This is a genomic window from Halopseudomonas sp. SMJS2, from assembly GCF_029866945.1.
GTDB lineage: Bacteria > Pseudomonadota > Gammaproteobacteria > Pseudomonadales > Pseudomonadaceae > Halopseudomonas > Halopseudomonas bauzanensis.
In genome coordinates, this window is record NZ_CP123445.1 from 115,344 (window position 1) to 342,005 (window position 226,662).

The following is a 226,662-nucleotide window of genomic DNA, read 5'->3' on the forward strand; positions in this document are numbered from 1 at the left end:
TGGATGTATCGAGCCTGCGCGAGCACTTCGAAAGAACCAGGGCAACGGTTGCCCCCATGCCTTACAGGGACAACCGTGTCGATTACCTAGGCTGGGCCGTTACCAGTCGTGACGGTTCGGTGGACGATGGCGTTCGCCGCATCTCCTCCGCCAAGGGCGCGGGCAAGGTAGTGGACGGCAAGGGCAACCGGCGCGGCGTGACGCGCACCGAGATCTGCACCGGTTATCTGGCTGAGGTGATGGACGATCTCGAGGCCACGGCAGTTGCCCCCTATCGGGCGCGCTTCATGCAACTCGAAAGCGAGGGCGAGGAGATGCCTTTTCATACCGACGCGTCGCGGGAGGCCTGGCGCCTGCATATTCCTCTGGTGACGAATCCGGATGCGCTGTTCCAGTGGCGGCTGCCCGATGGTCGGATCGAAAGCGTCCATCTACCAGCGGACGGTTCTGCCTGGCTGGTACGGGTGGATGTGCTGCACCGCGCAATCAACCCCGCGGGTGGTGCGCAGCCCAGAGTTCATCTGCTGATGGGAGTGGGCAAGATACCGTCACGGGAACTGCTGGTTGACCCACTAAAGGTCGAGTAATGAGCCGCGCCCTTCTACGCCTGCAGCACCGGCCGCGTCGCGCCACCCGGTTGTCGAGCGGGTGCTCGACAACCCATCACCCCAGACTTCGCTGAATCAACTGTTTCAGCGCACGCCGAGCAGCTCGAGACTCTCGTAGGTTACCGCGCCGACGGCGAGGCCATTGTCAGCCTGATAGTCCGATAGCGCGGCAATGGTGCGCTGGCCCAGGTGGCTGTCAATGTTGCCGAGGCTGTAGCCTCTGGAACTGAGCGCAGCTTGCAGTTTGCTGATCAGCGCAGGTTGCAGGTCCGAATCGCACACCGCGCGTCTGAGCACGATCTGCGGCTCGCCCTGGTACTTGGTGATATTCACGGTGCGGGTCACTGCTGGCTCGGTGCGCTGCTCGACTTTTTCCGGGTTCACTGTTTCGACAACCGCAACCGTGGCCAGCTGAGGCTCGGTGGTTACTTCAACCACCCGCGCGGGCTGGTCCACCACCCAGCGAGTCACGGTCTCGTACACCGCCGGCTCAGTGATCACCCGGGTAGTCTCGGGCTCGACCAATACGTTGACCTGGACAGTCTCTTCCCTGGCGGGGATCTCCTTCGCACAGAAGGCCATCGCGCCGCTATTGCCGTAACGCGTACCAGCGGCCTGACAGGGCTCAAGCACGGTCTTGGCTTGCTCCACTGTAAGCACTGCTTCACGTGCTTCGTACACGGCGGGGACTACCACAGAGCGCTGTGTCTCGGGTTTGACCTGGATCTGCTCCGTTACCTCCTTGAAGGTGGCGGGCATTACGCGATAGGTTTTCACACCCTCGCGGGTCACTACCTGCTGCAGCCCTTCGCGCAGGTGTGCCGGGGTGACAGAGTACCGGACACTGGGCTCCTGCAACACGACTTCCACGTCTTCGTGCAGGGGGCGCGGCTTGATGGGCGCGTTGACCCAGCACTGGCCGGCGGTGATGACGGCGGTCTGATCCGGCTGCTCGGCGGCAACTTGCGCCGCCAGACTAAAGGATGCGGCGATAAACAACGGGGGCAGCCAAAGAAAAGAGCGCATTCTCACTATCCTGAGTCACATTTATCCAAGCGTTCAATGGTATTGGCTCGACCTGTAAACCACAAGGCGAAAAGCCGAGCCGGAACATAATGCTGTGCGGCTGAACCCTGTTACCGTTAGCGGTTGAAGCGTTCCACCAGCGTATGCAATGCCTGGGCGGTGGTTTCCATGTCCCTGCCGGTCTGAGCTGAGCGTTGCGCCAGTTCGGCGTTCTGGTCGGAGACGCTGGCGATGTTGGTAATCTGCCGTGAGATATCCTCGGCAACGTCAGCCTGCTGGTTGGAGGCCGCTGCCATCTGCTCACCCATGACATGGATCTGGGCGATGGCCTGGGTGATGCCATCCAGCGCCTCTTGGGTTTCCACCACCTGCTGTACTCCGGTCTGGGCTTCCTGGCTGCCCTGGAGGGCGATCTCTACCGCTTCGGTGGCGACTTGTTGCAGAGAGCCAATGATGCGCTGGATCTGCTCGGTGGATACCTGGGTCTTGCCGGCCAGCGCGCGGACTTCATCGGCGACTACCGCAAAACCACGGCCCTGATCCCCGGCGCGTGCCGCCTCGATAGCAGCATTGAGAGCCAACAGGTTGGTCTGTTCGGCGATGGCGCGGATCATGTCGGCGGCCGTCTGGATCGACTGGGCTTCCGCCGCGAGGCTGTTCACTGAATGACTGATATTGCTTACCGTATCAGCCAGCCGCTCGATGACCTGGCGGGTTTTCTGCGCCTGCTGCGAACCGGTCTGACTGAGGCCGTTGACCTGCTGGGCGGCGCTGGCGGTGTCCTGGATATGGCGGGTCACTTCGGTGATCGACACCGCCATCTGGTTCATCGCGGTAGCTGCCATGTCGGCCTCATCACGCTGCTTGCGCAGTGCCTGGGCGGATTGCTCGGCCAACTGCCCGCTGGTGGACGCCAGCTCCGAGGTGCGGATGGCGAAATCATTGAGGCGGCTCAGCGCAGTGCGGATACGCGCCTGTTCGCTGATCATGGCCAATTGCAGGCGGGCAATCGGGGCCGGGGCATCACTGTAGGTCAGGGCGATCAGCTCGCTGTCGAAGCTGTCGCCGGCGGTGGCGTGCAGGCTGCTGAAGGTACGCCGCTGGCGGTGCAGGGCGAGTGCCTGCAGGCCGAACAGCAGCAGCGCACTGGTGCCGAGGCTGAGCCAGTACTGGCCATTGTGCAGAGCCACTGCGGCAATGCCGGTGGCGACCAGTGGCGGGGCCAGCTGGGTTGCCAGGTTGACCAGTGACTGCCCGGCAGCCGGCTGGCGCTGACCATTGCGCATGCGTTGGTACAGCGCTGCGGCGCGGCGCACCTGCTCCGGCTCCGGCTTGACTCGCACCGATTCGTAACCGGTGATCTTGCCATTCTCCAGAATCGGCGTGACGTAGGCATTGACCCAGTAATAGTCACCGTTATGGCAGCGGTTCTTGATGATGCCCATCCAGCTCTTGCCGCTTTTCAGGTACGACCACATATGCGCGAACACTGCCTCGGGCATATCCGGGTGGCGGACGATATTGTGCGGGCTGCCGATCAACTGCTCACGGTCAAAACCACTGACCGCAACGAACTCGTCATTGCAGTAGGCGATCACGCCCTTGGCATTGGTGGCGGAGATTAACCGCTGGCTGGCGGGGAAGGTGATTTCATGTTGGGTGATGGGCTGGTTGTTTTTCACCGAGCGACCTCTGAATATCCGTTTCGTATGGGTGGCCCGTCGGGCTGCGGCCCATCGGTACCTATGACGCGGCAAACCGATCAGCAGGCGGAAGGAGGGAAGCAATATAGACGATGTTGGCACTGTGGCCAGTGCCAACATGCAGGGCTTCCGGTTAACCGGGAGTATTGAGTTTAAACTTTATTCAGCCACCGCCAGTACTACCGCCAACTTTTTTCAACTCCGCTGCAATGTTATTGAAAACGGCGGTTATATCAGTACCAACCAGCGTGACAGCTGTAATAATCGCCACCGCAATCAAACCCGCAATCAACGCATACTCAATCGCCGAAGCCCCATCCTCACGCTTGATAAAAGAGCGCAGTGATTCCATCAACATAATCAACTTGGTGTTCATTGTTTACGTCCTTACCGGTGCCCGGTGCAGGTAGTTATCCACAGTCATGCGGACAGGGAGGTACATGTAGCGCAAGCCTAGCGGCTAATGCCGCAAAAGTAATTATGCAATTAGTACTAGCACTATATGGCAATAGGATATCGCGCTGCTGTCTGACTAGAATCCATGCTCATAAGTGCCCGGCTTTTGCCGGGTCGAGTAGGTTGGGCCAGCTGATTTCCTGCCATGGCTACCAAGGAGCGTGCCGCAATGAACAGTCGTGTAACCATGGTATTGGCGGGCTTGCTGCTGGTCGGAGCGGTCATCGCGGGGTATTGGGGGCTGTCATTGAGCCGCCAGCCGCAGGTGGTCGAGGCGGTTGCGGAGCCAGCACCTGCGGTTGCCGCGCCGAGCGTCGAACTGCCCAGCCTGCCGGCGCGTGAGCAAGAGGAGCGGGTGCCGGTGGTGGTGCTGGCGCAGGCGGTGGCGGCGATGAGTGAGATCAGTGCCGAGGATCTGTTGATCGAGGAGCTACGCGTGGCCCCGCCGGGCAGCTTTACCGAGAGCGAGCCGCTGCTGGGGCGGGTGGTGTGGCGCGATCTGCCGGCCGGCACCGTACTGAATGAATCGAGCTTCGAAACCGGCGGTCCACTGGCGCGGATGATCCGCCCGGAAGAGCGGGCGCTGGCCATCCAGGTGGATGAGGTGATCAGTGGCGGCGGGCATATCCAGCCCGGTGACTACGTGGATGTGCTGCTGTTCCTGCGTGATGACGAGCGCAATAGTGATCGCACCGTGCAGGTGGTGGTGCCGGCACTGCGGGTGCTGAGCGTGGGTAGCGCGCTGGGGGCGGATCGCACTGGCGAGCCGCTGATGGCACCGGCATCTGCCGAGGAGCAGGACAGCCGTGCCAACCGCCGGGTTGAGCAGGCGCGCACGGCGGTGTTGGCGCTGCCGGCGGCACTGACCACCCGCTTCATGCTGGCCAGCGAGGTCGGCAAGCTGCGTCTGGCGGTGCGCAGTATCGACGAGAAGCTGCTGGCCGGATACCAGGCCGGCACGGCGCTGGAAGACCAGGTCGAAGAACTGAACCGCCAACTATTCCAATTCGAGAAGCTGGCCCTGCGCCAGGTCAAGCGTCCGCAGCCGGGGCTGGCACCGGCGCGTCCGGCCGGGATTCCGGTCTATCACGGTAGCGATGTTTCCCGCCAATACCCCTGAGCGAGTCAAGGATGCAGACCATGCTGATCAAGAATCCCCAACGTATTTTGCTCGCCCTGGGCGCGCTGGTTACCGGGCTGGCCAGCCCGCTGGCGCTGGCTCAGGCGGCCACTGGCTGCGCCGCTCTGGCGCAGTGGCCAAGTACGCTGGAAGTACGCCAGGGCCAGCACCAGCAGTTGCAGTTGCCGGTGCCGGTGACGCGCATTGCGGTGGGCAACCCGGAGGTGGGGGAGGCCAGGTTGCTGAACCGCGACAGCGTGCTGCTGCTGGGCAAGGGACCGGGGGTCACTACCGTCAGCCTGTGGACGCGCTGCGCCAGCACGCCGCAGCAGAGCATGCTGTTTGTCGAGGGGGAAGCCACCGCAGCACTGGCCCGACCGCTGCTGGCCGATAGCGCGGAGGCACCGCTGCCCAGCCAGGTACAGACCGATATCCGCTTTGTCGAGGTCAACCGCACCAAGCTCAAGGAAGTGGGGATTCGGATTTTCGGTACTGCGTCGAACAACTTTCTGTTTGGCTCGCCGGGTAGCAGTCTGGTGGAAAGTGTGCCGGTGGGAGGGGTCAGCGGGGTGACGCCGGGGGCGCAGGTGCCGCTGTCGGGGGATGGATTCAATATTGTCTGGGGTGGTGGCAGCAGCAAATTTCTCGGCGCGCTGAACGCGTTGGAGAACAGCGGCTTTGCCTACACTCTATCGCGCCCCAGCCTGGTGGCGCTGAGCGGCCAGAGCGCCAGTTTCCTGGCCGGGGGCGAATTTCCGGTGCCGATCCCCAGCAGTGGCAGCGATTCACTGTCGATCGAATACAAGGAATACGGCATCCGCCTGAACCTGACGCCCACGGTGATTGATCGCAACCGCATTCATCTGAAAGTAGCGCCGGAGGTCAGCGAGCTGGATTACAACGCGGGTGTGGTGATTGCCGGCATCCAGGTGCCGGCGCTGAATATACGGCGTACCGATACCAGCATCTCATTGGCCGATGGCGAGAGCTTTGTCATCAGTGGCCTGATCAACAGCAGCAGCCGCTCGGCAGTGGATAAGCTGCCGGGCCTGGGGGATATCCCGATCCTGGGAGCCTTCTTCCGCAACTCCGGCATGCAGCGCGAGGATAAGGAACTGTTGATGATCGTTACCCCACGGCTGGTCAACCCGCTGGCGGCGGATGCGCAGCTACCGGCGCTACCGGGCGAGCAGCTGCGTAACTATGACCCCTCGGTGCTGGAAATGCTGCTGTTCGAGAACGGCGATTTCGACCGTAACAATGGCCTTTCCTGGTGAGGAGCGCTGCAATGACACAGACCTTTCTGGCTTGCACCGAGCTGGAGGCTGATCTCTCCTGGCTGCAGACCGCCCTGGCACCCATGGGACAGGTGCTTCGCACCAGCCAGAGCCTGGACGAGCTATTCGGACTGATCGATGCCACGGGTGCCACGCTGGTGTTCGTCGGTGTGGATCGGGAGAACCTGTCGGCCCAGTGCGCGCTGATAGAAAGCCTGCTGGAGGCCCGGCCGCTGTTGGCGGTGATGGTCCTCGGCGATGGCTTCGACAATGATCTGGTAATCGCATCCATGCGTGCCGGAGCGCGGGACTTTGTTACCCAGGGCTTGCGCGGCAGTGAGGTGCTGGGTCTGGTGCGGCGTATCACCGAGCGCCTGCCGGCGCTGCCGGCACGCAAGCAACAGGGCAACCTGACCTTGCTATTCGGCAACCAACCAGATGCCGATGCGGGATTGATTGCGGCACACATGGCGCTGACCATGCAAAAAAGCGGTCAGCGAACCCTGCTGGTGGATCTGGGTGTGCCGGTTGGCGAAAGTCTGGATGTATTGGCGCTTGAGCCCAGCTTTGTCTTCTCCGACGCGGTACGCAATCTGCGGCGGATCGACCGCAGCCTGATCGATAGTGCCTTTGTCGAACATGACAGTGGGCTGCGGGTCTTGCCGTCGGGCGGCACGGATGGACAGATCAGCCTGTACAGCTCATCGGAACTGTTTCTGCTGACCGCCGCATTGCGGCAGAACTTCGACCAGGTTCTGGTCAATCTGACGGGCCAGCCGGATAGCGAGGTACTGCGTAATTTCCTGGGGCAGGCCAACCAGTTGTGCTGGTATGTCGACCCGAGTGTGTCCTGCTGTCGCCGCAATCTGGATCTGCTGCTCAAGTGGCGTAACGATGGAGTCAAGCTGGACCACGCCCGATTGCTGATCGACCGTCACTTCAGCAACGTGGCTCCGGACGCCAAGGCCCTTGGCCGGACCTTCGAGATGCCGGTGCTGGCAGCGCTGCCGGCCAGCGCCGAGCTGCGCTTGAAGGCCCGCAATCAACGCATCAACCTGTTTCAGCTGGCGCCGCGCGATCCGCTTACCCGCTCCCTTGGCGAACTGGTCGCGCAGCTGACACCCGACGCCAACGCGCCCGCGCCGGGCCTGGTGCAGCGCCTCGTCGGATTGGTCAAATGAACAGTCAAATGCACACCGGTCTCGGGCCGGGGGTAGCGGAGCTGAAGGCGCAGCTGCACCGCTTTATCATCGATGAGCTGGAAGACGAAGCAGACAATTTGCTGGACGGTCCCCGACAGGCGCTGGTGCGGTTCGTCGCCGCCAAGGTGGCGGACTACACCCGCCGTTCCCAGTTCGCCGTGTCCCGCTATGAAGCAGACCGGCTGACCGAGGAACTGGTGGATGAACTGGTTGGTTTCGGGCCTCTGGAAATACTGCTGCGCGATCGGACGGTCACCGAAATCCTGGTCAATGGACCGCAGCGGATCTTCGTCGAGCGCAATGGCGTGCTGCACCATAGCGACCTGCGCTTTATGGATGATCACCATCTGCTGCGAGTCATCCAGCGCATTCTGGCCCCGCTGGGCCGGCGCCTGGATGAGTCCTCGCCCATGGTGGATGCGCGCATGCCCGATGGCAGCCGGGTCAATGCCATCATCCCCCCTGTTGCCCTGGACGGGCCCTGTCTGTCGGTGCGCAAATTCTCCCGCGACATGCTGAAAAGCACCGATATGCTGGCCTCACGCTCGCTGGACCAGGCGATTCTCGATTTCTTCCAACTGATGGTGAAAAAGCGCTGCAACGTGCTGGTCAGTGGCGGTACCGGGACCGGCAAGACCACTCTGCTGAACATGCTCAGTCAGATGATCAGTCCGCGTGAGCGGATCGTCACCATCGAAGATACCGCTGAGCTGCAGCTCAAGCACGACCACGTGGTACGCCTGGAAACCCGCCCGCCGAATGCCGATGGGCACGGCGAAGTGACGGCGCGGGAGTTGGTGCGCAACGCCCTGCGGATGCGCCCGGACCGCATCGTGCTGGGGGAGATTCGCGGTATCGAGGTGCTGGATGTGCTGACGGCGATGAACACCGGCCACGATGGTTCGATGACTACAGTGCACGCCAACAATGCCCAGGACGCGCTGCTGCGCCTCGAAACTCTGGTAGGTCTGTCGGGTATCCAGGTGCATGACCGCACCCTGCGCCAGACCATCTGCTCGGCAATCGACGTGGTGGTGCAGCTGACCCGCACCAGTGATGGCCGGCGCTGCGTGGCCGAGGTGCTCGAAGTGGTCAGCCTGCGCGACTCCCAATATGTGACCAACACGCTGTTTCGTCTGGAGCAGGGCATACATGGTGGTTTTGTCCGCGAAGCCCTGAATCCGGCCGGGGAGAAACTGCGCCCCGATATCAGCCAGCCAGGAATGCCAAGGCGATGAATATCGCGCTGTTGCTCTGTCTGCTCATGCTATTGGGCGCTGTGCTGCTGCTGCGCCGCAGTCTGCGCGAGGCGCGCTCGGAGCAATTGGTCGAACGTCTGGCCGAGCCGCAGACGGCGCCCCAGCGGATGAAGCTGAGCCGGTTGCAACGTGACCTGCTGCGGTCCGGTTTGCATATGCCGTCGTGGCTGGCGGTGTTGGTCTTGATGGTCTGGGTGTTGGCGATTCTGCTCGCCTTAATGGCTGGCGGCTGGTTGATGCTGCTGATCGTTCTGCTGCTGCCGCCCGTGCTGTTGCGGTTGTACATGGTATGGCAATACAACCGGCGCCTGCAGCGAATGATCAGCCAGATGCCGCAGTTTCTCGATCACGTGATACGCAGCCTGAAGTCGGGCAGAACCCTGGGTGATGGCATGTTGCTGAGCATGGAGAACTGCCAGGAACCCTTGCACGGCGCCATGGCCCGCACGCGCAGTGCGGTGCAGCGCGGCATGCCGCTGGCCGAGGCGACGGAAGAGTTTGCCGAACTGTTCGAGCGGGAGGAATTTCACATTCTGGCCATGGGCGTGGCGGTAAACCAGCGCTATGGCGGTAATGCCAGCGAACTGCTGGGCAACCTCATCGGTATGATCCGCGACCGCGACCGGGCGGCCCGTCAGCTGCGGGCGCTTACCGGCGAGACGCGGATCAGTGCCTTGGTCCTCGGCGGGCTGCCGGTGGCCATGGGCGGGTACATCTTTCTCAGTAACCCGCAGATGCTGCTGAACATGTGGGAGCAATCCGGCGGGCGGCTGGTGCTGATGGTGGCGCTGTTGATGCAGGTGATTGGCTGCTACCTGCTGTGGCGCATGATGAGGAGCATTGGATGAATCCGCTTTGGCTCAGTGCATTATTGCTATTGCTGGCTGGCGGTTTGCTGCTGTTTTTCGGCGTGCGCGAGCACCTGGCGGAGCGGCAGATGATGGCCCGCCTGGGAGCCCATCGGGGCGGCTCGGCGCTGGGGCACGTGGGCGAGCGCAAGTGGGCCGCGCGCCTGGGCAAATCCGACCCCGAGACCCTGGTCCTGCTGGCTCGACTGGGATGGCGCAGCAGCCGGCGGCGCGCCCTGTTCTTCGCCATCCAGCTCGCTCTGCCGGTGGGTCTGACACTGCTGACACTGTTGTTGCAATCGCGGCTGGATGAGCCGCCAGCGATGCCCTGGCTGGCCCTGTTCATCGCTTTTGCGATTGGCTATCTGATTCCCAAGCGGGTGCTGGCAGCGCAGGTACGCCAGCGCCAGGAGCGTCTGGCGCAGGAAGTGTCGCTGATGATTCCCATGCTGCGCATGCTGTTCGAAGTGGGCATGACTGTGGAGCAGGCATTGCGCGTGCTGGCCCAAGAAGGTGCGGAAATTCTGCCGGAGATGGCGGTGGAGTTGCGCCAGGTTCTGGGTCGAGTGGATGCCGGCCTGGAACTGGGACAGGAGCTGCGGCAGGTAGCATTCCTGATGCAGGTGGACGACATGACCGACTGCTTCGCCATTCTCGAGCAGTTGATCTATCAGGGCGGTGGCGCCATGGCGTCACTGTTGTCGTTGAAGGAGCTACTGGACGATCGGCGCATGACCACCTTGCAGGAACGGGTTTCCAAGATGTCGGCAAAGATGTCCGTGGTGATGATGCTGTTTCTGTTCCCGGCGCTGCTGATCGTCTTGGCGGGGCCGGGCTTCGTGGCAATTATTCAGGCGTTGGGGGATATGGGATGAAGCGAGTCACTGCGATGCTGCTACTGGCTGGAAGCCTGGCCGGGTGCGCCAGTAACTCGGTGAGCGAATCACCCTGGCTGGTGCAAAAGGACGCGAGCGCGCCCAGGAGCTGTGAGCCCCTGACCGCTGATCAGGAACTGGTGCTGGGGCTATCCCAGGAAATGGCCAGTGCCGGGCGCCGGCATGCGGCGCTGGCCAACCTTGAGCGATTGCCCAGTGACGTGCCCCAGGTGCGCCTGAGCAAGGCCCGTCTGCTGCGCGTGCTGGGCCATGGCAATGAGGCTGAAACACTGTACGGCAGCTTGCTGAACAGCTGTCTGATGGCGGATGCCAACCATGGGCTTGGGCAGATCGAGGCCGCTCGGGGCCGTTACACCGAGGCTCAGGGCTACTTGCGTAACGCTGCCAGCCTGTCGCCAGCCAATGAATCGATCCGCAATGATCTGGGCGTGGTGTACATGAACCAGCGGCGGTTGTCCGAGGCACGCTTCGAGCTGCTCACCGCCATGGAGCTGAACGAGAATTCCAGGCGCGCGCCACAGAACTTGCTGGCTTTGCTGATCTACCAGGGCGACTGGCAGGGCGCTCGGGAGCTGGTCAGCGCCAAGGGACTGAGCAGTGATGATTTCAAGCGTGCCGAGCAGCGTGCCCAGGACATGCGTAGCAAAGAGACCAGTGCGCCGACGCCAGCGGTGGCCGTACAGCCATTGGCTACTCCGGAGCCGGCGGGAACTGCGGCGGCGGTGGCTTCACTGGCAGCGCCGGCAGCCGCGCCTGTGCGCTCAGCCGCCAGAGCGCCTGCCGCTGTGCCCGCGACGACTCGAGTCCCGGTCGCTGCCCCGGCTCCTGCGCCAACGCCGGTCACTGCGCGAGCCCCGGTTCCGGTTCGTGATGTCGCTGCAGCTTCGGCACGGTCGGTGACGCCGATACCGTTGTCGGTTGCCGCTCGCGCCTGGGCCTTGGAAGAAGCTGCTCCGCTCGATGGCGCTGCGCGCCAGATTCGCAGCGGAGAGCAGAAGCCCTCCGCTAGCGCCCGCCCCCTGGTATGCCGATCAACGGGCGCGAGTACGCCCGGGTTGGCGGTCATGGAGTGCCTACCCGATGAAGAATGAGATGACTATGTATACCCGGATACTGGCTGGTCTGGCGCTGGCGGTTACTTCCTGCACCCTGGTCGCCGGCGATGCTGCGCCGCCGTTGGTGGCGGAGCGTCCCGAGACGCAGACCGAGATGTGGCTGCAAGTGCAGCGCGAAGGCAACGCCGCCGCCCGTCAGCGCGTACAGACGGCGACCCCTGCAGAACGTGAACTGAGCATGCAACGCCTGCTGGACAGCTACAGCCATCCGATACCGGAATATTTCGGTGAGGACGACGGTGGTAGCTTCGAGCGCTGATCAGGGCTCAGCGCCGCTGCAGTCAGTGCAGCCAGAGGATGCTCGCCAGTAGACCGCAGAAGAGGAACGGCGCATAGGGAAGGCGGTTGCGGTTGGCCGGATCCATCATGGCCAGATGGTCTTGGCTGGAGGGTGGCAATCGCCGCCAGATGATCGGGCCGCCAAGCGCCCATGCCAGCATGGCGACTGACGCACCGGCGATTGTCCCCAGGACGTGAAGAGGGCTACTGGCCAATGCCAGTGCCGCGAGCAGTTTGACATCGCCGGCGCCCATTCTGCCACCGATATAGCCCGGCAGGCTGAGCAACAGGGCCAACAGCAGGCCGAGCATGACGGTGCCGGACGTAACACCGGTGAGGCTGTGTCCGGTCCATACCAGAAAGGCTACGGCCACGGCGCCGCAACCGAGCGTCAATACGTTACTGATGCGGCGTTGCCGGGCGTCCTGTATCGCGCAGCACATACCCCAGATGAGCAGGCTGGCTGGGGCCAGGCAGGTAATGGAGGGTTCCACAGTCTTGATCCATTGCATTGTTCTTGGTCAGCCATGATAGCAGCTTAGCCAAGCCGCTCTGGTAAGCGGAATACAGGGCGTCTACTCATGTATTGTGACCGGGCTGTTTTCCCTGCAACCTGCGAATTTGGCACAGGAGTATGAAGTATGAACTGGTTCCGGTCCCTCGATAAACAAACTCGGTTTCCCGACCAGGTTGCGGTTGCGGATGTGGTGCAGGGCAAGGGCTATTACCTTCAGTTGGATCACCAGGGCTGGATCCTGGACGCCAGTGCCGAGCTGCGCCGATTGTTTCCTGACGAGGTGCCTTCAGGTGTTCCCCTGAGCACTTATCTGGCTCAACCATCCGCTGAGATATATGGCCCACCGGATACCTGGCCTGCGCAGCTGTCCTCCATCGTGCTGCATGGTCGCCGGGGGCAGCTGCTGTATTTCCAGGGTGGCCTTCTGCCCCAAGGCGATGGCTGGTTGCTGTTTCTGCTGGATAACACTGCAATGGTGCTGCGTCTGCAGCTGGAGGAGCGCCGACGCCAGATACTTGATTACTCAGTGCACCAGGCTTTGCGGATGCGCGAAGCAGAGCCCGAGCGAATGCAGGGCCTGACGGTGGAATGGCTGGAAGGGCTGCGCTTGCGCTTGCAGATTCCGTGGCTTGGGCTGCTGTTGCCAGGCCCTCGCGGCTGGTCATTGTATGCCCATGCCAGCTTGCCGGATGCGCCGCCGTTCTCCTGGCACTCCACCGATCTGCACCAGTTGCTGCTGGATACCGACAAATCGGTGCCACAGACCTGGCACTGCCGCGTAAGTCACGAGTCGGCCTGGTTGGTGCCCTATCGGGAGCATGATGGTGTGCGGGTGTGGCTGGTGGTGGCGGGCGTCGATAGCCAGCGTCAGGCGCCTTTCTTCAGCGAGGCCGATTGGGTCGGTATGTTGATGTTGTTCGCGGCACCCTTGAGTTCCGGGGTGCGCTATCTGCAGGTGCAACAGAGCCTGCGGCGCAATAGCGTGCTGCAGCGGGTGATGGATATTGGCTGGTGGGAGTACGACTCTGATACCCAACGGGTCAGCATGGCGCCGAACCTCGCCGATACCATGGGCTTAGAATTGAGCGCAGAGGGTGATCTCGGTCTGGAGGAGTCGCTGGTGATATTCGACCCGGTTGATCGGGAGCAGGTCCTCGACCGCCTGCGGGAACTGCTAATGAGAGGGGAAGGCGCCAGTGAATCGATCTGCCTGCAGGTTCGGGATGGCCGCCATTGGTACCGGCTGAGTGGGGAGGTGGTGGGCCGTAAGACTCCGAAGGTGGTCGGCTATATCATGGACATCAGCGACCTGCGGCGACAGGAAGCCCAGACCGCAGCCGCCCGGGCCCGCCTGGAGGGGCTGCTGGATAACGCGCCGGCGGTGGTCTTCGTTCAGAGCTATATCGATGGGGCGCTGGCCTTCGAGTTCTGCAGTGCCAGTTTGTATCAGCTGCTGGGCTGGACGCTGAGCGACTGGCAACACAACAGCTTTTCCAGCTTTCTGCATCCGGAAGATCGCCAGCTCTACTACGAGCGCACCAAGGCGCTGCTGCAGACAGGCTATACCAGCAGCCGTTATCGAGTGCGCGATTGTCATGGTGCCTTTCACTGGGTGCTGGATGAAGCCAAGCTGCTACGCGATGAGCGGGGAATGCCGACTGAAGTGGTGGGGCTGCTGATGGACGTGACGGAAGCGACCGAAGCCTCGGAATCGGTACGCAAGAGTGAAGAGCGTTATCGAATTCTGGTTGAGGACTCTCCCGCCATTATCTGTCGCTATCTGCCCGACCTGACGCTTACCTTTGCCAATAAACCCATGGTTGCGGCCCTCGGGTTAGAGGGTACGCGGTCCGGACTGACCAATCTGGGGCAGTTTCTTGCTCCGCAAGACCGTGAAGAGGTCTTGCGATGGATGGCCAGAATGACGCCGAATACGCCGGTGGGCAACCGCGAACTCCTGCTGCACCTGCCGGGTAATCGCCGGGCCTGGTGGGTCTGGACGGCGCGAGGGATGTTTGACGACAGTGGCCAACTGATTGAGGTGCAAGCGGTCGGTCGTGACGATACCGAAATACATGATGCCCGTGAGCAACTGTATCAGGGCGCAAAAATGGCCACGTTGGGCGAAATGGCCACGGGGCTGGCGCATGAAATGAACCAGCCACTGACGGTCATGCGTATGGCGCTGACCAATCTGGTCAAGCGCCTGGCCAAGGATGATCTGAGTACCGACTATCTACAGGAAAAGCTGACGAGATTGGAGAGCCAGGTCAGCCGGGCATCGCGGATCGTCGATCATGTGCGTATTTTTGGTCGCCGCTCGGAGAGCCGGGGGGTTCTGTTCGATCCATGCAAAGCCGTGGTGGAGTCCGTTGCGTTGACCAGTGAGGGCATGGAACAGAAGGGCATCGAGCTGAAGATGGAGCTATTACCGGTGTCCGAGGTCACCGGGCACCATGATCGGCTGGAGCAGGTTCTGATCAACCTGCTGTTGAATGCCCAATATGCTGTCAGCCAGCGTGCGGCCCGGGAACCGGAGCATAAGCCCTGGGTCAAAATTTGTTGTTGGGAGACAAAAGGCAGAGTCTCCATCACGGTTGAAGATAATGGCGATGGTATAGGTCCAGGCCAGCTGACCCGGATATTTGAACCTTTCGTCACGACTAAACCGGTAGGTGAAGGAACTGGTCTGGGACTCTCTGTCAGCTACGGCATCATTACCCAGATGGGAGGCGAGCTGAGTGTCGAAAATCATCATCAGGGCGCGCGGTTCTTGATAACCCTGCCAATAGGACAGACCTGATGCGCTGCAGCTTGAAACCTGAGGCTGTTCGCAGGGTGGTCACTTTACAAAGCGATACTGCGGGATCTGCTTGAGAACCACTGTGCCTGCAAGTCACTTTTACTCATTCATTTTCAAGTAGCGAGCGCCTGGTGAACAAGATTCTATTGATAGATGACGATGAAGATATTCTGGTGGAACTGCAGGAATCGATGATGCTCCTCGGCTTCGTCTGTCGCTGTGCCTCTAACGCCAAGCTGGCCTTGATTGAGCTGGACAGGAACCCGGATATCGCGTTGATCATCTCCGACTTGCGTATGCCGGACCAGAGCGGCTTGCGCCTGTTGCAGATACTCAATGAGCGGTACACCGAAGGGCACCGCATTCCGATCATCATTACGTCGGGCCATGCGGATATGGATGATGTCATCACCCTGTTCCGCAACGGTGCGGCTGACTTCCTACCCAAGCCCATTCATTACGAACATCTTGTCGAACAATTGAAACGGTTCTTTCCCGAACATCAGATGGGCTGATCCCGGGATTATCCGGCGCGCAGCAGCTGCGCGTCGGATGGGCCATCTCAGAGGCCGGCTGGCTGACCTGTCCACAGGTTGGTCAGGGTACCCAGTAGCGGCTGGCCGACACCCTGGTTGCCAATGAACTGCAGCAGTACCGGGGCGAATTGGCCGACCATGCCGCTATCCATGCCCAATGCCGAAAAGGCGTTACCCACATCACCCAGATTTTGCAGGTTATTCTGAGCGCTGCTGTCCAGCGGATTGGACTTGCCCAGCAGACCGCTGACCTTGCCAACCTGACCTCCCAGACCACCACCGGTCAGGTTGGCCAGGGCCGGAACGTTGCCTATCAGCTGGCTGTAGTCTTCACCGGCCAGCTGGTTCTTGGCCAGACCCAGCAGCGCGCTGGTGCCACCTACTGCCTGTTCGGAGCTGACGTTCAGCTCGGTCAGTTTGCCCACCAGCTCGGCGGATTGGGCAGCGGTGGAGTTGGGTGCGGCGACCGCCCCGGTCAGTTTGGCTGCGTCGTTGAGGCTGAAGGCCTGGGCAGTGCCGATTGCGCTGGTCAGACCCAGGGCCAGGGATAAGGTGATGTAGCTGATCTTCTGCATAATGGTTTTCTCATCGGGAAACGGCCATGTCTGGCCAGACCCGGTAGGTGGGCTACCGGCTGTTGTGCAGTTTACTTCATCACTGGCGCCGATAGCGCATCATCTGCGGTGGTTGCCGGCCCGGTGTTTATACTGCAGCCAACATCATTGAGAGGTCATGTGAATGCACAAGGTGGCACAGACCGGCCCGCAGAGCCGTTTTTATCATTCCCGCGGGCTGCGCCTGCATTACCTGGACTGGGGCAACAGTGATGCGCCGTTACTCATTCTGGTGCATGGCGGCCTGGAGCATGCGCGGGTATGGGATCAACTGGCGAGCCAGTTGCGTGCCGACTGGCATGTGGTGGTGCCGGATCTGCGCGGCCACGGTGACAGCGGTTGGAGCAGCGGCGGAGCCTATGGGATTGTCGACATGGTGCCGGACCTCGCCGCGCTGGTGGACGAACTGGGTGAGCGCCCGGTAACGCTGGTGGCCCATTCGCTGGGCGGCAATATCGCCACCCATTACACCGCGCTGTTCCCGGAGCGGGTCAGCCGGTTGTGCGTGATCGAAGGCCTGGGCTTTTCGCCGCAGGCGCGCGCCAGGCGCGACGCCAAACCACGTCGCGAACAGTTGCGTGAATGGGTGGACAAGGTGCGGGAACTGGATCAGCGGGGGCCGAGCCGTTATCCCAGCGTGACCGCAGCGGTACAGCGTCTGCTGGAGCATGATCCGCTGCTCAGTCGGCAGCTGGCCGAGTATGTCTGCGAACACGGCATGCGCCCGACCGAGGATGGACAATGGCGCTGGAAGTACGACCATCTTATTCGCGGCACGGGCGCCGCCGAGGTGGCCTCGGTGGAACCCAGCGATTTATGGCAAGCGATCACCTGCCCGGTGTTGCTGATGTACGGCGCCGAGAGCTGGGCGTCCAATCCTGAGCAGGATGGCCGCGTCAAACACTTTGCCCAGGCTCAGGTGATAATCGTGGAGCAGGCCGGGCATAACCTGCACCACCATCAGCCGGAGGTATTCATGGGTCATCTTCGAGCGTTTCTGAGTTGAGACTGCTTGGGGACGGAGCGCGCACCCTCTCACTCAATGCGACGTTCCCTCCACAAAACCAATCTTGTTACCCACGTTGTACTTGCCCGACGGTTTGTTCATCGGGATGCGCTTCACTTCCTCCAAGGTCTCGCTGTCGAGTACCAGCAGCGCACCGTCCTCGTCCCAGATGCTCAACAGCAGGTGTCGGCCGTCGCGGGTGAATTCCACGTGGGCGGCGTTCTTGCCCGGAACCGGGCGCAGGGTGTGGGCGACTTCCAGGGTCTGTTTGTCGATCAGGTGGATGGCGTCGTTGTTTGGCCCGAAGAACACGTCGGTCCAGGCGTAGGGTGAGTTCTCATGGCTGCGCATGAAGAAGCCCGGGCCTTCGGTGGGGATCTCCTTGATCAACTCCCAGGTGTCCAGGTCCAGTACCGAGATCAGTCCCTGGCTGATGTTGGGCGTGGCGAAGACCCATTTGCCGTCGCGCTGCCAGTAGATGCCTGAGCCCAGGTGCGGCATGCCCGGCAGCGGAATATCCGTCAGCGCCTTGCCGGTATCCAGGTCGATCACCTGACCGCCTTTGGCCTTGCGCGAGGTGGCCAGCAGGTAGCGGTAATCCGGGGTGAAGGAGAAGTCGTCGAGATAATCCGCGGCAATGATCCGTCGTGGGGCGAAGTCCGGCTGCCCCGCATAGGACAGTTCCCAGACTTCCTGCACATCCTTCAGCGCAACCACGAAGCTGTCGCGCTGGGGCGCGGTGTAGACGGCGCTGACCCGCGAGGGCGTACCGTCGCTGCCGACCGTGGGAATGGGTTTGACCAGGGACAGGTCGCGGGCATCCAGCACCACCAGGTTGCCCGGCAGGTAATTGCCGACCAGCACCCAGCGACCATCATTGCTGACCGCCAGGTTGCGGGTATTCAGCCCGGCGCGCACCTCGGCGATCATGGTCAGGTTGTGCAGGTCGTACTTGCTGATCCAGCCATCCCGCGAGGCGAAGTAGACGAAGCGCCCATCCGGCGAGAACTTCGGCCCGCCATGCAGGGCAAAGTGCGACTGAAACCGTGTCAGTTCCTCGAAACTATCGCCGTCTAGGATGCGCACATGATGATTGCCAGCCTCGACCACGACGAACAGATTGAGCGGATCAGCGGTATGTTGCGGGCTGTCCGGCAGTTGCCCGGGATCAGCGAACAAGCGGTGACTGGCACGGATATCGGCGTCCTGCCAAGTGGGCGGCACCTCGGCCGGGGTGTACAGGTAACTGACCAGGGCGTCGATGTCTTCGCCGTTGAGCAGCGTGCCGAAGGCTGCCATCTGACTGGCCGGTCGGCCGTCCTGGATGACCTTGCGCACCTCCTCGGGCTTGATGCGGCCGAGACTCTCGGGCAGCAGTGCGGGGCCGGTGCCGCCGAGCCGATTGACGCCATGGCAGCTCTGGCACTGGGTCTGATACAGCATGGCGACATCGGGGACGCTGGAAGCATCGGCCAGGGCTGCTACCGGCAGGGTCATGCTGAATAGCAGGGTGGAGATCAGCCGCATGCCACAGCCCCCCGTTCGGCCAGTACCGGTTGGGCGCGAAGCCGTGCTGGGTGGGTCAACTGCTGGTCGGCGAACAGCCCGACCACCTGGCCGATGACGGTCAGCGTCGGTGCGCTGAGGTGATGCTCCTGGGCCAATTGCTCCAGTTGCTGCAGGCTACCGCGTACCACCTGCTGGTCATCCCGGGTGCCGTTCCCGATCAGCGCCGCAGGGGTATCGGCGGGCAGGCCGGCATTGATCAGCTCCCGGGAAATGGCGCCCAGACTGGCCAAACCCATATAGAACACCAGCGTCTGACCGCCGTTGGCCAGGCTTTGCCAGGGCAGGTTGAGGGCGCCGTCCTGCTGCAGATGGCCGGTGATGAACTGGCAGGATTGGGCCAGGTCGCGGTGGGTCAGCGGGATGCCGGCGTAGGTGCTGCAGCCGGAGGCGGCGGTGATGCCGGGTACCACCTGGCAGTCGATACCCCGCGCCAGCAGGAATTCCAGCTCCTCGGCGCCGCGGCCGAAGATGAAGGGGTCGCCACCCTTGAGCCGCACCACGCGTTGGTCCTGCAGGGCCAGATCGACCAGCAGCTGGTTGATCTGCTCCTGCGGCAAGCTGTGGTAACCGCTGGTCTTGCCGACGAAGCGGCGAGCACACCCGGCTGGCAGCAGCGCCAGCAGTGCCGGGCTTACCAGCCGGTCATAGACCACCACATCGGCCTGCTGCAGCAGGCTCCAGGCGCGCAGGGTCAGCAGCCCGGGATCGCCCGGACCGGCGCCGACCAGGGCCACTTCGCCGGGAGCGAAGGTGGCGCGCAATGCCGCAGGAAAGCAATCCGGGTGCATGCCGGTTGTCGAGCCGTCAGCTAGGTCATGCATGTTCATACACCACTTGGCAGGGAATGAATTGGCTATCCGACAGGCCGATTTCGCTGTCGGTCAGGTAGCAACCCGGGTCCTCGCCCCAGAGGTCGCCGGTAGCCCAGGCGCGGGTCCGGGTATTGCCATTGCAGATCGGCAGCCACTGGCACTGGCCGCATCGTCCGCCCACGGCACGCGGGTGCTGGCGCAGTTGCAACAGCAGCGGGTCGGGGTTGCCCAGCCAGATATCCTTGAAGCTGCGCTGGCGGATATTGCCGACGGTGTGCTGCCACCAGTAGGTGTCCGGGTGCACATTGCCGATGTTGTCGATATTGGCGATGCCGCTGCCGGAGGCATTGCCGCCCCAGGCGCGCAACATCTGCTCCAGCCGCGGGGCATGTTCGGGGATGCGCCGCTGCGCCCACTGCAACAGCAAGATGGCATCAGCGTCGTTATTGCCCGTGACGAAGTCGGTATCGCGGCCCTGCTGTACATCAGTCCAGGCCTGCTCGAACAGTTGGTTGAGCACGTCGCGGGTCATCGCGTGATGGGCATCGGCCTTGCGGCTGCGTTTGCCGCGACCGCTGTAGTTCAGGTGTGACAGATAGAACTTCTGTACGTCATGCTCGCGCATCAGTTCCAGCAGCGCCGGCAGCTGCGGGTAGTTGTGCTGGGTCAGCGTGGTGCGCAGGCCCACGCGGAGGTCATGCTGGCGGCACAGGTCGATGGCGTGCATGGAGGCGGCAAAGCTGCCCTTGAGCTGGCGCCACTCGTCGTGCACCGCCTGCAGACCATCAATGCTGATGCCGACGTAATCGTAGCGAGCCGCGACGATCTGCCCGATATTGGCTTCGGTAATCAGTGTGCCATTGGTCGACAGGGCGACGAAAAAGCCCTTGTCCCGGGCGTAATCCGACAGCTGGAAAATGTCGTCGCGCAGCAGCGGCTCGCCACCGGACAGGATCAGCACGCGCACGCCAGCGGCATGCAGATCATCGATCACCCGCAGGGCCCCGGTGGTATCCAGCTCGTCGCGGAATTCGCTGTCGGCGGAGGTGGCGTAGCAGTGCTTGCAGGTCAGGTTGCAGCGCCGCAGCAGATTCCAGATGACTACCGGCGGGCGGGTGCCGGGCGTGCCGCGGGCGCCGAGGACGCGCAGGCTCGGATTGGCCAGGGCGCGTAGGTAATGGCTTATTCTGAGCATGAAGAACTCTCCTGTGACGGCGCCTGGGCGCGGTCGGTGGGGGCGGGGCGGTTCAGTCGCAGTCCGGTCTTTTTCAGGATGCGGCTGCTGACCAGCATGTCGTCGGCGCGGCAGGCATCGCCCAGCAGCTGACGGATGCGCTGGCGGTCACGGTCGATGTCCTCGGCGCTGCGCCCATGCACCATGGCAAACAGGTTGTAGCGCCAGCCGTCCCGGCGGGGGCGTCGGTAGCAGTGGCTGACAAAGGGCTGGGCGCCGACCAGCGGACCAAGCTGATCCATGCGCGCATCTTCCACGTCCCAGACGGTCATGCCGTTGTGGCGGTAGCCGAGGCGGTAATGGTTGGGTACAGCGGCGATACGGCGGATGGCGCCGTCGCGCTGCAGCTGCTGTAGCAGTTGCAGCGCCTGCTTGCTGCTGATGCCCAGGCGTTCGGCAATCCAGGCCCAGGGATCATCCACCAGCGGCAGGCCGGCCTGGGTCAGGTCGATCAGGCGGCGGGTCAGGTCGGGGTCAGACGGGCAGGTGCAGGCCGACATGGTAGGTCTCCTCCTTGGGCAGGTTGAGCACCGGCAGGCCGGTCAGCTGTTCGATATGCGCAATGCTGGCGCTGATGCCGTCCGGGGTGGCGCAGGCCAGCACGAACCACATGTTCCAGGCATGCCCACGCCGGTAGTTGTGGGCCACTTCCGGCATGGCGTGCAGTTGCTCTGCCACCGTATCGAAGCGTTCCTCGGGCACGGCGAGGGCCGCCAGGGTGAAGGCGCCGCCGACGCGCTCGATATCGAACATCGGCCCGAAGCGGGTCAGGGTGCCGTTATCCAGCAGCGCCTGGACCCGCTGGCGCAGCAGCTGCGGTTGGCTATTCAGCTCATTGGCCAGAGCTTGCCAGGGCTGTGGTACCAGCGGCAGGCCGTGTTGCAGACGATTGATCAGGCGCCGGTCCAGATCATCCATGGGCGGTCTCCTGCGGCAGGCTCGGGGTAAATCGCCCGCCCCGCTGCTTGAAGGCGCGGGTGCTGAACAGCAACCGGTGCGGCATTTGATCCAGCCCATGCCGGGCCAGCAGTTCGGCGATATACGCCTGCACCGCGGCCCGCTCACGGCCATGCACCATGCAGAACAGGTTGAACGGCCAGTGTGGCAGCCGGCGGGGGCGCTGATAGCAGAGGTTGACGCCATCGGCGCGGCCCAGCCGTTCGCCGATGGCATCGACCTGATGGTCGGGAATGTCCAGCACCAGCATGGCATTGGCGCAAAAGCCCAGGTTGCGGTGATGCACCACCAGGCCGAAGCGGCGGAACAATCCTTCGTCGTTCCATTGCCGGGCCTGTTCGAGTACGGCGGCTTCGCTGCTGCCGAGCTGTTCGGCCAGGGTCTGCCAGGGTCGGGCGGTCAGCGGCAGGCCATTTTCCAGCTGCTGTCGCAGTGCGGTACGTTGTCGGGGGTCGAGCCCGTTCATGGGGTGGCCTCCAGGGAAAAGCCCAGGTCGATGCGATAGGCGCGGCGCATGGGCAGGTCGAGCGGAGCGAGTCCGGTGGTCTGCTGGATATCCTCCAGGCAACGCTCCAGGGACTGGCGGTCCGGGCCGGTGAGGACGAACCACAGGTTGTAATCGTGCTCGCGCAGGTAGTTATGATTGACCTCGGGGTAGCGGTTGACCAGCTCGGCCACCTGCTCCAGCCGGGATTCCGGCACCGCCAGCGCCACCAGGGTGCTGGCGCCGGCGCGGCTGTGCTCGAACACCGGGCCCACGCGCGACAGCGCGCCCTGCTCATCCAGCTGGCGCAGACAGTCCAGTACCTCGGCTGCGCTGCAGCCCAGCTCATCTGCCATGGCTTGCCAGGGGTCGGTACAGATTGGCAGTTGATGTTGGTAGCGCTCGATCAGGCGGCGACTGAGATCGTCCAGTTGCATATGGGCATTCCCTTGTGGTGGGAGCGGGCTCGCCCCGCGAATGGCTACAGGGCTGCTCATAAGCCGGTGTCATGGGCGCGACTGCTGAAGAAGATGCCGCTGGGGCTGTCTGCCGGCAGGCTGGCGATCTGTTTCAGGGTGTAGGGGTCCCACACCTGGATCTCGCCACCGTCACGCACGGACAGCCACAGCTGGTCGCCACGGGCGGTGAACTCCATGTGCAGCACTGCGGGCCCGGGTTCGAGGGTGGCGATGATCTGGTGGGTTTCGCTGTCGATCACCTGGACCTGATGATTGTCCGGATGGGCGAAGTTGACCCAGATCTGCCGGGCATCCGGCCGCGCCATGACGAAGATCGGCTGCCCGGCCACATCGATGGCATCGGTCTGCTGCCAGCTCGTGCTATCCAGCACCAGCACCTGATGGTGGCCGACCGCCGGAACGAAGGCCTGGTCACCGGCCAGGGTCCAGCCCTCCAGATGGGGCATCTTGTAGACCGGCAGCTTCTGCTCGCCACGGCCATAATCCTCGAGGATGCGCTCGACACCCCGTTCCGGGTGCCAGAGATCGATCTTGGCCATGCCGTTCTCACCGAACAGGCCGGCGATGTAATAGCGGCCTTCCGGGGTGAGCAGCGCGTCATAGGGCTGGTTGCCGATGTTCTCGAAACGGGTGATCTGCGGATCATTCCCCTGACTGAAATCCAGCAGCCAGGTCTCGCCGGTATCGAACAGGCTGTAGATGAAACGCTGGCCGGGCACGTCGGTGACGCCGACTACGCGGGAGTTACGGCTGCCGTCGGCCAGCGGCGTGGCCGGAATATCGGCGATCAGCGCCAGGCTAACGGCATCGAACACCTTGACCCCGCCGGGTTCGTAGTTGCCCACGGCGATCAGCGAGCCGTCCTGGCTGATGGCACCGCCGATGCTGTTGCCGGCCTGGATCACGCGCTTGTCGACCTGTTGCAGCAACAAATCGACTTTGGTCAGGCCGCCGTCACGGCCGAATACATAGGCGTAACGCTGGTCATGGGAGAACACCACCGAGGCATGGGACAGATCGCCCAGCCCATCGATGCGCGCCAGGCTGGTGCGGGTGCTGCTTTCGATCAATTGCAGGGTGCCGGTGGCCCGTTCCACTACCACGCCCAGGTCGCCGGTACCGCGCAGCGGCAGGGTGGGTGACGGGTGGGCGCAACCGCCGAGCAATGATGCGGCGGCTATGAGACTGAGCAGAGGACGTTTCATGGCTGGGGAGCTCCTTCAAGCAGGCGGTCGACCAGCCAGGCGATGTCCTGCTCATCAAGCAGGGCATTCCAGCCGGGCATGGCGGTACCGGGGCGGCCATGGGTGACTGTGGCGAGCAGGCTGTCACGCGGTCTGTCAGCCAGCGCTTCACGGGTCAGGGCCGGGCCCAGGCCGCCGGTCATGCGCAGGCCGTGGCAGGAGCCACAGTCCTGCAGCAGCAGGTTGGCGAGTTGCTGCTGGCGTTCCGTGGTCGGCAGCGGCGCTGCTGCGGTGGTGGCGGCCAGCAACAGTGCAGCGACCAGCAGCAGCGGACGAGAACAGTGCACCGATACAGCCATCAATTTCCCCATCAGCCCAGGAATTTTCCTTCATGAGCTGATTATGTGGCTGTGCTGCAAGGGATAATTTGATCTGGGTCAGGTTACGCTGCGACATAGTGTCCTGACAGCCAACAAGACGTTCGCTGACCCGGCGGGGTGGCCCAGAGGCCTGCGGCTGGCTATCCTGTGCTGACATTCCGAGGAGGGAGACTGATATGAAAGCGGTGGGTTATACCGAACAATTGCCAATCGACAATGACCAGGCGCTGATCGACCTGGAACTGCCCAAGCCTGCGCCGACCGGGCGGGATCTGTTGGTGAAGGTGCAGGCGATATCAGTCAACCCGCGGGACATCAAGAGCCGACAGGTTTTCAGCGCCTCGTCTGACGAGCCGCGGGTACTTGGCTACGATGCCGCCGGCGTGGTCGAGGCGGTCGGCCCGGAAGTCACGCTGTTCCAGCCTGGCGATGAGGTGTTCTATGCCGGCGAGCTGCAGCGCCAGGGTTCCAATGCCGAGTGGCAGTTGGTCGACGAGCGTATCGTCGGGCGCCAGCCGCGCAATCTCGATCCCGCCGCCGCGGCCTCGGTGCCGCTGGTTATGCTGACGGCCTACGAGATGCTGTTCGACCGCCTCGGCATGCCACAGCAGGCGACCGACCACGCGCCCAAGCTGCTGGTGCTGGGCGGTGCCGGCGGCGTACCTTCGGCAGCCATCCAGCTGGCGCGCCAGGCCGGTGCCACGGTTATCGGTACCGCTTCGCGTCCGGAAAGTGCCCAATGGGTGCGTGATATGGGCGCCCATCATGTGATCGATCACAGCAAACCCCTGGTCGCGCAGATTGTCGATCTGAACATCGGCCTGATCGATTTTGCCTTTTCCACCCACACCAGTGTCGAAGCGTGGGCGGCGCTGGCCGAGGTCATGGCTCCCCAGGGGCGGCTGGGCATCATCGATGATCCGGACCCTGTGGACCTGCGCCTGTTCAAGGCCAAGAGCGTTTCCATCCACTGGGAGTCCATGTTCACCCGCTCGATGTTCCAGACCGCCGATATGCAGCGCCAGCACGATATCCTCAACCGCATCGCCGAGCTGCTCGACCAGGGCGAATTGCGGGCGCTGGACAAGGTTCACCTGGGGCAGATCAACGCTGCCAACCTGCGTCAGGCGCACCAACTGATCGAAGGTGGCCATGCCATCGGCAAGATAGTGCTGGAAGGGTTCTAAGGCAGTGATTCCGGGAGGCCGTATTAACCGGCCTGTGGCGTGACAGCTGCGACTGGCTGCTGCAGCAGCCAGTCGAGTGCCTGATCCCAGAACGCGTGCGACTCACGGCGGAAATAGCCCATATGCCCGATGGCCTGATGCCCGGGCGCCGGACTGATATCCGCGATCATTTTCGCGGCATTGCTGTAGGCCTTGGCGAAGGCATCGCGCGAGCGCGGCGGTGCCCAGGGATCATCCGTTGCGGTGACGAAGGCGCAGGGCACCTGCACCGCTGCATACAGCGGCTTTACCCAGGTCATGGACGGATCGTCGAAATAATAGTGCGGAAAACCGCACCAGCGCTTCCAGTCCCGATACACCCCCAGTGGCAGGTCATCACCCATGCCCAGCAGGCTCCAGGCCATATAACCTTTCCAGGACACGATTGCCGGCATGATGACATGCCAGAACAACCGAATCTTCAGCGCCTCGCCCGTGGGCATCCAGCCAGCCCAGCCGGCACCGGTGCCAAAGGTGTAGCACGCCGTCAGTTGGTGATGATTGGGTAGCAGGCCAATGGCATGCCCACCGAAGGAGTGCCCGACCCAGTACAGCGGTAGCTGCTCTTGGGCCAGCAACGCCACCGCCGCCGCCAGATCCTTCTGCGACCAGTCCAGGTAGGACATTTCGAAGCCTTTCAGCGCCGCGGGACGCGACTCGCTGGCGCCGCGGTAATCCAGCGTCAGCACATTCAACCCGCGCTGCGCGGCATATTCGGCGAAACGCCGGTAGAAACGCTGCGGCACACCGGTACCGCCAGCCACCAGCAGATTGCCCTTGGCTTCACCCCGGGCGGGATAACGATAGGCGGTCAGCGGATAGCCATCGCTGGCGGTCAGAGTGATTTTCTCGGCGGGGATGGCCGGGCTGGAAGTGTCGATAGCCGCATTCATGGTTGGAGTCCGTCAGCTGGATCGCGGTCGGCGTTCTAAAATCAAACGCTCGTTTTATTCAGCGTAAGCTAAACCAACCCTGAATGGGCGTCAAATCAGATCTCCCACACCAGATTCACCGCTGCGTTGCGTCCCGGTTGGCTGTAGCGGCCGATGCCGGGGTTGCTGGCGGTCTGGCCGCGAACATCCGTCCAGTGCCAGTGCTGCTTGTCGGTCAGGTTGAACAGGCCGGCGTTGACCGTCAGATTGTCTGCTACGCGCAGATAGCCATGCAGATCCAGCAGACCATAGCCGGCTGGCTCGAACTGATCGGCGGTGCTGTCGTCGGTGCGGCTCTTGCCATCCACCAGCGTCCAGACCAGCTCGCTGCCGTAACGTCCGCTGGGTGCGTCATAACCCAGACCCAGGACGCCCTTGAGTGGGTCGATGCTGTTCAGCGGCTGGCCGGTCTGTTCGTCCTTGCCCCGGGCATAGGCCAGGCTGCCGCGCAGGCTGCTGCCGGTGGGCAGGCCAATGCGATCGAGGAACAGTTCGCCGCGCAGCTCCGCACCGCGAATGGTGACCCGATCGAGGTTCTGATACTGGAAGGTCAGCCGGTTATTGCCGGTGGGGTCATTCGGCAAGGTGACCTGCTCGATGAAGTCGTCATAACGGTTGTAGAACAGCGCCAGGCCTATGCTGCCGCTGTCATACCGACCGCGCAGACCGACTTCCAGGCTGTCACTGGTTTCCGGTTTGAGATTGGTGTTGGCCAGGGTCTGGTAATTGCTGGCGACGTTGACGAACTCACCAAAGATATCCACCGCATTGGGTGCGCGGAAGCCGGCGGCGTACTGGCCATACAGGCTGTGGGCGTCGTCCAGCTTGTAGGTCACGCCCAACTTGGGAGACAGCTGGCCATCGCTGAAATTGCCCGGATTGCGCTCCACCGGATTACCGTTGAGGTATTCCTGGGTGACGTCGGGCTTGAGCCGGTAATGGTCATAGCGCAGGCCGGCGAGTAGGGTCCAGCGACCGATCTCCAGACGATCCTGCACAAACAGGGCATATTCCTCGGTGACCGGATCGGGGAAGTCGCTGATCGGGAAGCTTTCGCCGAAGGGGCTGGGCGGTACCGGCAGGCCGGTATCGGCGAAGATTTCCCAGCCGGTACGCAGGTCGCTGCTTTCCAGTCGGCGCAAATCGACGCCATAGGTCAGGTCATGGGCGACGGAGCCCATGTTGAAACGGGTGTTCAGTTGCGTATTGAACGCCCAGGCTTGTTCCTCGTAGCGCGAGTCCCGTTCGCGCTGGCGCAGACTGCCAGCGGTAAAGCGATCCTGGTTGGTGATCTGGCGCATCTGGCTGTCCTGATAGCTCAACTGCCAGCGCAGGCGCTGGGCCAGAGCGCTATCCAGGCGCATATCGTGGCTCAGGGTGATGCGTTCCCGTTCCGAGGTATCCACCGCGGCGTGCCGGCGGGTGGTGGCGGTCAGGCTCTCATCGCTGCGAACCCGGGTACGGATGTCGTCTTCGAAGCGTTCGTAGGCCAGTTGCAGCCGGTCGCCATCGCGGTAATCCCAGCCCAGTTTGAACAGCAGATTCTCCCGCTGCTTGTCCTGTGGGTTGGCCTCTTCCCGGTCGGCGCCGATGCCGCCGCGTCCGCCGTAGGTGTCCTGGGCCTGGCCATCCCGGCGGCTGAGGTGCAGCAGGGCATCCAGACTGCCGCGCCGCCCGGCAAAGGTGGCGCTGCGTTGCCAGCTGTCATCGCTGCCGTCGTAACCGGTTTTCAGGCGCAGGGCCTGATCATCGCCCGCGTCCAGATAATCACCTGCATCCCGGGTGACGAAGCTGACCGCACCACCCAGTGCATCACTGCCATACAGCGAGCTGGCCGGGCCGCGGATGATCTCCACGCTTTTCAGGGTATCCGGATCGACATAGTCCCGCTGCGCGCTGAGGAAGGGGCCGAAGGTGAAGGCGTCCGGTATGGCCACCCCATCCACCTGGGTCAGTACCCGGTTGCCACCGATGCCGCGAATGCTGAATCCGGACAGGCCGAAGCGACTGCCAGTACCGCCCACCGAGACGCCGGGCTCGTAACGCACCAGGTCGCGGATGTCATTGATGTTCTGCTGATCCACCTGCTGTTCGTCATGCACGGTCACGGTGCTGGGCACCTCGTCCAGTCTTTGCTCTGAACGGGTGGCAGTGACCGTGATGGTATCGAACTGGGTCGCTGATCGTTCCTGGGCCAGCAGCATGGTGGGGGTGATTAGCAGAACCAGATATCCGTGGCGTGCGCGTGACAGTCGCTTCTTCATTTTTGCCTCCTGCGAAGGGGTCGCTTTCTTGGTCGGCTGGATGCTAAACGAGGTTGACAATCAAATGCAAATGCTTCTCAATAACTGAGATAAATTATTTGCATTGGACGTGGGAATGCGTGTCGGACTCTTTCTGCTGGTGTCAGTGGCGGTGCATCTGGCCGCCGGGCAATGGCTGGATTGGCGCACGCCGCCAGGCGCATCCAGGCCGACGGCGGTTGCGCAGGCGGAGGCTGTGGCGTTGCCCAGGCTGGTGACTGTGGTGCCGCCCGCGCCGATTGAGCCGGAGGTCGAGTCTGTGGCTGAGGCTCCGCCAGCGCCCGTGGCACCGGCAGTAGTGCCGCGGCCGGACCCGCCAACCCCGATGCCGGAGCCCCGGAAACAACCGCTGGCGCAGGCGCCGCAACTGAGCAGGACGCCGCCAGTTGAATCGCCGCCTCCGGCAGCGCCGCAAGAAACGCAAGCAACGCAAGAGCAGCAAGCCAGCGCCGCCACGGCCCCGCAGCTCAATGCATCACCGCCGCTGCCTGCCGCCGAGCCGGTGGAGGTGGTCAGCCAGGCCCCGCGTTTTCGTGAACCGCCCGCGGCGCCGGTATATCCGGCCCAAGCCCGGCGACGCAACCAGCAGGGCCAGGTGCTGGTGGAAGTGCGGCTGGACGCCGAAGGCGAGCAGCGTGAGGTACGGGTGGTGCAATCGTCAGGCTTTACCAGTCTGGATCGGGCCGCACTGGAGGCGGTGGCCGACTGGAAGTTTCAACCCGAACTGCTGGCTGGGCAGCCAACCCCAAGCCGGGTGCAGATTCCCATTGATTTCGCGCTGAATGCGCGTCGCTGAGTAAACGAGAGGAACACATCATGACCTTGCAAGCCCATAGCGCTACACCGACATCGCCGCTGTTCGAAGCCTGGCAGCAACTGCTCCAGCAGCAACCCCGCCTGCGCACCCGGGATGTGGCCGAACAGCTGGCGGTCAGCGAGGCGGAACTGATTGCCAGTCGCCTGGGCATCGATACCCTGCGCCTGCGCCCGGAATGGGCACAGCTGTTGCCAGCGCTGGAGGGCCTGGGCCGGGTCATGGTGCTGACCCGCAATGCGCATTGCGTGCACGAGCGCAAGGGCGTCTACCGCGAGACCACCGTGGCTGGCAGCGGCAAGATGGGACTGGTGGTATCGCCGGATATCGACCTGCGGCTGTTCCTTTCCGGCTGGCACAGCCTGTTCGCGGTGGAGCAGCAGACGACTCGGGGCCTGCAGCGCAGTTTGCAGGTGTTCGATCAGCAGGGTGTGGCGATACACAAGGTATTTCTCACCGAGCAGAGTGATCTGGATGCCTGGGGTCTGTTGCTGTCCCGTTTTGCCGAAGCCGACCAATCCGCGCAACTGGATCTGCAACCGGCTCCGATAAAGCAGACTGAGCGTGTCGATGGCGAGGTGGATACCGGCGCCCTGGCGGAAGACTGGCGCCAGCTCAAGGACGTGCATCACTTCCATGCCATGCTCAACCGCAACAAGGTCGGACGCTTGCAGGCGCTGCGGCTGGTCGGTCGGGAATGGGCCGAACCGCTGGCTACCCAGGCCCTGCCCACCGTGATGACCGAGGCCGCCGCCCAGCAGTTGCCGATCATGGTGTTTGTCGGTAATCGCCACTGCATCCAGATCCATACCGGCCCCGTGCATGAGCTGCGCTGGGTCGGTGACTGGTTCAATGTGCTCGATGCAGATTTCAACCTGCACTTGAAGATGCCCGCAGTGGCGCAGGTGTGGCGCGTGCGCAAGCCCAGCAGCGACGGCGTGATCACCAGTTGGGAAGCTTACGACGCGGACGGTGAGCTGATCCTGCAACTGTTCGGTGCGCGCAAACCGGGTCAGCCGGAGCTGGAGAGTTGGCGTACCCTGGCCGAGCTCACGCCGGCGCTGGAGGCCTGAGCCATGCCGCTCTGGTTTGAACATATGGGTGCAGTGGGCTGGCCGCTGGGGCTGTGCTCGCTGTTGGCGGGGGCGCTGATACTGGAGCGCCTGCATGTGTTTCTGGTGTTGGCGCCGCTGCGCCAGGCCGCCCGCCAGGCGGCGCTCACGGCCTGTCGCGATTGCAACTCGCAGGCGTGCGAACGCCTGTGGCGCTCTGACCGGCAGGGCTGGGGGCAGGCCCTTGGCTTGTTGCTGGAACACCGGCGGCTGGCGTCTGCACAGCGTGAGGATCTGCTCGGCTGCTGGCTCCTGGAGGAACGCCAGCGCCTGGGTCGGCATCTGCGCCTGCTGCAACTGATCGGCGTGCTGGCACCCATGCTCGGTCTGCTGGGCACCGTTCTGGGGATGGTCGCCATGTTCGCCGATATTGCTGCAGTGGCCCAGCCGGTCACCCCGGCACTGCTGGCCGATGGACTCTGGCAGGCACTGTACACCACGGTCTGGGGCCTGTGCATCGCGATTCCGGCACTGGCCGCCGGCCAGGGCTTTGCCCTGTGGGCCGAGCGCTATCTGGAAGGGGTGCAGGCACTGCTCAATCGCTGCCATCTGGCACTGGATGGCCTGGAGCTGACGCCGGGTACGGCAGTCGCAGGATGGGCCAGCGCATGATTCGCCTGCCCCCGGCCAGTACGGCCAACGCCAGTCTGCTGCCGGATCTCACGCCGCTGCTGGATGTGATCTTTATTGTGCTGGTGTTCTTTCTACTCACCGCTCAGGTGCCGCTGCTCCAGCGTCCGCTGGATCTGCCGCAGGATCAGCGTGATAGCGCCAGCATGGTTACCTCGGATGCCGAGCGGCAGTTGCTGGAGCTGGACGCGGCAGGGCACTGGCGACTGGATGCCCGCCCGTTGAGCCTCAGTGGACTGCCTGAGGCACTGAGCAGCGCCACCCACCCGGCGTTGGATCTGGCGATTGACCGTCAGGCTCCACTGACCGCCTTTCTGGATCTGATCGTGCTGCTCCAGGAGCAGCAGGTCGATGATATCCGCCTGTTGATGGAGCCCACCCCCGATGCGCCTTGAACCTATCCTGGCCGGTCTGTGTACCGGCCTGCTGCTCAGTACCGCCAGCCTGGCGGATGAACTGCCGCAACGCTGGATCAGTGCTGGCGGCGCCGCGACCGAATGGATAGTCGAGTTGGGCGGGCAGGATCGGCTGGTGGGCGTGGACACCACCAGCCAACACCCAGAGACCGTTACCGCACTGCCCAGTGTCGGCTACCTGCGCCAGCTGTCCGCCGAAGGCGTGCTGACGCTGGCGCCGGATCTGCTGTTGGGCACCGAAGAGATGGGCCCGCCACCGGTGCTGATCCAATTGGAGAAGGCCGGGGTGCGCATCGAGCGCTTGTCCGCCAGCAGTGAGCTGGGCGCGCTGGAGGACAATCTGCTGCGTCTGGGTGCCTTGCTGGGTGAGCCTGAGCGGGCGCAACTGGCGCTGGAAGATTTCCATCGGCAATTGAATGACCTGCAACGGCAGGTCCAGCTGGCCAGCAAGGCTGATCAACCACCGGGCGTGTTGTTGTTGCTCGGGGTTGGCGGTAACAGCCCGCTGGTGGCTGGGCGCAATACCATGGCCGACTGGCTGCTGCGCCAAGCCGGCGCGCGCAATCTGGCTGAACACGAGGGTTACAAGAACCTGGCCGCCGAAGCCATGCTGGCGCTGGATGCCGATTGGCTGGTGCTGACCGACCGGCAGTTGCGTGGGGTCGAAGGGCAGCAGGCGTTGATGGCGCAGAATCCCAGCCTGGCCGCCAGCCGCGCGGTGCGCGAAGGCCATCTGTTGAGTATTGACCCGACCTTGCTGGTCGGTGGTCTGGGGCCGCGCCTGCCCGATGCGCTGCGGCAACTGAGCCATGCGTTCTATCCCCAGTTGCAGGCACACAGGGCAGAGGCCAGCCAATGAATCCGGTGCTGAATTGGCGGGTACTCTATCCGTTGTTGGCGGCGCTGCTGTTGATGGCTGTGTGGTTGTCCCTGGCGCTGGGCCCGGTCAGCCTGCCACTGGCAGACACGCTGCGGGCCTTGCTCAATGTCACCGGCCTCAACCTGACTGAGGTGCAGGCGCAGACCGAGCTGATCGTCAGCCAGATTCGCCTGCCGCGTACCCTGCTGGGGCTGATGGTTGGTGCGGTGCTGGCACTGACCGGTGTGGCGATGCAGGGCTTGTTCCGCAACCCGCTGGCCGATCCGGGGCTGATCGGCGTATCCAGTGGCGCGGCCCTGGGGGCGTCGCTGGTGATCGTGGGCCTGTCACGCTGGATAACGCTGCCGGTGGTACTCGAACCCTATGTGCTGTCCGCGGCCGCTTTTGCCGGAGGGTTGCTGGTCACTGCACTGGTCTATCGGCTGGGGCGACGTGACGGCCAGACCCAGGTGGCGACCATGTTGCTGGCCGGGATTGCGCTGACCGCCTTGTCCGGCGCCATCATCGGGCTGTTCACCTACCTGGCGGATGACAGCACCCTGCGTGCGCTGACCTTCTGGAATCTTGGCAGTCTGAATGGCGCCAGTTACTCGCGGCTATGGCCCTTGCTCGTGGTGGCGCTGGGTGTGGCTTACTGGCTGCCGCGGCGGGCCGATGCGTTGAATGCCATGCTGCTGGGCGAATCCGAAGCGCGGCATCTGGGTTTTGACGTCGAGCGGGTCAAGCGCGAGCTGATCCTGTGTACTGCCCTGGGTGTGGGCGCGGCGGTGGCCGCCGCTGGCATGATCGGCTTTGTCGGGCTGGTGGTGCCGCATCTGATGCGCCTGCTGGTTGGGCCGGATCACCGCCTGCTGTTGCCCGCCTCGGCGCTGGCCGGTGGCGCGCTGTTATTGCTTGCCGATCTGGCAGCGCGGCTGATCGTGGCGCCGGCGGAAATGCCGATCGGCATCGTCACCGCCTTGATCGGCGCACCCTTCTTCATTTACCTGTTGATACGGAGTCGCGGCTGATGTTGCAGGCCCAGCAAGTGAGCGTGGCCCGTGGCGGGCGTTGCGTACTCGGTGATGTGAATCTGGCCTTGCAGCCGGGCCAGGTGCTTGGCGTACTCGGGCCCAATGGGGCCGGCAAGAGCAGCCTGCTCGGCGTGCTCAATGGTGAGCTGGCTGCCAGCAGCGGACAGGTGCTGCTGGATACCCAGCCGCTGGCCAGCTGGCAGGGGCGCCGGCGGGCGCAGCGGCTTGCGGTGCTGCCGCAAAGCTCCAGCCTGAGCTTCGCCTTCAGCGTCGAGCAGGTGGTACGCATGGGCCGCATGCCCCATGACACGGGCATGGCGATGGACGAAGACATCGTCAATGAGGTCTTGCGGGCGGTGGATGCGGGGCATCTGGCTGGGCGCAGTTACCTGCAGTTGTCCGGAGGTGAACGCCAACGAGTGCATCTCGCGCGGGTACTGGCGCAGTTGTGGCCGGGTGCCGATGGTCAGGTACTGCTGCTGGACGAACCCACCTCGATGCTCGATCCATTGCATCAGCTCAGCGTGCTGGATGCCGTACGCCGCTTCGCCGACCATGGTGCCAGCGTGCTGATCATCCTGCATGATCTGAACCTGGCCGCGCGTTATTGTGACCAGTTGCTGCTGCTCGGTGATGGCAGCGTCCAGGCTTGCGGCACTCCCGAGCAGGTGCTGCAACCCGCGCATTTGCACCGCGTATTCGGTATTGAAGTGCTGGTACAGCGGCACCCTGAACGAGGTCACCCGCTGATCATTGCCCGGTAAATCAGCCGGACGGAATCGCTTTGCTGCAGCCGATCAGGCATGCTGACAGGCATCTGTAACCGGAGCGGACTGTGTTTAACGATTTATCCATTGACGATCAGTTTGATGAACTGGGCATGAACCTCGATGTACCCTTCGTACCGACCCATGAAAGTGTGGTGAAAGCCATGCTGGAGCTGGGCGCGGTAGGTGCCGATGATGTGCTCTATGACCTCGGCTCGGGCGATGGCCGTATCCCGGTGGCTGCCGCCCAGGAACGCGGTGCCCAGGCAGTGGGCGTGGAAATCGACTCTGGACGCGTGGCATTGGCGCAGGCCTACGCCGCGCAGATGGGCGTCGAGAATAGCGTCTGCTTCATTCAGGATGATCTATTCGAGGTCGACTTCACCCCGGCCACCGTCGTGACCATGTACCTGCTGCACACGGTCAACCTGCAACTGCGCCCACGTCTGCTCAACGAGCTGCGCCCCGGCACCCGCGTCGTCTCCCACACTTTCGACATGGGCGACTGGAAACCGGACGGACGGGTCTCGTTCAAGGGCGATGGCATCTTTCTCTGGGTGATACCGGCCCAGATCGCCGGCGAATGGCACTGGCAGAGCAGCGACGGTACCCGCTATCGGGTCGAATTGCAGCAGCGCTACCAGAAACTGATTGGCGAACTCTGGATCAACGACGAGCTGGCCGAGCTGGAAACTGCCCTGCTCTGGGGCGACTTGCTGGAGTTGATTATTCAGGACGATCAGAACTACGAAGCGCAGTCGATCGTGATGCATTGTCAGGATGATCAGTTGGTCGTGGTAAGTGAGAACCAGAAGGGCGCGGTGGCGCGGCGAGCAAGGTAGTCACCGAGCTGGAGAATTCATCGATACCAAGCCTGGTCAAGTAGCGGCTGCCGACCGGGGCATTCTTCCGCACAACTGCGGGCCGGGATGAAGCCCGGCCCGCAGTTGTGCATTGCTGGTGGTTGGCCGACACAGCGCCGGGGCGTTACACCCCGAGCTTTTGCTCCCCTCCCAGGCGTTTCGCTTATCGCTTCAGACTGAACCGGTAATCATGCCGCTCCAACGGCCCATCTAGTCCTACCTGGTAGGTATCCACAACGACCTGATCATCATCCATCACCGTCAGTACGCGGAACATCGGGACGTGGTGGTCTTCGTCCGGGATCTTGGTGCGTTCCAGTGCCGGGATGTGCAGGTGGTGCACGCCGTCAATCTGCTTGGAATGCTCGCTGCGCTCCAGGTCCATGTGCAGGTCGCCGGAAATCATGGCAATCAGATTGGGTTGGGCGCTGACCTCGGCAAAGCCGGGGTGGTGGATGCCCTTGTCGGCGTTTTCTGGAAAGGTGCCGGCGGGGGCGCCATGTACTACCAGCAACACGGGTTTGGGATGCAACTGCTGGATCTGCTGTTTAACCCAGGCAACACCCTCGTCATCGAACTCACGACCTTCGTCCGGTGAAGCCATGACCAGTGCCAGTTGCTCGAACTCCTTGATGTAGCTGGGGCCTTCGATTTCGACCTTGCCTTCATTCCAGAGTTGGACGTAGTGCATATAACGCTCGACGGTGGAGCCGTGTTCCTCGTTGCCCATGATCGGATAGAACGGCAGAGTCAGGCGCTGCAGTACCGGCGTGACGGCTTCATATTGCAGCTCGGTGCCCTTGTGGGCGATGTCGCCGACACCGATGACAAAATCCAGATCCAGGGTGTCGGTCAGATGATTGACGTGGCCGACGGCGGCGGCCAGACCGGGGAATTCGGCCTTGGGCTTGGGTTCGGCGTCACCGAGAATGGCAAAACGCAGTACCGGCTCGGCGGCGCTGGTCAGGGCCGGAGCCAGGGCGGCGCTTGCCAGTAGCAGGCAGGTGGGTAACAGGGTGCGGAGTTTCATGCTGGTTCCTTGTTCAAGTGGTAGTACGGTGTTTTGGCTGGGCCGTTCATCGAGCCTGATCGCGGCCCGTAGTGCTCGACGTTCCCGAAGGTGTTCCTGGGAGGGTGGAGCACCAGCTCGACCAATCGGTGCTGGGTACAGGGCCGGATCAACTGCCGATCACCTTGCCTTGGTCATGGGTAATGACCACGGTGGTGGAGCGCGGTCGGCTGTGGCCGTCGCTGGCGGGGTAGCTGATGCCGGGGTGCTGGACGTTGATCCACAGGGTGCGGTAGTCGGGTGTCCAGGTGATGCCGGTGATTTCGCCGCCCCGCGGGCCGACCAGGAAGCGGCGTACTTCCCTGGTTTGCGGATCGGCGCAGAGCAACTGGTTGCAACCGGTGTTGACGGTGTGGGCGGCTTCGTCGTCCGAGTCGGTCTGGATCCACAGGCGGCCGGCACCATCGAAGGCCAGGCCGTCCGGTGAGGAGAAGATGTCGCCTTGGATATTGCCGATCAGGTTATCCGGCAACGGCTGACCATCGGCATCCAGCGCACCGGGCTGCTCGCCGGCGAGCAGGAACACATCCCACTCGAAGGTGGTGGCGGTGGGGTCGGCATGGGCCTCGCGCCAGCGCACGATCTGGCCATGCTGGTTGTTGGCGCGTGGGTTGGCGGCATCCACCGGGAAGCGGCTGCCGCGATCGCGGTTATTGGTCAGGGTGACGTAGACCTCACGGCTGTCAGGGTGCACGGCGACCCATTCCGGGCGATCCATCGGTGTGGCGCCGAGTATGTCAGCGGCGCCGCGAGCGTTGAGCAGCACGGCCTGCTGGTCGGCAAAGCCGTTATCCTCGGTCAGGCCGTTCTGGCCCCAGATCAGCGGTAGCCAGTGCCCGTGGCCATCCTCATCGAAGCGCGCGGCATACAAGGTGCCGCTGTCCAGCAGGTGGCGGCTGGCACTGGGGTTAATGGCGTCATGGCGGCCATCGGGTACAAACTTCCACACATATTCGCCCCGGGCATCGTCACCGGAATACACTGCCATACGGCCATCGTCGCCCAGCGAGACCACCGAGCATTCGCGGCCCAGGCGGCCCATGGCGGTGCGCTTGATGGGTTTGCTGTCCGGGTCAAAGGGGTCGATTTCCACTACCCAGCCAAAGCGGTTGGGCTCGTTCACATGACCCTGATATTCCGCTGCGGGGTCAGGGGTGGCGTCAAAGCGCGGGTCCACCGACTCCCAGGCGTAATAGGCGCTGTGCTGGCCCTGGCCGATGCCGTAGCGCTGGTGCGTCGGTCTGGTCGCATGGTCGGCGGCGTCGCGGTTGACGAAGTAATTATGAAAGTTCTCTTCGCAGGTCAGGTAGGTGCCCCAGGGCGTCACGCCCATGGAGCAGTTGTTCAGGGTGCCGAGTACCTCGGTGCCGCTGGGGTCGCTGGCGGTACGCATGCGCAGGTCGCCGGCCAGCGGGCCGCCGATGGCCATGGGCGTCATGGCACTGATGCGCCGATGCAGGCGCGAGCCGGCTACCCGTTGCCACTGGCCTTCGGCATCGCGGCGAATTTCCAGCACGCTGACGCCGTGAGCAGCCTGCTCCTTGCGCACCGGATCCACCGGGCGCTGGCGCCGACCATCCGCCAAGTGAGTGAACGTCAGACCATCGGGGTGCAATGTCGGGTTGATGTACTCGTGATTGATGACCAGCAAACCATGCTCGTTGGGCGCATCCTCGAAGGGGAAGAAGTGCATGCCGTCGTGGTTGTCGCCGGCCTGCAGCAGCTGGGCCTGCCAATCCTGGCTGGCATCGTCCAGCCAGGCCGGGGCGTTATCCAGCACTGCATCGCCCCAGCTGAAGAAGGGCCGGGCGCTGTAACCCTCGGCGACCAGTACCTGATCGAAGTCCGCAGCGGTCTGCGCCGCCACGCCGGTAAAGCCCAGCAGCGGGGCGCTGCCTGGGGTGCCTGGGCTGCGCTGGCAACCGAGCAGACCACCGCCAAACAGGCCGATAGCAGCCAGTGCCAGACCGCCCTTGAGTACCTGGCGGCGGCTGCGGTTGATGATGGTGTCCAGATCGGCCGCCTGGCTCGGGTTGAGGCGACGGTCGTCTACCGCAGCGAGGTCGGTGTGGTAATGCTGATGGTCCTGTCTCATGTTCTGTCCGTCATTGGATGCGATAGCGGAAGGTGTTGCTGACGCCGGGTACGTCCACCGGCTGGCCGTTGACCAGGCGTGGCTGGTAACGGAAGCTGTTGGCGGCGTTCAGCGAGGGGCGTTCGAACGTCGGGTCGTCACAGGCACCTTCGACGACCTGCGGGTCCTTTACCCGGCCCTCGCGGGTTACCGTGTAGCGCACCGTGCAGTCACCTTCGACGCCGCGGTCCAGGGCCCGGCGCGGATAGGATGGCGGCTTCTTGCTGATGGGCTGGTACTGGGCAATGGCCGCGGCTTCAGCGGCGCGGCGGGCAGCTTCGGCGTCGGCCAGCGCGCGGGCTTCGGCCTCGGCGGCCTGCCGTTGTTGCTCGGCTCGTGCCTGTTGTTCGGCCTGCTCGCGTTGCTGCTGTTCCCAGGCCAACTGCTGCTGGCGTTCCTGTTCCCGCTGCAGTTCCTGTTGACGCTGTTCCGCCAGCCGTTGTTGCTTTTTCTGCTCTAGCTGCTGCTCTTCCAGTCGCTTGCGGGCTATCTCGGCCTGATCCACCTGGGGCTCGACGGGTGTGGGTGGTTCGGCTTGCACTACCGGCTCGGGCGGCGGCTCGGGTATCAGCTCCGGTTCCGGTGCGGGCGTGGGCAGGGCTACCAGTTGGGTAATCATCACCGTCTGTGGCGCACTGGCCGGTGCTTCGGGTGACCAACTGCTGTACAGCGCCCAGGCCGCTACACCGTGCAGCAGCACGGTGGCCGTTGCCGGTAGCAACCAACTGCCGATACGGCTGCTCGGTTGCTGGGGGCGGGGGCTGGTCTGAATCAACTCATTCATGCCTCAGGGTGCCTCGGTAATCAGGCCCAGGCGGGTGATGCCGCCCTGTTGCAGCGCGGCCATGCCTTCGATCACCAGGCCGTAGTCGGCATGGCGGTCGGCACGGATAAACACCTGGGTGTCGGGTTTGGCAGCGACCAGCGCGGTGATGCGCTGACGCATCTCCTCCAGCGAACTGCTGCTGTCGCTGTACTGCTCGGTATTGACCGTGTCGCCTTCGTTCCAGTGGTAATGCCCCTGATCATCGATGGACAAGGTGACAATATTGAGCGGGTCATCGGTGGCCAGTGCCTCGCTGGCAACCTTCGGCAGCTCGATCTGGATGCCCTGGGTGAGCATCGGCGCGGTGACCATGAAGATCACCAGCAGCACCAGCATCACGTCGATATAGGGCACCACGTTCATTTCTGCGTTGGGCCGCAGTTTTCTCCGGGCCGGACGCATGACTTATTGCTCCGCCCGGCTGTGCAGGCGCCGGTGCAGCAGGGTGGAGAACTGCTCGGCGAAGGTGTAATAACGGCTGATCAGCCCTTCGCTGCGGGCGGCGAAGCGGTTATAGGCGATCACCGCTGGAATGGCGGCGAACAGGCCGATGGCGGTGGCAATCAGCGCTTCGGCGATACCGGGGGCTACCGCTGAGAGGGTAGCCTGCTCGGACTGCGACAGGCCGATAAAGGAGTTCATGATGCCCCATACGGTGCCGAACAGGCCGATATAGGGGCTGACCGAGCCGACCGTGGCGAGGAACGGCAGGTTCTTTTCCAGACGCTCTTCTTCCTGCGAAATGGCCACGCGCATGGCGCGTTGCACACCTTCCATCACCGCGTCCGGATCGCTCTGCTGCGCGCGCATATGGGCGAATTCGCTGTAGCCGGCGTGGAACACGCCTTCCACGCCGGGGCTGTCGGGTTGCTGTTGCTGGTACAGCTGCTGAAGATCGGTGTCTTTCGACCAGAAGCTGCGCTCGAAGCGCGTCAGCGAGCGCTTGGCGGTGCCCATCAGGCTGCTGCGTTGGATGATCAGGAACCAGGAGATCAGCGAGGCGAGTACCAGGATCAGCATCACCCCTTGCACCAGCAGGCTGGCTTCGGCGACCAGCGTCCAGGGCGACATGCTATGGGTTGTGGATGTGGGCATGAGTGGGTTCTCCATCAATCGAGTTGCAAGGCGCTGGCGATGCTCTGCCAGGGCACGAATTTGTAGTTCTGATTACCTTCGGGCATGCGTTTGCGCCCGTCCTGCACCATCAGCATGCCCAGGCTCCATTGCCCGCCGAGGTTGGCCGAAGTCACTTCCAGGCCGTCGGTTTCCGAGACGCCATCGATACCCAGCTGGCTGTTCAGACCGATGCGGAAGCTGCCGCGCAGCTGATAGGGCGGCTCGGCATCGACCACCACATAGCTGTCGTTGCCCTGGCTGGAGATCACCAGATAGGGGTGCTCGGGGTGCTGATAGATGGCCAGGCCTTCAATATCGGCTTCGATCGGGCCATCGGTGCTGATCACTCGGGTCATCTCGGTGGAGGCGTTCTCGCCGGCGTCCAGCGCCCACACTGCTTTGCCTTCCTCGCCGATAAACAGCCGCTGGCGCTGGTCATCAACCACGCAGCCTTCGGGCTGGGTGGCGACGGCAAACTCACGTACCAGGGTGCCGTTGAGCTCGCCCTGCCTGCCGTCCAGGCGGTATTGCACAAAACGCCCGTCCTTGTCGTTGGCAATGGCGTACATGACACCGTCACTGCTCTGGCCCATGCAGAAGCCGTAGATTTCATCCAGCGCGGTGGTGATCTGGCCCAGTTCGCTTAACTGGCCGTTGGCGGGATCGATGGCAAATACATGCAGGCTGTTGTGGTCGCGATTGCTGGCTACCGCCAGATCGACCCGTTGCTCACCGAGCTGGAAACCCTGGCGCACATCGACGTTATTCAGACGGCCCAACGGCAGATACTGCAGCTGTGCACCGTTGAGGTCGTACACTGCCAGGCCATTGCGTTTGTCCGTGCCCAGCACCCGGGAGGCAGCTGGATCGCTGGGGTGCAGCCAGATGGCCGGGTCATCGGCGGCGTCGCCGGGGCTGGGGATCGGGTCGGTTTCTACCGTAGGCAGCACTACCGGCACCTTGGCAGCGGCGGGCAGGGCGCTGACCGGCCAATCGATTCGGCTCTGGTAGAGATTGCCGTCGTCGCCATCGACCAGCAGCAACTGATTCTGGCCGTTGGCGCTGTGTGCGGCGATGCGTTCGGGCTCGACGGTGCCCGCCAGCGCGACCGGCTCCAGGCTATCCCAGCCGTTTTCGGTCAGGCGATAACGATGCAGTTGCCGGGCGTCGGCGTCCAGAGCCAGCAGGCCGCCGGGTACTGCAGCCAGGCCCGCAACCATCTCCTGAATTTCGCCGAAGGGTTCGACCATATCCACCGGCTGACGGCTCTGTTCAGCCTCGGGATGCGCGCCATAAGCCCAGATGCCGACGCTTTCCTCGCTGACATACAGCAGGTGTTGCTGGTCATCCACCGCGCAATGTTCGCTTTCCGGCGGCAGGCGCAGGCTGCGTACATGGGCGGCGGTATCGAGCAGCAAGCCTGGGTTGCCGACCAGCCACTGATCGCCCATGCCTTCCTCACCAATGACAAACAGGTGCAGGTTCTGGGACTCGTCCTGATACAGGCAGAGATTCTCGATGCGGTAGGTCGTGGCCGGCAGCTCCAGCTGCTGATGCACCTGCAGGTCCGCCGCTGCGGCGCGCAACAGGGTCGGTTGCTGGCTGCTGGCCTGGGTCGTTGCGATCACCAGTTCAGCGTTGTGCTGGCGGGTATCCAGGCTGTAGAAGTTGCCGGGGTGCCGGGCCAGGCGGTCACCGCTGGCATCCAATAACCAGAGGCCTTCGGCATCGGCGGCGAGGCGCTGATCGTTGGCCAGCAGTTGCCAGGATTCGGCCCGCGCGGCATGGCTCGGCTGCCAGTGTTGCAGTTCCACCGGATTCGCCATGCTGGCGCTGTCGACGGTGGGCGTCACGCTGGAGTCGGCGTTGGAGCAACCCAGTAGCAGGCTGGATAAGGCCAGCGCGGCGAGGGGCTTGAGAGGATATCGCGGCATGAAAAGTGTCCGTACTGAATAAGAGTCGGGGGTACGGCGGCGGGCAGGTGCCCGCCACCGCTGGTCGGATCAGAAGTGCGTGAGGGTCAGGCCGATCTTGTAGCTGGGGCCGTATTCCTCGTATTGGGCGTTGTAGCGGCGCTTACCGGTGTACACGTAGTAGGATTCGTCGGTCAGGTTCTGCGCTTCGAAGAACACCTGCAGGTTGTCGCGCAGGAAGTAGCCAGCGCTGAAGTCGACAAACAGCTGGTCGTCCACCTTGTAGTCGTAACGGGCGTCGAGCACGTCGCCGACCTCGTCCAGATAGTTGGATTTGTAGTTGGTGGACAGGCGCAGGCTGAGCTTGTCGTTCTCCCAGCCGACAGTCAGGTTGCCGGTCACATCCGACTGGCCGGGCAGGCGGATGCTGCGGCTGCGCATGGCACCCAGGTCCGGGTCGAACTGTTCGATGTCGGCATCGGACTTGGTGAAGGTGGTGTTGGCGTTCAGCAACAGGCCATTCCACGGTGACGGCAGCCAGCTGAACTTCTGCGAGTAGGCCAGCTCCAGGCCGTAGACCGTGGCGCTGTCGCCATTGATCGAGGTGATCGCCTCGCTGAAGCCGGCGTATGCACCCGTGCCGGCCACGTCGGCGGTATAGATGAAATTGTCGATGTCCTTGTAGAACACGAAGGCCGAGACCGCGCCGGCGCGCCCCATATAGTGCTCGATGCCCAGGTCGAAGTTGCTCGACTCCAGCGGCTTGAGATCGGGGTTGCCGAACTCGGCTTCGTCGCCATCCAGCACAAAGCCGGGGAACATCTGGCCGAAGGTCGGGCGTACCACGCTGTTGGTCCAGGCGGCGCGGATTTGTGTTTGGTCGTTGAGCTGGTAGATGGCATGCAGGCCGGGCAGCCAGTGGTCATAGTCATTGCTGGTGTTGTTGGCAACGAAATCACCCTGATCCAGACCGGTACCGCGGGCCTTGATGCTGGTGTCTTCATAACGCAGACCGGCGATGATGCGCAGGTCATCGATATCCAGAGTGTTCATGATGTAGACGGCGTTGATGTCTTCTTCGATGGTGAAGTCATTGATGCGCGATTCTTCTTCATCATAGAAGTCAGCTCGGTTCAGGCCGCTGATCAGATCCTTCACCGCGCGGTCGGAAATGCGCGGTCCGAAACGGCCCAGCCCGTAATCGGTGGTGCCCCGGCTGAACTGCGACAGATTTAATTGCGCGTCGCTGAAACCCAATTCATCGAAGTCTTCAAAGACCCAGATGTCGAGGTCATTGTCTTTCTCCCGACGGCTGAGCTTGCCACCGAAGGCCAATTGCGAGGGCATGCCGCTCAGAGAGAAGTCGCGGGTCAGATCGAGCTTGATATTCTTCTCGGTGTCGGTGGTTTTCTGTTTTTCCCATTCCACCTCGGTCAGGCTGAAATGGGTGGCGTCGTACAGATCCTGCCCGGCGCGCAGGCGCGGTTTGCGGGTACCGCTGTAACCAACGTTGCTGAAATCGTCATCCGCTTCGAAAGCGGCGGTGCCGATGCCGCCCGGGCTGTCTTCGCCCGCCTTGCTGTAACCGGCCTGGGCGCTGACACCCCAGTCGCCGAGCTGGCGCTTGCCGCCGAACACGAAACTCTTCACTTCCTGGGTTTCTTCCCGGGCCTTGAGCTCGCGGGCGACTTCCGCCTCGCCCAATTCACCAGGCAGCTGTGGGTCGCCAAACGTGGTGACCAAGCCTTGACGTACTTCATCATCCTTGTAACGGCTATACAGGCTGCGGAACCAGACTTCGCTGTGTTCGTCCGGGCGGTAATCCAGGTTCAGACCCAGGCCGGTGCGCTCACGGGTGATGTCATAGCGGCGCTGTTCGATCTCTTCCAGCCGAGCACCGTCATCAAAGTCCCAGGCACCGCCGGTTTCCACGTTGTCCGAACCGAATTTGCGCTCCTGCCAGCTCAGGGCAGCGGCGACACCGAAGTTATCCACGCCGTCGCCAATGCTGAAGCGATTGCTGAAGGCGCCGGACAGCTTGGGGCTGTTCTTGCTGGTGTTTTCATCATGACTGCCTTCGGCGCTGAGGCTGTAGAACAGACCGTCATGGTCGAAGGCTGACAGGCTTTCCACTTCGATGGTGCCACCCAGGGAGTTGGCATCCATGTCCGGCGTCAGCGTCTTGACCACTGACAGCGATTGCACCAGCTCGCTCGGCAACACGTCCATGGCTACCGCGCGGCGATCATCCTCCGGCGCAGGCACCAGAGTGCCGTTGATGGTCACGCTGTTCAGGTCCGAGCCCAGCCCGCGCACCCGCACAAAACGGCCTTCACCCTGGTCGCGCTCGACCGACAGGCCGGGAACGCGTTGCAGCGCCTCGGCAGCGTTGTCGTCGGGCAACTGGCCGATGGCGTCGGCGTGCACCACGCTCTTGATGGTATTGGCGCGGCGCTGGTCATCCAGGGCCTGCTCCAGTTGGGCAGCCTGGCCGATCACATCGACCACTTCGGGTTGCTGCGCCTGCGCGGCCAGCGGTGTGCTTACGGCGATAGCCAGCGCCAGGGCGCTGAGGCGAAACCCGGGGCTCCGGGCGGTAGCGAGTTGCACAGACATTGTTCTTCCCCTGAAATGTGCGGCCGTTGGCGGGGCCGTTGTGGGGGGAACGTTAGGCACGCCTGATGACAGTTATGTGACTATATAGCGCCGATAAGCCGCTAAAAGCCGGGATTGGCACGACAAATGACCTATATTGAGCTGATTTGACTCGCCTGGAGTCACACTGCCGCCCGGTGGCGTGTAATCGCCGCCATACAGGTATGCATTTGATATGGATAAGCTGACAACGCCATGAGCTGATATGACTCCCGCGTTGCCACCGGATTGTCACATCCAGCTGCTTAGCTGGCCGGCAGTAAGGAGAATTGCTTATGACATCCATGCTTGCGATGCATCGTTTCAAGCTCACCGGCCTGCTGATCACGGCGAACACCGGCCTGTTGCTGCATCTGCTGGCCGGTGAGATCAAGCCGGTGGCCGACTGGGACTGGCTGGATATCGCCGGGGAAGGGGGCTCGGCCCTATTGCTGCTTACCTGGCTTGGCCTGCTGCTCAAGAGCCGACCGGCCGGCTATGTGACCAATCTGCTGTTCATGGGGCTGGCCTGCCTGTTCTTCAGTCTGTTCATGGATACTGTTGACGAATTCGTGGCATTACCCGACGCCGTGACCTGGGATGGCTGGCTGGAATCGGGCCCCATGCCCATTGGCTTCATCCTCATGACCCTCGGCATCTTCCACTGGCATCAGGAACAGCTGGCAATCAACGAGCAGATGCGCAACCGCGAGCGGGTGTTTCGGGAACATCGCCAGTTCGACAAGCTGACCCCGCTGGGAGATGCCAATTATCTGCGGGCACAACTACAGCTGACACTGGCGGATGCGGCGGCGCAGCAGCAGCCAGTGTCGCTGATCATGCTGGATATGAACGCCTTCTCCCGGGTCAATCGCGAATACGGGTACGCCGAAGGAGACAGGTTGCTGCAGGTGCTGACGCAACTCATGCTGCTCAATCTGCGTACACATGATCTGCTTTGCCGGCTGGCGGGCGATCGCTTTGTGATCATCCTGCCGCATACCGGCGAGCGCCAGGCCCAGATATTGGCTGAGGAGCTTGAACAGGCGGTGCGCAGCCTGGCTTACAAGAGCCGTGCCCAGGGCGAACGTCTGGAGCTGTCAGCCAGCGTGGTTGCGCTGATGGCCCGTGATGAGGATCCGGCGACCCTGCTGGAGCGGATGAACATAACCATGGCCCGGGCCAAGCAGAACCTGACGGTGCGCTATGGTTAGGACAGAGCGCAGCGACCGCTGGCTGGAGTGCACTACGCGCTTCATCCCGGCGCACTATCAGCCTGCCAGCCTGATTGATCTGGCGCTGGGCCGGGGAGTGAATGCCCACCGTTTGTTACAGGGCACCGGGCTGTTCCATGAGGATATTCTCACCGGTAATCGGCTGATCAGTCCGCAGCAGTTCCTGCGTATGATCGAGAATCTGCAGCAGCAACTGCAGGCTGATGACACCAGCTTTCTGCTGGGTCAGCAGTGGTTGCCCGGGCACTACGGCGCGGCCAGTCACGCCTTGAGTCATGCGGCTGATCTACAGGATGCGCTGGAGCGGCTGGTGCGATTACAGCCCCTGCTCTGGCCGCTGCTGCGGCTGCGGCTGCGGGTGGATGAGCGCTACATCTGGCTGGATTGGGGTGACAGCTTTGGCGCTGACGACCAGAGCATATTTCTGGTCGAGGCCAGCATGGCCGCAGTGACCGGCATGAGCCAATGGCTGTCGGGGCAGCGTCTGCCCTGGACCTTTCATCTGGCCCACGCGCAGCCGCGCCATATCGAGCAGTATTGGGTGCACCTGGGAGAAGAGCTACGCTTTGCCAGCCCGCTGAACCAGATGTGCCTGCCACGCAGCTGTCTGCATCACCCCTGGGCCAGCGCCTCGGTTACCGCCGGGCAGGTGGCCGAACAGGAAGGGTTGAAGATGCTGATGGCGCTGCCTGCTACCTGCAGTCTGCTGGATGGCCTGCATGATCATCTGGTGGCACAGGTGCGACAGCCGCTGCGGCTGGAAGGCGTGGCTGAGACCTTCGGCATGAGCCCGGCCACGCTCAAGCGCAAGCTACAGAAGCACGGCACCGGTTTTCAGCAGCAACTGGATCATGCTCGCGCCCGTGTAGCCATGGAGCTGTATCAAAGTCGCGGCTACTCCAGCGACGAAGTTGCCGACTACCTCAACTTCAATGACCGGGCCAACTTCCGCCGATCCCTACGCCGCTGGACCGGCTTGTTGCCCAGTGAGTTGGGTAATTGGCTGGCGCGGTATTAGCGGGCACCTTCGCAAAGAGTCTCCTGCGAATAAAGCTGCCTAACGAACCTCGCGGGCCGCCCGTCATGTTGCAAGCCTGAGCTATCTACGGCATCGCTATTACTTGTTCAGTTGCTGCTGCCAGTGGCTCAGGGTCAGCCATTGCGGCCAATCTCCTCCGGCTTCCATCTGTCGTAGATAATGGGCGCCGCCCAATTGCCGGGACTGTTGCCGGATCCATCGGCTGCGCTGCAGCGCATGGGGCGGTGGGCTGGCGGCGCTCCAGCGGCGCGGGTTGGGCAGTACGGCGGCCAGCTGAGCGGCCTGCTGGTCGGACAATACGCCAGCGGCTATCCCAAAGTGATGCTGCGCTGCGGCGCTGATACCGAACACGCCCTCATCCCACTCGACGATATTCAGATACACCTCGAGGATCCGCTGTTTGGGCCAGAGCGTTTCGATGGCCAGGGTGAACCAGGATTCGAGGCCTTTGCGCAGCCAGCTGCGATCGGACCAGAGAAACAGGTTTTTCGCCACCTGCTGACTCAGAGTGCTGGCCCCGCGCAGACTGCCGCCGCGCTGGTTATGCTCAATCGCGGCCTGGATGGCCCTGATATCGAAGCCGTGATGCTCGGCGAAACGCTGGTCTTCGGCGGCGATCACCGCCATCTTGATGTTATCGGGGATGGCGCGGTAGGGCAGCCAGCGCTTCTGGAAGTCCACCTGTCGGTCGTCACTGCGGGTTTCGACCCAGCGCTCGAGCATCAGCATCGAGCCAGGCACCGGCACCCAGCGAAACAGGAGTACCGGGAGCAGGCTCAATAACAGGAGAATCAGCAGCCATTTGGCGGTTTTGCGCAAATCGTCTTCAATGGGTTGGCTCGTCTGCCGGCAACAGCGGTGGTATCGGGTGGTATAGAATGTGTCGCAGTATAAACCCATCGAGCCGGAGTCTTCATTGATGGCCAAGATCCTGTTGTTGCTGGCCTCGCTCAGCGGCTTTACCGGTGTGGCGTTGGGCGCCTTCGCCGCGCACGCCTTGCGCAGTCGTCTGCCGGAAAACATGCTGGGTGTATTTGAGACCGGGGTGCAGTATCAGTTATGGCACACGGCAGCGCTGATCGGCGTGGCGTTGCTGCTGCTGCGCTGGCCCGAGAGCCTGCTGTTCAAGACCTCCGGAGCACTGTTCGTGGTGGGTATTCTGTTGTTCTCCGGCAGCCTGTACCTGATGGCGCTCGGTGGTCTGCGGCTGGGTATTGTCACGCCGGTCGGCGGGGTGTGTTTTCTCGCGGCCTGGGTGTGCTTTGGGCTGGGGGTCTGGCGCTCGCTGTGAGTGCGCTCGCGGTGCCCCAACAATAGGCAGACCGGGCTGTTTCACGCTATCATGCCCAGCCTGATTCCTGAATTCATCGAGTTGTTCCATGCAGATCCAACTGAATGGCGAAGCCCATCCTCTCGATTCCTCCATCAGCCTGGCCGAACTGGTCGAGCGCCTGGGATTGACCGGCAAGCGACTGGCCGTCGAGCTGAATCTGGAGATCGTGCCGCGTAGCCAGTATGCCGACACACGTCTGAACGACGGTGACCGGGTCGAAATCGTTCACGCCATTGGCGGCGGCTAGCCGCAGCGGAGATACCCATGACAGATATGCAGCAAGATGCGCTGGAAATTGCCGGCGTTCGTTACCGTTCCCGTCTTCTGGTCGGCACCGGAAAGTATAAGGATATGGACGAAACGCGGGATGCAATCGAAGCCTCGGGCGCGGAGATCGTCACGGTGGCCGTCCGCCGAACCAATATCGGCCAGAACCCCGGCGAGGCCAACCTGCTGGATGTCATCCCACCGGATCGCTACACCATCCTGCCCAATACCGCGGGCTGTTTCACCGCTGAAGACGCCGTGCGCACCTGCCGCCTGGCCCGCGAGCTGCTGGACGGGCGCAATCTGGTCAAGCTGGAAGTCCTGGCCGATCAGAAGACCCTGTTCCCCAACGTGGTGGAAACCATCAAGGCCGCTGAAGTGCTGGTCAAGGATGGTTTTGATGTCATGGTCTACACCAGTGATGACCCGATCATTGCCCGCCAGTTGGCCGAGATCGGCTGCGTTGCAGTGATGCCGCTGGCCGGGCTGATCGGCTCCGGTCTGGGTATCTGCAATCCCTATAACCTGCGCATCATCCTCGAAGAAGCAACCGTGCCGATTCTGGTCGATGCCGGTGTCGGTACCGCATCGGATGCCACCATCGCCATGGAGCTGGGCTGCGCCGGTGTGCTGATGAACACGGCTATCGCCGGTGCTCAGAAGCCGGTGCTGATGGCCGAGGCAATGAAACACGCAGTGCTGGCTGGTCGCGGCGCTTATCTGGCTGGCCGCATGCCGCGTCGTCTGTATGCCGCGGCCTCTTCACCCTGGGAAGGTACCTTTGTCGGAAATGAATGACGTGAACGAGAATCAGCAGCCCGAGCAGCCAGAAGACGGCCAGCCGCGGCGCGCCATTCGCAGTTTCGTGATGCGGGCGGGGCGCATGACCGAAGGCCAGCAGCGGGGCGTGGAAAAGGGCTGGCCGCTGTTCGGTCTGAGCCTGGCCGACGGCCTGCTGGATCTTGACCAGGTATTCGGTCGGCAGGCGCCGCGCACTCTGGAAATTGGCTTCGGTATGGGGCACTCCCTGTTGGAGATGGCCCAGGCGGCGCCTGAGCAGGACTTCATCGGTATTGAAGTGCATCGCCCTGGTGTGGGTGCGTTGCTCAACGGCGTGCTCAATGCCGGCCTGGAAAATGTCCGGGTATATGACTGCGACGCCATCGAAGTGCTGAACCAGGCCATCCCCGACGGTAGCCTCGACCGGTTGCTGCTGTTCTTCCCCGACCCCTGGCACAAGAAAAAGCACAACAAGCGGCGCATCGTGCAGCCGGCCTTCGCCGAGCTGGTGCGACGCAAGCTGCGCATCGGCGGTGTGCTGCATATGGCCACCGACTGGGAGCATTACGCCGAACAGATGCTCGAGGTCATGAGCGTTGCGCCGGGCTACCGCAACCAGGCAGCCGACGGCACCTTCATCCCGCGCCCGGATGAGCGCCCGATCACCAAATTCGAGAAGCGCGGTGAGCGGCTTGGACATGGTGTGTGGGATCTGAAGTTCGAGCGAATCGATTGATTCTATGGAGGGGCGAGTTCCACCTCGCCCACTGTCGCCGCACGAATTATCGCTGACGGGAGTGAAATCCGGCCTTCCGGGACGCTGTTCCCGGGAGGTTCGAGCACCAGCTCGTACCTGGGAGTGGCAGGATACGCTGATGTGGTGTTCGGGCTTTATTCATCGAGCTGGTGCTCGACGTTCCCAGGGGTTTATCTGCTCTGCCTATGGTCCTACATAGCGGTCACCAAGAGTAATGGCCGCAGATGGCCCAGCTACCTACACTGGCTCCCATCCAGAACAATTATCTGCGGAGTCACCATGCAATTTGAAACCCTCGATTATCAAGTACAGGATGGCATCCTCACCCTGACCCTCAACCGGCCCGACCGGATGAACGCCTTCAATGGCCCCATGCGGCGTGAGCTGCTCGCCGCCTTTGATGCAGCGGTCGCCGATGATGCGGTACGGGTAATCATAATGACCGGCGCCGGCCGCGCTTTCTGCGCGGGTGCCGACCTGGAGAAGGGCGGTGATACCTTCAACCGCCACACCCGTACCGATCAGCCGGAAGGCGCGGATCTGCGCGATGGCGGTGGTACCGTGTCGCTGCGTATCTACGAGTGCACCAAGCCGGTGATCGGTGCCTTCAACGGCGCGGCGGTAGGTGTCGGCGTAACCATGACCTTGCCGATGGATATCCGTCTGGCCTCGACCAACGCCAAGTTTGGCTTCGTCTTCGCTCGTCGGGGTATCACCATGGAGGCCTGTTCCAGCTGGTTCCTGCCGCGCCTTGTCGGCCCCATGCAGGCCGCTGAGTGGATCCATACCGGCCGGGTATTCAGCGCCGAGGAAGCGCTCAAGGGCGGGCTGGTCCGCAGTATCCACGAACCGGATGAGCTGCTGCCGGCGGCCTACGAGCTGGCCCGGGAGATTGCGGATAATACTTCGCCCATGTCAGCGCTGCTCAACCGGCAGCTGATGTGGCGGATGCTTGGCGCTGACCACCCGATGGAAGCGCACAAGGTCGACTCCCGGGCGATTGCCTTCATGGGCGAATCGGAGGATGCGAAGGAAGGTGTGCGTTCTTTCCTGGAAAAGCGTGCCCCCGAATTCAAGCTCAGCACCAGCCAGGACCGGCCCGAGTTCTTCCCCTGGTGGGAAGAGCGTCCGTTCAAGTGATCAGCTGAGCAGCAAGCGTTCCAGCGCCGCGCGCGGCCCCGGTGGGATCGGGCAGGCGCGGTTGCTGGCGCGTTCGACAAATACATGCACGAAGCGCCCGGCGGCGCAGGCTTCGGCCGTTCCCTCCTTGAACAGGGCCAGTTCGTAGTGCACTGAACTGTTGCCCAGCTTGGCCACACGTACACCAATCTCGATCGGCTCGGGAAAGGCCACCGGCGCGAAGTAATCGCAGCCGGAACTCACCACAAAAGCCACCTGCTCCCCGTCATGGATATTCAGCCCGCCCTCATTGATCAGCCAGCTGTTCACTGCGCTGTCGAAGAACGCGTAATAGGTGACGTTGTTGATATGGCCATAGATGTCGTTGTCGTGCCAGCGGGTGGTGATCGGGTGCAGGTAGGGATAATCGGTGCGTTGGGGTTTGGTGGTCATGCTGAGTGTCTCGATTAAATGGAGGGCCGGTCGCGGCCCGGCCGGGTTCCATCCCGGCTAGTGGGGTTGATGTCACGCACGCGGGTACTGGGTGCGTCGAGCACCAGCTCGATGCGCGGAGTAGCCAGCGCACGCTCCCAGAAACCCCCGCTAATGCGTTTAATCAATACGCCTGCCGATAGATCGCCAGGGCATCCGCCTCGGTGACCTCGCGCGGGTTGTTCACCAGCAACCGCTGCTGCAGCATCGCCTCGCTGGCCAGCAGCTCCAGGCTGCTTTCCGGCACGCCGGCATCACGCAGCCGGCTGGGCAGGTTGCAGCGGGGGCTGAGCTGCGAGAGGGCGGTAATCAACTGGTCGGTCAGGCTCGCGGCGTCACCCGGCTGGCAATCCGGCACCAGCAGCGGCGCCAGTTCGGCGTACAGGGACTCGGTCGCGGGAGCATTGAAGGCAACCACGCTGGGCAGCACCAGAGCATTGGATAGGCCATGGGGAATATGGAAATGCCCGCCCAGCGGATAGGCCAGCGCATGCACTGCGGCCACCGGGGCATTGGCAAAGGCTTGGCCGGCCAACAACGAGCCCAGCATCATGGCCTGACGGGCGTCACGATTGCTACCGTTGTGCACCGCCTCGTCCAGGTTATTCGCCAGCAGGCGCAGGGCTTTGCGCGCCAACATGTCGGACAGCGGATTCTTCTTCAGCTTGCTGGTATAGGCCTCGATGGCATGCACCATGGCGTCAATGCCGGTGGCGGCGGTAACCGCCGGCGGCAGTCCGAGAGTCAGTTCGGCATCCAGCACTGCCAGATCCGGCAGCAGCAGCGGCGAGACTACCCCGGATTTGGTGGTTTCGCCGGTAGTGATAATGGCAATCTGAGTGACCTCCGAGCCGGTACCCGCGGTGGTCGGTACCTGGATCAGCGGTAGTCGCTGACCCCGTGCGTTATCCACACCATAGATCTCGTTCAGGCTTTGGGAAGTATGCGGATGGGCCAGCAGGGCGACCAGCTTGGCCACGTCCATCGAGCTGCCGCCACCAAAACCGATGATCAGTTGCGCATTCATCGCCTGCGCCTGGTGCACGGCGGCGAAAACCACTTCCTCCGGCGGATCGGCCACTACCTGATCGAACACCTCCACGCTCATGCCGGTATCGGCGAAGCCTGGCAGCACATCGCCCAGCAGGCCCAGTTGGGTGATGCCGGGGTCGGTAACGATCAATACCCGCTGCGCGTCCCGCTCCCGGCACAGTTGCGCAAGGCGGCTGGCGGCGCCGGTTTCGCAGAGGATGCGGGCGGTGGTGGCGAAGCTGAAGGATGACATGGGCACCTCGTGGTCGCGGACAATGGTTTGATGAGCAACCACTGTAGGAGCATGGGCGCGAGGCGGCAAGCGTAGGCGGGACACATTGGAGGTTGTGAATACTTGCCTATGGCCGGGACCGCGATGCCGCATGGCGTACTCCGAACGCCGACCGGGGTGCTACACCCCGGATCAGTGCCACCCGCGATGGTCGTGGTTCGCGGGCGGATGAGGTTGGCGCAGGCCCTAGAGAAACATTTCCAGCAAATCGTTGAGGAACAGTCGGCCTTGCGCGGTGGGGCGCAGGTGTTGCTGCCACGGCTCCAGCAGGCCGCGTTCCACGGCGCGATCCAGCAGCGGAGCGATATCGGCGAGGGGCTGGCCGGTGCGCTCTGGATACGAGGCGCTGGGCACGCCATCGACCAGGCGCAGGGCATTCATCAGGAAGTCGAAGGGAATCTCTGCAGCGCTGAGGATCTTGTTGCCGGCGCGATAAGCCTTGTCTGAATTCAGATAATCCTTCGGCTGGCGGGTCTTCCAGTAGCGCTCGATGCGGCCATCGGCATGGGTGAATTTGCCATGGGCGCCGGCGCCGATGCCAAGGAAATCACCGTACTGCCAGTAATTGAGGTTGTGCCGGGCGCGGCGGTTATCCCGTGCGTAGGCGGAGATTTCATACTGGGCGTAGCCGGTCTCGGCCAGTCGAGTCTGCCCGGCTTCCTGGATATCCCACAGCACATCATCTTCCGGCAGGGTCGGCGGCCTGGAGTAGAACACGGTGTTGGGTTCGAGCGTCAGCTGATACCAGGACAGGTGTTCTGGCCCCAATGCAATGGCTTGCTCGATATCAGCCAGTGCCTGCGCCAGGGTTTGCTGCGGCAGCCCATGCATCAAGTCCAGATTGAGATTGTCGAAGCCGGCGCGGCGGGCCATATCGACCGCCGCCAGCGCCTCGCGGTCGTCATGGATGCGGCCCAGCGCCTTGAGATGCGTTGGATTGAAGCTCTGGATGCCGATGGACAGGCGGTTGATCCCGGCGGCGCGGTAATCGTGGAACTTGGCCTGCTCGAAGGTGCCCGGGTTGGCCTCCAGGGTGATCTCGATATCATCGGCAAAGCGCAGCCGTTGCTGCATGGCTTCCAGCAGCCGGCCAAGGCTGGCGGCGGAGAACAGGCTTGGCGTACCGCCGCCGAAGAAGATCGATACCAGTTCGCGCCCGCCGGTGTCCGGCAGATCCTGCTCCAGATCGGCGATCAGCGCATCGATATAGGCGTCTTCCGGCAGGCCGCCCTGGTGGGTGTGCGAGTTGAAATCGCAGTACGGGCACTTGCGCACGCACCAGGGGATGTGGACGTACGCAGCCAGCGGCGGCAGTGAAATCACGCCAGCCCCAACCGTTGACGCAGCAGCACCATTGCCCGGGCGCGGTGGCTCAGCTGGTTCTTCTGTTCGGCGGGCAGTTCGGCGCTGGAGACGCCCAGTTCCGGCACCAGGAACAGTGGGTCGTAGCCGAAGCCGTGTTCGCCCTTGGCGGCATGCAGAATGCGGCCTTCCCAGGCGCCTTCGCAGATGATCGGCACCGGGTCGTCGGCATGGCGCACCAGTGCCAGCGCGCAGATAAAACGCGCGCCGCGCTGGTCATCCGGTACGTTCTTCAGCGCGTCCAGCAGTTTGGCATTGTTCGCAGCATCGCCCTGGCCGTCGGCATAGCGGGCCGAGTAGATGCCCGGTGCGCCGCCCAGCGCATCCACTGCCAGCCCGGAGTCGTCAGCCAGCGCGGGCAGACCGGAAGCGCGGGCGGCATGGCGGGCCTTGATAATGGCGTTCTCGATGAAGCTCAGGCCGGTTTCTTCGGCTTCCTCACTGATGAACTGGCTCTGCGGCAACACCTCGATATGCGCGCCAAGCATGGCCTGCAGCTCCTTGAGCTTGCCGGCATTGTTGCTGGCCAGCACCAGCCGGCTGAAAGTGACCTCACTCATCGGGATGGAACTCCTGCTGGAAACGCAGGGTATGCACCGGCGCGCCTTCCTCGGCCTGTACGCGCACCTCGAACTGCAACAACCCGCGTTGGCCAGCGCTGTAGTTGGCAACGAAGTAGACGGCGTCCTGCTCCTGAATACGCATGAACTTGAGCGGGGTGGTCTGCTGCAGCAAGTTCTTCACCGAGCCTTCGACCCGGGCGTCCACCGCCTCAGGCCCATCGGCACCGTTGCGCTGCACGGCGATATTCACTACGCCTTGCCGGGGGCCGCGCTGCAGACCGGCAGCGGCGGCGATCTCAGGCTGCAGATAGGAGCTGTTGAAGGTGTTGTGATAGATCAGCAGGTCGCCGAAGCGCTGCGGGCTCTGCGCTGGGCCCGACTGGGCGGCGGCGGTGGCGGCGGCGAGCATCAGCAGGCCGGCGAACAGGATGCGTTTCATGAAGTCTCCTTGTCAGCGGGTGACACGGTAAATGGCGACCTCGCCGAGCAGGTTGGGCCACATGGCGCTCAACATGCTGCTGCGATGGGTCTGATCCACCACCAGACGATCAAGGATGCGTACCGAGCGCTCGTGACACAGCTTCTCGAAGTCCTTGAAGGTGCAGAAGTGGATGTTGGGTGTGTTGTACCAAGTGTACGGCATGAACTCGGATACCGGCATGCGACCCTTGGTCCCCAGGTACAGGCGGCAGCGCCAATGACCGAAGTTGGGGAAGGTGAGGATTGCCTCGCGGCCGATGCGCAGCATGTCCTCGAGGATGCGGTCGGGGTAGTGCACCGCCTGCAGGGCCTGGGTCATGACCACGGTATCGAAGCTGTGGTCCTCGAAATTGTCCAGGTCCTGGTCGAGGTCTTTCTCGATGACATTCACGCCCTTGCCGATGCAGGCATTGATGTTGTCCGGGTCGATTTCCAGGCCGTAGCCACGCACCTGCCGGTTGTCCTGCAAATAGTGCAGCAGCTCGCCCTCACCACAGCCGAGGTCCAGTACCCGGCTGCCGGGCTGGATCCAGTTCTGGATGATCTGCAGATCTGCGCGCAGGGTCATGCGTCCACCTCGATACGGTTCATATAGCTGCTCAATGCCTGGATATAGCGGGGAATCGGTAGCAGGAAGGCGTCATGGCCCTGGGCGGCGTCGATTTCCAGATAGCTGACGTCCTTGCGGGCGGCCAGCAGTGCGTTGGCCAGCTCCCGCGAGCGCGCCGGGGCGAAGCGCCAGTCGGTGCTGAAGGAAATCACCAGGCTGCGAGCGGTGACCGGCGCCAGCGCCTTGGCCAGGTCATCGCCATGGGCACGAGCCGGGTCGTAATAGTCCAGCGCCTTGGTCATCAGCAGATAGGTGTTGGCATCGAAGCGCTCGGAGAACTCCTGGCCCTGATAGCGCAGATAGCTCTCGACCTGGAACTCGACGCTGCTGATATCGTAATTCAGCCGCTCGCTGCGCAGTTCGCGGCCGAATTTCTGGCCCATGGCGTCATCGGACAGGTAGGTGATATGCCCGACCATCCGCGCCAGGCCGAGGCCGCGCTTGGGGATCACGCCGAAGGCAGCATAATCGCCACCATGGAAATCCGGATCGGTGATGATCGCCTGCCGCGCTACCTCATTGAAGGCGATATTCTGCGCCGACAGCTTGGAGGCGGTGGCAATGGCCACGCAATGGCGCAGCCGATCAGGGTAGTGGATAGCCCACTGCAGCGCCTGCATGCCACCAAGACTGCCGCCCACCACCGCAGCCCAGCACTGGACCCCGAGATGATCGGCCAGGCGCGCCTGACTGTTGACCCAATCCTCGACCACGATCATCGGGAACCGCCCGCCATAGCTCTTGCCGGTCTCGGGATCGATACTGGACGGGCCGGTGGAGCCATGGCAGCCGCCCAGGTTGTTCAGGCTGACGACAAAAAAGCGGTTGGTATCGATGGCCTTGCCGGGGCCGATGCAGGCATCCCACCAGCCCGGCTTGCGGTCATCTTCGCTGTGATAACCGGCGGCATGGTGATGCCCGGACAGCGCATGGCAAATCAACACCGCATTGCTGCGGCTGGCATTCAGCTGGCCATAGGTCTCGTAGACCAGCTCGTACTGCGGCAGGCTCCGTCCGCACGCCAGCGCCAGGGGCTCGGTAGAGATATGGCGCTGCGGCGAAACCAGGCCGACGGAATCAGCAGGGAATCTGGACATGGGTGTTTCTACTTTCCTGTATCAGTGGAGCTGGTAGCGCTGAACTCAGAGCGCCAGCGTGAGCCCTCGTGGCATACCCGTGGCCATGGCCAGGTTGGTTACTACCAGCATATCCAGCAGATTCAGCGCGATGAAAGCGAAGATCGGCGACAGGTCCAGCCCGCCCAGGGACGGCAGGAACCGGCGGATCGGTGCCAGCACCGGCTCGCACAGCTGGTACACCAGCACTGCGGCAGGGTTATGGCTGTGCGGTGCGACCCAGGACAATATCACGCTGATGATCAGGGCGAAGAAGAAGATCTTCAGGAACAGTGCGGTGATGCCTACCAGCGACCAGACCAGCAGCTGCAATATGGCCGGCAGGGCATAGCCCATCAGCTTGATGATGATCGCCATCACCACCAGCTGCACGATCAGCGCCAGTACCAAGGAGGCGAAGTCGATTCCGGCGAAGCCCGGAATCACGCGCCGCAGCGGGCGCAGTATCGGTTGGGTAGCGCGCACGATGAACTGCGAGAGGGGGTTATAGAAGTCGGCGCGCACCAGCTGCAAGATGAAGCGCAGCAGTACGATCAGCAGATACAGGCTGCCGAGCGTCTGCACTATATAAATGGCAGCCATGTTCATTCCGGTCATGATGTCTCCTCAGGCGAATTCTTTTGATAGTTCGGCGGAGCGTGCAGCGGCTGCCTGCATCGCACGGGCTACCATGCCGGGCAGGTCATCCCGGCTGAAGCTGTTGATGGCCTGCTCGGTAGTGCCGTTGGGCGAGCAGACGCGGCGGCGCAGTTCGGCGGTATCCACATCGCTGTGCACGGCCATGTCGGCGGCGCCCAGGGCTGTGAACAGGGTCAGGCGCTCGGCGATGTCGCGGGGCAGCCCGAGCTGTTCGCCGGCATTGGTCATGGCTTCCATCAGATAGAAGAAGTACGCCGGGCCGCTACCGGAAACCGCGGTGACCGCATCGATCTGCTCTTCCTGGTCCAGCCACAGGCTGATGCCCACCGCGTTCATGATCTTCTCGGTCAGTTGTTTCTGTTCGGCGGACACCGCAGCCGAGGCGAACAGACCGCTGACACCCTGGCCGCGCAGGGACGGGGTATTGGGCATGCAGCGAATGATGGCGGTGTCGGCGCCCAGCCATTCGGCCAGACTGCGGCAGGCGATACCGGCAGCAATCGAGATCACCAGCTGGCCAGGCTTGCGCTGGCTCGGCAGTGCCCGGCAGACCGCCTGCATGATCTGCGGCTTGACCGCCAGCACCAGCACATCGCAATCGCGGGCCAACTGATCGTTATCGGTTGAGGTCTGGATGCCGAACTGGCGGCTGAGCTTGTCCAACTGCTCGGCATTGCGGTCGCTGGCCAGGATCTGGCCGGGCTTGAAGCTCTGCTGCAGCATACCGCCGATCAGGCTGGTGGCCATATTGCCGGCGCCAATGAATCCGATGGTCGGAGCGGTCATCTGAAATCATCCTTCGAAAGGGGAGTGGAATAGTCGCGGGCACCGAACAGGGCGCTGCCGATGCGGACAATGGTGGCGCCTTCCTGCACCGCTTCGGTGAGGTCGTCGCTCATACCCATCGACAGGGTATCCAGCGGCAGGTCCAGGCTGGCCATGGTTTCACGCAGAGCCTGCAACGGCGCGCGCGCCCGGCGCTATCACTGGCCGGGGCGGGGATGGCCATCAGTCCGCGCAGCTGCAGATTCGGTAGCGCCGCAACGGCATTGGCCAACTGCGGCAGCTCGGCCAGGGTGACGCCGGATTTGCTGGCCTCGCCACTGATGTTGACCTGCAGGCAGATATTCAGCGGCGGCAACTGTGCCGGGCGCTGCTCTGACAGCCGCTGGGCGATTTTCAGCCGGTCGACACTGTGCACCCAGTCGAAATGTTCGGCGATGGCGCGGGTCTTGTTCGACTGGATGGGGCCGATGAAATGCCAAACCAGCGGCAGGTCCTGCAACTGGTCGATCTTGTCGAGGGCTTCCTGCAGGTAGTTTTCACCGATATGGGTCAGTCCGGCAGCCCAGGCATCGCGAATTGCGCTGGCTGGTCGGGTCTTGCTCACGGCCATCAGGGTAATGCTCTGCGGGTCGCGCTCAATAGTGTGCGCTGCACGCGAAATGCGTTCACGAACGTTTGCAATATTGTCTGCTATCGTGGACATTACGGACGTTATTTACCTTGCCAATGGAATTGACCTGCCCGCCATTCTACATGCTTGCAGGTTGCAATGGGGAACCCTATGGATATAACCGAGCTGTTAGCCTTCAGCGCCAAACAGGGCGCGTCGGACTTACACCTGTCGGCCGGATTGCCGCCCATGATTCGAGTGGATGGCGATGTGCGTCGGATCAACGTACCGGCACTGGAACACAAGCAGGTTCATGCGCTGATCTACGACATCATGAATGATCGCCAGCGCAAGGATTTCGAGGAATTTCTCGAAACCGACTTCTCCTTCGAAGTGCCCGGCGTGGCCCGCTTCCGGGTTAACGCCTTCAACCAGAATCGCGGCGCCGGCGCGGTGTTCCGGACCATTCCCTCCAAGGTGCTGACCATGGAAGAGCTGGGGATGGGCGACGTGTTCAAGAAGATCTCCGATGTGCCTCGCGGGCTGGTGCTGGTCACCGGACCGACCGGCTCGGGCAAGTCCACCACCCTGGCGGCGATGATCGATCATCTGAACTGCAACAAGTACCAGCACATTCTCACCATCGAAGACCCGATCGAATTCGTCCACGAATCAAAGAAGTGCCTGGTCAACCAGCGCGAGGTGCACCGCGATACCCACGGTTTCTCCGAAGCCCTGCGCTCGGCCCTGCGCGAAGACCCCGACATCATCCTGGTGGGTGAGATGCGTGACCTGGAAACCATCCGCCTGGCGCTGACTGCGGCAGAGACTGGTCACCTGGTATTCGGCACCCTGCACACCACCTCGGCGGCCAAGACCATCGACCGGGTGGTCGACGTGTTCCCCGGCGAGGAAAAGGCTATGGTCCGCTCGATGCTCTCCGAATCATTGCAGGCGGTGATCTCCCAGACCCTGCTGAAGAAGATCGGCGGCGGTCGGGTGGCAGCCCACGAAATCATGATCGGCACCCCGGCGATCCGCAACCTGATCCGCGAGGACAAGGTGGCGCAGATGTATTCGGCGATCCAGACCGGCGGCAATATCGGCATGCAGACGCTGGATATGTGCCTGAAGAACCTGGTATCCCGCGGTTTGGTTACCCGGGAAGCTGCGCGCGAGAAAGCCAAGGCGGGCGAAAGCCTCTGACAGACAGAATGGCGGGTGCGGGATGCGCCCCGAGACGAGGGCATTATGGAGTTTGAAAAACTGCTGCGACTGATGGTCGAGAAGGGCGCTTCCGACCTGTTCATCACCGCTGGTGTGGCGCCGAGCATGAAAGTGCACGGCAAGATCCTGCCGGTGACCAAGACTGTATTGTCACCGGAACAGACCCGGGAAACCGTGCTGGGGGTGATGTCCGAGGCTCAGCGCCGGGAATTCGCCGAGAACAAGGAATGCAACTTTGCGATCAGCGCCCGGGGTGTCGGTCGCTTTCGGGTCAGTGCCTTCTACCAGCGCAACCTGGTGGGCATGGTGCTGCGCCGGATCGAGGTCAATATCCCAACCATGGAAGAGCTGCGGCTGCCGGAGATCCTCAAGCAGCTGTCGATGACCAAGCGCGGCCTGGTGATCTTCGTCGGCGCCACCGGTACCGGTAAATCCACTTCGCTGGCATCGATGATCGGCTATCGCAACAAGAACTCCAGCGGACACATCATCTCCATCGAAGACCCGATCGAATTCATTCACCAGCATCAGAATTGCATCGTCACCCAGCGGGAAGTGGGCATCGATACCGATTCCTTTGAGGTGGCGCTGAAGAATACCCTGCGCCAGGCGCCGGATGTGATCCTGATCGGTGAGGTGCGGACCCGCGAAACCATGGACCATGCGGTGGCCTTTGCCGAAACCGGCCACCTATGTCTGGCCACGCTGCATGCGAACAACGCCAACCAGGCGCTGGACCGCATCATCCACTTCTTCCCCACCGAGATGCATCAGCAGGTGTGGATGGACCTGTCACTCAATCTCAAGGCCATCGTCGCCCAGCAGCTGATCCCGACGCCGGATGGCAAGGGTCGCCGTGCCGCCATCGAGGTGTTGCTCAACACCCCATTGGCCGCCGACATGATTCGCAAGGGCGAAGTGCATGAGCTCAAGCCGCTGATGGCGCGTTCCAACGAAGTGGGTATGCAGACCTTCGACCAGGCGCTGTACAAACTGTACAGCCAAGGCGAGATCACCTACGAAGATGCACTGGCTCACGCCGATTCGGCCAACGACCTGCGGCTGCTGATCAAGCTGGGCTCGGAGACCGATGGCAAGCATCTGATGGGCAAGGCGGTAGACGGCCTGGCACTGGAAGACTCGGATGATAACCGGCGGTACTGACACCGCCGGTTATTGTACTCAGGCCTGATACACCAGCCGCCCCTGGCACAGGGTGTGGGTGACTGCCCCCGGTGCACTCTGGCCAATAAAGGGGCAGTTGGTACCTTTGGACAACCAGTGCTGGCCGATTTCGCTGGTTACCGCCGGGTTGAACAGCGTGATGTCGGCACTGGCACCTTCGGTGAGCTGCCCGGCCGACAGGCCGAAGATGCCCGCGGGCCCGCAGGTCAGCCGCGCCAGCAGGGCCGGCAACTCCAGTAAACCATCCGCGACCAGGGTCAAGGCCAGTGGCAGCAGGATTTCCACGCTGCTGATGCCTGGCGCCGAGGCGGCGAAGGGCACCCGTTTGGCTTCCGACTCGTGGGGCTGGTGGTGCGAGGCGATGGCCTGGATCACGCCACTCTGCACCGCCTGGCGCAGGGCACGTCGGTCCGCGCTGCTGCGCAGCGGCGGCATCACATGCAGCAGACTGGAATAGCCGTCCAGATCTTCATCACACAACAGCAGCTGATACATGGCCACGTCTGCGGTCACCGGCAGGCCGCGGGCCTGGGCATCGGCCAGCATGTCGATGGCGCGGGCGCTGCTCAGGCCACTGAAGTGGGCACGGACGCCGGTCTGCTCGATCAGCAGCAGATCCCGCGCCAGGGCCACGGTTTCTGCGCTTTCCGGAATCCCGATCAGGCCCAGGCGGGCGGCCGTCGGGCCTTCATGGGCGACACCGCCCTCGGCCAGCGACTGGTCCAGCGGAGTGAAGATGACCGGCAGGTCGAAGCCGGCGGCGTATTCCAGCCCGCGGCGCAGGATGCGATTGCTTTTCATCGGGGCCAGGCCCTGGGTAAAGGCCACGCAGCCGGCGTCACGCAGGGCCACCAGTTCGCTCAGATGCTCGCCGTCCAGCCCCTTGGTCAGGGCGCCGATCGGGAATACGCGGGTCTGGGCGGCGCGCTCGCTGCGATCCAGAATGAGCTCGGCCACAGCCGGGGTATCCAGTACCGGGCGGCTGTTGGGTGGGCAGCACAGGCTGGTGACGCCACCGACTGCAGCGGCGCGGGTTTCGCTGGCAATGCTGCCTTTGCGACCGAAGCCCGGTTCGCGCAGGCTGACGTTCAGGTCTACCAGGCCGGGGCAGGCGATCAGGCCGCGGGCATCGATGGTCTGCGCAGCGACAAAGCCTTCGGGCGTCTGGCCCAGAGCGCTGATCTGACCGGCATCGATATGCAGGTCGGTGATGGCGTCGAACTGGCTGGCCGGGTCGATGACCCGCGCGCCTTGAATGGTGATACGCATGTTCACTGCCCTCCCTGACTGGACTGGCGCTGGGTGGTCTGTCCAGCCATGGCCATGGACATGACCGACATACGCACGGCGATGCCGTAGGTCACCTGGTTGAGGATTACTGACTGCGGGCCGTCGGCCACCGCCGATTCGATTTCCACACCGCGGTTGATCGGGCCGGGGTGCATGACCAGAGCGTCCGGCTTGGCCAGCGCCAGGCTGTCGCTGGTCAGGCCGTACTGGCGGTAGAACTCGCCTTCGCTGGGCAGCAACCCGCTCTGCATGCGTTCCTTCTGCAGACGCAGCATGATCACCACATCCACATCGCGCAGGCCGACGCGCAGGTCGTTGAACACCCGCACGCCGTATTGCTCGATGCCCACCGGCAACAAGGTGCGCGGGGCGATGATGCGGATATCCGGGCAGCCGAGAATGCGCAGCGCTTCCATGTTCGAGCGGGCCACCCGCGAATGCAGGATATCGCCGACGATGGCCACCGACAGTTGCTCGAACCCGGCCCGGTGCCGGCGGATGGTCAGCATATCGAGCATCGCCTGGGTCGGGTGGGCATGGTTGCCGTCGCCGGCATTGATGATGGCGACATCCGGGCAGACGTTGCGGGCAATGAAGTGGGCGGCGCCGGAATCGCCGTGACGCACCACGAACATGTCAGCGGCCATGGCCTCCAGGTTGCGCAGGGTGTCGTACAGGGTTTCACCCTTGCTGGTGGAGGAGGTCTGCACGTCGAGGTTGAGCACGTCGGCGGACAGCCGCTTGGCGGCCAGTTCGAAGGTGCTGCGGGTGCGCGTGGAGTTCTCGAAGAACACGTTGCACACGGTCTTGCCACGCAGCAGCGGGACCTTCTTGATGGCGCGCTCGCCGACTTCGAGGAAGGAGTCGGCGGTGTCCAGGATCTCGGTCAGCAGTTCGCGGGACAGGCCGTCGATGCCGAGGAAATGGCGCAGCTGGCCCTGTTGGTTGAGTTGCAGTTGGCTGGATTTCAGGCTCATTGGGCTCTCATGGCTGGGCGACGTTGATCAGGGTCAGGTGCAGTGGGTCCGGGCCGGCTAATTTTACCCGCTGCCCAGGCGGCAGGGCCAGGCTGGCACCGAGAATGTCGGCGCGGATCGGCAACTGGCGCGCTTCTATATCCACTAGTGTGACCAGCGTCACGGATGCCGGCCGGCCATAATCGAATAGTTCGTTGAGCGCGGCGCGGATGGTGCGGCCGGTCATCAGCACGTCGTCCACCAGCACCAGATGGCGATCATCCACGCTGAACGGCAGTTCCGAGGGGCGTACACCCTGTTGCAGGCCGATCTGGGCGAAATCATCCCGATAGAAGGCGATATCCAGCGTACCCAGGGGCGCGTTCGGCAACCATTGATCGCGCAACTGCTCCGCGATCCAGACGCCACCGGTATGGATGCCGACAATGGCGGGGTCGGTTCGCTGGGTGCGGTCCAGCCAGGCGGTCAGTTCCTGTCCCATGCGTTGCAGCAATGGGCCGACGTCAGGCAATGCAGTCATTCGTTCTCCTTTTGGCCTGCCAGCCAGGTTTCCAGTAATAGGGCGGCGGCCAGGCTGTCGACCGGGTTGTCCCGGTAGCTGGCCGGTGCACCGCGTCCGCTGTCCCGCAGGGTTTGTTTGGCTTCGAAGGTGGACAGGCGCTCGTCCACGCAGTGCACCGGCAGCTGGAAGCGGCCATGCAGGCGGCGGGCAAATTTCTCCGCACGGGCGCTCATCTCGCTGGGGCTGCCGTCCATGTTCAGCGGCAGGCCGACGATCAGTGCATCGGGTTGCCACTCCTTGAGCAGCGTGCCGATCTGATCCCAGTCGGGAATGCCATCGCGGGCGCGCAGTTCCTTGAGTGGGTTGGCATGGCCGGTGAGAGTCTGGCCGACCGCGACGCCGATCTGGCGGGTGCCGTAGTCGAAACCGAGCACACGTTGCAGGGACGCCCCCATCAGGCGTGCCCTGCCTGACTGGTGAGCAGACTGAGATCGATCCCCAGATGGCGAGCGGCAGCATCCAGGCGCTGCTCGGCTGCCAGCTCGAAGAGAATCTGGTAATCGGCGGGGCAGCTCAGCCAGACGTTGTCGGCCAGTTCCTGGTCCAGCTGGCCGGCTTCCCAACCGGTGTAGCCCAGGGCGACGAAGATATCCTCGGGGCCGCTGCCGCTGCTCATGTCCAGGAGAATATCCCGCGAGGTGGTCAGCTGCAGTGGGCCGAGATCCAGGCTCGACTCCCATTGCTGTGGGCCGCGATGCAATACGAAGCCGCGCTCGGATTGTACCGGGCCGCCGTTGAACACCACCCGATCGCTGACGGTCCGGGGCACGCTCAGCTCAGGTGCGGTCTGCTCCAGCACATCACCGAGATTCAGGCCGCTGGGCTGGTTGATCACCAGGCCCATGGCGCCGTCCTCGTTGTGCTCGCACAGGTAGATCACGGTGTGAGCGAAACGCGGGTCGTCCATGTGCGGCATGGCGATCAGGAAGTGATGTTTGAGATAGGTAGGTAAGGTCTGGGTCATGCGCCATAGTATTGGGCGCGCGGGCGGGAAGGGCAAGAGCATGACGCGGTGAAGTTGTACGCATCATGCCCGTCCCGCTGGTTCAGAAACTGGAAATCCGGTCGCCCGGTTCGAAGCGCCAGGTGCGGATGATCTCCAGTACGTCGACGTCCATCAGCTCGCCGGTGAAGGGGGCGTAAGGGGCGGCCAGCCGGACGATGCGCATGGCGGCATTGTCCAGCACTGCATGGCCGGATGATTCGAGAATCTGCACATCTCGCAACGAGCCGTCACGATTGATCGCCACCAGCAGCCGCAGGTTGCCATAGATGCCCTGGCTGCGGGCTTCGGCGGGGTAATTCTGGTTGCCGATACGCTCTACCTTGCGGCGCCAGGCATCCTTGTAATAGGCGCCCTTGTCGCGCATGGTGGAAGCCGCATTGATCCGGTGCACCCGTGGCCGCTTGGCATACAGCTGGCGCTCTTCGGCCAGCTGCGCTTCGAGACTGCTGATTTCCTCCGACAGGCGGGACATGTCGAAGCGCTGCATGGTCTGCGGCGCCTCCACCGGATCGGGTTTTGGAGGAGTGCGCACGGCCTTGTCCGGTGCGGGCGCGGTGGTGGTCACGACTTTCTCCGGCGCGCTGGGCGCAGGGGGCGGCGCGGCTGGTTCGGCTGGTGATACCTGATTGATCTCGCTGTCCTGGAATACCGCTTCTTCCGGTGTGCTGGGTGCGGCCTTGTCATCCAGCGTGCCGCTGCCTTCCTGATCGAATTGCGCCAGGTAATCGGCATCCTCTGGCGTGGTCTCGCTCGGCTGACTGGCCAGGGTAATTTCCAGCGTGCGGGATAGTTTGCTCGGGTCGGGCAGGTCGAAGGTGATGCCGAGGACGATCAGCGCGTGCAACACGGCCGCCAGGAACAGGGTGAAGCCGAGACGGTCTCGGGGCTCGATGGCCGGCTGGGCAGCCGGTCGAGTGGTTGAAGGCGGCATCGCTGCTGTGTTCATGCTATCCATAGCCTGACGAGGGGGCATACTGCTGCGCAGTCTGCCCCGGTGATGAGAAAAAGTCTACGCACTGCGCCGCGCTTCGAGCTGCTGGTCGATGATGTCCATCAACTTGCCGCCGATATCCGTATCGTAGGCTGCATCGATTTCGCGGATGCAGGTGGGGCTGGTCACGTTGATTTCCGTAAGGTAATCACCGATCACATCCAGGCCGACGAACAGCAGCCCGCGACGACGCAATTCGGGACCGACTTCGGCGGCGATCCAGCGGTCCCGGTCGCTCAGCGGACGGGCTTCGCCACGGCCGCCGGCGGCCAGGTTGCCGCGGGTCTCGCCGGCCTGGGGAATGCGCGCCAGACAATAAGGTACCGGTTCGCCATTGAGCATCAGGATGCGCTTGTCGCCATCCTTGATTTCCGGCAGGTAGCGCTGGGCCATGATCTGCTGCTGCCCATGTTCGGTCAGCGTCTCGATGATGACGCTGATGTTGGGGTCGTCCTGACGCACGCGGAAGATCATCGAGCCCCCCATGCCGTCCAGCGGCTTGAGGATGACATCCTTGTGCTCGATGATGAAGGCACGCAGCACATCGGCCCGACGCGATACGGTATTGGGCGGGCAGCATTGCGGGAACTGGGTGGCGAACAGTTTCTCGTTGCAGTCGCGCAGGCTGGCGGGGCGGTTCACCACCAGCACGCCGGCCCGTTCAGCGGCCTCAAGGATATGCGTGGCATAGAGGAACTCATTATCGAAAGGCGGATCCTTGCGCATCAGGATCACGTCGAGTTCGGCCAATGGTGCCTGACGCATATCACCGAGCTGATACCAGTGCTGCGGATCAGCGAAGACCTCCAGTGGACGGCTGCAGCCCATGGCCTGGCCATCCTGCAGATACAGATCCTGGGGCTCCATATAATGCAAGTTCCAGCCACGCTGCTGGGCGGCCAGAAGCATGGCCAGGGAACTGTCCTTCTTGTAATGGATCGCGCTGATCGGATCCATGACGATGCCAATGTCGATGCTCATGTTTGGAGGGTCGCTGTCATGATGGGGAAGTAGCCGCAGTGTACCCTTTGCTCCGGCAGCGATGAAAGTCACCGCATGTCTCATCTTCGAGAAGGGTTTATGGATTGCCCGGGAAATCTATGTTAAAAGTAGCCGCAAATGGAATTGGCCGGTCTCCGCCGGGAACCAGACCACCTTGCAGTTGACCGACGTTTATACAAGGGCTGTGTTTATGGATGAAAATTTCGAGAGCCTGAAAGTCATGGTGATTGATGACAGCAAGACCATTCGGCGCACTGCGGAAACGCTGCTGAAAAAGGTCGGATGTAACGTCATTACCGCTGTTGACGGCTTTGATGCCCTGGCCAAGATCGCTGACAATCACCCCGATATCATCTTTGTCGACATCATGATGCCCCGTCTTGATGGCTATCAGACCTGCGCGTTGATCAAGAACAATTCGGCGTTCCGCTCCACCCCGGTGATCATGCTGTCCAGCAAGGACGGGCTGTTTGACAAGGCCAAGGGGCGTATCGTCGGCTCCGATCAATATCTGACCAAGCCATTCAGCAAGGAAGAACTGCTGGGCGCCATCCGGGCCCACGTTCCGCAGTCGGAAACCAAAGTGGCCGGATCCGCGGGGGCCTGAGCTCTCGACGGCCCAATTTGACTATCCAGGGGGATAAATGGCTCGCATTCTAGTAGTGGACGATTCGCCGACCGAGTTGTACAAGCTCACCGGCATGTTGGAGAAACACGGCTTCGAGGTACTCAAGGCGGAAAACGGCGCCGATGGCGTAGCGCTGGCCCGTCAGGAGAAACCCGATGCGGTATTGATGGACATCGTCATGCCCGGCCTCAACGGCTTCCAGGCCACCCGTCAACTGACCAAGGATCCGGAGACCACTGGTATTCCAGTGATCATCGTGACCACCAAGGATCAGGAAACCGACCGGGTCTGGGGCAAGCGCCAGGGCGCCAGGGACTATCTAACCAAGCCGGTGGAGGAAGCCACCTTGGTGCAGACGTTGAAGGCAGTACTCGAGGCCTGACGACGCCGCGCGGCACGGCACATGACAACAGGGACGGTATGTCAGACACAACACATCCTTTCGATCTTCTGCTGCAGCTGGCGGCCCATTGCCGCCGGCAGGCTGCCGGCTTGCCGGCGCAGCAGGCGGTGGCCGAAACCTGGAGTGGCATCGGCTTCCGACTGGCCGGCCAGCCGATGGTCGCGGCCATGGGCGAGGTCAGCGAGATCCTTCATGAGCCGCGCTACACCGCGCTGCCCCGGGTCAAGTCCTGGGTGCGGGGCGTAGCCAACGTGCGCGGTCGGCTGTTGCCGATCATCGACCTGAGTCACTTTCTCGGCGCGTCGTCCAACATCCCGCGTAAACAACGCCGGGTGCTGGTACTCGACCGCGACGAGCTGTTTGTCGGCCTGTTGGTCGATGAACTGTTCGGCATGCAGCATTTTCCAGTAAGCAGCTTTACCACCACGGTGCCGGCCCTCGCTGAGGAGCTCCGGCCCTTTGTGGTGGGCGCCTATACCGGGGAGCAGGTATCGCTGATATTCAATTTCCGAGCATTGGCGCGCGACCAGGCGTTTCTCGATGTGGCGATCTGATCGTGGGAGGGGCGTGCCGGTTCCCGGCATGCAATTCAGGACTCTAAGAAGCACGCGGTAGGCCAGGTAGGGGCCAGAAAATGAAAAAGCTTGATACCAATATACTGTCGACCTTGCGCAGCAATCGGACGATCAGTGGCCTGTTTGCCGCGCTGATCCTGTCATTGATCCTGCTGTTCATCAACTTCCTGTATCTGAACGTCCAGAGTTCATACGATACGGAATACATCGGTCACTCCGGCGAGCTGCGGGTACTGTCCCAGCAGATCTCCAAATCGGCGACCGAAGCGGCCACCGGTACGCCGGAGGCCTTCGGCCTGCTGCTGGAGGCGCGCAACGACTTCGAGGAGCGCTGGAGTTATCTGACCGACGGGCGCGAGGAAACCGGCCTGCCGCCGACTCCCTCATCCTTGCAGGAACCGCTGGCGCGGGCCCAGGCCGACTGGGACAAGGTGAAGAGCAACGCCGACGCCATCCTCAACAGCCAGAACACGGTTCTGTCGCTGCATGAGGTAGCCGCGACATTGTCCGACACGGTGCCGCAGCTGCAGATCGAATATGAAGACGTCGTGGATGTGCTGATCGAAAGCGGCGCGTCCCCCGCGCAGGTCTCCATCGCTCAGCGTCAGTCGCTGCTTGCCGAACGTATTCTCGGCTCGGTGAACCGGGTACTGACCGGTGACGCCGATGCGGTACTGGCAGCGGACAGTTTTGGCCGTGACGCCAGCCTGTTCGGTCGCGTCCTGCAGGGCATGCTGGAGGGCAACGAGATCATGGACATCAGTCGGGTAACCGATCCCGATGCCGTGAGCCGACTCACCGAAATTGCCGACCTGTTCAGTTTCGTTTCGGATTCGGTGGATCAGATCCTGCTTACTTCTCCTGAGCTGTATCAGGTACGTACCGCCGCGAACGATATCTTCACCGATTCCCAGGTACTGCTGGATAACGTGTCGGATCTGTCCGCCGGCTTTGAGCAGCGCAGTGATTCCCGTTGGTTGAACACCCTGCTGGGTTACCTGCTGGCCATCGTCGCGTTGGGTAGTATTCTGCTGATCGGTGTGCAGATGACCCGCGAGACCCGCCAGCGCCTGGCCGAAACCGCGGCCACCAACGAGCGTAACCAGGCGGCGATTCTGCGTCTGCTCGACGAGATCGCTGACCTGGCCGATGGTGACCTGACCGCCGAGGCGACGGTAACCGAAGATTTCACCGGGGCTATCGCTGACTCCATCAACTTCTCCATTGACCAGCTTCGCGCGCTGGTGGAAACCATCAACCACACGGCCTCCCAGGTGGCCATGGCGGCCCAGGAAACCCAGGGCACGGCGATGCATCTGGCCGAAGCCTCTGAACACCAGGCTCAGGAAATAGCCGGTGCCTCGGCGGCGGTCAACGAGATGGCGGTATCCATCGACCAGGTATCGGCCAACGCTGCAGAATCGGCGGCGGTAGCGGAGCGTTCGGTAGCCATTGCCAACAAGGGCAACGAAGTAGTGCAGAGCACCATTTCCGGTATGGATATCATCCGTGAGCAGATCCAGGACACCTCCAAGCGAATCAAGCGCCTGGGTGAATCGTCCCAGGAAATCGGTGACATCGTCAGCCTGATCAACGACATCGCCGACCAGACCAACATCCTGGCCTTGAACGCGGCGATCCAGGCTTCCATGGCCGGGGATGCCGGACGTGGCTTCGCGGTGGTAGCCGACGAAGTACAGCGCCTGGCGGAACGCTCCTCGGGTGCTACCAAGCAGATCGAAGCGCTGGTGAAGACCATTCAGACCGATACCAACGAAGCGGTTATCTCCATGGAGCAGACCACCGCCGAAGTGGTCAGTGGTGCGCGTTTGACCCAGGATGCCGGTGTCGCTCTGGAGGAGATCGAGAAGGTATCCACCAGTCTGGCGGCATTGATCCAGAACATCTCCAACGCCGCCCGACAGCAGGCTTCCTCGGCGGGCCACATCTCCAACACGATGAACGTCATCCAGGAGATCACCTCGCAGACCTCGGCAGGTACTACCGCCACCGCCCGCAGCATTGGTGAACTGGCCCAGTTGGCCGAAAGCATGCGGCAGTCGGTGGATGGTTTCACCTTGCCCGAGCAGGCCTGAGGGCAAGCGGCGGCTGCGGCCGCCGCGGATAATGGCACAGCGGGAGTCGCACAGTGCAGACAACGCCACACTGGTCATTGGAGCAGTTGCCAGACATGGATGGAGCGCAGTTCCGCCAGTGGCAGGCTTTGCTGGAGACGCGTACCGGCGTTTGCGTCAGCGAGCAGCGCCGGGCGTATCTGCAGACCAGTCTCGGTGCGCGCATGCGTGAACTGGGCATCCGCGACTATCAGGCCTATTACGACCACGTCACCCGGGGCATCAGTGGGGCACTGGAATGGTCGGCTCTGGTCGAATGGCTGACCGTACGTGAGACCAGCTTCATGCGCCACCGCGCATCCTTCGACTGCGTGGCACGGTTTCTCGACCAGCGCCGGGCAGCGGATGATCAGCGGCCTGCGCAGTTCTGGAGTGTCGGTTGCGCCAGCGGCGAGGAAGCCTATTCTCTGGCTATCATCATGGAGCAGAGCCTGGCGGCGAACGGTCATGAACGGCGCGACTACGGCGTGTGGGCAACGGATATCAGCCAGCACGCGCTGGATCAAGCCCGCGCCGGTTGCTATTCGGCCCGCCGATTGGGCGGCCTGACCGATGCCGAACGCGGGCAATGGTTTGAACAACTGCAGGATGGACAGTATCGAGTGACGCCGGCGCTGCGTGATCGAGTGTGCTTCACTCGACTGAACATCCTGGAACTGGCCCAGGCCCCGATCCGGGACCTGGATATCATTTTCTGCCAGAACTTGCTCATCTACTTCCGGCGCTGGCGCCGTCGAGACCTGCTCAACCAGCTGGCAACGCGGTTGGCGCCGGGCGGCATGCTGGTGATCGGGCCGGGTGAAATAATGGACTGGAATAATCCCCTGCTGGAGCGCGTACCCGATGAGCGGGTACAGGCTTACCGGCGGCGGAACAGCATGGAATGTCTGGAGTGACTATGGGTGATCGGCATGATTATGTCGCCCTCGACTGGGTCAAAGGCGAAATTTCCGAGACGCTGAATCAAGCGCGTCAGGCCCTGGAAGCCTTTGTAGATAACCCCGAGGATACGACGCGCCTGCGTTTTTGCCTGACCTATATCCACCAGGTTCATGGCACCTTGCAGATGGTGGAATTCTACGGCGCAGCCCTGCTGGCCGAGGAGATGGAAAAGCTTGCTCAGGCGCTGATGCATGGCACCAGCCATCGGGAAAACGAGGCGCTGGAAGTGCTGATGCAGGCGATCCTGCAGATGCCAGCCTACCTCGACCGGGTGCAGAGTGGTCGGCGTGACCTGCCGCTGCTGTTGCTGCCGCTGCTCAACGACATGCGCACCGCGCGGGGCGAAAAGCTGTTGTCGGAAAACGCCCTGTTCAGCCCCGACCTCGCCGCGGGCAGATCAGCCGGGGCAGCCCAGCAGGTCGATTTCACCAGCGAGCAGGTGACCCTGCAGTTGCGCAAGCTGCGCCAGGCCATGCAGATCGCCCATGCGGCAATCATCCGTGAACAGAACGTACCGGCCAGCGCCCACCAACTGGTTCGGGTCTTCGGCCGTCTGGAGAACCTTTTCCAAGGCACCGGTTTCGCCGAGCTGTGGAGTATTTTCGCTGGCGTGGCGGAAGGGCTGGAGACGGGTTCGATCGACAATGGCGCCGCTATCCGCCAGCTCCTGCGCCAGGCTGACCGCGAGCTGCGTCAACTGCTGGACGATAGCGCCAGCATCGCCGACCGCGCGCCAGCTCCGGAATTGCTGCGCAACCTGCTGTTCTATGTGGCCAAGAGTAACGGCGACAGCCCACGACTGACTGCGCTGAGACAGCAATACCAGTTGCAGTCGCTGTGGCGCGAAGATGATCAGGCAGCAGCCAGCGACAACCGCATGGTCGGGCCGGACCGCGGCACCATGCATTCGGTTGCCCAGGCGCTGGATGAGGAGCTGTTGCAGGTCAAGGAGCGTCTGGATCTGTTCGTGCGCAGTACCGAGCGCGCGCCCCAACTGCTCGAAGAGTTGTTGCCGGCGATGAAACGTATTGCCGACACCCTGGCGGTGCTGGGCCTTGGCCAGCCGCGGCGCGTGCTACAGGAGCAGGTCGAGCGGGTCGAGATCCTGAGCCGCGCCGATACCGCACCGAGTGATGCGCAATTGATGGAAGTGGCCGGCGGCGTGCTCTATGTGGAAGCCAGCCTGCATGGCATCTTCGCCATGGATCGCACCCCGACCGAGCCCGAGGAAGATGATCGCCAGAGCCGGCAACTGGCCGGCGCCCAGGACATGTTCCTGGTGCAGCAACAGGTGGTGCTGGAGGCGCGCAATGCGCTGGAACAGACCCGAGATGCGATCAATGCCTTTATCGCCGGGCAGTGGGATCATGCCCAGCTGGAGCCGGTGGATGACCTGCTCAACAGTGTGCGCGGCGGACTGGCCATGTTGCCCCTGGAGCGTGCCGCCGGCGCGGTTGCCGCCTGCCGGCTGTACCTGAGCCAGCAGTTAGTGCGCGAGCGCAAGGTGCCCGACTGGGAAGCGCTGGATGCGCTGGCCGATGTCATTACCAGCATCGACTACTACCTGGAGCGGGTGGCTGAGGATAATGCCGACCGCGGCGATAGCATTCTTGCAGTCGCCGAGGAGCGCCTGGCATCGCTCGGTTATGGCCCGGAGCAACTGGCGGCGCTGGACTGCGCAGCGGAAACGCCGCCCGAGCCCGTTGCCCCGGTCGTACCTGTTACGCCAGCCGTGGCGGCGTCCGAAGACGATGATGAGCTGGACCCCGAGCTCATGGAGATCTTCATCGAGGAAGTCGGCGAAGTGCTCGACAGCTTCGATGAGTACCTGCCCGCCTGGCAGGCGGACACGCAGGACAAGGCGGCCCGCACCGAGGTGCGGCGCGGCTTCCATACCCTCAAGGGTAGCGGTCGTATGGTGCGTGCCGGGATCCTGGCCGAGCTGGCCTGGTCGGTCGAGAATATGCTCAACCGGGTCATCGATGGCAACGTCGAGGCCAGCCCGGCGGTCTTCACGGTGGTCAATGCGGTACGCGCGCTGATCCCGACCCTGCTGGATGATTTTGCCGCTGGCCATCAGCGCACCCTGCCGGAGGTCGAGCAGTTGGCGGCACAGGCTGATGCCCTGTCCCGTGGCGAACCGCTGCCCGTACTGGAAGACCAGACCGAATCCTGCAGCCTGCCGACTGCCGAACGGGAGATCTTGTCTACCGATGCAGAGTTGGAGCCGGCCGAGGCCGCCGAGTCGACGGATGCCTTCCCGCAGATAGAAGAGCTGGAGCTGACCGCGCTGGATGACATTGATGACGTCGCTCCGTCGTCGCCGACAGAATCAGGCGAGCCGGCAGAAGAGTGGGCTGCCGAACCAGTTGCTGAAATCGAGGCGGAATTCGAATCTGAAACAATCGCAGCCGAGCTGGCAACTGATGTCCAGGCCGAGGTCGAACAAGCCGACGTCGAGTCTGCGGATATGGCAGCGCTGCTGGAGCCGTCTGGCTCTGATTATTCGGTGGATGCTGAACCGAGCGAACCGACTGATGGGCCAATCACCATTGAGCCGGAGGTCGACCAGCCGACTAGTGAGCTGGCAGATACGGCAGAGCTGGACCCGCTACTGCTGAAGATCTTCCGCGCCGAGACCCAGGCCCATATCGAGCAGATCAACGGCTTCCTCGACAAGAGCGAACAGCAACTGCCGTGTCCGCTCAGCGACAGCCTGCAACGTGCGCTGCATACTCTCAAGGGCAGCGCGCACATGGCCGGTATCCAGCCGATCGCGGTGCTGGCGACGCCACTGGAAAAACTGACCAAGGATTTCAAGGGCAACCTGATTCCGGCCGACCAGGCGGTGATCGAGCTGCTGCGCGACGCGGTGAACATGCTCGAGGCCTGGCTGGACCGGGCGGATGCCGCCTCGGTCGAACCGGTTACTGGCACCGATGCCTTCCTGCAGCGGCTGGACGCCATCTACCGCGATGGCATGGAGCGACGCGACAACAGCCGGGCCGATCTGGATGGTCCATCCGATGCCAGTCTGTTGTCGATCTTCCTCACCGAGGGCGTCGACTTGTTGCTGGATGCAGTGGATGAACTGGCGCATTGGCCGCCGGTTGCCGCCATCGACCATACCGGCTTGGCCCGTGCTCTGCGGGCATTGGCCGAGGTCGCGGTGGAAGTCGAATTACCAGCGATCGACGAGCTTTGTCAGGGCCTGGAAGATGTCCACGAAGCACTGATTGGTCAGCGCCTCCCGTTCACCGCCGAGGTGGCGGCATGTCTGGCCAGCGGCCATGATCGGTTGATCGGCATGATGGACCAGGTAGCGGCGCACCAGCATGTGCAGCCGGCTGCTGATGAGCTGGCAGCCTTGCAGGCGCTGTTCCAGATCAGCCCGCCCAGCATGGACGAAGTGTCCGCGCTCGACGGCAGTATCGCCCAGGGTGCAGCAGATACCTGGCATCCGGCGGACGCCGGTACCGACGCCGAATTGGTGGACATCTTCCTCGATGAAGCCCAGGAAATTCTGGATACATCCGCAGCCAGCCTGCAGTTCTGGCTGGCTGAACCCGATAACGAAGCCCCCCTGCATGCCCTGTTGCGGGATCTGCATACGCTCAAGGGTGGCGCGCGGATGGCTGAAATCCGCCCGGTGGGTGATCTCGCCCACGAGCTGGAATTTGTCTATGAAGGCTTGGTGGCGCAGCGCTTCAGCCTGATCGAAGGCTTGCCGGAGCTGTTGCTGGCCTGCCAGGACAGCTTGACCGACATGGTCGAAGGCGTAGTGGCGGGGCGGCCAATCAGTGACGGCATGCGGTTGGTCCGGGCGATTCGCGATTTTCGTGCCCAGCCGGATCAGCCGCCGCAGTGGGCTGACGTGGCTGATGCCCCGGTGGCCGACGCAACACCACCGCAGCCCGCTACCCCATCGGCGGAAGCAGGCATGCTCGGCATGTTCATCGAAGAGGCGCTGGAGTTGCTGCAGCCATGCGCTGATCTGCTGGCGCGCCGCGACGCCGAACCGGCAGCAGCTGATGAGCTGTTGCACCGCATCCAGACGCTCAAGGGCAGTGCCCGTCTGGCCGGTCGCACCGCCGTGGCGGAGCAGGCGCGCCAGCTGGAAACCGCGCTGCAGCAGGCTACCCTGGCGCCGGCCGACGAGCTGAGCGCAATGCTGGCCGAGCTGCAGACGATGATTGAGCAGTTGGCCGATGGACATCAGGATGCCGGCGAGTGGGTCACGCCCATTATGCCGGCACCGGCACCGGCGCCGCTGCCGGTCGCGCCGGAGCGGTCATTGGCCGAGGTCCGGGCGCTGTTGCAACAGGCAATGGAGGGTACCCGGGAATCCGCCCAGACCAACAGCCGTGGCGCGGTACAGGAAACCATCAAGGTACCCGCCGGGCTGCTGGAGGATCTGGTCAACCTGGCCGGTGAGACGTCCATTTTCCGCGGCCGCGTCGAGCAGCAGGTCAGCGACATCAGCCAGACCCTGAGCGACATGGAAAGCACCATCGAGCGGGTACGTGATCAGCTGCGCCGGTTGGACATGGAGACCCAGGCGCAGATCCTGTCGCGCCACCAGGAAGAGATCGAGCAGGGTTACGAGGACTTCGACCCGCTGGAAATGGACCGCTACTCCCAGCTGCAGCAGTTGTCGCGTTCGCTATTCGAGTCGGCCTCGGACATGCTCGACCTGAAGGAAACCCTGGCCACCCGCAGCCGCGATGCCGAAACCCTGCTGCTGCAGCAGGCGCGGGTCAATACCGAACTGCAGGAAGGTCTCATGCGCACCCGCATGGTGCCCTTCGAGCGGTTGTTGCCACGCCTGCGTCGGGTGGTGCGCCAGGTATCTTCGGAGTTGGGCAAGCAGGTCAATCTGGCGGTGGGCAGCGCTGAAGGGGAGATGGACCGCAGCGTGCTCGAGCGCATGATGGGGCCGCTGGAGCACATGCTGCGCAATGCGGTCGACCATGGTATCGAGTTGCCGGCGCTACGCGTGGCCGAAGGCAAGCCAGAGGCGGGTAGTGTCACCCTGGATGTACACCGCGAGGGCAGTGAGATCGTCATCCGCCTCAGCGATGACGGGCGCGGTGTCGATCTGCAGGCAGTGCGGGACAAGGCCATCGAGCGTGGACTGATGGACGCCGATGCGGCACTGACCGACCAGGAAGTGTTGCAGTTTATCCTTGAGGCCGGTTTCAGTACCGCTCAGCAGATCACGCAGATTTCCGGGCGTGGTGTCGGCATGGACGTGGTCAATGCCGAGATCAAGCAGCTGGGTGGCAGCATGACCCTGGCCACCGAGCCCGGCCAGGGCACCAGCTTCAATATCCGCCTGCCGTTCACCGTGTCGGTGAACCGGGCGCTGATGGTGTATTCCGGTGAAGACCTGTATGCCATTCCGCTGAATACCATCGAAGGTATTGTGCGGGTGTCCGGCTATGAGCTGGAAGCCTACTATGCGCCGGACGCGCCGCCCTTCGACTATGCCGGCAAGTCCTATGACCTGCGCTATCTCGGCGACCTGCTGGTCACCGGCCAGCAGCCCAGGCTGAGCGGGCACAGCCTGCCGCTGCCGGTGATTCTGGTGCGCGGTACCGATCACAGCGTGGCGGTGCAGGTCGATGCCCTGGCCGGTTCGCGGGAAATCGTGGTGAAAAGCCTCGGCAAGCAGTTCGCGGTCGTGCCGGGTATTTCCGGCGCGACCATCCTCGGTGATGGCCGGGTCGTGGTGATTCTCGATCTGCTGGCGGTGATCCGCGCCCAGCAGGCCTTGCTTTCGCAGCAGCAACTGGCTGCTGAAAGGGCCGCGGCGGGGGCGACGCCGACCCACCGTGCGACGCTGGTGATGGTGGTGGATGATTCCATCACCGTACGCAAGGTGACTACCCGTCTGCTGGAGCGCCATGGCATGGAGGTGGTGACCGCCAAGGACGGTGTCGACGCCATCGCGCGCCTGCAGGATATCCAACCGGACATCATGCTGCTGGATATCGAAATGCCGCGCATGGACGGTTTTGAAGTGGCCACGCTGGTGCGCCATGACGAACGGCTGAAAGACCTGCCGATTGTCATGATCACCTCGCGTACCGGCGAGAAGCACCGTGAACGGGCGCGCAGCCTGGGTGTGAACGAGTACCTCGGCAAGCCCTATCAGGAAACCCAGCTGCTGGAGGTTATCGACAGCTTGGTCGCGCTGCGTGACTGACGTTCAGGCGCCCACCATCGCGCTGCTGGTCAGCAGTGAGCGTGGGCGCCGGACGTTGGGCCAGGCGGTCCAGGGCTTCGGCTACCAACTGGTCTTCGACGCCGCGCCGGAGCGGGTCCAGCTCAGCGAGCTGACCGAGGTGGTGGCGGATCTGTGGCTACTGGATATGCCGGACGAATCAGCACTGGCGGATTGGTTACTGGAATCCAGCCCGGTACCGGTGCTGCTTGGCTCGGGGGAGATACCGCCGCCCGAACACGAGGATCATGTCCGCTGGCAGCGCCGGCTGTTACAGAAACTCAGCGCGCTGCTGGGTGACGCGCCGCAGGCACCGCCGGTACGGCTGGTGCCAGCGCCGCTGCCCATCAGCCGTCGCTGCGTATGGCTGCTGGGTGCGTCGCTGGGCGGCCCGGCAGCGGTCAAGCAGTTCCTGGATGTGCTGCCGGCGCAGGCGCCGGTGGCCTTTGTTTACGCGCAACATATCGACGCCGGCTTCGAGTCGCAGTTGCCCCATATACTCGGTCGTCAGAATGCCTGGCGAATCCGCAATTGCACGGAAGGTAGCCAGTTGCAGCATGGTGAGGTGCTGGTAGCGCCGATCGGCCGGATGCTGCATTTTGGTGCAGAAGGCCAGGTGCAGCTGCAGGAACAGCCCTGGCCCGGCGCCTATCAGCCGGCGATAGAAACCTTACTCGATGAGCTGGCCAGAACCTTCGCGCCGCACTGCGGGGCGATCATTTTCAGCGGTATGGGTGAGGATGGCGTGGCCGCCTGCGGTCGGCTGCGTCGGCAGGGGATGGAAGTCTGGACCCAGAGCGCGACCAGCGCCGCCTGCTCAACCATGCCCCAGGCCGTGCGAACAGCCGGTTACAGCAGTCGCGATGGCTCGCCCGACGAGTTGGCCGCCGCCCTGCAACAATGGCTAGAACAGGAACGTGCGGCGGATGCCTGAGGCACGGCGCGCAGTGAGAGGAATAATGCGATGACAGATGCACTGGAAAGCTTGAATGGCCTGATTGTTCCCCTGGCCGGGCAACCGCTGTTGCTGCCCAACGTGGCGGTGGCGGAACTGGTCGGCTATCGCCTCAGCCAGCCGGCGAATGACGGGCCGGCCTGGTTCCTCGGCTGGATACTGTGGCGTGACCAGCGGGTACCGCTGATTGACCCCGAAGTCCTGCTCGGCCAGCCCGCCGCGGAGCCGCCCCAGGCGCCGCGCAGCCTGGTGTTGAATGCGGTGGGTGGGCGTGCGGGTTCGAGTTTTATCGCCATGCGGGTACGTGGTATCCCGCGCTCGAAGAAGATCATCCGTGGGGAAATCGACGCGGCGGGCAGCGCCAGCGAGTTCGTCAGCCAGCCGGTGCGACTGGCCGATGAAGCGGAAACCCTGCTGATTCCCGACCTGGCGGCTATCGAGCAGGCATTGGCGCAGGCGGATATATTGCCAGCCGAGTAGCGAATGACATCGTTGGGGCTGCCCCTGGTGGGCCCTCTATTGGTCCGCCCATGCCTGTCTGCTGCATGTGTAGCAAAGCCTCTGTCGCCAGGGATGGCGACAGGGAGCCTACAGGGATGTATTCACGGCGTCTTTGCGGAACATGCAGCAGACAGGCATGTTGCACGGACCAAGGTGTCCGCTGCGCTCAGGGCATCTGCACCGGAAACATCAGCCGCGCTTCGGTACCGCCGCCGGCGCGATTGAGCAGTTGCACGCTGATGCCATGGCTGTCGGCGATACGCTTGACGATCGCCAGGCCCAGGCCGGTGCCCTTGGTGGAGCGCGCCCGGTCGCCGCGAATGAACGGCGTGAACAGGTCTTCCCCTTCGCTTTGATCGATGCCCGGACCGCGATCCAGCACACTCACCACCACGCAGGGCTGAATGGCGCTCTGCTCCAGATAGCTGCAGACCTCCACCCCGGTGCCGCCATGATTCAGCGCGTTCTCCACCAGGTTGGTCAACAGCCGCTTGATCGACAACCGTCGCAGCGCCAGATCCGGAATCGGATCCAGCCATAGCCGCACCAGATCCTCATTGACGTTGACCGGCGCGACCACCTCGCGAATCAACTCGTTCAGATCGCAGGGCTCGATGGGTTCGGCGCTGCCGTCACGGATATAGGCCATGAACTGATCGAGAATCGCGTCCATGTCTTCGATATCGCGGATCATCCCGTCGGTCAGTTCGGGTTCGACACCGGACATCAGCTCGGTGGACAGGCGCATGCGGGTCAGCGGGGTGCGCAAGTCATGGGACACCCCGGCCAGCAGCAAAGCGCGGTCATTGTTGGCCTGCTCGACATCCTGAGCCATCTGGTTGAAGGCGCGGTACACCTCGGCAATCTCCGCTGGGCCGCTGGTATCCAGCAGTCGCACGCTGTGGCCCTGGCCGATGCGCTGGGCGGCGCGTTCCAGCACCTTCAGCGGCCGGTTGAGCTGGCGCACGAAAATCCAGGCGGCACCAGTGGATAGCATGCCGATCAGGCTCAACCAGCTGACCACCAGCCAGATCCGGTGACCGCGCAGTGGATGAGCGTACAGCGGCACTTTCAACCACTGATCGCCGTAGCTCGGCTGATGTACCCAAATTGCCGGTTGGTCCACGGTCTGTACGCGAATCTGGGTACGGTCACCCAGCTCATCACGCAGCTGATTGGTGAACACGCCCGAATAGGGCCAATGGATTTCCCCCGGGGGCACCAGGCTTTCGTGTATCAGCTCCATGCCGGAGAGCGCCTGCATATCGGCCCGGGCCTCGGGGCCACTGGCCCAGTAGGCCTGTACCAGCATGGCGGTGCCGTGGCTGTACTGGCGATCGACCAGCAGGTCCTCGTTGCTCATCAGGTAGAGCAGGGTGAGGATCTTGGAAAACAGCGTGACCAGCAGTACCAGCAGCAGAGTGCGGGCAAAGAAGCTGCGTGGCAGCAGCGGATGCCAGCCGGGGCCGCCCTTCACTGTTGTTGGCCATCCGGCACGAAGACGTAGCCAACTCCCCAGACTGTCTGGATATAGCGCGGCTTGGAAGGATCGGGTTCGAGCAGACGGCGCAGGCGCGAGATCTGCACATCGATGGAGCGTTCCAGCGCATCCCATTCACGACCGCGGGCCAGTTGCATGAGCTTGTCGCGGGTCAGGGGCACCCGTGGATGGTGCACCAACGCCTTGAGTACGGAGAACTCACCGGATGTCAGCATATGCACTTCATCGCCGCGCTTGAGTTCGCGGGTGGCCAGGCTGAGTACGAAGTCGCCAAAGGTCACTTCGTTGTCATCGGCTGACGGCGCACCGGGAATCTGCGGCGCCTGGCGGCGCAGCACCGCCTTGATCCGGGCTACCAGTTCGCGAGGGTTGAAGGGCTTGGGCAGATAATCGTCGGCGCCCATCTCCAGGCCCTGGATGCGGCTGGTTTCATCGCCCTTGGCGGTGAGCATGATGATGGGCGTGGTGGTGCCCCGTTCACGCAGGCGGGCGCAGGCCTTGAGGCCGTCTTCACCAGGCAGCATCAGGTCCAGCACGATCAGCGAAAACAGCTCGCGGTCGAGCAGGCGATCCATCTGCGCGGTATTTTCCACCGCGCGGGCGCGATAGCCTTGCTCGCTGAGAAAACGCTCCAGCAGGCGACGCAGGCCCGCGTCGTCATCCACGATCAGTATTTTTTCGCCTTCATTGCTCATAGGGCCACCACCTTTTTCGAAGAAATGTATTGTCGCTGATGCCAGTTGTCGCGGGAGCTGGCCATTGTTACAAGAGGTTTCCCCCGGTGCGATGGACTAACCGATGGCCATCGTCGGGGGACCGGGCTGCATCCCGCGGCGGCGACTCGGTTATACTGCCGCGTCTGAAATGATCGATGTGGATATCTAGCCATGGACAGTATTGCCTCGCGTATCGCTACCGAACTGGCGGTGCGCCCCGAACAGGTGACCGCGACCGTCGGCCTGCTCGACGAGGGCGCCAGCGTGCCCTTTATCTCTCGCTACCGGAAGGAAGTGACCGGCAGCCTGGATGATACCCAGTTGCGCTACCTCGAGGAACGGCTGCGCTATCTGCGCGAGCTGGAGGAGCGCCGCCAGAGCATTCTGGCAAGCATCGGCGAGCAGGGCAAACTGACCCCCGAGCTGGAGCGCGACATCTTCCAGGCCGAGACCAAGACCGGCCTGGAAGATCTGTACCTGCCCTACAAGCCCAAGCGCCGCACCAAGGGCCAGATTGCCCTGGAAGCCGGCCTCGGCCCGCTGGCCGAGCAGCTGTACGCCGATCCGAACCTGAATCCCGAACAACTGGCTGCCGACTTTGTTGACGCCGACAAGGGTGTGGCCGATACCAAGGCTGCACTGGACGGCGCCAAGTACATTCTCATGGAGCGTTTCAGCGAGGATGCCCGTTTGCTCGAACGGCTGCGTCAGGCCCTGCGCCAGGACGGCCGGGTGGTGTCCCGACTGGTGACCGGCAAGGAGCAGGAGGGCGCCAAGTTCCGTGATTACTTCGAGTATGACGAGCCGCTGCGCAATGTGCCGTCGCACCGGGCGCTGGCGATTCTGCGGGGGCGCAACGAGGGTATTCTGAACATCGCCCTGCAGTTGGGCGACCCGGAGGCACCGGCCACCGCCAGCCACCCCTGCGAAGGCATGATCGCCGAGGCGGCGCAGATCAGTGACCAGGGCCGCCGGCCGACCGCTGGCTGAACGAGGTGGTGCGCTGGACCTGGCGGGTCAAGTTGTCCGGCCATCTGGAAACCGAGCTGCTCGGCGAGCTGCGCGAGGCGGCGGAGGATGAAGCCATCCGCGTGTTCGCCAGCAACCTCAAGGACCTGCTGCTGTCGGCGCCAGCCGGGCCGCGGGTTACCCTGGCGATGGACCCGGGCCTGCGCACCGGCGTCAAACTGGCCGTGATCGATGCCACCGGCAAGCTGGTCGATACTGCCACCATCTTCCCCCACGCACCGCGCAATCAGTGGGATCAGTCGCTGGCGGTGCTGGCGACGCTGTGCCGCAAGCACCAGGTCAATCTGATCGCCATCGGCAACGGTACCGCCTCGCGCGAGAGCGACAAGCTGGCCAGTGACCTGCTCAAGCAGTGCCCCGAGCTGAAGATGCAGAAGATCACCGTCTCCGAAGCCGGCGCCTCGGTATATTCCGCCTCGGAACTGGCAGCGAAGGAATTCCCCGACCTGGACGTGACCTACCGCGGCGCGGTATCCATCGGCCGCCGGCTGCAGGACCCGCTGGCAGAGCTGGTGAAAATCGAGCCCAAGGCCATCGGCGTTGGCCAGTACCAGCATGACGTATCCCAGGTGAAGCTGGCGCGCAGCCTGGATGCGGTAGTCGAGGACTGTGTGAACGCCGTCGGCGTCGACCTCAATACCGCATCGGTGCCGCTGCTGACCCGCGTATCGGGGCTGAATCCGACCATCGCCCGCAACATCGTCGACTATCGCGACCAGCACGGTGCCTTTGCCAGCCGCCGCGAACTCCTGAAGGTCAGCCGGCTGGGCGACAAGACCTTCGAACAGGCAGCGGGTTTTCTGCGGGTAATGAGTGGCAGCAACCCGCTGGATGCCTCCGCGGTGCATCCGGAGGCCTATCCGCTGGTCCAGCGGATCGCCGAGCAGACCGGTCGCGACATCCGTAGCCTGATTGGCGACTCGGCATTTCTGCGCAAGCTGGATCCGGCGCGCTATACCGACCAGCACTTCGGCATCCCGACCATCACCGATATCCTCAGCGAGCTGGACAAGCCCGGGCGCGACCCGCGCCCCGAGTTCAAGGCGGCTACCTTCCAGGAGGGCGTGGAGAAGATCAGCGATCTGGAGCCCGGCATGGTGCTCGAAGGCGTGGTCAGCAACGTGGCCAACTTCGGTGCCTTCGTCGATATCGGCGTGCATCAGGACGGCCTGGTGCATATTTCCATGCTGGCTGACAGCTTCGTCAAGGACCCGCGCGATGTGGTCAAGGCCGGCGACATCGTCAAGGTCAAGGTGCTGGAAGTGGACATTCCGCGCCAGCGCATCAGCCTGACCATGCGCATGGGCGACCAGCCCGGGGCCACGAGCAACGCCCGTGCCGGTGCTCCGGCTGGTGAGCGCAATCGTCCGCGTCAGCCGCGGGCAGACAAGGGCCATGCTGGCTCCCCGCCACAGGCCGGTGGTACCTTTGCCAACCTGTTTGCCAATGCCAAGAACCTGAAGAAGCGATAACCATGAGCCAACACCCGAAACTGAGCGACATCCAGGACAACCGCATGAGCCCCTTCACCGAATCCCTGGGCCTGGAGCTGGTCAGCCTGGATCAGGAGGGCTGCACCATGCGCCTGGAAATCAGCCCGCAGCATTTCAATACCACGGCGCGGGTCCATGGCGGCGTCATCTTCAGTCTGCTGGACTCGGCCATGGGCGCGGCCGTCTACGCCCGGCTGGACGCCCATGAGGCAACCGCTACCATTGAATGCAAGATCAACTACACCCGCGCGGTCACCGGTGGGGTACTGGAATGTCGGGCCAAGGTGGTGCATGCCGGCACGCGGACCATGGTTGTCGATGGCGAGGTCTGGCAGGACGGCGCGCTGGCCGCCAAGTGCCTGGGTACCTTTGCCCGCATCTGAACCGGTCGCCGATAGCCGACGCCGATCATTTTCACCGTTTGAGGAGTGACGCGCTTGTCACCACTGTTGAAGCAACGTCTCGACCTGCTGGCACAGCCGGCGCTGCAGAGCAGCCTCGCTGCCTGCATGCATGGCATCGAGAAGGAGAGCCTGCGCATCGATGCCGGCGGGATTCTGTCACAGCAACCCCATCCTGCCGGGCTGGGATCGGCGCTGACGCACCCGACCATCACCACGGATTATTCCGAAGCGCTGATCGAACTGATCACCCCGGTGAGTCGGAATATCGATGGACTGTTCCAGCATCTGGACGAGATTCACCGCTTTACCTATGGCGAGCTGGGCGAGGAGCGCCTGTGGACCGAGTCCATGCCCTGCGTGTTGCCGGCCCGTGACGAGGACATTCCCATTGCCTGGTACGGCAGCTCCAATGTGGGCATGCTCAAGCATGTCTACCGGCGGGGTCTGGCGGTGCGTTATGGCAAGCCGATGCAGTGCATTGCTGGTATCCACTACAACTTCTCGCTGGCGCCCGAACTGTGGGAGGCGCTGCGTCAGCAGGACCACGACGCGCGCAGTGAGCAGGATTATCAGTCCGAGCGTTATGTGGCGCTGATCCGCAACTTCCGCCGTTACGCCTGGCTGTTGATGTACCTGTTCGGCGCATCGCCGGCCCTGTGTGCAAGCTTCCTGCAGGGGCGGGATCACCGGCTGGAGCCACTGGGCGAGAAGAGCCTGTATCTGCCCTACGCCACCAGCCTGCGCATGAGCGACCTGGGCTACAACAACGATGCCCAGGCGGACCTGAGCGTCTGCTACAACAGTCTGGATAGCTACATCGCCAGCATGCAGAAGGCGATCAGCCTGCCCTATGCGCCCTACGCCGCGCTGGGCACCCATGATGCCGATGGCCAGTGGCAGCAGCTCAACACCAACCTGTTGCAGATCGAGAACGAGTTCTACAGTTCGATCCGACCCAAGCGCGTGGCGCGCAGCGGCGAGAAGCCGGTGCACGCGCTGGCCGCGCGGGGCGTGGAGTATGTCGAAGTACGCTGCATGGATATTGACCCGTTCAGTCCGCTGGGGATCGAGCCGAGCACCGCGCACTTTCTCGACAGCTTCCTGTTGTTCTGCGCGCTGGCCGATAGTCCGGCGATGTCTGACGAGGAGTGCCGGACGAGCAACGACAACTTCGCGCTGGCAGTCAAACGCGGCCGCGAGCCGGGTCTGCAACTGATCCGCAAGGGCCAGCCGTGCAGCCTGATCGAGTGGGGCGAGCACCTGCTGGACAATATCGCCGCTTGCGCCAGCCTGCTGGATCATGCCGGGCAGACCACCGCGCACAGTGACAGCCTGCAGCTGCAGCGCGACAAGCTGCATGACCCGGCACTGACCCCCTCGGCGCGGGTGCTGGAGGCGATTGCCGAGCACGGCAACAGCTTCTTCCGCTTTGCCCTGGGGCAATCCGAGGCGCACCGCGAGCATTTCCTGGCACGGCCGCTGAGCGCCGCGCAGTCGCAGGAGCTCGCCGCCGTGGCTACCCAGTCGCTGGCGGATCAGGCAGCCGTTGAGGCAGCCGATCAGGTGGACTTCGATACCTACGTGGCGCAATACCTGAGCCAGTAACGACTGGCGGGTGGCGCCGGAGTTGCCGCGGCTGGCAGTTGTCTTATGCAGGGTGATCAATCACCGGTATGGTGATTGACCCCACCGCAGCGGGCCCAGCTAGACTGTGGAAAATACCCAATCAAGGAGCCACCATGAAAGCCGTACTGTGCAAAGCCTACGGACCTGCCAGCACGCTGTCGCTGGAAGAGACCGCCGATCCGGTCGCCAAGGACAATGAGGTTGTCATCGATGTCCACGCCGCCGGCGTCAACTTCCCTGACACCCTGATCATCGAGGGCAAATACCAGGTCAAGCCGCCGTTCCCCTTTTCGCCAGGTGGTGAAGCCGCCGGTGTGGTTGCCAGTGTGGGCAGTCAGGTCACCCATCTGAAGCCGGGCGACCGGGTCATGGGGCTGACCGGCTACGGCGGTTTTGCGGAGAAAGTAGCGGCCGCCGGTACTCACGTGCTGCCGATGCCCGATGATATGGACTTCGTCACCGCGGCTGGCTTCAGCATGACCTACGGCACCTCCATGCACGCCCTGGCCCAGCGCGGCAATCTGCAGCCCGGCGAAACCCTGCTGGTGCTCGGCGCTTCCGGTGGTGTTGGCCTGGCGGCGGTGGAGATCGGCAAGGCCATGGGCGCCCGGGTGATCGCAGCGGCCTCCAGTGACGAGAAACTGGAAGTTGCCCGTCAGGCCGGCGCCGATGAACTGATCAACTACAGCGAAGGCGAGCTCAAGGAGCAGGTCAAGGCGCTGACCGGTGGTCAGGGCGCTGACGTGATCTACGATCCGGTGGGTGGTGACCTGTTCGATCAGTCCATGCGCTGCATCAACTGGCGCGGACGGCTGCTAGTGGTCGGTTTCGCCAGCGGCCGGATTCCCGAGCTGCCGGCCAACCTGGCTCTGCTCAAGGGCGCTGCGGTGGTCGGTGTGTTCTGGGGTGCCTTTGCCAAGCGCGAGCCCCAGGCCAACCTCGAGAACTTCCAGCAGCTGTTCCGCTGGTACAGCGAGGGCAAGCTCAAGCCGCTGGTATCCCAGACCTTCGAAATGAACCAGTACGAAGCAGCGTTGACCACCCTGACCACGCGTCAGGCCGTGGGCAAGATCGTTATCAAGACGCGTTAAGCCTCTGCGGCTTCGGGTTAGGGACGGGTTTGTCCGCGAGGAGCTGTAGAAAGCTTCGCGGACAAGGCCGCTCCTGCCTCTTGCCACCGCCCCGCCTTCAATTGGCCCCGGCAAAACCCTGTTGCCGCCAGGCCTCGTAGACCAGCACCGCAGCACTATTGGACAGATTCAGGCTCCGGTTATCCGGATGCATGGGGATGCGCAGCACCTGCTCGGGTGGCAGCGCGTCACGGATATCCGCAGGCAGGCCACGGCTTTCCGGGCCGAACAGAAATAGATCCCCTGGCTGATAGCTGACCTCGCTGTAGCACTGCCGGCCCTTGGTGCTCAGGGCGAACACCCGGTTGGGTTGTACCTTCGCCAGACAGCTGGCCAGATCCGCATGGGTCTGCACCGGTGCGTACTCGTGATAATCCAGTCCCGCCCGGCGCAGGCGCTTGTCATCCAGTTCAAACCCCAGGGGTTCAATCAGATGCAGCTGGCAGCCGGTATTGGCGCACAGCCGGATGATATTGCCGGTATTGGGCGGGATCTCGGGTTCGAGCAGGGCGATATGAAACATGCGGCGCATTCCAGTGAAAAACGCGCCAGTGTAACCGGAATTGGTTGGAGCCAGACAGAGATTGAGGCAGCGGGGATACGCTTTCAGCAGGAGCGACCTTGGCCGTCGGCCCTCCAGTATTTGCCGTAGCCAAAAAAAGGTGACCCCAGCCTGCCTGAACCGGAGCCACCCCAATACACCCACTGACAGACTAAGCAGCTAGTGTGCCAGTTTCATTGCAGATCCATGATCATTCGGTGTCGTCCTCCTCATCTGCACCCAATTCCAGGCCCAGGTCCTTGATCTTGCGGGTCAGGGTATTGCGGCCCCAGCCCAGCAGCTGTGCGGCGTCCCGGCGGCGGCCGGCGGTGTGCTTCAAGGCGGTCTCGATCATGATGCGTTCAAACGCAGGCACTGCCTGATCCAGCAACTGGGTGACGCCGCGGGCCAGCTCACGGTCGGCCCAGATGCGCAGACTGTGCTCCCAGTGACCGTCGCCTGCACTGTCCTGGTGCTGAACGAGCAACTCCGGCGGCAGGTCTTCAACCAGCACTTCCCGGCTGGACGCCATGACGGTGATCCAGCGGCAGGTGTTCTCCAGCTGGCGTACGTTGCCCGGCCAGGGCAGGCCGCGCAGATAGTCGCGGGTCTGCGGCTTGAGAATCTTGGGCTCCACGGCCAGCTCCTGGGCCGCGCGGGAGAGGAAATGCTGGGCCAGTGTCGGGATATCCTCCCGGCGTTCGGACAGGCGCGGGATATGGATGCGGATGACGTTCAGGCGGTGGAACAGATCCTCGCGGAACTTGCCGGCCTGCACCAGGCTTTCCAGATCCTGATGGGTAGCGGCGATGATCCGCACATCCACCTTGATCGGCGTATGCCCACCGACCCGGTAGAACTCGCCGTCGGCCAGCACCCGCAGCAGGCGGGTCTGGGTTTCGGCGGGCATGTCGCCGATCTCGTCGAGAAACAGGGTGCCGCCATCGGCCTGCTCGAAGCGTCCGCGGCGCTGCATGGCGGCGCCGGTGAAAGCGCCTTTTTCGTGACCGAACAGCTCCGATTCCATCAGATCATGGGGGATCGCCGCCATGTTCAGAGCAATGAAGGGATTGCGTGCCCGCGGACTGTGGCGGTGCAGCGCATGGGCCACCAGCTCCTTGCCGGTACCGGATTCACCATTGATCAGCACGGTGATATTGGAGTGGGACAACCGGCCGATGGCGCGGAACACCTCCTGCATGGCGGGCGCCTCGCCGATGATTTCCGGCGTGTGGCTGATCTGGTCGCCAGCGCTGTGATCATCCTCATGGCTATGAGCCAGGGCGCGTCGCACCAGCGATACCGCCTCATCCACATCGAAGGGCTTGGGCAGATACTCGAAGGCGCCGCCCTGGTAGGACGCCACGGCGCTGTCCAGGTCGGAATGGGCGGTCATGATGATGACCGGCAGTTTCGGATAACGCTCGCGGATGCTCGACAGCAGCTCCAGGCCGCTGGTGCCGGGCATGCGGATATCACTGATCAGCACATCGGGGCGCTGCTGGCGCTGCAGGCGGGCCAAGGCGCTGTCGGCACTGTCGAAGCACACCGGTTGCATCCCGTCCTGTTGCAGAGCCTTTTCCAATACCCAGCGGATGGAGCGGTCATCGTCGACGATCCAGACGTCAGCAGTTCGAGTCATTCTTCCTCTCCCGGAGTGAATTCCAGCGGCAGAAACAGGGTAAAAACGGTGCAACCCGGCACGCTTTCGCATTCGATCAAGCCGTGGTGCCGGGTGACGATATTCTGGGTGATCGACAGGCCAAGGCCGGTGCCGTCGGCGCGCCCGCTGACCATCGGGTAGAAGATGCTGTCGACGATGCCCGGGGCGATGCCGGGGCCGTTATCGAAGATCTCCAGCCGGCATACCAGGCGATGGCGCCGGGGGCCGATGGTGAACTGGCGCAGGGTGCGGGTGCGTAGGGTGATCTGGCCATGCTGGGTGGCCGGTTCAGCGAGCAGCGCCTGCATGGCGTTGCGCACGATGTTCAGCACCGCCTGGATCAGCTGTTCGCGGTCACCCATCAGGTCCGGGATGCTCGGATCGTAATCACGCAGCAGTTGCAGGTCACCCTGGGTTTCGGCTTCCACCAGGCTGCAGACCCGCTCGGTGATCTCATGGATGTTGATGCGTGACAGCTGCGGCGGGCGGTAGGGGCCAAGCATGCGATCGACCAGGTTACGCAGGCGATCGGCCTCCTGGATGATCACGTCGGTGTAGTCCTGCAGCTCCGGCTGCGGCAGTTCCCGGGCCAGCAGCTGCGCCGCACCGCGGATGCCACCCAGCGGATTCTTGATCTCATGGGCCAGCCCGCGTACCAGTATCCGGGTCACTTCCTGCTTGGACAGCTGCGCCTCCTCCCGGGTGATGCGCAGCAGCCGGTCACGGGGCAGCAATTCCAGCAATACCCAGTTGCGCTCCTCTGCGCTGACCGGCGTGACCGAATAATCGGCAATCAGCGCCTGGCCATTGCTCAGGTTCAACTGGGCTTCGCGTTTGGTGAAGGGGATCCCGGTGGCCAGCGTGTTGCGCAGGGGCTGGAGGGACTCCACCGAATCGCTGAACAGACTGTCGAGGCGCTGGCCAGTGACTCGCTGACCGCTGACCTCAAGCAGCATTTCCGCTGCGGGGTTCATATAGTTGACCTGCAGGTCGGCATCCAGCAGCAGTACCGCGGTGGTCAGGTTATCCAGAATCTGGCGCAGAAAGAGATCAGGTAGCATGGGGCATTATCCACGACGCTGTGGGCGGCTGTTCCGCCAGCTGTTGCAAGAAGCGAACCAGATCAGCGCGTGCTGCCCGGTGCGTGCGCAGAGCTTGGGCATATACTTGGGCAGCGGTCCGCTGTATGCCGGGCACGGCAGAGAAAGAGCAACTGGAAGCGTGCCAGGGCAGTGTCCGGTTGGCGAATCACTATGGCACGAAAAAGGGGCATGCGCACCATAATGGTGCGCAAAGGTAGCTCAGCCACCGGTACCCGGCTTGGGCACATTGGGCGCTCTGGGTGCAGCGGGTGCCCGGGGTGCCTGATTGGCGCCGCCGCGACCCGGTTGGTTGAGCGAGGTGCGTTGCAGGTGCACGGTGATCGGCGCGCTGCGCTGCAGCTCTTCTCCCCGGGCATTGACCACGACCACGGCAATCTGGTGGCTGCCCCGGTCGACATTGCCCACCGTCAACTGATGCATCGCCGCACCGTTGCCCGGCACGGCGCTGTCGCTCAGCACCCCGTCCAGGGATACCCGCAGCAGATGGCTGCCACTGAGCGGCGGGTCGGTCTGCACTACCAGGGTGAGATCACCCTCGTTGCTGCGGATATTGCTGTCATGGGCGGGGCTGGTGATGTTCAGCTCGCGGTAGAAGCTCGCGTTGCCGCTGTCGGCCGGCGGGTCGATGGGCCTGGGTTGCGCAGCGGCCGGCGCCGGCTCGATGACATTGGTCGGCCCCAGCTCAACGGTGCTGGCACCGGGACGGGGCTGATCGGAGAAGATGCGATTTCCGTCCGCATCGGTCCAGGAATAGATCTGCGCGCCCGCCGGGCCGGCGAGCAGCAGGGCACACAGGGTGGCGGCCAGGGGTAACCGGAACATACTGTTTCACTCCATTGATGATTGCTTAAGACTTGCACTCAATCGGCGCGCTGGCAAGTGGCGAAGGCAGCAGTGAGACGCCGTTCGGGTATTGCGGATAACCGGTGGTCGGTAGGGTGAAGGACAAAAGAAAACGCCCCCGGAATCGGGGGCGTTGTCAGGTGAGCAGGTCAGGCGCCGATCAGCGCGCCTTGGCGACCTGCCGCCAGTGGTGCAGCAGCGGCTCGGTATAGCCGCTGGGCTGCTCCAGACCCTTGAACACCAGGTCCAGGGCCGCCTGGTAGGCCGGCGAGTTGGTGAAGTCGGTGGCCATGGCGCTGTACTCCGGGTCACCGGCGTTCTGCTGGTCCACTACCTTGGCCATGCGCTCGAAGGTCTCGATCACCTGCTCCTTGCTGACCACGCCGTGGTGCAGCCAGTTAGCCATGTGCTGGCTGGAGATGCGCAGGGTGGCGCGGTCTTCCATGAGGCCGATATTGTTGATATCCGGCACCTTGGAGCAACCGACGCCCTGGTTCACCCAGCGCACCACGTAGCCGAGGATACCCTGGGCATTGTTGTCCAGCTCCTGCTGCTTCTCTTCATCGCTCCAGTTGGCCTGTTCCGCCAGCGGCGCGGTCAGCAGGCCGTTGAGCAGGGCTTCCTGCTCATTCTGCAGGGAGATTTTCTCCAGCTCCTGCTGCACGGCCTGCACATCGACCTGATGATAGTGCAGTGCGTGCAGCACGGCGGCGGTCGGCGAGGGTACCCAGGCGGTGTTGGCACCGGCCTTGGGATGGCCGATTTTCTGCTCCAGCATGGCTGCCATCAAGTCTGGCATGGCCCACATGCCCTTGCCGATCTGCGCCTTGCCGCGCAGGCCGCAGGTCAGGCCGACCAGCACGTTGTTGCGCTCGTAAGCCTGGATCCACGCGGTAGGCTTCATGTCGCCCTTGCGCAATACCGGGCCGCCCTGCATTACGGTGTGCATCTCGTCGCCGGTGCGGTCGAGGAAGCCGGTGTTGATGAAGGCTACCCGGGCGCTGGCTGCGGCGATGCACGCCTTGAGGTTGACCGAGGTGCGGCGCTCCTCGTCCATGATGCCCATCTTGATGGTGTTCTGCGGCAGGCCGAGCAGTTGCTCGACGCGACCGAACAGTTCATTGGCGAACGCCACTTCATCCGGGCCGTGCATCTTGGGTTTGACGATATAGATGCTGCCGGTGCGCGAGTTGCCCTTGCGCTGCAGATCGTGGATGGCGATCAGGCTGGTGCAGACGGCGTCCATGATGCCCTCGGGGATTTCGCTGCCGTCTTTCAGCAGGATCGCCGGGTTGGTCATCAGGTGACCGACGTTGCGGATGAACAGCAGCGAACGGCCATGCAGGGTCAGCTCGCCACCGTCGGCGGTGGTGTACTGGCGGTCGGGGTTCAGCCGGCGGACCATGGCGCGGCCGCCCTTTTCCATCTGCTCTTCGAGGTCGCCACGCAGCAGACCCAGCCAGTTACCGTAGGCCAGGACCTTGTCTTCAGCATCAACGGCGGCGATGGAGTCTTCGCAATCCATGATGGTGGATACTGCGGCTTCCATCAGTACGTCTTTCACGCCAGCAGCGTCGGTCTTGCCGATGGCGTGCTCGCGGTCGATCTGGATCTCGAAGTGCAGACCGTTGTGGACGAACAGCAGCGCATCCGGGTTGGCCGGGTTGCCCTGGTAGCCGGCGAACAGCGCCGGGTTCTGCAGGCCGGTGGTCTGGCCTGACAGCAAGGTGACCTGCAGTTGGCCATCCTGCACGCGGTAGGCTTCGACCTGGGTATGGTCGCCCTGTTGCAGCGGGATGCTCTGGTTGAGGAAGTCACGGGCAAAGGCGATGACCTTGTCGCCGCGCACCGGGTTGTAGCCCGGGCCGCGTTCGGCGCCATCGTCTTCGGCGATCGCATCGGTGCCGTACAGGGCGTCGTACAGGCTGCCCCAGCGGGCGTTGGCGGCGTTCAGCGCGTAGCGGCCATTCATGACCGGTACCACCAGCTGCGGACCGGCCTGCTGGGTGATCTCGATATCGGTATTGGCGGTGGTGATGCGGAAGTCCGCCGGTACCGGCTTGAGATAGCCGATGGAGGTCAGGAATTCGCGGTACGCCGCCATGTCCCGGATCGGGCCGGGGTTGGCGCTGTGCCATTGGTCCAGCTCGGTCTGCAGGCGGTCACGTTCGGCCAGCAGGGCGCGATTCTTCGGCGCCAGGTCGTGGACCAGCTCGCTGAAACCGGCCCAGAACGCGGCAGCGTCGACGCCGGTGCCAGGCAATGCCTGTTGCTCGATAAACTGATGCAGGGCCGTGTCGATCTGCAGGCCCTGGATGTCCTTGCGTTGAGTCATGTCAGGATTCCTCCTCGGATTACAGTGCGGCGATGCCGGCCTTGGCGACCTGGGCATCCTGATCCGGTTTGACACCGGAAACGCCGATGGCGGCAACAACCTGACCTTCGACCTTCAGCGGCACGCCACCTTCGAGCAGGCCGGACACTTCCGGAGCGGACAGGAAGGCAGTACGGCCGCCATTGATCATGGCTTCGAATTCACTGGTGTCGCGGCGACCCAGAGCAGCGCTGCGGGCTTTCTGCGGTGCGATGTAGGAAGCGATTGGCGCGCAGCCATCCATCCGGCGCATGGCCAGGATATGGCCGCCGTCATCGACCACGGCGACGGTGACCTTCCATTCATTCTGGTCCGCTTCAGCGAAGGCCGCGTCGATCATACGGTTGGCTTCTTCGAGGGTCAGTACGGGTTTGCTCAGCATCTTGTTATCTCCTGGGAGGTCAGTTGATTGCGTCTTCGACGACTTCGATCCAATGGCGCACGGGGGTTCGGTTGGCCGAGCCCAGATGGGTCTGGCAGCCGATATTGGCAGTGACGATAGTATCGGGTTTACCGGCTTCCAGCGCGTTCAGTTTATTGTCGCGCAGCTGCTTGGCCAGTACCGGCTGGGTAATAGAGTAGCTGCCGGCCGAGCCGCAGCACAGATGCGCATCGGCTACCGGCGTCAGGCTGAAACCCAGCTTGCGCAGGATCGGCTCCACGCGCCCGCCCAATTTCTGGGCATGCTGCAGGGTACAGGGGCAGTGGAAGGCCAGGGTCTGCGTGGCCTTGACCTGCAGCGGTTGCAGATCTTCCTTCTCCAGCACTTCGACCAGATCCAGCGCCAGGGCGCTGATCTTGCGCGCCTTTTCGGCATAGGCCGGATCATCGCGCAGCAGGTGGGCGTATTCCTTGACGAAGGCACCACAGCCGCTGGCGGTCTGGATGATCGCCTCGGCGCCATTCTCGACGGCTGGCCACCAGGCGTCGATATTCCGCCGCGCACGGTCAAGCCCGGCTTGCTGGGCATCCAGGTGGTAATCCACCGCGCCACAGCAGCCGGCCTCGCTGATCGGCTTGATGGAAATGCCCAGCCGGTCCAGCACCCGCGCCGTGGCGGCGTTGGTGTTGGGCGACAGGCCCTGCTGGGCGCAGCCTTCGAGGATCAGCACGTGACGGGCATGGCGCGGGGCCGGGCGCGGCTTGGCTGGAGCCAGTTTGGCCGGAATCTTGTCCTTGACCGCCGCTGGCATGAAGGTGCGGACTGCCTGGCCAGCCTTGAGCAGCGGGTTGAAGATCACCGGGTTGGGCACCACATGGCGCAGCGCCGAGCGCAGCATGCGCTGTTGCAGCGGACGCTCGATCTCGCTGGCCATGGCTTCGCGACCGATATCCAGCAGGTTGTGATACTTCACGCCGGACGGGCAGGTGGTTTCGCAGTTGCGGCAGCTCAGGCACTGGTCCAGGTGCAGCTGGGTTTCCCGGGTAGTGGCTTCGCCTTCGAGAAATGCCTTGATCAGGTAGATACGCCCGCGGGGACCGTCGCGCTCGTCGCCGAGCAACTGATAGGTCGGGCAGGTCGCATTGCAGAAGCCGCAATGCACGCAGGAGCGCAGAATGCTTTCTGCCTCTTCGGCGCGCGGCAGCTTGCGCGCCTTTTCAGTGAGATTGGTTTGCATGATGTTACCTCTTCAGTCTCAGAGCCCGGGATACATCCGGCCGGGGTTGAACAGGCCCTGAGGATCGAGCTGCTTCTTCAGTTGGCGGTGATAGCGTTGCAGCAGCGGTGTCAGGGGCTGGAACGGGCTATCTGTGACGCCGGCGCGGTAACAGGTGGCATGACCGCCGTGACGGCTGGCCAGTGCCTGGAGTTCCTCGGCAGCGGCGTCGGACTTCAACCAGCGCTGGGCACCGGCCCAGTCGAGCAGGCTGGCGCCGGGCAGCTCCAGTTCCGCCGTCAGCGGTGGCAGCGACAGGCGCCACAGCGGCCGTGGGTCCTGGAAGAAGTCCAGTTGCTGTTCATTGAGCTGGGTCCAGAAACCGGCATCCAGTTCCTCGCCACCGATACGGTCGGCGGCTGAGCGCACCGAACCCACGCCGCCTTCCAGGCGCAGATGCAGATGACCGTCCAGGTAGCTGGCAGCAGTGATCGGAATCGGCTGCTGGCCCCATTCGGCGAGCTTCAGCAGCGCCCTCTCGACGGGCAGCTCCAGACGCAGGTGATGGCTGCTGACCGGCTTGGGTAGCACCTTCATGGACACCTCGGTAATGACCCCGAGCTGACCGAAACTGGCGGCCATCAGGCGGGACAGGTCATAACCCGCCACGTTCTTCATGACTTCACCACCAAAACGCAGCAGCTTGCCATGACCGGTGATGACGCGGGTGCCGAGCACCAGGTCGCGTACTGCGCCAGACCAGGGGCGGCGCGGGCCGGACAGGCCGGCAGCGATCATGCCACCCACCGTCGCCTGGCCGTTGAAGGTCGGCGGCTCGCAGGTCAATGTCTGGCCTTGATCATCCAGCGCGGCAAGCAGCTCGACCAGCGGAGTGCCACTGCGTACGGTCACCACCAATTCGGTGGGATCGTAGTTGACGATGCCGCTGTGGCCCCGGGTATCCAGCACCTGGCCATCGACCGGGCGGCCGAGAAAGGCTTTGCTGTTGGCACCCTGGATCGCCAGCGGGGTATTGCTGTGCAGGGCATCGAGCACCTGCTGCTGCAGTTGCTGTTCACTGGCCGACGCGGCGCGTTCGCCAGGGCGATGGGCATGTTCGTGTTGGGCCGACATCAGAAGCGCTCCAGTTCAGGGAAGGGCAACTCGCCATTGTGGATATGCATGGCACCGAATTCGGCGCAGCGGTTCAGTGTTGGGATGTTCTTGCCCGGGTTGAGCAGGCCATCGGGATCGAACGCGGCCTTCACCGCATGGAAGGTCAACAGCTCGTCATCGTTGAACTGCGAGCACATCTGGTTGATCTTCTCCCGGCCGACACCGTGCTCCCCGGTGATCGAGCCGCCCACGGCGACGCAGAGTTCGAGGATCTTGCCGCCGACCGCTTCGGCGCGCTCCAGCTCGCCTTCCTGGTTGGCATCGAACAGGATCAGCGGGTGCATGTTGCCGTCACCGGCATGGAACACGTTGGCCACGCGCAGGCCGTACTCGGCGGACAGGTCGGCAATGCCCTGCAGCACCTTGGGCAGTTCGCGGCGCGGGATGGTACCGTCCATGCAGTAGTAATCCGGCGAAATGCGACCCACCGCCGGGAAGGCATTCTTGCGCCCGGCCCAGAACAGCGCGCGTTCGGCGTCATCCTTGGCCTGGCTGATAGCGGTCGCGCCGCTGTTCTCCAGCACCTGGCGCACCCGCTCGCATTCATCGGCAACATCGGCTTCGACGCCATCAAGCTCGCACAGCAGTATGGCTTCAGCCTCCACCGGATAGCCGGCGTGAATGAAATCCTCGGCCGCGCGAATGGCCAGGTTGTCCATCATCTCCAGCCCGCCGGGGATGATGCCGGCGGAAATGATGTCACCCACAGCCTTGCCGGCCTTGCCCACGTCATCGAAGCTGGCCATCAATACCTTGGCGACCTGGGGCCGCGGCAGCAGCTTGACGGTGACCTCGACGACGATGCCGAGCATGCCTTCGGAGCCGGTAAACAGTGCCATCAGGTCGAAGCCGGGGCTGTCCAGCGCGTCGGAACCGAGCGTCATGCGCTCGCCTTCGACGGTGACAATCTCCACTTTCAGCAGGTTGTGTACGGTCAGCCCGTATTTCAGGCAATGCACGCCGCCGGCATTCTCCGCCACGTTGCCGCCGATCGAACAAGCAATCTGTGATGACGGATCGGGGGCGTAGTACAGCTGATAGGGTGCGGCGGCTTCGGAGATCGCCAAATTGCGCACGCCGGGCTGAACCCGCGCGAAACGACCCTCTGGGTTGACCTCGAGAATATTCTTCAGGCGCGCCAGCACCAGCAGCACACCGCCTTCCAGCGGCAGGGCGCCACCTGACAGGCCGGTACCGGCACCACGGGCGACGACCGGGACCTGGCGCTGATGACAGATCTTCATGAAGGTCTCGATCTGCTCAACGGTCTCGGGCATCACCACCAGCAGGGGCATGACGCGGTAGGCCGACAGCCCATCGCATTCGTAGGGCTGCAGGTCTTCACGTTCGTGCAGCACTTCCAGATCAGGCAGTGTCTGGCGCAGCTCGTTGATCAATCCCGCCTTGTCTACGGGAGGCAGAGGACCGTCGAGCTTTTCATCATAGAGAAGGTTCACGGATATCACCTGTTTGTTATCGATGGTCTTGGGACCCACTTCTGGCTTCGAATACTGCTGCTTTGGGCGGCCGACGTCCAGCCTAAAACCATCTGGTCGGACCAGTTTGTTACGTTCATATTGCTGATTTTGTTTGCCATGGCGCGTGAGATACAGGCAATCACAAAAATATAGTGGATTTGTAAACGCGCCATCCTTACTCTGGTATGACCAGTTTTTCCAAGAAGGGTGAGGTCATGGTTGAAAATGCTTCGGAGCGTCGCCAGGTGGGCGATGTGGTTGCTGACCGTATCGAGAAGCTGATCGCGGACGGTGTGCTGAAAATGGGCCAGATGCTGCCATCCGAGCGGCAACAGTGCGAGAAGCTGGGCATTTCCCGCAGCGCCTTGCGTGAAGGGCTGAAGGTACTGCGCGGCAGGGGGCTGATCAAGACTTCCCAGGGACGCGGCTCTTACGTTGCCAGTCTGATGGGCAATCGGGATGAGACGCCGATGATGCACCTGTTCAACAATCACCCACGGACGCTGTTCGATCTGCTTGAGGTGCGCGCCCTGCTCGAAGGCGAGTCGGCGCGGCTGGCGGCGCTGCGCGGTACTGATGCTGACTTCGTATTGATCCAGCGGCGCTATGATGAAATGGTCGCCGCCCATACCGGCGGCCCGGCGCGGGACCCGGAAACCCTGGCGCATCTGGACCACGCCTTTCACCTGGCGATCTGCGACGCCTCGCATAACCCGGTGCTGGTGCATACCCTGCAGTCGCTGACCAAGTTGTTGCTGGGCTCGGTGTTCGCCTCGGTGCAGAACCTCTACCACCGGCCGACGCACAAGCGGCAGTTGGATCGCCAGCATGCCCGGCTCTACCACGCGGTGATGGAGCGCTTGCCGACCCAGGCCAAGCGCGCGGCGATGGATCATATTCACAGTATTCGAGACAACCTGCGGGATATCGAAAACGAAGGCCAGCGACTGGAGCGGGCAACCTTGCGCCTGGAGGGCTGGCAATAAAAAAGGGCGGTGCACATCAGTGCGCCGCCCTTTTATCCGCACTGGGGAATCAGCTACCTGTGGTGGTGATTCCCGCTGCGTTCAGCGGATCGCTGATACCTAGCACGTAGATCGCCAGCATCATCAGCAGGCCGGCAAAGGTGACGTAATAGATAGTTGGCAGCAAGGTCTTGCGCAGGGTAACGCCCTCACGTCCCAGCAGGCCGACGGTGGCCGATGCCGCTACCACGTTGTGGATGGCAATCATGTTACCCGCAGCCGCACCCACCGATTGCCCCGCAACGATCATGGCGCCGGAGATACCCAGCAGCTCAGCGGTATTGAACTGGAACTGCGAGAGCATCAGGTTGGAGGCGGTGTTGGAACCGGCGATGAACGCACCCAGCGCACCTACCGTCGGGGCGAACAGCGGGTAGACATCACCCACCGCGTTGGCGACGGCATTGGCCATGGCCACCGGCATGGAAGGCAGGTCGGACAGGTTGACTCCCGAGTTGATCAGGATACGCACCATGGGAATGGTGAAGATCAACACGAAGCCGGCGCCAATGATGGTGTTGGTAGACTCGCCCAGCGAGCGCTTGAACTCGGTGAACGACATTCGATGCACCAGGGCGGTGACCAGCACCACGAACACCAGGATGCCACCAGGCAGATACAGCGGCTCAAGGCTGGCGGACAGACCCGCTTCACCCATGATATCGGTGAACTTGAAGCTCAGGCTGTTGAGCAGGCCCTTGAGGGTGTCGTTGGTACGCGACAGCACCAGCACCGCAGCCAGCAGCACATAGGGCAGCCAGGCCATCCAGATGGCGATCGGGCGTTTGCCGGCCACGTCATCCAGCTTCATCTCGACACTGCCCATCCAGTCGGCAGGCCAGTCCTTGGGATCGGCAAAGTCCCAGGTTTCCTTGGGCATCAGGAAGCCAGCCTTGGCAGCGGGCACCACAATCGCCAGACCGACGAGGCCGCCGATGATGGAGGGGAACTCCGGTCCGAGAAACACCCCGGCCAGCGCGTAGGGAACGGAGAAAGACACCGCGGCAAAGAGGGCGAAGGGAGCAACCGCCAGACCTTCTTTCCAAGAGCGGTTCGCGCCGAAGAAGCGGGTCAGGATCATGACCATGATCAGCGGCATCAGCAGGCCGAGCAGGGCATGCGTGATGGCGACCTTGGAAACGATCAACTGGAAGAAGGTCGGCCAGTCAGAGCCGACAGTAGCCAGGCTGGCACCGATACCGGCTTGATCCAGGCCCGCGCCGACACCAACAATCATCGGCGTGCCCACCGCACCGAAGGACACCGGCGAGGATTGCACGATCATACCGACTACCACCGCAGCAACGGCCGGGAAGCCCAGCGCCACCATCAGTGGTGCGGCGACCGCAGCCGGAGTACCAAAGCCGGAGGCGCCTTCAATGAAGCAGCCGAACAGCCAGGTGACGATGATCGCCTGCACGCGACGGTCCGGGCTGATGCCCGAGAAGCCCTTGCGGATGGCGAGGATGCCGCCCGAATGCTTCAGCGTGTTGAGCAGTAGAATCGCACCGAAGATGATCCAGAGGATGGAAGCCGTCAGAACCAATCCCTGAAGACTGGAAGCGACGACCCGTACCCACGTCATATCCCAGGCGAGCAGGGCAATGGCGACGGTAACGATGAAGACGACAGGCATTGCATATTTCGCCGGCCAACGGAACCCGACCAGCAGGACCCCCGCGAGAACCAGAGGAAAGAATGCAAGCAGAGACAAAAGAGTTTGGCTCATCTGGAATTTCCTTTGTTTTTTTTATGAGGAATGCGCAGCAACTGCAGCATAGCTCGGTCGGATGGGATATTGCTATCACCGATCGGACAGGTCCAGATGTTATCTCAATGGTCAGACCAGTAATTTATTCCCCAGGAGAGGGCGGGCGGGAGACCCCTTGTGGGCCATGAGTTGACGAGTTGGTCATGCTTTTTCGAGGGTCACAGTCAAACTGGTCCTACCAGATGGCGTGAATGGCCGGGCAGCTGCTGACTCGCTGGTCAGAGCGTCTGGCGCAGCAAAACGCCGGGCCAGAAAGCAGAAAACCCCGGCAAGCCGGGGTTTGTCACTGCGAGAGCAGATCAGACGCTGTAGTACAGCTCGTATTCCAGCGGGTGAACGAAGGTACGCACCTTGAGCTCTTCGGCTGATTTCAGCTCCAGGAAGGTATCGATGAACTCGTCGGTGAACACGCTGCCCTTGGTCAGGAACTCGCGGTCAGCGTCCAGCGCCTCCAGTGCTTCCTTCAGGCTACCGCACACCTGCGGAATCTGGCTGGCTTCCTCCGGGGGCAGGTCGTACAGGTTCTTGTCCGCCGCATCGCCGGGGTGAATCTTGTTCTGGATGCCATCCAGGCCAGCCATCAGCAGCGCGGCGAAGGCCAGGTAGGGGTTGGCAGCCGGATCCGGGAAGCGAGCTTCGATGCGTCGGGCCTTGGGGCTGGATACATGCGGGATGCGGATCGAGGCGCTGCGGTTACGGGCCGAGTAGGCGAGCATGACCGGTGCTTCGAAACCCGGGACCAGACGCTTGTAGGAGTTGGTCGACGGGTTGGTGAAGGCGTTCAGGGCCTTGCCGTGCTTGATGATGCCGCCAATGAAGTACAGCGCCGTCTCGGACAGACCGGCATAGCCTTCGCCGGAGAAGGTGTTCTTGCCATCCTTGCTGATCGAGATGTGCACGTGCATACCGGAGCCGTTGTCACCGTACAGCGGCTTGGGCATGAAGGTAGCGGTCTTGCCGTAGGCATCGGCGACGTTGTGCACCACGTATTTCAGGTTCTGCACTTCATCGGCCTTGGCCACCAGCGTATTGAACTGCACGCCGATCTCGTTCTGGCCAGCGGTAGCCACTTCGTGGTGGTGAACTTCCACTACCTGGCCCATTTCCTCCAGCGCGTTGCACATGGCGGTACGGATCTCATGGTCATGATCCAACGGCGGCACCGGGAAGTAGCCACCCTTGACGCCGGGGCGGTGACCTTTGTTGCCGGTCTCGAAGGAGGCGTCGGTGTTCCACGAGCCCTGCTCGGAGTAGATCTTGAACATGGAGCCGGAGATATCGGACTTGTACTTCACCTCGTCAAAGATGAAGAACTCCGGCTCAGGGCCGAAGAAGGCGGTGTCGCCGATGCCGGTGGACTTCAGGTATTCCTCGGCCAGGCGGGCGATGCTGCGCGGGTCGCGCTCATAACGCTGCATGGTAGCCGGTTCGATGATGTCGCAGACGATAATCAGCGTCGGCTCTTCGGTGAACGGGTCCAGCACCGCGGTGCTGTCGTCGGGCATCAGAATCATGTCGGACGCTTCAATGCCTTTCCAGCCGGCGATCGAGGAGCCGTCAAACATCTTGCCATCCTCGAAGAAATCTTCGTTGGCGTCGCGGGCCGGCATGGTGACATGCTGCTGTTTGCCCTTGGTATCGGTGAAGCGCAGATCAACCCACTTCACATCAAATTCGTTGATCAGTTGGATCGCTTTCGACATGCTGTTCTCCAGTAGGAATCTCGTTCCAGGTGTCGGCCTGGCCCTTTCATACGTAGTGATGCGGAAATTGATTTATCCCGCCCGGTTCGTTTGTCCAGGTAATGGCAGCAAAAGCTGTGCCAGCATTGCCAGGCAGTGCAAACCCCGGCTGCAGCGTGATCTGGGGATCAGTGCAGGTCTTGCCGGGCATTATCGCGCACTTGATCGGTGCGGGGAACAGTTGCGATGCACCATATTGGCGCGTCGGTCGGTAAACCGGGCGAATGCCGGGCAGCACGGGTATAATGCGCCCCTTTTCGCTGCGCCGACCCAGAATTGTTCCTATGAAACTGATTATCAAATTCTTCGCCGAGATCACCATCAAATCGCCGCAGGTGCGCAAGCGCTTCGTCTCCCAGCTGCGCAAGAACCTCAAGGTGTTGCTCAAGCCGATCGACCCCGAGCTGCGCATTGCTGGTAACTGGGACAGCCTGGAGATTATTACCGGCGACGATCCGGCGCTGCAGGCGCAGGTAATCGAACGGCTGCAGAATACGCCCGGCATCAACCATATCCATGAAGTACACGAGCACGAGCTGGGTAGCCTGGATGAGCTGGCCGAGCTATGCGTGGCGTGCTTTGCCGGGCAGTTGCGGGGCAAGACTTTCGCGGTGCGCTGCAAGCGGATCGGCAAGCACCCGTTCTCGTCCACTGACGTGAACCGGCTGCTGGGCTCACGGCTGATGGAGTCGAGCGGGGCGGCGGGCGTTTCGCTGAAGGACCCGGATGTAGAGATCCAGCTGGAAATCCGCCAGCAGCGGGTATTCCTGATCCAGACCCGGCATGAAGGTATCGGCGGCTTCCCGCTGGGCACCATGGAGCCGGTACTGAGCCTGATGTCCGGCGGCTTCGACTCCACCGTGGCCAGCTACCAGATGCTGCAGCGCGGCATCCTGCCCCATTTCGTGTTCTTCAACCTCGGTGGGCGTGCCCATGAACTGGGCGTGCGCCAGGTCGCGCACTATTTATGGGAGAAGTACGCGGCCAGCCATCGCCTGCGCTTCATCAGTGTGCCATTCGAGGGCGTGGTCGCGGAAATCCTGCAGAACGTGGACAACAGCCAGATGGGCGTGGTGCTCAAGCGCATGATGCTGCGTGCCGCCAGCCGTATCGCCCAGCGCCGGGGCTTCCAGGCGCTGGTCACCGGTGAGGCTATCGCCCAGGTGTCCAGCCAGACGCTGCCCAACCTGGCCGCCATCGATGAGGCCTGCGACACGCTGGTGCTGCGGCCGCTGATCACCACCAGCAAGACCGAGATCATCCGCACCGCCCGGCGCATCGGCACCGAGGCGTTCTCCGCGAGCATGCCGGAATACTGCGGGGTGATTTCGGTCAGCCCGGACATCCACACCAATATGCGCAAGGTCACCGCCGCCGAAGCCGGCTTCAATTTCAGCATCCTGGATGAGGCCATCGAGCAGATGACCTCGACCGACTGCTGCGATCTGGAGCTGGAGCTGGAAGGCTCCGAAGTGGAGACAGTTGAACAGGCGCTGACCGGCCAGGTGGTACTGGATGTGCGTCACCCGGATGAGCAGGAAGCCAACCCGCTGGTGCTCGAAGGAGTGGAAGTGCAGGCCGTGCCCTTCTATCAATTGAACAGTCGCTTTGCCGAGCTGGACCCAGGCCGGGCCTATCTGCTGTATTGTGAAAAAGGCGTGATGAGCCAGCTGCACGCCCAGTATTTGCTGGACCGCGGGCATGATAATGTCCGCGTATTGCGGCTGCCACGGCGCTAAATCTACCGGCGGTCCGACAACTTCGTACAAAAAACAGACACTGTCATCTCAGTGTCTGTATAATGCGTGACTCTTTTTTTCAGACAGGCTCGCCTGTCGCCTCGCAATCCAGGATACCCCCGTGATCGAGAATCTTCGTAATATCGCCATTATTGCCCACGTTGACCACGGCAAGACCACGCTTGTTGACAAGCTGTTGCGCCTGTCCGGTACCTTGGATCGCAAGGAGCTCGAAAACGAGCGCGTCATGGACAGCAACGACCAGGAAAAGGAACGTGGTATCACCATCCTGGCCAAGAACACCGCGCTGAAGTGGAAAGACTACGACATCAACATCGTCGACACCCCCGGCCACGCCGACTTCGGTGGTGAAGTCGAGCGCGTGATGAGCATGGTTGACTGCGTACTGCTGGTGGTTGACTCCATCGACGGCCCCATGCCGCAGACCCGCTTCGTGACCCAGAAAGCCTTCCAGGCCGGCCTGAACCCGATCGTGGTCGTCAACAAGATCGACCGTCCCGGCGCGCGTCCGGATTGGGTGGTGGACCAGATCTTCGACCTGTTCGACAACCTCGGCGCCAGCGAAGAGCAGCTGGACTTCCCGATCGTCTACGCCAGCGCCCTGAACGGCCTGTCCGGTCTCGATCACGAGAACCTCGAAGACAACATGGACCCGCTGTTCCAGGCCATCGTTGACCACGTGCCGGCTCCCAATGTTGATCTGGACGGTCCGTTCCAGATGCAGATCTCCCAGCTGGACTACAACAGCTTCCTCGGCGTGATCGGCGTTGGCCGTATTGCTCGCGGCAAGGTCAAGACCAACACCCCGGTCATCGCCATCGGCGCCGACGGCAAGAAGCGTCAGGGCCGTATCCTCAAGATCATGGGTCATTCCGGTCTGCAGCGTGTGGAAGTGGAAGAAGCCCAGGCCGGCGACATCGTCTGCGTCAGCGGTATGGACGAGCTGTACATCTCCGACACCCTGTGCGACATGAACAACGTCGAAGCCCTGCCGGCGCTGACCGTGGACGAGCCCACCGTTTCCATGACCTTCCAGGTCAACGACTCGCCGTTCGCCGGTAAGGAAGGCAAGTTCGTCACCAGCCGCAACATCAAGGAGCGTCTGGAAAAGGAACTGCTGCACAACGTTGCCCTGCGCGTTGAAGAAGGCGACTCCGCAGACAAGTTCAAGGTCTCCGGTCGTGGCGAACTGCACCTGTCGGTACTGATCGAAACCATGCGCCGCGAAGGCTTCGAGCTGGCCATCGGCCGTCCGGAAGTGGTTATCCGCGAGATCGACGGCGAGAAGCAGGAGCCCTACGAGAACGTCATCATCGACATCGAAGAGCAGCACCAGGGTGCGCTGATGGAACAGATGGGCCTGCGCAAGGGCGATCTGACCGACATGGCACCGGACGGCAAGGGCCGCATCCGCCTGGAATACGTTATCCCGGCCCGCGGCCTGATCGGCTTCCGTAACAACTTCCTGACCATGACTTCCGGTACCGGTATCCTGGCCTCCACCTTCAGCCACTACGGCCCGATCAAAGGTGGCGACGTAGGTCACCGCCAGAACGGCGTACTGGTCTCCATGGCCACCGGCAAGGCACTGACCTACTCGCTGGAAACGCTGCAGAGCCGCGGCAAGCTGTTCCTCGAGCCCGGCCAGGAAATCTACGAAGGCCAGCTGGCTGGTATCCACAGCCGCGACAACGACCTGGTGATCAACCCCACCAAGGGCAAGAAGCTCGACAACATGCGCGCCTCCGGCAAAGATGAAGTCATCGCCCTGGTACCGCCGATTCGCTTCACCCTGGAGCAGGCGCTGGAGTTCATCGACGACGACGAACTGGTCGAAGTAACACCCAAGTCGATCCGTCTGCGCAAGAAGATCCTCGACGAGAACCAACGCAAGCGCGCCAGCAAGAGCTGATCCGCTAGCCAGCAGTTCAAAAGCCCCCGACGGTTAACGCCTCGGGGGTTTTTTTATGCTCCCAAATCATTCCTCACATACCGCGTGTCCCGCCCCTTAGGCGGCGTTGCTGCCCGCAAGGCACAGAGCTCTATGCACTCTTACGGTAGCCTTGCGCCATTATCTGGGCTATGTTCAAAGCCAAACGACAGGAACGCAGCCAGATCGACCCAGCAAGCACGGGCTGGCTGCATCCTAAAAACGATACGGAACACGCCGGCATTGGTCGTCCATAACTGCGGGCGGTAGCGTGCCTGCTTGCGCGGGGGGAGGGGGTAGTAATGGAAACAGGAAATGTAGCAGTCAAGCGAATACAGGCCATGGTGGATGCGCCTCTATAACTCTTTGATTTTCATTGGGTATAACAAGTGCTGCTATATAGTCTGCCCGGAGTTATACCACAGTCAATGTTATGTATTAGTGCCGCGTGCGGTCTAATCGCTGTTATGCCTCTGAGCCTATAAAATTGAGAAGTATATGAATAATAAGCTCCAAAAAAGATTTGATGAACTAAGTCGTGACCATGCTGTACTGCTCCAATCCAAAAGAGTTAGTCATGGTCAGCTTGGTTCTAGCGAACATGTTGATGCAGAACTATTTACTGCATGGAAAGTAAAAGTTAGAAGCTTATTATCACTGGCTTGTGGAGAAAAGTCCCAGCACTTTGAGCAGTATGAGAAGGCTGAAAAACCTTACACCATGGAATCAAGTTTTAGTGTTGCACAAAGGTTAGGGGCTGTATTTCATGCTGTCAAAGAAGACTTTGAAGGTGGCTATTTAAATGCAATTAAGAACTTGATTCAGGCGGAAGTTTTTGAAAGCGAGCTAGAGCAAGCGCAAGAATTGTTAGATAACGGATATAAGCTTTCAGCTGCTGTTATCGCTGGAGTTGTACTTGAAACAGCATTAAGAGACTTATGTGATCAAGAGAATATTTCTCATGGAAAACTTGACAAAATGAACGCAGACCTGGCGAGGTCGGGTAAATACAATAAATTACAGCAAAAAAGAATTACAGCTCTCGCAGATATTAGAAATAACGCAGCTCATGGAAAGCCTGAAAATTTCACTGATGAAGATGTAAAATTAATGGTACGAGATGTTGAAGGCTTTCTCCTTAATTTTATGGCATAACAAGGCGGTGTTGTCGCCTACGGCTGGGACTGCCATTCCGCTGGTGCTCCATGCCAGCCTCAAACCGCGGCGTTATGACTTTAGTGAGTGCAAATGAAGGGAATTGTTAGTAAAGCTAATATCTCTCGCGAGCAGATAAATAAAGCGTGTGATCTTCATCTAGCCGGTGAGTACATATGCTCTCTTACGCTTGCAGGATCTTCTGACAGTCTCACTCACGAACTAAACCAAGGTCGCGGTCAAGATTCCGGAGACTCTTGGCATATTAAATTTATTCGGTTTTGGCGTGAAAAATCTGGCCTTCCAAGCCCTTCAAAAAGAGAAATTAATTATCAAAAGAACTGGGCAAGAAATTTGGTGAAACACCACAATGCCGGCGAGGCGGAAGAGATAGAAATTAATTTGGAGTTTGAGTCGTTTTTGGCAATAAAGCGCTCTATTGAGAACTACCAACGCTTGGGCCACCCAAGGACCGAGATAATGGAGCGTTTTAATGAACAAACGCGCGAGTGCGGCTAGTCATAACAATGCGCACCAATACGCCGCCGCAAGCGGCGGCAGGACGCTCGCAAGCTCGCGCCTTTGTGCGCGGCGTTATACGGCGTATCAGGAATACGCGCCTCAGTACCTATCTTCTTCTAAGGCTTTATGGAGAAAAAATTGAAGAAAATTGACCTTCACATGCACACAGTGCCTACGATAAGCGATGCTCATTTTAATTTTTCGATAGAAAAGTTAAAGGAGTACGTGAACTCTGCTGAACTCGACGCTATTGCGATAACAAATCATGACATTTTCGACTTGGCCCAATTTAGACAAATTGATAAAGAGTTGAATTGCGTTGTATTCCCTGGCATTGAGATAAACTTAGCTAATGGTCATATTCTTCTTATATCTGAAAATGATGATTTAGAAGATTTTCAAGTTAAGACTCAAGCCGTGTCTGAAAAAATCAAGGCCATAGGCGACACTCTTAGTTTAGATGAATTTCGAAGTATTTTTGGTGACCTTAATAGATACTTGTTAATCCCTCACTACGAAAAAAAGCCTGCCATCTCAAGAGAGACGCTTGATCAGATTGGTGAATTCATATCCTCAGGCGAAGTTGATAGCCCCAAAAAATTTATACGTTTGGCGAAAGATGAAAGGGAGATGACGCCGGTTATTTTTAGTGACGTTCGAATTCGTGAAGGTATGAGTAAATTTCCATCCAGACAAACATATATCGACTGTGGAGATCTTTCCCTTAACTCATTGAAATATAGCTTGCGTGATAGAAATAAAGTAGCTCTTTCTAAGTCAGAGGGGAATTCGCTCTTTCAGGTTTTTGACGATGGCCAGAAGCTATCCACCGGTCTTAATATTGTTCTAGGAGCACGATCTTCAGGGAAGACTGAAACACTAACTCAGATCAGCAATGACTGCGAGAATGTAAAATATATTCCTCAATTTTCACTTGTTCAAAGAGATGACGTTAACTATGAAAAAGAATTCAATGAAGATGTCGCTCGCAAGAAGAGTATATTCGCTGATAAGCATCTAACTCCATTCAAGACTGTTCTCGATGATGTGTTAAATATTGATATTAGAGTTAATCAACGAAAGGTAGAAGATTATCTATCAACGCTTCTGAAGTCGGCAGAAGAGGCAGAGAAATTTGATGCATTCTCTAAAGTAGCGCTCTTTAATGAAACACAATTTGAAGTGGCCCAGGACAAGGGGCTTGGAGATCTGATCGGTTCTGTTCGACAGCTAGTAGATAATATTGAGTATAGAGAAATAATTGATAAACATATTGATTTTAATAGCTTGAAAGCTTTGGCAGTTGAGTTGATTGAACTTCTGTGGTCAAAAGCGTATGAAAGGAAGAAGAGAGGTTTTGTAAATGACGTCGTGCGAGATGTTAAAAGTAAGCTCCAATTAAGAACATCAGCAACACAGGTTAAAGATGTCGACCTATACAGGGTTATGATTGAGCATAGGAAGGTTTCAAAATTCAACCAAATTGCAAATCTGCTGCAGACAGAAAAAGTTATTTTTCAGGAAAATATTCAGGGATTTAAAGTGGTTTGCAAGCAGCGAGCTTTTAAGGGAGCTGGCGAGATTTTGCGTGTAAGTGGGCAAAAAGTTGGTTTCAGCGACGCCTATAAAGAATATGCTTCACCTTATAAGTATCTTATTGCATTAAAGGATAACGGAGCTTGGACTCCATCCGAATTTTATAAGTACTTTGCATGCATTGAATATGAAATACTCAACAAAGATGGGTTCAAGGTTTCAGGTGGTGAAAGATCTGAGTTTCGTCTTTTACAGGAAATCAAAGATGCGCAAAACTTTGATTATCTATTGATAGATGAACCAGAGTCATCGTTTGATAATCTTTTCTTAAAAGGCGAAGCTAATCAAATGCTGAAAGAGATATCCAAGACAATGCCGGTGGTCGTTGTCACTCATAACAGTACAGTTGGAGCTTCAATCAATGCAGATTATATAGTGTACACATCCAAAGAGATTGAAGATGATGAGATCGTATATAGAAGGTATTCTGGACATCCATCTGACAAAGAACTTTGTTCGGTTGACGGAAAAGCAATAAATAATTTCCAGGTTACCATGAACACATTGGAGGCTGGCGAAGAGGCTTATGTCGATAGAAGAGGCGGCTATGAAAGCATTAAAAGTTGAAAACAGTAAGGGGTACTTCCTGACAGAAAACGGTACGTATGAAACTGTCGATAAAATAGATAAGGTGATTCTTTTGAGGTTAGTTAATGCGGCTCTAGAGGATGGCTTTGAAATCGACGAGTACAATGAAGATGATCTAAAGAATCAAGCCCATCAAATTATATATAAAAGTATCAGTGAAAAGCTTAACGATTTACACAATAGAAGAAATCAGTTCCGTGATGAGTCAGAACGTCTGTTTCTAGATGAATACGAGAAGTATAAGGCTTGATACCAACGAGAGGTTGATGAATAGAAATCAGTCCCGTTTAAATGCCGTATAACAAGTTGCTGCACACGGAAAAAATTACTCGCTTCGCTCCCAATTTTCCAGTGAGCAAGGCGTTGGGCATCAACGAGAGAGACCGCCACTACCGGCGTCGTTTAACAGAAGGAGGATCATCATGTACTGCGTATCCGTGGCATATCCGAGGAAAGATGGCGCCAAGTTTGACTTCGACTACTACACCAAGAAGCACATTCCAATGGTGAGCCGCTTGCTAGGCGCGAACGTCGTAAAGAGCGAAGTGCGTAAAGGAGTTGCCTCCCCGGACGGCTCCCCGGCTTCGTTTCTTTGCCTCGCGAGCATCTGGATAAACTCGGTTGAGGAGTTTCAGGCCACCTTGGACGTACATGGTTCTGAAATCATGGGTGACATCCCGAACTACACAGACATTCAGCCCATTCTTCAGGTAGACGAAGTTGTTGCCTGAGAGGGTTGCCGCCCAACCAGCGCTTCCAGCGGACGGCCCTCGCGCTGCGCGCTAGGCCCGCCGCTGAAGCGCGGCGTTAGCCAGCAATTGGGCCAAGAGCGTCGCGGTGTCCTAAAGTGAAGCGAAGCGATCCAACAACGGAGACGGCAATGAAGCGCCTAATTAAACAAATTATGTCAATCGCGATCATTGCGGCCATTAGTCCCGCTTTTGCTCAATCGCCGCCTGAAGCGGCTTCGACGGTCGGCGCCACGTACGTCGAGCCTTCGGCGACAAAGCCGATCAAGCCGGCAGACAAGATCGACAACCTGTTCGCTCGGAATATGGAACAGCCGTACGTCCTGCAGCGCCTGACTGACCGCAGCTATTTCTTCCAGCGCTTTTTCTACTCAACCACCTTCTATGTCGGCGACGAAGGCGTGCTGCTGTTCGACGCTCCCGAAGGGCGCGGCGCGCAGATCCTGCAGGCAATCCGAGAAGTGACACCTCTTCCCGTAACGACAGTTGTGTACTCGCACTTCCACGTCGACCACATCGGCGACGCCCAGTTCTGGGTCGACCAAGCACAGGAGTCGGGCGGTCTCAGGATTGTTTCCAGCAAGGAAACGGCGGACAAGATGGCGTTCATGAACAGCCAGTTGCCGAAGCCAACCCGAGTGCTTTCAGGCCTGAAGAACGAGTTCAAGTTCGAGGACCTGACGTTGGAGATGCATCGTTTCGCAAAGCCCGCCCACACCGACGACCACTCGGTCTGGCTGCTGAAGGAGCAGAAGGTCGCGCACAGCCCCGACTTGCTCAACCCCGATCAGCTCCCCATGCTAGGCTTCGCGGTGTCTGACACGGCGGTGTATCACCAGGCTAATCTTGAAGAAGTCATGGCTCTCGACTGGACGTATTTCGTTGGCGGGCACGGCAACATCGGATACCGGGAGGACTTCGAGTTCCAGCTCGCCTTCCTGGAGGACTTACGTGAAGCTACGCTGAAAGCTCGGCAGGAAGAAGCGTTCGCAGGCCACATGACCCCGGACGAGAATAACCATGCCGCCTTCGCGCGCTCGCAGCGCGATGCGATCATCATGCGCGTGACCGAGGAGCTGCGGCCGAAATACGGCAAGATGTACGGCTACGACGCCTCAATGCCCTACAACGTGGAGCTTGCCATCCGGCTGGTGGGGTCGTATTACTGACGCACACTATGCTTGACCCTTGGAAGCGTCGCGGCCACGCGGCGTCGGCTAACAAGCCGCTGCATCCGCCGGAAAACCGCTGCGCGGTTCTCCGCGGGGGAGCGTTCTCTTAACGCTCCTCAAACAAAATACGACTGACCGTACCATGCACCACCCGTGAATGGCGGTAGTCGGTGTTCTGCATCATCCCCAGTACGATCCGGTTATTACTCGGGTCGACCCACATCCAGGGCCCCTGGATGCCCCACCACCAGTAGGTGCCGACCGGCAGGTGTCCGGCCTTGGCACTGTCCTCGACGATAGCCACGTTCAGGCCGAAGCGGTTGCCGGGTGCCCAGTTGGGACCGTCAACTTCTGGCGGCAGCTGGTCGCGGGCCATTTCGTTTATCGATTCGGCTGAAAGAAGCCGCACGCCATCCAGTTCGCCGCCGTTGAGCAGCATGCGGGCGAAGCGCAGGTAGTCGTCCATGCTGGAGATGAGGCCGCTGCCGCCCTGGGTCAGCTTGGACTTGGTCAGGTACTGGGTGTTGTCCTGCGGCTCCAGACCGTTGTCGCCGGGCTTGTAGGATACCGCCAGCCGTGGTGCCTGTTCGGCGTTGACGTGGTAGCCGGTGTCTTTCATGCCGAGCGGCTGGAAGATGTTCTCGGCGAGGAACTGCTCATACGGCCGGCCGCTGACGACTTCGACCACCCGCGCCTGGATATCCACCGAGAGGCTGTAGTTCCAGGCGGTGCCGGGCTGATTGAGCAGTGGTAGCTTGGCTAGTTTGTCGACCATTTCTTCCAGGGTCTGCTCGGTGTTGAACAGGTCGGCTTTCAGGTACAGGGTATCGACCTGGGACTGACTGAACACGCCATAGCTGAAGCCGGCGGTCTGGTTCATCAACTCGCGCAGGGTCGGTGCGTGGGTGGGGGCGGCGGTTTGCGGTATGCCGTCCGGGCCGTCGGCGACGGCGACCTTGAGGTCGGCAAATTCCGGCAGGTATTTGGCCAGGGGATCATCCAGTGATAATTTTCCCTGTTCCTGCAGCATCAACATGGCGACGCTGGTGACCGGCTTGGTCAGCGAGAAGATCTTGTACAGGGTGTCTTCGGCCAGCGGTACTTCGGCGGCGATATCCTGATATCCATGCTGGCTGCGGTGCAGCAGCTTGCCGTCCTGCTCCACCAGTACGGCGATGCCGGCAAGACGCCCCTGATCGACTTCGGCCTGCAGGGCTTTTTCGAGCATCTGGAAGCGTTCGGCTGCGATGGGCGGCGCTATGGTTTCAGCGTGCAGGACGCTGGTGAACAGCAGGCAGGCGAGGGCAAGCCAGGAGGGGTACAGACTACGGGAATAGGGCTTCAGCATGGCAGTATTTCTTGTTGTTTAAGATGTGGCACACAATAGCATCCTGCCCCAGCGGGAAAAAGGGAGGTAATTCCATGTACACAGGCCACTGCCAATGCGGCGACGTTCGCTTTCAGATTGTGGGTGAGCTTGAGCCGATTCAGATCTGCCACTGCTCCCAGTGCAGGCGAGCGCAAGGTACGCCCTTCGCGACCAACATTCCGGTGCAGGAAAGTGCCTTCACCCTGCTCAGCGGTGCGGAGCTGCTCAAGTCCTTCGAGTCATCCCCCGGTAAGCATCGGGTGTTCTGCAGTCATTGTGGCTCACCGCTGTACAGCACCAAGGATGATATGCCCGGTGTGCTGCGCATCCGTGCCGGCTTGCTGAACGAGCCGCTGGCTACATCGCCTGGTGCGCATATCTATGTGGGTTCAAAAACCAACTGGTGGTCGATTAATGATGAGGTGCCTCAATACGAGGCCGGGATACCTCCGCGCCGGGCTAGATGATGGGGAGCGAGCAGGCGCGATCTGGACGGCATAACGCCCCCTGCCTCGCACTGCTGTCACGTTGCCGGGACGGTGCTACGCTCTAGTCAGCGAAACGGGAGCGGAGGCCGGCGTGAATTACTGGCATTGGATCTATGAGCGAGTAAAACGCCAGCTGTGGTGGCGGGCGGTGGCCTTTGGTATCGCGGGGATGCTCACGGCGGTGCTGGCGCTGGTCGCGGAGCGGGTCTTCCCTTGGGAGATGCCGTTCAACCTGAGCTCGGATGCGGTGGATAGTCTGCTCAATATCATCGCTTCGAGCATGCTGGCGGTCACGACATTCTCGCTGGGGGTGATGACCGCGGCCTTTGGCGCGGCAACCACCAACGTCACGCCGCGGGCGACCAAGTTGTTGATGGAAGACGAGCTGACCAACAACGTGCTGTCGACCTTCATTGGCGCCTTTCTGTTCAGCATCGTTGGCATCATTGTGCTCAAGACCGGCTCCTACGGTGAGCGCGGGCGAGCGGTGCTGTTCCTGTTCACAATCGTGGTCATCGGGCTGGTAGTGATCCAGTTGTTGCGCTGGATCAACCACCTGATCTCGCTGGGCCGGGTGGGCACGACCATCGACCGGGTCGAGCAGGTTGCCGGCGCGGCGCTGACCGAGCGCCTGGCGGTGCCCTATCTGGGCGCCAACCCCTGGCACGATGTTGGCGCGGTGCCGCCGGGCGCGATTCCGGTGTACGCCAGCGCCATCGGCTATATCCAGTTTATCGATATCCCGGTGTTGTCCCGCCTATGCGAAGAAGCGGACTGCGAAGCCTACTTGCCACTTAATCCGGGCGCGTTCGTGTTCGAGGATACCGTGGTGGTCTGGCTCCATTCGCAGCAGGATCTGTCGGAGGTGACCGGGCAGATTGCAGATCAGTTTGTGATCGACACCAACCGGAGCTTTGATCAGGACCCGCGCTTCGGGTTGGCGGTCATGTCGGAAATTGCCTCGCGGGCGCTATCGCCGGCCGTCAATGACCCGGGCACGGCCATCGATGTGATAGGCCGTCTGACGCGCCTGCTGTCCCAATGGGCGGGTGGGCGGGAAGATGTGCCCGTCGACTATCCACGCCTGCATCTGTTGCCACTGGGCGATGACGACTTGCTTGAAGATGCGTTCATGCTGATAGCCCGCGATGGCGCCGGGATGATCGAGGTGCAGCTGCGGCTGCAGAAGTCGCTGGCGGCGTTGCAGCGGCGGGGCAATGCGAGCTTTCGCCAGGCGGCCGCCAGACAGTCGGCCATCGCGTTGCAGCGCAGTGAGATGGCGTTGACCTGTGTGGCAGATCAGCAGCGGCTGCGCGAAGCGCTGGAATGACCAGCTCGGTTTGCTGAGGCTGAAGGCGAAGCTCAGAACGACCGCAGCATCCGCCCCAGCAGTTCCATCGCCCGCTCGCTGTCCGGCCCCCAGGCGTGGCCGTGGTTCAGGCGCGCGCAGTGGCGAAAGCTCTGGCTGGCGGAGAAGATCGGGCCGGGTGCCAGGCTGATGCCCTGGGCCAGGGCTAATCGGAATAACTGCAGCGAATCGACCTGCTCGGGAAACTCGAACCAGAGGAAATAGCCACCGTCGGGCTGGGTGACGCGGGTGCCTTTGGGGAAGTGGCGGGCGGCGGAGGCGAGCATCGCCTCCTGTTGGCGTTGCAGGGCATGGCGCAATTTGCGCAGGTGGCGATCGTAGCCGCCATGCTGCAGGTAATCGGCGATGGCAGTCTGGGCCGGTACCGAGGGCGAGATGGTGGTCATCAGCTTGAGCCGGGCGATGCGCTCGGTGAAACGCCCGCCGGCTACCCAGCCCACCCGGTAGCCGGGCGCCAGGGTCTTGGAGAAAGACCCGCAGTGAATCACCAGGCCTTCACTGTCCAGCCCCTTGATCGGCATGGGCGGACGTTCGCCGTAATGCAGTTCGGCATAGACATCGTCTTCGATCAGCGGCACCTGATGCTCCTGCAGCAGGTTGTACAACTGCTGTTTGCGGCTGTTATCCAGGCTGGCGCCGAGCGGATTCTGAAAGCTGCTCATGAACCAGCAGGCCTTGATCGGCAGGCTGCCCATACGTTCGCGCAGTACCGCCAGATCGATGCCGTCCCGTGGGTGCACGGGAATCTCTACGGCCTTCAATTGCAACCGTTCGAGTACTTGCAGGCAGGCATAGAAGGTCGGTGACTCGATCGCCACTAGGTCGCCGGCCTGGGTCACGCTCTGCAGCCCAAGGTTGAGGGCTTCCAGTGCACCGTTGGTGACCACCAGTTCTTCTATTGGCAACCTGACCCCGCTGACCATGTAGCGCAGGGCGATCTGGCGCATCAGGTCGGCATTGCCTGCGGTCATGTCGGCGATGATGTCGTGGGGCGACAGGTTGCGCAGGCTGCTGGTCATGGAGCGGGCCAGACGGGCCATCGGGAACAGGTCGGGACTGGGAAAGGCCGAGCCGAAGGGAACCGTATGCGGGTTCTTCAGTGAGCCGAGTACCGAGAATACCAGCTCGCTGACACCGACCTCGGTGGTTGGGGGCACTGCCGGGGTGGGTTGCGGGTCAGGCAGGGGCAGCCCGGCCAGGCTGCGGACAAAATAGCCGGAGCGGGCGCGGGCCTGGATCAGCCCGCGGTCCTCCAGCAGGTAATAGGCCTGGAATACCGTGGACGGGCTCACGCCATAACTCTGGCTGGCCTGGCGCACCGAAGGAATCCGCTCGCCCGGCGCCAGAATGCCCGTGCGAATCAATTCGGCAATGGTATCGGCCAGGCGCTCGTAGCGTTTCATCGAAGGGTTCCATGCAGTCAGTAGCTGGCCGGTGCCAGAAAGGTTGATTCGGCCACAACCGGTGCGCTGTTGTCATCCTCTGCAGCGAGGACGAAGCGGATGCGCTGGCGTGCCGCGGGAGATTGTTCGCCGGTCCAGACCACACTGAGCGGCAGATCGTGGATATCTTCGGCCGCCAGCTGCACGCTGACCGGGGTCGCCAACTGCAGGCCTTGCGGTGCATCGAGGGTTATCTGATAGCGGCCGGGTTGTTGGCTCTTGTTGATCACCTTGAGACTGTAGCTGTTCTCCAGCTGGCCGGCGCTGTTCTCGCGAAACAGATTGCCGCGGTCGCGGCTAACGTCCAGCGACATCATCGGCCGATCCAACAGCGCCACCACGAACAGGCCGATCATCAGCGCCAGCATGCTGCCGTAGCCGAGCAGCCGTGGTCGCAGCCAGCGGGTAGTGCTGCCCTGCTGAGCACGCTCGGAGGTATAGCTGATCAGGCCGCGGGCATAGCCCATGCGGTCCATGACGCTGTCGCAGGCATCGATGCACGCGGCGCAGGCGATACATTCGAACTGCAGGCCGTCCCGGATATCGATGCCGGTCGGGCATACCTGCACACACAGGGTGCAGTCGATGCAGTCCCCCAGGCCCTGCTCGGCCGGATTACTGTCCCGGCGCCGCGGTCCGCGTTGCTCGCCCCGTTCGGTGTCATAGGCGATGATCAGGGTATCGCGGTCGAACATGACGCTCTGGAAGCGCCCGTAGGGGCACATGTCGCGGCAGACCTTCTCGCGCAGCCAGCCGGCGTTGATATAGGTGGCGGCAGTAAAGAAGAACAACCAGAACGCCGCCTGGGCGCCCAGCTCGAAGGTGAACAGACCCACTGCCAGCTCGCGGATCGGCGTGAAGTAGCCGACGAAGGTGAGCGCCGTGGCCAGGCTCACGCCCAGCCAGATGGCGTGCTTGGCACCGCGTCGCAGCAGTTTGCTCAGTGACCAGGGCGCAGCATCGAGACGCACGCGCTGATGGCGATCGCCTTCGGTGACTTTCTCCGCCCACATGAAGACCCAGGTCCATACGCTCTGCGGGCAGGTATAGCCGCACCAGATGCGTCCGGCGACCACCGTGATGAAGAACAGGCCGAAGGCGGCAATGATCAGGATCGCCGACAGCAGGATCAGGTCCTGGGGCCAGAAGGTCGCGCCGAAGATATGGAACTTGCGGCTGGCTAGATCCCACAGCACGGCTTGGCGCTGGTGCCAGTTCAGCCAGGCCGTGCCGAAGAACAGCAGGAACAGCAGGCCGGCGCCGAGCAGGCGCAGCCGCCGGTAGTACCCTTCGAAGCTGCGTGTATGGATCGGCCCGCCGAGCTGGGCGGGTGTGTTGCGTGCAATGGTGGCGTCGATGATCTCGACGGGAATACGTTCACCCATGGTCTACCCCATCAGTCATGAATCAGGCTGGTGACATGATCGTGATTGGGTCTGATATGAAACAGGCTCAGGTTTTCGATAAAAAACCGTATCAGCAGCAAAGCCGCGTCGTTAGGGGGTGACGCATTGTCGCAGGCCGCTCTGTTATGACGAGGCGGGGATTAATGGCACGATTAGCCGTTCATGGCAGGGCACTGATACGGTTTTCAGCACGGCAACTGAGCCTGTTCATTTGTTAATTGATGTTGCATAGTGCGCGGTCGAATCCAATTTGCCATGGGGCTGTCGCTGCATGTATTTCCAGCAAAACAAGTGCGTACGGGGCGGGTCTGGTCCCCGTGAAAGGGGGTGGGCATGAATCTGGGTGCTCTGCTGTGGTTGATGGCGCTGCAGGTGGCGGGTGCGGTGATCAGTCATTTTCTGGTGCCGGCGCTGCCGGGGCCGATTATCGGCATGGTGTTGCTGGTGCTGGGCCTGGCCTTCCTCGGCGAGGTACCGGAGTCGCTGCAGCGGACCGCGTCCGCACTGCTTGGCTATCTGCCGCTGCTGCTGGTGGTGCCGGCGTCGGGCATCATGCTCAGTCATGATCGTCTGCTGGCGGACTGGTTGCCCATCGCGCTGGCGCTGGTTGGCTCGCTGCTGGTAGCCGTGCCGTTCTGTGGCTGGCTGTTGCAATGGCTGATCCGCCGTCAGGAGAGCCGCCAATGATCGCCCTGCTGGTAACCATCCCGGTGTTTGCGCCGATGTTGACCATAGCGGCCTATCAGGTGGCGCTCTGGGTGCAGCGACGCACTGGTTCGCTGCTGCTGCAGCCGGTAATCGTGACGCTGATGCTGGTGATCGCGATGCTCCTGCTGCTGGATATCGATTACCTCATCTACCGCGAAGCCGCGGAGCCGATCGCCCTGTTGCTCGGCCCGGCGACCGTGGCGCTGGCGGTGCCGCTGTATCAGCAGCGTCAGCGCATCCGCATGTTGCTGTGGCCGATCCTGATCACCCTGCTGGTCGGTGGCGTGCTGATTGTGGTGCTGACCCTGCTGCTTGGCTGGCTGCTGGGCGCGCCCTTCGTCACGCTGATGTCGCTGGCACCCAAGTCGGTGACCATGCCGATTGCCATGCTGTTGTCCGAGCAGGCCGGGGGTGATGCGGCGATGACCGCAGCGCTGGTGATGCTGACCGGGGTGATCGGCACCGTGATGGCGCCGCCGTTGCTGCGTCTGGCACGGGTTGACTCGCCCGCCGCGCGGGGGCTGACCCTGGGCATGAATGCCCATGCCATCGGCACGGCGCATGCGCTGCGCGAAGGTGGCGAATGTGCTGCCTTTGCGGCGTTGGGGATGAGTCTGCTGGGGTTGGCGACGGCGTTGCTGCTGCCCTGGTTCGTGGGCTGAATGCAATGCGGGGCCTGCATTGCGCAGGCCCCGCATTATCCGCAGGACTTCAGATCAGGATTCGCCCATGCCTGGCACCGGCTCGGGTGCCGAGTGGGCCCGCACCTTCTCTTCGATACGCCGTCCTACCTCCGCATCAATGTTGCGCCAGTACTCGAAGGCGCGCTCCAGCACCGGGCTGCGCACACCACCGAGCAGGCTGCCGGCTACCTGGTCGACCAGTTTGGTGCGTTCCTCATCGTTGAACACTTCACGCACCAGCGTGCCCGGCTGGCCGAAGTCATCATCCTCGGAGTGCAGTTCGTAGGCGCTGCGCACCATATCGCCGTCCGCTTCCCAGCCATCCTCCATCTTGCCGGTACTGTCCGCCCAGCTGCGATCGCTGCTGTTGGGTGCGTACACCGGTGCGTTGCCGCTGTGCTCGTAGGTCATCTGACCATCGAACATGTAAGTGTTGACCGGCACCTTGGGGCGGTTCACTGGCAACTGATGGAAGTTGGTGCCGATGCGGTTGCGCTGCGCGTCGTTGTAGGCGAAGGCGCGGCCCAGCAGCATCTTGTCCGGGGACAGGCCGATACCCGGGACCGTATTGCCAGGCGAGAAGGCCGCCTGCTCGATCTCGGCAAAGAAATTCACCGGGTTGCGGGTCAGGGTCATCTTGCCGACCTTGATCAGCGGGTAATCCTTATGCGACCAGATCTTGGTCAGATCGAAGGGGTTGAAGCGGTAGGTGGCGGCGTCGGCATAGGGCATGACCTGCACTGACATGATCCAGCTGGGATACTCGCCACGGGCAATGGCCTCGAACAGATCGCGGCGGTGATAGTCCGCATCGATCCCCGCCATGTCGGCGGCTTCGGCGTTATTGAAGAACTCCATGCCCTGCTCGGTATGGAAGTGGTACTTGACCCAGAAGCGCTCACCGGCGGCATTGACCCACATGAAGGTATGGGAGCCGTAGCCGTTCATGTGGCGCCAGGTGCGCGGCAGGCCGCGCGGCCCCATCAGGTAGGTTACCTGATGCGCCGATTCGGGGTTGTTGGTCCAGAAGTCCCACTGCATGTGGTTGTCGCGCAGGCCGGAGTCGGGCAGGCGTTTCTGGCTGCGGATGAAGTGGGGGAATTTCATCGGGTCACGCACGAAGAAGATCGGCGTGTTGTTACCGACCAGGTCGTAGTTGCCTTCGTCGGTATAGAACTTCAACGAAAAGCCGCGCACGTCGCGCCAGGTATCCGGGCTGCCCATCTCACCGGCAACGGTGGAGAAGCGCGCCAGCATCTCGGTCTGGCTACCTTTCTGGAACAGCGCCGCCTTGGTGTAGGCGGACACATCTTCGGTGGTTTCGAACACACCGAAGGCGCCGGCGCCCTTGGCATGGGGTTGGCGCTCAGGCACCTTCTCACGGTTGAAATGGGCCATCTGCTCCAGAAAGTGCACATCATGGAGCATGATCGGGCCATTGGCGCCAATGGTCAGAGAATTGCGATCGCTGGGTGCCGGTGCGCCGGTACTCATGGTCGAGCCGGTTGGCGTTTTACTGTTTGAATCACTCACGGGGCGTCCTCCTTATCAGGCATCTGGCGAAGCTCTCTCGCATGGCTTCAGCTCTCAATGTAGACCATACGGAGGAATAGGCAGCCTTGCCAGGTGCCGACTCGATAATCAGTCGTTCCAGCGCCCCGGCGCGTAGGAAAACACCGGCAGTGCCAGCGACCAGCGAATTGCCGCCAGCCGCACTGCCAGGCCGAAGCTGAAGGAGGCCAGCAGGTTCACGTCATGGTTGATGCCCCAGTGACGCAACACCAGATAGAGAATCGCCACCGCCAGTGAAACGCTGGCATACAGCTCCTTGCGCAGCACCATGGGTGTGCGATTGCACAGCAGGTCGCGCAGAATGCCGCCGAAAATACCCGTGGTGATGCCGGCCATGATCACGACCGGGGTGGGGTAATCGAGCCGCAGAGCGACGTTGCAGCCGATCACGGTGAAGGCGATCAGCCCCATGGCATCGAGGATCAGGAATAGGCTGTGCAACCGGTGCATGAAACGGGCGATCAGCACGGTCAGCAGGCCAGCGGAGATGGTCAGGTAGATGTACTCCGGATGCTGAGTCCAAGTGACTGGGTAGTTGCCCAGCAGCATGTCGCGGACCGTGCCGCCGCCCAGAGCAGTGATGAAGGCTATGAAGGCGACACCGAACATGTCCATGTTGCGGCGGCCGGCAGCCAGGGCGCCGGACATGGCTTCGGCAGTGATGGCGATCAGATAGATGTAGAGAAGCACACAGAACTCCTGCAAGCTGTGACGCCTCTCCCCCTGTCCTTTTACCTGAGAGTTTACGCAGTCATGGACTGCTTGCCCCTTCGGTGGGTTGCCTTGGCAACCTCTCTCCAGCTGGCTGTGCGGTCACCCGCTGCGCTGGGCAGTATCGGGTGTCCTGTGATTCGCAGTAATGGGTACCTGAGCGATTATGGGAGTTTGCGCCTTCGGCGGGGGCCTGGGGCCCCTCTCTCCTGCGACCGGCGATTATACAGCAAGCGCCTGGCTTTGCTATTGCTGACTGCTTCATTGTGTCGCCGGCGCCGGGCCGGCAGATTGGTTACACTGAGTCTGTTTTCCCCAGCAGCAAGCGGAGGGACCAATGCACCAGCAGATTCTCGATTTCTGGTTTGATCAGCTCAAGCCGGCGATGTGGTGGAAGAAAGATGCGCAACTGGACCAACTGATCGAGCAACGTTTCGGTGAACTGCATCGGCAGGCCGCCAGAGGCGAGCTATGGGAATGGCGCGCCACGCCCGAGGGGCGGCTGGCCGAGATCATTCTGCTTGACCAGTTCTCGCGCAACATCCACCGTGACCAACCCGATTCTTTCGCCCATGACGGGATGGCGCTGGTGCTGGCCCAGGAGGCTATTGCCGCCGGCGCCGATCTGGCCCTGCCGGTGATACAGCGCAGCTTCCTGTATATGCCATTCATGCACAGTGAGTCGCTGGTGGTCCATGAGCGGGCGGTCATGCTGTTTGACACACCCGGTATGGAATCCAGTCTGGACTTCGAACTGCAGCACCGGGATATCCTGCGGCGCTTCGGTCGCTATCCGCATCGTAACCGCGTGTTGGGACGAGCCTCCACCGAGGAAGAATTGCAATTTCTGACCCAGCCGGGTTCCTCATTCTGAGCCCGGGATACCTTATTGCCGTATCGATCCATATTCGAGGAGTCTGACCATGCATACCAAGATCCTGCCATCGGCCGTGCTTGCCGCTGCCCTGACCACGCTGGCCGGTTGCAGCACCTCGGCGCCGGATACCACCGTGCCCCGGATCGGTGGTGGTGAGCCTTTTACCGCCGAGCTGAATTGCGGGCGCCTGCCGATTTCCGCCAAGGGCGATGATGACCTGCTGCTGACGGTCGGTGATGAGCAATTCGCCCTGAGCCGGGCGATCAGCGCTTCCGGTGCGCGTTATGTGGCTGCGGGTGAGCCGGAGACCAGCCTGTGGTTCAAGGGTCAGCAAGCCTGGCTGGTGTTGCGTGGTGACGACTACCCACTGTGCGCGCCGAGTGACAGCATCATTGAACCTTACCGCGCCGCCGGCAACGAACCCTTCTGGTCGGTGACGTTGGAGGGTGGCCAATTGACCCTGAACCGCCTCAACGAAGGTGAATCACCGGCCCAGCCCTATATGGCGGACGAGACCGCCGGCGAGGTGGTGACCAGCGGCAACCCACCGATCCGCTTGCAGGCCAGCGATCAGCTGTGCCGTGACACCATGAGCGGAATGCCCTATCCGCAGCAGGTCAGCGTGCAGGTGGACGGCGTTACCCTGAACGGCTGCGGTGGTGATCCGGCGCGGCTGCTGCAGGGCGGCGAGTGGGTAGTGGAGGACATCAATGGCGGTGGCATTATCGACCGCTCCCGTGTGACCCTGAATTTCTGGCGTAACGGCCAGGTGAATGGCCGTGCCTCCTGCAACAACTTCATGGGAGAATACCAGCTGACCGGTGAAAGCCTGACCATCAATCAGCCGGCCACCACCCGCATGGCCTGCGCGCCTTCGCTGATGGAACAGGAGCAACGGGTGCTGCGCAATCTGCAGAGCCTGCAGGGCTTTGATTTCGACGATACCGGTGCCTTGCTGCTGCGCTCGGCTGAAGGTTCGCTCAAGGCCCGCCTGGAACACTGATAATAATCAAGGAGATATACATGCTGGCGTTGATATTGGGTTTGGTGCTGTTTCTCGGGATACATTCGACTCGTCTGTTTGCTGCTGACTGGCGGGTCGCGCAGATCGACCGGCGCGGCTTGCTGGCCTGGAAGGGATTCTATGCTGTTGTTTCGCTGGTGGGGCTGCTGCTGATCATCTGGGGCTACGGGCAGGCACGGTTGTCGCCGACCTGGCTGTGGCTGTCGCCCATGTGGACCCGCCATCTTGCTGCGCTACTGACGGTTCCGGCCTTCATCCTGCTGGCGGCCACCTATATTCCCGGAACTCATATCAAGACCCGGGTCGGGCATCCCATGCTGCTGGGCGTCAAGTTCTGGGCCATCGCCCACCTGATCGCCAATGGCACGCTGGCCGACCTGCTGCTGTTTGGTGGTTTCCTCGCCTGGGCGGTAGCGCTGTATGTGGTCTTGCGCCGGCGTGATCGTCTGGCCGGCGTGAGCTATCCGGCGGTCGGCTTCAGTCGGGACCTGATTGCCATTGTGGTCGGGTTGGTCGCCTGGGTGGTCTTTGCCATGTGGTTGCACGGCGCGCTGATCGGTGTCCGCCCCTTCGGCGGCTGAGCCTTACCTGATGCGGCCTGGCCGCCAACCCGGGAGTACGAACCATGCAACTGCTGTATCCGGAGATAAAGCCCTTCGCCCGTCATGATCTGGCGGTCGAAGCGCCCCATGTGCTCTATGTCGACGAGAGTGGTCAGGAAGACGGGCTGCCGGTGGTGTTCATTCATGGTGGGCCGGGTGGTGGCTGCGACAACCTGAGCCGACGCTTCTTCGATCCGTCGATCTACCGCATCATCACCTTCGATCAGCGTGGTGCCGGCCGTTCCACGCCCCACGCCAGCCTGGAAAACAACACCACCGCCGCGCTGATCGAGGATATGGAGGCGCTGCGCATCCACCTGGGGATCGACAAGTGGGTGCTGTTCGGCGGTTCCTGGGGTTCGACCCTCGCCCTGGCCTATGCCCAGGCGCATCCTGACCGGGTGCTGGGCATGATTCTGCGCGGGATCTTCCTGTGCCGCGACGAGGATATCCACTGGTTCTATCAGGAAGGCGCCAGCCGCATCTTTCCCGATTACTGGGAGAACTACCAGGCGTTGATCCCGGAGGCGGAGCGCGATGACATGGTAGCCGCCTACTACCGACGCCTGACCGGGGACGATGAAATCTGCCAGATGCATGCCGCCCGGGCCTGGTCCGGCTGGGAAGGTTGCTGCGCCACCCTGCGGCCCAGTGCCCAGCTGGTCGACCGCTTTACCGAGTCGCGGCGCGCGCTGGCCATGGCGCGGATTGAGTGCCACTACTTCATCAACCAGTCTTTCCTTGAACCGGATCAGCTACTGCGCAATATGCCGAAGATTGCACATATCCCCGGCATCATCGTCCATGGTCGCTACGACATGGTCTGTCCGCTGGATAATGCCCACGCGCTGCATCAGCGTTGGCCCGGCAGCGAATTGCAGATCATCCGCGATGCGGGTCACGCGGCTTCCGAGCCGGGTATTGCCGATGCCCTGGTGCGCGCTACCCAGAGCATGGCCCGGCAACTGCTGAAGCTGGCGCCGGAGGCGGAATAGCATGAAGGGGCTGTTGCAGCGGGTCAGCCAGGCCCGGGTGGAGGTGGCGGGCGAGATTGTCGGCGCCATCGATCAGGGCTTGCTGGTGCTGGTTGGCATCGAGCCGCAGGATGATCGGGCCAGTGCCGACCGGCTGTTGCACAAGTTGCTCAACTATCGCGTGTTCAGTGATGCCGAGGGGCGCATGAATTGCTCGGTGCAGGACGTACAGGGCGGATTGTTGCTGGTATCCCAGTTCACCCTGGCGGCCGATACGCGCAAGGGGCTGCGCCCGGGATTCTCCACCGCGGCGCCACCGCAGCAGGCTGCCGAATTGTTCGATTACCTGCTGCAGCGGGCGGGCGAACAATGGTCACAGGTGGCTACCGGGCGGTTCGGTGCGGACATGCAGGTGCATCTGGTCAATGATGGGCCAGTGACCCTGCTGCTGGAAACCTGACCTCAGCTTGGCTGGAACCGCACCCACAGCATGATCAGCAGGGTCGCGGCCACGCCCCAGGCGAGCATCGCCAACAGCAGGATGGCAGGCAGCGGCAGCTTGCCGGCACCCCAGGCGATCACCGCAAGATAGATGGCGTAGGGCAACAGCGACCATAAGCCGAAGATGGCTGTGGTACGCAGGTCCGCCGCCGGGCGGGCGCTGCCGATAATGTAGTGGGCGATCACCGCAAAGGTGGGAAACAGCGGCACCAGTCCGGCGATATAGAAACTCTTGGAGCGCGCCAGCAGCGCAATGAGCAGAACCGCCAGTGCGCCGAGCAGCGCCTTGAATGCAAGTGAAATCATGAAGTCCATACCGGGCCGATGCGCTGCTCACGCTATGCCCGGCAGGTTATCAAGTCAAGGCCGCTCCCACATCAACTTGCGATCACTGAGCTCGGTTCAACGCTTCCTCCACGAATTCCAGCCGATCCTGACCGAAGAACATTTCGTTCCCGACAAAGAAGGTCGGCGCACCGAAGACGCCCCGTTCGATGGCCTCTTCGGTGATCTGCCGCAGCTGGTCTTTCACCACCGGATCATTGATCTTCTGCTGTAGTTCAGCCATATCAAAACCGTGGCGACCCAGTACGGCGGCGACCACCTCGGGGTTGCCCATATCCTGTTGATCGACCCAGATGGCCTGGAACACCGTATTGACGTACGGGACGAAGCGATCGGTACCCAGGTAGGCGGCCGCGCCGCGCATCAGCTGCATGGTGTTGATCGGGAAGAACGGATTGTGCTGGAACGGCACAGCATAGCGCCGCGCGTAACGTTGAAAATCCTCGCGGGTATAACGCCCCTTCGCCGGCACGGTCGCTGGGGAGCTATTGCCGGTGGCCTTGAACACCCCGCCCAGCAGCATCGGCTTGTATGCCAGTTCGGCATCGTGGCGCTGCGCCAGGCTGGCGATCTGGGTCCAGGCCAGGTAACTGGCAGGGCTGCCTACATCAAAATAGAATTCGACTTTCTTGTTCATGTGCCTTGTCCTGTGGTGGTGGGGGTCAGAAGGTTTCCATCCAGGGCCGCAGATCCAGTTCATGGGTCCAGCAGTCCCGTGGCTGGCAATGCAGTTGCCAGTACTGTTCGGCGATGTGCTCCGGGTCGAGAATGCCGCCCTGGTCTTTCAACGCGTAGCGCTCGGGAAAGTTGTCGCGGATAAACGCGGTGTCGATGGCTCCGTCGATGATCGGATGGGCGACATGAATGCCCTGCGGCCCGAGTTCGCGCGCCATGCTCTGGGCCAGGGCGCGCAGCGCGAACTTGGCGCCGGCGAAGGCACTGAAACCATTGCCGCCCCGCAGCGAGGCGGTGGCACCGGTGAAAATGATGGTTCCGCGAGCGCGGGGCAACATTGCCTTGGCCGCTTCGCGGCCGGTGAGGAAGCCCGACAGCGCCGCCATTTCCCAGACCTTGCGGTACACCCGTTCGGTGGTTTCGGTAATCGAGAATCGTACGTTGGCACCGATATTGAACACCACCACCTCGATGGGACCTATGTCCCGCTCGATATCGCTGAACAGCGCGACCATCTGTTCTTCACTGCGGGCATCGCAACCAAAGGCATGGGCGGCGCCGCCGGCCGCTGCGATATCGCTGACCAGTGGCTCAAGTTTATCGGCCTGGCGGCGGGTGACGCACAGGGTGAAACCTTCACGGGCGAAGCGCCGGGCAATGGCCCCGCCGGTGGCATCGCCGGCGCCGATGACAACGGCAACGGGTGGTCTGGACATGGGGTACTCCTTATCGGTTCTTTTTTGGAACTGATTAGATAGTCAGTTTCTTTTTGGAACTTGTCAAGCTATCCTGTGGCCCTGTACGAACGAGGAGTCGAGTATGCGTTGGGAAGAGTTGGACCAGCAGCCCTGTTCATTGTCCCGCACCCTGGCGGTGGTCGGTGACCGCTGGACCTTGCTGGTGCTGCGCGACTGCTTTCTCGGCGTTCGCCGTTTCGATGAGTTCGAAAAGCGCCTTGGGGTCACCCGGCACGTATTGGCCGATCGCCTGAAGAAGCTGGTCGAGTATGGGGTCTTGGCCAAGGTGCCCTATCAGCAGCGACCGCTGCGCGAAGAGTACCGGTTGACCGAGCGCGGGCTGGAACTGCATTCGGTGATGCTGGCGCTGGTCAGCTGGGGTGACCGGCACATGGCCGACGAGCGGGGCGCACCGATCCGCCATATCCACAAGGGCTGCGGCCAGGTCATGCGACCGGTGACGGTCTGTTCCGAATGTGGTGAGCCGGTAGCGGCGCGGGATGTGCAGATCGAGGTGGGAGAGGGCTGGCAGGATGCGACTGGCGAGCTCATTCCCCCGAGGCTGGCGCGCCAGTCGGGGAATCAGGACCGCTGATACAAGCGCTGCTTGGTTCCTAGCTGGTCAGATCAGAACAGCCGGGCAAGCAGTGCGGTCACGGCGGTTTCTACCCGCAGGATACGTTCACCCAGCTGTACCGGCTGCAAGCCGGCGGCGCAGAGCTTGTCCACTTCGTAGGGGATCCAGCCGCCTTCCGGGCCGATGGCCAGGGTAACCGGGCCAGCCAGCGCCCTTGGGCAGGCGGGAAAGTCGCCGGGGTGGGCTACCAGTCCCGTGGTCCCGGCTACCAACGCCGGGAGCTGGTCTTCGACAAAAGGCTTGAAGCGTTTCTCGATGCGCACGCTGGGCAGCACCGTATCGCGCGCCTGCTCCAGGCCCAGCAACAGATTCTCCCGAATCACCTCAGGCTGCAGGAAGGGCGTCTGCCAGAAGCTCTTTTCCACCCGATAGCTGTTCAGCAGGATGATCTCGGCCACGCCGAGTGTGGCGCAGTGCTGCAGGATGCGGCGGAACATCTTGGGGCGCGGCATGGCCAGCAATAGAGTCAGGGGCAGCTTGGCGGGCGGTGGCTGGGTCAGGTTGATCTGCAGCTCGGCCTGCTGCTGGTCCAGCGCTAGCACGGTGCCTTTGCCCATCAGGCCGTTTACTTCCCCGACCCGCAAGCTGTCGCCGACGGCTACCTGCTGGATCTCCAGCATATGCTGCAGGCGCCGGCCGCTCAGCCGCACCTGCTGCGGAGCAATGAAATCCTGCTCCTCAAGCAGCAACAGGTTCATGCGGAGGGGGTGTCGTCTTCGGTTTCGGCTTCGGTCGTGCGGGTCACCGGTTTGAGCAGCCCGGCGAACAGGATTCCGACCTCATAGAGTAACCACATGGGGCCGGCCAGCAGCGTCTGGGAGATGATGTCCGGCGGGGTCAGCACCATGCCGATGACGAAACAGCCGACCACCACATAGGGCCGAATCTGCTTGAGCTTGGCGACGTCAACCGCGCCGGACAACACCAGCAGGACCGTGGCCACCGGAATCTCGAAGGACAGACCGAACGCCAGGAACAGCGTCATGACGAAGTCGAGGTAGCTGTTGATGTCGGTCATTACCGTCACCCCTTCGGGGGCGGCGCTGGTGAAGAAGCCGAACACCAGGGGGAACACCACGAAGTAGGCGAACGCCATGCCGGCATAGAACAGGATGATGCTCGATGCCAGCAGCGGCAGGGCGATGCGCTTCTCATGCTTGTACAGACCGGGCGCGATGAACCCCCAGATTTGATGCAGGACAAAGGGCATGGCCAGGAATAACGCGCTGATCAGCGCCAGCTTGAACGGCGTCAGGAAGGGCGAGGCCACATCCGTGGCGATCATGCTGGTGCCTTCGGGCAGGTAGGCCCGCAGCGGCTCGGAGATGAAGGTGTAGAGGTCGTTGGCGAAGTAGAACAGGCCGGCGAAGATCAACATCCAGATCAACACGATGCGCAGCAGGCGCGAACGCAGTTCGGTCAGGTGCGCGACCAGCGGCATCTCGCCGAGGTTGGTCTGGATCGGGGACTTTTTACTCATTTGGGTGCAGTCGGATCATCGTCAGTGGGGCTGGCAGCCGTAACGGCAACCGGTGGAGTGGGCTCGGCCGGTGCCGGGGTGTCGACCTCGGGCGGCTCGGGCCTGGTCTCGTCAGCTGTCGCAGTGATGTTACGTTTGACGTTGGACTCACCCGGCTTCTTCTTCGCCAGATCGGCCATGATCTTTTCGTTATGCAGGGTCTGGCGTATTTCGTCAGCCCCCAGCTCGCGCTCTACCTGGCTGCGTACATCCGCCAGGCTGCGCTTGATCCGCCCCAGGTACAGGCCGGCCATGCGCACCGCACCGGGCAGGCGCTCGGGGCCGAGCACCAGCAGGGCGACGATCGCCACCACCAGCATTTCCAGAAAACCGATATCGAACATGGACCGTCAGTCCTTGTGGGGTGTGGATTCCGTTTTCTTCTCGGCCTGGACATCCAGCGTTTCGCCCTGCTTGTCTTCCACGGCGGGCTTGTCGTCATCATTCATTGACTTGCGAAAGCCCTTGATGGCCTCGCCGACGTCCGAGCCGATGCCTTTCAATCGCTTGGTGCCGAATAACAGGATGACGATCAGCAGGACGATCGCCAGTTGCCAGACACTGATTCCACCAAAACCCATCTCAACCTCCAGGGCAAAGCCCTATTCGTGTGTGCGCGCTGCTTTTTCGGCCAGGCCGGACAAGTCAAAACGCCGTTCCAGTTCTTGCAGTACATCATCCGGGCCCAGGCCCAGATGACTGAGCATGACCAGGCTATGAAACCACAGATCGGCGGTTTCATAAATCAGCTCGCTTTTGTCCGCGCTGTGCTGACAATCCTTGGCCGCCAGCAGGGTTTCGGTGCATTCCTCGCCGACCTTTTCCAGGATCTTGTTCAGACCCTTGGCATGCAGGCTGGCGACATAGGAGCTGTCCGCTGCTGCTTGTTTGCGCTGCTCCAGCACCTCGGCCAGACGCGCCAGAGTGTCATTCATGCTTGTGCTCATAGATATGTTCCGGGTTTTTGATGACAGGATCGCTATCCTGCCAGTGACCATCCCTGAAAACCTTGTAGAAGCAGCTTTCCCGACCGGTGTGGCAGGCAATGCCGCCGCGTTGCTCGACCTGCATGATGATCACGTCGTTGTCGCAATCCAGGCGCAGCTCATGCAGCACTTGTATATGGCTCGACTCTTCACCCTTGCGCCACAGCTTGCGCCGGGAGCGGGACCAGTAGACGGCGCGGCCTTCCGCTGCGGTGAGTTGCAGCGCTTCGCGGTTCATCCAGGCGACCATGAGTACACGGCCGCTGGCGGCGTCCTGGGCGATGGCAGGGATCAGGCCGTCGGCGTCCCATTTGATGCAGTCCAGCCAGTCGGTATCGGTTCGGGTATCGGTCATATCGGTTGGTCGTCAGAGTCGTTTCGGGTTGTTGCCGTCGCGCCGCAATACCAGCCAGCTCCCGGCGGCCAGTAACAGCCAGTACATCGGCTGGGCCTCGGTCCACAGGTTTATGTCCGTACCCAGACCGTTGGCGCCCAGTGCCACCAACACCACACCGATCACCCGCAGGGCGAGAGCATCGCTGTGACGGCCGGCGGGGGCATGGTGATCCCGTTGGGCGATATTGTCCAGCGCCCGGTGGGTGGTTTCTAGCAGCGGCGGGATGCGCTCCAGGTGCTGTCGCAGGTTCTGCAGTTGATGCCGCGGACCAGCGCGCTCACGCATCCAGCGCTCAAGATAGGGTTTGCCGGTGCTCCACAGATCCAGATCGGGGTACAGCTGGCGCCCCAGCCCCTCGATATTAAGCAGGGTTTTCTGCAGTAGCACCAATTGCGGTTGCACTTCCATGTTGAAGCGCCGGGCGGTCTGGAACAGGCGCAGCAGCAACTGGCCGAAGGAGATGTCCTTCAATGGACGCTCGAAGATAGGTTCACAGACGCTGCGGATGGCGGCCTCGAATTCGTTGATCCGGGTCTCCGGCGGCACCCAGCCGGAGTCGATGTGCAGCTGCGCCACGCGGCGGTAGTCGCGCTTGAAGAAGGCCATCAGGTTGCGCGCCAGATAGGTCTGGTCCTCCGGCGTCAGGCTGCCGACGATGCCGAAGTCGATAGCGATGTACTGCGGTTCCTGCGGTTGATGGCGGGAGACGAAGATATTGCCCGGGTGCATGTCCGCGTGGAAGAAGCTGTCACGGAACACCTGGGAGAAGAACACTTCGACGCCGCGTTCGGCCAGCTTCTTCATGTCCGTGCCCTGGGCGCGCAGGGCGTCGATGTCGGTCACCGGGATGCCGCTGATGCGCTCCATGACCAGTACCTTGTGGCGGCACCAGTCCCAATAGATGGTCGGCACATAGAGTACCGGCGAGCCGAGGAAGTTGCGCCGCAGCAGCGAGGCGTTGGCCGCCTCGCGATACAGGTCCAGCTCGTCGAAGATGGTCTGCTCGTAATCGCGTACCACTTCCACCGGACGCAGCCGCCGCCCCTCGCGGGAAACGCGCTCCAGGGTGCGCGCCGCCAGGTACAGCCATTGGATATCCTGATGGATGACGTCTTCGATCCCCGGGCGCACGACCTTGACGACTACGTCGCTGCCGTCATGCAGCAGGGCGGTATGTACCTGGGCGACGGAAGCCGAGGCCAGTGGCGTATCGGAAAACTCGGCGAATACCGCTTCGATCGGCATGCCCAGCTGTTCTTCGATACGCTGGCGTGCCTCATCGGAGGGGAAGGGCGGTACCTTGTCCTGCAGGAAGGCCAATTCGATGGCGATGTCGTCGGGCAGCAGATCGCGGCGGGTCGACAGGATCTGGCCGAACTTGATGAACACCGGGCCCAGGCTTTCCAGGGCCAGGCGCAGGCGTAGGCCGCGGCTCAGGTCCCGGGGTGCCGGATACAGCTTCCATGGCCCGAACAGCATCAGCCGGCCATACCAGGGTAGCGGCAGTGGCTGGATCAACTGATCCAGGCGGTAGCGGGTAAACACCAGCAGAATGCGAAACAGGCGCAGAAAAGCGGTCAGGTTCATGCGTCGTCAGGTCCCGTTTCAGGCAGCTCAAGGCGGCGTATGCGCGCGTCCAGCCGGTCCAGCTGCAGGCGCAATTCATGGATCGACGCAGCGGCGGCGTCGGCTTCAGCGCGGCCGACCAGTTGCCGGCCCTCTTCAGTGAGGTATTCACCGACCGCGCGTTGCAGGCTCTGCCGGGTGGTACCGAGCCAGTTCCGACTGCCGCGCGCCAGATTGCCGAGGGCATGCGCGGCAACGGGGCCCAGCCAGCGGGCCAGGGCAGCCTCTCCATCGATCTGCAGGTCGTTGAAAATGTTCTGCAGCTGCACCAGCACCTGGGTATCCCCGGTCAGTTCCAGCTCGGGTGACAGCAGCAGTTGCTGGCGGTTGCTGCTCAGCGCCAGGCGGGCCAGCAGGCTCGCCGGGGCGCTGAGGGTGCAGTCGACGTCATACTCATAATGCTGCGCCAGGCGAACTCCGCCGTGCCCCGGCAACAGGTACAGCTGCAGGTCGGGCTGGCGTACGCACAACAGGATAGCGCGCCCCTCCAGGGCCGCCAGTCGCTGGGCGGTCAGCGGGTCCTGATCGATGGCCAGTGCAAGACTGCGCTCGACACCGGCCAGCAGGGCGGTGCTCAACAGCATCAGGGTTTGATGCCCCGGTGCAGGGCCACGATGCCACCGGTCATGTTGTGGTACGTCACCCGGGCGAAACCAGCGGTTTCCATCATGCCCTTGAGGGTTTCCTGGTCCGGATGCATACGGATCGATTCGGCCAGATAGCGATAGCTTTCCGGATCGCCGGTCACCATGCGGCCGATCAGCGGTAGCATGGTGAAGGAATATTGATCGTAGGCCTTGGACAGCAGCTCGTTCTCCGGTTTGGAGAACTCCAGCACCAGCAGGCGCCCGCCGGGCTTGAGCACACGCAGCATGGAAGCGATGGCGTCTTCCTTGTGGGTGACGTTGCGCAGGCCGAAGGCGATGGTGATGCAGTCGAAATGGTTATCCGGGAAGGGCAGTTTCTCGGCATCGGCCTGCACGAAACGCACATTGCCGGCTACGCCCTTGTCCAGCAGGCGGTCGCGGCCGACGCACAGCATGGAGGCGTTGATATCAGCCAGCACCACTTCGCCGGTCGGGCCGACCAGGCTGGAGAACTTGCGTGTCAGGTCACCAGTGCCGCCAGCGATATCCAGCACCCGGTTGCCGGGTCGCACGCCGGACAGCTCGATGGTGAAGCGCTTCCAGATCCGGTGGACGCCACCTGACATGAGGTCGTTCATCAGGTCGTATTTGGCGGCGACCGAATGGAAGACCTCGGCCACCTTGGCGGCCTTTTCCGATTCGCGAACGGTCTGGTAGCCGAAGTGGGTAGTGCGGTCTGTGCTGGACTTGTCTGTCATGGGAGCATCTGCCTTGGCAAATTGATGGGCCATTCTACCTGTATTTGCGGGCCCGGAGGGGCATTTAATGTCGCATGCAGGCGCACGATGCGGCATGCTATGCGTCTTTTTTCAACCATACTGGAAGGGACAGAGATGGCAACCGTAGAAATCACCCGCGAGCACGCATTGGGCAAGGAAGCAGCGAAGGAACGCGCCCAGAAAATGGCCGATAAGCTGGCTGCCAAGCTGGATGCCAAATGCACTTGGCAGGACGATGAACTGACGTTCCAGCGCAGCGGTGTGGATGGCAGCATCCTGGTTGGCGAAGACAGCGTCCGGGTAGCCGTCAAGCTGGGGATGATGCTCACCCCGATGGCCGGCATGGTGAAGGGTGAGATCGAGAAGGCGCTGAACAAATATCTCGCTTGACGCAGCGCAATAGCACTCGGCGTGACCTCTGCTAAGCTGGATAATCTCATCGGCAGCGGCTCACAAGGAGTCTATTCATGGCGGACAAGAAGAAGCGGGAAGGCAAGGATAATGATTGGGTGGAAGGTCTGGAGGGGTATTCCCGGCAGATCTGGCTGGCGGGCCTGGGTGCTTACACCCGTATGGGCAAGGAAGGCGCCAAGCTGTTCGAATCCCTGATTCGAGACGGTGAGCAGGCAGAGAAATCGGCCAAAGCCGAAACCGGCAAAAGCGCCAGCAAAGGCACCCGCAGCAAGAAGGATCCGCTGGATGGCGCGCGGGCCAAGGTGGACAAGGCGCGGAGCAAGCTGACGGACAAGTTCGGTGGCCTTGAGGAGATGTTTGACAAGCGCGTGGCGGGCGCGGTCGAGCGGTTGGGTCTGGCGCGTCAGGAAGAGCTGCGGGCGCTGGAGCAACGTGTTGCCGAACTGACCCGTGCGGTGGGGCAGCGCAGTACCAAGCCGGCCGCTGCCGCCAAGCCGACCCGTACTGCCCGCAAGCCGGCGACGGCTGCCGCGGCAACTGCCAGTTCCACCGTGATCGCCGATTCGGTGACTCAGGCAGCAGCCGAGGCGGCGACGCCAGCCAAGGCTACGCCCAGGCGGGCCAGGTCGGCTGCAGCCAAGCCTGCTGCGAGCAAGCCGGCCAATACCAGGTCGACCAGCACCAAGCCGGCCAGCACCAAGGCGGGAGCCACCGCGCCGGTGAAGCCTGCCACCCGCCGCCGTGCTACCGCGCCAAAGGCCGCCACCCGCGGCAAATCCGCGCCGGCACCGGCCACTGATGCCGAACCGGGCAAACCGACGGAGCAGTGATGCCAGGTCCGCCGCCCTGATGACCCTGGGCGGCGGGCCTTTATCTGCTCACGGCCTTACAGCATCACCTTCACCACCGACACCTCCGGATCACGGCTGGCGCCGGCAGCTTGCAGTTGATCGAGATACTCCTGCCACAGTGCGTCCTGGTGCTCGCCCAGTTTCAGCAGATAATCCCAACTGTACAGTCCGCTGTCATGGCCATCGTCGAACACCAGTTTCAGTGCGTAATTGCCGGCCATCTCTACGGCGGTCAGGGCAACATTCTGCTTGCCGGTCTGCAGCACTGGCCGGCCATGACCCTGTACCTCCGCCGAGGGTGAGTGCACCCGCAGGAACTCCGCCGGCAGGCTGAACTGCCGGCCATCGGCATACTCCAGCTCCAACGTGCGGGACGCCTTGCGCAGCTTGATCTTGCTCGGTATCGGACTGGTCATGGCGGGCTCCCCGACGGTATCGTGTTACAGGATATAGCGGGACAGGTCTTCATTGACCGCCAGCTCGCCCAGGTGCTCGTTCACATAAGCGGCGTCGATCACCAGCTTCTCGCCGTTCTGCTTGGCAGCCAGATCGGCGGCGCCGAACGAAACTTCCTCCAGCAGACGCTCCAGCACGGTGTGCAGGCGACGGGCGCCGATGTTCTCGGTCTTCTCGTTGACCTGCCAGGCAATTTCCGCCAGTCGGGCCACGGCGTCTGCAGCGAATTCGATTTCCAGCCCTTCGGTCTGCAGCAGCGCCCGGTACTGTTCGGTGAGCGAGGCATCCGGCTCGGTGAGGATGCGCTCGAAGTCCGCCGGTGACAGCGACTGGAGCTCGACACGAATCGGCAGACGGCCCTGCAGCTCGGGAATCAGGTCCGACGGCTTGGACAGATGGAAGGCACCCGAGGCGATAAACAGGATGTGGTCGTGCGCACCATGCCGAACTTGGTATTGACCGTACAGCCTTCGATCAACGGCAGCAGGTCACGTTGCACGCCCTCGCGGGAGACATCCGCACCGCCGCCGCTGTTGGCGCGTTTGCTGACCTTGTCGATTTCGTCGAGGAAGACGATGCCGTTCTGCTCGACTGCATCAATGGCGCGGCTCTTCAGGTCATCTTCATTGACCAGGCGTGCGGCTTCCTCATCGCGGATCAGCTTGAAAGCTTCCCTGACCTTGAGCTTGCGGCTCTTGCGCTTGTTCTTGCCGAAGCTGGAGAACATGTTCTGCAGCTGGCTGGTCATTTCCTCCATGCCGGGCGGCGCCATGATTTCCACGCCTACCGGGGCGTCGGCCACCTCGATGTCGATTTCCTTGTCGTCCAGCTGGCCTTCGCGCAGGCGCTTGCGGAACAGCTGGCGGGTGCTGCTGTCTTCGCGCACCGGCTCATCGCTGGTGCCCTGGCGTGCCGGCGGCAGCAGTGCGTCGAGAATACGTTCCTCGGCGGCATCCTCGGCGCGGTGGCCGACCTTGGTGATTTCCTGCTCGCGCAGCATCTTCAGCGCGGCGTCCACCAGGTCACGGATGATGGATTCCACATCCCGGCCGACATAGCCGACTTCGGTGAACTTGGTTGCTTCGACCTTGATGAAGGGCGCCTGGGCCAGGCGCGCCAGGCGGCGGGCGATCTCGGTCTTGCCGACGCCGGTGGGGCCGATCATCAGGATGTTCTTCGGGGTGACTTCATGGCGCAGCGCATCAGGCAACTGCTGACGACGCCAGCGGTTGCGCAGGGCGATGGCTACCGCGCGCTTGGCTTCCTGCTGGCCAATGATATGACGGTCCAGCTCGTGGACGATTTCGCGGGGTGTCATGGACATGTGCAGATTCCCGGGCGCCTCAGGTATTGGCGTCCAGCTCCTCAATAGTGTGATGCTGATTGGTATAGATGCAAATTTCGCCGGCAATGTTCAGGCTGGATTCGACGATCTCACGGGCCGACAACTCGGTGTTGCGCAGCAGGGCGCGGGCCGCTGACTGGGCGTAGGGGCCGCCGGAGCCGATGGCAATAATGCCTTCTTCGGGCTCGAGCACGTCGCCGTTACCGGTAATGATCAGCGAGGCATCCTTGTTGGCCACGGCCAGCAATGCTTCGAGGCGGCGCAGGGTGCGGTCGGTGCGCCATTCCTTGGCCATTTCCACGGCGGCGCGGACCAGTTGACCCTGGTGTTTTTCTAGGTGGCCCTCGAAATGCTCGAACAGGGTGAAGGCATCGGCCGTGCCGCCGGCAAATCCGGCGATCACCTGGTCGTTGTACAGGCGGCGGACCTTGCGGGCATTGCCCTTCATTACGGTGTTGCCCAGGGATACCTGGCCATCACCACCGATTACCACTTTGCCGTGGCGGCGTACTGAAACGATTGTAGTCACGCGCAGCTCCTGTTGGCTGGTCAGATAGCGCAGCACGCCGGGCGTGCTGCCTTTGCCGTTATCTGGGGGCTGCTGGCGTTGAATTCAAGACGTTGGGACGGCCGGATGATAGCCGGGGAGGGATGCCGGCAGTGCGAGCTGCCGGCGGCTGGGTCTCAGCGGTTGGTGGTGCGCTGCTGCCGGAGCAGGTTGCTGAAGCCATTGCCGGCCAGGGTCTGTTCGGCCTGGGCCAATTTGCCCTGATCGCCGAAGGGGCCGACTTGCACCCGGTGCCAGGTTTCGCCGTTGGCCAGCTTGGCGTCTTCCAGTCGCACATCCAGCCCCATGAGCAGGATCTGGGCGCGAACCCGGTCTGCCTCGCTGCGCTGGCGGAATGAGCCGGCCTGCAGATAGTACTGGGTGCTGGAGGTCGGTTTGGCAGCTACTTCCGGTTCGGCTTTCGCCGCTGGTGGTGGCGGCGGAGCGGGCGGGGCCTTGGGCACCACCACTTCTGACTCGGGCAGCAGCGTGTAGAAGTCGTAGCTGGGGCCGGCCGGCTTGCTGGGGGCTGGCGCTACTGCGGGCTGGGGCGGGGCGGTATTGCGTTTTACCGTCTCGCGGCCAGGCTCCAGCTGAAACAGAAAGGCGACGAACAGGCCCAGAACCACCCCGCATACGGCAATCAGCCAGGTAGGCACTCGTCGGCTGGGTTTGGACCGGGCGCGACTGGCGCCGCGACGGGGTGTCTTGCGTGCTTTGGCCATGCGACTTACATGCGCTCCAGAGTAGTGATGCCGAGCAGGTTAAGGCCTTGGCGCAAGGTGCGTCCAGTCAGTGCAGCCAAACGCAGACGGCTGTCACGCTGGGCCTGGTCCTCGGCGGCCAGGATCGGGCAGTTTTCGTAGAAGCTGGAAAAGCGGCCGGCCAGCTCGTACAGATAATGGCACAGCGAATGCGGCGTGCCTTCGCGGGCCACGTATTGCAGCAGGCTGCCGAACTGCGCGAGGTGGGCAGCCAGATCGATCTCGGGCTCGTCCTGCAGGACCAGCGGCGCGAGGTCGTCCAGCTGCGACATGTCGCGGTCGATCTTGCGGAACACGCTGGCGACCCGGGTATAGGCATACATCAGATAGGGCGCGGTGTTGCCTTCGAAGCTGAGCATCTGTTCGAAGTTGAAGTTGTAATCGCTGCTGCGGTGCTTGGACAGGTCCGCGTACTTGACCGCGCCGATACCCACGGCACGGGCGATCTGCTGCAGCTCGGCGCTGTCGAGCTCGGGGTTCTTCTGTTTGACCAGTTGGTAGGCCCGCTCCTCGGCCTCGTCCAGCAGGTCGATCAGCTTGACGGTGCCGCCATCGCGGGTCTTGAACGGCTTGCCGTCGGCGCCGTTCATGGTGCCGAAGCCCATATGTTCCAGCTGCATGTCAGGCGAGACGAAGCCGGCCTTGCGGGCTACGGCGAACACCTGCTGGAAGTGCAGCGCCTGGCGCTGATCGACGAAATACAGGACGCGGTCGGCGCCCAGCACCTGCTGACGGTAGCGCATGGCGGCCAGGTCGGTGGTCGCGTACAGGTAGCCGCCACCGGCCTTCTGCACGATGACCGGCAGCGGCTTGTCTTCGCTGTTGCGGAACTCATCAAGGAAGACGCAACGCGCGCCTTCGCTCTCGGTCAGCAGGCCGGCCTGCTGCAAGCTGTCGACCACGTCGGCAAGCTGATTGTTGTAGGCACTTTCACCGCGCACATCCGCGGGCGTCAGGCTGACTCCCAGGCGATCGTACACCGCCTGGCAATGGCCCAGGGAAATGCTGTTGAAGCGGTTCCACAGTTCCAGGCACTGGGCGTCGCCCGCCTGCAGTTGTACGACCCGTTCGCGGGCGCGGTCGGCAAAGGTCTCGCTTTCGTCAAAACGCTTCTTGGCCTGGCGGTAGAAGTTCTCCAGATCACCCAGCTCGGCTTCGGCGGTAACCGGGTTCTCTTCCAGGTAGGCCAGCAGCATGCCGAACTGGGTGCCCCAATCGCCGACATGGTTCTGGCGGATGACGTCGTGACCGAGGAATTCGAGCACTCGCGCCATGGCGTCGCCGATGATGGTCGAGCGCAGGTGCCCGACGTGCATTTCCTTGGCCAGGTTGGGGGAGGAGTAGTCCACTACCACGCGCTGGGCTGGCTCGGCCTGGGGCACGTTCAACTGCGGATCGTCCAGCGCCTGCTGCAGCTGCGCAGCGAGCCAGTCGCGGGCCTGGAAGAAGTTGATGAAGCCGGGGCCGGCGATACTGACCTGAGCCACTGCATCGCTGTGCGGCAGCGCGGCAACCAGCTGTTCGGCCAGGTCCCGGGGCTTCATGCGGGCGGGCTTTGCCAGCATCATCGCCAGGTTGCTGGCAAAGTCGCCGTGGCTCTTGTCCCGGGCGGTTTCCACCTGAATATTGGGGGAAATGTCGCTGGGCAGTACACCTTGGCTCTGCAGGGTGCTGACGGCGTTGGCGAGCAACTGGCTGATCAGGTTTTTCATAGGTAATGGAGTATCCGGCAACGGCCTGTGGAAAACCCGGCATTATCCGACTTAACGGGCTGCTTGCCAAATCCCTCTGTCTGGCAGTGCGCTTAGGGCTTAGAACATATCCAGCGGATCGACATCAATTGACCAGCGCACGCGGCGGGCCAGGGGGTGCTGCTCCAGTGCCGCCAGCCAATGGTGCAGCAATTGATGCAGGATCGAGCGTTGCCCGGCCTGGACCAGCAACTGAGCGCGATAACGGCCGGCGCGACGCTCCATGGGCGAGGGCACTGGGCCGAGCAGCTCGACATCAGCGATGTCCAGGCTGGCAATCAGCTGCTCCGCCAGTGTGCAGGCTTCATCGAGAAATTGGTTGGTCTGCGCTGAAGAGTTGGATTCGGCGCGCAATAGGGCCATGAAGCTGTAGGGCGGCAGCTGCGCAGCGGCACGGCCTGCCAGTTCCCGCTCGGCGAAGCGGTCATAATCATGCTCGGTCAGATCCAGCAGCAACTGGTGTTCGGCCATGTGGGTCTGGATCAGCACCTGGCCGGGTTTGTTCGCCCGGCCAGCGCGGCCAGCTACCTGGATGATCAACTGCGCCATGCGTTCGGGGCCGCGAAAGTCAGCGGAAAACAGGCCGCCGTCGGCATCGAGGATGGCCACCAGGGTCACGTCTGGAAAGTGATGCCCCTTGGCAAGCATCTGGGTGCCCACCAGCACGCAGGGAGCGCCACTCTGGATGCGTGCCAGCATGCTCTGCATGGCCTGCTTGCGCGCCATGGTGTCGCGGTCGATGCGCAGGATCGGAAAGTCCGGGAAGCACTCGGTCAGATGTTCCTCGGTGCGCTCGGTGCCGGCGCCGATAGGGCGCAGGTCCTGGCTCTGACATTTGGGGCAGCAGCGATCGACCGCGCGCTGACTGCCGCAATGGTGGCAGTGCAGCTGTGCGGGTGACTGGTGCAAAGTCATGCGCGCATCACAGCGGCGGCACTCGGCCATCCAGCCGCAGTCATGGCACATCAAGGTCGGAGCGAAGCCGCGGCGGTTGATGAAAACCAGCACCTGGTTGCCCCGCCGCAAATGTTCACCCATTAACTGGATTAGTGGTCGCGACATGCCTCCTTCCAGTGGTCGGCTGCGGATATCCAGGCATTGAATGGTCGGTGGGCTGGCGTTGCCCGCGCGCTGGGTCAGGCGCAGCCGCTGATAGCGCCCGCGCTGGACATTATGCAGGCTTTCGAAGGATGGCGTGGCGGAGCCGAGAATCAGCCCGACCTGTTCCAGGTGGGCGCGATAGACAGCCAGGTCCCGAGCGTTATAGCGCAGGCCTTCCTGCTGTTTATAGGAGAGATCGTGCTCTTCATCGACGATGATCAGTCCGGGCCGCGCCAGGGGAGTGAAAATGGCCGAGCGGGTGCCGATGACGATGCCGGCTTCGCCGTCGCGAGCGGCAATCCAGGCATCGAGGCGCTCGCGATCATTCAGCCCCGAATGCAGTATGACTACCGGTACGCTGAAGCGGCGGCGAAAGCGCTCCAGGGTCTGGGGCGTCAGCCCGATCTCGGGGATCAGTACCAGCGCCTGACGCTGCTGTTGCAGGCAATGCTGGATGGCCTGTAGGTAGACTTCAGTCTTGCCGCTGCCAGTGACGCCTTCCAGCAGCCAGGCATGGAACCCATCGCGCGCGGTAATCGCATCCAGCGCGGCCTGTTGTTCGCCATTGGGCGACAGCGGTGTTTCCTTTAATAGCGGCTGGGGTTCGCTGGTGTGGTGCGGCGATTGATGGATGCGCTGGGCCAGGCCCTTGCGTTCCAGCGATTCAAGGGCGTCGCGGGTCAGCCCCCACTGGCTGATGAGTGCGTGCGACAGGCCATGGGGGTGTCTGCTGAGGGTCTGCACCGCCTCCTTCTGCTTTGGCGCCCGGCTGATTGCGGGGTGCTCGGGGTAGGTGCCGGGGAGCAGTTGCCAGAGCATGTCCTGACGAGCCATCGCCGGCTCACCGCGCCGCAGCAGCACCGGCAGGGCGCTGCTCAATGTGTCGCCGAGGCCATGTTGGTAGTAGCTTGCAGTCCAGCTGCAGAGCTTCCACAGGCTATCGGGCAGTAGCGGGCTGTGATCGATCAATTCGCTGGCGCGCTTGAGCTTGCCCACCGGCACGCTCGACTGGTCGCTGATGGCTGCGATCACGCCCACCATCTGGCGGTTGCCGAAGGGTACGCTGACGCGCAACCCCACCTGCAGATCGTCCAAACGCAGGCCCGCCGGCGCCCGGTAATCGAACAGGCGGCGCAGGGGAGAGGGAAGGGCAATCTGGAGAATCGGTCCTGACACTGTGACATCCCGTTCTGACAAGCCGTGATGGTAGCATTGCCTGCCGCGATATTCAGCGCCTCCCCGCCGCGGCATGCGTAATGCTTGCGCGGCAGCGGAATTCTGTTATCATCGCCGGCCTGTTTTCCGGTCCATTCGATTGTTCGATGCCGGATGCGTCATTACAGTGCGGTGCCTGATCAGGTTGGTCCGGTGGCGGCACACAAAACCGAGGAATCATCCATGAAAGCTGATTTGCACCCTGCGTACGAAGAAATCGAAGCCACCTGTGGTTGCGGCAATGTCATTAAGACCCGCTCCACTCTGGGCAAGAGCATCTATCTGGACGTCTGCTCCGCATGCCACCCGTTCTACACCGGCAAGCAGAAGGTTCTGGATACCGGCGGCCGTATCGAGCGCTTCAATCAGCGTTTCGGTGCTGTTTCCAGCAAGAAATAAGATCGACGGGCCATTCAGTGGTCATGTCCGATTCGAAAAAGGCGCTCCGTTGGGGCGCCTTTTTTATTGCCTGGCTGGCAGCCGTTCCAGCGCTGGCTGGGGTCTGTGGTAGTTCGCCGGATATCGGCGAGCCGGTGGTCAGTCGGTATGTCATCGATGGGGATACGCTGGAGTTGGTTGATGGTCGGCGGGTGCGCCTGATCGGCATCAATGCGCCGGAAATCGGTCGTCGCGGCAAGGCCTCCGAGCCGTATGCACAGCGGGCTCGGACTGAGCTCGAGCAGCTCGTTGAGCAGGCTGGGTTGCGGTTGCTGGTAGGTGAGGATGCGCAGGATGATTACGGTCGTACGCTGGGTCATCTGTTCGACATTCAAGGTGCCAATATAGAGGCGCAGTTGCTGCGTAGCGGGATGGGCTTCGCCATAGGTATTCCGCCCAACCTGGCGCTGCTCGATTGTCATTTGCGGCAGGAATCCCTTGCCCGGGAGGCTGAGCTGGGAGTGTGGCGACAAGCGCCGATCATCCAGGCTGCCGAGGTGCGTCAGGGAGGTTTTCAATTGGTTCGGGGGCGCGTGCTGTCGATCGAGCGGGCTGGTCGCTATCTCTGGCTTGAGCTCGATGGGCTGTTGGTGTTGCGTATTGCGGCGGACCAGCAGGGCTTCGGTCAGCTCGACAGCTGGCGGGGACGTTCGCTGGAGGTGCGGGGGTGGGTCGTTGATCGGGGAACGCGGCGCCGTGACCATAAGCGCTTTATGTTGCCGCTGCGCGAGCCGAAAATGGCAAATTTCGATTGATTGGCGGTAATGCCGGAAGAAGCGCGCAAGATCGCTGCAGGTAGTGGTGATGTTGGAATGATCTTGTGAGCGTTAGGGCTTTTCTGTATTCTCGATTGTCCGCAACATAATAAAGCTACTTCACCGGAAACGTAATCATGTCTGATCTGAGAACTGATGCGCTCGAATATCACGCCAGCCCGCGTCCGGGCAAATTGAGCGTCGAGCTGACCAAGCCTACTGCCACTGCGCGTGATCTGGCGCTGGCTTATAGTCCGGGTGTTGCTGAGCCCGTGCGCGAAATCGCCAAGGACCTGGATAACGCCTACAAGTACACTGGTAAGGGCAACCTGGTTGCGGTTATTTCCGATGGTACGGCTATTCTCGGTCTGGGCAATCTCGGCCCGCTGGCTTCCAAGCCGGTCATGGAAGGCAAAGGGGTGCTGTTCAAGCGTTTTGCTGGTGTTGACGTTTTCGATATCGAAGTCGAATCCGAAAGCCCGCAGGCGTTCATTGATACCGTCAAGCGTATCTCTTGCACCTTCGGTGGAATCAACCTGGAAGACATCAAGGCGCCCGAGTGCTTCGAAATCGAGCGTGCGCTGATCGAGCAGTGCGATATCCCTGTTTTCCATGATGACCAGCACGGTACCGCCATCGTGACCGCGGCGGCGATGATCAATGCGCTGGAGCTGGCCGACAAGAAGCTGGAAGATGCCAAGATCGTCTGTCTGGGTGCTGGTGCGGCCGCTGTTGCCTGCATGAAGTTGCTGGTCAGCCTGGGTGCGACCATCGAAAACATCTCCATGCTCGATCGCAAGGGTGTCATCCATGCCGGTCGTGATGACCTGAATGAGCACAAGGCTATCTTCGCTTCGGAAACCGACAAGCGCACATTGGCCGATGCAATGAAGGGCGCTGATGTCTTCGTTGGCCTGTCCGGTCCCAATTTGCTGCAGCCAGCCGAACTCAAGCTGATGGCGGAGAACCCCGTCGTATTCGCCTGCTCCAACCCGGATCCCGAGATCAGTCCTGAGCTGGCCCATGCGGCGCGCCCGGATGTGATCATGGCCACTGGCCGGTCCGACTATCCGAACCAGGTCAACAACGTACTCTGCTTCCCCTTCATCTTCCGTGGTGCCCTGGATGTGCGAGCTTCCCGCATCAATGACGAAATGAAGATGGCAGCAGTGCACGCCATTCGCGAATTGGCCAAGGAGCCAGTGCCGGCGTATATCACTGAAGCCTACGGCGGATTGGAGATGGAGTTTGGTCGTGAGTACATCATTCCCAAGCCCATGGATGTGCGTCTGATTGAAAAGGTCCCGGCTGCGGTGGCCAAGGCTGCTATCGACAGCGGCGTTGCGCGTCTGTCCTATCCGGCGCACTACCCGCTGAAGTCGGTCGAAGACTGCTTCTGATCGGCTCATGAAGCCCTGCCTTGTGCAGGGCTTTTTATTGGGTGAAATATTGCTGCAACAAAAGGCTTGACGGCATTTGTCAGCAGCCTATAATGCGCCCCTCGCAAGTCGCTGAGCTTTTCCAAAAGCCCAGGCCAATCAATAAGTTAGCAATAACTTGAGGGTTGACAGGCTAGCGAAACGGCGTAGAATGCGCCGCTCACTGAAGAGGCCGGCAGCATCGCTTTTTCAGGGTGAGAAAGGATTTTCAGGAAGGCGTTGACACGGGGTATGACTCCTGTAGAATGCGCCTCCCTGGCCCGGAACAGCAGCAGCGTTCAAGGCCGATGTGTCAAGCGGTGCAGCGCTGCAAAGCCTCACAAAAAAAGCTTGACAGATCATAAGGTTGGCGTAGAATGCGCGGCCTTGGTTAAGCGGAAACGCGGACCGAATCGCTCTTTAACAAATTGGAATCAAGTAATTCGTGTGGGTGCTTGTGGATGTCGTGATGATCGCAAGATTATCAGCCTACAAGTAACTCGTGAATTCATGAGTTTAGTAAGCTGAGCCAAGTTTAGGGTTTTCTCAAAACCCATGCAGTTTTTAACTGAAGAGTTTGATCATGGCTCAGATTGAACGCTGGCGGCAGGCCTAACACATGCAAGTCGAGCGGAAGAAGGGAGCTTGCTCCCGGATTTAGCGGCGGACGGGTGAGTAACACCTGGGAATCTGCCTGATAGTGGGGGATAACGTCCGGAAACGGGCGCTAATACCGCGTACGTCCTACGGGAGAAAGCAGGGGATCTTCGGACCTTGCGCTATCAGATGAGCCCAGGTCGGATTAGCTTGTTGGTGAGGTAATGGCTCACCAAGGCGACGATCCGTAACTGGTCTGAGAGGATGATCAGTCACACTGGAACTGAGACACGGTCCAGACTCCTACGGGAGGCAGCAGTGGGGAATATTGGACAATGGGGGCAACCCTGATCCAGCCATGCCGCGTGTGTGAAGAAGGTCTTCGGATTGTAAAGCACTTTAAGTTGGGAGGAAGGGCTTTAGGCTAATACCCTGAAGTTTTGACGTTACCGACAGAATAAGCACCGGCTAACTCTGTGCCAGCAGCCGCGGTAATACAGAGGGTGCAAGCGTTAATCGGAATTACTGGGCGTAAAGCGCGCGTAGGTGGTTCAGTAAGATGGGTGTGAAATCCCCGGGCTCAACCTGGGAACTGCATCCATAACTGCTGGGCTAGAGTACGGTAGAGGGTAGTGGAATTTCCTGTGTAGCGGTGAAATGCGTAGATATAGGAAGGAACACCAGTGGCGAAGGCGACTACCTGGACTGATACTGACACTGAGGTGCGAAAGCGTGGGGAGCAAACAGGATTAGATACCCTGGTAGTCCACGCCGTAAACGATGTCAACTAGCCGTTGGGAACCTTGAGTTCTTAGTGGCGCAGCTAACGCACTAAGTTGACCGCCTGGGGAGTACGGTCGCAAGATTAAAACTCAAATGAATTGACGGGGGCCCGCACAAGCGGTGGAGCATGTGGTTTAATTCGAAGCAACGCGAAGAACCTTACCTGGCCTTGACATGCAGAGAACTTTCCAGAGATGGATTGGTGCCTTCGGGAACTCTGACACAGGTGCTGCATGGCTGTCGTCAGCTCGTGTCGTGAGATGTTGGGTTAAGTCCCGTAACGAGCGCAACCCTTGTCCTTAGTTACCAGCACGTTATGGTGGGCACTCTAAGGAGACTGCCGGTGACAAACCGGAGGAAGGTGGGGATGACGTCAAGTCATCATGGCCCTTACGGCCAGGGCTACACACGTGCTACAATGGGGAATACAAAGGGTTGCCAAGCCGCGAGGTGGAGCTAATCCCATAAAGTCTCTCGTAGTCCGGATTGGAGTCTGCAACTCGACTCCATGAAGTCGGAATCGCTAGTAATCGTGGATCAGAATGCCACGGTGAATACGTTCCCGGGCCTTGTACACACCGCCCGTCACACCATGGGAGTGGGTTGCACCAGAAGTAGCTAGTCTAACCTTCGGGAGGACGGTTACCACGGTGTGATTCATGACTGGGGTGAAGTCGTAACAAGGTAGCCGTAGGGGAACCTGCGGCTGGATCACCTCCTTAATCGAAAGATCACACGCTTTTTCAAGCACTCACACGAATTACTTGATTCCGAAAGAAAGGCGATTAGGTCTGTAGCTTTAACGCAACAGGTAGCAGGCCGAGATAATTGGGTCTGTAGCTCAGTTGGTTAGAGCGCACCCCTGATAAGGGTGAGGTCGGCAGTTCGAATCTGCCCAGACCCACCAATTGTCGAGGTGTCAGGTCTGAACGGGGCCATAGCTCAGCTGGGAGAGCGCCTGCCTTGCACGCAGGAGGTCAGCGGTTCGATCCCGCTTGGCTCCACCAGGACAGCAGCTGCCATCGCCGGTACTCGATAAGAGTTCATACATGAATGATCCCGCAGGTTTATGACGGGATGATTGATGTCTGATCTTTGATCAGTCGCTCTTTAACAATGTGGAAAAGTGATAGAAGTAAGACAAGACATAACGGGTGTTTCACTGCACACGTTATGGCTAAGGTAACTTGTAATCTCAAGTGCAAGTTCCGGATTGTCGTGAAATCATGTCAAGACATAGGCTTTGAGCAATCGGCGCAAGCAGATTGTTTGGGGTTATATGGTCAAGTGAATAAGCGCATACGGTGGATGCCTTGGCAGTCAGAGGCGATGAAAGACGTGGTAGCCTGCGAAAAGCTTCGGGGAGGTGGCAAACGACCTTTGATCCGGAGATCTCTGAATGGGGAAACCCACCCAACATAAGTTGGGTATCACACACTGAATACATAGGTGTGTGAGGCGAACCCGGGGAACTGAAACATCTAAGTACCCGGAGGAAAAGAAATCAACCGAGATTCCCCAAGTAGTGGCGAGCGAACGGGGAGCAGCCCTTAAGCGGTATTGAGTCTAGTGGAACGCTGTGGAAAAGGCGGCCATAGTGGGTGATAGCCCCGTACACGAAAGACTCTTTGCCGTGAAATCGAGTAGGTCGGCGCACGTGAAACGTTGACTGAACATGGGGGGACCATCCTCCAAGGCTAAATACTCCTGACTGACCGATAGTGAACCAGTACCGTGAGGGAAAGGCGAAAAGAACCCCTGTGAGGGGAGTGAAATAGATCCTGAAACCGTATGCGTACAAGCAGTGGGAGCCGACTTGTTCGGTGACTGCGTACCTTTTGTATAATGGGTCAGCGACTTATATTCAGTGGCGAGCTTAACCGTCTAGGGGAGGCGTAGGGAAACCGAGTCTTAATAGGGCGTTTAGTCGCTGGGTATAGACCCGAAACCGGGCGATCTATCCATGGGCAGGTTGAAGGTGCCGTAACAGGCACTGGAGGACCGAACCGACTACCGTTGAAAAGTTAGCGGATGACTTGTGGATAGGAGTGAAAGGCTAATCAAGCTCGGAGATAGCTGGTTCTCCTCGAAAGCTATTTAGGTAGCGCCTCGTGTATCACCACTGGGGGTAGAGCACTGTTTGGGCTAGGGGGTCATCCCGACTTACCAACCCCATGCAAACTCCGAATACCAGTGAGTGCAGAGCACGGGAGACACACGGCGGGTGCTAACGTCCGTCGTGAAAAGGGAAACAACCCAGACCGTCAGCTAAGGTCCCAAAGTTATGGTTAAGTGGGAAACGATGTGGGAAGGCTTAGACAGCTAGGAGGTTGGCTTAGAAGCAGCCATCCTTTAAAGAAAGCGTAATAGCTCACTAGTCGAGTCGGCCTGCGCGGAAGATGTAACGGGGCTCAAACCATACACCGAAGCTACGGGTGCATCTTAGGATGTGCGGTAGAGGAGCGTTCTGTAAGCCTGTGAAGGTCAATTGAGAAGTTGGCTGGAGGTATCAGAAGTGCGAATGCTGACATGAGTAACGACAATGGGAGTGAAAAACTCCCACGCCGGAAGACCAAGGGTTCCTGCGCAACGTTAATCGACGCAGGGTGAGTCGACCCCTAAGGCGAGACCGAAAGGTGTAGTCGATGGGAAACGGGTTAATATTCCCGTACTTCTGGTTACTGCGATGGGGGGACGGAGAAGGCTAGGCCAGCACGGCGTTGGTTGTCCGTGTTTAAGGTGGTAGGCTGAGATCTCAGGTAAATCCGGGATCTCAAGGCCGAGAACTGATGACGAGTGTTCTTTTAGAACACGAAGTGGTTGATGCCATGCTTCCAGGAAAAGCCTCTAAGCTTCAGGTAACTAGAAATCGTACCCCAAACCGACACAGGTGGTCAGGTAGAGAATACCAAGGCGCTTGAGAGAACTCGGGTGAAGGAACTAGGCAAAATGGCACCGTAACTTCGGGAGAAGGTGCGCCGGCTAGGGTGAAGGACTTGCTCCGTAAGCTCTGGCTGGTCGAAGATACCAGGCCGCTGCAACTGTTTATTAAAAACATAGCACTCTGCAAACACGAAAGTGGACGTATAGGGTGTGACGCCTGCCCGGTGCCGGAAGGTTAATTGATGGGGTTAGCTTCGGCGAAGCTCTTGATCGAAGCCCCGGTAAACGGCGGCCGTAACTATAACGGTCCTAAGGTAGCGAAATTCCTTGTCGGGTAAGTTCCGACCTGCACGAATGGCGTAATGATGGCGGCGCTGTCTCCACCCGAGACTCAGTGAAATTGAAATCGCTGTGAAGATGCAGTGTATCCGCGGCTAGACGGAAAGACCCCGTGAACCTTTACTATAGCTTTGCACTGGACTTTGAATTTGCTTGTGTAGGATAGGTGGGAGGCTGTGAAGCGTGGACGCCAGTTCGCGTGGAGCCAACCTTGAAATACCACCCTGGCAACTTTGAGGTTCTAACTCTGGTCCGTTATCCGGATCGAGGACAGTGTATGGTGGGTAGTTTGACTGGGGCGGTCTCCTCCTAAAGAGTAACGGAGGAGTACGAAGGTGCGCTCAGCACGGTCGGAAATCGTGCGTAGAGTATAAAGGCAAAAGCGCGCTTGACTGCGAGACCAACACGTCGAGCAGGTACGAAAGTAGGTCTTAGTGATCCGGTGGTTCTGTATGGAAGGGCCATCGCTCAACGGATAAAAGGTACTCCGGGGATAACAGGCTGATACCGCCCAAGAGTTCATATCGACGGCGGTGTTTGGCACCTCGATGTCGGCTCATCACATCCTGGGGCTGAAGCCGGTCCCAAGGGTATGGCTGTTCGCCATTTAAAGTGGTACGCGAGCTGGGTTTAGAACGTCGTGAGACAGTTCGGTCCCTATCTGCCGTGGACGTTTGAGATTTGAGAGGGGCTGCTCCTAGTACGAGAGGACCGGAGTGGACGAACCTCTGGTGTTCCGGTTGTCACGCCAGTGGCATTGCCGGGTAGCTACGTTCGGAAAAGATAACCGCTGAAAGCATCTAAGCGGGAAACTTGCCTCAAGATGAGATCTCACCGGGGACTTGATCCCCCTGAAGGGCCGTCGAAGACTACGACGTTGATAGGCTGGGTGTGTAAGCGTTGTGAGGCGTTGAGCTAACCAGTACTAATTGCCCGTGTGGCTTGACCATATAACGCCCAAACAATTTGGGCCATGGCCTGACACATTGATTGAACGACAAGCTGGAACGGCACGAGATTACAGTAACCTCCTTGTTAAATGACTATCACTTTTCCCACCCTTTCGTTGTGTGGACTCAACACCCACGCGACAACCGAATTGCTTGACGACCATAGAGCATTGGAACCACCTGATCCCATTCCGAACTCAGCAGTGAAACGATGCATCGCCGATGGTAGTGTGGGGACTCCCCATGTGAGAGTAGGTCATCGTCAAGCTTCAAATAAGAAACCCCGCCAGCTGGCGGGGTTTTTTTATGCCTGAATCGCCACCTGTCTGCGCACCTTGTGCCTTGTGCTACGAGTTCGGGTCTGGTGATGGGAGCGGCCCTGGCCGCGATGGGCTGGCCGACAAGCTCCGCGCCCAAGGCCGCTCCTGCAGCAAGTTGCGAGTTATCTATAACCTGAACAGCATTGTTACATTCTCGTTCATAAAGCCATGACAGCGCGTTATCATGCGCAGTTCATTTCCAACGATCGACACTTCCATGCTAGCTGCGTTATTCAAGATGATGTCCGATGGGCAATTTCATTCCGGCGAAGAGCTGGGCAGGACTCTTGGCGTCAGCCGGGCGGCGGTCTGGAAGTCGCTGAAGCGGCTGGAAGATCAAGGGTTCCCTATTCAGCGCATACGCGGCAAGGGCTACCGCATTCCACGCGGAGCAGTCCTGCTGGATCTTGCGGAGATCACCGCGGCGCTGCCTGCTGATATGGCGGAGCGGATTGAATGGCAGTTGCTGGACACTGTTGACTCGACCAATGCCCAGTTGCTCAAACAACTCTCCATGAAAGAACCTCGAGCGCTCGCCTGTGTTGCCGAACAGCAGCTGGCGGGTAAGGGGCGCCGGGGTAGAGAGTGGGTCAGCCCCTATGGTCAGAATATCTACCTGTCACTGGCGTTGCCGTTCTCCGGTGGGGCGCAGAAGCTGGAGGGGCTTAGTCTACTGGTTGGTCTCGTGCTGGTGGAGACGCTCGAAAGTTGTGGTTTTCGCAATTGCGCCTTGAAATGGCCCAACGATGTGCTGCTGGGTGGGCGCAAGCTGGCGGGCATTCTCATCGAGCTTGCTGGCGACCTGACCTCTGACTGCGTAGCGGTCATCGGTGTGGGTATCAATGTATTGATGAATGATGCTGCTGCGGCAATCGACCAGGCCTGGACCTCGCTGCTGTTGTCCCGTCAGGACGGTACGCTGAACCGCAATCTGCTGATCGCCGAATTCATCCGGCGACTGTTCGAGGCGGTGGCGGTATTTCGTGAGGCGGGTTTTGCGCCTTTCGTCGAGGAGTGGCAGCGACATGATGCCTGGTATGGCCAGCCGGTTGTTGTCCGTACTGGTGCCGTCATCACTGAGGGGGTCGAGCGGGGAGTTGATCAGCGGGGGGCGCTGCGACTTGATGTAGCCGAGGGCCAGGTATTGCTCAATGGCGGTGAAGTAAGTTTGAGGCTGAGTCATGATTCTTGAGCTGGACTGCGGCAATACGCTGATCAAGTGGCGTTTGCTCGATCGTGAAGGGCGTGTCAGAGATGGTGACATGGCACCCGACCTGGTCGAGCTTCAGCGTCTGCTTGGCGGACAGGAGCGGGAGATTCACGGTTGCCGGTTGGTTAGTGTGCGCTCGGCAGAAGAGACGCAGGTCATTGTGGATCAGCTGACGAGCTGGCTCAAGCGCCACCCCATGCTCGCTCGGCCCGGGCTGCAGCTGGCCGGCGTAAGCAATGGCTATATTGATGCAGCGCGTCTGGGCATGGATCGGTGGCTGGCGTTGGTGGCAGGATATCAACTGTGCCGGCGTGCCTGCGTGGTAATTGATCTTGGGACCGCCGTAACCACGGACTTCGTCGATGCGCAGGGTCGTCACCTCGGCGGCTACATCGCACCAGGAAGCAAGCTGCTGCGCAGCAGTCTCCTCAGTCATACCCGCCTGATCCGCTATGACCGAGGCGCGCATGGTGACTTGCGCGAGCCGCGGCCAGGGACCAGCACGGCTGAGGCTGTGGAGTTCGGCTGTGAATTGATGTTATCCGGCTTTGTGCGTGAGCAACTACGTATCGCGCAGCAACTGCTGGGCGACGATCCGGCAGTAATTCTGACGGGGGGCGATGCTGCCGGCATGAAGGAGGTATTGCCGGAAGGGTGCCAGGTGATCGGTGATCTGGTATTCCGCGGGCTGGCCCTGGCGTGCCCCATGGAGTTCAGTCCGTGAAATATCTTTTTCTGTCATTGGCGCTTCTCAATATTCTCTATGCGCTGTGGCAGCTGCAGGATAATAAGCTGATGGTGGGCGCGCCAGACGAGCCTGCCGTCCCCTCAGTGCCAATGGCTGCCCCAGAGCCTCCCCCCGCTGTAGCTGAGTCGGAGCCACCCCGACCTGGTCCTGGTGCGGCCGCTCTTTGTGTGGCGCTGGGCAGGTTTCCTGGGCTGGCCGAGGCCGAGCAACTGCGCCAGCGGCTGTTGGCGCTGGATATTGAATCCAGGTTGCAGACCAGGGACGTGGTCATGGGAGTGGATTATTGGCTGGTGATGCCAGTAGTGGGTGGCGAGCGGCATGCAGTCATCCAGCTGTCAGCGCTGCAGGAGCAAGGTATTGATAGCTTCCTGATTACGCGGGGGGAGATGGCTGGTAGCTTGTCGCTGGGTGTTTTCGCCCGGGAGGATTACGCTCAGGTAAGGCAGGAACAGTTGCAGCAATTGGGTCATGACGTGCGCCTGCACGCGCTCAATAAAAAAGAGCAGCAGTATGTGGTCGAAGTAGGCAGCAAGGCCAGGCGTCTGGTGGATCAGGCAATGCTGACCCGGCTGCGAGCGGACTTTCCCGGACTGCAACATCAATATCAGCCATGCGCAGGCGTTGCCAACACGGGGCGTATCCCATAGAATGGCGCCCGCTCCAATGCAGCGCCCCGGGAAAACCGGAGGGGATGCGATGGAGCAATGCCCTGAAACAACACAAGTCGCGGTTTTTTCTAAGAAAAGTGTTGACAGGGTGGCGCCAAGTGAAGAAAATGGCGCCTCTTTTACGGAGGGGTTCCCGAGCGGTCAAAGGGATCAGACTGTAAATCTGACGGCTTAGCCTTCGAAGGTTCGAATCCTTCCCCCTCCACCAGATTTAGTATTGCCGGGCAAGATGCTCTTGGCGGGTATAGTTCAACGGTAGAACCTCAGCCTTCCAAGCTGATGGTGCGGGTTCGATTCCCGCTACCCGCTCCAGTCCGGTAATGCGACGGTGTAAGCTCATGTAGCTCAGTTGGTAGAGCACACCCTTGGTAAGGGTGAGGTCAGCGGTTCAAATCCGCTCATGAGCTCCAATATCAAGGCAGATATGCAAATATCTGCCTTTTATTTAATGGTCGCGTGACTCGCGCATTGCACTCAGCAGAGGGGATCTCTCGATGGCTAAAGAGAAGTTCGAACGCAGCAAACCGCACCTGAACGTGGGTACCATCGGTCACGTTGACCATGGCAAAACCACTCTGACCGCTGCTCTGACCCGCGTTTGCGCCGAAGTATTCGGCAGTGGTGGCACCTCCAAGGGCTACGATCAGATCGACAACGCGCCGGAAGAAAAGGCTCGTGGTATCACCATCAACACGTCCCACGTTGAGTATGATTCCCCGATCCGTCACTACGCGCACGTTGACTGCCCCGGTCACGCTGACTATGTGAAGAACATGATCACCGGTGCTGCCCAGATGGACGGCGCTATCCTGGTTTGCTCCGCTGCTGACGGCCCCATGCCGCAGACTCGCGAGCACATCCTGCTGTCCCGCCAGGTTGGCGTTCCTTACATCGTCGTGTTCCTGAACAAGGCTGACATGGTTGATGATGAAGAGCTGCTGGAGCTGGTCGAGATGGAAGTGCGTGATCTGCTGAGCACCTACGACTTCCCAGGCGACGACACTCCGATCATCATCGGTTCCGCGCTGATGGCACTGAACGGTCAGGACGACAACGGCATGGGTACTACCGCCGTCAAGACTCTGGTCGAGACTCTGGACAGCTACATTCCCGAGCCTGAGCGTGCTATCGACAAGCCGTTCCTGATGCCGATCGAAGACGTATTCTCCATTTCCGGTCGCGGTACTGTTGTGACTGGTCGTGTTGAGCGCGGTATCGTTCGCGTTCAGGAAGAAGTCGAGATCGTTGGTATCAAAGACACCGTCAAGACCACTTGTACTGGTGTTGAGATGTTCCGCAAGCTGCTCGACGAAGGTCGTGCTGGTGAGAACGTTGGTGTTCTGCTGCGTGGTACCAAGCGTGAAGACGTTGAGCGTGGTCAGGTTCTGGCCAAGCCGGGCACCATCAAGCCGCACACTCAGTTCGAAGCTGAAGTGTACGTACTGGGCAAGGATGAAGGCGGTCGTCACACTCCGTTCTTCAAGGGCTACCGTCCGCAGTTCTACTTCCGTACAACTGACGTGACCGGTTCCTGTGAGCTGCCAGAAGGCGTGGAAATGGTTATGCCGGGCGACAACGTGAAGCTGGTTGTTACCCTGATCGCTCCGATCGCCATGGAAGACGGCCTGCGCTTCGCGATTCGCGAAGGTGGTCGTACCGTTGGTGCCGGCGTGGTTGCCAAGATCATTGCTTAATTAGTAATTGATCTTGAAGTGTTGGGCCGGTATCATTACCGGCTCAACTGCGATTACAGGCCAGTAGCTCAATTGGCAGAGCGGCGGTCTCCAAAACCGCAGGTTGGGGGTTCGATTCCCTCCTGGCCTGCCAGATTATCTGGCAAACACAAAACAGGATTTTACGATTGATGAGCACCAAGGCAGAAACTCACGATAGCCGCTTAGATGTCCTCAAGTGGATTGTCGTGGCTATCCTCGTTTTTGTCGGCGTTTACGGTAATCATTACTTCGCAGCCGAATCTGTTTTGTATCGTGCCGTAGCGCTGGTTGCGCTCGGCCTGGTGGCGGGCTTTGTTGCCCTGCAGACCGAAAAAGGCAAGGCCTTCTGGGCGCTGCTCAAAGAAGCACGCATCGAGATCCGGAAGGTCGTCTGGCCAACTCGTACGGAAACCACTCAGACAACGCTGATCGTTCTGGCGGTTGTTCTGGTCATGGCCCTGATCCTGTGGGGGCTCGATACCCTGCTGGGTTGGATTATTTCTAAGTTCATTGGCTAAAGGTGCTCCGTGTCTAAGCGTTGGTACGTCATACATGCCTACTCCGGATTCGAGAAGCACGTGATGCGTTCTCTCCAGGAGCGGGTCAAGCTGGCCGGAATGGAAGACCAGTTTGGTGAGATCCTTGTGCCCACCGAAGAAGTGGTGGAAATGCGCAACGGCCAGAAGCGCAAGAGTGAGCGCAAATTCTTTCCGGGCTATGTTCTGGTTCAGATGGAAATGAACGAAGGAACCTGGCACCTGGTCAAGGATACCTCTCGCGTGCTGGGCTTCATCGGTGGTACTGCGGACAAACCCGCGCCGATCACTGATCGTGAAGCTGAAGCCATCCTGCGCCGCGTCGCTGACGGCAGTGATAAGCCGAAGCCCAAGACTCTGTTCGAGCCGGGTGAGGTTGTTCGCGTCACCGATGGTCCCTTCGCCGACTTCAATGGAGTCGTTGAAGAAGTTAATTATGAGAAAAGCCGTGTTCAGGTGGCTGTTCTCATCTTTGGTCGCCCCACGCCAGTGGAGCTCGAATTCAGCCAGGTCGAAAAAGGCTGAGTTCAACTGCCCGCCTGAACCCTGCAATGCCTGAAGGCAATGCGGGGTTTTGTTGTCAGTGGGCACTATGTTAAGTCGGGGAGCCGCGAGGCGCTATTACCCATTGGAGAAGACAAATGGCAAAGAAGATTCAGGCTTATATCAAGCTGCAAGTCAAGGCCGGTCAGGCTAACCCAAGTCCGCCGGTAGGTCCGGCCCTGGGTCAGCACGGCGTAAACATCATGGAATTCTGCAAGGCGTTCAACGCCAAGACCCAGGGCGTTGAGCCAGGTCTGCCGACTCCCGTGATCATCACCGTATACAGCGACCGCAGCTTTACTTTTGAAACCAAAAGTACTCCTGCTGCCGTACTGCTGATGAAGGCTGCTGGTGTCAAGGGCGGTTCCGCTCGTCCCAACAGCCAGAAGGTAGGTACTGTTACTCGCGCCCAGCTCGAAGAGATCGCCAAGACCAAGCAGGCTGATCTGACCGCTGCTGACCTGGACGCTGCTGTGCGCACCATCGCGGGTTCTGCCCGTAGCATGGGTCTGACCGTGGAGGGTGTGTAAATGGCCAAGCTCACCAAGCGCCAAAAGGCAATCAGCGAGAAAGTTGATAGCACCAAGGTTTACAGCTTCGAAGAAGCGGCCGCACTGCTGGCCGAAGTATCCAACGTCAAGTTCGTCGAGTCCGTTGATGTTGCCGTGAACCTCGGCGTTGATCCGCGCAAATCCGACCAGGTCGTACGTGGCGCTACACTGCTGCCCCATGGCACTGGCAAGACCGTTCGCGTAGCCGTGTTCACCCAGGGTGCCAACGCTGAAGCCGCACTGGCTGCCGGCGCTGACAAGGTCGGCATGGACGATCTGGCTGCCGAAATGAAGGCCGGTAATCTGGACTATGACGTCGTCATCGCTTCTCCGGACGCCATGCGTGTCGTTGGTCAGCTGGGTCAGCTGCTCGGGCGCGCGGCCTGATGCCGAACCCGAAGGTCGGTACTGTATCTGCTGACGTCGGCACTGCAGTGAAGAATGCCAAGGCTGGTCAGGTTCGCTACCGCACCGACAAGAACGGCATCATTCATTGCTCCGTAGGCAAGGTTGGCTTCGAGCCGGTCAAGCTGAAGGAAAACGTTGAAGCGCTGCTGGCCGATCTGAAGAAGGCCAAGCCGTCCACGTCCAAGGGTATCTATCTGCAGCGCGTGTCCCTGAGCACCACCATGGGTCCGGGTCTGTACATTGACCACTCTGCGCTGAATATCTGATTCATCGGCGCGCCGTTCGCGGCGCGTCAACTATTGGGGTCCCTGCCGGTTGGGGGCTGTCCAAGACCGTAGGTGGCGCAAGCCTCAAATCGGGGAGAAATTCCCAGGCCTACGCAGATGGTGCTCACGATTCAGTGCAGGCTGGATCAGACACCAAAACATGTCGCCTCACGGCGATCAATGGTAAATCCAGGAGTAGAACCCGTGGCAATTAAGCTCGAAGACAAAAAGGCCATCGTCGCTGAAGTCAACGAAGCTGCCAAAGGTGCGCTGTCTGCCGTTGTGGCTGATGCCCGCGGTGTAAGCGTATCTGCCATGACTGGTCTGCGCAAAGACGCACGCGAAGCCGGCGTTTACGTACGTGTTGTACGTAACACCCTGCTGCGTCGTGCTGTTGAAGGCACCGAGTACGACTGCCTCAACGACGTCTTTGTCGGTCCGACCCTGATTGCGTTCTCCAACGAACACCCGGGCGCTGCTGCCCGTCTGTTCAAGGAGTTCGCCAAGGGTCAGGACAAGTTCCAGATCAAGGCAGCTGCGTTTGAAGGCAACTACCTTTCAGCCGATCAGATCGACAAACTGGCCACACTGCCGACTTACGACGAGGCAATCAGCCAGCTGATGAGCGTGATCCAAGGCGCTACCAGCAAGTTCGTTCGTACTTTGGCCGCTGTCCGCGATCAGAAGGAAGCCGAGGCGGCCTGATTGGTCAGCTAGCGCTTTGTTCGTTTGCTTTTAATGTTTTGACGACCCCAAGGGTTGTCCCCCAATACAGGAATATAGAGTCATGGCTCTGACCAACGAAGATATCATCAATGCCGTATCCGAAATGTCCGTTATGCAGGTCGTTGAACTGATCAGCGCAATGGAAGAGAAGTTCGGCGTTTCCGCCGCTGCCGCTGTCGCAGCTGGCCCGGCTGCTGGTGGCGCTGCTGCCGCTGAAGAGCAGACCGAGTTCAACGTTATCCTGACCGCCGCTGGCGAGAAGAAAGTTAACGTGATCAAGGCTGTTCGCGAGCTGACCGGTCTGGGCCTGAAAGAAGCCAAGGCCATGGTTGATGGCGCTCCGGCTACCATCAAGGAAGGCGTTTCCAAGGACGAAGCCGAAGCCGCGAAGAAATCGCTGGAAGAGGCTGGTGCAGCGGTCGAGCTCAAGTAAGCTTGCGCGACCTTGCGTCGACAATCTGATCGACGGTCAGATTGATGGCTGGTGGCCTGTGTGCCACCGGCCTTTTTCCGTTCCGGCCTGATCTCGGGCCGGTCGGATCCACTCCGAAGCGAGTGAGCAAGACGAGGTCTTGCAAGCATTTTCAGGCTTTCCCGTCAGGGGGAGCCAATCAAGCAGGTGACCAAGCTGGGGAACGCTGATGGCTTACTCATATACTGAGAAAAAACGTATCCGCAAGGACTTTGGCAAACTGCCGCATGTGATGGATGTACCTTATCTGCTGGCGATCCAGCTGGATTCCTATCGGGAATTCCTGCAGGCCGGCAACGACAAGGACAACGTTCGTGATATCGGTCTGCACGCGGCCTTCAAATCTGTCTTCCCCATTATCAGCTATTCCGGTAATGCGGCGCTCGAATATGTCGGTTACCGGTTAGGTGAGCCGGCTTTCGATGTCAAGGAGTGCGTGCTGCGCGGTGTGACCTTTGCGGTTCCGCTGCGGGTGAAAGTGCGCCTGATCATCTTTGATCGCGAGTCTGCCAGCAAGGCGATCAAGGATATCAAGGAGCAGGAAGTCTATATGGGTGAAATACCCTGATGACTGAAAACGGTACCTTCGTGATCAATGGTACCGAGCGTGTGATCGTATCCCAGTTGCACCGCAGCCCCGGGGTGTTCTTCGACCACGACCGTGGCAAGACCCACAGCTCCGGCAAGTTGCTGTATTCCGCCCGCGTGATTCCCTACCGCGGGTCCTGGCTGGACTTCGAGTTCGATCCCAAGGACGCCGTGTTCGTCCGTATCGACCGTCGCCGCAAGCTGCCGGCGTCCGTGCTGCTGCGCGCGCTGGGCTACCAGACCTCTGAAATTCTCGACATCTTCTATGACACCAACAAGTTCGAGGTGCAAGGTGAAAGCCTGCAACTGGAGCTGGTGCCGCAGCGCCTGCGTGGTGAGATCGCTACCTTTGACATCACTGATGGCAAGGGCAAGGTCATTGTCGAGAAGGGTCGCCGGATTACCGCGCGCCATATCAATCAGCTGGAAAAAGCCGGTATCACCAGTCTGGAAGTACCCTACGACTACCTGATCGGCCGTACCATTGCCAAGGCTGTGGTGCACCCGGCTACCGGTGAGATTCTGGTCGAGTGCAACGTCGAAGTGACAGCGGATCTGATCGACAAGCTGGTGAAAGCCCAGGTTGATCGCATCGAGACGCTGTACACCAACGATATCGACTGTGGCCCGTTCATCTCCGATACCCTGCGCATCGATAACACCACCAGCCAGCTCGAAGCGCTGGTGGAAATCTATCGCATGATGCGCCCCGGTGAGCCGCCGACCAAGGATGCCGCCGAGACGCTGTTCAGCAACCTGTTCTTCAGCAGCGACCGTTACGACCTGTCTGCCGTCGGCCGCATGAAGTTCAATCGCCGCATCGGTCGTGAAGAGATCGAAGGACCTGGCGTGCTGAGCAAGGAAGACATTATCGAGGTGCTCAAGACCCTGGTCGATATCCGTAACGGCAAGGGTGTGGTCGATGATATCGATCACCTGGGTAACCGTCGCATCCGCTCCGTTGGTGAAATGGCTGAAAACCAGTTCCGTGTAGGTCTGGTACGGGTCGAGCGGGCGGTGAAAGAACGTCTGTCCATGGCCGAAAGCGAAGGCCTGATGCCGCAGGATCTGATCAATGCCAAGCCGGTTGCGGCGGCAGTGAAGGAATTCTTCGGTTCCAGCCAGCTGTCCCAGTTCATGGACCAGAACAACCCGCTGTCCGAGATTACCCACAAGCGTCGTGTTTCCGCGCTTGGGCCGGGTGGTCTGACCCGTGAACGTGCCGGCTTCGAAGTGCGCGACGTACACCCGACCCACTATGGTCGCGTATGTCCGATCGAAACTCCGGAAGGTCCGAACATCGGCCTGATCAATTCGCTGGCCACCTATGCCCGGACCAACGAATACGGCTTCCTGGAAAGCCCGTATCGCCGCGTCAAGGATGCCGTGGTGACCGACGAGATCGTGTTCCTGTCGGCCATCGAAGAGTCCGATCATGTTATCGCCCAGGCCAGTGCCGAGGTGCGTGACGGCCGTCTGGTCGAAGAACTGGTTGCCGTTCGTCACATGAACGAATTCAGCGTCAAGGCGCCGGAAGAAGTCACCCTGATGGACGTATCGCCGCGTCAGGTCGTGTCGGTTGCCGCCTCGCTGATTCCGTTCCTCGAGCACGATGATGCCAACCGCGCCCTCATGGGTTCCAACATGCAGCGTCAGGCCGTTCCGACCTTGCGTGCCGAGAAGCCGCTGGTCGGTACCGGTATGGAGCGCAACGTGGCTGTGGACTCCGGTGTCTGCGTGACCGCTCGCCGTGGTGGTGTAGTCGACTCGGTTGATGCCAGCCGTATCGTTATCCGCGCCAACGACGACGAAGTCGAAGCGGGCGAGGCCGGTGTGGATATCTACACCCTGACCAAGTACACCCGTTCCAACCAGAACACCTGCATCAACCAGCGTCCGCTGGTGAAGAAAGGCGATCTGGTGGCGGTCAAGGACATCCTGGCTGATGGTTCTTCCGTCGACATGGGTGAGCTGGCCCTGGGTCAGAACATGCGTGTGGCGTTCATGCCCTGGAATGGCTACAACTTCGAGGACTCCATTCTGGTGTCCGAGCGGGTGGTCCAGGAAGATCGCTTTACTACTATCCACATCCAGGAATTGACCTGCGTTTCCCGTGACACCAAGTTGGGGCCGGAAGAAATCACTTCCGATATTCCCAACGTTGGCGAAGCGGCGCTGGGCAAGCTGGACGAGGCCGGTATCGTTTACGTGGGCGCCGAAGTTGGCACCGGCGACATTCTGGTCGGCAAGGTCACGCCCAAGGGCGAAACCCAGCTGACGCCGGAAGAGAAGCTGCTGCGTGCGATCTTTGGTGAGAAGGCTTCCGACGTCAAGGACACCTCCCTGCGTGTACCGACCGGTACCAAGGGTACGGTCATCGACGTTCAGGTGTTCACCCGTGATGGCGTTGAGCGCGACTCTCGCGCCCTGGCCATCGAGAAGGAGCAGCTGGACGAGATCCGCAAGGATCTGCAGGAAGAGTTCCGCATCGTCGAAACGGCGACTTTCGAGCGCCTCAGCGCTGCGCTGATCGGCCACACTGCCGAAGGCGGTGCCGGTGTCAAGAAAGGCACCGAGCTGACTGCCGAGATTCTTGCCGGTATCGAGCGCGGCCAGTGGTTCAAGCTGCGCATGAGCGAAGACCATCTCAACGAACAGCTGGAGCTGGCTCAGGCCTACCTGATCGACCGCCGCAAGCTGCTCGACGAGAAGTTCGAAGACAAGAAGCGCAAGCTGCAGCAGGGCGATGACCTGGCGCCGGGCGTACTCAAGATCGTCAAGGTCTACCTGGCGATCAAGCGTCGCATCCAGCCGGGTGACAAGATGGCTGGTCGTCACGGTAACAAGGGTGTCATCTCGGTCATCATGCCGATCGAAGATATGCCCCATGACGAGAACGGCACGCCGGTTGACATCGTCCTCAACCCGCTGGGTGTACCTTCGCGGATGAACGTCGGGCAGATTCTCGAAACCCACCTGGGCCTCGCGGCCAAGGGCCTGGGCGAGAAGATCAACCGCATGCTCGAAGAGCAGCGCAAGATCGCCGAACTGCGCGAGTTCCTCGATGAGGTGTACAACAAGGTAGGTGGTCGTCAGGAGAATCTGGACGCACTCAGCGATCAGGAAGTCCTGGATCTGGCCAACAACCTGCGCGCCGGTGTGCCGATGGCAACTGCGGTATTTGATGGTGCTGAAGAGCACGAAATCAAGCACATGCTGCGCCTGGCAGATCTGCCGGACAGTGGTCAGATGAAGTTGTACGACGGCCGTACCGGCAACACCTTCGATCGCCCGGTTACCGTTGGCTACATGTACATGCTCAAGTTGAACCACTTGGTCGATGACAAGATGCACGCCCGTTCGACCGGTTCGTACAGCCTGGTAACACAGCAGCCGCTGGGTGGTAAGGCTCAGTTCGGCGGTCAGCGTTTCGGGGAGATGGAGGTCTGGGCTCTGGAAGCCTATGGTGCCGCCTACACCCTGCAGGAAATGCTCACCGTCAAATCGGATGACGTCAATGGCCGGACCAAGATGTACAAGAACATCGTGGACGGTGACCATCGCATGGAGGCCGGCATGCCCGAGTCCTTCAACGTGCTGGTCAAGGAGATTCGTTCTCTGGCCATCGATATCGACCTGGAATCCGAATAACCACCGAGTGCCCACGTCTCGGGCGGCGTGACCCGCCGCCCTTGAGACACTGCGAGGAGTATAGGCCTTGAAAGACTTATTGAACCTGCTCAAGTCCCAGGGACAAGTTGAAGAGTTCGATTCCATTCGAATCGGCTTGGCATCGCCGGAGATGATCCGGTCCTGGTCCTACGGCGAAGTGAAAAAGCCGGAAACCATTAACTACCGTACCTTCAAGCCGGAGCGTGACGGCCTGTTCTGCGCCAAGATCTTTGGCCCGGTGAAGGACTACGAGTGCCTGTGCGGCAAGTACAAGCGCCTCAAGCACCGTGGCGTCATCTGTGAAAAGTGTGGCGTTGAAGTCGCACTGGCCAAGGTGCGTCGCGAGCGCATGGGACATATCGAACTGGCATCGCCGGTTGCCCATATCTGGTTCCTGAAATCCCTGCCGTCCCGTATCGGTCTGCTGCTGGACATGACCCTGCGCGACATCGAGCGGGTACTGTATTTCGAAAGCTATGTCGTGATCGAGCCCGGTCTGACTACGCTGGAGAAAGGCCAGCTGCTGAACGACGAACAGTACTTCGAAGCGCTGGAAGAATTCGGTGACGAGTTCGATGCGCGCATGGGTGCCGAAGCGGTATTCGAGCTGCTGACCGCCATGGATCTGGAGCACGAGATCAGCCGGCTGCGTGAGGAAATTCCGCAGACCACCTCGGAAACCAAGATCAAGAAGCTGTCCAAGCGGCTGAAGCTGATGGAAGCCTTCCAGGGTTCCGGCAACAAGCCGGAGTGGATGGTCATGACCGTACTGCCGGTACTGCCGCCGGACCTGCGTCCGCTGGTACCGCTGGATGGCGGTCGTTTCGCGACTTCCGACCTGAACGACCTGTACCGTCGGGTGATCAACCGTAACAACCGCCTGAAGCGTCTGCTGGATCTGTCCGCGCCGGATATCATCGTGCGCAACGAAAAGCGCATGCTGCAGGAATCGGTTGATGCGCTGCTGGACAACGGTCGTCGCGGCCGTGCCATCACCGGCACCAACAAGCGCCCGCTGAAGTCCCTGGCCGACATGATCAAGGGTAAGCAGGGCCGTTTCCGTCAGAACCTGCTCGGTAAGCGCGTTGACTACTCCGGTCGTTCGGTGATCGTGGTAGGTCCGACCCTGCGTCTGCATCAGTGCGGTCTGCCCAAGAAGATGGCGCTGGAACTGTTCAAGCCGTTCATCTTCGGCAAGCTGGAACATCGCGGCCTGGCCACCACCATCAAGGCGGCCAAGAAGATGGTTGAGCGCGAGCTGCCGGAAGTGTGGGATATCCTCGCCGAGGTTATCCGCGAACACCCCGTGCTGCTCAACCGTGCACCAACACTGCACCGTCTGGGTATCCAGGCGTTCGAGCCGGTACTGATCGAAGGCAAGGCCATTCAACTGCACCCGCTGGTGTGTGCGGCCTATAACGCCGACTTCGACGGTGACCAGATGGCCGTTCACGTGCCGCTGACGCTGGAAGCCCAGCTGGAAGCGCGCGCGCTGATGATGTCGACCAACAACATCCTGTCGCCGGCCAGTGGCGAGCCGATCATCGTGCCGTCCCAGGACGTGGTACTGGGTCTGTACTACATGACTCGTTCGCGCATCAATGCGCGTGGCGAAGGCATGCGTTTCACCAGCATCGCCGAAGTCGAGATGGCCTACCGTAGCGGCCACGTTGACCTGCACTCGATGGTCAAGGTGCGTCTCGAAGAGACCGTCAAGCACAAGGACGAGAGCTGGACCACGGAAACCCGCATCATCGACACCACTGTCGGTCGCGCGTTGCTGTTCCAGATCCTGCCCAAGGGGCTGCCCTTCTCGCTGGTCGACCAGCCGCTGAAGAAGAAGGCGATTTCCAAGCTGATCAACACCAGCTACCGGATCGTGGGTCTCAAGGAGACCGTGATCTTCGCTGACCAGCTGATGTACACCGGCTTTGCCTATTCGACCATCTCCGGTGCCTCCATCGGCGTGAACGACTTCGTCATTCCCGATGAGAAGGCGCGGATCATCGAAGATGCCACCGCCGAGGTGAAGGAAATCGAAGACCAGTACGCTTCCGGTCTGGTTACCGCCGGGGAGAAGTACAACAAGGTCATCGACTTGTGGTCCAAGGCCAACGACGAGATTTCCAAGGCGATGATGGACAACCTCAAGTCCACTCGCGTGCTGGATCGTGACGGCAAGGAAGTCGAGCAGGAGTCCTTCAACTCGATGTACATGATGGCCGACTCCGGTGCCCGGGGTTCCGCCGCACAGATTCGTCAGTTGGCAGGTATGCGGGGTCTGATGGCCAAGCCGGATGGCTCGATCATCGAAACGCCGATCATCGCCAACTTCCGTGAAGGTCTGAACGTACTCCAGTACTTCATCTCCACCCACGGTGCCCGTAAGGGTCTGGCGGATACGGCACTGAAGACCGCCAACTCCGGTTACCTGACTCGTCGCCTGGTCGACGTGGCGCAGGACCTGGTAATCACCGAGGTCGATTGCGGTACTGATCAGGGTCTGGTCATGAAGCCGCATATCGAAGGCGGCGACATTGTCGAGCCGCTGGGTGAGCGCGTGCTGGGTCGGGTCATCGCCCGTGACGTATTCAAGCCGGGTACCGAAGACGTCATCGTCGCCGGCGGCACTTTGATCGACGAGCAGTGGGTCGAGTTCCTCGAGCTGAACAGTGTGGACGAGGTGATTGTACGCTCGCCCATTACCTGTGAAACCCGCTACGGCGTGTGCTCCACCTGCTATGGTCGCGACCTGGCACGTGGTCACCAGATCAATATCGGTGAGGCGGTGGGTGTGATCGCTGCCCAGTCCATTGGTGAGCCGGGTACCCAGCTGACCATGCGGACGTTCCACATCGGTGGTGCTGCCAGCCGGACCGCCGCGCAGGACAGCATTCAGGTCAAAAGCGCCGGTACCATCCGCCTGCACAACCTGAAGCACGTGACCCGTGATGACGGCGCGCTGGTGGCGGTGTCCCGTTCCGGTGAGCTGGCTCTGGCTGACGAGTTCGGTCGTGAGCGTGAGCGTTACAAGCTGCCCTACGGTGCGGTGATCTCCATTCACGAGAGTGATAAGGTCCAGGCCGGCCAGGTGGTTGCCAAGTGGGATCCGCACACTCACCCGATCGTTACCGAGATTGCCGGTACCGTACAGTTCGTTGGCATGGAGGAGGGTATCACCATCCGCCGTCAGACCGACGAACTTACCGGTCTGAGCAACATCGAAGTAATGGCGGTGCACGAGCGTCCATCCGCTGGTAAGGACATCCGTCCGACCATGAAACTGATTGGCGCTGACGGTAAGGAGCTGATGCTGCCGGGTACCGATGTGCCGGCGCAGTACTTCCTGCCCGAGAAGACCCAGGTCAACCTGTCCGATGGAGTGCAGGTAACCATTGGTGACGTACTGGCACGTATTCCTCAGGAAACGTCCAAGACTCGCGACATCACCGGTGGTCTGCCGCGTGTTGCCGATCTGTTCGAGGCGCGTCGTCCGAAGGAGCCGTCCATCCTGGCAGAAGTCAGCGGCACCATCTCCTTCGGCAAGGAAACCAAGGGCAAGCGCCGTCTGGTCATCACTCCGAACGATGGCAGCGATCCGTACGAGGAGCTGATTCCGAAGTGGCGCCACCTGAACGTGTTCGAAGGTGAACAGGTCACCAAGGGTGAGGTTATCTCCGATGGCCCGAGCAACCCGCACGATATCCTGCGTTTGCTGGGTGTCAGCGAGCTCGCCAAGTACATCGTCAACGAAATTCAGGACGTGTACCGCCTGCAGGGTGTGAAGATCAACGACAAGCACATCGAGGTGACCATTCGCCAGATGCTGCGCAAGGTCGAGATCAGCGAGTCGGGTGATTCCAGCTTCATCAAGGGCGACCAGGTCGAGCTGACCCAGGTCCTCGAAGAGAACGAAGCGCTGGCTGGTCAGGACAAGTTCCCGGCCAAGTATGAGCGGGTACTGCTGGGTATCACCAAGGCGTCGCTGTCGACCGAGTCGTTCATTTCCGCGGCTTCCTTCCAGGAAACCACACGGGTACTGACCGAGGCTGCCGTTACCGGTAAGCGCGATCACCTGCGTGGCCTGAAAGAGAACGTGGTGGTGGGTCGTCTGATTCCGGCCGGTACCGGTCTGGCCTACCACGCTGAGCGCAAGCGTCAGCGTACGGCCGACAAGCCGGCGAAAGTCAGCGCCAGTGAAGTCGAGCAGGCCCTGTCGGATGCGCTGAATTCCAGCGGCAACTGATCAGTGTCACCCGTCGTGGACCACGGCGGGTGCGCTTGACGATGGGGGGAGGTCTCTATAGAATTCCGTACCCCTAAAATAGGCGGGGCGTTTTGCCCTGCCGTTTTATTTAATATGTCCCAGGGACATCAGTGGAGTTTTGCTAGATGGCAACAATCAACCAGCTGGTTCAAAAGCCGCGCAAGCGTGTTGCTGAAAAAAGCGACGTGCCCGCGCTGCAGAACTGCCCGCAGCGTCGTGGTGTATGTACTCGCGTATATACCACCACGCCGAAGAAGCCGAACTCGGCTCTGCGTAAGGTCTGCCGTGTTCGCTTGACCAACGGCTTTGAAGTTTCTTCCTATATCGGTGGTGAAGGCCACAACCTGCAAGAGCACAGCGTCGTTCTGATTCGCGGCGGCCGTGTAAAAGACTTGCCAGGTGTGCGTTACCACACTGTTCGCGGTTCGCTGGATACCTCCGGTGTCAAAGACCGTAAGCAGGGTCGTTCCAAGTACGGCGCCAAGCGTCCGAAGTAATTTGAATTCATTTAACCTGAGTCGATAAGAGTAAGGTCAGGCGTAACGAAAATGTTGCAGTCCTGAGCTAACCTGAAGACCGTTTGAGGGCTTATCATGCCAAGACGTCGTGTAGCGGCAAAACGTGAGATCCTGCCAGAACCTAAGTATGGCAGCCAGATTCTCGCCAAATTCATGAACCATGTAATGGAAAGCGGCAAGAAATCCACCGCTGAGCGTATCGTGTATGGTGCTCTGGATAAAGTTAAAGAGCGCACCAAGACTGACGATCCGGTTGAGCTGTTTGAAAAAGCGCTCGATGCCATCGCTCCGCTGGTTGAGGTTAAGTCCCGCCGTGTAGGTGGTGCCACCTACCAGGTTCCGGTTGAAGTGCGTCCCTCCCGCCGCAATGCTCTGGCAATGCGCTGGTTGGTAGATGCTGCCCGTAAGCGTGGCGAGAAGTCGATGGATCTGCGTCTTGCTGGCGAACTGCTTGATGCAGCTGAAGGCAAGGGCTCTGCGGTCAAGAAGCGTGAAGACGTGCACCGTATGGCTGAAGCGAACAAAGCTTTCTCTCACTATCGCTTCTAAACAACGACTCAGGAGACTATCGTGGCTCGTACAACCCCGATCAATCTATACCGCAATATTGGTATTTGTGCGCACGTCGATGCGGGCAAAACCACAACCACGGAACGGATCCTGTTCTACACCGGCGCCAACCATAAAATGGGTGAGACCCATGATGGCGCCAGTACCACTGACTGGATGGCCCAGGAGCAGGAGCGTGGTATCACTATTACCTCCGCTGCTGTAACCGCTTTCTGGCAGGGTTCTCAGAAGCAGTACAAGAAGCACCGGGTCAACGTTATCGATACCCCCGGCCACGTTGACTTCACCATCGAAGTAGAGCGCTCCTTGCGCGTGCTCGACGGTGCAGTCGTTGTGTTCTGCGGCACCTCCGGTGTTGAGCCGCAGTCCGAAACCGTATGGCGTCAGGCCAACAAGTACGGTGTGCCGCGTATCGTCTACGTGAACAAGCTGGACCGTCAGGGTGCTAACTTCCTGCGCGTAGTCGAGCAGATCAAGAAGCGCCTTGGCCATACGCCTGTGGCGCTTCAGCTGCCGATCGGTTCGGAAGAGAACTTCATTGGTCAGGTAGACCTGTTGCGTATGAAGGCTCTCTACTGGAACGAAGACGACATGGGTATGGCCTTCCGCGAGGAGGAGATCCCTGCGGACATGCTTGAGCTGGCTGAAGAGTACCGTGAAAAGCTGGTGGAAGCTGCCGCTGAAGCCAACGAAGAGTTGATGAACAAGTACCTGGAAGGCGTTGAGCTGACCCTGGAAGAAATCAAGGCCGGTCTGCGTCAGCGTACCTTGGCCAGCGAAATCGTTCCGGCTGTCTGCGGTTCCTCGTTCAAGAACAAGGGCGTGCCGTTGGTGCTGGATGCGGTTATCGACTTCCTGCCGGCTCCGGACGAAGTTGAAGCCATCAAGGGTGTGCACCCGGACGACGACGAGAAGATCGACAAGCGTATCTCCAGCGACGACGAGCCCTTTGCTGCTCTGGCGTTCAAGATCGCTACCGACCCCTTTGTTGGTACTCTGACCTTCGTTCGCGTGTACTCGGGCGTGCTGTCTTCTGGCGACTCGGTGATCAACTCGGTTAAAGGCAAGAAAGAGCGTGTGGGCCGTATGGTTCAGATGCAGGCCAACAACCGCGAAGAGATCAAGGAAGTGCGTGCTGGCGATATCGCCGCTCTGATCGGTATGAAGGACGTGACCACCGGTGACACCCTGTGCGACCTGGAAAAGCAGATCGTTCTGGAGCGTATGGAGTTCCCTGAGCCGGTAATCCACGTTGCTGTTGAGCCGAAAACCAAGGCTGACCAGGAAAAGATGGGTATTGCACTGGGTAAACTGGCCCAGGAAGATCCGTCCTTCCGCGTGCGTACTGATGAAGAGTCTGGCCAGACCATCATTGGTGGTATGGGCGAGCTGCACCTGGACATCATCGTTGACCGCATGAAGCGTGAATTCAACGTTGAAGCCAATATCGGTAAGCCACAGGTGGCCTACCGTGAAGCGATTCGCAATACCTGCGAGATCGAAGGCAAGTTTGTCCGTCAGTCCGGTGGTCGCGGCCAGTTCGGTCACGTCTGGATTCGCTTCGAGCCGGCTGATGAGGCCGCCGAAGGTCTGATCTTCGCCAGTGAAGTGGTGGGCGGTACCGTACCCAAGGAATACATTCCTGCGGTGCAGAAGGGCATTGATGAGCAGATGAAGAACGGTGTTCTCGCCGGTTACCCGCTGCTCAGCCTCAAGGCAACCATCTTTGATGGTTCTTATCATGATGTTGACTCGAACGAAATGGCGTTCAAGATCGCCGCTTCCATGGCTACCAAGCAATTGGCCCAGAAAGGCGGTGCTGTTCTGCTCGAGCCGATCATGAAAGTTGAAGTAGTGACCCCCGAGGACTACATGGGTGACGTGATGGGTGACCTCAACCGTCGTCGTGGTCTGGTCCAGGGTATGGAAGACTCTCCCTCCGGGAAGGTTATCCGTGCTGAGGTTCCGCTGGGTGAGATGTTTGGTTACGCCACGGATGTACGCTCCATGTCCCAGGGACGTGCTAGCTACTCCATGGAGTTCGCCAAATACGCCGAGGCTCCCTCGAACATCGTTGACGCTATCATCAAGAAGCAAGGTTGATTGCTTCCTGGCTAATTGAAGAGGTTACTAATCGTGGCAAAAGAAAAGTTTGAACGCAGTAAACCGCACCTGAACGTGGGTACCATCGGTCACGTTGACCATGGTAAAACCACTCTGACCGCTGCTCTGACCCGCGTTTGCGCCGAAGTATTCGGCAGCGGTGGCACCTCCAAGGGCTACGATCAGATCGACAACGCGCCGGAAGAAAAGGCTCGTGGTATCACCATCAACACGTCCCACGTTGAGTATGATTCCCCGATCCGTCACTACGCGCACGTTGACTGCCCCGGTCACGCTGACTATGTGAAGAACATGATCACCGGTGCTGCCCAGATGGATGGCGCTATCCTGGTTTGCTCCGCTGCTGACGGCCCCATGCCGCAGACTCGCGAGCACATCCTGCTGTCCCGCCAGGTTGGCGTTCCTTACATCGTCGTGTTCCTGAACAAGGCTGACATGGTTGATGATGAAGAGCTGCTGGAACTGGTCGAGATGGAAGTGCGTGATCTGCTGAGCACCTACGACTTCCCAGGCGACGACACTCCGATCATCATCGGTTCCGCGCTGATGGCACTGAACGGTCAGGACGACAACGGCATGGGTACTACCGCCGTTAAGACTCTGGTCGAGACTCTGGACAGCTACATTCCCGAGCCTGAGCGTGCTATCGACAAGCCGTTCCTGATGCCGATCGAGGACGTATTCTCCATTTCCGGTCGCGGTACTGTTGTGACTGGTCGTGTTGAGCGCGGTATCGTTCGCGTTCAGGAAGAAGTCGAGATCGTTGGTATCAAAGACACCGTCAAGACCACTTGTACTGGTGTTGAGATGTTCCGCAAGCTGCTCGACGAAGGTCGTGCTGGTGAGAACGTTGGTGTTCTGCTGCGTGGTACCAAGCGTGAAGACGTTGAGCGTGGTCAGGTTCTGGCCAAGCCGGGCACCATCAAGCCGCACACTCAGTTCGAAGCTGAAGTGTACGTGCTGGGCAAGGATGAAGGCGGCCGTCACACTCCGTTCTTCAAGGGCTACCGTCCGCAGTTCTACTTCCGTACAACTGACGTGACTGGTTCCTGCGAACTGCCGGAAGGCGTGGAAATGGTTATGCCGGGCGACAACGTGAAGCTGGTTGTTACCCTGATCGCTCCGATCGCCATGGAAGACGGCCTGCGCTTCGCGATTCGCGAAGGTGGTCGTACCGTTGGTGCCGGCGTGGTTGCCAAGATCATCGCTTGATGATTTGAGCCATACGCAGAAGCCCCCGAGAGATCGGGGGCTTTTGTATTATGGTTGACACTGGACTGGCGCATCAGTAGAATTGCGCCTCCCTTGATGGGCGTGCCCGGTCCGGGTGTGCTCGGAAGAATAGAAGCTTGGAGTTTCTGGTCAAATGCAGAACCAACAGATTCGTATTCGGTTGAAGGCTTTTGACCATCGCCTGATAGATCAATCAACCCAGGAAATCGTGGATACCGCGAAACGTACTGGGGCTCAGGTGCGTGGTCCGATACCTTTGCCGACACGCAAAGAGCGTTTTACCGTGCTGGTTTCTCCGCACGTCAACAAAGATGCCCGGGATCAATATGAAATCCGTACCCATAAGCGGGTGCTGGATATCGTTCAGCCTACCGACAAGACTGTCGATGCGCTGATGAAACTGGACCTTGCAGCTGGCGTTGAGGTTCAGATCAGCCTCGGCTGATAGCCCCACACGACGGGGGCTATCCAGCCGTGTAACGCCCTGAAATGGGCGGCCATAGCGGGTAAATAGCCCCGTGCACTCATGAGGTTTACAACATGACTATTGGTGTAGTCGGCCGGAAATGCGGTATGACCCGCGTTTTCACTGAAGATGGTATTTCCATTCCTGTTACGGTGGTTGAAGTCGAACCTAACCGTATCACTCAAGTAAAGTCCCTTGATTCGGACGGCTATCAAGCTATTCAAATCACCGTGGGTGAGCGTCGCGCCAGTCGCGTCAGCAAGCCGATGGCTGGGCATTTTGCCAAAGCGAATACTGCTGCAGGTCGCAGCGTATGCGAATTCCGCCTGGAAGACGGCGCTGAGTTCGAAGCTGGTGCAGAAATCACCGTAAGCATTTTCGAAGCGGGCCAGAAAGTAGACGTTACCGGTCAGTCCAAAGGTAAGGGCTTTGCCGGTACCATCAAGCGCTGGAACTTCCGCGGACAGGATGCCACTCACGGCAACTCCGTATCCCACCGTGTTCCAGGTTCCATTGGCCAGTGCCAGACCCCGGGTCGCGTATTCAAGGGCAAGAAGATGTCCGGTCACATGGGCGCTGAGCAAGTGACTGTGCAGACCCTGGAAATCGTACGCGTTGACGCCGAACGTAATCTGCTGCTCATCAAGGGTGCAGTGCCCGGCGCGCCTGGCAGCGACGTAGTTGTCCGCCCGGCAGTCAAGGCCAAGGGTTAAGGGGGAGTTAGCATGAATCTGAATGTAGCTGGTGCAAGCGCGATCGAAGTATCCGATCTGGCCTTTGCAACCGAGTTTAACGAGACCCTGGTACACCAGGCCGTTGTCGCCTACATGGCTGGCGGTCGTCAGGGCACCAAGCAGCAGAAGACCCGTTCTGAAGTGTCCGGTGGCGGCAAGAAGCCCTGGCGTCAGAAGGGTACCGGCCGTGCACGTGCCGGCACCATCCGCAGCCCGATCTGGCGCGGGGGCGGTACCACTTTTGCAGCTCGTCCGCGTGATCATGAGCAGAAGCTGAACCGGAAGATGTACCGTGGCGCCATGCGCTCGATCCTCTCCGAGCTGGTTCGCCTGGATCGCCTGGTCGTGGTCGAAAGCTTCTCTGTTGAAGCTCCCAAGACCAAGGCGCTGGTAGGCAAGCTCAAGGATCTGAATCTGGAGAAGGTGCTGATCGTCACTGACAGCCTGGACACCAACCTGTACCTGGCTGCGCGCAACCTGCCGCATGTCGACGTACGTGATGTGCAGGGTTCTGACCCGGTCAGCCTGATCGCTTACGACAAGGTACTGATCACCGTACCTGCTGTTAAGAAGTTCGAGGAGATGCTGGGATGAACCAAGAGCGCATTTTCAAAGTACTGCTTGGCCCGCATGTATCCGAGAAGGCTACCGTGCTGGCTGAGACCCATAGCCAGATCGTGTTCAAAGTGGATACCACTGCGACCAAGCTGGAAATCAAGAAAGCCGTTGAACAGCTGTTCAACGTCAAGGTAGACCGTGTGTCGACCTTGAATGTCAAAGGCAAGACCAAGCGAACCGTTCGCGGCCTGGGCAAGCGTAATGACTGGAAGAAGGCCTATGTCAGCCTTGAGCCCGGTCAGGACATCGACTTCGCCAGCGCTGAATAAGAAAGGGGTACATCATGGCAATTGTTAAATGTAAACCTACTTCCGCTGGCCGCCGCTTCGTCGTAAAGGTCGTTAGCTCGGACCTGCACAAGGGTGCTCCTTATGCGCCCCTGCTCGAGAAGCAAGGCAAGTCCGGCGGACGTAACAACAATGGTCGCATCACCACGCGTCATCGTGGGGGCGGTCATAAGCAGCACTATCGTCTGGTCGATTTTCGTCGCAACAAGGATGGCATTCCCGCCACCGTTGAGCGTATCGAATACGATCCGAACCGTACCGCTCACATTGCTCTGCTGAAGTACGCCGACGGCGAGCGTCGCTACATCATCGCTCCCAAGGGTGTGACTGCTGGCGATCAGCTGGTGTCGGGTGCCGACGCGCCGATCAAGGCTGGCAACTGCCTGCCGCTGCGCAACATTCCGGTGGGTAGCACCATCCACGCGATCGAACTGAAGCCCGGCAAGGGTGCTCAGGTTGCCCGCAGTGCTGGTGCCTCCGTACAGCTGGTTGCCCGTGAAGGCGCCTATGTCACCGTTCGCCTGCGTTCCGGCGAAATGCGCAAGGTTCTCGGCGAATGCCGCGCCACCTTGGGCGAAGTGTCCAACGGTGAGCACAGCCTGCGCTCCCTGGGTAAGGCCGGTGCCACTCGCTGGCGCGGTGTGCGTCCGACCGTTCGTGGTGTTGCCATGAACCCGGTTGATCACCCGCATGGTGGTGGTGAAGGGCGTACTTCTGGTGGTCGTCATCCGGTGTCGCCGTGGGGCTTCCCCACCAAGGGTGCTAAGACTCGGTCCAACAAGCGCACTGACAATATGATTGTCCGTCGTCGCAGCAAGTAATTAGAGGGGAAACGACGTGCCGCGTTCTCTGAAGAAAGGTCCTTTTATCGATCTTCACCTGTTGAAGAAGGTCGAAGTTGCAGCAGAAAAGAACGATCGCAAGCCGGTTAAAACCTGGTCGCGCCGTTCGATGGTTCTGCCGCAGATGGTTGGTTTGACCATCGCAGTACACAACGGTCGTCAACATGTCCCGGTCATCGTTACCGAAGACATGGTCGGCCACAAATTGGGCGAATTCTCTGCCACGCGTACCTATCGCGGTCATGCGGCAGACAAGAAAGCCAAGCGCTAAGGGGTTAGAAAGATGGAAGTAGCCGCTACCGTTAAGGGCGCCCGACTCTCTGCCCAGAAAGCTCGCTTGGTCGCCGATCAGATCCGCGGGAAGAAGGTGGATGAGGCCCTGAATCTGCTGACTTTCAGCAACAAGAAGGCCGCTGATGTCATCAAGAAAGTGCTGGAGTCGGCCATTGCCAACGCTGAGCACAATGATGGCGCAGACGTGGATGACCTCAAGGTCTCCACCGTGTTTGTCAACGAAGGTCGCTCTCTGAAGCGCATCATGCCACGTGCCAAAGGCCGTGCTGATCGCATCATCAAGCGGTCTTGCCATATCACGGTCAAGGTTGCTGACAAGTAGGAGTCGATCACATGGGTCAGAAAGTACATCCGACAGGCATTCGCCTCGGTATCGTAAAACAGCACACTTCGGTGTGGTATGCAGACGGCCGCACTTATGCGGACTATCTGAACACGGACCTGAAAGTACGCGCGTACATTCAGGACAAATTGAAAAGCGCTTCCGTCAGCCGCGTTGATATTCAGCGCCCGGCCCAGACAGCCCGCATCACCATTCACACTGCCCGTCCCGGCATTGTGATTGGCAAGAAGGGTGAAGACGTCGAGAAGCTGCGTCAGGAACTGACCAGCCAGATGGGCGTTCCGGTGCACATCAACATCGAAGAGATCCGCAAGCCGGAACTCGACGGTGCCCTGGTGGCCCAGAGCGTTGCCCAGCAGCTCGAGCGTCGCGTCATGTTCCGTCGTGCGATGAAGCGTGCTGTACAGAACGCCATGCGTATTGGTGCCAAGGGTATCAAGATCCAGGTTAGCGGCCGTCTCGGCGGCGCCGAGATCGCCCGTACCGAATGGTACCGTGAAGGCCGTGTGCCGCTGCACACTCTGCGTGCCGACATCGACTACGCAACGGCTGAAGCCCACACCACTTACGGTGTGATCGGTGTGAAGGTTTGGATTTTCAAAGGCGAGATCATTGGTGGTCAGCCTGAAGAAATCAAAACCGTCGCGACCAAGAAAAAAGCTGCTAAGTAAGGGGTACGCACATGTTACAACCCAAGCGTACGAAGTTCCGCAAGCAAATGACCGGTCACAACCGTGGCCTGGCACATCGCGGCAGTAAAGTGAGCTTTGGCGAATACGCACTCAAATCCGTCAGCCGTGGTCGTTTGACCGCCCGTCAGATTGAAGCGGCACGTCGTGCTCTGACTCGTCACGTCAAGCGTGGCGGTAAAATCTGGATCCGTGTCTTCCCTGACAAGCCGATCTCCAAGAAGCCTCTCGAAGTGCGGATGGGTAAAGGTAAGGGTAACGTCGAATACTGGGTAGCCCAGATTCAGCCGGGCAAGGTCCTGTATGAGATTGAAGGTGTTTCCGAAGAGCTGGCGCGTGAGGCTTTTGCCCTGGCCGCTGCCAAGCTGCCCCTCGCAACCACCTTTGTTAAGCGGACGGTGATGTGATGAAAGCGACAGAACTTCGTGAAAAATCTGCCGAGCAGCTGAACGAGCAGCTGCTCACCCTGCTGCGCGACCAGTTCAATCTGCGCATGCAGAAGGCAACCGGTCAACTCGGTCAGAGTCATCTGCTCAAGCAGACCAAGCGTGACATCGCTCGAGTCAAGACCGTGCTCAATCAGAAAGGTGGTAACTGATCATGGCCGAGAACACTACAGTTAGTACCGTTACTGGCCGTGTGGTCAGCGACAAGATGGACAAAACCGTTACTGTGCTCATCGAGCGTCAGGTAAAGCACCCGCTGTACGGCAAGTACGTACGCCGCTCTACCAAGCTGCATGCGCATGATGAGAACAACGAATGCCGCATCGGCGATCTGGTCACTATCCGGGAAACCCGTCCCTTGGCTAAAACCAAGAGCTGGACCCTGGTACAGATCGACGAGCGCGCGGCGCAAGTTTAAGCCCCGCGCTGTTATAGCGGATTATTTAAGGGTCGGAGAAAGTTATGATTCAGACTCAATCCATGCTGGATGTGGCTGACAACAGTGGTGCACGCCGCGTTATGTGCATCAAGGTTCTGGGCGGTTCTCACCGTCGCTACGCCGGCATTGGCGATATCATCAAAGTGACCGTGAAGGAAGCGATTCCGCGCGGCAAAGTAAAGAAAGGCCAGGTGCTGACTGCGGTCATCGTGCGTACCCGTCACGGCGTTCGCCGTACCGACGGTTCGCTGATCCGTTTCGATGGCAACGCAGCCGTTCTGCTCAACAACAAAAATGAGCCGATCGGTACCCGCATCTTTGGGCCAGTGACGCGTGAACTGCGTAACGAGCAGTTCATGAAGATCGTTTCCCTCGCGCCCGAAGTGCTGTAAGGAGCCCGGTCATGCAAAAGATCAAACGTGACGACGACGTAATCGTCATCGCCGGAAAAGACAAAGGCAAGCGTGGCAAGGTCCGTAAGGTCCTGGCTGACGACCGCCTGGTCATTGCTGGTGTCAACATTATCAAGCGCGCTACCAAGCCGAACCCTATGGCTGGTGTGCAGGGCGGTATTGTTGAAAAGGAGGCGCCAATCCACGTCTCCAACGTGGCTATCTTCAACCCTGAGACCAGCAAAGCCGACCGTATCGGCTTCAAGGTCGAAGACGGTAAGAAGGTTCGTATTTTCAAGTCGACCCAAAAAGCGGTCGACGCTTGAGAATCTAGGTGCTTACCATGGCAAGATTGAAAGAACATTACCGGACTACCCTGGTTCCGCAGCTCAAGGAAGACCTGGGCCTGCAGAACGTGATGGAAGTGCCGAAGATCACCAAGATCACCCTGAACATGGGCCTTGGTGAAGCAGTAGGTGACAAGAAAGTCATTGAGAACGCATTGGCTGACCTGGAAAAGATCACTGGCCGTAAAGGCATCGTGACCTACTCCCGCAAGTCGATTGCCGGCTTCAAGATTCGTGACGGCTGGCCGATCGGTGTCAAGGTGACACTGCGTCGTGAACAGATGTATGAGTTCCTGGATCGTCTGCTGTCGATCTCGCTGCCGCGCGTACGTGACTTCCGTGGTCTGAATGCCAAGTCCTTTGATGGTCGCGGCAACTACAGCATGGGTGTGAAAGAGCAGATCATCTTCCCGGAAATCGATTACGACAAGATCGATGCTCTGCGTGGTCTGGACATCACCCTGACCACTACCGCCCGGACTGACGACGAAGGCCGCGCGCTGCTGCGTGCGTTCAACTTCCCGTTCCGCAACTAGGAGTCAGGCAATGGCTAAAATCAGCATGAAGAACCGCGAGGCCAAACGGGCTCGCCTGGTTGCCAAGTACGCTGCCAAGCGTGCTGAACTCAAGGCCACCGTCGGCAACGTCAATGCATCTGTTGAAGATCGTTGGAATGCCCAGGTTGCCCTGCAGAAACTGCCGCGTGATGCGAGCCCCGTGCGTCAGCGTAACCGCTGCCGCGTGACTGGCCGCCCACACGGTGTATACCGCAAGTTCGGTCTCTCGCGCATCAAGCTGCGCGAAGCTGCCATGCGCGGTGATGTACCCGGTCTGGTCAAGGCCAGCTGGTAAACAAGACCTTAATTACTCAGTTTCAGGAGCACAAAGCCCATGAGTATGCAGGACCCGTTAGCCGATATGCTAACCCGTATCCGTAATGCCCAGATGGCTGAAAAGTCCAGTGTCAGCATGCCTTCGGCAAAGCTGAAGGTGGCTGTCGCCAAAGTACTTAAAGAAGAAGGCTATGTAGCTGGTTACGAAGTGCAGGGCGATGCCAAGCCTGTGCTGTCGATCGAGCTCAAGTACTTCGAAGGCAAGCCGGTAATCGAAGAAATGAAGCGCATCAGCCGTCCCGGCCTGCGTCAGTACAAGTCCGTTGACCAGCTTCCCAAGGTCAAGGGTGGACTGGGTGTCTCGATCGTCTCCACCAACAAAGGTGTTATGACTGATCGCGCTGCTCGCGCTGCCGGTATCGGCGGTGAAGTGCTCTGCACCGTATTCTGATAGGGGGTTACGATGTCTCGCGTCGCTAAGAACCCTGTCACTTTGCCGCAGGGTGTAGAAGTCAAGATTGATGGTCAGGATGTCTCCGTCAAGGGCCCGAAGGGCGCCCTCGCACTGAGCATGCATCCGGCCGTTGAAGTAACCCAGGAAGAGGGCGTACTGCGTTTCGCTCCTCGTCCTGGCAGTGTCAATGCAGCCATGGCCGGCACCACTCGTGCACTGGTCAACAACATGGTTGTCGGCGTCAGCCAAGGTTTCGAGCGCAAGCTGCAGCTGGTTGGTGTAGGATACCGGGCTCAGGCTAAAGGACAGGTTCTGTCCCTGGCCCTGGGTTTCTCCCACCCAATCGACTATCAGCTGCCCGAGGGTGTTTCGGTTGAAACCCCCAGCCAGACTGACATCGTCATCAAAGGCATCGACAAGCAACTGGTCGGTCAGGTAGCCGCGGAAATTCGTGATTTCCGTCGTCCCGAACCCTATAAGGGCAAGGGTGTTCGCTACGCCGATGAGGTCGTGCGTCGTAAAGAAGCCAAGAAGAAGTAGGGCATAGAAAATGAGCGATAAAAAAGTTATTCGTCTCCGTCGCGCTCGTCGTTCGCGTCTGAAACTGCGCGAGCTCGAAGCCGTACGTCTGTGCGTGTACCGTTCTTCGCAGCACATGTACGCACAAGTGATCTCGGCCGACGGTTCCAAGGTTCTGGCCAGTGCCTCCACCCTTGACGCAAACTTGCGCAGTGGCAGTACCGGCAACATCGAAGCCGCCAAACAGGTAGGTCTTCTGGTCGCCGAACGTGCCAAGGCCGCCGGTGTAACTCAGGTCTCCTTCGACCGTTCCGGCTTCAAGTATCATGGCCGCGTGAAAGCGCTGGCCGACGCCGCTCGTGAAGGCGGGCTGGAATTCTAAGGGTAGAGCTATGGCTAATTTCGATCAAAAGCGTGACGAAGGTTACATCGAGAAACTGGTTCAGGTTAACCGCGTCGCCAAAGTAGTTAAGGGCGGTCGGATCTTTGCCTTCACAGCGCTGACAGTAGTCGGCGATGGCAATGGTCGCGTGGGCTTCGGTCGTGGCAAGGCGCGTGAAGTGCCTGCCGCTATCCAGAAGGCCATGGAAGCCGCACGTCGTAACATGATCCAGGTGGATCTGAATGGCACCACCATTCAGTATCCCCTGCGGGCTGCCCATGGTGCCTCCAAGGTATTCATGATGCCGGCCTCCGAAGGTACTGGCGTTATCGCCGGTGGCGCTATGCGCGCCGTTCTGGAAGCCGCTGGCATCCATAACGTACTGGCCAAATGTTACGGTTCCACCAACCCGGTCAACGTCGTTCAGGCTACCTACAAGGGTCTGAAGTCTATGCAGTCTCCCGATTCTGTGGCGGCCAAGCGTGGCAAGACCGTTGAAGACATCGTGGGGTAAGCTGGCATGGCTAATGCAAAAATCAAAGTAACCCTGTTCAAGAGCGTGATCGGGCGTCTGCCGAGCCACAAGGCTTCCGTAAAGGGCCTGGGCCTGCGCCGCATCGGTCATACCGTCGAAGTCGAAGATACTCCGGCTGTACGTGGGATGATCAACAGGGTCTCCTACATGGTCCGGGTTGAGGGTTAAGACATGAAACTGAATGATCTGCGTTCCGCGCCGGGTGCACGCCCTGAAAAGCTGCGCGTCGGTCGCGGTATCGGTAGCGGCCTGGGCAAGACTGCCGGTCGCGGCCACAAAGGTTTGACTTCGCGCTCCGGCGGTAAGGTCGCTCCCGGTTTCGAGGGTGGTCAACAGCCGTTGCACCGTCGTCTGCCGAAGTTCGGCTTCACTTCCAAGATCGCGATGGTGACCGCTGAAATTCGCACCAGCGAGCTGAACAAGCTGGATGTCGATGTTATCGACCTGCAAGCGCTGAAAGACGCCAATATCATTGGTGACAAGTTTGTACGCGCCAAGGTAGTTCTGTCCGGTGATGTAACCAAAGCGGTTACCATCAAAGGTCTGAAAGCTACCAAGGGTGCCCGTGCAGCGATCGAAGCAGCTGGCGGCAAGATCGAGGAATAAGGACTACATGGCTAAGCAAGGCGCTCTCTCTGGAATGAATCAAGGCGGCCTGACGGAACTATGGGGGCGCCTGCGCTTCCTGTTCCTGGCGATCATCGTTTACCGAATCGGTGCCCATATACCGGTGCCCGGTATCAACCCTGATCGTCTGGCAGATATGTTCAGACAGAATGAGGGGACCATTCTTAGCCTGTTCAACATGTTTTCCGGTGGTGCCCTGGAGCGGATGAGTATCTTCGCTCTGGGGATCATGCCGTATATCTCTGCATCGATCATCATGCAGTTGATGACGGCGGTGAGCCCAACGCTGGAGCAGTTGAAGAAGGAAGGTGAGTCCGGACGCCGCAAGATCAGTCAGTACACGCGTTATCTGACGCTGGTACTGGCCTTGATTCAGGCGGTGGGGATGTCGGTTGGCCTGTCCAGCCAGGGCGTGGCCTTCGCTACCGGTTTTGGCTTCTATTTCATAGCGGTCACTACCTTCGTGGCGGGTGCGATGTTCATGATGTGGCTGGGTGAGCAGATCACCGAGCGAGGCGTCGGCAATGGTATCTCCATGCTGATCTTCGCCGGTATCGTTGCTGGCTTGCCCGGCGCAATAGGGCAGTCCTTCGAGGCGGCACGTCAGGGCGATATCAACATCTTCGCGCTGATTACCATCGCCTTGCTGGCGGTTGCCATGATCGCGTTCGTGATCTTCGTCGAGCGTGGTCAGCGGCGCATCACTGTGAACTACGCCAAGCGGCAGCAGGGCCGCAAGGTGTTCGCTGCCCAGACCAGCCACTTGCCGTTGAAGGTGAATATGGCTGGGGTGATTCCAGCGATTTTCGCCAGCAGCATCCTGTTGTTTCCGGCTTCGCTGGGGACCTGGTTCGGCCAGGGTGAGGGCATGGGTTGGCTGCAAAGCCTGTCCCAGGCTATTGCCCCGGGTCAGCCGTTGAACATCATTCTGTTCAGTGCAGGGATCATTTTCTTCTGCTTCTTCTATACAGCGCTGATGTTCAACCCCAAGGATGTGGCTGACAATCTGAAGAAGTCTGGTGCTTTCATTCCGGGTATCCGCCCGGGTGAACAGTCCGCTCGTTATATCGACGGCGTACTGACCCGCCTGACCATGTTCGGAGCCCTGTACATGACTGCGGTCTGCCTGCTGCCGCAGTTCCTGGTAGTCTCGGCCAACGTGCCGTTCTATCTGGGTGGGACTTCGCTGTTGATCGTTGTTGTGGTTGTTATGGACTTCATGTCCCAAGTACAATCGCACCTCGTTTCTCAGCAGTATGAGTCTCTTTTGAAGAAATCGAACCTGAAAGGCTACGGCAGCGGCATGCTGCGCTGATATTTCAGGATTCTGGAGAACGTTATGAAAGTTGCAGCATCAGTCAAGAAGCTTTGCCGTAACTGCAAGGTCATCCGTCGCAACGGCAGCGTACGGGTCATCTGCAGTGCTGAGCCTCGTCACAAACAGCGCCAGGGTTGATTACTCAACCTGCTCTGATTGAAGACTACGTCTCAGGATAACCGCCGCCCGGCCAGTTAATTGGTCGGGTGGTTGATTTTTTTATATGTTAGCGCTACCCTACTGCACCCTTTTTCACGCAACCTTGTTACGTTTGGGTTGAGTCAGGTAGCTGTCAGACGGAGTAATTTGGATGGCCCGTATTGCAGGCGTCAACATCCCGGATAACAAGCATACTGTTATCTCTCTGACCTATATCTTTGGTATCGGTCAAACCAAGGCACAGCAGATCTGTGCCGCCACTGGCATTGAGCCCAGTGCAAAAATCAAGGATCTGAGCGAGGAGCAGATTGATCTGCTGCGTAACGAGGTTGCCAAGAGTAACACCGAAGGTGACCTGCGCCGCGCGATCAATATGAACGTCAAGCGTCTCATGGATCTTGGCTGCTATCGTGGTCTGCGTCATCGTCGTGGCCTTCCGGTCCGCGGCCAGCGCACCAAGACCAACGCTCGTACCCGTAAGGGTCCGCGCAAGCCGATCCGTAAGTAATCGCGAAGGAATATACAGATATGGCTAAGCCTGCTGCTCGTGTTCGTAAAAAAGTCAAAAAGACGGTGGTTGATGGTATCGCCCACGTCCACGCGTCTTTCAACAACACCATCATCACCATTACCGACCGCCAGGGCAACGCTCTGAGCTGGGCGACTTCCGGTGGTTCCGGTTTCCGTGGTTCGCGTAAAAGCACCCCGTTCGCTGCTCAGGTAGCGGCCGAGCGTGCTGGTCAGGCGGCTCTGGAATATGGTTTGAAGAACCTCGACGTTAATGTGAAGGGCCCCGGCCCGGGTCGTGAGTCCGCGATACGCGCGCTGAACTCTTGTGGTTACAAGATCAGCGGCATCACCGATGTCACCCCCATCCCACATAACGGTTGTCGCCCGCCCAAGAAGCGCCGCGTGTAATCAGGAGACGGTTAAATGGCTAGATATATTGGTCCCAAATGTAAGCTGTCTCGTCGCGAAGGCACTGATCTGTTCCTCAAGAGCGGCGTACGCGCTCTTGATTCCAAGTGCAAGCTGGAGAGTCCTCCTGGCGTGCATGGTCAGCGTCGCGGCCGTCTCTCCGAGTACGGCACTCAATTGCGCGAGAAGCAAAAAGTTCGTCGTATCTACGGTGTACTCGAGCGTCAGTTCAGCAACTACTACAAGGAAGCTGCCCGTCTGAAGGGTGCTACCGGCGAGAACCTGCTGCAACTGCTCGAGCGTCGTCTGGATAACGTTGTATACCGTATGGGTTTTGGCGCAACACGTGCCGAAGCTCGTCAGTTGGTTTCCCACAAGGCCATCAGTGTCAACGGCAAAACCGTGAACATTGCGTCCTACCTGGTTTCCCCGGGTGATGTGGTTGCCGTTCGTGAGAAGGCCAAGAACCAGCTGCGCATCAACGGCTCGCTGGATCTGGCTGCCCAACGCGGCCAGGCAGAATGGCTGGAAGTAGACGCTGCCAAGAAGGAAGGTGTCTTCAAGAGCCTGCCCGCACGGAGTGATCTGTACGCCGACATCAACGAGAACTTGATCGTCGAGCTTTACTCCAAGTAAGCGATAGTCAGCAAAAGGTGCCTTTCATGCAAAATTCGGTTGCCGAGTTTCTTACACCACGTCATATCGACGTTCAAGAAACCTCGTCCACTCGCGCCAAGATCACTCTTGAGCCGCTGGAACGTGGTTTTGGTCATACCCTGGGCAATGCGCTGCGTCGCATCCTGCTCTCGTCCATGCCCGGTTGTGCCGTGGTTGAGGCGGAAATCGATGGCGTTTTGCATGAGTACAGCGCCATCGAAGGCGTCCAGGAAGATGTCATCGAGATCCTGCTCAACCTGAAAGGTGTAGCGATCAAGATGCATGGTCGTGATCACGTCACCCTGACCCTCTCCAAGAAGGGCCCGGGTGCGGTCACCGCTGGCGACATTCAGCTGGACCACGATGTGGAGATCATCAACCCTGATCACCACATCGCCACGCTGTCGGACAACGGCGTCCTGAACATGAAGTTGACTGTTGCGCGCGGTCGTGGCTATGAGCCTGCCGATGCGCGTCAGTCGGACGAAGACGAAAGCCGTTCCATCGGCCGCCTGCAGCTCGATGCCACCTACACCCCGGTTCTCCGTGTGGCGTACGTGGTCGAGAGCGCTCGGGTCGAGCAGCGTACCAACCTGGACAAACTGGTCATTGACCTGGAAACCAATGGTACGCTGGATCCGGAAGAAGCTATTCGTCGCGCCGCGACCATTCTGCAGCATCAGCTGGCCGCCTTCGTTGATCTGAAGGGCGACCAGGAGCCTGTAGTGGAACAGCAGGAAGATGAGATCGACCCGATCCTGCTGCGCCCGGTTGACGACCTGGAGCTGACTGTTCGTTCGGCCAACTGTCTGAAGGCTGAAAACATTTACTATATTGGCGATCTGATCCAGCGTACCGAAGTGGAACTGCTGAAGACTCCGAACCTGGGCAAGAAATCCCTGACTGAAATCAAGGATGTTCTGGCTTCGCGTGGTCTGTCACTGGGTATGCGTCTGGACAACTGGCCGCCTGCAAGCTTGAAGAAGGACGACAAGGTTACGGCCTGATCGTCTGACACCGAGGAATTGAGAGATGCGTCATCGTAAAAGTGGTCGTCACCTGAGTCGGACCAGCTCGCACCGCAAGGCCATGTTCCAGAACATGGCGGTGTCGCTGTTCGAGAATGAACTGATCAAAACCACTCTGCCCAAGGCCAAGGAATTGCGCCGTGTTGCAGAGCCGCTGATCACCCTGGCGAAAGAAGATACCGTAGCCAATCGCCGTCTGGCCTTTGACCGCACCCGCAGCAAAGAAGCTGTAGGTAAGCTGTTCAACGACCTGGGCAAGCGCTACGCAGACCGTCCCGGCGGCTATGTACGTATCCTGAAGTGCGGTTTCCGCGCTGGTGATGCGGCACCCATGGCCTACGTGGAACTGGTTGACCGCCCTGAGCTGGCTGCTGCTTCCGAAGAGTAAGTAGCGGGTAGTTCAAGAAAACCGGGCTTTGGCCCGGTTTTTTTATATCTGCGATTTGCTGTGGCTTCCCTGCCAGTTACGCCGTACCGTTAATATGTAAATCCTATCGTTTGGTTTGAGCCAACTCATTGGTTCTATTTCTGCTGGCTCCTTATCATTGCCCCAACGCCACCGGTTCCAGCCGCTGGCCGCCGAATTGATCCAGGAGAGAGAGCACTATGACCGACAAACCAAAACTCACCACCGTGGCCGGTGCACCGGTATCTGAAAACCAGAACGTGATGACGGCAGGACCCCGCGGCCCGATGTTGCTGCAGGATGTCTGGTTTCTGGAAAAACTGGCACATTTCGACCGTGAAGTGATTCCTGAGCGCCGCATGCACGCCAAGGGCTCCGGGGCTTTCGGTGAGTTCGTGGTGACCCATGACATCACTCAATACACCAAAGCGCGGATCTTTGCCGAGGTCGGCAAGAAAACCCCGATGTTCGCCCGCTTCTCCACCGTGGCCGGCGAGCGCGGCGCAGCCGATGCCGAGCGTGATATCCGCGGCGCGGCGCTGAAGTTCTATACCGAACAGGGTAACTGGGACCTAGTGGGCAACAACACCCCGGTGTTCTTCTTCCGCGACCCGCTGAAATTCCCCGACCTGAACCATGCGGTCAAGCGCGACCCGCGTACCAACATGCGCAACGCCAACAACAACTGGGACTTCTGGACCGGTCTGCCTGAAGCACTGCACCAGATCACCTATGTGATGGGTGACCGCGGTATTCCCGCCGGCTACCGCCATATGCACCTGTTCGGTTCGCACACCTACAGTTTCATCAGTGCGGACAATCAACGCTACTGGGTCAAATTCCACTTCAAGACCCAGCAGGGCATCAAGAACCTGACCGACGAGCAAGCCGCTGCGGTGGTGGCCGGGGACCGCGAAAGCTCTCAGCGCGACCTGTACGAAGCGATCGAGAACAGCGACTTCCCGCGCTGGACCCTGTACGTGCAGATCATGCCGGAGACCGATGCGGCATCCTACGGCTTCCACCCGTTCGATCTGACCAAGGTCTGGTCGAAGCAGGACTACCCGCTGATCGAAGTGGGTTACATGGAGCTGAACCGCAACCCGGACAACTACTTCCAGGACGTGGAGCAGGCGGCCTTTACTCCGGCCAATGTGGTACCGGGCATCAGCTTTTCACCAGACCGCATGTTGCAGGGTCGTCTGTTCTCCTACGGTGATGCGCAGCGCTATCGGCTGGGCGTGAACCATCACCAGATCCCGGTGAATGCGCCCCGTTGCCCGGTGCACAGCTACCATCGCGATGGTGCCATGCGGGTCGATGGCAACCAGGGCAGCCGCCTGCACTATGAGCCGAACACCTACGGTGAATGGCAGGAGCAGCCTGATTTCAGCGAGCCGCCGATGGCGCTGGAAGGTGCCGCAGCCCGCTATGATTTCCGCGCTGACGATGCCGACTACTTCACCCAGCCGGGCAATCTGTTCCGTCTGATGTCGGCTGAAGAGCAGCAGCGGCTGTTCCAGAACACCGCACGGGCCATGAATGGGGTTGAGCGTCACATCATGATTCGCCACATCACCCACTGCTACAAGGCCGATCCGGCTTATGGCAAGGGGATTGCAGCAGCGCTGGGTGTGCCGATGTCGGAAGTGCCGGTCTGATAACGACCGCTAGTTGAAAGTAGCCCGCGACGAGGTATTAGTCGCGGGCTTTTTGCAGCTGGAGGAAGGGTTATGCAAGGAAGGAGTCGGCCCAGCCCTGTGGGCCGACTTCTGCTGGTATTCCGTTAGCTGGTCCGATCAGAACGCCGGAACCACAGCGCCCTGGTATTTATCCTCAATGAACTCTCTCACTTCGTTGCTGTGCAGCGCCTTTACCAGCTTCTGCACGGCTTCGTTCTCGGCATCCTGCGCGCGGGTCACCAGGATATTGGCGTAAGGCGAGTCGTCACCCTCGATGGCCAGTGCATCGCTAGTGGGGTTCAGGCCGGCTTCCAGAGCGTAGTTGGTATTGATCAGCGCCAGGTCCACCTGATCGAGGACGCGCGGCAGGGTAGCGGCTTCCAGCTCGCGGATGCGTACCTTGTTCGGGTTGCCTTCAATATCGCGCGGGGTGGCGAGGATATTGCTCTTGTCCTTCAGGGTGATCACGCCGGCCTTGTCCAGCAGCAGCAGCGCGCGGCCGCCATTGGTGGCGTCGTTGGGGATAGCGATGGTGGCCCGGTCGTTGATTTCGTCCAGGGATTTCAGCTTGCTGGAGTAGATGCCAAAGGGCTCTACATGCACGTTGGCGACGCTGACCAGATCGGTGCCACGGCCCTTGTTGAACTCATCCAGATAGGGCTTGTGCTGGAAGAAGTTGGCATCCAGACGGCCTTCGGCAACCTGCAGGTTGGGCTGCACGTAATCGGTAAAGACCTTGATATCGAGCTCAACGCCTTCACTGGCCAGCGCGGGTTTGACGAACTCGAGGATTTCGGCGTGGGGAACGGCAGTGGCGGCGATGCTCAGCTTGTCTGCCGCATGGGCACCGAAGGCAGTGGACAGGGCCAGAACAGCAAGAATCTTCTTCATTGGAAACTCCGAAATAGACGGGGGTGCAGGTTATCGTCCTGCTTATTTTCGTGAATAGTGCACAACCAGGCGGTCGCCGACACTCTGCAGAATCTGCACCAGGATCAGCAACAACACCACGGTCACTATCATGACATCAGTCTGGAATCGCTGATAGCCGTAGCGGATGGCGAGGTCGCCCAGACCACCACCGCCGACCACGCCGGCCATCGCAGTATAGGACACCAGGGTAATGGCAATGACCGTGACCGCCGCGATGATGCCCGGGCGAGCTTCGGGCAGCAGGGCTCGGGTAATGATCTGTCGGGTACTGGCGCCCATGGATTGGGTGGCCTCGATGATGCCGCGGTCGACTTCGCGCAGCGCGGTTTCCACCAGGCGAGCGAAGAAGGGGGTGGCGCCCACGACCAGCGGCGGGATGGCCCCGGCTACGCCCAGCGAGGTGCCGGTGATCAGCTTGGTCACGGGAATCATCACGATCAGCAGAATGATAAACGGCAACGAACGCAGCGCGTTGACGACCAGTGACAGCACTGCATACAGACCGTTGCGCTGGAACATCTGCCGCGGGCCGGTGAGAAACAGCAGGATGCCCAGCGGCAGGCCGAACAGCACGGTGAAGAACAACGAGCCGCCGAGCATCAGCAGCGTGTCCAGGGTGGCGATCCAGATGTCATACCAGTCGATATTGGTGAACAGTTCGCTCATCCGCGTAATACCTCAACATGTACTTCGGCTGCGTTCAGTTGCGCCATGGCCGCGTCTACATCGCCGCCAATCAGCGCCAGGGTGAGCTGGCCGCAGGGTTCATCGCGGATGCGGTCGATGCGTCCGGCAAGAATGCTGTAATCCACTCCAGTGGCCCGGGCTACCCGGCCGAGCAGGGGAGCGAAGGTGGCTTCACCCAGGAAGGTCAGGCGCAGAATGCGGCCCGGCACGTGGGCGAAGTCCTCGGCTTGATCTTCATCGCTTTCATCATCGAAAACGAAGCTGCGGGTGGTCGGGTGCTGGGGGTGCAGGAAGACATCGCTGACCTTGCCTTGCTCGACGATGTGCCCGCCATCCATGACCGCTACCTGATCGCAGACCCGGCGGATCACGTCCATCTCATGGGTGATCAGCACTATGGTTAACTTCAGTTCCTGGTTGATTTCCGCCAGCAACTGCAGCACCTGCCGGGTGGTATGCGGGTCCAGGGCGCTGGTGGCTTCATCGCACAGCAGAATGCTCGGCTCGGTGGCCAGGGCGCGGGCGATGCCGACCCGCTGCTTCTGGCCACCGGACAGCTGCGCCGGATATTTATCGGCATGGTCACTGAGGCCGACTCGGGCCAGCAAGGACTTGACCCGCGCAGCGACCTGCCGGCGATCGGCAATACCGGCCAGGCGCAATGGCAAGGCCACATTATCCGCAACGGTTGCCGAGGACAGCAGATTGAAATGCTGGAAGATCATGCCCACCCGCTGGCGGAAGCGCCGCAGGCCCTGGGCATCCAGCGCGGTGATATCTTCGCCAGCCACGATGATGCGACCGTTGCTGGGTTCTTCCAGGCGGTTGATCAGTCGCAATAGCGTGCTCTTGCCCGCGCCGGAATGACCGATGATGCCGAATACCTGGCCGGCCTCGATGCTCAGGTCGGTGGCATGCAGGGCGGGAATGTCCTGGTTGCCTACCCGGTAGGCCTTGGTTACCTGCTGAAATTCAATCACGTCTCTGTTCGCCGGAAATTGTGAGGATGACCGGAAATACCCATGGCACTGCCATCAGCTTTCCCGGTCGTGCTCCAGTAGCGGCCCGAGGAAGCGGCCGGTATGTGAGTGGGCCATGCCCGCAACCTGTTCCGGCGTACCGGTGGCGATGATCTTGCCGCCCTTGGAGCCGCCCTCGGGGCCGACATCCACGATCCAGTCCGCAGTCTTGATCACGTCCAGATTGTGTTCGATCACCACCAGGGTGTTGCCATGGTCGCGCAGGCGATGCAGCACATCGAGTAGTTGCTGGATGTCGGCAAAATGCAGACCGGTGGTGGGCTCATCAAGGATGTACAGGGTCTTGCCGGTATCGCGCTTGGACAGCTCCCGCGCCAGCTTGACGCGTTGGGCCTCGCCCCCGGAGAGGGTGGTGGCGGACTGGCCGAGGCGGACATAGGACAGCCCCACATCCATCAGCGTCTGCAGCTTGCGCGCCAGTGCCGGCACCGCGTCGAAGAAGGCGCGGGCCTCTTCGATGGTCATCTCCAGCACTTCGTGGATGCTCTTGCCCTTGTATTTGATCTCCAGCGTCTCGCGGTTGTAGCGCTTGCTCTTGCATACGTCGCAGGGCACATAGATGTCCGGTAGGAAGTGCATTTCCACCTTGATCAGACCGTCGCCCTGGCAAGCCTCGCAACGTCCACCCTTGACGTTGAAGGAGAAGCGCCCGGCCTTGTAGCCGCGCGAGCGGGCCTCCTGGGTGCCGGCGAACAGTTCGCGGATCGGGGTGAACAGCCCGGTATAGGTTGCTGGGTTGGAACGCGGGGTACGGCCGATCGGGCTCTGGTCGATATCCACCACCTTGTCGAGATGCTGCAGACCATCGAAGCTGGCGTAGGGCGCTGGGTCCAAAGTGGTGGCGCCATTCAGGGCGGTGGCGGTGATCGGGTACAGGGTATTGTTGATCAGCGTGGACTTGCCCGAGCCGGATACGCCGGTAACACAGGTGAACAGACCGACCGGGATCTCCAGATTGACCTTCTGCAGGTTGTTGCCACAGGCCCCTTTCAGCCGCAGCCACTGATCCTTGCGGGTCGGGGTGCGCTTGGCCGGCACCGGGATCTTCACCGCGCCGGACAGATATTTGCCGGTCAGCGACGCCGGGTCATTCATGACATGATCCGGTGTGCCGTGGGAGACAATACGGCCGCCATGCACGCCGGCGCCCGGGCCGATGTCGACCACATAGTCGGCCAGACGGATGGCATCCTCGTCGTGCTCGACGACGATCACGGTATTGCCCAGGTCGCGCAAGTGGATAAGAGTGCTGAGCAGGCGCTCGTTGTCGCGCTGGTGCAGGCCGATGGAGGGCTCGTCGAGAATGTACATCACGCCCACCAGGCCAGCGCCGATCTGGCTGGCCAGGCGGATACGCTGGGCTTCACCGCCGGACAGGGTGTCGGCGCTGCGGTCCAGGGCCAGATAGTCGAGCCCGACGTTGACCAGGAACATCAACCGCGCACGAATTTCCTTGAGGATTTTCTCGGCGATTTCACCGCGGCTGCCCTGCAGCTTGAGCTGCTCGAAATACTCGGCGGCGGCGCCGACGGGCATGGTGGTGATGCCGGACAGATTGCGCCCGTCGATAAACACATGGCGCGCCTCGCGGCGCAGGCGGGTGCCATGGCAGTCGGGGCAGGGCTGAGTGCTGAGATACTTGCTCAGTTCCTCGCGCACGCTCTGGGATTCGGTTTCCCGGTAGCGGCGCTCCAGATTCGGCAGGATACCCTCGAACGGATGCTCGCGTTTGACGATATCGCCACGGTCATTGAGGTAACGGAACGGCACCTTGTCGCTGCCGGTGCCGTTGAGAACCAGCTTGCGATGCTTCTCGCTCAGGTCATCGAAGGGCTGTTCCAGATCGATGCCGTAATGTTCGGCCAGGGAGCTGAGCATCTGGAAGTAATAGACGTTGCGCCGATCCCAGCCGCGAATGGCGCCTTCGGCCAGGGTCGACTCGCCATTGATCAGACGTCGGGCATCGAAGAACTGCTTGACCCCCAGGCCATCACAACCGCTGCACGCGCCGGCCGGGTTATTGAAGGAGAACAGCCGCGGCTCCAGTTCGCTGATCGAATGGCCGCATTCAGGGCAGGCAAAGCGGGCGCTGAACACCACCTCTTCGCCTTCTTCCCCCTCCATCGGCGCAACAATGGCGATACCGTCGGCCAGGTTGAGCGTGGTCTCGAAGGACTCGGCCAGGCGTAGCTGCAGGTCTTCACGCACCTTGAAGCGGTCGACTACCACTTCGATGGTGTGTTTGCGGGTTTTCTCCAGCGCCGGTGCTTCGTCCAGATCATGGATGCGGCCATTGATGCGCGCACGCACAAAGCCCTGGGCGCGCAGCTCATCGAGCAACGCCAGATGCTCGCCCTTGCGTTCGCGCATGACTGGCGCCAGCAACATGAGCTTGCTGCCCTCGGGGCGGGCCAGCACCTGATCAACCATCTGGCTGACGGTCTGCGCGGCCAGCGGCAGGTCATGGTCCGGGCAGCGCGGCTCGCCAACCCGGGCGAACAGCAGGCGCAGGTAATCGTAGATCTCGGTGATGGTGCCGACGGTGGAGCGCGGGTTGTGCGAGGTGGATTTCTGCTCGATGGAGATCGCTGGCGACAGCCCCTCGATGTGATCGACATCCGGCTTTTCCATCATCGACAGGAACTGCCGGGCATAGGCCGACAAGGATTCGACGTAGCGGCGTTGGCCTTCTGCGTACAAGGTATCGAAGGCCAGCGACGACTTGCCAGAGCCGGACAGGCCGGTGATGACGATCAGCTTGTCGCGGGGTAGATCCAGATCAATGTTCTTCAGGTTGTGGGTACGCGCCCCACGTATCAGAATTGTATCCACAGCAGATTACCCGCAGCCAGCAAAGCTCGACAGTATACGTGTTTCGGGGTAGTCCCCGCAAAAATCGCCGGCCGAAAGGTCATCCACCCTATTGCCATCGGGGTGCGTCATAAGGTCATCGCCGGATCGGCATGCGACTCCTGTTTCGACCGCTCAAGCATGCTAAAATGCCGCCTTTTGTCTACCGCAGCGGAGATTCCATGTACCCGGCAGATTCCATGTCGTCCGAAGAGCGCCGCGCAGCCTCGTCCCTGGCTGCGGTGTTCGCGTTCCGTATGCTCGGGCTGTTCATGGTGCTGCCGGTACTGGCAACCTACGGTCAGGACCTGGAGGGTGCCACGCCCCTGTTGATCGGCATGGCCATCGGCGCCTATGGCATCACCCAGGCGTTTCTGCAGATTCCCTTCGGCATGTTGTCGGACCGCATTGGCCGCAAGCCGGTAATCATCGGTGGTCTGCTGTTGTTCGCCCTCGGCGGCTTGGTGGCGGCGCAGGCCGACAGTGTGGTGGGCGTGATTGCCGGGCGCGTTTTGCAGGGCGCCGGTGCCATCGCTGCAGCGATCATGGCCCTGGTCGCCGATCTGACGCGCGACCAGCACCGCACCAAAGCCATGGCGATGATCGGCATGAGCATCGGCCTGTCGTTTGCCGTGGCCATGGTTGCCGGTCCGCTGATTGCCGGGGCGGCTGGTCTGGCTGGCGTGTTCTATACCACCGCCGTGCTGGCGCTGGTCGGCATTGCCCTCATCGGGCTCGTCGTGCCGACGCCAACGCAGGCGTTTCATCATCGCGACGCCGGGGTGACCCGCGGCGCGTTTCTGCCGGCCTTGAGTAACCCTGACCTGCTGCGGCTGAATTACGGCATCGCTGTGCTGCATGCCCTGTTGATGGCCTGCTTCGTGGCCATCCCGCTGGCGCTGCAGGAGCAGGCCGGGTTGCCCCGCGAAAGCCATTGGTGGGTCTATCTGACGGCGTTGCTGTTGTCCTTCGTCGGCATGGTGCCGTTGATTATCTACGCCGAGCGTCAGCGCAAGATCAAGCGCGTGGTGCTGGGCGCTATTCTGCTGTTGGCGGCGGTGCAGCCGATGATGTGGTTGAGCACGGCGTCGCTGGCCTGGCTGGTGACCGCGATAGTGCTGTTTTTTGTCGCCTTCAACGTGCTGGAGGCGACCCTGCCATCCTTGCTCAGCAAGATTGCCCCAGCGGGTAGCAAGGGCACGGCCATGGGCATCTATTCCACCAGCCAGTTCGCCGGCGCGGCGCTTGGTGGAGTATTGGGCGGTGCGGTATATGGCAGTTTCGGTCTGAGCGGGGTGTTCGTCTGTTGTGGACTGCTCGCGGTTTCCTGGTTTGCGATTGGTGCTACTATGGCCGAGCCTCCTTACGTGACGAGCTATCGTTTGGCAGTGGATCCAACACTGGTCAGGGATGAAGCATTGCTTCGCAGAATACTGGACGTACCAGGAGTGGCCGAGGCAATCATCGTGGCTGAGGAAACAGCCGCTTATATCAAAGTCGATACACAGGTGCTGGATCGCGAGCAGCTGGATCGGGTCTTGCACCCGGTTTGAATAAATCAGGCACCAGAGGAGAGTGAATATGGCCAGAGGCGTAAACAAAGTAATTCTGATCGGTAACGTGGGCGGCGACCCCGAAGTGCGCTACCTGCCCAACGGCAATGCGGTGGCCAACGTCACCCTGGCTACCTCCGACAGCTGGAAGGACAAACAGACCGGTCAGCAACAGGAGCGGACCGAATGGCACCGCGTGGTGTTCTTCGGCCGCCTGGCGGAAATCGTCGGTGAGTACGTGCGCAAGGGCTCCAAGCTCTATATCGAAGGCCGCCTGCAGACCCGCGAGTGGGAAAAGGACGGCGTCAAGCGTTACACCACTGAAATCGTGGTCGATATCGGCGGACAGATGCAGTTGCTCGACGGCCGTCCCCAGGGCGGCGAAGGCATGGCGCCACGCCCGCAGCAGTCGCGCCCGGCCCCCCAGCGTCAGGCCCAGCAACCGCAGCAACAGCAGCAACCGGCCCAGCCGCAGGCGCAGCAGATGCCGGATTACGACAGCTTCGATGACGATATTCCGTTTTAGTCGATGTCTTGACGACGCTGAAGTAGAGATATCAAAAGCCCTGTTTTTCAGGGCTTTTTGATTGGTGGGTGCCGCTGGCGCTGTTTCTCAGGTGGCTTTGACAGGTTGGCGAGCAGGAGCCGGAATACTTTGCTCGTCCGGGGCTGTCAGATAGGCTTCCAGCGAATCATCTATGGCCTCGAGCCAGCGAGTATGGTGTCGGGGAGCCACGGTGCCGGTCATCAATGAGCGGTAGGAGTAATCGCGGAAGCTCATGAGATCCTCATGCTTGTGCTCTTCCCACATAAAGAACGTCTTGTTCACCCCGTCGATATCAAAGCTTGGATAATCGGTCTGATCGATCAGGGTACGCACATAATCACCCTGGAATACGATCATGCTTTCGTCAGTATCGAGGGTTTCTTCACGATCGCGCCACGCTTGGCTATCCCGCTGCATTGCAGCCTGGTCAGGTAATGCAATCCGGCCGAGAAGCACATCCCTTACATACCAGGCCTGCGCGTCAAACATATTGAAGGTGTACCACTGGTCCTGCATGCCGAGATAGAACAGCTTCGGATTGTTTTCCCATACCACGCCCTGATACAGGTTCAGCGGCCACAGCCGGTTACTGGTCTTCAGTCGCAGTGATTCGTCCAGGAAGGGAAAATGGTGCAAGTAGCCGGTGCAGAGAATGATTGCATCGACCCGTCTGGATGTTCCGTCTTTAAAGTATGCGGTATTACCATCCACCTTCAGCAGCAGCGGCTTTTCTTCCCAATTGTCTGGAAAAGCAAAACCCATCGGCCGGGTGCGATAGCTGGTGGTGATGCTGCGCGCGCCGTATTTGTAACACTGTGACCCGATGTCTTCGGCAGAGTAACTGCTGCCGACCAGCAGCACATCCTGGCCGCGGAATTCGAGTGCATCGCGGAAGTCGTGGGCATGCAGTATGCGGCCGCTGAAACGATCGAAACCGTCGAAATCCGGCACGTTGGGCGTAGAGAAATGTCCTGACGCGACGATGACATGATCATAGAGTTCAGTCGTGACCACATCGGACTCATGGTCATGTGCCACCACAGTGAACTGCTCGCTATCTTCGTTGAATGTAATCTGGCGCACCGGGCAGTTGAAGCGGATATATCTGCGGACATCGGCTTTCTCGACGCGCCCTTTGATGTAATCCCACAGGACCTCGCGGGGCGGGTATGAGGCGATGGGCTTGCCGAAATGCTCTTCGAAGGTGTAATCGGCGAACTCTAGGCATTCCTTCGGCCCGTTTGACCAAAGATAACGGTACATGCTGCCGTGTACGGGTTCGCCGTGCTGATCGAGGCCGGTGCGCCAGGTGTAATTCCATAGTCCGCCCCAGTCCGCCTGTTTTTCATAACAGACCAGTTCCGGGATCTCGCAGCCTTTTTCCTGGGCTGACTGGAATGCACGCAGTTGCGCTAGCCCGCTTGGGCCGGCACCGATAATGGCGACTCTCATGAATTATCTCCTATAACGATGATGCGTCTGCTTCTTCCTCCTGCGAGAAAATATTGTCTTTGTAATTCAATAAGTTGAAAGAAGAAGAGAGACGATATTTGTGCAGAGAAGTGCGGTTTATTGTTTCGTCGTGTAAGGACTATACAGGAGAGAAGGTTGAAATGTGATCAGTTTCTCTGTGTTTTCGTATCGTCCCGAGCCGCTGGATACAACCTGTCGAGCAGGGCGGTGCTGTTTTCTGACCGACTCGAAGGGGGTTCGATATGTCGCGCCTTGGCTGTTACGCCGCCGTTTGAAATAGGGAGCTGGCGGGATTACGGTCGCTTTGCCAGTAACATTCCCGGCTGAAATAACCTTGGCTACCCGACTTGGGATGACTGACTATGGTGTGCCGGGACTTTCAGTAATCAGAATCTGCGGAGTATGCATGTCGGAAATCTATTTTGTGCGCCACGGCCAGGCTTCGTTCGGCTCCAGCAACTACGATCAGCTGTCGGAGCTGGGGCATGAGCAGGCGCGTCTGCTGGGGGAGTATTTCCGCGAGCGAGACCTGCGCTTCGATCACATCGTTACCGGTGACATGGTGCGCCATCGCGAGACCGCCGAGGGCATCTGCACCGGCATGGGCCTGGGTGCGCAGCAGTTCGAGGTGTATCCGGAACTCAACGAATTCGACTTCCATTCGGTGTTGCGCGCCTATACCACGCAGTTTCCGGAACATGCGCTGCCGGAAAAACCGGTAGCAGCGGATTTCTTCCGTCGGCTGAAAAAGGGCATCCTGCTGTGGTCCACCGGTGAGCTGGAAGGGGAGCTGCCGGAAACCTGGGCCAGCTTCGAGCAGCGCCTGGGCGCATTCCGGGAAAGTGTCATGCAGCGCCATGCCGGCCAGCGTGTGCTGGCGGTCAGCTCCGGTGGTGCTATTGCCATGCTGGTGCGCCAGTTGTTGCAGGCGCCGGAGTCGACCATGGTCGAACTCAATCTGCAGACCCGCAACACCGCGCTGACGCACTGCCGCTTCAACAGCCGGAGCATGCGTCTGAGCAGCTTCAACAATGTGCCGCATCTGGATCGCCTCGATCGGGAGTCGATGATCACCTACACCTGACCGGGTGTTATCTGCCGGGAGTGGGCAGGCGGTAAATGTGGCTGCTTCCGGCATGCTGCGCTGATGACGTGAGCGGCCGAACATTGCACAATGCAGCCTGACAACATCATCGACAGGTTGACGTGAATGCGAATGCGGGTATTGCTGCTCGGCGCGGAAAATCCGCTGGGGCAGGCGTTGTTGGCTCAGGCAGCGGTGGAATTCATCCGTCTGGAAGCGGTTGAACGCCCGGAGCAGGGTTGGCAGCCGGAGATGGCCGATCAACTACTGGCCGGTGCCAAGCCGGATCTGGTATTGAATCTGGCGTTCTATCGTGAGCAGTTCCAGCTGGGGCTGGAAGACACGGCGGCGTTGCAGGCCCAGAAAAATTTCAACGAGCGGCTGATCCACGGCTGCGCGGCCAATGCCGTCACCCTGATGATGTTGTCCAGCGCCCGGGTGTTCGATGGCAGCAAGACCTCTTCCTATACCGAAAAAGATGAGGAGAACCCCAACGGCACGCTGGGGCGGTTGCAGGCCCAGCTGGAGCAGAGCCTGCGTACCCAGTGTGCCAGGCATGTCATTCTGCGCTTCGGCTGGCTGCTGGATGGTTCGGCAGCCGGGCCCTTCGCACGACTGGTAGATGGCTTGAGAGCATCATCACCGCTGGCGCTGCCCGAGGAATGGCGTGGCAACCCGACGCCAGTGGCCGATGCGGCGCGGGTTCTGCTGTCAGTGCTCAAGCAACTGGATTGCGCCGCCCCGGTATTCGGTACCTACCATTACGGCAGCAGCGAGGCGACCACCTGGATCAGCTTTGCCCAGTGTGTGGTGCAGGAACTGATCGGGCGGGGCGCGTTATCCGGCGATGTCACCATCCAGCCGGTGGCCTTCGGCAAACAGCCAGAGCTGCGTGGTCAACCGCAGAATGCCGCGTTGCTTGGGCGCAAGCTGTTGATGGTCTTCGGCATCAAGCCGCGCACCTGGCGCAGCCAGCTGCCGGCGCTGCTGGATGAGTTGTCGGACTGAGCGCCGTCCATATGAAAACGGCCGCGATTGCGGCCGTTTTCTCTTTGGGCTCAGGCGTTAGAACTTGTAGCCCAGGCCGACCATGTAAACCCAGGGGTCAACGTCGACATCAACCTTGGTCTTCTGCACGCCCAATGCGCCAGGGCCTTTAACAGTCGCATCGGTATCGATATCGATATAGCGTACCTGGGCGTTGACCATCCATTTGTCATTGAGCATATAGTCAGCACCAGCCTGCAGTGCCAGACCGAACGAGTCGTCCAGCTCCAGGCTGCTGAAACCCTGGGCCTTGCGCGCGCTACTCAGCTCTTCCTGGAAGAAGGTGGTGTAGTTGATGCCGGCGCCCACGTAGGGTTGGAAGGCCGACTGATTGTTCAATGGGTAGTACACGACACTCAGAGTCGGTGGCAGGTGCTTGATATCAGCCAGCTTGCCATCCAGGCCGGGAATCCCGGTCGCTGCACTCACGCCCTTGACGCCAACCTCATGGCTGAAGGGAGTCGCGGCCAGCAACTCGATACCGATCTTGTCGGTCAGCATATAAGCAAAGTTCAGACCCAGCTGGGTATCGCTGTCAAGCGTGGCACTGGTTCCGCCAGCAGCTCCACCATCGAAATTGAGCTTGCCGCTGTCCTCGCGCGGATCAACCGTAATCGCACCCGCACGAACGATGATGTCGCCAGCCTGGTGGGCCTGAGCGATGGAAGCAGCCAGCAGTGCGGGAGCGAGGAGCAGGCCGAGGGTGATTCTGGATACGGTGCGCGACATTCAAATGTCTCCTTGGTGTCTTGATGGATTCACTCTAGGCGCGTCGACCGAATCGTTTATTGATCTGGAGCAATTGTTTGGGTCGCGCTATTGCGACAGGATGCCGCGGTTGAATTCTGCGAGCGGGAAGATGATAATGCTTCTCTTTTGTGGCGAGGCTATCAAGCGTCGTCATGCCCCCCGGGAGGAATTGGATGAGAGCGGTTTGGATATTCTTGCTGGCAGGGCTGCTGCCGGCCATGGCGCTGGCACAAGGCGCGGCTGAGAGCGCGCTGGCAGAAGGGGAAGCCCTGATGACCGAGGCGCAGCGTTCCCAGCAGCGTATCGACCAACTCGACGACGCCACGCGTGAAGCTCTGAGCCGCTATCGGCAGGCGATTCAACAGAAGGATCAGCTGGCTGAATACAATGAGCAGCTGAGCAAGATGGTTGAGTCCCAGCGCAGCGAGCTGGCGGACCTGCAGGCCCAACTGGCGACTATCGAGGAAACCCAGGCCGAAGTCGTCCCCATGCTGCAGCGCATGGTCCGGTCGTTGGAACAGTTCATCGAGCTGGATCTGCCGTTCCTGGAAGATGAGCGAGCTGACCGGCTGGCGCAGCTCCAGGCCTTGCTGATCCGGCCTGAAGTCACGGTCGCGGAAAAGTATCGCCGGGTGCTCGAAGCCTACCAGATCGAAAGTGACTACGGCCGCACTCTGGAAGCCTGGCGCGGCACCCTGGACGTCGACGGTGGTCAGCGCGTGGTCGAGTTCTTGCGGCTGGGCCGGCTGGCGCTGTTCTACCAGAGCCTCGATGGCCATCTGCAGGGGCATTGGGACGCCGAAGCCCGGCAATGGCAACCGCTGCCTGCCGGCTATCACCGCACCTTGGCGCAGGGTCTGAGAATTGCCCGCCAGCAGCAGACCCCGGTCATGCTGCGTTTGCCTTTGCCGCCGGTCAGTGAACAGGGAGCTGCACAATGAAACGCCTATTGATCGCTTTGGCGGTGGCTCTGAGTAGCCCGCTGACCCTCGCGCAACCGGCCTCCCTCGACCAGTTGTTGCAGGACATCCGCGAGATCCGCAGCAGTGAACAGGCTGCCATGCGCGAACGTGAAGCGCAGTTCCTGCGCGAGCGGGACAATCAGCAGACCCTGCTGACACAGGCCGAGCGCGAACTGGCGCCGATCAAGGCCGAGGCCGATCGGCTCAAGACCGAATTCGACCAGCTCGAAGCGGAGCTGGCCGCGACCGAGACGCAGATGCGCGAGCGCAGCGGCAATCTCGGGGAGCTGTTTGGTGTAGTACGCCAGATGGCCGGTGATACCCGCAGCCAATGGCAGGACTCGCTGTTGAACATGCAGTTCCCGGAGCGGCTGGCACAGCTCGACCAGCTTGCTGGCGCCGCGCAGATCCCCACGGTAGAAACCCTGGAGCAGTTCTGGTTCATGCTGCAGGAAGACATGACCGCCAGTGGCAAGATCAGCCGCTTCCCCGCGCCGGTCATCGGGCGCGATGGCCAGCAGCAGGACGTGCCCGTGGTACTGGTCGGCCCCTTCGTGGCGCTGGCTGAGGGCGAATACCTCACTTATCAAGCCGAGGCCGGCACCCTGCAAGTGGCTGACAAGCAGCCGGATGGCCGCGGGCTGATCAATGACTTTCTCGCACCGCGCACCGAGCTGGCCGACCTCATGGTCGATCCCACCCGGGGCACCGTCATCGGCCAGATGCAGCTGACCCCGTCGTTCATGGATCGGGTGCGCCAGGGTGGCCTGGTGGGATATGTGATCATTGCTCTGGGTGTGCTCGGGGTGGTGCTGGCGCTGATCAAGCTGGTGTGGCTGCTGGGTATTTCCAACAAGGTCGAGCGCCAGGCCAACAGCCTGGATCAGCTGCGCGACGATAACCCGTTGGGGCGTATTCTCGGCGTGATCGGCAGCAAGCCGCGGCTGGAGGAGCTGGATACCCTGGAGCTGAAGCTGGACGAAGCGATCCTGCGCGAGACGCCGGCGCTGGATCGTGGCAACGGATTGATCAAGCTGCTCGCCGCCGTGGCGCCGCTGCTGGGTCTGCTCGGTACTGTTACCGGCATGATCGCTACCTTCCAGGCGATTACCCTGTTCGGCACCGGCGATCCCAAGCTGATGGCCGGTGGTATTTCCCAGGCGCTGGTGACCACGGTACAGGGGTTGGTGGTGGCCATTCCGCTGCTGTTTTTGCATGGCATGCTGGCCTCGCGCAGCAAGGCGGTCATCCAGGTGCTGGAGCAGCAGAGCGCAGGCCTGATTGCCCTGCACCTGGACTCCGGAGAGCGGCGCGGTGAGTGAAGCCCTCTGGTTGCTCAGGGACTTTCTCGACAGCGGCGGCTGGGTGCTGTGGACCATCCTGTGCTTCACCATCGTGCTGTGGACATTGATGGTCGAGCGGCTGTGGTACCTGTGGCGCATCTTTCCCAAGCGCTCGGCCAGCCTGCAGAACCGTTGGTTGCGGCGCGCCGATCATAGCAGCGCTGCAGCCCGGCATATCCGCGAAGCCTGGCTTTCCGTGGCCCGGCAGCGGCTCAATCGGTTCATGCCGATGATCCGGGTGCTGATCGCCATGTGTCCGTTGCTCGGCCTGCTGGGCACGGTCAGCGGCATGATCCAGGTCTTCGATGTGCTTTCGATCAGCGGGACCGGCAATCCCAGAGCGATGGCCGCGGGCGTGTCCCGGGCCACGGTGCCAACCATGGCCGGCATGGTGATTGCCATCAGCGGTTTATTTTGCCTGGCGCGACTCGATGCAGCGTCGCGGCTGGCCATGCAGCGGCTCACCGACCGCCTGCGTCACGAATAGGAATACTTGAACATGCGCATGCGCAGACATTCAGCAGGTAACGACGACGAAGCCGGCATTGACCTGACCCCCATGCTCGACGTGGTGTTCATCATGCTGATCTTCTTCATTGTGACCAGCACCTTCATCAAGACCACCGGCATCGAGGTCAATACCCCCACTGCGGATAGCTCCGAGCAGCAGCCCAAGGGCAATATCCTGATTGCAGTGGACCCCAACGGAGAAATCTGGATCGACCGCCAGCAAGTGGACATCCGCGCCGTGCGCGCCGCGGTGGAGCGCATGCGCGTCGATCAACCCGATAGCACCGTGGTGGTACAGGCTGACCGGGATGCCCGCAGCGGCCTGGTGATCCAGGTCATGGACCAGGTACGCATGGCCGGAGTGCAGGATGTGGCACTGGCTGCCACGGCGGGAGCCAACTGATGCGGCTGCTGGTCAGCTTTGCCGGTGCCTTGCTGGTGACGCTGGCGCTGTTCGCCCTGATGATGCTGATGATCATGCCGCCACGGGACAACCGTGATGTAGGCGAGGAGCTGGCGCGGGTCAGCTTTGTGCGCAGCGTCGCCGATACACCCAGTGATAGTCGCCAGCGTCAGCAGCGGCAGCCGCCAGAGCAACCGCAGCCGCCGGACGTGCCGCCGCCCCAGCCGGCACCACCGCAGCCGCAGGTCGACACCAGCGTACAGCTGAATATCAGCGTGCCGAACCTGCCGACCCCGGGCCTCAATGTGGCGGTTACGCCGACGCTGACCGGGATCACCGCGGCGGAGGCGCCAGCACCTGCGCCACCCCCCGCACCCGCGGCCCCGGCGGCGCCGGCCGCCTCCAGCAGTCCCACTACGGCCGAGGAAGTCACGCCGCTGGTGGATATTTCGCCGAACTATCCGCAGCGCGCATTGGCGGCGGGCATCGAAGGCGAAGTCACGCTGGCATTCACCATTTCTCCCGACGGGCGGGTGGAGAATCTGCGGGTCACCTCGGCCAAACCCAAAGGGGTGTTCGAGCGTGAAGCCCGCCGTGCCGCCAACCGCTGGCGCTTTGCGCCGCGGCGGGAAAACGGCCAGGCGGTCGCGCGTGAAGCAACCAAAACCTTGTATTTCCGTCTGGAGGACAGATGACCATGGGCGTCGCAAACCTCTACCGTAGTGCTGCACTGGGTCTGACGCTGCTACTGGCGCCTGGATTGGTAATGGCGCAGCAGGCAATCAATCCAGCGGTATTCCAGGTCCTGTCGGCGGCGCAGAAGGCGCAGCAGGATGGCGATCTGGGCAAGGCACGAACGGTCCTGAGCGGGGCGCTGGACAGCGCTGCGGCGGGCAGTTTGGAACTGGCGCTGATCCAGCAACGGCTGGGTTATCTGGCCATTGCGGCCAAGCAGAACCGCCAGGCCATCGATTGGCTGCGCAAGGCGCTGGCCCATGACCAGCTGGATGCGCCGGCGGCGCGCCAGGATCAATTGAATCTGGCGCAGTTACTGGCTGCCGAGGGCCAATATGGTGAGGCCGCCCGGTTGTTGGAGCGGGTACAGGCGGGCGGTGCCCTGTCGCTGGAGCAGAAGCAGTTATTGGTGCAGTGCTACAGCCAGGCCCGGGAATACGCCAAGGCCATTCCCCTGGCCGAGCAGGTGGTGCGGGCCAACCCCGCCGCCGATGATGTCTGGTATCAATTGCTGGTGGGCATGAACTATCAGCAGGAGCGGTATGACAGCGCCGCGCAGTGGCAGAAGGTGCTGCTCAAGCGCGCGCCGCAGAATCGTGAGCACTGGCGTCAGCTGGCTGGTCTGCAGAGCCAGGCTGGCAAGCAGCCGGCGGCGGCGGCGACCCTGCGGTTGGCCCACGAAGCGGGCGTCGGGCTGACCCAGCCTGATCTGGACAATCTGGTGGCGTTGCAAGTCAATGCCGGCGCGCCCTGGCAGGCGGCGCGTCTGCTGGAAGAACTCATGGCGCAGAAGCTATTGCCGGTGAATGCCGCGCGACAGGAGCGCCTGGCACAGCTGTGGACCCTGGCCCGTGATCGTGAACGGGCACGGGACGCCTGGGTCGCCGTAGCCAACGGCAGTGGCCGTTCCGATCACTGGCTGCGATTGGCGGGTATCCAGTTGGAGGAGGGCCAGTGGTCAGATCTGCTGGCTACCCTGAAACGCGCGCAAAGCGGCGCCAGCAGTCAGCAGCGTCAGCTGATCCGGCAGTGGGAAGGCTATGCCCGCTCGGCGATCGAGAACAACAGCTGATCAGCGACCGGAATCAATAGACATAGGGTTCTACATTGGCCGCGTCGATACGGTAGCCGGCGTTGGCCAACTCGCTTTCCATGCGCTCGACGCGGATCGCCCCGCTGATCCAGAATGGCTGATACAGGTCCCGCAGCTTGATACCGCTGGTGCTGCGCACATGCACTATCTGGTTCGAGGGCGGCGGCGGTACATGGATGCAGGCGCCGAAATAGGGCACCAGCAGAAACTCCTCTACCTCCATCGCATCGGTGATGGCCAGCGGCACCACGTAGCCGGGTAATTTGATCTGCCGGCCATCCAGTGCCTGCACCACCGGCGCAGCGGGCTCCATCTGCACCGCCGGGTCGCCCAGCTCCGCATCCATCTCGCCCAGCAGTGACAGGTCATGCACCGGCAGTGGCGTTTCCTGTAGCTCGCGCAGCTCTGGCGGCAGTAGCTCATCCCAGGAAATTTCCTCGGCCGCGTTGGCTGCTGCCGTTGCGAGCAGTAACAGGCCGGTGAGCAATAATCGTGAACCCATGTGCATGTCCCGTTCTGGTCAGGTGCGGATCGACAGACCGTCGATCAATGATTGACGATAGGCGCGCCAGGCCGGCACGCAGCCCATGATGATGGCGGCCAGCAATATGGCCCCCAGCAGGCTCCAGTCCCATAGGCCGGGTGCAGTGATCGGAATGAACAGGCCGTAGTGTGACAGGATTACCGGCTGGGCCAGCCACATCGCCAGGTACATCAGCCCCAGCCCCAGCAGTATTCCCGCCAGTGCCAGGCCGGCGGCCTCCAGTAACAGCAGGCCGAATACATGCCGCGGGCGGGCTCCCACCGAGCGCAGGATGGCCATTTCCCGACGCCGTTCGTTGAGGCTGGCGAGGATCGCCGTCAGCATGCCGACCAGACCGGTCAGCACAACGAATACCGAAACGATGAACAGTGCCTGTTCCGCTACCCCGAGCAGGCTCCATAACTCTTGCAGCGCGACCCCAGGCAGCACTGCCATCAGCGGCTCGTCGGGGAATCGATTGATATCCCGTTGCACGGCAAAGGTGGCGACCCGGCTATCCAGTCCAAGCAGCATAGCCGTGATCGTGGTTGGCGTCAGGTCCAGGCTGCGGGCCTGCTCGGCATCGACGCTCGCCGCACCGCGGGCCGGCATTCCCTGTTGCCAGTCCACATGCAGCGCCTCCATGCCTTCCAGGCTGATATGAATGGTCCGGTCCACGGGGGTGCCGGTTTTGCCCAGGATGCCGCTGACGCGGAACGGTTTGTCGGCGTGCTCGACGAAGCTCACGGCGCCGGTGCCATGAGCCAGGACCAGTTCGCTGCCGAGTTGATAGTTCAGTTCCCGGGCGATATCCGCGCCGATTACCGTATCGTACAGGTCATCGAAGGCGCGGCCTTCGGTGAACAGCAGCGCACGATCACGGCCATGGCGAAAATGCTTGAAGTAGTCACCGGTGGTACCCATCACCTTGAAGCCGCGGTGCGAATCCCCCAGCGAGATAGGAACGGCCCAGTCTACCCGGGGATGCTGGGCGACTCTCTGATAGCTGTCCCAGCGCATATTGCTGGTGGCATTGCCAATACGGAAGACCGAATACAGCAGCAGTTGCACCGAGCCGGTACGGGGGCCAACGATCAGGTCGGTCCCAGAGATGGTCCCGGCGAAACTCGCACGGGCTTCGTTACGGATCTTTTCCACGCCGAGTAGCAGCGTCACACTCAGGGCGATGGCCAGTACCGTCAGCAACGCGGAAAAGCGTCGATTGAGCAGACTGCGCAAGGCCAATGGGAACAGGTACATCAGATCACCTCAGAGCTGACGACGGCTCGGTTGAGTTCGCGCAGCGACAGACTGCGATCGAACAATGACTCTAGCGCGGCGTCATGACTGACAAACAGCAAACTGCTGCCCAGCGCCTGACATTCACTGAACAGCAATTGCAGAAACACCTCCCGGGTATCGGCATCGAGCGCCGAGGTCGGCTCGTCGGCAATGATCAGCTCGGGGCTGCCGATCAGCGCCCGGGCCGCGGCCACGCGCTGCTGCTGGCCGATCGATAGCTCAGTCACCGGTTGGTTGCGCAATGCAGGCTGATCCAGCCCCAGGTGGGCCAGCAGATGCAGCGCGGCAGCCTGCACATTGCCGTGGCGTTCGCTGGCGCGTTGCTGACGCAGGCTGGAAAAATGACAAGGCAGGATGATGTTCTCCACTACCGACAGATACGGCAGCAGGTTGAACATCTGGAAGATGTAACCGGTGTGATCGGCGCGAAAACGGTCGCGCGCCGAGCTGGACATGCCTGCCAGGTCCGTACCGAGCAGACGAATACGGCCGCTGGCCGGCAGCTGCACGCCGCCCAGCAATCCCAACAGGGTCGTCTTGCCACTGCCGGAGGGGCCTTTGAGAAAGACTCGCTCGCCGGCCTGCAAAGTGAAACTGTCGATATCCAGCAGTGTGGCTCGACCGGGCCAGGCGAAGGTGATCTGTTCGAGTTGGACTACGGGTTCAGCCATCAGGGGTTCCATTGGAGTACTCAGAAGCGCACGCGCCTGCTGGCCGCTGTCAGCTCGCCACCCTGTTGGCCTCGCGGAGTGATTGCCTGCAGGATCAGCTTCTCGCTGCCGGGGAACAGCTCGAACAGGGTGACGTCCAGATGCTCCAGGCGTGTCGGAGTGCTGCAGGCGTAGCTGTATTGCGCGTTGATATCAGCATGCTCGTGCTCGTGTTCATCATTATGTCCATGATGATGCTCATGTTCGGCATGGGCATCATCGCCTGAATGCTCGGGCAGGGCAAACAGGGGGCTATGCAGCTCCACTGACTCCAGGCTGCACTGCGCGGCAGCGGGCAGAGCAAACAGCTTTTCCGGCTGGCGCAGGGTGCTCATCAGGTTATCGAGCTGATCACGCTGCGCCTGGTTGTGCGGTGCATGCTCGAAGCCTAGCAGGTCACCCGCCGGGGTCGTCAGCTCCAGTAGTAGCTGTTTATCGTCAATGACGATATCCAGGGTGCCGACGCCATGCTGATGGGCGGCTGCATTGTGGGATCCGTGCGCATGGTCATGTGGTTCATGGGCATGCAAGGCGAGGCTGACGGTGCTGGTCAAGGCGAAGGTGAGGAGAGCGAGGCGCGGCATGCGAGAATCCTTGTTCAGATAATTTGATGTTATCTTATAACGATTTCGTGTGAGATCAAGCCTGCCATAGATCGCCTGGGTGGCAACCCGAATATTAAGGTGTTACTGGGCGTTGCTGGCGCGAGCGAGATGCCGGTACCTCGCTGGGTACCGGCATCTTCATTGATGTGACGGTGCCTGACTAGAAATGTGCCTTTAACAACAGGCTGGCGGTGTTCTGGTCCGTCGTTCCAACGAACTGTTCGCTGACATAACCGCCGTCTTTGATACCGTATTTATTCTTCCAGTAGTCATATTCGATGCCTACATAGACCTTCTCCCGCCAGCCCAAGGCCTTACCGAGGTCATATTTGATTTGCGGGTTGATATGCACGTTGGCGTGATACTCGCCCCGACTGTTCTCGTCGTTATCCACTACCCAGTCGATATAGCCGTCAATCACCAGATCGGATCGACCCACCGGGATGGTATAGCTCCAGGCTGGAGTGATCTGCCAGACATTGTCCCCAGGCCGGCCGCCATCGGTTTTACGCAGATAGGTATTGAGTTGGAAATAATCAAATCCCGGTATTGCCAGGTCAATGGCGGGACCGATCAGATAAGCTTCGGTATCGCCTTTGCCAAACTCGTAGGTCATCGAGAGTAATATATCCGTGACCGGCCCGGCGGCAATATGGGTGCCGCTGATCTTTCCGAAAGACAGCCGAGGGGAGAACTCGCCGTAATGGGTTCGCTCATCATCACCCTCATTGGCTCCCTTGCCGTTGAAGTTGATTTGATCAATGAAGATAAACAGATCTCCTACACTCCAGGCGCTGGCATGTTCGAATGTAAAAGTCTGCTGAATAGGTGGGTCTATCTTGAAGTTCTTTCCATAGAGATAGGTCAGGCTATTTGTGTGCCACTGAACAAGTTCCCCGGCACATACTGGGCCAGACACCAGGCCGATGCCCATAAGCAGGAAAGGTAGGGTTTTTTTCTTCATGAGTAATATCCGGTTGTCGTTTTTATTATTACCGGCGCGCAGGCCGATTGGTTCTTTGCTCTTTCTGTCTTCCTTTAGGCAAAGTCATTTCCCGCCCATGAACGCTAATAGCTGCTGAAGCCAATGCAGCATTAAACCGACTCTGTGCGGGTTGGGGCAGCGTCAGTCAGGTTCAGGTGCGATGGCGTCGAGGGAAGCGGAGGGGTACAGGAGCTTGCTCGCCAGAACGTAGACCAGAGCGGCACAAACAATGCCATTCAGCGGCGCTATGCTGAGTGGTCCTGCTGCCGGCGACATCAGTGAAGCGAGGATCGCCAGTGCCCAGGCAACCATCGCAGCCCAGTTGACGCTCTTGAACTGATGTAGGGCAAAGTCTGGATAATGGGTTTTATGCCGCAAGTAGAAGTCGCCGATTATGACGCCGCCAATCGGCGGCAGGGCGATGCTCAGAAACGTAAGCCAGCCGACGAAGTTGTTATAGAGCAAATCGGCTAGCGCGGTACCGACCAGGCCGGCGATCCATACCAAGTGGACCCGCTTCAGTCCGGTGAGGTTGGTCAGGCCCAGGCTGGAGGCATAGAGGGCGTTGTCGTTGGTCGTCCAGATATTCAGTATCAGCAGGATCATGCCGCCACCAAGGAGGCCCTGAATGGCGAGCACTTCAGCGATATCGGCATGGGAGGTGGCGATCGCACCGATCGCACCAAAGAAGAACATCAGGCTGTTGCCAAAGGTAAAACCGATGATGGTGGCCCAGACGCCGATCTTTCTGCTTTTGGCAAAGCGGACAAAGTCAGGTGTGAGGGTGGCGCCGCTGATAAAGGAACCGACAGCGAGAGCAACGCCCACCGAGAAGGTAAGCGGCGAGCTCGGAACACTGTCCAGCAGCGTCCTTATACCGCCATCGGTATCGACAATCGCTTTGCCGACGGAGGTGAAACCGAGGATCAGGATGGCGGGAACGGCAATGATGCTCAACCATTCGATGGCCTTGAAACCGACCGCCACGGTGTAGGTCATGGCCACGCCGCCAATGATGATGATCCAGAAAAACGGGATCCCGAGGAAGGTATTGATGGGGTGAGCGAGCATGGCCAACCCCACCCCGAACCAGCCGATCTGGGTAATTGCCAGCATGAACGAAGGGAGCTTGGAGCCGGTTTTACCGAAGGAGTACTGGGCGAGCAGGTGGGTGGAAATATTGGTTTTGGCCGCGGCGTATCCCAGCAAGGACCCATAGAGACCCAGGATCAGGTTGCCTGCCAGGATCACTATCAGCAGGTCTGGCCAGAGGCTAAAGCCTTCGCCCAGCTTGCCGCCAGTCCACATGCTGGCGGCAAAGAAAGTAAAGCCGAGCATGACGGCGGACATGGATATCAGGCCACGCCGGGAGCCTGACGGCACAGTGGATGAGGCGTAATCATCATGGGTGCCCCCGGCATGGGCGGACTTTGCGAGTTTTGCAGGCTTTGGCATGGGTACAGTCTCTTTTTATTATTGTCAGAGCGGTTTACTGCGAGTCAGAACACATCTTGAACAAAGCTGATGTCACGTGGCTGCTCGTTGCTCAGCAGTTGCGGCACCACGGCTGCAGTGCGGCAAATGACCTGGCCATGGCGGATTACTTCCAGGCGGGCCGGGCGCAGGCGCAGGGCTTCAATCGGATTGCTGGCTTGCAAGATCACCAGGTCCGCGCGATTACCTGGCTGCAGACCATAGCCATCCAATCCGAGCACCTTGGCGCCGTGAGTGGTGACGGCGGCAAAGGCGGTTTTCATTTCATCGATACCGGTCAACTGGCCAACATGCAGACCCATATGCGCCACATCGAGCATGTCGTGGGAGCCGAGGCTGTACCAGGGGTCCATGACGCAGTCATGCCCGAAGGCGACGTTGACGCCAGCAGCGAGCAGCTCCTTGACTCGGGTCATGCCACGCCGTTTGGGATAGGTGTCATGGCGGCCTTGCAGGGTGATGTTGATCAAGGGATTGGCGACCACATGCAGGCCGGCTTCGCTGATTAGCGGGATAAGCTTGCTGTTGACGTAGTAATTGTCCATGGAATGCATGGAGGTAAGGTGAGAGCCGGTGACGCGCCCCTGCAGGCCGAGGCGCTGGGTCTCATAGGCGAGAGTCTCGATATGCTGAGAGTCCGGATCATCGCTCTCATCGCAGTGTAGATCGACAGGCAAGCCGCGATCGGCAGCCAGTTCGCAAAGGGCTGTAATCGACCGGTTGCCTTCTGCGCGGGTGCGCTCGAAGTGGGGTATCCCACCGATTACATCGACACCCAGGTCCAGGGCCCGGAGCAAGTTCTGCCTGGCAGTGGGGGAGCGGTAGTAGCCGTTCTGCGGAAAGGCAACCAGTTGCAGATCGATCAGATGCTTCAATTCGCGGCGTACTTCTAACAGGGCTTGCACCGCCATCAGGCTATCATCGGATACATCCACATGACTGCGTATCGCCAGGGTGCCGCGGGCGACTGACCAGTGGCAGAGTTCTATGGCGCGTTGCTTTATTGACTCGAAAGTCAGATCGGGCTTCAACTCGTTCCAGACCGTAATACCTTCAAGCAGGGTGCCACTCTGGTTGAGACGTGGCTGACCGAGACTCAGGGTAGAGTCCATATGGAAATGACTGTCGACAAAGGGCGCGGTGACCAGGCAGCCTGGGTGACAGAGCACCTCCTTGGCCTGGGCCTGGATATGCGGGGCAATTTCCAGGATTTTGCCCTGATCAATTGCGATATCTACATTCTTCGCTCCGCAGGGCAAATTGACGCTGCGGATAAGTAAATCAATCATCTTTCCCTACCTCAGTTGTTAATGGGTACTAAAACTGACGCACGAGAATACCTCCGGTAATCAACAGCGCGATACCCACTACTCGCCCAAGGCTGAGCGCGTGAGGAGTAAATCCCGCCAGACCAAAATGATCAATCAAGGCCGCCGCCGTCATTTGCCCGACCAGCGCCATGCCCAGCATGGTGGCAGCGCCCAGGCGGGGGCTGAGCACGACCATCGCAGTCACAAAGAAGGCGCCCATGACGCCTCCGCTCCATTGCCAGAACGGTATCGCAGCGAGATCCGCCCACGCCGGGCGGGGCAGGCGAACTGTCATGCACACGGCTATCAGTAACAACAGACCGACCGCAAAGGAGACACATGCTGCCCACAGGGCGTGCCCTGCGCTCAATGCCAGCTGTGCATTCAAGCCCGCCTGCAACGGTAAGACAGCCCCCGCCGCCAACGCCATGAGTAGATACATCCACACGTTCCTGTCCTCTTCCGCGGGGGCACCGCTGTTCTACATTGTTAGCCTTGGCGTACCACGGGCTGCGGGGTATTCAGCTCGTTCTCGCGGGCAATGGCATCGAACACCGGACCAAAGGCGGGCCGGGGAATGTATTGGCCGGCACCTTCCACTGCGAGCAGCTGACCCTCGCGCCAGACAACCTTCCCGCGGCTCAGCGTGTGGCTCGGTATGCCGGTTACCGTGCGGCCTTCGAAGATGTTGAAGTCGATGTTCTGATGATGCGTCTTGGCTGAAATAGTGCGGGTGCCGGCCGGGTCCCACACCACCAGGTCCGCATCGGCACCCACGGACACGGAGCCTTTGCGTGGGTACATGTTGAACAGCTTGGCAGTATTGGTCGAAGTCACCGCAACGAACTCGTTCATGGTCAGGCGGCCCTGGTTGACGCCCTCGTCCCACATGATCGCCAGGCGGTCCTCGATACCGGCGGTGCCGTTCGGAATCCGGGTGAAGTCATCCTTGCCAGCCGCTTTCTGGTCTGCGCAGAAACAGCAGTGATCGGTTGCCGTCGTCTGCAGGTTGCCGCCGCGCAGGCCTTGCCAGAGCGCCTCCTGGTGTTCCTTGGCGCGAAATGGCGGGCTCATGACATGGGCTGCGGCAAATTCGAAATCGGGATGCCGGTACACGCTGTCATCGATGACCAGATGACCGGCCAATACTTCGCCATACACGCGGTTGCCGTTATTGCGGGCGCGGGTAATGGCTTCCAGGGACTCCTTGCAGGAGACATGCACGATATAGATGGGCACGTTCATCGCCTGGGCAATATGGATGGCCCGGTTGGCCGCTTCGGCTTCAACCACGGGTGGACGTGAGAGCGGGTGGGCTTCGGGGCCGGTCATGCCCTTGGCGAGCAATTCCTGTTGCAGCTGGAAGACCAGTTCGCCATTTTCAGCATGGACGGTCGGCATTGCCCCCAGTTCGACAGAGCGGCGGAAACTTTTTACCAGGGTTTCATCGTCCGCCATGATCGCGTTCTTGTACGCCATGAAGTGCTTGAAACTGTTGACCCCATGCTCACGTACCAGAGTGCCCATTTCCTCGTGAACCGACTCGTCCCACCAGGTAATGGCCACGTGGAAGGTGTAATCCGCCGCCGCCTTGGCAGCCCAGTCGCGCCATTGGTGGAACGCCTCGAGCAGTGACTGTTGGGGAGATGGAATGACGAAGTCGATGATACTGGTGGTGCCGCCAGCCAGGCCGGCAGCCGTACCGGTATAGAAGTCATCGCTAGCCACGGTGCCCATGAAGGGCAATTGCATATGGGTATGAGGGTCGATACCGCCGGGCATCACATATTGGCCGCTCGCATCTATCACTTCGGCAGTCGCGGGGGCATCCAGATTCTCACCTATGGCAACGATCTTTCCGTTATCGCAGTACACATCGGCGCGATAGGTCTTGTCAGCGGTGACCACGGTACCGTTTTTTATGAGTACGGACATTGCTGGTTCTCCTTACGGGTCTTGGCGAGCCGGTGTCTGCATTATTGGCCGGCTCGATAGGTAACAAAGCTCATTGCGGGCGTTGCATGCTGTTGCGCATGAGAAGCAGGTAAACGCAGGCGGCGATTGCCAGGCCGACAAACCAGGCATAGGTATAGATTTCCTGGAATACAGCGGGCACGCTATCGATGAACCCGGCGACATGCAGGAAACCCGGCAGGTTGGGCAGCACCCCGACCACCAGTGCCACCAGGGCGATCGGATTCCAGCCATTGCGGTAGCTGTATTCCCCGTCATTGCGAAAGAGTGCCTGGTGATTCAGGCGGGTTTTGCGAATCACGAAATAATCGGCAACCATGATGCCGGCAACCGGGCCAAGCAGCGCAGAATAGCCAATCAGCCAGGTGAAGATGTAGGCGCTGGTCGACTCCAGCAGCTTCCAGGGCATGATCGCGATACCGATACCCGCGGTCAGGTAACCGCCCATCTTGAACGAGATTCTGCTGGGGCTCAGGTTGGAGAAACCGTTGGCTGGGGCAACCACATTGGCTGCCAGGTTAGTGGTCAGGGTCGCCAGGATCAGGGCGATCAAGGCGATAACCACTGCGGTGCCTCCCATCTGGCTGGTCAGCTCGACAGGGTCCCAGATGGCTCTGCCATAGATCACCACGGTTGCCGAGGTGACGGCTACGCCGATAAAGGCGAAGAGTGCCATGGGCAAGGGCAGGCCCAGAGCCTGACCGATAAACTGGTCTTTCTGGCTGCGGGCAAAACGGGTGAAGTCAGGAATGTTGAGCGCCAGTGTGGCCCAGTAACCTACCATCGCCGTCAGCCCTGGCCAGAATACGGACCAGAACTGCCCTTCGCGCGCGCCGCCGGCAATGAACTGGGAGGGCGTCGAGAGCATGGCGCCAAAGCCGCCCGCCTTGAAATACGCCCAGCCCAGCAGAGCCAGGCCCATCGCGATCAAAAAGGGCGCGGCGTAGGTTTCCAACCAGCGAATGGACTCAGTGCCATAAGCAATGAAAACGACGTGCATGGCCCAGAACAACAGGAAGCACACCAACTGACCCAGGTCGATACCGAGAAAACCGATAACGCTGCCGGCGATGGCATTATCGGTCATGATGTTGACGATAATATAAATCGCCGAGCCGCCTACCCAGGTCTGAATGCCAAACCAGCCGCAGGCAACCAGCCCGCGCAACATCGCTGGTAGCTTGGCGCCTGCGGTACCGAAGGAAGAGCGCAGCAATACGGGAAAGGGAATGCCATGCTTGGTACCTGCGTGACCGATGGCAATCATCGGTACCAGCACGACAAGGTTGCCGAGCAGAACAGTCAGGACCGCTTGCCACCAGGACATGCCTTCGGCCACCAGCCCTGCAGCCATCATGTAGGTGGGAACACAGACCACCATGCCAACCCACAGCCCCGAGATGCTTTGCCAGGACCAGGTCTTGTCTTCTTCTCTGGCGGGGGCCAGGTCTTCATTCCACAGGTCTGCGCTGGGGCTGCCGCCCAGGGTTATATCGTACTGAAGTGAATCGGTTTGAGAGTGCATTGCATTGTGCCTCGACTCTATTGTTTTTATTAAGCACGTCGGTATCCCGCGCCATACAGGATATTGTTTACTTGCAACTCTAGGTTCTTGCCGAGCGGCAAATAGCCGTCATGAGTGCGCTGCACTTGCAGCACACTATCCGTATGTCACTGAATATATTAAGTAGCGCCCCGAGCAACTGTATTCGGGCGCTATCGACTCACGCTTTGGTTAAATCGGGTTATCTGGAAGCGGAATCAGGTGGTATCCGGGGATGTAGCTGCACATGTTTTCATCCTCTTATCAGTGTTCTCTTATCGAGATATCAAGTCGAATGCTAGTACAACGAGTGGGCACCCACTTCAGGAGAAAGTAACCATCGCCTGGTTATGCTTGTACGGTTGTTTCCATCGCTTTTTATAAATTTATAGTAATGTCATCGACCGTATTGGAAGTTGATGTTTGCAAACCTACAAGCAAGATTTGAGAGGGTCAAGCATTATTTTTCCAGTCGGTAAAAAAATTCTTTCCTCTAGTGGCAGGTGTTTTTTGGCCCCTGCCAGCGCTCACCGGCAAGCACGGGAGCTACAGGGCTTCTGGATCAATTTGCGTGGCTAGATGCTGTCCGATGGCTATCCCGCCAAGCGGTCGAGCTCTTCGAGATAGCTCTCAAGGATCAGATTAGGCGGGGCGGTCTTGCGGGTAATGGCGCTGTAATGGGTGACGTAGCGGTTTGTGCCGGGGTTGATGGCTCGCATGCTTTGCTCGCGTACCCAGCGGTTGGCGTAGTGGGTAGGCAGGTAACCGATATAGCGGCCAGTCAGGATGAGAAAAGCGATCCCTTCGCGGTCGGTTGCTGATGCCGCGGCCTTCAGGGGCTCATGCAATGCCTTGATTTGTGGAGTTTGCGCATACGCCGGCAAGACCGCATCCCAGCCACTGAGCGCCACCGGCTCCGATGCCGGGTGCGCGTACAGCGGATGGGTCGAGCTGCAATACAACTGCGAGACCTCTTCGTACAGCGGGCGGTAATGCAGTCCCGGCAGGGATTTCAGGGCGGGAATGATGCCCACATGCAGGCGGCCGTCCAGCACACCCAGCTCGATATCGTTGGGCGGAATCATGCGGATATTGATCTGCACATCCGGGCCACGGTCCTTCAGCGCACCCAGCGCCTGGGTGATCAACATCTGCGGCATGGTGACCAGGCTGTCGGTGATGCCGATATTGAGCTCGCCCTTCAGATAGTCATGCAAGCTGTTCACATGAGTGCGGAAGCCTTCAATGGCCGCCAGCATCTGCAGGGTTGCCTGATAGACCTCGCTACCTTCCTGAGTCAGGGAAAAGCCGCTGCGCCCTCGCTGGCAAAGCCGTAGTGCAAGGCGACCTTCGAGCTCGTTCATGGCGATGCTGATCGCCGCCCGGCTGATATTCAGCTCGACTTCCGCTGCGGAAAAGCCGCCGCATTCAACTACCTTGCGAAAGATCCGCAGCAGACGCAGGTCGGTATCACTGATCTGGCCAGGTAATGCCAGCTTACGGGGTTTCATCTTGTTGTCCTCGGTAACCGGTGCCCAGCAGCATAGCGGAGGAAGTGCCTTGAGTTAAGTAAACGCTTGCATGAAGGTAAATAAGCTTGGGTTTTACTTTAGCGTGCTACTGGCGAGACTGGCTGCACAAACAACGTACACAGAGGGTGATGTTATGTCTGATCACAATAATCAGCGCCATGCTGGACTGACCCCCGAGCAGCTTGACGCCTACTGGTTGCCTTACACCGCAAACCGCCAGTTCAAAGCGGACCCACGCCTGATTGTCGGTGCCGAAGGCAGCTACTATGTCGACGCTGAAGGCCGCAGGATATTCGACGGTCTTTCCGGGCTCTGGTGCTGTGGTGCTGGGCATAACCGTCCGGAGATTGCCGAAGCGGTTGCCAAACAACTGCGTGAACTGGACTACGCTCCCGCTTTTCAGTTCGGCCACCCCAAGGCTTTTGAGCTAGCCGAGCGGATTACCCAATTGACGCCAAAAGGCCTAGACCATGTGTTTTATACCAACTCCGGTTCAGAGGCGGCGGATACCTCGCTGAAAATTGCCCGGGCCTACTGGCGCAAGAAAGGCAAGCCGACCAAGACCAAGCTGATCGGTCGGGCCAAGGGTTATCACGGCGTCAACTTCGGTGGCATCAGCCTGGGCGGCATCGGCGCTAACCGGATGCTGTTCGGTCAGGGTATCGATGCGGATCATCTGCCGCATACCTTGCTCAAGGAGAATCTCTTCAGCCGTGGCATGCCCGAGCGCGGTGTCGAGCGTGCCGAGGATCTGCTGGAGCTGATTGCTCTGCATGATGCCTCCAATATCGCAGCCGTCATCGTTGAGCCGATGGCTGGATCAGCGGGCGTACTGCCGCCGCCGGTGGGTTATCTGCAACGCCTGCGGGAAATCTGCGACCAGCATGAAATCCTGCTGATATTCGATGAGGTGATCACCGGCTTTGGACGAGTGGGGTCCAATACCGGCGCCGAAGAGTTCGGCGTCACCCCGGACATGATGAACGTTGCCAAGCAGCTCACCAACGGCGCTGTGCCCATGGGCGCGGTGATTGTGCAGCGCGAGATCTATCAGACCTTCATGGAGCAGGGCGGGCCGGAATACGCGATTGAGTTGCCGCATGGCTACACCTATTCCGGCCACCCGGTGGCCTGTGCCGCGGCGCTGGCCTCCCTGGATATCCTGCAGAGTGACCGGCTGGTTGATCGGGTGCGGGAGATGAGCCCGATCTTTGAAAATGCCCTGCATGGTCTCAAAGGCACCCGCTACGTCACGGATATCCGTAATTACGGGATGGCTGGCGCGCTGCAGATAGAAAACCACCCCGGGGAGCCTGCGCGGCGCACCTTCGAGATTGCCATGAAGTGCTGGAAAAAAGGCTTCTATGTACGCTACGGCGGCGACACCATCCAATTGGGCATGCCTTTCATCGTCGAGCGTGAAGAGATCGACAATGTCGTCAATGCCATTGGCGACGCCATCAACGAACTTGACTGATACCGCTAACAATACAGGCAGAGAGAACAGACGATGAAGACGATCGGACACTTGATCAACGGCACCATCGATACGCAGGCCAGCCGCACCCAGGACATTTTCAACCGTCGACGGGCGAGGTGTCGAAACAGTTGGCGCTGGCGAGCAAACCCACCGTCGAAGCCGCTATTGCCGCTGCCAAGGCCGCTTATCCGGCCTGGCGCAACACCCCACCACTCAAGCGCGCCAAGATCATGTTCCGCTTCAAGGAACTGCTGGAGCGCAATGCCGATGAGATCTGCCGGCTGATCGGGGAGGAGCATGGCAAGATTGCCCATGACGCCATGGGCGAGCTGCAGCGGGGGATCGAGAATGTCGAGTACGCCTGCGGTGCGCCCGAGCTGCTGAAAGGGGAGTTCAGCAAGAATGCCGGTCCGGCAATTGATTCCTGGAGCGAATTTCAGCCATTGGGAGTGGTCGCGGGTATTACCCCGTTCAACTTCCCGGCCATGGTGCCGCTGTGGATGTATCCCATGGCGATCGTCTGCGGTAACACCTTTGTGCTCAAGCCGTCCGAGCGTAACCCGTCATCGGTGCTGTTTATCGCCGAGCTGCTGCATGAAGCCGGTCTGCCGCCGGGCGTACTCAACGTGGTCAACGGTGACAAGGAGGCCGTGGATGTGCTGCTGAGCGATGCGCGCATCCAGGCGGTCAGTTTCGTTGGCTCGACGCCCATTGCCGAATATATCTACACCACGGCCAGCGCCAACGGTAAGCGCTGCCAGGCGTTGGGCGGGGCGAAGAACCACGCCATCATCATGCCGGATGCGGATATGGATAATGCCGTATCAGCCCTGGTTGGCGCTGCCTTTGGTTCATCCGGGGAGCGCTGCATGGCGCTGTCGGTGGCGGTGGCGGTAGGCGATGAGGCGGCTGATGCGCTGATCAGCAAGATGTCCGAGCAGATGAAGAGCCTCAAGGTTGGTGCCTTCTCTGACAAGACCAATGACTTTGGCCCGGTCATCACCCGGGCACACCAGGAAAAGGTCATCGGTTATATCAGCAGTGCCGAGCAGCAGGGCGCTACCCTGGTGGTCGATGGCCGCAAACCGACTGTGGCAGGTTACGACAAGGGTTTCTATGTCGGTGGAACCCTGATCGATAACGTGACCGCTGACATGACCTGCTACAAGGAAGAGATCTTTGGCCCGGTGCTGCTGGTCATGCGTGTCAACAGCATGCAGGAAGCCATGCAACTGATCGACGATCATGAATACGGCAATGGCACCTGTATCTTCACCCGTGACGGGGAGGCCGCACGTTATTTCAGCGACAACATCATGGTGGGGATGGTCGGCATCAACGTACCGCTGCCGGTGCCGGTGGCCTATCACAGCTTTGGTGGCTGGAAGCGCTCATTGTTTGGCGATCTGCATGCCTATGGCCCGGATGCGGTGCGCTTCTATACCAAACGCAAGACCGTGACCCAGCGCTGGCCGTCAGCCGGGGTGCGGGAAGGGGCGCAGTTCTCCTTTCCTTCCTGAATAGAGGCAGCAGCAAAAAGCCGGATCCCGTGATCCGGCTTTCTTGTTGGCTCAGGGGCCGTACTGACTAATTAAAATAATGCCGCGGCACCCGGTTCAGGTTGCAAAACAATTGGTAAGGAATGGTGCCCGCCCAATGGGCGACCTCACTGGCCGCCAGCCCGTCGCCCCACAATTGCACCGTACTGCCCAGGCCGCTCGCCGGCAGATCGGTGAGATCGACGGTCAGCATATCCATGGACACTCTGCCGATCAGCCCGGTGCGCTGATTGTCGACCAGCACGGGCGTGCCGGTCTTGGCATGTCGAGGGTACCCATCCGCATAGCCCATGGCGACCACCCCTACTCGAGTGGGGCGCTGGGTAATGAACTGCGCGCCATAGCCGATCGGCTCACCGCGGGGCACATCATGCACGGCAATAATCTGTGAGTTCAGCTGCATCACCGGCTTCAGCCTTGCGGCATTGTTCTGGGCGTCGCTGAACGGGGAGGCGCCATACAGCATGATGCCAGGCCGTATCCAATCACCATGGGCCTGTGGCCAGGCGAGAACCCCCGGCGAGTTGCACAAACTTGAGAGGCCTTCCAGGGCGGCGGTGGTTTCATTGAAACACAGCCGCTGATGCTCCGTGGTCTCACAGTCTGGTTCGTCGGCACGGGAGAAGTGCGTCATCTTCACCACGCTGGCAACCTTGCCGCTGGTGTGTAAGGTCCGCCATATTTCCCCGTATTCATCCGGCTTGAAGCCTACCCGGTGCATACCCGTGTCCAGTTTCAGCCAGACATGCAGCGGGCGCTCGATAGCGGCCTCCGCCAGGTCACGCAATTGCCCATGATGGTGAATCACAACCCAGAAGTCATATTGCTGGATCAGTGCCAGTTCCGTGGCGTCAAACCATCCTTCCAGCAACAGAATCGGTTGTTGAATACCGGCATTGCGCAGCAGCAACGCTTCCTCTATACAGGCGACGGCAAAACCATCGGCTGATGCCGACAAGGTTTGAGCGCACCGAATGGCGCCATGGCCGTACGCATTGGCCTTGATCACGGCCAACGCTCTGGTGCCAGAAAACTGCTTGGCCAACAGGTAATTATGGCGCAGGGCGCCAAGATCGATTATTGCGTGGGCTGGACGCATAAGTCTTCATTCCAGGATATCGGGGTAGGAAGGGCGCTGTTCAAAGGGCGGCGACCATGGCAATTTCCACCAGAACATCAGGTTGCACCCGCTCGGCCTCCAGGGCGGCGCGCACGGGGATCACCCCTTCGGGCAACCATTGCCCCCAGATCCGGTCCATCTGCTCAAGGTCAGCCTGGATGTCCTTCAGATAAATAGTGGCGGACAGTAGCCTGGTCTTGTCGCTGCCGGCCTCGGCCAGCACTTGCTCGATCGCCGCCAAGGTATTGCCCGCCTGGATATCAAGATCATTTTCGGCTGGGATGGCATCGGCAAACCGACCGGCCAGATAAACAGCATTCTGATGTACCAGCACCTGGCTCATCAGCACCTTGGTATATAAAGGTTGGATATTCATATCGAGTTCCTCCCGGGCGCCAATGGCGCAGGGTTGTTCAAGATGGTTGCACAACAATATTCCCCCAGTAACGCGAAGCCCCGCTCGCTAGTTGCCGGGGCGTTCAAGGTGTATAATCGCGCCCCTTAACGAACCGACGGCATAGGCTGCAATCGGGTCGCCAGCCCTGCCTAGCGCGAACACGAAGCGCTATCTGCCGCCTTTATGACCGCAACCAAGAGGTGATCCCTTGGACCGAACCATCAACCATTTGACTGAAAGCAACCCTTCAAATGGCGACGCGGCCAAACCCCGCAAGCGTTCGAACGCTAGAAAGGCTCAGGAAGCTCGTATCCTGGATGCTGCCGAAACACTCTTTGCGCAATATGGCTATAACGGTGCTTCTATTGAAGCCATTGCCGAGCAAGCCGGTTTATCCAAGCAGAACATGCTTTATTACTTTCCTTCCAAGGAAAACCTGTATCAACACGTGCTGAAGAACGTACTCGATCTCTGGGTTGAGAAGATGACGTTGTTCGAGCAGACCGGTGATGATCCTGCCAGCAAGTTGCGTAGTTATATTCTTGGCAAACTGGAACTGTCACATTCCCGGCCCAATGGCTCCAAGATATTCGCCAATGAAATCATCAATGGCGCGCCTTATATCAAAGACTATTTGCTGAAAAAACTTTTGCCCAAACTCGATGCCGATATTGCCCTGGTCAACAAGTGGATCGCTGATGGTTTGATGGATGCTATCGATCCTTACCATCTGTTCTTTTCCATCTGGGCAACGACCCAGACCTATGCCGACTTTTCCACCCAGATCGCCCTGGTGCTGCGCAAAGACAATCTAGATGCCAGCGATTTTGACGCGGCAGGCGACTTTCTCACTCACACCATCCTCAAAGGCACCGGGCTCAGCAACTAGCCCTGTTTCCCCCTGAAAGAGCGTGGTCAGGCGCTCCTTCAGGGCGGTGGCATCCGCTATCAGCTGTTGGCGCGCTCGACGACGGCCTGGAACAGCACATTGCAACCGGCCGCCAGGTCTTCCGGCGTCGCATTCTCCGCCTCGTTATGGCTGATGCCATTTTCACAGGGCACGAAGACCATGGCGGTGGGCGCTACGCGGGAGATGTAGCAGGCGTCATGTCCGGCGCCGCTGACGATATCCCGGTGGCTGTAGCCAAAATCCGTCGCAGCCTGGCGTACCAGCGCAACACAGTCGGTATCAAAGGGGACCGGCGGGGAGTACCAGATCTGTTCGAACGCCATTTCCAGGCCCAACTCCGTCGTGACTGAGTCGGCGGTTTCACGCAGGGCCTGATCCATCTTGGCCAGCACGTCGGCATCGGGGTGGCGGAAGTCCACGGTGAAGAACACCTGCCCCGGGATCACGTTGCGCGAGTTGGGAAAGACCTGCAGCAGGCCAACGGTGGCGCAGGCGTTAGGCTGGTGGGCGAGGCCGATTTTGTTGACCTGATCGATCAGCCTGGCAGCGCCAACCAGGGCATCACGCCGGCGACTCATCGGTGTGGGCCCGGCATGGGATTCCTGCCCGGTCAGGGTGATCTCGTACCAGCGCTGGCCCTGGGCATCAGTGACCACACCGATCTGCTTCTTCTCATCCTCCAGGATGGGCCCCTGTTCGATATGCGCTTCAAAGAACGCCTTGAATGGCCGGCCGCCGACATCATCGGGGCCGTTGTAGCCGATGCGCTCCAGCTCCTGGCCCATGGTCTTGCCGTCGAGATCGGCGCGACTCAAGCCATAATCCAGCTCGAACACCCCGGCAAACACGCCGGAGGCGACCATGGCGGGAGGGAAGCGCGAGCCTTCTTCGTTGGTCCATACCGAGGCCTCAATGGGCGCGCGGGTCTCCATGCCCTTGTCGTTCAGGGTGCGAATCACTTCCAGGCCGGCGAGTACGCCATAGATGCCGTCGAACTTGCCGCCGGTAGGTTGGGTATCCAGGTGGCTGCCCATCACCACCGGCGGCAGGGAATCATCCAGCCCGGCGCGGTGGGCGAAAATATTGCCCATCTTGTCGATACGAATGGTGCAGCCCGCGTCTTTGCACCATTGCACAAACAGATCGCGAGCCTGCTTGTCCAGATCGGTCAAGGCTAGCCGACACACGCCGCCTTTTTCCGTCCCGCCAATCTCGCCCATGTCCATCAGGCTTTGCCACAGCCGTTGCTGGTTGATCATGGTTTTCTGCATTGTCTTTGCCTCATTCGGTCATTGTTGTTTTCACTGGCGCGGCCAGGCCCTTGTCAAACCGGTGGTGGAGACACCACCGGTGTCAGCTCAGCCCTGGAATCGGGGAATAATGTGTGCGCCATATTGGGCGATGATGTTTTCCTCATCGCCATTGTCCAGATAGATGTTGAACTGCGTGGCGCCGGCCGCTTTGAGCTCATTGAGCTTGCTGACATGCTGTTCGGCTTCACCCAGCACACAGAAGCTTTCAACGATGTCCGGGGTGATGAAGTCGAGGTAGGGGTTATCGCTCTGGCCATGCTTGGAGTAGTCATAGCCCTTACGTTTCTCGATATAGGCGGTCAGGCTGGCGGGTACGGTGCCGCTGTCGCTGCCATACTTTTCCACGATGTCGGCGACGTGATTGCCGACCATGGCCGGGAACCACTTGGTGGCTTCGATGCATTGATCCCGGCTCCCAAAATACGCTGGCGCAGCGACAATCACCTTGTAGTTGTCCATATTCCGGCCCGCTTCCTTGCCGGCACTGATGCTCTGCTCAGCCAGCCATTTGACGATACTCGGCTCACCGATCTGCAGAATGACGCCGTCGCCCACTTCCCCTGCGGTTTTCAGTGCCATGGGGCCATAGGCGCCGATATGGACGGGCAGCTCATAGCCATCGGACCAGGGAAATTTGACGGGCTCGGGGCATTCGCCATAAAGCACTTCTTCGCCACGGATCATGGCTTTTACCTTGGTGGTGAATTCGGCTACCCGTGCCAGCGAAGCGGGTTTCTTGCCCATCACGCGCACCGAGCTGTCACCACGGCCCAGGCCAATATCGAAGCGACCGCCGCTTTGCTTGGCCAGGCTGCCGAACAGGCTCGCAGCCAGGGACCAATCGCGGGCATTGGGGTTGGTGACGCAGGGGGCAAAACGCATCTTGGTGGTGTGTTCCATGCACATGGCGATGGCCGGATAACACTCGCGCCACAGAATGTGCGAGTCATAGAACCAGCAATACGCGAAGCCGGCTTCTTCGGCCTGTTTGACCAAGCTGCGGGCCCGTTCGGGGCTGACAAAACCTTTAAAGCAGATACCGAATTCCATTGTTATTCTCCTGTGTCGGTAGGTACTTCTGATGCATCAGGCGTCTGGCGCCCAGATACGGATTCCTGCGTGGGTGAAAGGGACTTTCTTGGAAATGTTCAGGCGGATCAGAATCGGCGTAATCGCCTCGATACAGCGGGCGCTGCTGGCGGGACCGCAGTCATAGGCGGTGACGTCCATTTTGTTGATCAGCTCAATAACCTTGTCCTTGGCCGGCATGGCGTCGCCGCAGACCAGCACATCGCAATTGATGGCGTGGTCCAGATGGTTCAAGGTGGCGGCAGAGACGTTATGCAGCGCGCCGACAACGGGGATCGCCTCGCCCAGCAGTTGCTGGGCCGCTTCGGTCGCCGAGCCGGCCGCCGGCATGGCCACCGCACGCGGATTGCCCTCCGCCAGCGGGACGACGATATCGATCAGAATCTTGTCCTGCAGCAGCTCGCGGATGGAGGCCAGGGTGGCGTCATGGGCCGCGTAGGGAACAGCCAGAACCACCATTTCATCCGCTGCGCCCACGGCGTCGCGAATGTCCATGCCCCGGATCGAGGCGGCCGAGGCGGGCAGCAGCGCCTGTAGTTCCTTGGCTGTTGCGCTGGCCCGCTCGGCATCGCGGGAGCCGATCGCTACCGGGACACCGGCTCGCGCCCAGCGCAGAGCCAATCCCCGACCCTGCGGGCCGGTACCACCTAGAATTGCAATTGTCATCGGAACAGGTCCTCTTTTTGTGGTCTTATCAGGTCAGTTGCCGAGCTGGGGGCAGGCTCCCAGTCCACGCCCTGGAAAAGAATTGCGGGGGTTTTGCCGTTCTTGCTCATCAGCAGCCCGGAAGCGGCAGCTATTTCATCGGCCAGGGCCGGGATGGTGACGGCCAGCTCCCGGCCAAAGGCATCCCGGTCGCCGACCAGGCTGACCTGAGCGGGCACGTTGGCCAGGCCGATGGCGACATTGACCAATCCCATCCGCCAGGCCGGCCAAAGGTGTCGGTGATCACTACGCCAAGGCGCACGCCGAAAGTTTCTTCCAGCGCTGCGCAGATTCTCCTGGCGCTGCTGTCGGGATCCTTGGGTAGGAGAATGACGGTGTTGTCTTCACCCACATTGGATTCGTCCACCGCCGCGTTGGCGCAGATAAAGCCCAGCCGATGTTCGGCGATCAAGATGCCTTCGGCTTGTTGGGGATGTTTGAAAGCGCGTACCACGCGGCGGGATTCACGCAGAATGACTTCGATCTTGCGCGGGTCCTTGTTCAGTTGCGCCGCCAACTCCCGAGCCTCTTCGCCAGGCTTGATCGTTGCCAGGGAAACTACCTGGCCTTCGGCTTTGGAGACGACCTTATGGGCGATCACCAGAATGTCGCCATCGCTCAAGGTCACATCGTTGCTGCGAATGGCCCGGGCCAGGATATCGGCCAGGTCATCGCCGGGCAGAATGTCGGCGATACCCGCCAGGGCGGTCATGCTCAGGCGCTGGGGTTGGTTCAACATGCCGGTACCTCCTGCACCATAATGGGGCGATGCGCTGGCCGTGATAGGCCCGATGGCAGCGGGTCCCAACGGGCACCAAACGATGTGCTGGTCGTCGCGCTGGCGCTGGCCAGGCTGGCAAGGTCAGCTGGTGTATCGATATCGAAGCTCAGCTTGGGTAGATGGATCAGGCTGCAGGTGATGCCCCTGCGGTGCGCGGCATTCCAGTGCTGGTCACTTGAATTGAGGCCGAACTGAAAGGGCAGAATGTTCGGCGGTGTGGTCAGCAAGGCGTTGGTGCCACGGTCATGGGCCGGGCTGATCAGCACGGAGGGCACCGGCCGGGGGTGGTTGAGCAGGGTGCGCAATTCGGCCTCA

At 60.7% G+C, this 226,662-nt stretch carries 220 protein-coding genes, 6 tRNA genes, 3 rRNA genes, 6 pseudogenes and 2 riboswitches (2 of these 237 running past the window's edge); of the genes and pseudogenes, 133 read left to right on the top strand and 102 right to left on the bottom strand.

Annotated features, from left to right (window positions below):
* A protein-coding gene (locus QAO71_RS00495; RefSeq protein WP_280165002.1) for a hypothetical protein crosses the window boundary here: on the top strand, positions 1 to 587 show its final stretch. 1,756 nt of this gene lie to the left of the window's left edge; 587 of the gene's 2,343 nt are visible here — the last part of the coding sequence; its start codon lies off the left edge, out of view; the stop codon is at positions 585 to 587.
* A gap of 105 nt (positions 588 to 692) precedes the next feature.
* Here QAO71_RS00495 and QAO71_RS00500 read toward each other — a convergent pair whose 3' ends face one another.
* The 3 genes from QAO71_RS00500 to QAO71_RS00510 form a co-directional block, all read right to left on the bottom strand.
* On the bottom strand, positions 693 to 1,634 hold the full coding sequence (locus QAO71_RS00500) for a peptidoglycan-binding domain-containing protein (RefSeq protein WP_136868521.1): 942 nt from the start codon (positions 1,632 to 1,634) through the stop codon (positions 693 to 695).
* A 116-nt stretch (positions 1,635 to 1,750) separates the two neighbouring features.
* Complete coding sequence (locus QAO71_RS00505) at positions 1,751 to 3,316, bottom strand: PAS domain-containing methyl-accepting chemotaxis protein (protein ID WP_280165003.1); 1,566 nt, start codon at positions 3,314 to 3,316, stop codon at positions 1,751 to 1,753.
* Positions 3,317 to 3,500: 184 nt separating this feature from the next.
* Positions 3,501 to 3,713, bottom strand: coding sequence for a Flp family type IVb pilin (locus QAO71_RS00510; protein ID WP_280165004.1), 213 nt, complete (start codon positions 3,711 to 3,713; stop codon positions 3,501 to 3,503).
* Between the two features lie 249 nt (positions 3,714 to 3,962).
* Between QAO71_RS00510 and cpaB the strand changes: the two genes are divergently transcribed.
* Genes cpaB through QAO71_RS00550 form a run of 8 tightly spaced genes read left to right on the top strand, consistent with a single transcriptional unit; the run spans position 3,963 to position 11,769 of the window.
* Positions 3,963 to 4,913 carry a Flp pilus assembly protein CpaB gene (cpaB, locus tag QAO71_RS00515; RefSeq protein WP_280165005.1) on the top strand — a complete coding sequence of 317 codons (951 nt, stop codon included), beginning with the start codon at positions 3,963 to 3,965 and terminating at the stop codon, positions 4,911 to 4,913.
* Positions 4,914 to 4,933: 20 nt separating this feature from the next.
* Positions 4,934 to 6,190, top strand: coding sequence for a type II and III secretion system protein family protein (locus tag QAO71_RS00520; protein WP_280165006.1), 1,257 nt, complete (start codon positions 4,934 to 4,936; stop codon positions 6,188 to 6,190).
* 11 nt (positions 6,191 to 6,201) lie between these two features.
* A complete protein-coding gene (locus QAO71_RS00525) occupies positions 6,202 to 7,371 on the top strand; it encodes a pilus assembly protein (protein ID WP_280165007.1) in 1,170 nt (389 codons plus the stop codon).
* Positions 7,368 to 8,630, top strand: coding sequence for a CpaF family protein (locus QAO71_RS00530; protein ID WP_036991494.1), 1,263 nt, complete (start codon positions 7,368 to 7,370; stop codon positions 8,628 to 8,630). Before QAO71_RS00525 ends, QAO71_RS00530 begins: the two co-directional genes overlap by 4 nt.
* A complete protein-coding gene (locus QAO71_RS00535; protein ID WP_280165008.1) occupies positions 8,627 to 9,499 on the top strand; it encodes a type II secretion system F family protein in 873 nt (290 codons plus the stop codon). Before QAO71_RS00530 ends, QAO71_RS00535 begins: the two co-directional genes overlap by 4 nt.
* Positions 9,496 to 10,374, top strand: coding sequence for a type II secretion system F family protein (locus tag QAO71_RS00540; protein ID WP_280165009.1), 879 nt, complete (start codon positions 9,496 to 9,498; stop codon positions 10,372 to 10,374). Before QAO71_RS00535 ends, QAO71_RS00540 begins: the two co-directional genes overlap by 4 nt.
* Complete coding sequence (locus QAO71_RS00545) at positions 10,371 to 11,486, top strand: tetratricopeptide repeat protein (protein WP_280165010.1); 1,116 nt, start codon at positions 10,371 to 10,373, stop codon at positions 11,484 to 11,486. Before QAO71_RS00540 ends, QAO71_RS00545 begins: the two co-directional genes overlap by 4 nt.
* 1 nt (position 11,487) lies before the next feature.
* A complete protein-coding gene (locus QAO71_RS00550) occupies positions 11,488 to 11,769 on the top strand; it encodes a DUF3613 domain-containing protein (RefSeq protein WP_036991490.1) in 282 nt (93 codons plus the stop codon).
* A 22-nt stretch (positions 11,770 to 11,791) separates the two neighbouring features.
* On the opposite strand, the gene QAO71_RS00555 is transcribed toward QAO71_RS00550, so the two are convergent.
* Complete coding sequence (locus tag QAO71_RS00555; protein ID WP_280165011.1) at positions 11,792 to 12,283, bottom strand: prepilin peptidase; 492 nt, start codon at positions 12,281 to 12,283, stop codon at positions 11,792 to 11,794.
* Positions 12,284 to 12,430: 147 nt separating this feature from the next.
* On the opposite strand from QAO71_RS00555, the gene QAO71_RS00560 reads away from it, so the two are divergent.
* Positions 12,431 to 15,109: an ATP-binding protein gene (locus QAO71_RS00560; RefSeq protein ID WP_280165012.1), complete on the top strand. Its 2,679-nt coding sequence runs from the start codon at positions 12,431 to 12,433 to the stop codon at positions 15,107 to 15,109.
* Between the two features lie 131 nt (positions 15,110 to 15,240).
* Complete coding sequence (locus QAO71_RS00565) at positions 15,241 to 15,624, top strand: response regulator (RefSeq protein WP_235818252.1); 384 nt, start codon at positions 15,241 to 15,243, stop codon at positions 15,622 to 15,624.
* Between the two features lie 47 nt (positions 15,625 to 15,671).
* Here QAO71_RS00565 and QAO71_RS00570 read toward each other — a convergent pair whose 3' ends face one another.
* Entirely contained in the window at positions 15,672 to 16,220 is a 549-nt protein-coding gene (locus tag QAO71_RS00570) for a DUF2780 domain-containing protein (protein WP_074779111.1), read from the bottom strand.
* Positions 16,221 to 16,383: 163 nt separating this feature from the next.
* Between QAO71_RS00570 and QAO71_RS00575 the strand changes: the two genes are divergently transcribed.
* Positions 16,384 to 17,265 carry an alpha/beta hydrolase gene (locus tag QAO71_RS00575; protein ID WP_074779113.1) on the top strand — a complete coding sequence of 294 codons (882 nt, stop codon included), beginning with the start codon at positions 16,384 to 16,386 and terminating at the stop codon, positions 17,263 to 17,265.
* Positions 17,266 to 17,298: 33 nt separating this feature from the next.
* On the opposite strand, the gene QAO71_RS00580 is transcribed toward QAO71_RS00575, so the two are convergent.
* The 9 genes from QAO71_RS00580 to QAO71_RS00620 are packed head-to-tail and all read right to left on the bottom strand — an operon-like array spanning position 17,299 to position 24,355.
* Positions 17,299 to 18,792, bottom strand: a complete 1,494-nt coding sequence (locus QAO71_RS00580; protein ID WP_074779115.1) for a nitrite reductase — start codon at positions 18,790 to 18,792, stop codon at positions 17,299 to 17,301.
* Positions 18,783 to 19,622 carry a uroporphyrinogen-III C-methyltransferase gene (gene cobA, locus QAO71_RS00585; protein ID WP_036991486.1) on the bottom strand — a complete coding sequence of 280 codons (840 nt, stop codon included), beginning with the start codon at positions 19,620 to 19,622 and terminating at the stop codon, positions 18,783 to 18,785. The genes QAO71_RS00580 and cobA overlap by 10 nt, the downstream gene beginning before the upstream one ends.
* A 25-nt stretch (positions 19,623 to 19,647) precedes the next feature.
* Positions 19,648 to 20,841 (bottom strand): heme d1 biosynthesis radical SAM protein NirJ, encoded by a 1,194-nt coding sequence (gene nirJ / locus QAO71_RS00590; protein ID WP_280165013.1) that lies wholly within the window; start codon positions 20,839 to 20,841, stop codon positions 19,648 to 19,650.
* Positions 20,829 to 21,380, bottom strand: a complete 552-nt coding sequence (locus tag QAO71_RS00595) for a nitrite reductase (RefSeq protein ID WP_280165014.1) — start codon at positions 21,378 to 21,380, stop codon at positions 20,829 to 20,831. Before QAO71_RS00595 ends, nirJ begins: the two co-directional genes overlap by 13 nt.
* Entirely contained in the window at positions 21,355 to 21,798 is a 444-nt protein-coding gene (locus QAO71_RS00600) for an AsnC family transcriptional regulator (RefSeq protein ID WP_280165015.1), read from the bottom strand. The genes QAO71_RS00595 and QAO71_RS00600 overlap by 26 nt, the downstream gene beginning before the upstream one ends.
* A complete protein-coding gene (locus QAO71_RS00605) occupies positions 21,791 to 22,303 on the bottom strand; it encodes an AsnC family protein (RefSeq protein WP_280165016.1) in 513 nt (170 codons plus the stop codon). The genes QAO71_RS00600 and QAO71_RS00605 overlap by 8 nt, the downstream gene beginning before the upstream one ends.
* Complete coding sequence (locus QAO71_RS00610; RefSeq protein ID WP_136868503.1) at positions 22,300 to 22,758, bottom strand: Lrp/AsnC family transcriptional regulator; 459 nt, start codon at positions 22,756 to 22,758, stop codon at positions 22,300 to 22,302. The genes QAO71_RS00605 and QAO71_RS00610 overlap by 4 nt, the downstream gene beginning before the upstream one ends.
* Before the next feature lie 56 nt (positions 22,759 to 22,814).
* Positions 22,815 to 24,005, bottom strand: coding sequence for a cytochrome D1 domain-containing protein (locus QAO71_RS00615; protein ID WP_280165017.1), 1,191 nt, complete (start codon positions 24,003 to 24,005; stop codon positions 22,815 to 22,817).
* Positions 24,002 to 24,355 carry a cytochrome c gene (locus tag QAO71_RS00620; protein ID WP_280165018.1) on the bottom strand — a complete coding sequence of 118 codons (354 nt, stop codon included), beginning with the start codon at positions 24,353 to 24,355 and terminating at the stop codon, positions 24,002 to 24,004. Before QAO71_RS00620 ends, QAO71_RS00615 begins: the two co-directional genes overlap by 4 nt.
* Positions 24,356 to 24,540: 185 nt before the next feature.
* Here QAO71_RS00620 and QAO71_RS00625 point away from each other — a divergent pair, with 185 nt between their 5' ends.
* Positions 24,541 to 25,551, top strand: a complete 1,011-nt coding sequence (locus tag QAO71_RS00625) for a zinc-binding alcohol dehydrogenase family protein (protein ID WP_280165019.1) — start codon at positions 24,541 to 24,543, stop codon at positions 25,549 to 25,551.
* A 23-nt stretch (positions 25,552 to 25,574) separates the two neighbouring features.
* Here QAO71_RS00625 and QAO71_RS00630 read toward each other — a convergent pair whose 3' ends face one another.
* Positions 25,575 to 26,483 (bottom strand): alpha/beta fold hydrolase, encoded by a 909-nt coding sequence (locus QAO71_RS00630; RefSeq protein ID WP_280165020.1) that lies wholly within the window; start codon positions 26,481 to 26,483, stop codon positions 25,575 to 25,577.
* 95 nt (positions 26,484 to 26,578) lie between these two features.
* Complete coding sequence (locus QAO71_RS00635; protein ID WP_280165021.1) at positions 26,579 to 28,786, bottom strand: TonB-dependent hemoglobin/transferrin/lactoferrin family receptor; 2,208 nt, start codon at positions 28,784 to 28,786, stop codon at positions 26,579 to 26,581.
* 115 nt (positions 28,787 to 28,901) lie between these two features.
* Between QAO71_RS00635 and QAO71_RS00640 the strand changes: the two genes are divergently transcribed.
* The 8 genes from QAO71_RS00640 (at position 28,902) to QAO71_RS00675 (ending at position 35,299) form a co-directional block, all read left to right on the top strand.
* The gene (locus QAO71_RS00640) at positions 28,902 to 29,621 is read left to right on the top strand and encodes a TonB family protein (RefSeq protein ID WP_280165022.1); all 720 of its coding nucleotides are present in this window, start codon (positions 28,902 to 28,904) and stop codon (positions 29,619 to 29,621) included.
* Positions 29,622 to 29,641: 20 nt separating this feature from the next.
* Entirely contained in the window at positions 29,642 to 30,712 is a 1,071-nt protein-coding gene (locus QAO71_RS00645) for a ChuX/HutX family heme-like substrate-binding protein (protein WP_280165023.1), read from the top strand.
* A gap of 3 nt (positions 30,713 to 30,715) precedes the next feature.
* On the top strand, positions 30,716 to 31,363 hold the full coding sequence (locus QAO71_RS00650) for a MotA/TolQ/ExbB proton channel family protein (protein WP_036991464.1): 648 nt from the start codon (positions 30,716 to 30,718) through the stop codon (positions 31,361 to 31,363).
* The gene (locus QAO71_RS00655) at positions 31,360 to 31,776 is read left to right on the top strand and encodes a biopolymer transporter ExbD (protein ID WP_280165024.1); all 417 of its coding nucleotides are present in this window, start codon (positions 31,360 to 31,362) and stop codon (positions 31,774 to 31,776) included. The genes QAO71_RS00650 and QAO71_RS00655 overlap by 4 nt, the downstream gene beginning before the upstream one ends.
* The gene (locus tag QAO71_RS00660) at positions 31,766 to 32,656 is read left to right on the top strand and encodes an ABC transporter substrate-binding protein (protein ID WP_280165025.1); all 891 of its coding nucleotides are present in this window, start codon (positions 31,766 to 31,768) and stop codon (positions 32,654 to 32,656) included. Before QAO71_RS00655 ends, QAO71_RS00660 begins: the two co-directional genes overlap by 11 nt.
* Positions 32,653 to 33,687 (top strand): iron chelate uptake ABC transporter family permease subunit, encoded by a 1,035-nt coding sequence (locus tag QAO71_RS00665; protein WP_280165026.1) that lies wholly within the window; start codon positions 32,653 to 32,655, stop codon positions 33,685 to 33,687. Before QAO71_RS00660 ends, QAO71_RS00665 begins: the two co-directional genes overlap by 4 nt.
* On the top strand, positions 33,687 to 34,454 hold the full coding sequence (locus QAO71_RS00670) for a heme ABC transporter ATP-binding protein (RefSeq protein ID WP_036991459.1): 768 nt from the start codon (positions 33,687 to 33,689) through the stop codon (positions 34,452 to 34,454). Before QAO71_RS00665 ends, QAO71_RS00670 begins: the two co-directional genes overlap by 1 nt.
* 71 nt (positions 34,455 to 34,525) lie before the next feature.
* Positions 34,526 to 35,299, top strand: a complete 774-nt coding sequence (locus QAO71_RS00675; protein WP_211242584.1) for a class I SAM-dependent methyltransferase — start codon at positions 34,526 to 34,528, stop codon at positions 35,297 to 35,299.
* Positions 35,300 to 35,483: 184 nt separating this feature from the next.
* Here the strand turns inward: QAO71_RS00675 and QAO71_RS00680 are convergent, their stop codons facing one another.
* The 7 genes from QAO71_RS00680 to QAO71_RS00710 all read right to left on the bottom strand — a co-directional run bounded on the left by QAO71_RS00680 (position 35,484) and on the right by QAO71_RS00710 (position 44,994).
* Positions 35,484 to 36,350: a metallophosphoesterase gene (locus QAO71_RS00680; RefSeq protein ID WP_074779150.1), complete on the bottom strand. Its 867-nt coding sequence runs from the start codon at positions 36,348 to 36,350 to the stop codon at positions 35,484 to 35,486.
* A gap of 148 nt (positions 36,351 to 36,498) precedes the next feature.
* Entirely contained in the window at positions 36,499 to 38,484 is a 1,986-nt protein-coding gene (locus QAO71_RS00685; protein ID WP_280165027.1) for a PhoX family phosphatase, read from the bottom strand.
* Between the two features lie 10 nt (positions 38,485 to 38,494).
* On the bottom strand, positions 38,495 to 39,307 hold the full coding sequence (locus QAO71_RS00690; protein WP_280165028.1) for an energy transducer TonB: 813 nt from the start codon (positions 39,305 to 39,307) through the stop codon (positions 38,495 to 38,497).
* Positions 39,308 to 39,310: 3 nt separating this feature from the next.
* Positions 39,311 to 39,751 carry a protein TolR gene (gene tolR / locus QAO71_RS00695; RefSeq protein WP_036991435.1) on the bottom strand — a complete coding sequence of 147 codons (441 nt, stop codon included), beginning with the start codon at positions 39,749 to 39,751 and terminating at the stop codon, positions 39,311 to 39,313.
* 3 nt (positions 39,752 to 39,754) lie between these two features.
* On the bottom strand, positions 39,755 to 40,444 hold the full coding sequence (gene tolQ, locus QAO71_RS00700; protein ID WP_280165029.1) for a protein TolQ: 690 nt from the start codon (positions 40,442 to 40,444) through the stop codon (positions 39,755 to 39,757).
* A gap of 14 nt (positions 40,445 to 40,458) precedes the next feature.
* The gene (locus QAO71_RS00705; protein WP_280165030.1) at positions 40,459 to 42,399 is read right to left on the bottom strand and encodes a phytase; all 1,941 of its coding nucleotides are present in this window, start codon (positions 42,397 to 42,399) and stop codon (positions 40,459 to 40,461) included.
* Positions 42,400 to 42,468: 69 nt separating this feature from the next.
* Positions 42,469 to 44,994, bottom strand: coding sequence for a TonB-dependent receptor (locus QAO71_RS00710; RefSeq protein WP_074779158.1), 2,526 nt, complete (start codon positions 44,992 to 44,994; stop codon positions 42,469 to 42,471).
* A gap of 314 nt (positions 44,995 to 45,308) precedes the next feature.
* On the opposite strand from QAO71_RS00710, the gene QAO71_RS00715 reads away from it, so the two are divergent.
* Positions 45,309 to 46,226 carry a GGDEF domain-containing protein gene (locus tag QAO71_RS00715; RefSeq protein WP_280165031.1) on the top strand — a complete coding sequence of 306 codons (918 nt, stop codon included), beginning with the start codon at positions 45,309 to 45,311 and terminating at the stop codon, positions 46,224 to 46,226.
* On the top strand, positions 46,219 to 47,265 hold the full coding sequence (locus QAO71_RS00720; protein WP_280165032.1) for an AraC family transcriptional regulator: 1,047 nt from the start codon (positions 46,219 to 46,221) through the stop codon (positions 47,263 to 47,265). The genes QAO71_RS00715 and QAO71_RS00720 overlap by 8 nt, the downstream gene beginning before the upstream one ends.
* A gap of 99 nt (positions 47,266 to 47,364) precedes the next feature.
* On the opposite strand, the gene mtgA is transcribed toward QAO71_RS00720, so the two are convergent.
* Positions 47,365 to 48,117, bottom strand: coding sequence for a monofunctional biosynthetic peptidoglycan transglycosylase (gene mtgA / locus QAO71_RS00725; protein WP_280165707.1), 753 nt, complete (start codon positions 48,115 to 48,117; stop codon positions 47,365 to 47,367).
* Positions 48,118 to 48,205: 88 nt separating this feature from the next.
* On the opposite strand from mtgA, the gene QAO71_RS00730 reads away from it, so the two are divergent.
* From QAO71_RS00730 to QAO71_RS00750, 5 genes are all read left to right on the top strand, one after another.
* Positions 48,206 to 48,577 (top strand): DUF423 domain-containing protein, encoded by a 372-nt coding sequence (locus QAO71_RS00730; protein WP_036991425.1) that lies wholly within the window; start codon positions 48,206 to 48,208, stop codon positions 48,575 to 48,577.
* A gap of 88 nt (positions 48,578 to 48,665) precedes the next feature.
* Positions 48,666 to 48,866, top strand: a complete 201-nt coding sequence (gene thiS, locus QAO71_RS00735; RefSeq protein ID WP_036991423.1) for a sulfur carrier protein ThiS — start codon at positions 48,666 to 48,668, stop codon at positions 48,864 to 48,866.
* A 17-nt stretch (positions 48,867 to 48,883) separates the two neighbouring features.
* Positions 48,884 to 49,684, top strand: coding sequence for a thiazole synthase (locus tag QAO71_RS00740; protein ID WP_036991422.1), 801 nt, complete (start codon positions 48,884 to 48,886; stop codon positions 49,682 to 49,684).
* Positions 49,677 to 50,402, top strand: a complete 726-nt coding sequence (gene trmB, locus QAO71_RS00745) for a tRNA (guanosine(46)-N7)-methyltransferase TrmB (protein WP_136868483.1) — start codon at positions 49,677 to 49,679, stop codon at positions 50,400 to 50,402. Before QAO71_RS00740 ends, trmB begins: the two co-directional genes overlap by 8 nt.
* Before the next feature lie 300 nt (positions 50,403 to 50,702).
* A complete protein-coding gene (locus tag QAO71_RS00750; protein ID WP_280165033.1) occupies positions 50,703 to 51,563 on the top strand; it encodes a crotonase/enoyl-CoA hydratase family protein in 861 nt (286 codons plus the stop codon).
* Here the strand turns inward: QAO71_RS00750 and QAO71_RS00755 are convergent, their stop codons facing one another.
* From QAO71_RS00755 to QAO71_RS00805, 11 genes and pseudogenes are all read right to left on the bottom strand, one after another.
* On the bottom strand, positions 51,564 to 51,995 hold the full coding sequence (locus tag QAO71_RS00755) for a thioesterase family protein (RefSeq protein WP_280165034.1): 432 nt from the start codon (positions 51,993 to 51,995) through the stop codon (positions 51,564 to 51,566).
* A 14-nt stretch (positions 51,996 to 52,009) separates the two neighbouring features.
* On the bottom strand, positions 52,010 to 52,162 hold the full coding sequence (locus tag QAO71_RS00760; protein WP_280165035.1) for a hypothetical protein: 153 nt from the start codon (positions 52,160 to 52,162) through the stop codon (positions 52,010 to 52,012).
* Positions 52,159 to 53,319, bottom strand: a complete 1,161-nt coding sequence (locus QAO71_RS00765) for an iron-containing alcohol dehydrogenase (RefSeq protein ID WP_074779172.1) — start codon at positions 53,317 to 53,319, stop codon at positions 52,159 to 52,161. The genes QAO71_RS00760 and QAO71_RS00765 overlap by 4 nt, the downstream gene beginning before the upstream one ends.
* A 225-nt stretch (positions 53,320 to 53,544) precedes the next feature.
* Entirely contained in the window at positions 53,545 to 54,681 is a 1,137-nt protein-coding gene (gene hemW, locus QAO71_RS00770; protein ID WP_280165036.1) for a radical SAM family heme chaperone HemW, read from the bottom strand.
* Positions 54,678 to 55,280, bottom strand: coding sequence for an RdgB/HAM1 family non-canonical purine NTP pyrophosphatase (gene rdgB / locus QAO71_RS00775; RefSeq protein WP_036991409.1), 603 nt, complete (start codon positions 55,278 to 55,280; stop codon positions 54,678 to 54,680). Before rdgB ends, hemW begins: the two co-directional genes overlap by 4 nt.
* Positions 55,273 to 55,722 carry a DUF4426 domain-containing protein gene (locus tag QAO71_RS00780; RefSeq protein ID WP_074779176.1) on the bottom strand — a complete coding sequence of 150 codons (450 nt, stop codon included), beginning with the start codon at positions 55,720 to 55,722 and terminating at the stop codon, positions 55,273 to 55,275. Before QAO71_RS00780 ends, rdgB begins: the two co-directional genes overlap by 8 nt.
* 12 nt (positions 55,723 to 55,734) lie before the next feature.
* Positions 55,735 to 56,325 carry a methionine biosynthesis protein MetW gene (gene metW, locus QAO71_RS00785; RefSeq protein WP_036992029.1) on the bottom strand — a complete coding sequence of 197 codons (591 nt, stop codon included), beginning with the start codon at positions 56,323 to 56,325 and terminating at the stop codon, positions 55,735 to 55,737.
* Between the two features lie 2 nt (positions 56,326 to 56,327).
* Positions 56,328 to 57,470: a homoserine O-acetyltransferase gene (locus QAO71_RS00790; RefSeq protein WP_036991407.1), complete on the bottom strand. Its 1,143-nt coding sequence runs from the start codon at positions 57,468 to 57,470 to the stop codon at positions 56,328 to 56,330.
* A gap of 45 nt (positions 57,471 to 57,515) precedes the next feature.
* On the bottom strand, positions 57,516 to 58,106 hold the full coding sequence (locus tag QAO71_RS00795) for a YggT family protein (protein ID WP_036991406.1): 591 nt from the start codon (positions 58,104 to 58,106) through the stop codon (positions 57,516 to 57,518).
* 9 nt (positions 58,107 to 58,115) lie between these two features.
* The gene (gene proC, locus QAO71_RS00800; protein WP_036991405.1) at positions 58,116 to 58,934 is read right to left on the bottom strand and encodes a pyrroline-5-carboxylate reductase; all 819 of its coding nucleotides are present in this window, start codon (positions 58,932 to 58,934) and stop codon (positions 58,116 to 58,118) included.
* Positions 58,931 to 59,637: pseudogene (locus QAO71_RS00805) on the bottom strand (YggS family pyridoxal phosphate-dependent enzyme). Before QAO71_RS00805 ends, proC begins: the two are co-directional and overlap by 4 nt.
* A gap of 78 nt (positions 59,638 to 59,715) precedes the next feature.
* On the opposite strand from QAO71_RS00805, the gene QAO71_RS00810 reads away from it, so the two are divergent.
* Entirely contained in the window at positions 59,716 to 60,750 is a 1,035-nt protein-coding gene (locus QAO71_RS00810; protein WP_036991401.1) for a type IV pilus twitching motility protein PilT, read from the top strand.
* Positions 60,751 to 60,795: 45 nt separating this feature from the next.
* Positions 60,796 to 61,935: a PilT/PilU family type 4a pilus ATPase gene (locus QAO71_RS00815; protein ID WP_036991400.1), complete on the top strand. Its 1,140-nt coding sequence runs from the start codon at positions 60,796 to 60,798 to the stop codon at positions 61,933 to 61,935.
* Between the two features lie 18 nt (positions 61,936 to 61,953).
* On the opposite strand, the gene QAO71_RS00820 is transcribed toward QAO71_RS00815, so the two are convergent.
* The 7 genes from QAO71_RS00820 to gshB all read right to left on the bottom strand — a co-directional run bounded on the left by QAO71_RS00820 (position 61,954) and on the right by gshB (position 67,763).
* The gene (locus QAO71_RS00820; RefSeq protein WP_280165037.1) at positions 61,954 to 63,225 is read right to left on the bottom strand and encodes a dihydroorotase; all 1,272 of its coding nucleotides are present in this window, start codon (positions 63,223 to 63,225) and stop codon (positions 61,954 to 61,956) included.
* Between the two features lie 2 nt (positions 63,226 to 63,227).
* Positions 63,228 to 64,223, bottom strand: a complete 996-nt coding sequence (locus QAO71_RS00825; RefSeq protein ID WP_280165038.1) for an aspartate carbamoyltransferase catalytic subunit — start codon at positions 64,221 to 64,223, stop codon at positions 63,228 to 63,230.
* Between the two features lie 7 nt (positions 64,224 to 64,230).
* Entirely contained in the window at positions 64,231 to 64,743 is a 513-nt protein-coding gene (gene pyrR, locus QAO71_RS00830; protein WP_036991395.1) for a bifunctional pyr operon transcriptional regulator/uracil phosphoribosyltransferase PyrR, read from the bottom strand.
* Positions 64,740 to 65,180 (bottom strand): Holliday junction resolvase RuvX, encoded by a 441-nt coding sequence (gene ruvX, locus QAO71_RS00835; RefSeq protein WP_136868477.1) that lies wholly within the window; start codon positions 65,178 to 65,180, stop codon positions 64,740 to 64,742. The genes pyrR and ruvX overlap by 4 nt, the downstream gene beginning before the upstream one ends.
* Entirely contained in the window at positions 65,180 to 65,749 is a 570-nt protein-coding gene (locus tag QAO71_RS00840) for a YqgE/AlgH family protein (RefSeq protein WP_036991392.1), read from the bottom strand. The genes ruvX and QAO71_RS00840 overlap by 1 nt, the downstream gene beginning before the upstream one ends.
* A gap of 82 nt (positions 65,750 to 65,831) precedes the next feature.
* Positions 65,832 to 66,737: an energy transducer TonB gene (locus QAO71_RS00845; RefSeq protein WP_036992026.1), complete on the bottom strand. Its 906-nt coding sequence runs from the start codon at positions 66,735 to 66,737 to the stop codon at positions 65,832 to 65,834.
* A gap of 63 nt (positions 66,738 to 66,800) precedes the next feature.
* Complete coding sequence (gshB, locus tag QAO71_RS00850; RefSeq protein ID WP_036991390.1) at positions 66,801 to 67,763, bottom strand: glutathione synthase; 963 nt, start codon at positions 67,761 to 67,763, stop codon at positions 66,801 to 66,803.
* A 211-nt stretch (positions 67,764 to 67,974) separates the two neighbouring features.
* Here gshB and pilG point away from each other — a divergent pair, with 211 nt between their 5' ends.
* The 8 genes from pilG to QAO71_RS00890 all read left to right on the top strand — a co-directional run bounded on the left by pilG (position 67,975) and on the right by QAO71_RS00890 (position 80,128).
* Positions 67,975 to 68,391 carry a twitching motility response regulator PilG gene (gene pilG, locus QAO71_RS00855; protein WP_036992025.1) on the top strand — a complete coding sequence of 139 codons (417 nt, stop codon included), beginning with the start codon at positions 67,975 to 67,977 and terminating at the stop codon, positions 68,389 to 68,391.
* 37 nt (positions 68,392 to 68,428) lie between these two features.
* Complete coding sequence (gene pilH, locus QAO71_RS00860) at positions 68,429 to 68,794, top strand: twitching motility response regulator PilH (RefSeq protein WP_036991389.1); 366 nt, start codon at positions 68,429 to 68,431, stop codon at positions 68,792 to 68,794.
* Between the two features lie 38 nt (positions 68,795 to 68,832).
* On the top strand, positions 68,833 to 69,369 hold the full coding sequence (locus QAO71_RS00865) for a chemotaxis protein CheW (RefSeq protein ID WP_036991387.1): 537 nt from the start codon (positions 68,833 to 68,835) through the stop codon (positions 69,367 to 69,369).
* 80 nt (positions 69,370 to 69,449) lie between these two features.
* Positions 69,450 to 71,486 (top strand): methyl-accepting chemotaxis protein, encoded by a 2,037-nt coding sequence (locus QAO71_RS00870; protein ID WP_136868475.1) that lies wholly within the window; start codon positions 69,450 to 69,452, stop codon positions 71,484 to 71,486.
* A 95-nt stretch (positions 71,487 to 71,581) separates the two neighbouring features.
* The gene (locus QAO71_RS00875) at positions 71,582 to 72,421 is read left to right on the top strand and encodes a CheR family methyltransferase (protein WP_143063046.1); all 840 of its coding nucleotides are present in this window, start codon (positions 71,582 to 71,584) and stop codon (positions 72,419 to 72,421) included.
* 2 nt (positions 72,422 to 72,423) lie between these two features.
* The gene (locus QAO71_RS00880) at positions 72,424 to 78,675 is read left to right on the top strand and encodes an Hpt domain-containing protein (protein WP_280165039.1); all 6,252 of its coding nucleotides are present in this window, start codon (positions 72,424 to 72,426) and stop codon (positions 78,673 to 78,675) included.
* Positions 78,668 to 79,627 carry a chemotaxis protein CheB gene (locus QAO71_RS00885; protein ID WP_280165040.1) on the top strand — a complete coding sequence of 320 codons (960 nt, stop codon included), beginning with the start codon at positions 78,668 to 78,670 and terminating at the stop codon, positions 79,625 to 79,627. Before QAO71_RS00880 ends, QAO71_RS00885 begins: the two co-directional genes overlap by 8 nt.
* Positions 79,628 to 79,657: 30 nt before the next feature.
* On the top strand, positions 79,658 to 80,128 hold the full coding sequence (locus QAO71_RS00890; protein WP_280165041.1) for a chemotaxis protein CheW: 471 nt from the start codon (positions 79,658 to 79,660) through the stop codon (positions 80,126 to 80,128).
* A gap of 187 nt (positions 80,129 to 80,315) precedes the next feature.
* Here the strand turns inward: QAO71_RS00890 and QAO71_RS00895 are convergent, their stop codons facing one another.
* Together QAO71_RS00895 and ompR are read right to left on the bottom strand one after the other, a co-directional pair.
* Positions 80,316 to 81,626 carry an ATP-binding protein gene (locus QAO71_RS00895; RefSeq protein WP_280165042.1) on the bottom strand — a complete coding sequence of 437 codons (1,311 nt, stop codon included), beginning with the start codon at positions 81,624 to 81,626 and terminating at the stop codon, positions 80,316 to 80,318.
* Positions 81,623 to 82,345, bottom strand: coding sequence for a two-component system response regulator OmpR (gene ompR, locus QAO71_RS00900; RefSeq protein WP_036991374.1), 723 nt, complete (start codon positions 82,343 to 82,345; stop codon positions 81,623 to 81,625). The genes QAO71_RS00895 and ompR overlap by 4 nt, the downstream gene beginning before the upstream one ends.
* Before the next feature lie 192 nt (positions 82,346 to 82,537).
* On the opposite strand from ompR, the pseudogene QAO71_RS00905 reads away from it, so the two are divergent.
* From QAO71_RS00905 to QAO71_RS00920, 4 genes and pseudogenes are all read left to right on the top strand, one after another.
* A pseudogene (locus QAO71_RS00905) lies at positions 82,538 to 84,867 on the top strand (Tex family protein).
* Between the two features lie 2 nt (positions 84,868 to 84,869).
* Positions 84,870 to 85,271 carry a PaaI family thioesterase gene (locus tag QAO71_RS00910; RefSeq protein ID WP_051611162.1) on the top strand — a complete coding sequence of 134 codons (402 nt, stop codon included), beginning with the start codon at positions 84,870 to 84,872 and terminating at the stop codon, positions 85,269 to 85,271.
* 54 nt (positions 85,272 to 85,325) lie between these two features.
* Positions 85,326 to 86,897: a glutamate--cysteine ligase gene (gene gshA, locus QAO71_RS00915; protein WP_280165043.1), complete on the top strand. Its 1,572-nt coding sequence runs from the start codon at positions 85,326 to 85,328 to the stop codon at positions 86,895 to 86,897.
* A gap of 134 nt (positions 86,898 to 87,031) precedes the next feature.
* Positions 87,032 to 88,009 (top strand): NADPH:quinone oxidoreductase family protein, encoded by a 978-nt coding sequence (locus tag QAO71_RS00920; protein WP_036991367.1) that lies wholly within the window; start codon positions 87,032 to 87,034, stop codon positions 88,007 to 88,009.
* A 97-nt stretch (positions 88,010 to 88,106) separates the two neighbouring features.
* Here QAO71_RS00920 and trmL read toward each other — a convergent pair whose 3' ends face one another.
* The 9 genes from trmL to glcD form a co-directional block, all read right to left on the bottom strand.
* Positions 88,107 to 88,571: a tRNA (uridine(34)/cytosine(34)/5-carboxymethylaminomethyluridine(34)-2'-O)-methyltransferase TrmL gene (trmL, locus tag QAO71_RS00925; RefSeq protein WP_036991364.1), complete on the bottom strand. Its 465-nt coding sequence runs from the start codon at positions 88,569 to 88,571 to the stop codon at positions 88,107 to 88,109.
* A gap of 229 nt (positions 88,572 to 88,800) precedes the next feature.
* A complete protein-coding gene (ntrC, locus tag QAO71_RS00930; RefSeq protein WP_074779184.1) occupies positions 88,801 to 90,231 on the bottom strand; it encodes a nitrogen regulation protein NR(I) in 1,431 nt (476 codons plus the stop codon).
* Positions 90,228 to 91,313, bottom strand: a complete 1,086-nt coding sequence (gene glnL / locus QAO71_RS00935) for a nitrogen regulation protein NR(II) (protein ID WP_280165044.1) — start codon at positions 91,311 to 91,313, stop codon at positions 90,228 to 90,230. Before glnL ends, ntrC begins: the two co-directional genes overlap by 4 nt.
* Positions 91,314 to 91,553: 240 nt before the next feature.
* Positions 91,554 to 92,177, bottom strand: a complete 624-nt coding sequence (locus QAO71_RS00940; RefSeq protein ID WP_051611155.1) for a DUF4124 domain-containing protein — start codon at positions 92,175 to 92,177, stop codon at positions 91,554 to 91,556.
* A 181-nt stretch (positions 92,178 to 92,358) separates the two neighbouring features.
* A complete protein-coding gene (locus tag QAO71_RS00945) occupies positions 92,359 to 94,533 on the bottom strand; it encodes a malate synthase G (RefSeq protein WP_036991354.1) in 2,175 nt (724 codons plus the stop codon).
* A gap of 19 nt (positions 94,534 to 94,552) precedes the next feature.
* Entirely contained in the window at positions 94,553 to 94,954 is a 402-nt protein-coding gene (locus QAO71_RS00950; RefSeq protein ID WP_036991353.1) for a heme-binding protein, read from the bottom strand.
* 19 nt (positions 94,955 to 94,973) lie between these two features.
* The gene (gene glcF, locus QAO71_RS00955) at positions 94,974 to 96,191 is read right to left on the bottom strand and encodes a glycolate oxidase subunit GlcF (protein WP_136868455.1); all 1,218 of its coding nucleotides are present in this window, start codon (positions 96,189 to 96,191) and stop codon (positions 94,974 to 94,976) included.
* Between the two features lie 18 nt (positions 96,192 to 96,209).
* Positions 96,210 to 97,304, bottom strand: coding sequence for a glycolate oxidase subunit GlcE (gene glcE / locus QAO71_RS00960; protein ID WP_074779195.1), 1,095 nt, complete (start codon positions 97,302 to 97,304; stop codon positions 96,210 to 96,212).
* On the bottom strand, positions 97,304 to 98,803 hold the full coding sequence (glcD, locus tag QAO71_RS00965; RefSeq protein WP_136868454.1) for a glycolate oxidase subunit GlcD: 1,500 nt from the start codon (positions 98,801 to 98,803) through the stop codon (positions 97,304 to 97,306). Before glcD ends, glcE begins: the two co-directional genes overlap by 1 nt.
* A 236-nt stretch (positions 98,804 to 99,039) precedes the next feature.
* On the opposite strand from glcD, the gene glcC reads away from it, so the two are divergent.
* On the top strand, positions 99,040 to 99,810 hold the full coding sequence (glcC, locus tag QAO71_RS00970; protein ID WP_036992005.1) for a transcriptional regulator GlcC: 771 nt from the start codon (positions 99,040 to 99,042) through the stop codon (positions 99,808 to 99,810).
* Between the two features lie 49 nt (positions 99,811 to 99,859).
* On the opposite strand, the gene QAO71_RS00975 is transcribed toward glcC, so the two are convergent.
* Positions 99,860 to 101,578, bottom strand: a complete 1,719-nt coding sequence (locus tag QAO71_RS00975) for an L-lactate permease (protein ID WP_280165045.1) — start codon at positions 101,576 to 101,578, stop codon at positions 99,860 to 99,862.
* A 341-nt stretch (positions 101,579 to 101,919) separates the two neighbouring features.
* Entirely contained in the window at positions 101,920 to 103,323 is a 1,404-nt protein-coding gene (gene glnA / locus QAO71_RS00980; RefSeq protein WP_036991347.1) for a glutamate--ammonia ligase, read from the bottom strand.
* Between the two features lie 323 nt (positions 103,324 to 103,646).
* On the opposite strand from glnA, the gene thiI reads away from it, so the two are divergent.
* From thiI to QAO71_RS01020, 8 genes are all read left to right on the top strand, one after another.
* A complete protein-coding gene (gene thiI / locus QAO71_RS00985) occupies positions 103,647 to 105,101 on the top strand; it encodes a tRNA uracil 4-sulfurtransferase ThiI (RefSeq protein WP_280165046.1) in 1,455 nt (484 codons plus the stop codon).
* A gap of 121 nt (positions 105,102 to 105,222) precedes the next feature.
* Entirely contained in the window at positions 105,223 to 107,034 is a 1,812-nt protein-coding gene (gene typA / locus QAO71_RS00990) for a translational GTPase TypA (RefSeq protein ID WP_036991344.1), read from the top strand.
* A gap of 516 nt (positions 107,035 to 107,550) precedes the next feature.
* Positions 107,551 to 108,207: a DUF4145 domain-containing protein gene (locus QAO71_RS00995; protein ID WP_280165047.1), complete on the top strand. Its 657-nt coding sequence runs from the start codon at positions 107,551 to 107,553 to the stop codon at positions 108,205 to 108,207.
* A gap of 93 nt (positions 108,208 to 108,300) precedes the next feature.
* Positions 108,301 to 108,726 carry a hypothetical protein gene (locus tag QAO71_RS01000; RefSeq protein WP_280165048.1) on the top strand — a complete coding sequence of 142 codons (426 nt, stop codon included), beginning with the start codon at positions 108,301 to 108,303 and terminating at the stop codon, positions 108,724 to 108,726.
* Positions 108,727 to 108,867: 141 nt separating this feature from the next.
* Positions 108,868 to 110,892, top strand: coding sequence for a phosphotransferase (locus QAO71_RS01005; RefSeq protein ID WP_280165049.1), 2,025 nt, complete (start codon positions 108,868 to 108,870; stop codon positions 110,890 to 110,892).
* A complete protein-coding gene (locus QAO71_RS01010; RefSeq protein ID WP_280165050.1) occupies positions 110,873 to 111,163 on the top strand; it encodes a hypothetical protein in 291 nt (96 codons plus the stop codon). Before QAO71_RS01005 ends, QAO71_RS01010 begins: the two co-directional genes overlap by 20 nt.
* A 172-nt stretch (positions 111,164 to 111,335) precedes the next feature.
* The gene (locus QAO71_RS01015) at positions 111,336 to 111,644 is read left to right on the top strand and encodes an EthD family reductase (RefSeq protein WP_280165051.1); all 309 of its coding nucleotides are present in this window, start codon (positions 111,336 to 111,338) and stop codon (positions 111,642 to 111,644) included.
* Between the two features lie 149 nt (positions 111,645 to 111,793).
* Positions 111,794 to 112,831, top strand: coding sequence for an MBL fold metallo-hydrolase (locus QAO71_RS01020; protein WP_280165052.1), 1,038 nt, complete (start codon positions 111,794 to 111,796; stop codon positions 112,829 to 112,831).
* Between the two features lie 109 nt (positions 112,832 to 112,940).
* Here QAO71_RS01020 and QAO71_RS01025 read toward each other — a convergent pair whose 3' ends face one another.
* On the bottom strand, positions 112,941 to 114,182 hold the full coding sequence (locus tag QAO71_RS01025; protein WP_280165053.1) for a serine hydrolase domain-containing protein: 1,242 nt from the start codon (positions 114,180 to 114,182) through the stop codon (positions 112,941 to 112,943).
* 74 nt (positions 114,183 to 114,256) lie between these two features.
* Here QAO71_RS01025 and QAO71_RS01030 point away from each other — a divergent pair, with 74 nt between their 5' ends.
* Together QAO71_RS01030 and QAO71_RS01035 are read left to right on the top strand one after the other, a co-directional pair.
* Complete coding sequence (locus QAO71_RS01030) at positions 114,257 to 114,670, top strand: GFA family protein (protein WP_280165054.1); 414 nt, start codon at positions 114,257 to 114,259, stop codon at positions 114,668 to 114,670.
* Between the two features lie 112 nt (positions 114,671 to 114,782).
* Positions 114,783 to 116,021, top strand: a complete 1,239-nt coding sequence (locus QAO71_RS01035) for a DUF2254 domain-containing protein (RefSeq protein ID WP_280165055.1) — start codon at positions 114,783 to 114,785, stop codon at positions 116,019 to 116,021.
* Between the two features lie 32 nt (positions 116,022 to 116,053).
* Here QAO71_RS01035 and mapR read toward each other — a convergent pair whose 3' ends face one another.
* Together mapR and ccoG are read right to left on the bottom strand one after the other, a co-directional pair.
* On the bottom strand, positions 116,054 to 117,463 hold the full coding sequence (gene mapR / locus QAO71_RS01040; protein WP_136868445.1) for a GntR family transcriptional regulator MpaR: 1,410 nt from the start codon (positions 117,461 to 117,463) through the stop codon (positions 116,054 to 116,056).
* A gap of 17 nt (positions 117,464 to 117,480) precedes the next feature.
* Complete coding sequence (gene ccoG / locus QAO71_RS01045) at positions 117,481 to 118,887, bottom strand: cytochrome c oxidase accessory protein CcoG (RefSeq protein WP_280165056.1); 1,407 nt, start codon at positions 118,885 to 118,887, stop codon at positions 117,481 to 117,483.
* A 354-nt stretch (positions 118,888 to 119,241) separates the two neighbouring features.
* Between ccoG and QAO71_RS01050 the strand changes: the two genes are divergently transcribed.
* Positions 119,242 to 119,595: a CidA/LrgA family protein gene (locus tag QAO71_RS01050; protein WP_036991330.1), complete on the top strand. Its 354-nt coding sequence runs from the start codon at positions 119,242 to 119,244 to the stop codon at positions 119,593 to 119,595.
* The gene (locus QAO71_RS01055) at positions 119,592 to 120,278 is read left to right on the top strand and encodes an LrgB family protein (RefSeq protein WP_036991328.1); all 687 of its coding nucleotides are present in this window, start codon (positions 119,592 to 119,594) and stop codon (positions 120,276 to 120,278) included. The genes QAO71_RS01050 and QAO71_RS01055 overlap by 4 nt, the downstream gene beginning before the upstream one ends.
* 54 nt (positions 120,279 to 120,332) lie before the next feature.
* Here the strand turns inward: QAO71_RS01055 and QAO71_RS01060 are convergent, their stop codons facing one another.
* Positions 120,333 to 121,832, bottom strand: a complete 1,500-nt coding sequence (locus tag QAO71_RS01060) for a catalase (protein WP_074779222.1) — start codon at positions 121,830 to 121,832, stop codon at positions 120,333 to 120,335.
* A 108-nt stretch (positions 121,833 to 121,940) separates the two neighbouring features.
* The gene (locus QAO71_RS01065) at positions 121,941 to 122,561 is read right to left on the bottom strand and encodes a trimeric intracellular cation channel family protein (RefSeq protein WP_036992001.1); all 621 of its coding nucleotides are present in this window, start codon (positions 122,559 to 122,561) and stop codon (positions 121,941 to 121,943) included.
* 23 nt (positions 122,562 to 122,584) lie between these two features.
* Positions 122,585 to 122,682, bottom strand: a riboswitch (glycine riboswitch).
* 33 nt (positions 122,683 to 122,715) lie between these two features.
* Positions 122,716 to 122,804, bottom strand: a riboswitch (glycine riboswitch).
* A gap of 115 nt (positions 122,805 to 122,919) precedes the next feature.
* On the opposite strand from QAO71_RS01065, the gene QAO71_RS01070 reads away from it, so the two are divergent.
* Genes QAO71_RS01070 through dtd form a run of 5 tightly spaced genes read left to right on the top strand, consistent with a single transcriptional unit; the run spans position 122,920 to position 126,519 of the window.
* A complete protein-coding gene (locus QAO71_RS01070; RefSeq protein ID WP_136868442.1) occupies positions 122,920 to 123,456 on the top strand; it encodes a DUF924 family protein in 537 nt (178 codons plus the stop codon).
* A 49-nt stretch (positions 123,457 to 123,505) separates the two neighbouring features.
* On the top strand, positions 123,506 to 124,462 hold the full coding sequence (locus tag QAO71_RS01075; protein ID WP_280165057.1) for an META domain-containing protein: 957 nt from the start codon (positions 123,506 to 123,508) through the stop codon (positions 124,460 to 124,462).
* A 20-nt stretch (positions 124,463 to 124,482) separates the two neighbouring features.
* The gene (locus QAO71_RS01080) at positions 124,483 to 125,064 is read left to right on the top strand and encodes an NnrU family protein (protein WP_280165058.1); all 582 of its coding nucleotides are present in this window, start codon (positions 124,483 to 124,485) and stop codon (positions 125,062 to 125,064) included.
* Between the two features lie 44 nt (positions 125,065 to 125,108).
* Complete coding sequence (gene pip, locus QAO71_RS01085; RefSeq protein ID WP_074779228.1) at positions 125,109 to 126,080, top strand: prolyl aminopeptidase; 972 nt, start codon at positions 125,109 to 125,111, stop codon at positions 126,078 to 126,080.
* Between the two features lies 1 nt (position 126,081).
* On the top strand, positions 126,082 to 126,519 hold the full coding sequence (gene dtd, locus QAO71_RS01090) for a D-aminoacyl-tRNA deacylase (RefSeq protein ID WP_036991320.1): 438 nt from the start codon (positions 126,082 to 126,084) through the stop codon (positions 126,517 to 126,519).
* A gap of 2 nt (positions 126,520 to 126,521) precedes the next feature.
* On the opposite strand, the gene QAO71_RS01095 is transcribed toward dtd, so the two are convergent.
* The 3 genes from QAO71_RS01095 to QAO71_RS01105 all read right to left on the bottom strand — a co-directional run bounded on the left by QAO71_RS01095 (position 126,522) and on the right by QAO71_RS01105 (position 128,296).
* On the bottom strand, positions 126,522 to 126,863 hold the full coding sequence (locus QAO71_RS01095) for a GlpM family protein (RefSeq protein WP_211242600.1): 342 nt from the start codon (positions 126,861 to 126,863) through the stop codon (positions 126,522 to 126,524).
* A gap of 85 nt (positions 126,864 to 126,948) precedes the next feature.
* Positions 126,949 to 127,542, bottom strand: coding sequence for a 2-hydroxychromene-2-carboxylate isomerase (locus QAO71_RS01100; protein ID WP_136868440.1), 594 nt, complete (start codon positions 127,540 to 127,542; stop codon positions 126,949 to 126,951).
* 25 nt (positions 127,543 to 127,567) lie between these two features.
* Complete coding sequence (locus QAO71_RS01105) at positions 127,568 to 128,296, bottom strand: SDR family oxidoreductase (protein ID WP_074779232.1); 729 nt, start codon at positions 128,294 to 128,296, stop codon at positions 127,568 to 127,570.
* A 103-nt stretch (positions 128,297 to 128,399) separates the two neighbouring features.
* Between QAO71_RS01105 and QAO71_RS01110 the strand changes: the two genes are divergently transcribed.
* Positions 128,400 to 128,912, top strand: a complete 513-nt coding sequence (locus QAO71_RS01110; protein WP_280165059.1) for a helix-turn-helix domain-containing protein — start codon at positions 128,400 to 128,402, stop codon at positions 128,910 to 128,912.
* A gap of 32 nt (positions 128,913 to 128,944) precedes the next feature.
* Here the strand turns inward: QAO71_RS01110 and QAO71_RS01115 are convergent, their stop codons facing one another.
* From QAO71_RS01115 to ubiE, 9 genes are read right to left on the bottom strand one after another with little or no spacing between them, the layout of a single operon-like run.
* Positions 128,945 to 129,652, bottom strand: a complete 708-nt coding sequence (locus QAO71_RS01115; RefSeq protein ID WP_074779236.1) for a 16S rRNA (uracil(1498)-N(3))-methyltransferase — start codon at positions 129,650 to 129,652, stop codon at positions 128,945 to 128,947.
* Positions 129,649 to 130,434, bottom strand: a complete 786-nt coding sequence (tatC, locus tag QAO71_RS01120; RefSeq protein ID WP_036991312.1) for a twin-arginine translocase subunit TatC — start codon at positions 130,432 to 130,434, stop codon at positions 129,649 to 129,651. Before tatC ends, QAO71_RS01115 begins: the two co-directional genes overlap by 4 nt.
* Positions 130,431 to 130,817 carry a Sec-independent protein translocase protein TatB gene (tatB, locus tag QAO71_RS01125; protein WP_280165060.1) on the bottom strand — a complete coding sequence of 129 codons (387 nt, stop codon included), beginning with the start codon at positions 130,815 to 130,817 and terminating at the stop codon, positions 130,431 to 130,433. Before tatB ends, tatC begins: the two co-directional genes overlap by 4 nt.
* A gap of 6 nt (positions 130,818 to 130,823) precedes the next feature.
* Positions 130,824 to 131,054: a twin-arginine translocase TatA/TatE family subunit gene (gene tatA, locus QAO71_RS01130; protein ID WP_036991309.1), complete on the bottom strand. Its 231-nt coding sequence runs from the start codon at positions 131,052 to 131,054 to the stop codon at positions 130,824 to 130,826.
* Positions 131,055 to 131,075: 21 nt separating this feature from the next.
* Positions 131,076 to 131,408: a phosphoribosyl-ATP diphosphatase gene (locus QAO71_RS01135; protein ID WP_074779241.1), complete on the bottom strand. Its 333-nt coding sequence runs from the start codon at positions 131,406 to 131,408 to the stop codon at positions 131,076 to 131,078.
* Complete coding sequence (hisI, locus tag QAO71_RS01140) at positions 131,401 to 131,814, bottom strand: phosphoribosyl-AMP cyclohydrolase (RefSeq protein ID WP_280165061.1); 414 nt, start codon at positions 131,812 to 131,814, stop codon at positions 131,401 to 131,403. The genes QAO71_RS01135 and hisI overlap by 8 nt, the downstream gene beginning before the upstream one ends.
* A gap of 12 nt (positions 131,815 to 131,826) precedes the next feature.
* Positions 131,827 to 133,443 (bottom strand): ubiquinone biosynthesis regulatory protein kinase UbiB, encoded by a 1,617-nt coding sequence (gene ubiB / locus QAO71_RS01145; protein ID WP_280165062.1) that lies wholly within the window; start codon positions 133,441 to 133,443, stop codon positions 131,827 to 131,829.
* Positions 133,440 to 134,066, bottom strand: coding sequence for an SCP2 sterol-binding domain-containing protein (locus QAO71_RS01150; RefSeq protein WP_136868435.1), 627 nt, complete (start codon positions 134,064 to 134,066; stop codon positions 133,440 to 133,442). Before QAO71_RS01150 ends, ubiB begins: the two co-directional genes overlap by 4 nt.
* Complete coding sequence (ubiE, locus tag QAO71_RS01155) at positions 134,066 to 134,827, bottom strand: bifunctional demethylmenaquinone methyltransferase/2-methoxy-6-polyprenyl-1,4-benzoquinol methylase UbiE (RefSeq protein ID WP_280165063.1); 762 nt, start codon at positions 134,825 to 134,827, stop codon at positions 134,066 to 134,068. The genes QAO71_RS01150 and ubiE overlap by 1 nt, the downstream gene beginning before the upstream one ends.
* Before the next feature lie 135 nt (positions 134,828 to 134,962).
* Here ubiE and QAO71_RS01160 point away from each other — a divergent pair, with 135 nt between their 5' ends.
* Positions 134,963 to 135,238: a polyhydroxyalkanoic acid system family protein gene (locus tag QAO71_RS01160; protein ID WP_036991298.1), complete on the top strand. Its 276-nt coding sequence runs from the start codon at positions 134,963 to 134,965 to the stop codon at positions 135,236 to 135,238.
* A gap of 77 nt (positions 135,239 to 135,315) precedes the next feature.
* Positions 135,316 to 136,092, top strand: coding sequence for a phasin family protein (locus QAO71_RS01165; RefSeq protein ID WP_136868434.1), 777 nt, complete (start codon positions 135,316 to 135,318; stop codon positions 136,090 to 136,092).
* Between the two features lie 56 nt (positions 136,093 to 136,148).
* On the opposite strand, the gene QAO71_RS01170 is transcribed toward QAO71_RS01165, so the two are convergent.
* The 6 genes and pseudogenes from QAO71_RS01170 to QAO71_RS01195 all read right to left on the bottom strand — a co-directional run bounded on the left by QAO71_RS01170 (position 136,149) and on the right by QAO71_RS01195 (position 143,253).
* Positions 136,149 to 136,529, bottom strand: a complete 381-nt coding sequence (locus QAO71_RS01170; protein WP_280165064.1) for a DUF971 domain-containing protein — start codon at positions 136,527 to 136,529, stop codon at positions 136,149 to 136,151.
* Positions 136,530 to 136,553: 24 nt separating this feature from the next.
* A pseudogene (gene hslU / locus QAO71_RS01175) lies at positions 136,554 to 137,893 on the bottom strand (ATP-dependent protease ATPase subunit HslU).
* A 19-nt stretch (positions 137,894 to 137,912) separates the two neighbouring features.
* Positions 137,913 to 138,443, bottom strand: a complete 531-nt coding sequence (hslV, locus tag QAO71_RS01180) for an ATP-dependent protease subunit HslV (RefSeq protein ID WP_036991992.1) — start codon at positions 138,441 to 138,443, stop codon at positions 137,913 to 137,915.
* Positions 138,444 to 138,598: 155 nt separating this feature from the next.
* Positions 138,599 to 139,186, bottom strand: coding sequence for an SPOR domain-containing protein (locus tag QAO71_RS01185; RefSeq protein ID WP_280165065.1), 588 nt, complete (start codon positions 139,184 to 139,186; stop codon positions 138,599 to 138,601).
* Between the two features lie 5 nt (positions 139,187 to 139,191).
* Entirely contained in the window at positions 139,192 to 140,937 is a 1,746-nt protein-coding gene (argS, locus tag QAO71_RS01190; protein ID WP_280165066.1) for an arginine--tRNA ligase, read from the bottom strand.
* A gap of 99 nt (positions 140,938 to 141,036) precedes the next feature.
* Complete coding sequence (locus QAO71_RS01195) at positions 141,037 to 143,253, bottom strand: primosomal protein N' (RefSeq protein ID WP_280165067.1); 2,217 nt, start codon at positions 143,251 to 143,253, stop codon at positions 141,037 to 141,039.
* A 222-nt stretch (positions 143,254 to 143,475) separates the two neighbouring features.
* On the opposite strand from QAO71_RS01195, the gene rpmE reads away from it, so the two are divergent.
* The 57 genes and pseudogenes from rpmE to QAO71_RS01480 all read left to right on the top strand — a co-directional run bounded on the left by rpmE (position 143,476) and on the right by QAO71_RS01480 (position 187,984).
* Positions 143,476 to 143,691: a 50S ribosomal protein L31 gene (gene rpmE, locus QAO71_RS01200; RefSeq protein ID WP_036991287.1), complete on the top strand. Its 216-nt coding sequence runs from the start codon at positions 143,476 to 143,478 to the stop codon at positions 143,689 to 143,691.
* 23 nt (positions 143,692 to 143,714) lie between these two features.
* Complete coding sequence (locus QAO71_RS01205) at positions 143,715 to 144,485, top strand: thermonuclease family protein (RefSeq protein WP_280165068.1); 771 nt, start codon at positions 143,715 to 143,717, stop codon at positions 144,483 to 144,485.
* Positions 144,486 to 144,622: 137 nt separating this feature from the next.
* Complete coding sequence (locus QAO71_RS01210) at positions 144,623 to 145,885, top strand: malic enzyme-like NAD(P)-binding protein (RefSeq protein ID WP_280165069.1); 1,263 nt, start codon at positions 144,623 to 144,625, stop codon at positions 145,883 to 145,885.
* Positions 145,886 to 146,468: 583 nt separating this feature from the next.
* Positions 146,469 to 148,005: ribosomal RNA gene (locus tag QAO71_RS01215) — 16S ribosomal RNA — on the top strand.
* Between the two features lie 108 nt (positions 148,006 to 148,113).
* A tRNA-Ile gene (locus QAO71_RS01220) sits at positions 148,114 to 148,190 on the top strand.
* A 24-nt stretch (positions 148,191 to 148,214) separates the two neighbouring features.
* Positions 148,215 to 148,290: transfer RNA gene (locus tag QAO71_RS01225), tRNA-Ala, on the top strand.
* 274 nt (positions 148,291 to 148,564) lie between these two features.
* Positions 148,565 to 151,455: ribosomal RNA gene (locus tag QAO71_RS01230) — 23S ribosomal RNA — on the top strand.
* 152 nt (positions 151,456 to 151,607) lie between these two features.
* A 5S ribosomal RNA gene (rrf, locus tag QAO71_RS01235) occupies positions 151,608 to 151,723 on the top strand.
* The 16S, 23S and 5S rRNA genes sit together here with 2 tRNA genes alongside, the layout of an rRNA operon.
* A 236-nt stretch (positions 151,724 to 151,959) precedes the next feature.
* Entirely contained in the window at positions 151,960 to 152,967 is a 1,008-nt protein-coding gene (birA, locus tag QAO71_RS01240; protein WP_280165070.1) for a bifunctional biotin--[acetyl-CoA-carboxylase] ligase/biotin operon repressor BirA, read from the top strand.
* Complete coding sequence (locus QAO71_RS01245) at positions 152,957 to 153,709, top strand: type III pantothenate kinase (protein WP_280165071.1); 753 nt, start codon at positions 152,957 to 152,959, stop codon at positions 153,707 to 153,709. Before birA ends, QAO71_RS01245 begins: the two co-directional genes overlap by 11 nt.
* Positions 153,710 to 153,900: 191 nt before the next feature.
* Entirely contained in the window at positions 153,901 to 154,380 is a 480-nt protein-coding gene (locus QAO71_RS01250) for a hypothetical protein (RefSeq protein WP_280165072.1), read from the top strand.
* A 144-nt stretch (positions 154,381 to 154,524) separates the two neighbouring features.
* Positions 154,525 to 154,609: transfer RNA gene (locus QAO71_RS01255), tRNA-Tyr, on the top strand.
* Positions 154,610 to 154,639: 30 nt separating this feature from the next.
* Positions 154,640 to 154,713: transfer RNA gene (locus QAO71_RS01260), tRNA-Gly, on the top strand.
* Positions 154,714 to 154,735: 22 nt separating this feature from the next.
* Positions 154,736 to 154,811: transfer RNA gene (locus QAO71_RS01265), tRNA-Thr, on the top strand.
* An 84-nt stretch (positions 154,812 to 154,895) separates the two neighbouring features.
* Positions 154,896 to 156,095, top strand: a complete 1,200-nt coding sequence (gene tuf, locus QAO71_RS01270; protein WP_036993729.1) for an elongation factor Tu — start codon at positions 154,896 to 154,898, stop codon at positions 156,093 to 156,095.
* Positions 156,096 to 156,152: 57 nt separating this feature from the next.
* Positions 156,153 to 156,228: transfer RNA gene (locus tag QAO71_RS01275), tRNA-Trp, on the top strand.
* A 37-nt stretch (positions 156,229 to 156,265) separates the two neighbouring features.
* The gene (gene secE / locus QAO71_RS01280) at positions 156,266 to 156,634 is read left to right on the top strand and encodes a preprotein translocase subunit SecE (RefSeq protein WP_036993757.1); all 369 of its coding nucleotides are present in this window, start codon (positions 156,266 to 156,268) and stop codon (positions 156,632 to 156,634) included.
* A 9-nt stretch (positions 156,635 to 156,643) separates the two neighbouring features.
* Positions 156,644 to 157,177, top strand: coding sequence for a transcription termination/antitermination protein NusG (gene nusG, locus QAO71_RS01285; RefSeq protein WP_036993755.1), 534 nt, complete (start codon positions 156,644 to 156,646; stop codon positions 157,175 to 157,177).
* 116 nt (positions 157,178 to 157,293) lie between these two features.
* The gene (gene rplK, locus QAO71_RS01290) at positions 157,294 to 157,725 is read left to right on the top strand and encodes a 50S ribosomal protein L11 (RefSeq protein WP_036993752.1); all 432 of its coding nucleotides are present in this window, start codon (positions 157,294 to 157,296) and stop codon (positions 157,723 to 157,725) included.
* Positions 157,726 to 158,420 (top strand): annotated as a pseudogene (gene rplA / locus QAO71_RS01295) (50S ribosomal protein L1).
* Positions 158,421 to 158,624: 204 nt separating this feature from the next.
* Complete coding sequence (rplJ, locus tag QAO71_RS01300; RefSeq protein WP_036993748.1) at positions 158,625 to 159,125, top strand: 50S ribosomal protein L10; 501 nt, start codon at positions 158,625 to 158,627, stop codon at positions 159,123 to 159,125.
* An 82-nt stretch (positions 159,126 to 159,207) separates the two neighbouring features.
* Positions 159,208 to 159,579 carry a 50S ribosomal protein L7/L12 gene (rplL, locus tag QAO71_RS01305; RefSeq protein WP_036993745.1) on the top strand — a complete coding sequence of 124 codons (372 nt, stop codon included), beginning with the start codon at positions 159,208 to 159,210 and terminating at the stop codon, positions 159,577 to 159,579.
* Between the two features lie 208 nt (positions 159,580 to 159,787).
* Positions 159,788 to 163,857, top strand: a pseudogene (gene rpoB, locus QAO71_RS01310) (DNA-directed RNA polymerase subunit beta).
* A 67-nt stretch (positions 163,858 to 163,924) separates the two neighbouring features.
* On the top strand, positions 163,925 to 168,124 hold the full coding sequence (gene rpoC, locus QAO71_RS01315; RefSeq protein ID WP_280165073.1) for a DNA-directed RNA polymerase subunit beta': 4,200 nt from the start codon (positions 163,925 to 163,927) through the stop codon (positions 168,122 to 168,124).
* A 146-nt stretch (positions 168,125 to 168,270) separates the two neighbouring features.
* Positions 168,271 to 168,642, top strand: a complete 372-nt coding sequence (gene rpsL, locus QAO71_RS01320) for a 30S ribosomal protein S12 (RefSeq protein ID WP_036993737.1) — start codon at positions 168,271 to 168,273, stop codon at positions 168,640 to 168,642.
* Positions 168,643 to 168,738: 96 nt separating this feature from the next.
* The gene (rpsG, locus tag QAO71_RS01325; RefSeq protein WP_036993734.1) at positions 168,739 to 169,212 is read left to right on the top strand and encodes a 30S ribosomal protein S7; all 474 of its coding nucleotides are present in this window, start codon (positions 168,739 to 168,741) and stop codon (positions 169,210 to 169,212) included.
* Between the two features lie 21 nt (positions 169,213 to 169,233).
* Positions 169,234 to 171,336, top strand: coding sequence for an elongation factor G (gene fusA / locus QAO71_RS01330; RefSeq protein ID WP_036993731.1), 2,103 nt, complete (start codon positions 169,234 to 169,236; stop codon positions 171,334 to 171,336).
* A 33-nt stretch (positions 171,337 to 171,369) separates the two neighbouring features.
* Positions 171,370 to 172,569, top strand: a complete 1,200-nt coding sequence (gene tuf, locus QAO71_RS01335) for an elongation factor Tu (RefSeq protein ID WP_036993729.1) — start codon at positions 171,370 to 171,372, stop codon at positions 172,567 to 172,569.
* Between the two features lie 154 nt (positions 172,570 to 172,723).
* Positions 172,724 to 173,035 (top strand): 30S ribosomal protein S10, encoded by a 312-nt coding sequence (gene rpsJ / locus QAO71_RS01340; protein ID WP_028614853.1) that lies wholly within the window; start codon positions 172,724 to 172,726, stop codon positions 173,033 to 173,035.
* Between the two features lie 95 nt (positions 173,036 to 173,130).
* On the top strand, positions 173,131 to 173,769 hold the full coding sequence (gene rplC, locus QAO71_RS01345; protein WP_036993727.1) for a 50S ribosomal protein L3: 639 nt from the start codon (positions 173,131 to 173,133) through the stop codon (positions 173,767 to 173,769).
* A 12-nt stretch (positions 173,770 to 173,781) separates the two neighbouring features.
* The gene (gene rplD, locus QAO71_RS01350; protein WP_036993726.1) at positions 173,782 to 174,384 is read left to right on the top strand and encodes a 50S ribosomal protein L4; all 603 of its coding nucleotides are present in this window, start codon (positions 173,782 to 173,784) and stop codon (positions 174,382 to 174,384) included.
* On the top strand, positions 174,381 to 174,677 hold the full coding sequence (rplW, locus tag QAO71_RS01355) for a 50S ribosomal protein L23 (RefSeq protein WP_280165074.1): 297 nt from the start codon (positions 174,381 to 174,383) through the stop codon (positions 174,675 to 174,677). The genes rplD and rplW overlap by 4 nt, the downstream gene beginning before the upstream one ends.
* A 14-nt stretch (positions 174,678 to 174,691) precedes the next feature.
* On the top strand, positions 174,692 to 175,516 hold the full coding sequence (gene rplB / locus QAO71_RS01360) for a 50S ribosomal protein L2 (protein ID WP_036993722.1): 825 nt from the start codon (positions 174,692 to 174,694) through the stop codon (positions 175,514 to 175,516).
* Positions 175,517 to 175,532: 16 nt separating this feature from the next.
* A complete protein-coding gene (rpsS, locus tag QAO71_RS01365) occupies positions 175,533 to 175,808 on the top strand; it encodes a 30S ribosomal protein S19 (RefSeq protein WP_036993720.1) in 276 nt (91 codons plus the stop codon).
* A gap of 12 nt (positions 175,809 to 175,820) precedes the next feature.
* Complete coding sequence (gene rplV / locus QAO71_RS01370; RefSeq protein ID WP_036993718.1) at positions 175,821 to 176,153, top strand: 50S ribosomal protein L22; 333 nt, start codon at positions 175,821 to 175,823, stop codon at positions 176,151 to 176,153.
* 11 nt (positions 176,154 to 176,164) lie between these two features.
* A complete protein-coding gene (gene rpsC / locus QAO71_RS01375) occupies positions 176,165 to 176,845 on the top strand; it encodes a 30S ribosomal protein S3 (protein WP_036993716.1) in 681 nt (226 codons plus the stop codon).
* An 11-nt stretch (positions 176,846 to 176,856) separates the two neighbouring features.
* Positions 176,857 to 177,270 (top strand): 50S ribosomal protein L16, encoded by a 414-nt coding sequence (rplP, locus tag QAO71_RS01380; protein WP_036993714.1) that lies wholly within the window; start codon positions 176,857 to 176,859, stop codon positions 177,268 to 177,270.
* Positions 177,270 to 177,461: a 50S ribosomal protein L29 gene (gene rpmC / locus QAO71_RS01385; protein WP_036993711.1), complete on the top strand. Its 192-nt coding sequence runs from the start codon at positions 177,270 to 177,272 to the stop codon at positions 177,459 to 177,461. The genes rplP and rpmC overlap by 1 nt, the downstream gene beginning before the upstream one ends.
* 2 nt (positions 177,462 to 177,463) lie before the next feature.
* Positions 177,464 to 177,727, top strand: a complete 264-nt coding sequence (gene rpsQ / locus QAO71_RS01390) for a 30S ribosomal protein S17 (RefSeq protein WP_036993710.1) — start codon at positions 177,464 to 177,466, stop codon at positions 177,725 to 177,727.
* Positions 177,728 to 177,771: 44 nt separating this feature from the next.
* Positions 177,772 to 178,140, top strand: coding sequence for a 50S ribosomal protein L14 (rplN, locus tag QAO71_RS01395; RefSeq protein ID WP_036993708.1), 369 nt, complete (start codon positions 177,772 to 177,774; stop codon positions 178,138 to 178,140).
* An 11-nt stretch (positions 178,141 to 178,151) separates the two neighbouring features.
* Complete coding sequence (gene rplX, locus QAO71_RS01400) at positions 178,152 to 178,466, top strand: 50S ribosomal protein L24 (RefSeq protein WP_036993706.1); 315 nt, start codon at positions 178,152 to 178,154, stop codon at positions 178,464 to 178,466.
* Between the two features lie 17 nt (positions 178,467 to 178,483).
* Positions 178,484 to 179,023 carry a 50S ribosomal protein L5 gene (rplE, locus tag QAO71_RS01405; RefSeq protein WP_036993705.1) on the top strand — a complete coding sequence of 180 codons (540 nt, stop codon included), beginning with the start codon at positions 178,484 to 178,486 and terminating at the stop codon, positions 179,021 to 179,023.
* 10 nt (positions 179,024 to 179,033) lie between these two features.
* Entirely contained in the window at positions 179,034 to 179,339 is a 306-nt protein-coding gene (gene rpsN, locus QAO71_RS01410) for a 30S ribosomal protein S14 (protein ID WP_036993703.1), read from the top strand.
* 39 nt (positions 179,340 to 179,378) lie between these two features.
* Entirely contained in the window at positions 179,379 to 179,771 is a 393-nt protein-coding gene (rpsH, locus tag QAO71_RS01415) for a 30S ribosomal protein S8 (protein WP_036993701.1), read from the top strand.
* Positions 179,772 to 179,783: 12 nt separating this feature from the next.
* Entirely contained in the window at positions 179,784 to 180,314 is a 531-nt protein-coding gene (gene rplF / locus QAO71_RS01420) for a 50S ribosomal protein L6 (protein WP_036993698.1), read from the top strand.
* A gap of 10 nt (positions 180,315 to 180,324) precedes the next feature.
* Positions 180,325 to 180,675: a 50S ribosomal protein L18 gene (gene rplR, locus QAO71_RS01425; protein ID WP_036993696.1), complete on the top strand. Its 351-nt coding sequence runs from the start codon at positions 180,325 to 180,327 to the stop codon at positions 180,673 to 180,675.
* A 10-nt stretch (positions 180,676 to 180,685) separates the two neighbouring features.
* Entirely contained in the window at positions 180,686 to 181,189 is a 504-nt protein-coding gene (gene rpsE / locus QAO71_RS01430) for a 30S ribosomal protein S5 (RefSeq protein WP_036993694.1), read from the top strand.
* Between the two features lie 6 nt (positions 181,190 to 181,195).
* A complete protein-coding gene (rpmD, locus tag QAO71_RS01435) occupies positions 181,196 to 181,378 on the top strand; it encodes a 50S ribosomal protein L30 (protein WP_036993692.1) in 183 nt (60 codons plus the stop codon).
* A gap of 3 nt (positions 181,379 to 181,381) precedes the next feature.
* Positions 181,382 to 181,816: a 50S ribosomal protein L15 gene (rplO, locus tag QAO71_RS01440; protein WP_036993690.1), complete on the top strand. Its 435-nt coding sequence runs from the start codon at positions 181,382 to 181,384 to the stop codon at positions 181,814 to 181,816.
* A 7-nt stretch (positions 181,817 to 181,823) separates the two neighbouring features.
* The gene (secY, locus tag QAO71_RS01445) at positions 181,824 to 183,152 is read left to right on the top strand and encodes a preprotein translocase subunit SecY (protein ID WP_036993688.1); all 1,329 of its coding nucleotides are present in this window, start codon (positions 181,824 to 181,826) and stop codon (positions 183,150 to 183,152) included.
* Positions 183,153 to 183,176: 24 nt separating this feature from the next.
* Positions 183,177 to 183,293: a 50S ribosomal protein L36 gene (rpmJ, locus tag QAO71_RS01450; protein WP_074781302.1), complete on the top strand. Its 117-nt coding sequence runs from the start codon at positions 183,177 to 183,179 to the stop codon at positions 183,291 to 183,293.
* Positions 183,294 to 183,465: 172 nt separating this feature from the next.
* Positions 183,466 to 183,822, top strand: coding sequence for a 30S ribosomal protein S13 (rpsM, locus tag QAO71_RS01455; protein WP_036993686.1), 357 nt, complete (start codon positions 183,466 to 183,468; stop codon positions 183,820 to 183,822).
* A 20-nt stretch (positions 183,823 to 183,842) separates the two neighbouring features.
* Entirely contained in the window at positions 183,843 to 184,232 is a 390-nt protein-coding gene (gene rpsK, locus QAO71_RS01460) for a 30S ribosomal protein S11 (RefSeq protein ID WP_036993685.1), read from the top strand.
* A 15-nt stretch (positions 184,233 to 184,247) separates the two neighbouring features.
* Positions 184,248 to 184,868, top strand: coding sequence for a 30S ribosomal protein S4 (gene rpsD / locus QAO71_RS01465; protein ID WP_036993684.1), 621 nt, complete (start codon positions 184,248 to 184,250; stop codon positions 184,866 to 184,868).
* Between the two features lie 26 nt (positions 184,869 to 184,894).
* Positions 184,895 to 185,896: a DNA-directed RNA polymerase subunit alpha gene (gene rpoA / locus QAO71_RS01470; RefSeq protein ID WP_036993682.1), complete on the top strand. Its 1,002-nt coding sequence runs from the start codon at positions 184,895 to 184,897 to the stop codon at positions 185,894 to 185,896.
* Between the two features lie 25 nt (positions 185,897 to 185,921).
* Complete coding sequence (gene rplQ, locus QAO71_RS01475) at positions 185,922 to 186,305, top strand: 50S ribosomal protein L17 (RefSeq protein WP_036993680.1); 384 nt, start codon at positions 185,922 to 185,924, stop codon at positions 186,303 to 186,305.
* 218 nt (positions 186,306 to 186,523) lie between these two features.
* A complete protein-coding gene (locus QAO71_RS01480) occupies positions 186,524 to 187,984 on the top strand; it encodes a catalase (RefSeq protein WP_036993678.1) in 1,461 nt (486 codons plus the stop codon).
* 138 nt (positions 187,985 to 188,122) lie between these two features.
* Here the strand turns inward: QAO71_RS01480 and QAO71_RS01485 are convergent, their stop codons facing one another.
* Genes QAO71_RS01485 through uvrA form a run of 4 tightly spaced genes read right to left on the bottom strand, consistent with a single transcriptional unit; the run spans position 188,123 to position 193,497 of the window.
* On the bottom strand, positions 188,123 to 188,896 hold the full coding sequence (locus QAO71_RS01485) for a MetQ/NlpA family ABC transporter substrate-binding protein (protein WP_074781301.1): 774 nt from the start codon (positions 188,894 to 188,896) through the stop codon (positions 188,123 to 188,125).
* Between the two features lie 42 nt (positions 188,897 to 188,938).
* Entirely contained in the window at positions 188,939 to 189,604 is a 666-nt protein-coding gene (locus QAO71_RS01490) for a methionine ABC transporter permease (protein ID WP_074781300.1), read from the bottom strand.
* Positions 189,601 to 190,605, bottom strand: coding sequence for a methionine ABC transporter ATP-binding protein (locus QAO71_RS01495; RefSeq protein ID WP_036993675.1), 1,005 nt, complete (start codon positions 190,603 to 190,605; stop codon positions 189,601 to 189,603). The genes QAO71_RS01490 and QAO71_RS01495 overlap by 4 nt, the downstream gene beginning before the upstream one ends.
* Positions 190,606 to 190,659: 54 nt before the next feature.
* Positions 190,660 to 193,497 (bottom strand): excinuclease ABC subunit UvrA, encoded by a 2,838-nt coding sequence (gene uvrA / locus QAO71_RS01500; protein ID WP_280165075.1) that lies wholly within the window; start codon positions 193,495 to 193,497, stop codon positions 190,660 to 190,662.
* Between the two features lie 200 nt (positions 193,498 to 193,697).
* Between uvrA and QAO71_RS01505 the strand changes: the two genes are divergently transcribed.
* Together QAO71_RS01505 and ssb are read left to right on the top strand one after the other, a co-directional pair.
* Complete coding sequence (locus QAO71_RS01505; protein WP_074781297.1) at positions 193,698 to 195,068, top strand: MFS transporter; 1,371 nt, start codon at positions 193,698 to 193,700, stop codon at positions 195,066 to 195,068.
* Between the two features lie 28 nt (positions 195,069 to 195,096).
* Positions 195,097 to 195,594 (top strand): single-stranded DNA-binding protein, encoded by a 498-nt coding sequence (ssb, locus tag QAO71_RS01510; RefSeq protein ID WP_036993666.1) that lies wholly within the window; start codon positions 195,097 to 195,099, stop codon positions 195,592 to 195,594.
* Between the two features lie 87 nt (positions 195,595 to 195,681).
* Here ssb and QAO71_RS01515 read toward each other — a convergent pair whose 3' ends face one another.
* Complete coding sequence (locus QAO71_RS01515) at positions 195,682 to 197,067, bottom strand: NAD(P)/FAD-dependent oxidoreductase (RefSeq protein ID WP_280165076.1); 1,386 nt, start codon at positions 197,065 to 197,067, stop codon at positions 195,682 to 195,684.
* A gap of 427 nt (positions 197,068 to 197,494) precedes the next feature.
* Between QAO71_RS01515 and QAO71_RS01520 the strand changes: the two genes are divergently transcribed.
* On the top strand, positions 197,495 to 198,172 hold the full coding sequence (locus tag QAO71_RS01520) for a histidine phosphatase family protein (RefSeq protein WP_074781295.1): 678 nt from the start codon (positions 197,495 to 197,497) through the stop codon (positions 198,170 to 198,172).
* A 126-nt stretch (positions 198,173 to 198,298) separates the two neighbouring features.
* Positions 198,299 to 199,180 (top strand): sugar nucleotide-binding protein, encoded by an 882-nt coding sequence (locus QAO71_RS01525; RefSeq protein WP_280165077.1) that lies wholly within the window; start codon positions 198,299 to 198,301, stop codon positions 199,178 to 199,180.
* A 57-nt stretch (positions 199,181 to 199,237) separates the two neighbouring features.
* On the opposite strand, the gene QAO71_RS01530 is transcribed toward QAO71_RS01525, so the two are convergent.
* Positions 199,238 to 199,948, bottom strand: a complete 711-nt coding sequence (locus tag QAO71_RS01530; protein WP_280165078.1) for an OmpW family outer membrane protein — start codon at positions 199,946 to 199,948, stop codon at positions 199,238 to 199,240.
* 194 nt (positions 199,949 to 200,142) lie between these two features.
* Here QAO71_RS01530 and QAO71_RS01535 point away from each other — a divergent pair, with 194 nt between their 5' ends.
* From QAO71_RS01535 to QAO71_RS01560, 6 genes are read left to right on the top strand one after another with little or no spacing between them, the layout of a single operon-like run.
* Positions 200,143 to 200,910, top strand: coding sequence for a DUF3450 domain-containing protein (locus QAO71_RS01535; RefSeq protein WP_036993660.1), 768 nt, complete (start codon positions 200,143 to 200,145; stop codon positions 200,908 to 200,910).
* Positions 200,907 to 202,253, top strand: coding sequence for a MotA/TolQ/ExbB proton channel family protein (locus tag QAO71_RS01540; protein WP_280165079.1), 1,347 nt, complete (start codon positions 200,907 to 200,909; stop codon positions 202,251 to 202,253). Before QAO71_RS01535 ends, QAO71_RS01540 begins: the two co-directional genes overlap by 4 nt.
* Positions 202,246 to 202,761, top strand: a complete 516-nt coding sequence (locus QAO71_RS01545; RefSeq protein ID WP_036993658.1) for a MotA/TolQ/ExbB proton channel family protein — start codon at positions 202,246 to 202,248, stop codon at positions 202,759 to 202,761. Before QAO71_RS01540 ends, QAO71_RS01545 begins: the two co-directional genes overlap by 8 nt.
* Before the next feature lie 12 nt (positions 202,762 to 202,773).
* Positions 202,774 to 203,187, top strand: coding sequence for a biopolymer transporter ExbD (locus QAO71_RS01550; RefSeq protein WP_036993656.1), 414 nt, complete (start codon positions 202,774 to 202,776; stop codon positions 203,185 to 203,187).
* The gene (locus tag QAO71_RS01555; RefSeq protein WP_280165080.1) at positions 203,187 to 203,882 is read left to right on the top strand and encodes a TonB family protein; all 696 of its coding nucleotides are present in this window, start codon (positions 203,187 to 203,189) and stop codon (positions 203,880 to 203,882) included. Before QAO71_RS01550 ends, QAO71_RS01555 begins: the two co-directional genes overlap by 1 nt.
* 2 nt (positions 203,883 to 203,884) lie before the next feature.
* A complete protein-coding gene (locus tag QAO71_RS01560; protein WP_036993795.1) occupies positions 203,885 to 204,994 on the top strand; it encodes a hypothetical protein in 1,110 nt (369 codons plus the stop codon).
* A 13-nt stretch (positions 204,995 to 205,007) separates the two neighbouring features.
* Here the strand turns inward: QAO71_RS01560 and QAO71_RS01565 are convergent, their stop codons facing one another.
* The 11 genes from QAO71_RS01565 to QAO71_RS01615 all read right to left on the bottom strand — a co-directional run bounded on the left by QAO71_RS01565 (position 205,008) and on the right by QAO71_RS01615 (position 216,972).
* Positions 205,008 to 205,517, bottom strand: a complete 510-nt coding sequence (locus tag QAO71_RS01565) for a DUF3299 domain-containing protein (RefSeq protein WP_036993653.1) — start codon at positions 205,515 to 205,517, stop codon at positions 205,008 to 205,010.
* Between the two features lie 18 nt (positions 205,518 to 205,535).
* Positions 205,536 to 206,798, bottom strand: a complete 1,263-nt coding sequence (locus QAO71_RS01570; protein ID WP_280165081.1) for an ABC transporter permease — start codon at positions 206,796 to 206,798, stop codon at positions 205,536 to 205,538.
* Positions 206,798 to 207,511, bottom strand: a complete 714-nt coding sequence (locus tag QAO71_RS01575; RefSeq protein ID WP_036993792.1) for an ATP-binding cassette domain-containing protein — start codon at positions 207,509 to 207,511, stop codon at positions 206,798 to 206,800. The genes QAO71_RS01570 and QAO71_RS01575 overlap by 1 nt, the downstream gene beginning before the upstream one ends.
* A gap of 20 nt (positions 207,512 to 207,531) precedes the next feature.
* Positions 207,532 to 208,134, bottom strand: a complete 603-nt coding sequence (locus QAO71_RS01580; protein WP_280165082.1) for a DUF2796 domain-containing protein — start codon at positions 208,132 to 208,134, stop codon at positions 207,532 to 207,534.
* A 181-nt stretch (positions 208,135 to 208,315) separates the two neighbouring features.
* The gene (locus QAO71_RS01585) at positions 208,316 to 209,089 is read right to left on the bottom strand and encodes an outer membrane protein OmpK (protein WP_235818299.1); all 774 of its coding nucleotides are present in this window, start codon (positions 209,087 to 209,089) and stop codon (positions 208,316 to 208,318) included.
* A gap of 192 nt (positions 209,090 to 209,281) precedes the next feature.
* Positions 209,282 to 210,595 carry a cytosine permease gene (gene codB / locus QAO71_RS01590; RefSeq protein ID WP_051611509.1) on the bottom strand — a complete coding sequence of 438 codons (1,314 nt, stop codon included), beginning with the start codon at positions 210,593 to 210,595 and terminating at the stop codon, positions 209,282 to 209,284.
* A 44-nt stretch (positions 210,596 to 210,639) separates the two neighbouring features.
* Positions 210,640 to 211,923: an amidohydrolase family protein gene (locus QAO71_RS01595; RefSeq protein ID WP_036993649.1), complete on the bottom strand. Its 1,284-nt coding sequence runs from the start codon at positions 211,921 to 211,923 to the stop codon at positions 210,640 to 210,642.
* A gap of 28 nt (positions 211,924 to 211,951) precedes the next feature.
* Positions 211,952 to 212,386 carry a DMT family transporter gene (locus QAO71_RS01600; RefSeq protein WP_036993647.1) on the bottom strand — a complete coding sequence of 145 codons (435 nt, stop codon included), beginning with the start codon at positions 212,384 to 212,386 and terminating at the stop codon, positions 211,952 to 211,954.
* A gap of 47 nt (positions 212,387 to 212,433) precedes the next feature.
* Entirely contained in the window at positions 212,434 to 213,879 is a 1,446-nt protein-coding gene (gene hydA / locus QAO71_RS01605; protein ID WP_136870005.1) for a dihydropyrimidinase, read from the bottom strand.
* Positions 213,880 to 213,949: 70 nt separating this feature from the next.
* Positions 213,950 to 215,443 carry an NCS1 family nucleobase:cation symporter-1 gene (locus tag QAO71_RS01610; RefSeq protein WP_280165083.1) on the bottom strand — a complete coding sequence of 498 codons (1,494 nt, stop codon included), beginning with the start codon at positions 215,441 to 215,443 and terminating at the stop codon, positions 213,950 to 213,952.
* Positions 215,444 to 216,054: 611 nt separating this feature from the next.
* Positions 216,055 to 216,972 carry a LysR family transcriptional regulator gene (locus tag QAO71_RS01615; protein WP_280165084.1) on the bottom strand — a complete coding sequence of 306 codons (918 nt, stop codon included), beginning with the start codon at positions 216,970 to 216,972 and terminating at the stop codon, positions 216,055 to 216,057.
* Positions 216,973 to 217,126: 154 nt separating this feature from the next.
* Between QAO71_RS01615 and QAO71_RS01620 the strand changes: the two genes are divergently transcribed.
* Positions 217,127 to 218,470 (top strand): aspartate aminotransferase family protein, encoded by a 1,344-nt coding sequence (locus QAO71_RS01620; RefSeq protein ID WP_280165085.1) that lies wholly within the window; start codon positions 217,127 to 217,129, stop codon positions 218,468 to 218,470.
* A gap of 33 nt (positions 218,471 to 218,503) precedes the next feature.
* Positions 218,504 to 219,993 (top strand): annotated as a pseudogene (locus QAO71_RS01625) (CoA-acylating methylmalonate-semialdehyde dehydrogenase).
* A 67-nt stretch (positions 219,994 to 220,060) separates the two neighbouring features.
* On the opposite strand, the gene alr reads toward QAO71_RS01625, so the two are convergent.
* Together alr and QAO71_RS01635 are read right to left on the bottom strand one after the other, a co-directional pair.
* Positions 220,061 to 221,131 (bottom strand): alanine racemase, encoded by a 1,071-nt coding sequence (alr, locus tag QAO71_RS01630; RefSeq protein ID WP_280165086.1) that lies wholly within the window; start codon positions 221,129 to 221,131, stop codon positions 220,061 to 220,063.
* Positions 221,132 to 221,171: 40 nt separating this feature from the next.
* Positions 221,172 to 221,528: a RidA family protein gene (locus tag QAO71_RS01635; protein ID WP_036993637.1), complete on the bottom strand. Its 357-nt coding sequence runs from the start codon at positions 221,526 to 221,528 to the stop codon at positions 221,172 to 221,174.
* Between the two features lie 229 nt (positions 221,529 to 221,757).
* On the opposite strand from QAO71_RS01635, the gene QAO71_RS01640 reads away from it, so the two are divergent.
* On the top strand, positions 221,758 to 222,438 hold the full coding sequence (locus tag QAO71_RS01640) for a TetR family transcriptional regulator C-terminal domain-containing protein (RefSeq protein WP_280165087.1): 681 nt from the start codon (positions 221,758 to 221,760) through the stop codon (positions 222,436 to 222,438).
* A 59-nt stretch (positions 222,439 to 222,497) separates the two neighbouring features.
* Here QAO71_RS01640 and QAO71_RS01645 read toward each other — a convergent pair whose 3' ends face one another.
* The 5 genes from QAO71_RS01645 to cofC form a co-directional block, all read right to left on the bottom strand.
* Complete coding sequence (locus tag QAO71_RS01645; protein WP_074781281.1) at positions 222,498 to 223,730, bottom strand: Zn-dependent hydrolase; 1,233 nt, start codon at positions 223,728 to 223,730, stop codon at positions 222,498 to 222,500.
* An 87-nt stretch (positions 223,731 to 223,817) separates the two neighbouring features.
* Positions 223,818 to 224,822, bottom strand: coding sequence for a TIGR03842 family LLM class F420-dependent oxidoreductase (locus QAO71_RS01650; RefSeq protein ID WP_074781280.1), 1,005 nt, complete (start codon positions 224,820 to 224,822; stop codon positions 223,818 to 223,820).
* Between the two features lie 36 nt (positions 224,823 to 224,858).
* A complete protein-coding gene (gene npdG, locus QAO71_RS01655) occupies positions 224,859 to 225,527 on the bottom strand; it encodes an NADPH-dependent F420 reductase (protein ID WP_036993634.1) in 669 nt (222 codons plus the stop codon).
* A 130-nt stretch (positions 225,528 to 225,657) separates the two neighbouring features.
* Complete coding sequence (locus QAO71_RS01660) at positions 225,658 to 226,305, bottom strand: coenzyme F420-0:L-glutamate ligase (RefSeq protein ID WP_280165088.1); 648 nt, start codon at positions 226,303 to 226,305, stop codon at positions 225,658 to 225,660.
* Positions 226,299 to 226,662: the 3' portion of a 2-phospho-L-lactate guanylyltransferase gene (gene cofC, locus QAO71_RS01665; protein WP_280165089.1), read on the bottom strand. Its footprint extends 338 nt past the window's final position; the window shows 364 of its 702 coding nt (coding positions 339-702); the start codon falls outside the window, past its right edge; its stop codon occupies positions 226,299 to 226,301. The genes QAO71_RS01660 and cofC overlap by 7 nt, the downstream gene beginning before the upstream one ends.

Coding starts and splice junctions, on each gene's coding strand:
- QAO71_RS01555 (WP_280165080.1), top strand. CDS start 203,187: ATGCGGCTGCTGGTCAGCTTTGCCGGTGCCTTGCTGGTGACGCTGGCG.
- QAO71_RS00650 (WP_036991464.1), top strand. CDS start 30,716: ATGCCGCTCTGGTTTGAACATATGGGTGCAGTGGGCTGGCCGCTGGGG.
- QAO71_RS00510 (WP_280165004.1), bottom strand. CDS start 3,713: ATGAACACCAAGTTGATTATGTTGATGGAATCACTGCGCTCTTTTATC.
- QAO71_RS00610 (WP_136868503.1), bottom strand. CDS start 22,758: ATGCAACTGGACGATCTCAGTCGCCGCCTGATCGAGCGCTACCAACAT.
- rplR (WP_036993696.1), top strand. CDS start 180,325: ATGAGCGATAAAAAAGTTATTCGTCTCCGTCGCGCTCGTCGTTCGCGT.
- rplN (WP_036993708.1), top strand. CDS start 177,772: ATGATTCAGACTCAATCCATGCTGGATGTGGCTGACAACAGTGGTGCA.
- QAO71_RS00605 (WP_280165016.1), bottom strand. CDS start 22,303: ATGAACGGGCTCGACCCCCGACAACGTACCGCACTGCGACAGCAGCTG.
- QAO71_RS01100 (WP_136868440.1), bottom strand. CDS start 127,542: ATGAACAAGAAAGTCGAATTCTATTTTGATGTAGGCAGCCCTGCCAGT.
- birA (WP_280165070.1), top strand. CDS start 151,960: ATGCGCAGTTCATTTCCAACGATCGACACTTCCATGCTAGCTGCGTTA.
- QAO71_RS01480 (WP_036993678.1), top strand. CDS start 186,524: ATGACCGACAAACCAAAACTCACCACCGTGGCCGGTGCACCGGTATCT.
- trmL (WP_036991364.1), bottom strand. CDS start 88,571: ATGTTTCATATCGCCCTGCTCGAACCCGAGATCCCGCCCAATACCGGC.
- thiI (WP_280165046.1), top strand. CDS start 103,647: ATGAAACTGATTATCAAATTCTTCGCCGAGATCACCATCAAATCGCCG.
- QAO71_RS01575 (WP_036993792.1), bottom strand. CDS start 207,511: ATGGCTGAACCCGTAGTCCAACTCGAACAGATCACCTTCGCCTGGCCC.
- tolQ (WP_280165029.1), bottom strand. CDS start 40,444: ATGCCCACATCCACAACCCATAGCATGTCGCCCTGGACGCTGGTCGCC.
- QAO71_RS00500 (WP_136868521.1), bottom strand. CDS start 1,634: ATGCGCTCTTTTCTTTGGCTGCCCCCGTTGTTTATCGCCGCATCCTTT.
- ompR (WP_036991374.1), bottom strand. CDS start 82,345: ATGAGCAATGAAGGCGAAAAAATACTGATCGTGGATGACGACGCGGGC.
- QAO71_RS01110 (WP_280165059.1), top strand. CDS start 128,400: ATGCGTTGGGAAGAGTTGGACCAGCAGCCCTGTTCATTGTCCCGCACC.
- QAO71_RS00865 (WP_036991387.1), top strand. CDS start 68,833: ATGTCAGACACAACACATCCTTTCGATCTTCTGCTGCAGCTGGCGGCC.
- QAO71_RS00535 (WP_280165008.1), top strand. CDS start 8,627: ATGAATATCGCGCTGTTGCTCTGTCTGCTCATGCTATTGGGCGCTGTG.
- QAO71_RS00640 (WP_280165022.1), top strand. CDS start 28,902: ATGCGTGTCGGACTCTTTCTGCTGGTGTCAGTGGCGGTGCATCTGGCC.
- rplV (WP_036993718.1), top strand. CDS start 175,821: ATGGAAGTAGCCGCTACCGTTAAGGGCGCCCGACTCTCTGCCCAGAAA.
- hisI (WP_280165061.1), bottom strand. CDS start 131,814: ATGACCGATACCCGAACCGATACCGACTGGCTGGACTGCATCAAATGG.
- QAO71_RS00530 (WP_036991494.1), top strand. CDS start 7,368: ATGAACAGTCAAATGCACACCGGTCTCGGGCCGGGGGTAGCGGAGCTG.
- QAO71_RS00575 (WP_074779113.1), top strand. CDS start 16,384: ATGCACAAGGTGGCACAGACCGGCCCGCAGAGCCGTTTTTATCATTCC.
- QAO71_RS00690 (WP_280165028.1), bottom strand. CDS start 39,307: ATGAATGAGTTGATTCAGACCAGCCCCCGCCCCCAGCAACCGAGCAGC.
- rpsQ (WP_036993710.1), top strand. CDS start 177,464: ATGGCCGAGAACACTACAGTTAGTACCGTTACTGGCCGTGTGGTCAGC.
- QAO71_RS00665 (WP_280165026.1), top strand. CDS start 32,653: ATGAATCCGGTGCTGAATTGGCGGGTACTCTATCCGTTGTTGGCGGCG.
- thiS (WP_036991423.1), top strand. CDS start 48,666: ATGCAGATCCAACTGAATGGCGAAGCCCATCCTCTCGATTCCTCCATC.
- QAO71_RS00625 (WP_280165019.1), top strand. CDS start 24,541: ATGAAAGCGGTGGGTTATACCGAACAATTGCCAATCGACAATGACCAG.
- QAO71_RS00710 (WP_074779158.1), bottom strand. CDS start 44,994: ATGTCTGTGCAACTCGCTACCGCCCGGAGCCCCGGGTTTCGCCTCAGC.
- QAO71_RS00540 (WP_280165009.1), top strand. CDS start 9,496: ATGAATCCGCTTTGGCTCAGTGCATTATTGCTATTGCTGGCTGGCGGT.
- QAO71_RS01565 (WP_036993653.1), bottom strand. CDS start 205,517: ATGGGTTCACGATTATTGCTCACCGGCCTGTTACTGCTCGCAACGGCA.
- QAO71_RS00795 (WP_036991406.1), bottom strand. CDS start 58,106: ATGACCGGAATGAACATGGCTGCCATTTATATAGTGCAGACGCTCGGC.
- QAO71_RS01560 (WP_036993795.1), top strand. CDS start 203,885: ATGGGCGTCGCAAACCTCTACCGTAGTGCTGCACTGGGTCTGACGCTG.
- pilG (WP_036992025.1), top strand. CDS start 67,975: ATGGATGAAAATTTCGAGAGCCTGAAAGTCATGGTGATTGATGACAGC.
- QAO71_RS01485 (WP_074781301.1), bottom strand. CDS start 188,896: ATGAAGAAGATTCTTGCTGTTCTGGCCCTGTCCACTGCCTTCGGTGCC.
- codB (WP_051611509.1), bottom strand. CDS start 210,595: ATGCCAAAGCCTGCAAAACTCGCAAAGTCCGCCCATGCCGGGGGCACC.
- rpsM (WP_036993686.1), top strand. CDS start 183,466: ATGGCCCGTATTGCAGGCGTCAACATCCCGGATAACAAGCATACTGTT.
- QAO71_RS00870 (WP_136868475.1), top strand. CDS start 69,450: ATGAAAAAGCTTGATACCAATATACTGTCGACCTTGCGCAGCAATCGG.
- QAO71_RS00825 (WP_280165038.1), bottom strand. CDS start 64,223: ATGAGCCTGAAATCCAGCCAACTGCAACTCAACCAACAGGGCCAGCTG.
- rplB (WP_036993722.1), top strand. CDS start 174,692: ATGGCAATTGTTAAATGTAAACCTACTTCCGCTGGCCGCCGCTTCGTC.
- QAO71_RS01570 (WP_280165081.1), bottom strand. CDS start 206,798: ATGTACCTGTTCCCATTGGCCTTGCGCAGTCTGCTCAATCGACGCTTT.
- tatA (WP_036991309.1), bottom strand. CDS start 131,054: ATGGGTTTTGGTGGAATCAGTGTCTGGCAACTGGCGATCGTCCTGCTG.
- QAO71_RS01115 (WP_074779236.1), bottom strand. CDS start 129,652: ATGAACCTGTTGCTGCTTGAGGAGCAGGATTTCATTGCTCCGCAGCAG.
- QAO71_RS01165 (WP_136868434.1), top strand. CDS start 135,316: ATGGCGGACAAGAAGAAGCGGGAAGGCAAGGATAATGATTGGGTGGAA.
- rpsK (WP_036993685.1), top strand. CDS start 183,843: ATGGCTAAGCCTGCTGCTCGTGTTCGTAAAAAAGTCAAAAAGACGGTG.
- tuf (WP_036993729.1), top strand. CDS start 154,896: ATGGCTAAAGAGAAGTTCGAACGCAGCAAACCGCACCTGAACGTGGGT.
- QAO71_RS01600 (WP_036993647.1), bottom strand. CDS start 212,386: ATGTATCTACTCATGGCGTTGGCGGCGGGGGCTGTCTTACCGTTGCAG.
- glcE (WP_074779195.1), bottom strand. CDS start 97,304: ATGTCGGCCCAACACGAACATGCCCATCGCCCTGGCGAACGCGCCGCG.
- QAO71_RS00520 (WP_280165006.1), top strand. CDS start 4,934: ATGCTGATCAAGAATCCCCAACGTATTTTGCTCGCCCTGGGCGCGCTG.
- rpmJ (WP_074781302.1), top strand. CDS start 183,177: ATGAAAGTTGCAGCATCAGTCAAGAAGCTTTGCCGTAACTGCAAGGTC.
- QAO71_RS00705 (WP_280165030.1), bottom strand. CDS start 42,399: ATGCCGCGATATCCTCTCAAGCCCCTCGCCGCGCTGGCCTTATCCAGC.
- QAO71_RS00910 (WP_051611162.1), top strand. CDS start 84,870: ATGAGCCAACACCCGAAACTGAGCGACATCCAGGACAACCGCATGAGC.
- QAO71_RS00790 (WP_036991407.1), bottom strand. CDS start 57,470: ATGTCCAGATTCCCTGCTGATTCCGTCGGCCTGGTTTCGCCGCAGCGC.
- QAO71_RS00655 (WP_280165024.1), top strand. CDS start 31,360: ATGATTCGCCTGCCCCCGGCCAGTACGGCCAACGCCAGTCTGCTGCCG.
- QAO71_RS00765 (WP_074779172.1), bottom strand. CDS start 53,319: ATGTCATCCTTCAGCTTCGCCACCACCGCCCGCATCCTCTGCGAAACC.
- QAO71_RS00975 (WP_280165045.1), bottom strand. CDS start 101,578: ATGAGCCAAACTCTTTTGTCTCTGCTTGCATTCTTTCCTCTGGTTCTC.
- QAO71_RS01585 (WP_235818299.1), bottom strand. CDS start 209,089: ATGGGCATCGGCCTGGTGTCTGGCCCAGTATGTGCCGGGGAACTTGTT.
- pyrR (WP_036991395.1), bottom strand. CDS start 64,743: ATGACTGCATTGCCTGACGTCGGCCCATTGCTGCAACGCATGGGACAG.
- QAO71_RS01635 (WP_036993637.1), bottom strand. CDS start 221,528: ATGAATATCCAACCTTTATATACCAAGGTGCTGATGAGCCAGGTGCTG.
- rplL (WP_036993745.1), top strand. CDS start 159,208: ATGGCTCTGACCAACGAAGATATCATCAATGCCGTATCCGAAATGTCC.
- rplD (WP_036993726.1), top strand. CDS start 173,782: ATGAATCTGAATGTAGCTGGTGCAAGCGCGATCGAAGTATCCGATCTG.
- QAO71_RS00720 (WP_280165032.1), top strand. CDS start 46,219: ATGGTTAGGACAGAGCGCAGCGACCGCTGGCTGGAGTGCACTACGCGC.
- QAO71_RS01205 (WP_280165068.1), top strand. CDS start 143,715: ATGTCCGATTCGAAAAAGGCGCTCCGTTGGGGCGCCTTTTTTATTGCC.
- QAO71_RS00945 (WP_036991354.1), bottom strand. CDS start 94,533: ATGACTCAACGCAAGGACATCCAGGGCCTGCAGATCGACACGGCCCTG.
- QAO71_RS01540 (WP_280165079.1), top strand. CDS start 200,907: ATGAAACGCCTATTGATCGCTTTGGCGGTGGCTCTGAGTAGCCCGCTG.
- QAO71_RS00810 (WP_036991401.1), top strand. CDS start 59,716: ATGGATATAACCGAGCTGTTAGCCTTCAGCGCCAAACAGGGCGCGTCG.
- cpaB (WP_280165005.1), top strand. CDS start 3,963: ATGAACAGTCGTGTAACCATGGTATTGGCGGGCTTGCTGCTGGTCGGA.
- QAO71_RS01645 (WP_074781281.1), bottom strand. CDS start 223,730: ATGCAGAAAACCATGATCAACCAGCAACGGCTGTGGCAAAGCCTGATG.
- rpsD (WP_036993684.1), top strand. CDS start 184,248: ATGGCTAGATATATTGGTCCCAAATGTAAGCTGTCTCGTCGCGAAGGC.
- QAO71_RS01505 (WP_074781297.1), top strand. CDS start 193,698: ATGTACCCGGCAGATTCCATGTCGTCCGAAGAGCGCCGCGCAGCCTCG.
- QAO71_RS01150 (WP_136868435.1), bottom strand. CDS start 134,066: ATGCTGTTGAGCACCGCCCTGCTGGCCGGTGTCGAGCGCAGTCTTGCA.
- rplX (WP_036993706.1), top strand. CDS start 178,152: ATGCAAAAGATCAAACGTGACGACGACGTAATCGTCATCGCCGGAAAA.
- gshB (WP_036991390.1), bottom strand. CDS start 67,763: ATGAGCATCGACATTGGCATCGTCATGGATCCGATCAGCGCGATCCAT.
- QAO71_RS01030 (WP_280165054.1), top strand. CDS start 114,257: ATGTACACAGGCCACTGCCAATGCGGCGACGTTCGCTTTCAGATTGTG.
- QAO71_RS01015 (WP_280165051.1), top strand. CDS start 111,336: ATGTACTGCGTATCCGTGGCATATCCGAGGAAAGATGGCGCCAAGTTT.
- QAO71_RS00630 (WP_280165020.1), bottom strand. CDS start 26,483: ATGAATGCGGCTATCGACACTTCCAGCCCGGCCATCCCCGCCGAGAAA.
- argS (WP_280165066.1), bottom strand. CDS start 140,937: ATGAAAAACCTGATCAGCCAGTTGCTCGCCAACGCCGTCAGCACCCTG.
- QAO71_RS01000 (WP_280165048.1), top strand. CDS start 108,301: ATGAAGGGAATTGTTAGTAAAGCTAATATCTCTCGCGAGCAGATAAAT.
- tolR (WP_036991435.1), bottom strand. CDS start 39,751: ATGCGTCCGGCCCGGAGAAAACTGCGGCCCAACGCAGAAATGAACGTG.
- rpsC (WP_036993716.1), top strand. CDS start 176,165: ATGGGTCAGAAAGTACATCCGACAGGCATTCGCCTCGGTATCGTAAAA.
- QAO71_RS00780 (WP_074779176.1), bottom strand. CDS start 55,722: ATGAAACGCATCCTGTTCGCCGGCCTGCTGATGCTCGCCGCCGCCACC.
- rpsN (WP_036993703.1), top strand. CDS start 179,034: ATGGCTAAAATCAGCATGAAGAACCGCGAGGCCAAACGGGCTCGCCTG.
- QAO71_RS01615 (WP_280165084.1), bottom strand. CDS start 216,972: ATGAAACCCCGTAAGCTGGCATTACCTGGCCAGATCAGTGATACCGAC.
- rpoA (WP_036993682.1), top strand. CDS start 184,895: ATGCAAAATTCGGTTGCCGAGTTTCTTACACCACGTCATATCGACGTT.
- QAO71_RS01520 (WP_074781295.1), top strand. CDS start 197,495: ATGTCGGAAATCTATTTTGTGCGCCACGGCCAGGCTTCGTTCGGCTCC.
- QAO71_RS00685 (WP_280165027.1), bottom strand. CDS start 38,484: ATGAGACAGGACCATCAGCATTACCACACCGACCTCGCTGCGGTAGAC.
- rpmC (WP_036993711.1), top strand. CDS start 177,270: ATGAAAGCGACAGAACTTCGTGAAAAATCTGCCGAGCAGCTGAACGAG.
- QAO71_RS00740 (WP_036991422.1), top strand. CDS start 48,884: ATGACAGATATGCAGCAAGATGCGCTGGAAATTGCCGGCGTTCGTTAC.
- rpmD (WP_036993692.1), top strand. CDS start 181,196: ATGGCTAATGCAAAAATCAAAGTAACCCTGTTCAAGAGCGTGATCGGG.
- QAO71_RS01530 (WP_280165078.1), bottom strand. CDS start 199,948: ATGTCGCGCACCGTATCCAGAATCACCCTCGGCCTGCTCCTCGCTCCC.
- ubiB (WP_280165062.1), bottom strand. CDS start 133,443: ATGAACCTGACCGCTTTTCTGCGCCTGTTTCGCATTCTGCTGGTGTTT.
- ssb (WP_036993666.1), top strand. CDS start 195,097: ATGGCCAGAGGCGTAAACAAAGTAATTCTGATCGGTAACGTGGGCGGC.
- QAO71_RS00890 (WP_280165041.1), top strand. CDS start 79,658: ATGACAGATGCACTGGAAAGCTTGAATGGCCTGATTGTTCCCCTGGCC.
- QAO71_RS01620 (WP_280165085.1), top strand. CDS start 217,127: ATGTCTGATCACAATAATCAGCGCCATGCTGGACTGACCCCCGAGCAG.
- QAO71_RS01650 (WP_074781280.1), bottom strand. CDS start 224,822: ATGGAATTCGGTATCTGCTTTAAAGGTTTTGTCAGCCCCGAACGGGCC.
- ccoG (WP_280165056.1), bottom strand. CDS start 118,887: ATGGGTGAACGTATTCCCGTCGAGATCATCGACGCCACCATTGCACGC.
- glnL (WP_280165044.1), bottom strand. CDS start 91,313: ATGCTACCTGATCTCTTTCTGCGCCAGATTCTGGATAACCTGACCACC.
- QAO71_RS00750 (WP_280165033.1), top strand. CDS start 50,703: ATGCAATTTGAAACCCTCGATTATCAAGTACAGGATGGCATCCTCACC.
- rplC (WP_036993727.1), top strand. CDS start 173,131: ATGACTATTGGTGTAGTCGGCCGGAAATGCGGTATGACCCGCGTTTTC.
- ntrC (WP_074779184.1), bottom strand. CDS start 90,231: ATGACTCGAACTGCTGACGTCTGGATCGTCGACGATGACCGCTCCATC.
- QAO71_RS00880 (WP_280165039.1), top strand. CDS start 72,424: ATGGGTGATCGGCATGATTATGTCGCCCTCGACTGGGTCAAAGGCGAA.
- QAO71_RS00595 (WP_280165014.1), bottom strand. CDS start 21,380: ATGTCGGCCTGCACCTGCCCGTCTGACCCCGACCTGACCCGCCGCCTG.
- QAO71_RS00525 (WP_280165007.1), top strand. CDS start 6,202: ATGACACAGACCTTTCTGGCTTGCACCGAGCTGGAGGCTGATCTCTCC.
- QAO71_RS01185 (WP_280165065.1), bottom strand. CDS start 139,186: ATGGCCAAAGCACGCAAGACACCCCGTCGCGGCGCCAGTCGCGCCCGG.
- QAO71_RS01490 (WP_074781300.1), bottom strand. CDS start 189,604: ATGAGCGAACTGTTCACCAATATCGACTGGTATGACATCTGGATCGCC.
- QAO71_RS01020 (WP_280165052.1), top strand. CDS start 111,794: ATGAAGCGCCTAATTAAACAAATTATGTCAATCGCGATCATTGCGGCC.
- pip (WP_074779228.1), top strand. CDS start 125,109: ATGCAACTGCTGTATCCGGAGATAAAGCCCTTCGCCCGTCATGATCTG.
- QAO71_RS00645 (WP_280165023.1), top strand. CDS start 29,642: ATGACCTTGCAAGCCCATAGCGCTACACCGACATCGCCGCTGTTCGAA.
- QAO71_RS00815 (WP_036991400.1), top strand. CDS start 60,796: ATGGAGTTTGAAAAACTGCTGCGACTGATGGTCGAGAAGGGCGCTTCC.
- ruvX (WP_136868477.1), bottom strand. CDS start 65,180: ATGGGGGCGTCCCTGCAACGTGTGCTCGGTTTCGACTACGGCACCCGC.
- QAO71_RS00560 (WP_280165012.1), top strand. CDS start 12,431: ATGAACTGGTTCCGGTCCCTCGATAAACAAACTCGGTTTCCCGACCAG.
- rpsJ (WP_028614853.1), top strand. CDS start 172,724: ATGCAGAACCAACAGATTCGTATTCGGTTGAAGGCTTTTGACCATCGC.
- QAO71_RS00670 (WP_036991459.1), top strand. CDS start 33,687: ATGTTGCAGGCCCAGCAAGTGAGCGTGGCCCGTGGCGGGCGTTGCGTA.
- rpmE (WP_036991287.1), top strand. CDS start 143,476: ATGAAAGCTGATTTGCACCCTGCGTACGAAGAAATCGAAGCCACCTGT.
- glcF (WP_136868455.1), bottom strand. CDS start 96,191: ATGCAAACCAATCTCACTGAAAAGGCGCGCAAGCTGCCGCGCGCCGAA.
- rpsH (WP_036993701.1), top strand. CDS start 179,379: ATGAGTATGCAGGACCCGTTAGCCGATATGCTAACCCGTATCCGTAAT.
- QAO71_RS00615 (WP_280165017.1), bottom strand. CDS start 24,005: ATGAAACGTCCTCTGCTCAGTCTCATAGCCGCCGCATCATTGCTCGGC.
- dtd (WP_036991320.1), top strand. CDS start 126,082: ATGAAGGGGCTGTTGCAGCGGGTCAGCCAGGCCCGGGTGGAGGTGGCG.
- QAO71_RS00755 (WP_280165034.1), bottom strand. CDS start 51,995: ATGACCACCAAACCCCAACGCACCGATTATCCCTACCTGCACCCGATC.
- QAO71_RS01525 (WP_280165077.1), top strand. CDS start 198,299: ATGCGAATGCGGGTATTGCTGCTCGGCGCGGAAAATCCGCTGGGGCAG.
- QAO71_RS01550 (WP_036993656.1), top strand. CDS start 202,774: ATGCGCATGCGCAGACATTCAGCAGGTAACGACGACGAAGCCGGCATT.
- rplQ (WP_036993680.1), top strand. CDS start 185,922: ATGCGTCATCGTAAAAGTGGTCGTCACCTGAGTCGGACCAGCTCGCAC.
- hydA (WP_136870005.1), bottom strand. CDS start 213,879: ATGTCCGTACTCATAAAAAACGGTACCGTGGTCACCGCTGACAAGACC.
- QAO71_RS00580 (WP_074779115.1), bottom strand. CDS start 18,792: ATGCGGCTGATCTCCACCCTGCTATTCAGCATGACCCTGCCGGTAGCA.
- alr (WP_280165086.1), bottom strand. CDS start 221,131: ATGCGTCCAGCCCACGCAATAATCGATCTTGGCGCCCTGCGCCATAAT.
- rdgB (WP_036991409.1), bottom strand. CDS start 55,280: ATGAGTGAGGTCACTTTCAGCCGGCTGGTGCTGGCCAGCAACAATGCC.
- nirJ (WP_280165013.1), bottom strand. CDS start 20,841: ATGCTCAGAATAAGCCATTACCTACGCGCCCTGGCCAATCCGAGCCTG.
- rplE (WP_036993705.1), top strand. CDS start 178,484: ATGGCAAGATTGAAAGAACATTACCGGACTACCCTGGTTCCGCAGCTC.
- QAO71_RS00680 (WP_074779150.1), bottom strand. CDS start 36,350: ATGAAACTCCGCACCCTGTTACCCACCTGCCTGCTACTGGCAAGCGCC.
- npdG (WP_036993634.1), bottom strand. CDS start 225,527: ATGACAATTGCAATTCTAGGTGGTACCGGCCCGCAGGGTCGGGGATTG.
- QAO71_RS01025 (WP_280165053.1), bottom strand. CDS start 114,182: ATGCTGAAGCCCTATTCCCGTAGTCTGTACCCCTCCTGGCTTGCCCTC.
- QAO71_RS01135 (WP_074779241.1), bottom strand. CDS start 131,408: ATGAATGACACTCTGGCGCGTCTGGCCGAGGTGCTGGAGCAGCGCAAA.
- rplP (WP_036993714.1), top strand. CDS start 176,857: ATGTTACAACCCAAGCGTACGAAGTTCCGCAAGCAAATGACCGGTCAC.
- QAO71_RS00660 (WP_280165025.1), top strand. CDS start 31,766: ATGCGCCTTGAACCTATCCTGGCCGGTCTGTGTACCGGCCTGCTGCTC.
- QAO71_RS01170 (WP_280165064.1), bottom strand. CDS start 136,529: ATGACCAGTCCGATACCGAGCAAGATCAAGCTGCGCAAGGCGTCCCGC.
- tatB (WP_280165060.1), bottom strand. CDS start 130,817: ATGTTCGATATCGGTTTTCTGGAAATGCTGGTGGTGGCGATCGTCGCC.
- QAO71_RS01010 (WP_280165050.1), top strand. CDS start 110,873: ATGAAAGCATTAAAAGTTGAAAACAGTAAGGGGTACTTCCTGACAGAA.
- QAO71_RS00995 (WP_280165047.1), top strand. CDS start 107,551: ATGAATAATAAGCTCCAAAAAAGATTTGATGAACTAAGTCGTGACCAT.
- secE (WP_036993757.1), top strand. CDS start 156,266: ATGAGCACCAAGGCAGAAACTCACGATAGCCGCTTAGATGTCCTCAAG.
- QAO71_RS01595 (WP_036993649.1), bottom strand. CDS start 211,923: ATGATTGATTTACTTATCCGCAGCGTCAATTTGCCCTGCGGAGCGAAG.
- rpsG (WP_036993734.1), top strand. CDS start 168,739: ATGCCAAGACGTCGTGTAGCGGCAAAACGTGAGATCCTGCCAGAACCT.
- QAO71_RS00620 (WP_280165018.1), bottom strand. CDS start 24,355: ATGGGGAAATTGATGGCTGTATCGGTGCACTGTTCTCGTCCGCTGCTG.
- QAO71_RS01610 (WP_280165083.1), bottom strand. CDS start 215,443: ATGCACTCTCAAACCGATTCACTTCAGTACGATATAACCCTGGGCGGC.
- QAO71_RS00545 (WP_280165010.1), top strand. CDS start 10,371: ATGAAGCGAGTCACTGCGATGCTGCTACTGGCTGGAAGCCTGGCCGGG.
- QAO71_RS00875 (WP_143063046.1), top strand. CDS start 71,582: ATGGATGGAGCGCAGTTCCGCCAGTGGCAGGCTTTGCTGGAGACGCGT.
- QAO71_RS01055 (WP_036991328.1), top strand. CDS start 119,592: ATGATCGCCCTGCTGGTAACCATCCCGGTGTTTGCGCCGATGTTGACC.
- rplF (WP_036993698.1), top strand. CDS start 179,784: ATGTCTCGCGTCGCTAAGAACCCTGTCACTTTGCCGCAGGGTGTAGAA.
- QAO71_RS00715 (WP_280165031.1), top strand. CDS start 45,309: ATGACATCCATGCTTGCGATGCATCGTTTCAAGCTCACCGGCCTGCTG.
- QAO71_RS01160 (WP_036991298.1), top strand. CDS start 134,963: ATGGCAACCGTAGAAATCACCCGCGAGCACGCATTGGGCAAGGAAGCA.
- rpsL (WP_036993737.1), top strand. CDS start 168,271: ATGGCAACAATCAACCAGCTGGTTCAAAAGCCGCGCAAGCGTGTTGCT.
- QAO71_RS01075 (WP_280165057.1), top strand. CDS start 123,506: ATGCATACCAAGATCCTGCCATCGGCCGTGCTTGCCGCTGCCCTGACC.
- trmB (WP_136868483.1), top strand. CDS start 49,677: ATGAATGACGTGAACGAGAATCAGCAGCCCGAGCAGCCAGAAGACGGC.
- cobA (WP_036991486.1), bottom strand. CDS start 19,622: ATGCACCCGGATTGCTTTCCTGCGGCATTGCGCGCCACCTTCGCTCCC.
- QAO71_RS00600 (WP_280165015.1), bottom strand. CDS start 21,798: ATGGATGATCTGGACCGGCGCCTGATCAATCGTCTGCAACACGGCCTG.
- QAO71_RS01050 (WP_036991330.1), top strand. CDS start 119,242: ATGAATCTGGGTGCTCTGCTGTGGTTGATGGCGCTGCAGGTGGCGGGT.
- QAO71_RS00920 (WP_036991367.1), top strand. CDS start 87,032: ATGAAAGCCGTACTGTGCAAAGCCTACGGACCTGCCAGCACGCTGTCG.
- QAO71_RS01070 (WP_136868442.1), top strand. CDS start 122,920: ATGCACCAGCAGATTCTCGATTTCTGGTTTGATCAGCTCAAGCCGGCG.
- QAO71_RS01515 (WP_280165076.1), bottom strand. CDS start 197,067: ATGAGAGTCGCCATTATCGGTGCCGGCCCAAGCGGGCTAGCGCAACTG.
- rplO (WP_036993690.1), top strand. CDS start 181,382: ATGAAACTGAATGATCTGCGTTCCGCGCCGGGTGCACGCCCTGAAAAG.
- ubiE (WP_280165063.1), bottom strand. CDS start 134,827: ATGACAGACAAGTCCAGCACAGACCGCACTACCCACTTCGGCTACCAG.
- QAO71_RS01245 (WP_280165071.1), top strand. CDS start 152,957: ATGATTCTTGAGCTGGACTGCGGCAATACGCTGATCAAGTGGCGTTTG.
- glnA (WP_036991347.1), bottom strand. CDS start 103,323: ATGTCGAAAGCGATCCAACTGATCAACGAATTTGATGTGAAGTGGGTT.
- QAO71_RS00840 (WP_036991392.1), bottom strand. CDS start 65,749: ATGACCCAGACCTTACCTACCTATCTCAAACATCACTTCCTGATCGCC.
- QAO71_RS01535 (WP_036993660.1), top strand. CDS start 200,143: ATGAGAGCGGTTTGGATATTCTTGCTGGCAGGGCTGCTGCCGGCCATG.
- QAO71_RS01080 (WP_280165058.1), top strand. CDS start 124,483: ATGCTGGCGTTGATATTGGGTTTGGTGCTGTTTCTCGGGATACATTCG.
- tatC (WP_036991312.1), bottom strand. CDS start 130,434: ATGAGTAAAAAGTCCCCGATCCAGACCAACCTCGGCGAGATGCCGCTG.
- mapR (WP_136868445.1), bottom strand. CDS start 117,463: ATGAAACGCTACGAGCGCCTGGCCGATACCATTGCCGAATTGATTCGC.
- QAO71_RS01580 (WP_280165082.1), bottom strand. CDS start 208,134: ATGCCGCGCCTCGCTCTCCTCACCTTCGCCTTGACCAGCACCGTCAGC.
- QAO71_RS00950 (WP_036991353.1), bottom strand. CDS start 94,954: ATGCTGAGCAAACCCGTACTGACCCTCGAAGAAGCCAACCGTATGATC.
- rpsE (WP_036993694.1), top strand. CDS start 180,686: ATGGCTAATTTCGATCAAAAGCGTGACGAAGGTTACATCGAGAAACTG.
- pilH (WP_036991389.1), top strand. CDS start 68,429: ATGGCTCGCATTCTAGTAGTGGACGATTCGCCGACCGAGTTGTACAAG.
- glcC (WP_036992005.1), top strand. CDS start 99,040: ATGGTTGAAAATGCTTCGGAGCGTCGCCAGGTGGGCGATGTGGTTGCT.
- rplW (WP_280165074.1), top strand. CDS start 174,381: ATGAACCAAGAGCGCATTTTCAAAGTACTGCTTGGCCCGCATGTATCC.
- secY (WP_036993688.1), top strand. CDS start 181,824: ATGGCTAAGCAAGGCGCTCTCTCTGGAATGAATCAAGGCGGCCTGACG.
- QAO71_RS00730 (WP_036991425.1), top strand. CDS start 48,206: ATGGCCAAGATCCTGTTGTTGCTGGCCTCGCTCAGCGGCTTTACCGGT.
- QAO71_RS00570 (WP_074779111.1), bottom strand. CDS start 16,220: ATGCAGAAGATCAGCTACATCACCTTATCCCTGGCCCTGGGTCTGACC.
- QAO71_RS00940 (WP_051611155.1), bottom strand. CDS start 92,177: ATGTTCCGGTTACCCCTGGCCGCCACCCTGTGTGCCCTGCTGCTCGCC.
- QAO71_RS00635 (WP_280165021.1), bottom strand. CDS start 28,786: ATGAAGAAGCGACTGTCACGCGCACGCCACGGATATCTGGTTCTGCTA.
- QAO71_RS01105 (WP_074779232.1), bottom strand. CDS start 128,296: ATGTCCAGACCACCCGTTGCCGTTGTCATCGGCGCCGGCGATGCCACC.
- rplK (WP_036993752.1), top strand. CDS start 157,294: ATGGCAAAGAAGATTCAGGCTTATATCAAGCTGCAAGTCAAGGCCGGT.
- QAO71_RS00550 (WP_036991490.1), top strand. CDS start 11,488: ATGACTATGTATACCCGGATACTGGCTGGTCTGGCGCTGGCGGTTACT.
- QAO71_RS01210 (WP_280165069.1), top strand. CDS start 144,623: ATGTCTGATCTGAGAACTGATGCGCTCGAATATCACGCCAGCCCGCGT.
- proC (WP_036991405.1), bottom strand. CDS start 58,934: ATGACCGCTCCGACCATCGGATTCATTGGCGCCGGCAATATGGCCACC.
- QAO71_RS00845 (WP_036992026.1), bottom strand. CDS start 66,737: ATGAACACAGCAGCGATGCCGCCTTCAACCACTCGACCGGCTGCCCAG.
- QAO71_RS01660 (WP_280165088.1), bottom strand. CDS start 226,305: ATGTTGAACCAACCCCAGCGCCTGAGCATGACCGCCCTGGCGGGTATC.
- QAO71_RS00820 (WP_280165037.1), bottom strand. CDS start 63,225: ATGCGTATCACCATTCAAGGCGCGCGGGTCATCGACCCGGCCAGCCAG.